The organism is Cystobacter fuscus (genome assembly GCF_044360685.1).
In the GTDB taxonomy this organism is placed as follows: Bacteria; Myxococcota; Myxococcia; order Myxococcales; family Myxococcaceae; genus Cystobacter; species Cystobacter fuscus_C.
Genome location: NZ_CP043491.1, coordinates 6322433 through 6553118, shown reverse-complemented (window position 1 = coordinate 6553118; position 230686 = coordinate 6322433). Strand labels below are relative to the sequence as shown.

Below are 230686 nucleotides of genomic sequence, written 5' to 3'. Positions count from 1 at the left end.
GAGGTGATGAACCTGCCCGATCCCCGGCTCGCCCTGGTGCGCGTGACGCGCGAGGATGGCTCGATCCAGACTTGCAGTGTGGCCGGGGGAGACGTGTCGTATGTGCCGTCCGCGCAAGGCCGCGCCGCGCGCCTGTACTTCCAGTCCTCGTGCCCGCGCCGGCTGACGGATCAGAAGATCGAGGTCAAACTGCTGTGCGCCAACTGAGAGGCGCCCGCTGAAGGCGTCCCCCGCGCACCTCCCGCGAAGAGGAGCCGTGCGTGGGGGTGTGTGATCCCCCCGCGCACCCACTCGATCGTCCGCCCCCAGCGACATTTGCTGGCGCATGTCAGAACGCCCGGCATACTGAACCTTGTTTCAGGTCCAGTGCGGGGCAGGTGACGTGATGAGTGCGACGGCCGGGAATCTGGCGGTGACGGTGGAGGCGTTGAGGGAGCAGATCCGTCGGTTGCAGGCGGCGCCGAGGAAGTACCTCGCGGCGCTGCGCACGGGGGTGGAGCCCTTCGACGCGCTGTTGCCCGGTGGCGGATTGCCGCTGGGGCAGGTGGTGGAGCTGTGGGGCGAGCGGGCCTCGGGGCGCACGAGCCTGGCGCTGCGGGCGGTGGCCTCGGCGCACCGGGAAGGCCGGCTGTGCGCGTACGTGGATGGACCGGGAGAGCTGTATCCGCCCGCGGCGGTGGCGGCGGGGGTGGATCCGTCCCGGCTGCTCATCGTGAGGCCCCGGACGGTGGAGCACCTCGCGTGGTCGGCGGTGCAACTGGTGCGCAGCGGCGCGTTCGCGTGCGTGGTGCTGGATTTGACGCGGGCACCTCCGGGGACGGCGCGAGGCGAGGACGGGGTGCGGCTGTCCCCAGCGGAGGGCAAGCGGCTGATGGACGCGGCGGGACGGGGCGGAAGCCTGCTGTTGCTGCTGACGGCGTCGGAGGCCCCCGCGGACGGGATGTTGCGGCTGCGCACCGAGTCGCGCGGGGACCGGGGCCTGTCGGTGGAGGTGGTGCGCAGCCGGCAGGGCGGGCTGGGCACGAGGACCCTCCTGCCCTGGCGGGCGCTCTATCCGGAGTTGACCGAGGGGGAGGGCCCCTGGGGAGCCCAGCTGCCGCCGACCGAGGCGGTGACGGTGCCGGAGCTGGTGCGCGAGCCGGGCCCCGAGCGCGAGGGGCACCGGGGCATCCTGGGACAACGTCCGGGCCGGGACGTGCCCATGCCGTCGCTGCGGCCGATGCTGGCCGCGGAGCCGGGGCTGCACTGAGTCGAGGGGAGGGAAACGGTCATGCGCCTGGCATATCTGCACTTTCCGCGCTTCGCGGTGCAGCGCAAGGTCATCGAGCTGCCGGAGCTCACGGGCAAGCCCTTCGTGCTGGTGGAAGAGGTCCGGGGCCAGCAGCGGGTGGTGTGCGCGTCCACGAGCGCGCTGAAGGCGGGCGTGCGTCCGGGCACGACGCTCACGGCGTCGACGGCGCTGGAGCCCTCGCTGCGGCACTTCGCGTGGAAGCCCGAGGAGGAGCGGCGGGCGCTGGTGGCGCTGGGCGAGATGTTGATGGGGCTGGCCCCGGGCTTCCAGCTCTCGGCGCCGGATGGGATGTGGCTCGACGCGGGCGCGGCGAACCTGGTGAATGGCGAGGAGGGGCTGTGCGCGAAGGTGCTGGCCCAATGCGCGGAGCTGGGCTGGCGGGGGCGGGTGGTGGTGGCCTCGGAGAAGTTCACCGCGCGGGCCCTCGCCCGGCATGGGGAGAAGCGCTTCGCGGTGGTGCCGGATGGGGAGGAGGCCCGGGCGCTGGCGCCGCTGCCCCTGAGCGCCCTGGAGGGTCCGGAGCAGACGGCGTTCGCGGCGCTTGGGTTGAGCACGCTCGGGGAAGTGGGCGCGCTGCCCGTGGGCGCGGTGACGGCTCGGGGCGGGGCGGCCGGGATGCGGGCGCACGCGCGCTGCCGGGGCGGGGATGAGACGCCGTTCATCCCGGAGGTGCTGGAGGAGGTATTGGAGGAGCGGCTGACGCTGGAGTGGCCCGCCGAGTCCCTGGAGCCCCTGCAGTTCGCCCTCAAGACGGTGTTGGATCGCCTGTGCGGGCGGTTGGGGGGCCGGCGCCGGGCGGCGGTGCGGCTGAGCCTCACGTTGAAGCTGGATCCCTCCGGGCAGGCGGTGGTGCCACTCACCCTGGCGCGGCCCACGGCGCAGTCGAAGATGTTGTTGGATCTGACGCGGCACCGCCTGGGCGACGTGCGGCTGGAGGGCCCCGTGGCGGGGCTGATCCTGCGGGTGGAGGAGGACTGCGAGGACCGGGGCCAGCAGCTGTCGCTCGGGGACGCGCCGGAGGGAGACGCGGCGCTGGAGGTGGTGCTCTCCCGGCTGGCGACGGCCCTGGGCGAGGAGTCGCTCTTCATGGCGGCCCTGGAGGACTCGCACCGTCCCGAGGCGGGGTACTCACCGCGCGCCTTCCGGCCGCCCACGGTGAGCCGGGGCCTGGAGGGGGAGTTGCTCCAGGCGGTGGAGGCTCCGGAGGCCGTGCCGGAGGTGCTGCGCGAGCGGCCCTCGCGGATGCTCAGCAGCCCGACGCCCATCGACGTGGAGATGACGGCCGAGGGGGAGTTGCTGGCGGCGCGGGTGGGCGGGAAGAGGCGCCGGGTGGTGGCGTTGATGGGTCCGGAGCGGCTGAGCGGGGACTGGTGGGACGAGCGCCCGTACAGCCGCGACTACTACCGGGTGCACTTCGAGGGGCTGGGTCAGGCGTGGGTGTTCCGTGATGCGCGTGACAGCCGCTTCTATCTCCAGGGCCTCTTCGATTAGCGCGGCTCCCTGGCCTCAGGGCGAGGTGCTCCGTCCTCCGCCCGCGGTGCTCACCCGCACGCGCACGTCCCGGGAGGGATGGCCCTGTGTCAGGACGAACACGGGCTCGCGCGAGGAGAGAACCCGCTCGCCATCCGTGATGCGCGCCCGGATGAAGTAGGAGGCCTCGGGATGGATGTGCTCCGGGGCCAGCTCCACGGCGAAGGAGATCGGCACCTGTCCGGCGTCGCGGAGCGTCTGCCCTCCAACGCGCTCCCCCTCGTCTTCCTTGCCGGGAGTTCCCCGCACCACGTCCACCTGAACCACGGCCTCCGGCGTAAGGGCGATGCGCTCGAGGTAGAACACGCTTCCCGTCACCTGGACGGTGCGGGACGGCGCGGTGTCCGTCGTTGGGGCGGGCGGGGGCGCCAGCGTGGAGGAGGCGCAGCCTCCCAGGGTGGCGAGTACGAGGCACCCAACGAACACGGACATGCGGTGGATCACGGTGGACCTCCAGAAATACGCCGGACGCCTCGAGCGGAGGGGAGCCCGAGGCGTTCGACGCAGCGAGAGTGGGGGAGGAGACGTTAGTAGATGGTCGCGCTCAGCGTCGCCTTGAAATAGGCGGAGTAACCGTAAGGTGTTTGAACGTCTCGTGTTCACCTCGCGGAGGGGAGCAGCCGCAGCTTCCCGCGCAGCCCGGGTGAGGTGAGCACCTCGCCCTCCGCGGTCACCACCACCGCGGAGGCGCCATGCTTCTCCGCGAGCGCCAGTCCCGCCTCGCCCCCGAGGATGAAGACGGACTTGGTCAGCACCTCCGCGTCCACCGCGCTCGGCGCGAGGATCGTCGCCGAGCGCGAGGCCATGGCCGGGTAGCACGTCCGAGGATCGATGATGTGGTGGTAGCGCTTGCCGTCCAGGAGGAAGAAGTTCTCGTAGTCCCCGCTCGTCGAGAACGCCGCGTCGGAGACCTCGAGCACCGCGAAGATGCTGCCCGGCTCGCCCCGGGGCTCGCGGATGCCCACCTTCCATGGCCGGCCCGCCTTCTTCCCCGCCGCGTAGAAGTCCCCGCCCGCCTGCACGAAGAAGTCCCGGAAGCCCAGCGCCCGGAGCTTCTCCACCGCCCGGTCCACCCCCCAGCCCTTCGCCAGTCCCCCCAGCCCCAGCTGCATCCCCGCGCGCGCGAGCCGCACCCCACACCCCACGCCGCCTCCGTCCGCCTCCGGAGCGAACTCCAGGCCCCGATAGGAGATGAGCGCGCAGCGGTTCTTCAGCTCGGCCGGGTCGGGCAGGGCGGGCGTCAGCTCCGTGCCGAAGCGCCACAGCCCCCGCAGCGCCGCCCACGTCGGATCGAACAGCCCGCCCGTCTCCTCCGCCCCCCGCACCGCCCGGCGCAGCGCCGCGCACAGATCCTCGGGCACCGGCACGAAACTCCCGTCTCCCGCCCGCCGGTTCACCTCCGAGAGCGCGCTGTCCGGCCGCCACTCGTTCATCACCTCGTTCACCCGGGTGAAGGCCGCGAAGGCTCCGTCGAAGCCCTCGCGCGCCTTCTGGGACGTGCCCCCCACCAGCGTCACCGTCACGTGCGTCCCCATCATCGGACGCGTCTCGGTGCGCACGCGCGGCTCGGGCGTGGCGGCCAACATCACCAGCAGGACAGGGAGCACCATGGCCTCGTTCTGTCCCACGCGTGTCCTTCTCGCACCAGCCCCCTGGTTGGCTTGACCGTTTGCGTGGGTGCGTAGTACGCCCCTGGGCCTTTTGTTGAGACTGAGTTTCAACATCATCCCCTCCCCGGTGGAGGCACCTGACGCGGCGCGGGGGACGATGCCGCCGCGCTCCTTCCTGGTGCTGTTGCTGGGGCTGGTGGGGGCGGCCGTGGGGGCCCGAGTGTTCGCGCTGCCCCCGCTCCTGCCGGATCTCGACGCGGTGAACTTCGCCCGCTCCCTCCGGGGCTTCGATCTGGCCACCCAGGCGCCGCACTTCCCGGGCTACCCCGTGTATGTCGCCCTGGCCCGCCTGGCCTCGGCCGCCGGAGCCTCCGAGGTGGGCGCTCTCGCCGTGCCCGGCATCGTGCTCGGAGCCATCTGCCTGGGAGTGCTGGGGCTCGTGGCGCGGCCGTTGCTCGGAGCGGTCGGGGCCCTGACGGCGACGGCCCTCCTGGCCCTGCTGCCGCTTCCCGTCCTCTTCGGCGCCACGCCCGGTTCGGACGGCACGGGGCTCTCCCTCCTGGTGCTCGCGGCCTGCTCCGTCCTGGGCTCGGAGCGCTCCCACCGCCACGCGGTGCTCGCGGGCGCGGTGGTGGGACTGGCCCTCGGCGCCCGGCCCTCGTTCCTCCCGGCCTTGTTGGGACTCGCGCTCCTGATTCCCCGGCGCCACGGGCTGGCGGCGGCGGGCGGATTGGCGCTCGGGGTGGGCGCGTGGCTCGTGCCCATGGGCATCCTCACCGGCCCGGAGCGGCTCGTGCGCATCGGCTCGGGCTTCCTGCTCGGCCACGCGGGCGAGTGGGGTGGCACCGTGGCGGTGCGTCCGGAGCTCGGCTGGCGGATGGAGCGCTTCGGGTTCGATCTCGTGGCCGCGGGCTTCGGGTTGCCGTGGCCCGGGAGCCCCACGGAGCCAGCGCTCCTCTTCGCCGCGCGCCTGCTCCTGGCCCTTGGCTTCTCCGCGACGCTGGGGGCACTCGTCCTCGCGGGGGTGCGCTCCTCCCTGTCCGCCTCCGAGGGACGGATCCTCCGGCTCGCCCTCGCGATGGGCCTGCCCTATGGGGCGTGGATGTTCCTCGGTCAGAACCTGCTCAAGGCCCGGCATGCTCTTCCGCTCGTCTTCGCGGGGGCCCTGCTCGTGGCGGTGGGCGTGGCGGTGCTCGCGCGCCGCTGGCCGTCACTCACGGGGCCGCTCGCCGGCGTGCTGACCGTGGCGTGCGCGGCCGTCATGCTGCCCGTGGCGCTCGCGCAGGGACGCGAGCCCTCGCCCGCGGCGCGGCTGGTGGCGCACGTGGCGTCCACGCTGCCTCCCTCGGGCACGCTGATCTTCACTGGCGAGGAGGCGCGGCTCTTCGAGCACTACGTGCCCCACTACCGCGCGGGCCGTCCGGCCACGGGCGAGCAGCTGCGCCGCGAGGTGACGCGCGTGGCCGCCGCGGGCGCCGACGTCTACGTCACCTCCACCGCTCCCGGCGTCGAGGCGCTCGCGCCGCACCTGGAGCCCGTGGCGCGCTTCTCCTGTGATCCGCGCGTGCGCTCGCACGCCCACGACATCGTCCTCTACCACTACCGGCTCGCGGCCCTGGCCGCTCCGCACGAGGTCCTCTGATGCGCGTCCGTGTCTTCCTGTGCCTCGCGCTCGGGCTCACCGCCTGCGAGGAGACACTTCCCGCCGGGTTCCGGCCCGTGCAGGACTCGGCCGAGGGCGCGGCGCGCGTCTCGGTGGCCTTCAACCGCATCACCTCCGGCCGCTACCGCGCCGTCGCGCCCACGTGCATCGGCCAGCGCTACGGCTTGCGCTCGTCGCTGGACACGGCCATTCCCCCGGGCGAGCCGCTTCCGCTGGAGGGGGGCCTCGCCATGAAGCCCGGGCAGATCGTCGAGTTCCGCAACTACCAGCCGGACATCCCCACCAACGTCACCTCGCTGTCGGCGCCCGCGCCACTCTTCAGCCCCAACCTGGTGCGGCCCTACAACACCCGCACCGAGGGCAAGGAGACATTCTCCTACTGGCGCTACGCCTTCCCACAGCCCGGGGCCTACGAGTACTTCGACACCAACATGGGCACGCCGGGCCGCCAGGTGGTGGACTCGTACTACGGCACGGTCACCTACGTGGGCGAGTCCAATGCCCCTCGGGCCGTCGTGTGTGTGGATCCTCCCGCGTGTGTCGCGTCCGCCGATTGCCTCGCGGGCACCGCGCCCGAGGGCACCGTGTGCTGCACGTGCCCAGGCGTGTGCTGCGAGACCGATCTCCACTGCTCGCTGGACAGGACGTGCCTGCGTGGCCGCTGCGTGGACAAGGACACCGGCGAATGAGTCCCTCCCTTCCGAGCCCATCTCCGAGCGCTTCCATGACGCCGCGCCGACCGCTGCTCCTCGTGCTGTCGTTGTTGCTCGCGCCCCTCGCCGCCCGGGCCCAGGACGAGGCCCCGCCTCCGCCCGCCCGGGACACGCCGCGCGCACCCGAGCTCCAGCCGCCCGCGCCCCCGGAGGGTCCGCGCCTGGAGCTGGAGGGACTGGAGGATCCCGCGAATCCCTCGGGCACCGCGCCTGCCACGGAGGCGACGCCGGGGACGAACGAACAGGACACCTTCCGCCAGCGCCTCCAGCCCACGAGCACGCTGTCGCAGCGCGCGGCGGCCATCCTCGATCGGACGACGCTGGGCGGCTACGCGGAGCACGACTTCATCGTGCCGGGGCAGGGCCGGAGCACGTTCCGCAACCACCGCTACGTGCTCTTCGTCTACAGCCACATCTCCGAGCGCATCTCCACGGCGACGGAGATCGAGTTCGAGTTCGCGGGCAGTCCGCTCAAGCGTGACGGCGTGCTGACCACGGGCGAGGTGTTGCTCGAGTTCTCCGTGGTGGACCTGAAGCTGACGGACTGGATGACCTTCCGGGCGGGAGTGATCCTCGTGCCGGTGGGGGCGTACAACCTGCGGCACGACGCGCCGGCGCAGGAGCTGCCCGAGCGGCCCATCGCGTACACCACGGTGGTGCCCACCACCTGGTTCGAGTCCGGAGCGGGCTTCCTGGGGGGCTTCGATCTGGGGCGGGACTGGCGGCTGTCCTACGAGGCGTATGCCATCAACGGCCTGGACGCGAGGATCCTCGATGACCAGGGCTTCCGGGCGGCGCGGGGCAGCCACCTGGAGGACAACAACCACGACAAGGCGCTCACGGCGCGCGTGTCCCTGTCCCCCTTCCTGGGCCTGGAAGGAGCGGTGTCCGGCTACACGGGGGCGTATGATCTCGAGGGCCGCCGGGTGAACATGCTCAACGCGGATGTCTTCTGGCGGATTGGCGCGTGGGATCTCACGGGCGAGGTGGTACGCGCCTTCATCGACCCCGGCTTCGTGCAGGGCTTTCCCGACGGCTCCACGGCCAACACGCGCGAGCGCGTGCCCACGGGCATGTTCGGCTTCTACGCCCAGGCCAACTACCGCTTCCGCATCGAGCCCTTCTTCCGGCTGCTGCCGGACGAGTGGCATGATGGCCACTTCACCGCCTCGCTGCGCTACGAGGAGAAGGACACGGACACGGAGTTCATCACCGTGGGCGACGCGGCGCGGCTGACGCTGGGCCTCAACTTCCGGCCCCTGCCGCCCTACGTCCTCAAGACGAGCGTCTGGTGGGAGAAGGGCGGCGGGGATGGCCTCCAGCCCCATCTGTGGACGCGGGACTTCTGGAGCCAGGGGCATTGGACGGCCCTGGCCAGCGTGGCCTACCTCTTCTGACCGGGCACTCCTCCCATGCGCTTCTTCCCATTGCTCACCGCGCTCCTGCTCACCGCCGCGTGTGCCACGCCGCCCCGGCCCGTGGGCGCCCCGTCGCGCGTGGTGGTGGTGGGAGCCTCGACGGTGCCCCGGCCCGCGCCGCGCGGGGTGGTGGCCGACGTGTTCGGCGGCGAGGAGCCGCGCGACGTCGTGGCCCGGGAGGCGGCCGAGGCCCTGCGGGCGCGGGGCTTCTCGGTGCTGGGGGTGGAGACCGTCGTGGGGCAGGCGCCCACGGTGGAGGAGGCGGCGCGGCTCGCGCGCGAGCGCCAGGCGGACGCCACGGTGGTGCTCGTGCTCACGCGGTTGGATCTCTCCGCGCTCCAGCCGCTCGGCCAGGTGGAGGTGGCGCTCGAGTCGCGCATGGTCGGCCCCACGGGGCAGGTGTGGACGAGCCAGGAGCGGAGGACGGCCACCGCGGAGCGGCTCTATCAGTCGCGGACGAATTGGCGCTCGCACGTCCGGCAGGCCGTCATCCAGTCGGTCCGGGAGCTGCCATGAGCATGCTAAGGGGAGGAGCCGTGAAGCACTTCGTGTTGGCGTGGATGGTGTTCCTGGGTGGAGTGGCGGCGCTGCCCGCGCGCGCGGCGGCGACGTACTTCACCACGCCGCAGGTTCTCAAGGAGTTCTTCCCCCAGAGCCAGCGCGTCACCTACCGCAAGGTGAAGCTCGGTGCCGCGGAGCTGGCGGCATTGCAGGCGCGGCTCGGCTACAAGCCGGCGAAGCCCGAGTACGTCTTCTTCGTGGCCACCACGGGCGAGCACGTGGACGGCTACGCTCTCATCGACGAGGAGCTCGGCCAGCACGAGCAGATCACCTTCGCCGTGAAGCTGTCGCCCGAGGGCACCGTCGAGCGCCACGAGGTGATGGTGTACCGCGAGGCCTACGGGCAGGAGATCTCCGACGCGCGCTTCCGCCGCCAGTTCCAGGGCAAGACGGTGAAGGATCCGGTGCGCGCGGGGACGGACATCGACGTGGTGACGGGGGCGACCATCTCCTCGCGCTCCATGGCCGTCGGCGTGCGCCGCGCGCTCATCCTCCTGGACGAGCTCGTGCTCAAACCGAACGCATCCCAGAACACCAAGGGGTAGCCCGCTCGTGCGCCAGTTCGCCCGGCCTTTTCCCATCACCCGCCTGTCGCTCGAGGCGCGAGTCCTCTACAGCGGCTTCCTGCTGTTCCTGGTGCTGGGGCTGGCCTCCTCGGTGTGGCTCTACGCGGACTCGTTCGGGGCGCTGTCGGCCCGGAGCGCCGCGGAGTACTACCGGGGTGGCGCCGCGCCCGCGCCCGTGGCGGACGAAGCCGGAGGCCCCGCGCTGGAGCTGCCCGACGAGGCCTCGGCCCCCGAGCCCCTGCGGCTGGAGAAGCCGGCGCGCCAGGTGATGGAGACGTTCCACTTCCACCTGTTCACGGTGCCCGTGGTGCTGCTCATCGTGGGGCACCTGTTCATGCTCACGTCGTTGTCGGTGCGGCTCAAGGTGGGCGTCATCGCCTTCTCCTCGGCGGCGACGTTCGTGCACCTGCTGGCGCCGCTGCTCGTGCGCTTCGGCGGGCCGGGGTGGGGCGCGCTCATGCCCGTGTCGGTGGTGGGCGCGGCGTTGGGCTGGCTGCCCATGCTGCTCTGGCCGTTGTGGGAGATGTGGCGGCCCCTGCCCGTGGAGGCGGACGGGGAATGATCAGCGTCGTCATCCCCGCGCGCGACGAGGTGCACGCCGTCGCGGGCGTGGTGCGGCGGGTGCGCGAGGCGCTCGCGCACGAGGCGCATGAGGTGCTCGTCGTGGACGATGGCTCGCGCGACGGCACGGGCGAGGCGGCGCGGGAGGCGGGGGCGCGGGTGCTGACGGTGGGCGGAATCGGGTACGGCGCGGCGATCAAGGCCGGGGCCGCCCAGGCGCGAGGCACGTGGCTGGCGCTCATCGACGCGGATGGGACGTACCCGGAGGCGGCGTTGCCCGGGCTGGTGGCGGCGGTGCGCGCGGGCGCCCGGCAGGCCATCGGCGCGAGGCCGGGCTTCGGCCCCGGGGAGTCGCTGGCGCGCTCGGTGGTGAAGGCGCTCTTCCGGGGCGCGGTGCGGTGGGGGGGCGGCTTCGCGGCGCCGGACTTGAACTCGGGCCTGCGGGTGCTGCGCACGGCGGATCTGCTGGCGCTCGCGCCGGTGTTGCCGGATCGCTTCTCGCTCACCACCACGCTGACGCTGGCGCTGGCGGCGGCGGGAGATCCCATCGTCTTCCAACCCATCGCCTACCGGGCGCGCGTGGGCCGCTCGAAGTGGAGGCCCGTGCGCGACACGTGGCGCATGGGCCGCACCGTGGCGCGAGGCATCGGCTGGCTTCGGGAGGGCCGGGCCCCGAGGGTGCTCGCGGCCCTGGAACTGCCCCCGGTGCGAGGCACGGGGTGAGCGCGCCCACGGTCGTCATCGGCGCGGGCCCGGCGGGGCTGTCCGCGGCGCATGCGCTCGTCCGGGCCGGGGAGCGCGTGGTGGTGCTGGAGGCCGAGGAGCGGGTGGGGGGGCTCTCGGGCTCGTTCGACTTCGCGGGCTTCCAGGTGGACTACGGCCCGCACCGGCTGCACCAGGCGGCGGCCCCCGAGGTGCTGGCGCTCTACCGGCTGGCGCTCGGTGGGGCGCTGCGGGTGCGGGCGCGCCGGGGCCTCGTGCACGTGGGCGACAAGCGCCTGCCCTATCCCTTGTCCCTGCTCGGTATCGCGCGGGGGTTGGGGCTCGCCGAGGTGGCGCGGCATGGGGTGTCGGCGGTGATGGCGCGGCTGAGGCCACCCGAGGGCCAGCACTTCGGCGCGGAGGCGGCGCGGCGGCTGGGACGGCATGCGGCGCGGGTGCTGTACGAGCCCGCGGCGCGCAAGGTGTGGGGCCTGGAGCCCGAGGCGTTGGACGAGGCGCTCGGCCGGGCACGGGTGGGGAAGGGCGGCCCGCTGGAGGTGTTGCGCGCGGCGCTCGGGCGGGGAGGGGCCTCGGCGGGGCGGCGCTACTTCTACCCGGAGGCCGGGGTGGGGGCGCTGGCCGAGGGCCTCGCGGAGCACATCCGCCAGGCGGGAGGCGAGGTGCGGTGTGGCGCGGAGGCCGAGGGCCTGGTGCTGGAGCGCGGGCGGGTGCGGGCGGTGGTGGTGGCGGGGCGGGAGGTGCCGGCCCGGGCGGTGGTGGCGACGGTGCCCCTGCCACGGCTGTGCGGTTGGGTGGGCCGGCCCGAGGCCGCCGAGGGCCTGGACTACCGGGCGCTGACGCTGTTGTACCTGCTGCTCGCGACGGAGCGGGGCAGCGAGCGGGACGTGCACTACTTCGCGGACGGACGGCTCCCGGCCAATCGCCTCTTCGAGCCGCGCAACTTCTCCGGGCAGGGTCCTCCGGGGCGCACGGTGGTGGGGTTCGATCTGCCGTGCGCGGTGGGGGACGAGTTGTGGAGCGCCTCGCCCGAGGAGCTGACGCGGCGGGTGCGGCCCGCGTTGGAGCGCACGGGCCTCGGGGGAGTCGAGGTGCTCGACAGCCGCGTGCGCCGCGTGGCGGCGGCCTATCCGCTGTATCGCCGGGGCTTCGCGGTATCCCGGGAGCGAGCGCTCGAGGCCCTGAGCCAGGTCGAGGGCCTCTATCCCCTGGGAAGGAGCGCGCTGTTCATCCACGACAACGTGCACCACGCCTGCGCGGCGGGTCTGGCCTTGGGCCGACTGCTCGCGGACGGCGCGAGCAGTCGGGACTGGCGGGCGCGGCAGAAACCCTTCCTCGAGACGCGGATCGAGGACTGACCGGATGGCGGCACCTGCACGACGACATACCCTTGCCACGCATGCCCACTCGTCCTATTAACGAAACCCAACCGTTTCGTTAATTGAGGACAATGGCCATGACCTCGCAGAGAGCACAGCGAACCCTCGACCAGCTCGCCGCCGGAACGACCCTGGCCGAGGCGCTGGACGTTTACGACTCTCTCGCCCCCGCTACGCCCACCCAGATGATCGGCTCGTGGAAGGGGACCGGCATCAATACCGGCAACCCCTTCGACGGACTGCTGGAGCACTTCGGTTGGCACGGGAAGCGCTTCGAAAGCCTCGACGAGGCGCACCCCCTCATCTTCCGCTCCGGGCAGGGTCGGCTGGTCAGCGTCAATCCGGGGCTCATGCCGATCGGCCTCGTCGCGCGGTACGGACAGCGGTTCCTCGGGTCGGGTTGGGCGACGGCGTTCCGTCTCGCGCGTCCACTCCTCACCACGACCGCACCCAAGGCGCGTCTTCGCCCCGTCGAGTACCGCGGGGTCGTCTCCATGGCGATGAGCTACGATCAGTTGCCGATCATCGATGTGTTCCGTTCGGTCGACGAGGACACGCTCATGGGCGCCATGGATATGCGCGGCCTCGCCGCTCCCTTCATGTTCGTCTTGAGACGCGAAACCAACTCGGCCGCTGGGAGCGTCGCGTGACCCTCCGCACCGCTATCGTCACGGGAGCCGCGAGCGGCATCGGCGCCCTCGCGGTGCAACGCCTGCGAGCGCGCGGCGTGAACGTCGTCGCCGCCGACCGCACGCCAGCGCTCACCGGGCTGTACGCCGGTGACCGGGGCATCGTCACGGCCGTCGGCGACGTCACCGATCCCAGCTACGCGCCCGACCTCGTCCGCACGGCGGAAACGGCTTTCGGTCCTGTTGACCAGTTGTTCCACTCGGCGGGGATCATGCCCGCCGGCGAAATCGGCGACATCCCCATCGAGCAGTTCCTCACTGTCGTCGACGTCAACTACATCGGAACCGTGCGCATGACCCGAGCCGTGCTGCCCTCGATGCGCGAGCGCCGCAGCGGGCAGATCATCGTACTGGGCTCCATCACGGGCTACATTCCGAGCAAGGGCTTCGCCGCCTATTCGGCAAGCAAGGCCGCGGTCAACAGCTACACCGAGACGCTCGACCAGGAGGAGCGCGGGCACGGCATCCATGTTCTTCTTGTCGCCCCGAACGCCGTCAAGACACCGCTGCTGGGCCAGATGAGCGGAGGGCCCGCGGCCATCGCGGCGCTCGCCCAGAAGGAGTCCTCCCCGCTCATGATCACCCCCGACAAGGTCCTCGATGACATTGAGCGCGCCCTGGCCCGGCGTCGGCACGTCTGCCTGCCCGGTGCCCGCGCGGCCTACGCTCTGCGCCGACTCTCCCCCGCCCTCACCTGGGCATTGAACAATCGGCTCAATCAGGTGTGAGCGCCGCGCGATGAGGGCCGAACAACCCGCCGGCCGCAAAAGCCGGTTCAGCGAGGAACGACGTGCCGAGGTGTACCGCGCCACCATCGCGCTGATCGCGGAGCGCGGTTACCAAGGAGCGAGCATCGACGAGATCGCGGTCCGCACACAGACGAGCAAAGCGACGCTCTACCGTCAGTGGGGCGATAAGTCGAACCTGGTGCTCACCGCGTTACGGGCCGAAAGCGGTCTGGCCGTCGAGACCATTGACACCGGTTCACTCGACGGCGACCTCACCGCCCTCATGGATATGTTTGGCGCCCGCGCGGGCCAGAACGTGCGACTGGTCCTGACGATCGCCGATGCCGCTCAGCGCGACCCGGAATTGCACACCACGCTCGTGCGCTACGGCATGCCCGAGCTTTCCGGCATCGAGCGTATCCTCTCGCGCGCGGTCGAGCGCGGCGAACTGCCGGCCGACCACCCGGCGATCCCTCACGTGCCGAACCTGCTCATCGGCGCCCTGTTCGGCGTCGCCATCATCGAAGGACCGCAGGCGCGCATCGACTCCGAGCGCATGCGCGGATTCTTGAGCGACGTACTCCTGCCGCTACTCGTCTCGTCCGGTCGGTAGGGGTGTCCAGGCGGCCGATGGGTCTCGGAAGGTGCGAGTAGCGGGGATTGGCGGGAGCGGCAGAAACCCTTCCTCGAAACGAGGATCGAGGACTGACTCGGTGGTATGTCGTCGGCATTGTGGGGGGGGACAGGGCCGGGCACGGCAGCGTCCGAGCCCTGTCATCTGGTCGTCAGGGAGCGGGACATGAAGGTGCTCGTCACGGGAGCCGCGGGTTTCATCGGTTATCACGTCTGTGAGCGGTTGCTGGCCCGGGGTGACACGGTCATCGGGGTGGACAACCTGGACGTGTCGGGAGACGTGACGCTGAAGGCGACGCGGCTGTCGCGGCTGAGGTCGGCGCCGAACTTCGGCTTCCACCGGATGGACATCCGGGACGCGAGGGCCTGCCGGGAGCTCTTCACGGGGGCGCGGCCGGAGCGCGTGGTGCACCTGGCGGCGCGCGTGGGGGTGAGGGCGGAGCCGGTGGACTCCCAGGACTACGCGGAGACGAACGTCTCGGGCTTCCTCCAGGTGTTGGAGTCGTGTCGGCGCACGGGGGTGGAGCACCTGGTGTTCGCCTCGTCGAGCTCGGTGTACGGAGCGGACACGCCGGCGCCTTTCTCCGAGCAGGCGGCGGCGGCGCACCCGCTGAACCTGTACGCGGCGACGAAGCGGGCGGACGAACTGCTGGCGCACGCCTACAGCCACCAGTACGGCCTGCCCATCACCGGACTGCGGCTGTTCTCGGTGTATGGCCCATGGGGGAGGCCGGACATGGCGCCCATGTTGTTTCTGCGGGCGATGCTGGAGGGCCGCCCGCTGGTGCTGCATGGCGAGGGCAAGCCCCAGCGCGACTTCACCTACGTGGACGACGTGGTGGAGGCGCTCATGCGGGTGCTGGACACGCCGCCCACGGGAGGTCCGCCGCGCTACCGCGTGTTGAACGTGGGCCGGGGCGTGCCCGTGGCGGTGGCGCGGCTCGTGGATCTGCTGGAGGAGCTGCTGGGCAGCAAGGCGTGGGTGGAGCTCCAGGCCGCGCCCCCCGGAGAGATGCACGTGACGTGCGCGGACGTGACGGCGCTGGAGCGCGAGACGGGCTTCCGTCCCTCCATTCCCCTGGAGCAGGGGCTCGCCCGGCTCGTGGCCTGGTACCGGGGCCACGAGGGCTGAGCAGCCACTGCTCCCATGGCCGCGTCCCGTCTCCGACGCTTCAATCGCTGGCTGGACTTTTGTTCAGGTTGTGAATACTTCTCTAGCGAATGCAGTGGGGAAGAGGAACGCCCATGAGCGATGCGCGCACGCCTGCCGAGTCCGAAGTCATGGAGCCCACGTTCTGGAGGAAGAACGGCTGGGCGGCCAGGGTCATCAAGAACGAGGAGGACGACGGCTGGGCCGTGGAGATCCGCAAGCAGGGGATCTCCGAGCCCGTCCTCATCAGCCCGTGGGTGATGGGCCGCGACAAGAAGAACCCCAAGCCCTTCGATGCGACGGCGTTCGCCACCTTCGTGAAGACGGCCTCGGAGGTGCTCGATCGCTCCGCGCGACAGCGCGACCAGGCCCTGACCCGGAAGCTCTCCATTGCCTGGGAGGGCCGCTGGTACGAGGTCCGGCTCCAGATCGTGGCCGATGAGTACGAGCCCCACGCGGTGCTCTCGGCCATCGACGACGCGGGCGAGACCGTCGCGAAGCATCACGTGCCCGTGTCCTTCAAGTTCACCCGGGACATCGCCAACGAGTGGGTGCGCGGCGGATTCGGCGAGCCCTGAGCGAGCGCTCCTCGGCTGCGCATGCCGGGCGGTCGACGCCGCCCGGCCCACCGGGTTGTCTCCCCCAAGCATGGGCAGGGCCGAAGCCACGCTGGCGCAGCGGGAAGTTTGTGTAGCAATTGTGTGGTCAAACACTTGCAGCCAGATGTCAGGCTCGCGTATTGGTTGAATAATGCACGGTGTCTCGTAATGAACGTTGACGCCTAAATACAGGCACGAAGATAGTCACATGATGAGGAATTCAAGGATCTGGATTCTGGTCATGGTCTTGTTAGGTGTTGCCTGTCGGTCTTCACATGAGCCACCCGAGGATGGGGGAGTGGATGGGGGGACAGGAAGTCCGGACGCGGCCACCGAGGAGCCCGATGCTGGAGCGGAGACGCCGGATGCCAGCGTCGATGGGCCGAACGGACAATGGGTTCCTCCGCCGCCCGTGAGCGTTCCACCGCTGCCCCCCCCGGAAGACTATTCAAACTACCCCGTCGACTCCGAGGGACGTCCCATTGTCTCCCGCAGCGGGAATATCGAGCTCGTGGTCCGAGCGACTCCCGATGCGATCTCGGCACGTGACCGGTGCGCGAACGTTGTCACCCACTGCTTCGAACCGGGCGTGCGCTCGCTTGACGCGTGCATGCTATCCGCACCGCGCTGTGGTACCGCGCAGCCCTGGACCGAGAGCGGTGCCTGCTGCGCGCAGGCCTGCTGGACGGCATATGCCGGACTTCGCACCGGGGGCGTGGATCCGCTCACGGCCACCCTGCGTGTCCTCTATGACAGCCCGAGCTGCATGCCCGGCGTCGATTCCCTGCTGGGAGGTGCCCCATGAATCGCCTGGGCGTTTTTCTCGCCGTCACGGGGGCCGTGTGGGCTCAGCCCGCCGCGGCCTGGGATTCAATCTGCTACAACTACAAGGATGCCACCGCTGACGTCGACAAGCTCCGGACGACCCAGCGCGGCTGTGAGGGAATAGAGGCCGCGCGCGGGCGCTGGCGAGATCCGGACTTCCGTGTCGACGAGCACCGTGGCCTCTTCGAGGTCGCTTCCAAGCGCGCGGGCCTGCCCGCGACGGTCCTCGAGACCGTGCGACTCTCGGTCCTCACCGGCCCCACGTCCCAGGTGGTGCGCGGTGCCACGGGCGACTTCCCTACCGTCGCCCCCACGGAGCCCGGCAAGGCCCGGCGCGCGGTGGTTCGTGCGTTCAGCATCGATGAGTTCGCTCAATTGCCTGACTTCTCCTACGCGCTCTGGGACTGGGCGCGCGGCAACGAGACGTGTCCGCTCGATCTGCCCGTGCCCCTCAATGATCCCCAGGCATGCCATGTCTTCAAGACGCATATGGGCGCGGTGAATTCCAACCACTTCCCGCCGCAGAGCGACCAATGGTTCGACTACTACCATCGGCTCGCGCTCGACCGCGCGACGACCTGCCGCACCACCCGTGCCGCGGTGTGGAATGCCGAGCCCAGCGCCCGCCGTGAAGCCACCGACGCCCGCTTCGCCGCCCATTGGCGGGCGTGCGAGGTGGAGGCGCTGGCCTACGAGGCGGTCGCCCAGCACTACCTGCAGGACTCGTGGAGCGCCGGCCATATGTGGGAGCGCTGGGGCTCCACCCATGTCGACGCATTCCCCGCCATTACCGCGAAGGGCGACACTGTCGAGGACCACGCTTGGAATGACACCGACCTGCGGCAGCGCAAACTGGTGGTCGCCGAGATGGTCGCCGCGTTGGCTGGAACCATCCATGGCTCGGATGCCGCGCTCTTCGAGGCGGGCAGATTGTCCCTGCACGATCCGCTCTGCTATCCGCACGAGGACGTCTTGGCCAGCCGCGGCGGTGCTCCGCTCCAGGTGGTGGGAGATCTGCACCTGCACGACGTGGTCAGCGGGCTGACCACGCACAACAACATCTCCTCCTCCGGACTTCCGTACGACACGAGCGTGCTCAGCGGACAGTCCGACAGGCTCCTGGCTTGTGTCACCGGGGCGCTCGGAGCGGTCTATGCCGCGCTCGGCGACCTGGGCCCGAACCGGTTCGGTCCTCCCGTTCTCGGTGCGAGCACGGTGTCGCCCCCGCCCTTTGATCGCGAGGCCTGCCGCGCCTTATCCGTGACGAACCGCGCCTTCAACACCGGTATCAACGAGGATCTCGACATCCAGCTCATCATCGCGAAGAAGCTCGCCATGGTTGAGAAGGTCCCCAAGTCCGTGGAAGCCATGTTCCGCAACGACTATAGCCGTCTGAGGACGGCGGCCTATATCCTCGGCAAGTCCAATGCCAAAGGCACGGAGATGGCTTCGCTCGAGATTCCCGGCGATTTGAAATACGACGATTGGTTCTGCTCCCTGGGTGGCTGTCATGTCGTCACGTACACCGCCAGCCGTGGCCTGTTCAAGATGGTCGATGTCGAGCCGAACCGGTGTTACTCGGCTGGTGGGGGGCGCGGTTGTGGTGTGCGCGCCCCGGAGGAGTTGCCGGCGCCTTTCGCGGACCCGGCGCTCACCGGACCGCTCGCGCCACCCGATCCGAGCAAGGCCTCGGGTGCACTGGCCCTGGCCTTTCACCTCTCGCGTGCGCCCCAACTGTGCAACGCATTCACCGCCAGCGACCTCGCCGCGCTCCCCGCGCTCGTCGCCTCCGTCCGTGGCTCCGACCGCGACGCCACTTGTGACGCCTGCGCCGAATTCGTGGTGCCATTCCTTCGAATGGGCACCGGCCCGGACAACTATGACAAGACGGCCGAGCCCCTCTGCGCGTTCTCCGCCGCCAACCCGCGTTCCGTGCCCTATCTCTATGAGGCTTCCGTTGGGAGCACGAACCCCGTCGCGCTGGCCCGGCGCTACTGCGGTTGCAAGGGGCTCGTCGCGGCGACGGGCGCCGGACTGCAGCGTCTCGGTATCAGCCACAGCGACACGGGCGTGCGGCTGTCGCCGGTCGGCACCCGCGTCCCGGTCGGCTCCGTCCCGCGTGATGTCGCGGCGGCCAGCGGCGGTCGGCTCCTGGTCACCAACAGCGTCGGCGAGATCGTCGGTGTGCGGGAGGACACCGAGGTGGATCTCGATGGCAACGCCGACAACGGGATCACCCGGCTCTCCTTCCCGGGCATCAGTGATCTGCAGGGCGTGACGGTCGCCAATATCGGGGGCAAGGAACTCGTCCTGGCCACGTCCCCCATCGCGGGCGAGCTCATCGCCTACGATCTCAACGCCCATCGGCTCTGCGATCGCGTCCTGGTCGGCCGGGTGTCGGGGGAAGGAGCCTATGACGTCGTGATGACCGCCGATGGCACGAAGCTCTTCGTCTCCTTGCGCAAGACGTCCCCCCTGTCCGGTGGGATCGCCGTCGTCACGCCGAGCGCGCTGGCCCGCTGTGATGGCAGCGCGGCGGCGACCCTTCGATACCTCGCACCGCCAGGGGCCGTGGCGGGACTGGGGCCCATGGCGCTGTCTCCCGATGGAAGCAGGCTCGCCGTCGGCGGCCGGTATGCCTCGACGTGCCTCGATCAAATCCTCAATCGCTCGGGAGAAATGCTGGACATCCAGGTCGGCTGCGATCGCGTCTTCATCATGGATGTCGCGACCGAGACGTTCCGGACCTATGGCACCGCCGCCAGCCTGCCCACCCGCCCGGGCCGCTACCCCTACGCCGTGGCCTGGTTCGGGGATAGCACCCGCATCGCCTATGCCACCTTCCAAGGCATTGATGCCGGAGGGATTTCCAACAGCGCCTGGCCGATGGGGGCCATGACCCCTCTGCCCCTGGGCGGCACCCTCCGGCTCGCGGACACGTCCACCGCAGCCTACCAGGCAAAAGGCGCCGGGTTGAGCCGGTACTGGACCTATAATATACCGCTCGACTCCACGGTCATCGGGGAGTCCGTCGTGGTCGATGGCAACTGGGTGTATGTCGGCACCAGCAGTGGCAGGATCTCGGCCTACCAAGTCGCCCAGCATGATGCCTCGCAGGATCCCTTCTGGGAGGGCCACCCGGCGGATCCCGAGACATCCCTGCACAACTCCACTCACGGCTCCTGGTACGGGGGCTGTTACACCTTCTGCGAGGTGACGAATGGACCATGTCCCAGCGTGTGCCCGGAGGGGAGCGTCCCCGCCGGGTTCGGCTCGGTCGAGCTGGGCTCGAACGTCCGTGCGTTGATGAGCTATTGATCCCTCGCGTCCACCTCACCTCTCGTCGGATGAACTCCTCCATGACCAAGCTGTCTGCTTTCCCGATCACCCAGAAATGGCCCCCGCAGCACCCCGAGTGGATTCAGCTCTACTCGCTCCCCACGCCCAATGGCGTCAAGGTTTCCATCCTGCTCGAGGAAATCGGCTTGCCCTACGAGGCGCACAAGGTCAGCTTCGAGACCAACGACCAGCTCTCGGCGGAGTTCCTCTCCCTCAACCCGAACAACAAGATTCCGGCGATCATCGACCCCGACGGCCCGGGCGGCCAGCCGTTGGCGCTGTTCGAGTCCGGGGCGATCCTGATCTACCTCGCCGAGAAGAGCGGCCGCTTCATCCCGCGGGATGCCGCCGCGCGCTACGAGACCATCCAGTGGCTGATGTTCCAGATGGGCGGAATCGGCCCCATGTTCGGCCAGCTCGGGTTCTTCCATAAGTTCGCCGGCAAGGACTACGAGGACAAGCGCCCACGTGATCGCTACGTCGCCGAATCCAAACGCCTGCTCGGCGTGCTCGACCGCCGCCTGCAGGGCCGCGACTGGATCATGGGTGAGGAGTACAGCATCGCCGACATCGCCATCTTCCCCTGGATTCGCAACCTGATCGGCTTCTACGCAGCGGGCGAGCTGGTCGGCTTCGACGGCTTCACCAACGTCAGACGCAGCCTGGAGCGCTTCGTCGAACGTCCGGCGGTGAAGAAAGGCCTGACCATTCCGGGTTGAACGCCGCATCGGCGAACCCCCACGGACCGATCGAGCCCGAGCATCCGGGCTCGTTGTGCCGGACGTGAAGAAGTCCTCACGCACGAACTGGAGGTTGGGACGGGGGGGCGAGGCGCTGGCGCAGCCGCGAGGAACGCACAGGGGCGCGGTGACAGTTCGTAGGCCACCACCTGGGCCGGTGCCCACCGTGCTCATGGCTCGAGTTCCAGCCGGTAGCCCACGCCCCGCACCGTCTGGAGGAAGAAGCGCGAGCGGCTGTTCCATCCCAGCTTGCGCTTGAGGCTGGAGACGAAGTTGTCCACCGTGTGCGGATCCACCACCACCTCGCGGCCCCAGACCGCGTCGAGGATCTCGTCCCGCCGCAGCACGCGCTCGCGCTCGCGCACGAAGAAGGCCAGCAGGTCGAACTCGGTGCGGGTCAGCTCCACCTGCGTCCCCTCGGGCGTCTCCACCTTCCGCCGGTCGAGGTCCATCTGGTAGCCCGCGAAGCGCAGCACCCGCGCGGGCGCGGCGCCGCCTCCTCGCCGCACCAGCGCCCCCACCCGGGCGAGCAGCTCGCGCAGGCGGTAGGGCTTGCCCAGGTAGTCCTGCGCTCCCGCCTCGAAGCCACGCACCACGTCGTCCTCGAGCGTGCGCGCCGTGAGCATCATCACCGGCGTCGTCACCCCCTCCTGGCGCAGCGTCCGGCACAGCGTGTAGCCGTCTCCATCCGGCAGCATCACGTCCAGCAGCACGAGCTGGAACGTGCGCCGGGCGAGGTGCGCGCGTGCCTCGGCCACCGTGGTGGCCTCCTCCACGCCGTAGCCCCCCTGGTTCTCCAGGTTGTCTCGCAGCGCGAGCCTCAGGTTGAGATCGTCCTCCACGATGAGGAGGGCAGGGGAGTGGGTATTCATTCAGCGCCGCTCCGCGAAGGTGAATTCGAAAGTGGTTCCCTCGGGACTGGACGCCGCCACGCGGAGCCGTCCCCCATGCAGCCGCACGATGCGCTGGCACAGCGCGAGGCCCAGTCCACTCCCGGGCACCTCACGCCCCTGTCCGCGCAGGCGGTAGAACTCCCCGAAGACGCGCTCCCACTCCGCCTCGGCAATCCCCACGCCGTTGTCCGAGAAGCGCACCCGCCCGTCCGCCCGTGCTTCCACGTGCAGACGCACGGGCTCGCGCGTGTTGTAGGCACAGGCGTTGCGCGCCAGGTTGGCCAGCAGCAGCCTCATGAGCTGCGGGTCCGCGAGCAGCTCGCGCTCACCCACGTCGGCCGTCAGCTCCACCGGCACCCGCGCCCAGCCCTCCAGGTCGCGCTGGAGCGTGGCCACCAGCTCGTCCAGCCGCACCCGCGAGAGCTGCGGCACCCACCGGCCCTTGTCGATCCGGTTGAAGGACAAGAGGTTTTCCACCAGGAAGCCCAGTCCGTCCGCCTCGTGGATGATGCGCGCGGGGTAGTCCTTCGCCTCGGTCCCCTGCGCCAGCCGCCACTCGAGCGTCTCGGCGAGCAGCCGGATGGAGGCCAGGGGCGTGCGCAGCTCGTGGGACACCGTGGCCACGAAGTCGCTCTTGAGCTCCAGGAAGCGGTACTTGCGGTGCTGGCCCAGGAACGCGAGTCCCGCGATGGTGAGCGCCAGCCCCGCGCACAGCACCACCATGCCCGTCTTCAACCGGTAGCGCTGCTCCAGTGCCGCCTCCTCCCGTGCCCACAGCGGCGTCTCCACCGCCAGCGGATTCGATGCGAGCGGCAGCACCTCCTCGCCCAGCAGCCGCACGTCCCCCTCGGCATCGAGCAGCCCGCGCTCGCGCATCTCCCGGGTGAGCGTCTCCATCAGCGCCTCGGGCGACACCGCCACCCCTACCGCATGGCCTTCCCCCCTTGACTCCAGGTACCAGCCGGAGCGCACCAGCGTCGGGCCGGAGAGGGACTCGGGCAGGCGGAGGGGCTCGGCGGTGAGTTCCACGATGCGCGCCTCGAAGTCCATCACCGGCGTTCCCGTCCGCTGGGACAGGGCCACCACGCGCTCGCGCAGGAAGTCGAAGTCCGCCGGGGTGAAGCGCGAGCGCTTGAGCAGCAGCATCCGTTGCAGCCCCTCCAGCCGGCCCCCCTGGCCGTCCTCCATCCCATCGCGCATCAGGGAGCGCATGAGCTCGGGCACCGGCTGGGCCCGCTCCGCCAGTCCCTCCAGCACCACCAGCAGTGTGGGCACGTCCCGCGTGGAGGCGATCACATACCGGGCCCGGTGCTGGAGGAACGCCAGGAGCGCCAGGGTGGCCGTGCGTCCCTCGTCGCGCGCGAGCGCCCGCTCCACCGCGCGCGTCAGGGCGAGCCGCTCCACCCACGGCCCCTCATCCTCGTCGGGCAGTTCGGTGCCCGCGTGCAGCCGCTGGTAGCGCTCGCGCGCGGGCGTATCCGCCGCCGGCTCATGGTGGGCCAGCCGGGGCAGCACCTGCTCCCCCCGCTCGCGCAGATAGAGATCCTCGGCGGGGGCGAGAGGGTCGGCCGCCGCCAGCTCCAGCGCGGGCCGGGCCCGCTCCAGCTTCTCCTTGAGCGCCTGCGCCAGGGAGACGCGCGCGTACTGCGCGAGCGCCTCGCGCCGGGTGCGGAGCGAGGCGCGGGCATCCTCCCGCTCGTCGGCGAAGATGCGCCGCAGGTTCCACAGACCCCACCCGAGCCCGGCCAGGCCGAGCAGGAGGGCAGCGAGGGTGGGCAGCAACCTGCGGAACATGCGGCGCTTCTACTTGACGACGGGAACGCGGTCGAAGTCCATGGTGCTCACGGGCGAGAGCTGCTCGAAGCGGTCCGTCCGGTGGTCGAGCGCCTGGGCCTGGTGGATCAGCTCGCCCAGCTCCTTCACGTCCGGCCGGTCGCGCAGCGGCTCGCCGATCTCCTCCCACAAGGCGTGGAGCCGGGCGTAGGACAGGGGCCGCACCCAATAGGAGCCCCGGAGCTTCTCGGCGAAGGCGGCCGCCACGTAGGACAGGCGCGTGGGCGAGGCCGTGGCGCCATACGCGGGCCGCAGCACGCTGGCGGGCAGCTTCTTCTCCACCAGCCGCGAGCTGCCCCCCTCCGGGGCCTTGTAGCGGATGCGCAGGGTGCCGAAGGCGCCGGTGGGCTCGCGCAGCTTCACCTCGTAGATGGCGGTGACGGCATGGCCCGCGCCCACTTCGCCCGCGTCCACCCGGTCATCGGCGAACTGCTCCTTGGTGAGCATCCGGTTCTCGTAGCCCACCAGCCGGTAGCGCGCCACGGCCTGGCGGTCGAACTCCACCTGCAGCTTCACGTCCTTGGCCACCACCTGGAGCGTGCCGGTGAGGTTGCGCACGAAGATGCGGTGCGCCTCGTGGAGCTCATCCACGTAGGCGTAGTTGCCCTCGCCCACCTGGGCCAGCCGCTCCATCAGCACGTCATTGTAGTTGCCCATGCCGAAGCCCACCGTGGTGAGCGTGACGCCGCGCGAGGCCTGCGTCCGCACCCGCGCCCAGATGCCGTCCGCGTCGGTGATGCCGTTGTTGGCCACCCCGTCCGAGCACAGGATGACGCGGTTGATGCCCCCCTTGATGAAGTGCCGCGCGGCGAGCGAGTAGCCCAGCTCGATGCCCGCCTGGGCGTTGGTGGAGCCCTCGGAGTCGAGCGAGTCGATGGCCCCCAGCAGCTTCTGCGTCTCGGTGGCGCTCGTGGGCCCGAGCACCTGGTGCGCCGTGGTGCCATAGACGGCGATGGACACCCGGTCCCGCTCGTCCAGCTCGTTGACCAGCAGCCGCAGCGCCTGCTTCACCAGCCCGAGCCGGTTCTCGATGTCCATCGAGCCCGACACGTCGATGACGAAGACGAGGTGGGCGGGCTTGCGCTCCTGGCGGCTCACCTCGTGCGCCTTCAGTCCCAGGTGCACCACGTGGTAGCCCTTGCGGCTCGGCGAGGGAAAGCCCTCCACGTGCACGCTGAAGGGCTCGCTGGAGTCATTCGTGTAACCGTAGTCGAAGCTGTTGACGAACTCCTCCACCCGCACCGCCTGCTCGTCCGGCAGCGCCCTCCGCTGGAGGTAGCCGCGCGCGAGCGAGTAGGACGCGCTGTCCACGTCCACCGAGAAGGTGGAGAAGCGCTCCTCCTCGGTGTCGATGGTGGGGTTCACCCCGTAGCCCTTGAAATACATGTCGAAGAAGGGCTTGTCGGCGGGCGCCGCGGTGCGCTCGGGAGGCGGGGTCGCCCGGTAGACGGGCTGCGGCGTGCCGTCGCGCGAGGTGATGAGCATGTGCGGCAGGGCCCAGTTCGGGGCATTCAGGGGGTTCTTGGGCTCGGAAGGCCGCACCACCACACGCCCCTGGCCCCCCACGGGCTTTGCCTCGGAGTCGCGCGGGTTGACCTGGTCGGGAGCCAGTTCGGCCAGCGATTCGAAGGAGCGCGCGCCCCCCTCCTTGCCGCCAGGACGGTTCACCGCGATGCGCTTGATGAAGTACTGGTCGATGTTGACGCCCGACGAGGCCGAGCCGATGTCGATCGTGGGAGGGAGGGCGTCGACCATCTCCGGGGTGAAGCCCTCGGGCAGCAGTTCCACGTTCACCCGGATGGTGCGGTCCAGGCGCAGCTGGACCTCCGAGCGCGTGAAGGGTTTGAACGCCTCCTTGTCGAAGCGCAGCGTGTAGACGCCCGGAGGGAGCTGGGGGATGCGGTATTGGCCCTGGCTGTCCGTCACCACGGTCTGCTCCCCCTGGAGGTTGGGGGAGCGCGCGGTGACCACCACGTCCGGGAGGGGTTTTTTGCTCTCGGCACTGACGACCGCCCCGACGATGACGGAGTCGGCCAGGGCGGGCGCGGACAGCAGCAGGAGGACGCTACAAAGGATGCGGGGGAGCGCGGACGTCATGAGCGGGGCCACCTCGAAGCAATGGGACGCGACCCATCATCCAGAGGTGGCCCTCGGGGTGCCTCACGCGGGGCTCCTCTCTTCATCACGGTTTCATCACGGCGCCGCCCCGGCTCCCGGGAGAGGGGCATGCCGGGAAGCGCGCGGGCCACCTCCATCACGTGCCGCAGCGCGATGGGCCGCACCGCCTGGCCCGAATAGCCGCCCGGCACGGGAGAGTCTTCAGCGAGCCTGGGGCGCCGGTTTGTCGGACTGCGTCAGGTTCTTCATGTTGGCCGGGTAGCGGTCTCCGGCGGCGGCACCCGGAGGCACGATGGCGTCGATCTCGGCCAGGTCGCGCTCGGTGAGCTTCACGTCCAGCGCCCCCAGGTTGTCGTCCAGGTACTTGCGCCGCTTGGTGCCGGGGATGGGCACGAGGTCCTCCCCCCGGGCCAGCACCCAGGCGAGGGCGAGCTGTGCCGGCGAGCACTGCTTCTTCCGGGCGAGCTGCTCGATGTGCTCCACCAGCTTCAGGTTGCGCTGGAAGTTCTCTCCCTGGAAGCGCGGGCTGTTGCGGCGGTAGTCGTCCTGGGCCAGGTCCTCGAAGCGCTTGATCTGCCCGGTGAGGAAGCCACGGCCCAGGGGGCTGTAGGGCACGAAGCCCACGCCCAGCTCGCGGCAGGTCTGGAGCACGCCGTCTTCCGGATCGCGGCTCCACAGCGAGTACTCGCTCTGCAGCGCGGTGATGGGGTGCACGGCGCACGCGCGGCGCAGCGTGTCCGAGTTCACCTCGGAGAGCCCGAGGTAGCGCACCTTGCCCTGCTTCACCAGCTCGGCCATGGCGCCCACGGTCTCCTCGATGGGCGTATTCAGGTCCACGCGGTGCAGGTAGTACAGGTCGATGACCTCCATGCCCAGCCGCCGGAGGCTGGCCTCGCACGCCTGTTTCACGTACTCGGGGCGGCCGTTGATGGTGCGCGCGTTCGGGTTGTTCGGGTCCCGGACGATGCCGAACTTCGTGGCCAGCACCACCTTCGCGCGGTGCGGGCGGAGCACGCGGCCCACCAGCTCCTCGTTGAGGCCCGGGCCATAGGCATCCGCGGTGTCGAAGAAGGTGATGCCCCGCTCCAGCGCGTGCAGCAGCGTGGCCTCCGACTCCGCGTCATCCCGCCCGGAGTAGAAGTCCGACATGCCCATGCAGCCCAGGCCGATGGCCGAGACGGCGAGCCCCTGCTTCCCCAGCTTTCGAGTCTCCATGCTCCAGATCTCCCTACGGCGTGTGCACTCGTCCCGAAGCGCGAGCAGTCTCCTGGCCTGGGCGGTAACGTCCCACCGGGCCCGGACCGAGGCGTTCGGGTGGGTCCTTTACTGTTCTCACATATGAGAAATGTCAAGCCGAGTTCGAGTGGAGCGGGAGCGACGGAGCTGGAGGCGGCGGAGGCGTCGCGGTTGGGGGCGCGCATCCGGGAGCTGAGGCAGGAGCGGGGGCTCACGCTGGAGGCGCTGGCGGAGCGCTCGGAGGTGAGCCGGGCGATGATCTCCAAGGTGGAGCGGGGGACGAACAACCCCACGCTGGTGGTGGCGGTGCGCATCGCGAAGGGGCTGGGGGTGGGGCTGTCGGAGCTGATGTCGCCCCCGAGGCCGAAACAGGCGCGGATGTTGCTGCCTCCGGCGCAGCAGCCCACGTTCCGGGATGGGGAGAGCGGCGTGCTGCGGCAGCTCCTGTCGCCCCCGTTCGAGACGCGGGGGGTGGAGTTCCTCCGGTTCACGCTGCCGGCGAACACCTCGACGGGGGAGTTGCCGGGCAAGGACTTGCCGGTGGGCAAGTACCTGGTCGTGGAGAAGGGCACGCTGCGCATCGACTTCCCGGACGCGAGCGTCACGGTGGAGGCGCAGGACGCCTTCTATTTCGAGGCGGACGTGCCCCACGCGTTCGTCAACACCGGGCGTGGCGTGTGCGTTTGCTACATCGTCATGGCGCGCGAGCCGGGTTGAGGCGTCCTCCTCGCGTGAAGGCGCCCTCACTCTCAGACAACTGTCTTGCAATTGCCACTGTGTTGCATTTAATCCTCGTGCTGGGACAGGGGGGGCCGCGGGTGATCGCGGTTCATTCGGAGCGAGGAGAGCATGTCCGACATCGTGAACACCGGTGCGCTCGAGGCCGTCGGGCTCGAGCACCGCTATGGCTCGAAGACCGTTCTTCGAGGGCTGAACTTCACCGTGGAGCCCGGGCGGATCTACGCCCTGCTCGGCGGCAACGGCGCGGGCAAGTCGACGACGCTCGGCATCTTCCTGGGCCTGGTACGCCCGACGGCGGGGCGGGCCCGGGTGTGTGGCCAGGAGGTGGCGGCCGATCCCCAGGCCGCGCGCTCGCGCCTGGCTTATGTCCCCGAGAACGTGGCCCTCTACGAGCACCTCAGCGCGCGGGAGAACCTCGACTACTTCCTGACGCTCGCGGGGAGCGAGCGGCGCGCGCCGGCGGACATCGACGCGGCGCTGGAGGCGGTCGGCCTGGCGCACGAGGCGTGGGGCAAACGCGTGGGTGGGTTCTCCAAGGGCATGCGCCAGAAGGTGGCGATCGCGCTGGCCATCGCGCGGCGCGTGCCCGTGCTGCTCCTGGACGAGCCGACCTCGGGCCTGGATCCACGGGCGACCGGGGACTTCAACCGCCTGCTGGATACGGCCCGCTCCCGGGGTGTCGCCACCCTGATGGTGACGCATGATCTGCTGAGCGCCGCCGAGATCGCCGACCGGATCGGCTTCCTGGCCCAGGGCCGGCTCGAGGAGGAGCTGGCCGCCACCGGCGCGGAACGGTTCGACGTCCGGGCCTTGCATCAGCGCTACGCGCGGGCAGGGGAGGCGGCATGAGCTTCCGATACACGAAAGTGCTCCGGGTGGCCGCCGAGGAGTGGCGCGCCCTGGTGCGCAACCGGGTGGCGGTGATCGCCAGCCTCACGCTGGTGGCCCTGCTGGTGACCTCCGCCCTGCTGGGCCTGGAGCAGCGCGAGGCCACGCGGGCGGCCCGGGCGCGCTACCAGGCCACGGCGGACGAGGCGTTCGACGCCCAGCCGGACCGCCATCCGCACCGGATGGTGCACTACGGACAGTTCGTCTTCCGGCCCCTGTCGGCCCTGGCCTTCTTCGATCCGGGAGTGGATGGCTTCACCGGCAACACGGTGTTCCTGGAAGGCCACCGGCAGAACAGCGCCAACTTCAGCGAGGCGCGGCAGTCCTCGCTGCTGCTGCGCTTCGGCCAGTTGACGCCGGCCTTCGTGCTGCAGACCCTGGCGCCGCTGCTCATCGTCTTCCTCGCCTTCGGGGCCGTGGCACGCGAGCGCGAGCAGGGGACGCTGCGGCTGCTGCTGGCCCAGGGCCTGCGCCCGTCCGAGCTCGCCGCGGGCAAGCTGTTGGCCCATGCTGGCGGCGTGGCCGTGATCGCCGCGCCGGCACTCCTGGTGCTGGCGGCCGTGGCGCTCGCGGGCTGGGCGCCCCCCGTGCCCAGCCTGCTGCTGGTGTCCGGCTATCTCGTCTACCTGTTCATCTGGGCGGTGGGGGCCCTGCTCGTGTCGCTGTGGGTCCGGCGCGCGCGGGATGCGATGATCGTCCTGGTCGCGGCCTGGATGGGCGTGGTCATCCTCGTGCCCCGGCTGCTTCCCGAACTCGCGGTGGCGCGCCTCCCCACGCCGACGCGCATCGAGACGGACGTGACGATCCACCGGGAGCTCAAGCGGATCGGCGACAGCCACAATCCAGACGACCCCTACTTCTCCGAGTTCAAGGCGAAGACCCTCGCCCGCTATGGCGTCGACAAGGTCGAGGACCTTCCGGTCCAGTGGGCGGGGCTGGTCGGCATGGAGGGCGAGCGCCTGACGAGCGGGCTGTTCGATCGCCACGCACAAGACGCCTTCGCCCGCGAGGCGGCGCAGAACCAGCTCGTGCGCCAGCTCGGAGTGCTCAGCCCGCTCATCGCCGTGCGCCAGCTCTCCATGAGTCTGGCCGCCACCGACACCGAGAGCCACCAGGACTTCCTGGAGCAGGTGGAGCGGCACCGCTACGCCTTCGTCCAGGCGCTCAACCTCCTGCAGGTGACGAAGATCCCCAACCAGAACGCCGGAGCGGACCCCCGGATCTCCGCCGAGCATTGGAAGACGCTGCCGGGCTTCACCTACCGGCAGCCGGATGTGCTCCAGCTCGCGGGCGAGCGGATCCAGGCCAACCTCCTGGTGCTGGTCTGTTGGTTGGCGGTCTTGCTCGCCGGCTGTGGCCTCGCCGCCCGGCGCCTGGAGGAGGCCTCGCGATGAGCACCTGGACCGCGGAACTCCGATTGTTGTTCCGGGCGCCGTTGAGCGCCGGCGCGCTCGTGCTGCTCCTGCTCCTGTCGGCCCTGTCCGTGGCGGCTGGCCTCGCGGCGACCGCCCGGCAGTCCGCCGTCATCGAGCGGGTGGAGGCCACGCAGGAACTGGACCTGGCCTCGGTGACCCAGGAGTACGGCAAGCCCGGCGTGGAGGCGGGCTCCGCCGCCTACTACACCTTCCACCTCACCACGGATCCACCGTCGCCCCTGGCCTTCGCGGCGCTCGGCCAGCGGGACGTGCAGCCCTATGTCCTGCGCGTGCGGCTGTTGGGCCTGCACTCGCAGCTCTACGAGTCCGAGACCCTGAATCCGGAGCTCGCGCTCCCCGGCGCCTTCGACTTCGCCTTCGTGCTGATCTACCTGGCGCCGCTGGTCATCATCGCCCTGATGCACGAGCTGGTGTCGGGCGAGCGGGAGGCGGGACGGCTCCGGCTCCTGGTGTCCCTGCCAGCCTCCGGTCTCGGGGTGTGGGGACGCCGCGGCCTTTTGCGCTACCTGCTGGTCCTGGGCGCCTTGCTCGTCCCGTTCGGGGTGGGCGCAGCGCTCTCCCGGGCCCCGGTGGCGGGGACCCTCGCCATCGCGCTGGCGGCGGCGCTCTATGCCGCGTTCTGGTCGGCACTGGCGCTGGGGGTCGCCACGCGGGGCCGGAGCTCGGCGGCCAATGGCGCGGCGTTGATGGCCTGTTGGATCGCGCTGACCCTGCTGGCGCCCGCGCTGGCCAACGCCGTCATCTCCCGCGCCATCCCCGTGGCCCAGGGCGTCGAGCTGACCCTGGCCCAGCGCGAGCGGGTGCACCGCGCCTGGGACATTCCCAAGGAGGAGACCTTCCGGCCCTTCTTCGTCAAGCATCCGGAGTGGCGCGACACGCCGCCGGTGCTCGGCCGCTTCCACTGGAAGTGGTACTACGCCATGCACGAGGTGGGGGATGACGGGGTCGCCGCCGAGGTCGCGGACTACCGCCAGAGCCTGACGGCCCGCGAGGACTGGGCCGCCCGGCTCGGCTGGCTCCTCCCGGCGGCCGCCGTCCAGACGTTCCTCCACCGCGCCGCGGACAGCGACCTGCGGGCGCAGCTGGCCTACCAGCGCGGCATCGAGGCGTTCCACACCCGGCTGCGCGACTTCTACTACCCGTACCTGTTCCACGAGCGGCCGTTCCAGCGGGCCGACTTCGAGCGGCTGCCTCGCCATGAACCCCGGCCATCGAGCGCCTCCCTGCCACTGGCTCCGCTGCTCGGGCTGCTGGTGCTGACGGCGCTCGCCTCCGGCGCCGCCATCCGAGGCGTCCGGGCCCTGTCCTCGTTCGCGGCCCAGGAAGGACGGTGAACCTCAGTGGGAGGTGCGCGTGCCGGCGGAGGCTGCTGGCATGTTCCACGAGGTAGAAACAGAATGAGCGCCTTTCTGACGTGCGGCGAGCGGGTGCGGCGCGCCGCGAAGGAGTGAGGAATTCATGACGGGTCGAGCTCTCTCCCGGAGGACGTTGCTCCAGGGTGCGTTGGTGGCCATGGCATTCAACCCCGCGAGCCGGAGCTGGGCCGCCACGCTGGAGCCCGGCTCCGTCCCCCTTCCTCCGCTGGAAGGGGCGCTGCTGATGGACGCGGCGTCGCTCGCCGCGGCCGCGGAGGACTTTGGCCACATCGTCCACCGCACGCCCCAGGCCGTGCTCGTCCCGGGCTCGGTGGGGGACATCGTGGCCATGGTCCGCTTCGCGCGTCGCCAGGGCCTGCACATCGCCGCCGCGCGAGGGCTCGGCGAGAGCCACAGCACTTACGGTCAGTCCCAGGTGCCAGCGGGCATCGTCATCGACATGTCCGCGCTTTCGACCATCCACGAGATGGGCGAGTCGAGCGCTTGGGTGGACGCGGGTGTCCGGTGGCGCCAGTTGCTGGAGGCCACGCTTCCTTCCGGCAGGAGCCCTCCGACACTCACAGACTACATCGAGTTGAGCATCGGTGGGACGCTGTCGGTGGGCGGCATTGGTGGGCAGGCGTTTCGCTGGGGTCTCCAGGTGGACAACGTCCTGGAGCTGGATGTCGTCACGGGGGAGGGCGAGCTCGTGCGGTGCTCGCCCTCATGCGAGCGGCACCTGTTCGACGCCGTGCGGTCGGGGCTGGGCCAGTTCGGCATCATCGTGCGTGCCCGGGTACGGCTCGTCGAGGTGCCACCCCGTGCGCGGACCTATACCGCGCTGTACGGCGACCTCCACCGCTTCCTGGACGACCAGCGGCGGCTGATCGAGGACGGCCGTTTCGACTATGTCGAGGGTGCCGTTGTCTCCTCCGCTGGCGGATGGGCCTTCCAACTCGAGGCGGTGAAGTACTTCACCCCTGGTGCCGAGCCGCAGGACGACAGGCTGCTCGCGGGCCTCGGCTTCCAACCCGGGACGCTCCAGGTGACGGACAGCAGCTACTTCGACTTCGCCAATCGACTCGCGCCGTTGGTGGCGATGCTCCAACAGCTCGGTATCTGGGAGTTTCCGCACCCGTGGATGGACATGTTCGTTCCCGCCCGGTCCGCGGCCGCGTTCGTGGAAGAGGTGCTATCGCAGACCACCGAGGCAGACACGGGGCAGGGGCCCATTCTGCTCTACCCCTTCCGCTCAGCAGCGCTCACCGCCCCCTTCCTCCGAGTCCCCACGGATCCGCACGTCTTTCTCTTCTCGCTGCTGCGTACCGCCATTCCGCCGACGCCGGAGAACGTGGCGGCCCTCGTGCAGAAGAACCGCGCCATCTTCGAGCGGCTCACCGCCATGGGCGGAAAGCTGTACCCCGTGGACGCCGTTCCTCTGAGCCATGCCGACTGGCGCCGCCACCTGTACCCCTATTGGGAGCGCTTCGAGTCCGCGAAGCGTCGCTTCGACCCGGCCCGTATCCTCACGCCAGGGCAGGGCATCTTCTGAGTCAGGCTGCCCTGGCGGGCTGCTCACGCGCTTGCCTTGTGCCGCGCCTTCTCCTCCGAGTAGAGCGCCCGCTCCTCCGCGAAAGCCTTCGCCACGCTCGGTCTGTCTCGCAGGCGGGCAACGTATGCGCTGATCGCCGGCCACTTCTTCAGGTCGACCGGCGTCACCACGGACCAGTTCAGCACCGCGAACAGGTACGCGTCCGCGACGCTGAATCGCTCGAGGAGGAACTCACGGCCGGTCAGGTACGTCTCCAGATGAGAGAGGCGGGAGGCCCCCTTCTCCAGCGCGTAGGCCTTCGCCCCTTCGGGGGCCTTCATGTCGAGCAGTGGCATGAAGAGTGTCTTGTGCAGCTCGGTCCCGATGAAGCACAGCCACTCGTGCAACCGGGCGCGCTCCATGCGGTCCGTCGGCGCGAGCTTCGCCTTGGGGAAGAAGTCGGCCACGTACTGAAGGATCGCCGCGTTCTCCGTGAGGATGCCGCCGTCGTCGGTGCGGAGGGTCGGGACGAGGCCGAGCGGATGGATGTCCCGGAAGTTTTTTCCGTCGCGCGTGAGCTTCGTCTTCGGGTCGATCTCGATGAACGTGGCGTCCTCTCCCGCCTCGTAGAACGCGATTCGGGTCGCCATCGAACAGGACAGGGGCGAAAAATAAAGTTGCATGGCATTTCCTCCAGGGGTCGTTTTCGTTCCATTCACTGGAACGAGCGCCACTCTGCGCATTCTGGGGGAATGCGTCCAACGCATCCTTGGCATAGACTCAATGCATGAATGACATTGCGCCTCCTCCGAGTCCCCGCCTCGACGTGCGCGACCTTCGCGTCGTGCTCGCCCTGGCCTCCGCCGGCACCACGGCGCAAGCCGCCTCCGTGCTGCACCTCACGCAGCCAGCGGTGAGCCGCGCGCTCCTCTCGGCGGAGGACAAGCTCGGCACGCGCCTCTTCGACCGTACGCCTCGCGGGCTCGTCCCCACCGCGGCGGGGCAGCGCCTCGTCACCGGCGCGACGCGCCTTCTGGTGGAGATGGGCGACCTCGAGCATCTCGTGCGCGCGCCGGTGGCTCCGCCCATGCGCCTCCGCCTCGTCTGCGAGTGCTACACCGCGTACCACTGGCTCCCGTCCACGCTCCTGAGGCTGCGCAAGAGCCTGCCGGAACTCGAGGTCGCGTTGGCGGTGGAGCACACACTCGCTCCCGTCGCGGCGCTCGAGGCCGGGGAGATCGACGTCGCGCTCGTCACGAGGTCGGTGGTCCCACGCGGCAGGCTCGAGGCGCGTCAGATCTTCTCCGATGAGGTCGTGTTCATCATGTCGGCGTCGCACCCGCTCGCTGCGCGCAAGACGCTCACGCCCGCGGACATCCGCGAGAACACGCTCCTGATCGGGCAGAGCGCGTCGGCGGAGTCGCACTGGTTCATGGCGAGCGTATTCGGCCGGGCGAGGCCACGGCTTCGCTTCGAGCGGCTGCCGCTCACGGAGGCGATCCTCGACGTAGCGCGTGCGGGCATGGGCATCGCGGTGCTCTCCGAGTGGATCGCCAACCCGCACCTCGGCAAGGGAGATCTCGTCGCGAAGCGTCTCGCGGCGGGACCACTCCGCCGGCCCTGGCGACTCGCGTGGCGGCGGGAGCTCAATGATGCCGCGCTCCGCCTCTTGTCCGCACTCGAGGCCGCGGCCCCCCGAGGACTTCTGGCGGGTTGAGGATCCGTCCGCGGATCGCCGACGGCGAGGTCAGCGCGGAGCTGCGGGTGCTGCAAGTGGATGGATGGCGCGTTCCGCCCGGGACTGAGGTAAAGGAAGACGCGATTTCAAGCCACCCGCCACGGAGGAAGACATGCTGCAAATGCGTCCGGGCTGCGAATGCTGCGACAAGGACCTCCCTCCGGATGCGAGCAATGCCCGCATCTGCACCTTCGAATGTACGTTCTGCGCCGATTGCGCCGACTCCCGGTTGGGCGGCAAATGCCCCAACTGCGGCGGCGAGCTGGTGACGCGGCCGCGTCGTCCGGCGGAAAAGCTGGGCAAGTATCCGGCATCGGTCGAGCGGGTGTACAAGCCGCGGGGATGCGAGGCGGCCGGCGTCTCCTGAACCGACGTGGCCGGCGAGGTGCGGCCTGCTCGGGCAAACGGCGGCGGCAGGAGGACGGTGCTGTTCAGCGCCTTGCCCTCACTCGACCGTGAGAACGATCTTCCCTTGGATGTGCCCTTGGGTGGCTCGCTCATGCGCTTTGCGCGCATTCGCGAGCGGAAACGTGCTGTCAATCGCGACGCGAACCGTGCCGGCGTCCAGCAAGGCTGCGAACTTCGCGAGCTGAGCCCCGTTCGAGCGCACCTGCGTCATCGACACCGTCACCCCTCGCTTCGCGGCCTCCTCCGCGTCGGAGAAGCCCAGGAACACCGGAAAGAGCGCGCCGCCAGGCTTGAGGGTGCGCAGGAAACGGCCGGTCGTGGGACCGCCAAGGGTGTCGAGGACGAGATCGACGTCATGCGCGACGTCCTCGGGCGGGCTCTTGGTGTAGTCGATGAACTCGTCGGCGCCGAGACCGCGCAGGAACGCCTCGTTCTTGCCTGACGCGACCGCGATGACGTGGGCGCCCTTCCACTTCGCCAGTTGCACCGCGATGTGCCCCACGCCGCCCGCGGCACCATTGATGAGCACGGTCTTGCCGTCGAGAGGTACCGGGCGGTGCTTCTCCGGTTGAAACGGGTTCGCCGCGTCGTGCCCAAGCTCGATCAGGAACTGCCACGCGGTGAGCCCCGCCATCGGGGCACCCGCGGCCTGGACGTGATCAATGGCAGCCGGCTTGAGGCTGAGGTCCGACGCGGGCGCGGAGATGTATTCGGCATAGGCCAGGCTGCCCCCGAAGCTGGGAAAACGAATCATGCCGAAAACCTCGTCTCCGACCGAAAAGCCCCGCACGTCCTCGGCGACGGCCTCGACGATGCCGGAGACGTCAGACCCCGGAATGACGGGGAAGGGCACCTGCGGCCGCCAATCGGGTGGCAGCGACTTGTAGCCTTCGCGCAGATACCAGTCGGGGGGATTGATGCCGGCGGCGTGGACGCGGACCAGCACCTCGCCCGGCTTCAGCTCGGGCTTCGGCGCATCCTCGTAACGCAGAACCTCAGGGCCACCGAACTCGTGGAACCGGATCGCCTTCATCGTTTTCATCGACATTGCTATCCCCTTCACGAAAGATGCGCTATTGGATTCGGAGCGGTGCTCCGAATATCCGGAGCAGTGCCCCGTATATGCGGAGCAGTGCCCCGCTTGTCAAGCCGAGGTCATGCGAGCCGACGCGAAGAAGAACTACGAGCAGTTGCTCACCGCCGCGCGCGACGTCGTCGCCGAGCAGGGCGCCGACGCGTCGTTGCGCGACATCGCTCGCAGAGCCGGTGTCGGGCTCGGCACGTTGTACCGTCACTTTCCGACGCGAGAGGCGTTGCTGGACGCTTTGCTCCGCGCGTGCTTCGACGAGCTGACGACGAGGGCAGGCGAACTCGAAACGTCGAAGTCCCCCGGCGACGCCCTCGTGTCGTGGCTGCGCGAAGCCGTGACGGTCTCGCGAAACTATCGCGGAGTGACGGAGTCGATGATGGCCGCCATCGCCGACCCGGACTCAGCTCTCCATGCTTCGTGCGTCACGATGCGCACGGCAGGCGCGCGGCTTCTCGCCCGCGCTCAGGACAAAGGCCTGGCTCGACCCGACATGGATGGCACTGACCTGTTCGCACTGATCGGAGCGCTTGCGTGGCTCGGAGACCAGGCCGCGCTCGCGCAACGCGCCGATCATCTTTTCAATATCATCGCGAGCGCGATCCTGACGGAGCGAGCAGGGTCCGAGCGGACGTGAAGCCCGATGGAGCGCGAGTCGGCCCGTGCCCCCTGGAGCAGAGGCTCGCCCGGCGCGTGGCATGGTGCCGGGGCCACGAGGGCTGAGCCTGGCGGAGCCTGCTACCCCCTACGCTGGGTGAACCACGAGGGGAGGTGAGGCGGGCGGCCGAAGGTCGGGATGCCATGACGGCTTGCGCCCAGGTGGCACTCACACGGGCCAGGTGTTCCTCCTCTCGCCACGCCCCACCTGGGGCGGCATACGATTCGATGTGCTGGCGCCCTCCGCCTCGAGGAGCGACTCCCGCCACGAGGACACCTCTTCATGTTGGACATCCCAGGTTTCAGGATTCTCGGCACGCTGCGCGCGGCGGGTTCAAACGTGCTGTTCCACGCGGTGCGTGAGGCCGATGGCATTCCCGTCATCCTCAAGACGCCCATGTCCCCCTCGCCCGGCGCCAGGGAGAACGAGCGGTACCGAAGGGAATTCGTCCTCCTGCGGAGACTCCAGGACGTGCGCGGGGTGGCCAGGGCCTATTCCTGTGAGCGCATCCACGAGCGGCCCGTGCTGCTCTTGGAGCGGGTGCGAGGCGAGCCCTTGTCCGAATCCAGCGGTCAGCCGATGGAGCTCTCCCGGTTCCTGCGCCTGGCGCGCTCGTTGGCCTCCACCCTGGCCGAGGTCCACTGCCGCGACATCATCCACAAGGACATCAAGCCGTCGAACATCATGCTGGAGCCGTCCGGAGAGGCGCGGCTCATCGACTTCGGCCTGGCGACGCTGCAACAGGTGGAGCGCCTGGAGGCGGCGCCCGCGCACCTCATCGAGGGGACGCTGGCGTACATGTCGCCCGAGCAGACCGGACGGATGAACCGCGCGGTGGACTACCGCACGGACTTCTATTCTCTGGGCATCACCTTCTATGAGCTGCTCACGGGGCGCAGGCCCTTCCAGGCGAAGGACGCGCTCGAGTGGTTTCACGCGCACCTGGCGCAGAACCCGAAGCCGCCCCACGAGTTGAATCCCCAGGTGCCGCCGGCCTTGTCCGCGCTCGTCATGAAGCTGCTGGCCAAGGTGGCCGAGGAGCGCTACCAGAGCGCCGAGGGCTTGAAGGCCGACCTGGAGCGCTGCGAAGAGACGTGCCGGAGCACCCAGGAGGTGTTCCCGTTGGGGACCCAGGACACGCCCCGGCGCTTCCAACTGCCGCAACGGCTCTACGGGCGTGAGACGCAGGTGAGCACCCTGCTCGAGGGCTTCGAGCGCGTGGCGCGCACGGGCCAGCCGGAGCTGTTCCTCATCCGCGGGTATTCGGGCATCGGCAAGTCCTCGGTGGTGCACGAGTTGTACAAGCCCGTGGTGCAGCGGCGCGGGTTCTTCCTGCGCGGCAAGTTCGATCAGTTCCAGCGGGACATTCCCTACACCACCCTGGCGCAGACCCTTCGTGGCCTGGTGCAGCAACTGCTGGCTCGGAGAGAGGAAGAACTCGCGAGGTGGCGCGAGCAGGTGAACCGGGCCTGGGAAGGGCAGGGACAGGTGCTGGTGAACCTGGTGCCCCAGTTGGAAGTGCTCGTGGGCCGGCAACCCGCGCTCCAGGAGTTGCCCGCCAGCGAGGCGCAGCAGCGCTTCTTCCGGGTGGTGCGCCAGTTCGTGTCGGTGTTCTACACGAAGGAGCACCCGGCGGTGGTGTTCCTGGATGACTTGCAGTGGGTGGATCCCTCCAGCCTGTGGCTGCTCGAGCAGATGTTGTCACGGCCGGGGGGCCCCACCGTGTTGTGGCTCGTCGCCTACCGGGACAATGAAGTGAGCCCTTCTCACCCGCTGATGGCGATGTTGGAGCGGGTGCGCCAGGCGGGAGCGCGTCTCACGGACGTCCGGTTGGAGCCGCTGAGCGTGGCGCAAGTGGAGCAACTGGTGGGCGACACGCTGCCGGGCGCGGGCCGGGAGGTGGCCGCCCCCCTGGCGGTGCTGGTGCACGAGAAGACGGGGGGCAACCCCTTCTTCCTGCTGCAATTGCTGGTGACGCTCCACCAGGATGGCTTGATCGTGCGCCTGCCAGAGGGCGGGTGGCGATGGGATGCCGAAGGGGTGCGGGCCCGGGGCTACTCGGAGAACATCGTCGACTTCATGGTGGGCAGGCTGCGCCAGCTCCCCCCGGACACCCAGCACCTGCTGCGGCTGGCGGCGTGCGCGGGCCGCGTCTTCTCGCTCCAGATGTTGGGTACCCTCTCGGCTCTGTCCGAGGTGGAGGCGGTGGAGCAGGGCCTCGAGCCCGCGCTGCGTGAAGGCATGCTGGTGCGCGTGGGGGTGGAGAAGTTCCGCTTCCTGCATGACCGCATCCAGCAGGCGGCGCATTCACTCAGCTCCGAGCTGGAGCGCCAGGAGGTGCACCTGCGCATCGGCAGGTTGCTGCTCGCGAGCCTGTCTCCGGAAGAAGTGCGCGAGTCGCTCTTCGAGGTGGTGAGCCAGCTCAACGCCGGGGTGGCGCTGATGGAGGATCCCACCGAGCGCCACCAGCTCGCGCGACTCAACGCCGAGGCGGGCAGGAAGGCCCAGGCCTCGCTCGCGCTGCGCCCCGCCCGCACCTACTTCGCGACGGCCTTCGCGCTCATTCCCGCGGATCCCTGGGAGACGGACCCCGCCCTGGCCTTCCAGGTGCGACTGGCCCAGGTGCGCACGGAGTTCATAAGCGGTGCCCTCTCCGAGGCACGACGTCTCGCCGAGCCACTCCTCTCCCAGGCACGTACCCGCGCGGACACCGTGACCGTCTACTTCCTGCTTCAGGAGCTCCACCTCGCCACGGGTGAGTTCCTGGAGGGAATGAACCGCCTGCTGGAGTGTCTGGCGTTGCTGGGCATGCCGGTGTCGCGGCATCCCACCTGGGAGGAGGCGGTGGCCGCCCATGAGGAGGTGTGGACCCTGCTGGGACAGCGTCCCATCGAGAGTCTCACCGAGCTGCCCCCCATGACGGATCCGGACATGAAGATGGCCAGCGTCGCCCTCTTGATGCTCTTTCCCGGCGCCCAATCCACCGACCCCCACCTGCTCATCATCATCATGAGCCGGCTCGTGTCCCTCAGCCTGCGCCACGGCTTCGTGGACGCCGCCGTGAACGGATATGCCTGGTTTGGCGTCATCACCGGCTCGTTCTTCAAGCGCTACCGGGAAGGCTTCGCCTTCGCACGGCTCGCCCTCGGACTCGTCGAGCGCTACAACCTGTCCGCCTATCGGGGGGCGGTGCTGTTCGGCATGCAGTTCAGCAGCTACTGGGTCCAACCCCTTGCCCGAGCGCAGGAGATCGCCCTCGACGGGCTGAACCATTCGCTTCAAGTGGGTAGCGTCGGGCCCGCCGCCTACAGCAACATCTACCTCGTCACCAACCGTCTGGCCATGGGACACCCCCTGGACGAGGTCTACCAGGAGTCGCTCGTGCGCGCCGAGTACCTGCGCAACACGGGCTTCGTGGATCCCCAGGAATGGCTCCTCCTGGCCCAGCGCCACGTGCAACAGCTGCGCGGCCATTCCCTGTCGTTCTCCACCCTGAGCGGAGAGGGCTTCGACGAACGGGCCTACGAGGCGCGGATGACGCCCGAGCGAACAGGCAGCACGCGCTGCCATTACTGGGTCCTCAAGATGCAGTCGCGCTTCATGTGCGGCGCCTACGGGGACGCCCGTGAAGCCGCGGACCAGATGGCCGGGTTGATGTGGGCCAATTGCGGCTCCCTGGATAACCGCGAGGGCCACTTCTTCCGCGCCCTGACCCTGGCCGCGTGCTTCGAGGAGGCCACGCCCGAGCAGCAGCGGGAGTGGCTCGAGGCCATCGAGCGGCACCACCAGCAGCTCGCGGAGTGGGCGGAGAATTGCCCGGAGAACTTCCGCGCGCTCGAGCGGCTCGTCTTCGCGGAGCGGGCCCGCCTCGACGGGCGCTCGGAGGAGGCGACGCGGGCCTACGAGGAGGCCATCCGCTCGGCCCGGGAGAACGGGGCCACCCAGTACGTGGGGCTGGCCAGTGAGCTGGCGGCGAACTTCTGGCGCACGCGCCAGGCACCCATTGTCGCCCACGCCTTCGCGCGAGAAGCCCGGGCGGCCTACCAGCAGTGGGGGGCCCGGGCCAAGGTCCAGCACCTGGAGTCCCAGTGGCCGGAGCTCATGTCCACGCGGGGCTCCCAGGACGCGCTGAGCACCAGCAGCACGGACTCCACGCGCCTCGACGCGCTCACGGTGGTCAAGGCGCAGCAGGCCGTTTCAGGCGAGATAGAGCTGGAGCGCCTGGTGACGGCGCTGATGCGGGCGGCGATGGAGAACGCGGGGGCCCAGAAAGGCGCCCTGCTGCTGCCTGGGGAGAACACGCTCTCGGTGGCGGCCCTCTTCCAGACCTCTTCGGAGGGGGCCCTGGTGCCCTCGGACGAGGGCGGCGCCCAGGACTTGCCGTGGACACTCCTCGCCTATGTCCGGCGTTCGCGGGAACATGTGCTCATCGGGGATGCCTCCCAGCCCCATGCCTTCTCCTCCGATGCGTACCTGGCGCGCAGCGCGGCACGCTCGGTGTTGTGTCTGCCGTTGCTGAGGCAGGAGGTGTTCTCCGGAGCTCTGTACCTGGAGAACGACCTGGCCACCAACGCCTTCAGTCCGGCGCGCCTGGCGCTGCTGGGACACCTCGCCTCGCAGGCGGCCATCTCCATCGAGAACGCGCGGTTGTACGCGGACGTGCAGCGCGCCCGGACGGAGCTGCGCCTCGCCAATGACGAGTTGGAGCGGCGGGTGGAAGAGCGCACGCGAGAACTCACGCAAGCCCAGGCGCGCCTGGTGGACACCGCGCGTGAGGTGGGCATGGCGGAGGTGGCCTCCAACGTGCTGCACAACGTGGGCAATGTGCTCACCAGTGCCGTCGTCAACATGGAGGTGATGAGCAAGGCCGTGGGCGCCCTGCGCGTGGGCCGGGTGAAACAGGCCGGCGCCCTGCTGATGGAGCACCGGGAGGCCCTGGTGGACTTCCTGACGAAGGATCCACGGGGCGGCCAGATGCCGGAATACCTGGTAGCGCTCGGCGACGAGATGATGCGCGAGCAGACGCGCCTGATAGAGGACATGGCGATGATGAACCGGCACATCGAGCACATCCGCGCCATCGTCCAGGTGCAGCAGACCTATGCGCGTCACTCGCTGATGACGGAGGAGTGCGAGCTGTCCCAGCTCGTCGACGACGCGCTGCGCATCCAGCTGGCGTCCCTACGGCGTCACGGCGTCACCGTCCATCGGGAGGTGTCGGAGCTGCCCCGGGTGAAGATGGACAAACACAAGGTGCTGCAAATCCTCATCAACCTCATCAGCAACGCGAAACAAGCGCTGGACGGAGTGCCCGAGGGCCGGCGCAACCTCTGGGTGAGGCTGGCGGCCGAGGGCAACGTGGCGCGCATCCAGGTGGCGGATGATGGGGTGGGCATCGCGCCGGAGCTGACGGGGAGTCTGTTCGCCCACGGCTTCACCACGCGCAAGGACGGCCATGGCTTCGGGCTGCACTCGAGCGCGCTGGCGGCCCAGCTGCTCAAGGGCCGCCTCACCTTGGAGAGCAAGGGCCTCGGTCAGGGCGCCGTGGCCACGCTGGAGCTTCCGCTCGCCTGAGCCTACCAGCGGCCCTGGACGCGCTGCATGAAGTCGTACGGGTAGCCCAGCTCCAGGGCGCTCGCCTCGTCCAGGCGCTTGAGCTGGGCGTCATCCAGCTTGAGTTGCGCCGCCTTCAGGTTGTCGTCGAGCTGCTCCACGGTGCGCGCCCCGAAGATGACGGAGGTGACGGCGCGCTTGCGCAGCAGCCACGCCAGCGACACCTGGGAGGCCGAGGCATTCAGCTCGGCGGCCACCGCGTCCACGGCGTCCAGGATGCGCCAGTTGCGCGCGGTGTCGAACTGGGTGAACCGGTCCTTCCACTTCGCCAGCCGCGAGGCCTCCGGAGGCGGCTGCCCCTTGCGGTACTTGCCGGACAGGAAACCGCCCGCCAGCGGGGACCACGGCAGGATGCCCAGGCCGAACTGCTCGCACACCGACACGTGCTCGCGCTCCAGCTCGCGCACCACCAGGCTGTACTGCGCCTGCAGCGCCACGAAGCGCGAGAGGTTCTGGGTCTTGCTCGTCCACAGGCTGTCCACCAGCCGGTAGGCCGCGTAGTTGCTCGCGCCGATGTAGAGCACCTTGCCCTGGCGCACCAGATCCTCCAGCGCCCGCAGTGTCTCCTCCTCGGGCGTGTCGATGTCCTGCATGTGCAGCTGGTACAAGTCGATGCGGTCCGTCTTCAGCCGGCGCAGGCTCTGCTCCACCGCGGAGCGCAGGTGGTAGCGCGAGGCGCCCGTGTCGTTGGGGCCCTTGCCCATGCGGAAGCGGAACTTGGTGGCCAGCACCACCTCGTCGCGCCGCTGGGTGCGCTCGAACCAGTTGCCCAGCACGCGCTCGGTGAGGCCGTCGTTGCCGTACACGTTCGCGGTGTCCCAGAAGTTGATCCCCGCCTCGAGCGCGCGGTCCATGATGGCGAAGGACGTCTTCTCGTCGGCCCCCACGGCGTGCATCATCGAGCCCTCGGACGCCTCGCCGAACGTCATCGTCCCCAGGCACAGGCTCGACACCTTCAGCCCGCTGTGTCCCAGCTTGCGGTATTCCATCGTGCTCCTCCGTCTCTCGGTGCTGAGGAGCCCTTAGCAACTCACGGCGGCTTGTCCAGGGTGATGGGCAGCTCGCGCCGGGTCAGAGCAGGGCGCTGGCGCAAAGCACCGCCACCAGTCCGACGACTGAAATCACGGTTTCCAGGAGCGACCAGGTGCGGAACGTGTCCGGGGTGCTCGTCCCGAGATAGCTTTTGACCAGCCAGAAGCCGGGATCGTTGACGTGGGAGAAGAACACCGAGCCCGCGCCAATGGCGAGCACGACCCACTCCGGGGCGATTCCCGAGGCGGTGACGACCCCGGACATGACGCCGACGGTGGTGATGGTGGCCACGGTGGCCGAGCCCGTCGCGAGGCGGATCGCCACCGCGACCAACCAGCCCAACAGGAGCGGAGAGATGGCCTGGGCCGAGGCCAGCTTCGCCAGGAGGTCGGACAGGCCGGCCGTGACCAGGACCTGCTTGAGCGCTCCGCCGGCGCCGATGGACAGCAGGATGGCGCCCGCCGACTTCATCGTGTCCGTCCAGATCGCGTTCTGGATCTGCGGGTCGCGCAGCTTCCGCCCGAAGAGCAGCGGCAGGGCGACGAGGTTGGTCAGCAGGAGCGCGGGCACCGGATGGCTCACCGCGCTCAGCCAGCCCAGCCCTGACGCGGTCCCCGGCGGCAGCAGTCCGCGCAACTCCCCCGCCGCGATGAGCACCACCGGCATGAGGATGACGAAGAGCGAGCAGGCCTTGGGCGGCGCGGCGAGCGCGAAGTCGTGCCGTTCGATGACAGGCGCCGTGAGCCGGACGTTGCGAGAGGTGAAGAACGCCAGGAGCGGACCGGCGACGACCGCAGTGGGGATCGCGACCAGGATCCCATAGAACATCGTGCGGCCCATGTTCGCGCCGAGCGCGTTGACGGCGAGCAGGGGGCCGGGATGGGGCGGCACCAGCGCGTGCACGACGGACAGGCCGGTCAGGGCGGGCAGCATGAGCTGGAGCTTGGCCGCGTCCGGGTTCGAGCTGTTGGGCAGGGTGGCCGCGGCCGCCACCACGATGGGCAGGAGGAGCACGAGGCCGGTCTCGAAGAACAAGGGCAGGCCGATCACCATCGCCACGAACAGGCTCGCCCACGGGGCTCCCGCCGGCCCGGTGAGCTTCAGGCTGGCCTGTGCCAGCGAGGACGCGGCATTGGAGAGCTGGAGCATCGCGCCGAGCGACAGGCCGAGCGCCACGACCAGCCCCGTGCTCCCGAGGATGTCACTGACGCCCTTCTGGACCGCCTTCGCGGTGTCCTCCATCGGCAGGCCCGCCACCAGGCCGACGGTGAAGGCCCCGCAGAGCAGGGAGATGAAGGGGTGCAGGCGCCCCTTGACGATGAGCCCCACGGCCGCCGCGATGCCGAGGACGGCCGCGAGGATCAGCCGGAGATCCGCGAGGCTCAAGTTCGCACGCTCTCCGACAGGACCGCGTTGAGCGCCAGGAGCAGCCGGCGCACGGCATACCCCTCGAAGTCCTCCACGGGGTCCACGGTCGCGGGAAACACCTCGAGCGCGCTCTCGATCATCGCCAGGGCCGGCCGGAGTCCCTCCGGGCCCGGGCCCCTTGGGGCCTGGTCCAGGAGGAAGGCGGTGTTCACCAGGTTCGCCCAGCGGTTGTCATCTGCCATGGCCTGGCCGCCTCCTCGCTCACAGGTGGAAGTCGCCGGATGCCTCGGGCTGGTAGAGGATCTCCACGATGCGGAATCGGGTACGGCGTGCATTCGGCAACGGCCATTCGATGATGTCATCCTTCCGGAGACCCAGCACCGCCAACCCCGCCGGTGCCAGGACCGAGAGCTTCGACTGTTCGATATCCGCCTCTTCTGGATAGACCAGCGTCGCCTCGCGGCGGCGGCCCGTGTCCAGGTCCTCGAAGAGGATGCGCGATCTCATGGTGACGACATCGGGCGGAATCTGGTCCTGCGATTCCACCACCGCGCGCTCCAACTCTCCGTCCAACTGTTCGGCCGCGGCCGCCAGGGAGCCATCGAGGTGCCGATCCACCACCGCCCGCAGGCGCTGCAGGTCCTCGGCGGTGACTCGCACGGTGGGAGCGGATGTCGTGACGCGCTGCTCGATCTCTGGACGTGAGTTCATGGTGGACCTCGGAGCCCCTGACACGCCACGGCGCGCCAGAAGCCCTTGGGAAGAGGGGTGATGGGGAGGAAGGCTGTCTTGCTAGGAAGCGGGGGAGCGGTGCGCCGTCGGCGGTGGGATCAACCCGTCACCATCGAGGCGCGCCCCCCAGGGCAAGGCGTTTTCCGGACACACCTTCCCTGAGCGCCGCGCCGGGGCGTCGATGCTCTGAGCGAGAAGGTGAATCGGGACAAGACGCCTCCAGGTGCCACCCTGAAGGTATCTGTTCAAAGCTCCTTCCGCAACCCATGGGAGCGGGCGGAGCCGGCTCCCCGGGCGAGCCCTCCTCGGGGTTCGTTGCTACTCGACCTTCGGGAGCCGCTCGGCGAGCCAGGCCGTCAACGCGTTCGAGTCCGTGTCGATCAGCCCGAAGTGGAAGCCGAGTTCCTTATCGTGGGTCGGCGAGACCAGGAGGTACAGCTTGTAGTCGACCTTGTCGTTCCCGTTGGTGGCCTTGAGCTGCTCCACGAGGATCGTGGTGAGGGCCGCGTTCACGCGCTTGTCCGGGATGGACTGTGAGATCCGGATCGGAGCCTCGATGGAGAGGTTCGGGTGCATGGCCTCGAACTGATTGAACAGCGCGGTCCTGCTCGCGTTCTGCTCCTTCTTGAGCAGCTCGCACCCCGCGAACTGGCCCCAGGAGTCCGTCTGGCTCAGCCCCAGCCGGCACCGCTCCTCGACATGGGGGTACAACGCGAGGGCCTCCGGCGTCAGCACGTCGGCCAGTTGGATGCTCGGGTCTCCGGCGAGGGCTCCGGTGACGAACAGGGCGATGAAGGCATTGCCGCCATCTGGTTTCTCGGTGCTCAGATCGGCGAGGTTGACGAGCGTTCCGACCGCGGAGGCGGGGGCCATGGCCGCCACGGCGAGCAGCTGGAGCTCGGGGGTCCACTCCGGCGCGTGGTGCGCGCCGAACAGCGCCGCCTGGCCTCCCTGGGAGTGGCCGACGATGGCGAGCTGGTTGGAGATCTCCGGGTGGAGCTGGCGCGCGGCGCGCACGATGTCGAGGATGCCGCGGGCCTGGGACTTGCCGAGCAGGTAGGGGTGGGGACCCGCGGTGCCCAGGCCCTCGTAGTCGGTCATGACCACGGCCCAGCCCCGGTCGAGGAACTTGTTGAGCAGGACATGCGGGAAGGCGTTGAAGGGGTGTGCCTGCGTGCCCGCGACGTCGCGCGACGGTGCACAGTCGTCGGCGCAGCCCACGGTGCCGTGCGCCCAGCTGATGACCGGGTAGCCTCCTGGGGGGGCCGCCTTCTTGGGCAGGGCGATGATGCCGGAGACGGCGATGGGTTTGCCGTGAACACTCTCCGAGACGTACACCACGAGCTCGTTGCTCCGAGCGGAGGCGAGGCAGGCCGGACTCTCACTGTCCAGATCGCGGTACCAGATGACGTCGCCGTGCGTGCCCTTGATCAGGGATTCGTCGGGGTAATAGCTGGCTTTGCCCTTGGGGGCTTTCTGCGGAAAGGTGATGGATGCGGACATGCGTGCCTCATGGGGTTGGGAGTGGCAACGCTCCTAATAGCCATCCGCCGCGGAGGGCCCCTATCTGCTTTTTCAAGCATTGACAGCGGGAGCGAATTGTATTCCGCCCGGAGCGGGTGGGCCATGCATGGATGCGCATCCGTTGTCAATTCAGCTTAAAGCTCATCACTCCACGCCCACGTGATTGGCTATAGACAGCCTCCACCGTCTGACACTCCAAGATCCGAGGCGCGAAATGACCCTTCCTTCCGGCAAGCAATTGAAGATCCACGCGGACCGCATCTATCGCGGCGGTCCCATCCTGACCATGAATGATGCCCAGCCCCAGGTGGAGGCCCTGGCGATCAGCGGCAAGCGCATCCTCGCCGTGGGGACCTGGGACGAACTCCAGGCCCTGGTAGGCGAGGACACGGACGTGGTGGACCTCCAGGGCCACACGCTCTTGCCGGGCTTCATCGATGCCCATGGCCACCTCATGGGCTGGCTGCTCTACTGGGGCACGCCGAACCTGGCGCCACAGCCCGCTGGCCCCATTACGTGCATCGGGGACATCCTCCGGGACTTGAGGGCATACATCCAACAGAAGGCCATCCCCGAGGGCACGCTCGTGCTCGCCAATGGCTATGACGACTCCCTGCTCGCCGAGAAGCGGCATCCGAACCGCGAGGAGCTCGACTCCGTCTCCACGCGGCACCCCATCTGCATCGTGCACACCTCGGCGCATCTGGCGGTGTTCAACAGCCACCTGCTGGACGCGGTGGGCTACCACCAGGCGAGTGACGCCCCGAAGGGCGGCGTCATCCGGGTGGACGAGAACGGCCGGCCCACGGGCGTGGTGGAGGAGGAAGCCGTCAATGCCTACAATCAATTGATGCCGGAGGATCCCGATGTCCCGGGCCTGCTCGCGGTGCTCGGTGAGTTGCAAGCGTACTACGCGAGCCTGGGCATCACCACGGTGGAGGATGGCCTGGCGACGGCGCCCGGATTCCAACTGCTGCGGGCCGCCGCGGATCTGCGATTGCTCTACCTGGACGTCGTCGTGTTCCCCAAATACACGGAGACGGAGGTCGTCGATCAGATCCCCCCGCTGCCCGGGAGCCAATACATCAACCACCTGCGGGTGGGCGGGGTGAAGATCACCCAGGATGGTTCACCGCAGGGCAAGACGGCGTTCCTGTCGGAGCCCTACTTCAAGCCGCCCGCGGAAAACCCCCGGGGCCAGCCCATCCTCACGCAGGCGGAGCTCGACGCGGAGGTGGGGATGGCCTTCGAGAAGGGCCGGCAACTGCACGTGCACTGCAATGGTGACGCGGCAGCGGACATGTTCCTGGACGCCGTGGAACGCGCCACCACGAAATATGGCCCGGGAGACCGCCGGCCCGTGATGGTGCATGCGCAGACGGTGCGTGAGGACCAATTGGGGCGCATGAAGGCGCTGGGCATCCTGCCCACGTTCTTCGTGTCACATACCTTCTTCTGGGGAGAGTGGCACCGGAGCGAGACGTTGGGTGAGGAGCGGGCCCGGCGTATCTCCCCGCTCAAGTCCGCGTCGGACCTGGACATGCGCTACACCATCCACAACGACTCGCCCGTGGTGCCCCCGGACATCCTTCCGCTCCTGTGGAGCGCGGTGACCCGCACCACGCGCGACGGGGTGCCCCTAGGCGCCGAACAGTGCATCGATCCCCTGCGGGCGCTCAAGGCGGTGACGGCCTGGGCCGCGTACCAGAACTTCGAGGAGAGCCAGAAGGGCACCCTGGAGCCGGGCAAGCTGGCGGACCTGGTGGTGCTGTCGGACAACCCGCTCACCGTGGACCCGAAGACGTTGAAGGACCTGAAGGTGATGGAGACCGTCAAGGACGGAAGGACCGTCTACCAGCGTCCCCCCGACGCCGCCCGCCTGGGCCGGTCGCTGCGCACCACCGCGCCCATCAAGCGCTCCCTGTCCCGGCACACCTGCTGCTGAACCCGGGAGCGCGTACGACTCGCATCGGCTCAGTGGCAGTCGATGCCCTGTCAGATGGTGCCCGAGCAATCCGCGCCCGAGGTGCAGTAACGGGAGGATTCGGGTCATGGGCAGGGGACTGTAGCTCAGGACGGACTGGGTATCCCGGGCTGCGCGCCGGGGAAGGAGCCGAAGCCTCCCTGCTGCTGAAACCGGGCCAGATCGGCGAACCCACCGATGTGCCGCCCGGCGATGAAGACCTGTGGCACCGTGGTGTGGCCGCCCGAGCGCTCCACCATCTTGGCGAAGAGGCTCTCGTCCTCGGTCACGTCGATGTCCTCGAACCCGATGCCCTGATCCCGCAGGAGCATCCGGGCCGCCTGGGAGTAGGGGCAGTCCTGCTTCGTGTAGAGCGTTACGTGCGCCATCCGTGGGTGCCTCCATCCACACCTGCCTCCAAGCTAGTCACCCCGGGCGCGCGGGTACTCCCGGGGTGACAGTGGCTCGGAGGGCGGGCGGGCTAGAAGGTCACCGCGGCGCTCACCGACAGCGAGGTGTCCGTGGGGAATTTTCCCGGCGCGGGCATGCTGTCGTACTGCACGAGGAAGGTGGTGGCGACGGCGAGCGCCCGGGTGAGCCGCACGTTGAGCTGCGCCTGGTTGGTGACGAGCAGTCGCGATCCCTCGATGAGGCTGGGCAGCACGCTCACCTCATCCACGAAGGCCACGTCCTTGGTGAGGCCATGGCGGAAGGCCAGGCCGGCGCGCGGGCCGCCCAGCGACACGTCCGGCAGATCCGTGCGCTCGGGGTAGTACTGGAAGCGCGTCTCGCGGGCGTAGCTCAGGGCCAGGTCCGTGCGCAGGAAGGACTCGCTGCCGTCCTGGCGCTTCACGTCCCACCAGATGACGCCGATACCCGCCTCGCCGCTGCCCCGGAACTCCACGCTCTTCACGTGGTCCGTCTCTCCGCGGCCGAGGATGTAGCCGCTGATCTGCGGGGTGAAGCGGTGATCCACGCGCAACTGCAGGGCCGCGTTGAGCGCCACCACCTGGTTGGGCGCCTGCTCCTGTCCCTCCAGGGTGGGCGCGCGGCTCTCGCCATACGAGCCCGAGGCCTGGGCGGAGTAGATCCAATGCTCCGACTTGCGCTCCGCGGTGGCCGCGCCGTTGAGCGTCACGGTGGACGCGTTGCCGGAGATGAAGATGAGGCCCAGACCCACCGTGGCGTTCCAGACGTCCGGCTTGGGCGCCGGCGGCGGGACGGGCTTGCCATCCGGGCCGGTCGTGGTGAGGTCGGGCGCCGCGCGGGAGATCTCCTGGGCGAGCAGCTTGATGGCCTCGGTGATGCGGGCGTTGGCGGCGGCGGCGCGCTCGGCGGCGGCGGCGGCGCGCTCGGCGGCGTCCGCGGCGGCGGTGGCGCGCTGCTCGCTGGCGGCGGCCTTGTCATCGGCGGGCGCCGGAGTCTCGGTGGGAGGAGTCTGCAGCAGGAGGACGGTGGACAGCAGGGTAGGGACGGAAATCACTGTGAAACATCCTGAAGAGGGCTGAACGGCGCGCAGTCTTCGCCCAGGATGGGTCCTGGTTGCAATGCCCCGCATGGAAGTGCGACGAAGGCACACCGGGCGGGACTCGCCACGAGGGGTCGCGGGAGAGACGGGAGATGGACCAGAAACGAGGGATGACACACGCGCCCGGAGGAGGACGGGCCGTCTGGCGGGCGCTGGGGTATCTGCGGCGCTACCGGGGTGAGACGGTGGGTGCGTTCGTGTCGCTGTTGGTGGCCTCGGGCGCCAACCTCGCCGCGCCCCAGATGGTGCGGCTGGCCGTGGACGAGGGCCTCGCCCGGGGGTCGCTGTCCGTGGTGCGCGCGGCCGTGGGCGGGCTGGTGGCCATCGCGCTCGTGCGGGGCTTCTTCAACTTCCTCCAGGGCTACCTCGCGGAGCGGGCCTCCCAGGGGGTGGCGTTCGATCTGCGCAACGCCCTCTTCGCGCGGCTGCAGCGCTTGAGCTTCAGCTACCACGATCAGGCGCAGACGGGACAGTTGCTCACGCGGCTGACGAACGACGTCGACCAGGTGCGCACCTTCGTGGGCGGCGGGGTGGTGCAGGTGGTGGCCTCGCTGCTCATGTTGGTGGGGTGCTCGGGGTTGCTGTTCCTCACACACCCACTGCTCGCGCTCGCGGCGCTGGGCGCCATCTCCCCGGTGCTCTGGGTGCTCCGCCGGTTCATGGGCCGCATCTCCCCGATGTTCGGCCAGATGCAGGCCACGCTCGGACGGCTCAACTCGGTGTTGCAGGAGAGCCTGCGCGGCATCCGGGTGGTGCGCGCGTTCTCGGGCGAGGGGCGCGAGGCGGCGCGCTACGGGCGCTTCAACGACGAGTTCCTGGAGCACAACCTCCAGCTCATCCGCATCATCTCCTCGCACTTTCCCCGCGTGGGCCTGTTCGCCAACCTCGGCACCTGGGTGGTGGTGGGACTGGGCGGGTGGCTCATCTTCCACGAGCGGCTGAGCGTCGGCGAGCTGCTCGCGTTCAACAGCTATCTGGGCTTCCTGTTCATGCCGCTCGTGTCGCTCGGCTTCCTCGCCGCGCAGATGTCGCGCGCGGGGGTGTCGGCGGTGCGCATCTTCGAGCTGCTCGATACGGCGGCGGAGGTGGTGGACAGGCCCGGGGCCCGGGAGCTGCCCGCCTTGCGTGGCCGGGTGGAGTTGCGTGACGTGCGCTTCCGCTACGCGGGGGGCGAGCGGGAGATCCTCCGTGGGGTGAGCTTCGAGGTGGAACCGGGACAGCTCGTGGCGATTCTCGGCACCACCGGCTCGGGCAAGAGCACCCTCATCAACCTCATTCCCCGCTTCTACGACGTGACGGGTGGCGCGGTGCTGCTCGACGGCCAGGACGTGCGCGAGGTGACGCTCGCGAGCCTGCGCTCGCAGGTGGGCATCGTGCTCCAGGACGCGATGCTCTTCTCGGGCACCCTGCGCGAGAACATCGCCTATGGCCGTCCCGAGGCCACCCTGGAGGAGGTCCAGGCGGCGGCGCGGGCGGCCCAGGCGGAGGAGTTCATCGCCGCGCTGCCCCAGGGCTACGACACGGTGGTGGGCGAGCGCGGCGTGGGCCTGTCGGGCGGACAGCGCCAGCGCGTGGCGATCGCCCGCGCGCTGCTCACCCAGCCGCGCCTGCTCATCCTCGATGACAGCACCTCGGCGGTGGACGCGCGGACCGAGGCGGAGATCCGCCGGGCGCTCGATGAGCTGATGCGCTCCACGCGCAGCACGGCCATCGTCATCGCCCAGCGGCTGAGCACCGTGCGCGACGCCCACCTCGTCATCGTGCTCGACGAGGGGCGCGTGGCCGCCCGGGGACGCCACGAGGAGCTGCTCGCCACGAGCGCCCTGTACAATGAAATCCTCGGCTCCCAGCTCCAGCCGGACTCCGTGGAGGCCGCATGAGACGGCCCGCGGACCTTCGGGGCATGGCGGAGCTGGAGGTGGAGCGCGCCCGGAACCGGGGCGCGGTGGCGCGGCGGTTGTTGGGGGAGACCCGGCCCCATCGCCGCTCGCTGCTGCTCGCCCTGGGCTTCGTCGTGGTGGGCGCCCTGGCACAGGCGGCCGGGCCCTACCTGGTGGGCCACGCCATCGATCACGACATCATGGGCCGAGATGGGCGGGGACTGCTGCGCGAGCTGGCGCTCCTGCTGGTCGTCTACGCGGTGTCCATGGTGGCCCAGCGGGAGCAGACGCTGCGCATTGGCGAGACGGGACAGCGCGTGCTCGCCGGGATGCGCGCGCGCCTCTTCGATCGGCTCCAGACGCTTCCGCTGTCCTACCTGGACCGGCGGCCCCTCGGGGACTTGATGAGCCGGTTGCTGGGGGACGTGGATCTGCTCAGCCAGTTCTTCTCGCAGGGGATCGCGCAGCTCCTGGGCTCGGTGCTCGGGCTGGTGGGCGTGCTGGTGGCGATGGTGTCGCTGGACGCGCCGCTGGCGCTGGCCTGCTTCTCCATCATCCCGGTGATGGTGCTGACCACCTGGGGCTTCGCGGCCCGGGCCCGGCGCGCCTACCGCAAGACGCGCGAGACGGTGGGGGACGTGACGGCGGGGCTCCAGGAGGAGCTGGGCGGCGTGCGGCAGGCCCAGGCGTTCAACCGCACCGAGGTGAACATCGAGCGTTTCCGGGCGCGCAACGCCGCCAACCGCGACGCGAACGTGTCCGCCACCGGCATCACCTCCGCGTTCTCGCCGGTGATCGACGTGCTCTCCACTCTCTCCATCGCGTTGGTGATCGGCTATGGCGGCTACCGGGTGCTCGAGGGCCATGTGAGCGTGGGCCTGGTGGCGGCCTTCCTGCTCTACACGCAGCAGTTCTTCCGGCCGCTGCAACTGGCGTCCTCGGTCTACACGCTGATGCAGTCGGCGCTCGCGGGCGCCGAGCGCGTCTATGCCATCCTCGACGAGGCCCGGGAGCCGGAGGACGCGCCGGACGCGGTGGAGCTGGAGCGGGCGGCGGGGCGGCTGTCCTTCGAGCGGGTGTCGTTCGGGTACGACGCGGCGCGGCCGGTGCTGCACGAGGTGAGCTTCGAGGTGGAGCCGGGCCAGACGGTGGCGCTGGTGGGCCCGACGGGGGCGGGGAAGACGACGGTGACGAGCCTGTTGCCGCGCTTCTACGACGTCACCGGGGGCGTGGTGCGGCTGGATGGACGGGACGTGCGTCACATCAAGAGGGCGAGCCTGCGCGCGCAGATGGCCACGGTGCTCCAGGAGCCGGTGCTCTTCTCGGGCACGGTCGCGGAGAACATCGCCTACGGCCGGCCCGACGCGAGCCGCGAGCGGATCGAGGCCGCCGCGAGGGCGGTGCACGCGCATGACTTCATCACCGCGCTGCCCCAGGGCTATGACACGCAACTGGCGCCGGGCTCCACGACGTTGAGCCAGGGGCAGCGGCAACTGGTGTCGTTCGCGCGGGCGGTGCTCGCGGACCCGCGGGTGCTCATCCTCGACGAGGCCACGGCGAACATCGACACGCGCACGGAGTCCCTCATCCAGCGCGCGCTGACCACGCTGCTCGCGGGGCGCACGAGCATCGTCGTCGCGCATCGTTTGAGCACCATCCGTCACGCGGACCTCATCCTGGTGCTCGAGGGCGGGCGGATCGTCGAGCGGGGGACCCATGTGGAGCTGATGGCCCGGGGAGGTCTCTACGCCACGCTGTACGGCCAGCAATCCCCGGTAGTCCCAGAAAGGAGCGTTAAATAGCTTAAAAGGCTTTTTAATGAAAAACGGTATTCCAGGTTAGACTCTCGGCCTTCCCGACACCGAAGGAGCGGGTCCCATGGAGTCCTCCCCCGAAACCACTACTCCTCGCGTGAAGAAGTTCACGGCGAGGTCCCTCATGGCCTGTCTGGGTGCCGTCCTGCTGTGGGCGCCCTCCGCCTCGGCCCAGAGCGCCGCGGACTACCACGCGCGCGCCGACAAGGCCTTGCAGAGCTACCTGCTGAAGTTCTGGAAGGCGGATGCGCAATACCTCCAGGCGAGCTACCCGTCGAATGGCTCGACCACGGGCTATTGGACGTATGCGAATGGCCTGGACGCGGTGCTGGATGGGGTGGAGCGGACGAACAAGCAGCAGTACCTGGGCCTCATCGAGACGTTCTACCTGGGCCAGGAGCAGCGCGGCTGGTTCGTGGATTATTACGATGACGAGACCTGGATGAGCCTCGCCCTCATCCGCGCGTATGATCTCACGGGCGACGCCAAATACCTGAACAAGGCGAAGGAGCTCTACGCCGACATCCGCAACGCGTGGGACACCACGTGCTGTGGCACCACCCGGGGTGGCATCTGGTGGAACCGGGCGCACACCCAGAAGGCCACCGCCTCCAACGCGGGGCCGGTGATCGTGGGCGTGCGGCTCTACCGCCGCACGGGGGATGCCTCGTACCTCTCCTTCGCCCAGCAGGTGTATGACTACTGGTTCAACACCATGGTGAACACCTCGACGTGGCAGGTCGCCGACCACATCGATCCCAACGGGACGAAGGTCTGGTGGAAGTTCACCTACAACGAAGGGTTGATGATTGGCGCGAGCGTGGAGCTGTACGAGGCCACCCAGAACGCGACCTACCTCACCCGGGCGCACGGCTTCGCGGGCTTCATGGTCAGCCAGGAAGTCACTTCCAGCTTGTATGGCAATGTTTTGTACGACGGCACGAACACCGGCTGCGCGGGGGACTGCCATGAATTCAAGGGCCCGGGCTACCGGTATCTCCTCCGCCTGTACCAGAAGGACACCAGCAGGACGGCCTATTACAACGTGCTGAAGGCAAGCGCGGAGGCCCTGTGGAACCAGGCGCGCAACACCACGAACGACACGTTCGCGGTGAACTGGGCCGGTCCGACCATGTCCGGGGCCTCCGAGCCCCAGCAGAGCGCGGCGACCGCGGCGCTCAACCGGTTCGCCCAGCTCTATGGCGCCTATCCCGGCTCGGGTATTCCCTCCAACCGGTACGAGGCCGAGAACGCCGTGCTGCACCGCCTGGGCTTGGAAGCCAATGGCTCGGGCTTCACGGGCTGGGGGTACATCGCGGGGTGGAACGGTGACAGCCAGTGGATTGACTTTCGGGTGTACAACGCCACGGCGGGCACGCGCACGCTCACCTTCCGGTACGCGGGGGGCGCGGGCAATGCCAGCCGGCTCGTCTTCATCAACGGCGCGAACGCGGTGGCCAACAAGAGCTTCCCGGGCACCGGCTCCTGGAGCACCTACGGCACCGTGAGCGTCACCTACAACCTGCCCGCCGGGTGGAGCACCGTCTCGCTCATCTACAACAGCTCGCAGGGCAGCTCGAACTACCTGAACCTCGACAGCCTCACCGTGAATTGAGGCGGCGGAGCCGGTGCTCGCCCCGGCCCGGTTGAGTGGAAGAGGTGGAGGAGAACGGCCCTCCACCTCCCGGGTGCCGCGAGAGACTCCGGATTAGAGCTTCACGAGCTCCACGTCATCCATGTGGATGAAGTTGGCGCCGTCCGCCGTGGTGGCCTGGGTGTGGAAGCCGAACTCCAGGTAGCCGGTGGTGACGTTGATGGTGGGCGTCTCGACCAGCGTCCAGGCGCCGTACGTGCCGAGCGTGGTGTAGACCGGGGCGGCCGAGCCGCTCGTCTTGCCCTGGAGCCGGGCGATGGCGAAGTTGCCACCCTTGCGCACCCAGGCGCGCACCTTGTAGTTGCCGTTGGCCAGTCCCGTCTTCACCTGGTACGTCCAGGTCTCGAAGGGCGAGTTGCTCCAGTGCGTCAGGTGGTAGGAGCCCGAGTGCCCGCCGTTGTAGGTCTCGCTGAAGGCCGCGCCGGCGGTGCCGTTCGGCGTCCAGGTCGCCCAGTCGGCCATGCCGGACTCGAAGCTCGCGTTGGAGACCCCGCTGCCCGTGGGCGGGGGCGGGGTGCTGCCCTGCTGGTACCAACGCACCCACTCCACTTCCATGGTCTTCGGCTGGCCCTGCGTCAGCGCGATGCTGCTGGCCGCGGGGAAGCCATACCAGTTACCGCCCATGGCCAGGTTGAGGATGATGTAGTGGTTCTGCTGGAACTCGGTCTCGTTGTGGTAGAACGTCGTGCCCGCGTACTTGCCATCCAGCCGGAACACCATGCTGCTGGCGGTCCACTCCACCTCGTAGGTGTGGAAGGAGTCGGCCAGGTTGTAGCCGCCGCTCTGGCCCGTGCCCCAGTCCGCCTGGCCACCGTTGTACCAGTGGTTGGCGGACTTCATCCACGTGGGCTCGTTCGAGTGCCACTCGAGGATGTCGATCTCACCGCTGGAGGGCCAGCCCACGGCCTGGACGTTGCTGCCCAGCGTCCAGAACGCCGGCCACATGCCGTAACCCGAGGGCACCTTGATGCTCGCCACGAGCTTGCCGTAGCGCCGCTCCACCTTGCCCTTGGAGTGCAGACGGCCCGAGAACAGCGTGCGCTGATGGGCGCCACACCGGGTGTCGCTCACCGTCGTCGCCGCCGTGCGCTCGGCCTTGAGGATGAGCTTGCCGCCGCTCACCGACACGTTCTGCGTCCGGGGATACTCGAGCTCCCCCGTGCCGAAGTTGCAGTTGTTGGTGACGGGATCGAAATCGCTGTTGAGCGTGGTCCAGTTGCCGGTGTTCAGGCTGGTGCCCTCGAACTCATCCGACCACGCGAGGCTCCATCCGGAGCCCGGGTTGTACTCGAGCTCGGACTGGGTTTGAGCCACCGCTTCGGCCCGCGCGGTGGGCTCGGACTCGGAGGCGTCCAGCCCACATCCGGAGAGCGCCACGAGGCAATAAGCTGCCATGAACTTCGAGGAGAAGACCTTGGGGGACATAGTCGTACCTGGGGCAGGGTGATTCGAGACAGAAGCGTGTCGGTTCCGAAAAAACCGTGAAACATGCCGATTATCGGAAGTACTAGAAAACCTGTTGCTTGACCAGACTCTTTCTCGGGAGCCAGGAATTGAGAATGCGCGCTCCCAGCTGGTCCGCTCGCGTCAATGTTTTTTGGCTCAGCCATCTCACTGCCTGCGGAGGCAGGTGATGAGAACATTCAAAACGTTTCGATTCACCCCGGCTACCGCTGCCCTCCTCTGGGGGTGTGGCTCCCCGCCGGCGGACAACGCCGCCGCTCACGCCATGTCCCACCGGGCGCGCTCCAGGGGTGAGGAAGTCCATCGTGACCACCGGGGAGCCAGGACTTGATCTTCCGCTCACGCGGGCGTGAACTTCCGGTGCATTTCCCACGGACGCTGGGAGTTCCGACATGGGTGGTTTGAAGGACAAGGTCGTGATCGTGACAGGGGCGAGCTCGGGCATCGGCCGGGCCACGGCCCTGGCGCTCGCGGACGAAGGGGCCAAGGTCATCGCGAGCGCGAGACGCGAGGCCCAGGGCCAGGAGCTCATCGCGCGCATCCGGGAGCGGGGCGGCGAGGCCACCTGGGTCAGCGCCGATCTCCTCGTCGAGCGCGACATCGAGGCGCTCGTCCAGACCGCGCTCTCCACCTATGGCCGGTTGGATGGCGCCTTCAACAACGCGGGCGGCGGTCTGTCCAAGCCCTTCCTCGACACCACCACCGAGGAATTCGAAACCATCCTCGATATCAACCTGCGCGGGGCCTTCTGGTGCATGAAGTACGAGCTGCGCGCCATGCTCGCGGGGGGAGGGGGCTCCATCGTCAATTGCGCGTCCGTGGGCGCCTCGCGCGCCATGCCAGGACTGTCCGCCTACAGCGCCTCCAAGGCGGCCCTGGTCGCGCTCACCCAGGGCGCCGCCGTCGAGCACGCGCAGAAGGGCATCCGGGTCAACGCGGTGAGCCCCGGGATCATCGAGTCCGAAATGGCCACCGCCGGCTGGCGCCTCAATGAGCGCATGGGGCGCGCCTTCGCGGCCTCGCTCCACCCGATGAACCGCGTCGGCACCCCCGAGGAGGTGGCCGGACTCGTCTCCTTCCTCCTCGGTCCCCAGTCCTCCTTCATCACCGGCCAGGACTTCGCCGTCGATGGCGGGTTCACCGCGGCGAGCGTCTCCGCCACCCTGATGAACCGTCCCCGGTGAGCACACCTCTCGCCACCGTGATTCTCAAATCAGTTCTTCGAGGACGCGTTTTTCGAGAAATTGACAGATACCCTGTTGTCATCACATTCCGTTCAGTGTAGAACCCTTCACTGTAGGGGAAGTTGGTTCACGGCAAGGACCGGTGGAGCGGGAGGCCTCCCGGCGGCTTTCCATTGCACCGGAGGGATTGCCGCCTGACAGGGATTGCGCCTGCTGGGATCCGCTGCCCCCCAGGCCTCGCCTGGCGAACTGAACGCTGACGAACCTTCATCACGGGAGAAGTGTGTCGATGGCCGCAGACCCGGTCCATGGAGCGCAGTTCCATAGTCTCATCGAGCTCGTTCGGCACCACGGCGAGCGTCGGCCCGACAAGACGAGTTTTGTTTTCCTGGAGGACGGCGAGAAGGAGTCGGGTGTCCTGACGTTTGGCCAGCTCGAGCAGCGCGTGCGCGCCGTGGCCGCGCAGCTCCAGGAGCTGGGTGCAACGGATCAGCGGGCGCTGCTCCTCTATCCGCCAGGGTTGGACTTCATCATCGCGTTCCTGGGTTGTGTCTACGCGCGGGTGACCGCGGTTCCGGCGTATCCGCCCCGCAACAACCAGAACCTCACACGGTTGCGGACCGTCATCGAGGACGCGGGCGCGAAGTGGGTGCTCACGACGTCCTCGCTCGCGTCCAACCTGGGTACCCAGTTCGAGCGCGTCCCCGAGCTGAGCTCGCTGCGGTGGCTCGCGACGGATGGCATTGCGGTGGAGCGGCGGGATGCCTGGAAGGAGCCGGTGGTGGGCCCCGACACGCTCGCCTTCCTCCAGTACACCTCGGGCTCGACGGGCGCGCCCAAGGGCGTGATGGTGTCCCACGGGAACGTGCTGCACAACGAGCGGATGATCCAGCTCACCTTCGGCCACACCGAGCGGACCGTGTTCGCCGGCTGGCTGCCGCTGTTCCATGACATGGGGCTCATCGGCAATGTGTTGCAGCCGCTCTACCTGGGCATCCAGTCGGTGCTGATGCCTCCGGCGGCGTTCATCCAGAAGCCCGCGCGCTGGCTGCACATGATTTCGCGCTACCGGGCGACGACGAGCGGCGGGCCGAACTTCGCCTACGAGCTGTGCGCCCGCAAGGTGTCCGCCGAGCAACGGGTGGGACTCGACCTGAGCAGCTGGGAGGTGGCGTTCAACGGCGCCGAGCCCGTGCGCCCCGGCACGCTCCAGCGCTTCGCGGACGCCTTCAAGGAGCACGGCCTGCGCGTCTCCTCCCTTCATCCCTGCTATGGCATGGCGGAGACGACGCTGCTCGTCTCCGGAAAGGTGCCCGCGCAGCAGTCCAGCCTCTTCTCCATCCAGGCGGATGCCCTGGAAGAGGGAAGGGTGGTGCCCGTGGAAGGGAGCGCGGCGGCCAGCGCGGATGGGGCGCGGGTGTTCGTGTCCTCCGGCCGCAGCCTGCTCGAGAAGGTCCGCATCGTGGATCCGGCCTCGTGCACGGAGTGCCCGGAGGAGCGGGTGGGTGAGGTCTGGGTGTCGAGCGCCAGTGTCGCCCAGGGCTACTGGAACAAGCCGGAGCTGACGCGGGAGGCCTTCCAGGCGCGCCTGGCGGACACGGGAGAGGGCCCCTTCCTGCGCACGGGAGATCTGGCGTTCCGCCGGGGCGAGCAGTTCGTCATCACCGGCCGCCTCAAGGACGTCATCATCATCCGCGGCCGCAATCACTACCCGCAGGACATCGAGCAGACCGTGGAGGAGAGCCACCCGGCCCTCAAGGCCAACGGCGGCGCCGCGTTCTCCGTCGAGGTGGAGGACGAGGAGCGCCTCGTCATCGTCCAGGAGGTAGAGCGCAGCTACCTGCGAGACCTGGACGTGGGCGAGGTGGTGGGCAGCATCCGCCAGGCCGTCTCCGAGCATCACGAGCTTCAGGTCCACGCCGTGGTGCTCATCAAGACGAGCAGCATCCCCAAGACGTCCAGCGGGAAGATCCAGCGCCATGCGTGCCGCAATGGCTTCCTCCACAAGACCCTGAACGCCGTGGGCGAGTGGGTGGAGAACCTCCAGACGGAGACGAAGCAGGCTTCCGCCGCGGCGGCGCCCGCCAATGGCCACTCCGAGGAGGCCATCCAGGACTGGCTGCTCAGCCGCATGGCCCAGTACCTGGGCGTCGCCGCCGAGGAGATCGACGTCCAGGCGCCCTTCGCCCGCTACGGGCTGGATTCCGCCGTGGCCGTGAGTCTGACGGGTGAGCTGGCGGGATGGTTGGGCCGGGAGTTCGAGCCCACCCTCTTCTGGGAGCATCCGAGCGCGGAGGTCCTCGCTCGCCACCTGGCCGATGAACTGAAGGCTTGAGCGAGGGTTCTACGGCCGCGAGGCCCGACAAGTGAGGAGGTGCATTCGTGGAGTCAGTGGCGCGTCCCAGCGTTGACGTCAAGGAACTGAGTACACCCAGACGCTCTTCCATCAAGTTCAACATGTTCGACCCCGCCTTCCACGCGGACCCGTATCCGGTCTACGCGCGGCTGCGGGAGGAAGAGCCCGTCCACCGCACCGTCATGGGGGCCTGGATCATCACCCGCTACGCGGATGTGAAGGCCCTGCTGCGGGACAACAACTTCGGCGTCTTCGACATCCCGACCCGCATCGAGCGCAAGAGCCCATTCCTCGAGCGCAAGAAGATCGGCGAGCTGCGCACGCTCGCCTCGGCCATGCGCCGCTGGCTCATGCTGTGCGATCCGCCGGATCACACCCGGCTGCGCAGCCTGGTCAACCGCTCGTTCACCCCCACCGCCGTCGAGTCCCTGCGCCCGCGCATCCAGGAGACGGTGGATGGGCTGATCGCCCGCGTCCGGAGCTCCGGCCGGATGGACATCGTCAATGACCTGGCCTGCCCCCTGGCGGTGACGATGATCGCCAGCATGCTCGGCGTGCCGGAAGAGGCCCACGCCTCGGTGACCCGCTGGGCCGACGGCCTGTCCCGCGTGCTCGATCCGCTGCGCTCGCTCGAGCAGTACGCGGAGATGAACAACGTGGCGCAGGAGTTCCTCGCCTACTTCCGCGAGCTCTTCGCCGAACGCCGGAAGAACCCGAAGAACGATCTCATCAGCAGCCTCATCGCCGTCACCGACCAGGGAGACCGGCTGACCGAGGACGAGATGCTCTCGGTCTGCATGCTGATGTTCATCGCGGGCGAGAAGACGACGGTGAACCTCCTTGGCAACGGCATGCGCGCGCTGCTGAGCCACCGGAGCGAGTTCGAGCGGCTGCGCCAGGATCCGGCGCTCATCCGTGGAGCCATCGACGAGATCCTCCGCTACGACAGCCCGGTGCAGCTCAACACGCGCGTGCCCAAGAAGGACGTCGTCCTGCACGGGCAGACCATTCCGGCGGGGGATCTGGTCTACTTCTCCCTGGGCGCGGCGAACCGGGATCCCGCCCAGTTCGAGCAGCCGGACACGTTCGACATCACCCGCCGCGAGAACCGTCACCTCGCCTTCTCGGGCGGCATCCACTACTGCCTCGGTGCGGCCCTGGCGCTCATCGAGGGACAGATCGCGATCGGCACGCTCGTCCGGGAGTTCCCGGACATGGCGCTCGTTCCCGGTGAGACCGAGTGGATGAAGGAAATCATCTTCCGCGGTCCGCAGACGCTGCCCGTCACCTTCACCCCGTGAGGGGTTCTCCCGGGGGGAGGGCTGGCTTTTCCCCTCGGGTTGTCAGTTCAATCCACGAGAGATCTGATGAACCGCGAACCCATTGCGATCATCGGCCTGGGCTGCCGTTTCCCGGGTGCGAGGGATTCAAGGGCATTCTGGAAGCTCCTGCGTGATGGCGTGGATGCCATTACCCCCGTCCCCCCAGGACGCTGGGACATCGACTCGTTCTACGATCCGGACCCCGGCGCCGAAGGCAAGATGAGCACCCGCTGGGGCGGGTTCGTGGAGCAGGTGGATCAATTCGATCCGCAATTCTTTGGCATCGCCCCGCGCGAGGTCACCACCATGGATCCCCAGCAGCGGCTGCTGCTGGAGGTGACGTGGGAGGCATTGGAGGACGCGGGCCTGGTTCCCGAGCGGCTGGCGGGCTCCCGGACGGGTGTCTTCGTCGGGATGTCCAGCTACGACTACTACACGCTGCTGAGCCAGGACTCGCGCAACATCGACGCCCACATCGGCACGGGCAACACCAACTGCATCGCGGCCAACCGCATCTCCTACCTGTTCGACTTCCAGGGCCCCAGCCTGGTCGTGGACACCGCGTGCTCCTCCTCGCTCGTCGCCGTGCACCTGGCCTGCAAGAGCCTGTGGAGCGGGGATGCCACCCTCGCCGTCGCGGGTGGGGTGCAGCTCGTCCTGTCTCCCTGGGTGACGGTGGGCTACTCGAAGTCGGGGTTCATGGCCGCGGATGGCCGCTGCAAGGCGTTCGACGCCTCGGCCAACGGCTATGTCCGCAGCGAGGGCTCCGGCATCATCGTCCTCAAGCCGCTGTCCAAGGCGCTGGAGGACGGTGACTCCATCTACGCCCTCATCCGCGGCGGCGCCGTCAACCAGGACGGGCGCAGCAACGGGCTCACGGCGCCCAACCCCGCCGCGCAGGAAGCGGTGCTGCGCGCGGCCTACGAGGATGCCGGTGTGCCTCCCTCCCGGGTGCAGTACGTGGAGGCGCATGGCACGGGCACGAAGCTAGGCGATCCCATCGAGGTGAAGTCACTCGCCGCCGTGGTGGGCGCGGATCGCCCCGAGGGCAACGTCTGCGCGCTGGGCTCGGTGAAGACCAACATCGGCCACCTGGAGGCCGCGGCGGGCATCGCGGGCCTCATCAAGGTGGCCCTGTCGCTCAAGCACCGGCAGATCCCTCCGAGCCTCCATTTCAAGGTCCCCAACCCCTACATCCGCTTCGACAAGATTCCCCTGCGCGTCCAGCAGGAGCTGAAGCCCTGGCCCGAGCGGCCGGAGCCCGCACTCGCTGGAGTGAGCTCGTTCGGTTTCGGCGGGACCAATGCCCACCTCGTCCTGGAAGGGGCTCCCCCCCTGGCGCCTCCCGAGGACGAGGGGTGTGAGCGGCCCCGGCACGTGCTCGCCCTCGGAGCGAAGAGCCCGAGCGCGCTGCGCGAGCTGGCCCGCCGCTACCAGGCGTATCTGGAGGAGCAGCCGGAGGTGGCGCTGGGTGACCTCTGCTTCAGCGCCAACACGCGCTGCCCGCCCTTCGCGCACCAGCTCTCCGTGGTCGCCGCGTCTCCCCAGGAGCTGCGCGAGCGGTTGGTGTCCTTCGAGCACGAGCAGGCGACGGCGGGCGTGACATACGCGCAGATCAACCGCCGCAAGCGCCCGAAGGTGGCCTTCCTTTTCACGGGGCAGGGCGCCCAGTACACCGGCATGGGGCGCGAGCTCTACGAGACGCAGCCCACCTTCCGGGATGCACTCGACCGCTGCGCGAAGATCCTGCGCCCGCTCCTCGGCCGGAGCCTGCTGGAGATCCTCTATCCCGAGCCGGGAAAGGCCTCGCCGATCGACGAGACCGCCTTCACGCAGCCGGCCCTGTTCGCGCTGGAGTACGCGCTCGCGCGGCTGTGGATGTCGTGGGGCGTGGAACCCGCGGCGGTGCTGGGACACAGCGTGGGGGAGTTCGTCGCGGCCTGCGTCGCGGGCGTGTTCCGCCTGGAGGATGCACTGCGGTTGATCGCCGAGCGGGGAAAGCTGATGCAGGCGCTCCCCAGCGGTGGCGCGATGGCGGCCATCCTCGCGCCCGAGCCCCGCGTGGCGGCAGCGATCGAGCGGTATGCCGGCGCGCTCGACATCGCCGCGATCAACGGGCCCGAGAGCATCGTCGTCTCCGGACAGAAGGAGGCGCTCGACGCCGTCATCGCCGCGTTCGAGGCCGAGGGCGTGCGCTGCCAGCGGCTTCGCGTGTCCCATGCGTTCCACTCCCCGCTCATGGAGCCGATGCTCGATGGGCTGGAGCGGACGGCGGGCGCGATCCGTCACCAGGCGCCCAAGCTGCCCTTCATCTCCAACGTGACGGGCGAGGCCCTGGCCTCGGGACAGCTCCTCGACGGGGCCTACTGGCGGCGGCACACCCGCGCTCCGGTGCGGTTCCTCGAGGGCATCCGCGCCCTGCACGCCCAGGGCTGTGAGCTGTTCCTGGAGATCGGTCCGAAGCCCATCCTGACGCACCTGGGAGCGCGCTGCCTCCCGGACGTCCAGGCCGGCTGGCTGCCCTCGCTCGCGGAGAATCGGAACGACTGGGCCGTGATGCTCGATGCGCTCTCCGCCCTTCGCGCGGGGGGCGTGGAGCTGGATTGGAAGGGGTTCGACAGGGACTATCCCAGGAAGCGCGTGTCCCTGCCGCATTACCCGTTCGAGAGAAAGCGCTACTGGTTCAAGGAAGGGGCAACCGAGGTGAGTGAGAAAGCCGCCGCAGCCACAGTGTCCAGGCCCCAGCCGGCCGAAGCCGCGAAGCCCAAGCGTCTGGAGGCCATCACCGTCGCCGTGCGCAAGATGGTGGCGGACCTGCTCAAGGCCTCTCCCTCCGAGATCGACCCCCAGGCTTCCTTCCTGGAGATGGGCGCGGACTCCATCTCGCTCATCGACGCCATCCGCCTCATCGACGCCAACTACAAGCTCAAGCTCTCCGTGCGTCAGCTCTTCGAGGAGCTCACCTCGATCGAGGCGCTCGCGGCCCACATCGAGCGCCACCTCCCGCCAGAGGAGTCCGTGCCCGTGGCCGCTCCCGTGGCCGTGCCGCCTCCGGCTCCCGTGAGGAGTCCGGCCCCGGTGCTGGCGGCAGCGGAGTCACCGCGGGACGTGGTCGCGCCAACCGCATGCTCCATCTCCCAGGCCCGGGTCTCCAACGTCGTGAAGGCGCCGCCCACTGGCAATGGCGTCCCGGTCCAGCCGCCCGTGTTCCAGCAGCCCGTGCTCACCGCCCAGCCCCCGCCGCCCGCCCCGGTGGCTCCGGCCCGGCAGGCTCCCCCGGCGCTCCCCGGGAGCTCGCTCGAGCGGCTCTTCGCGCAGCAACTCGAGATCGTCTCCAAGCAGCTCGATCTGCTCAAGGACGCGGGCGGAACGCGGGTTGCCCCGGAGCCCATGGCCCCCGCGGTGGAGCCGGAGCCCCGGAGCATCCCCCCCGCGCTCGTCGCTCCGGCCGTGGCCGCCCCGGCTCCCGCCGTCCAACCGCCCCGCGCGCCCCAGACCCCGTCCGCTCCCTCCTCGCCCGCCTCCGTCCCGGTGGACTCGGCGGAGATGAGCCAGCGGCAGCAGCAGTACCTGCGCTCGTTCATGGAGCGGTTCGCGCGGCGCACGGGCGGCTCCAAGGCCTGGGCCCAGAAGCACCGTCCGGTCCTGGCCGACAACCGCGCCCTGGCCGGTCTGCGCATGCCCATCAAGGAGATCTGCTACCCCATCGTGGGCTCTCGCTACGCGGGCTCGCGCATCTGGGATGTCGACGGCAACGAGTACGTCGACATCGCGATGGGCTTCGGTGTCCACCTCTTCGGCCACGGGGCTCCGTTCATCAAGCGGGCCCTCATGCAGCAGCTCGAGCTCGGTCATGGCGTCGGCCCCCAGCCGGAGCGCGCGGGACAGCTCGCCGAGCTGTTCACCGAATTGACTGGCGCCGAGCGCGTGACGTTCTGCCAGTCCGGCACCGAGTCCGTCATGACCGCGCTGCGGCTGGCCCGCACGGCCACCGGGCGCAACCGGATCGTGCTCTTCAAGGGCTCGTTCCATGGCCATTACGACGGCGTCCTCGCGCAGGCCCAGGGTGGTGACGGTGACGCCATCCCCGTGGCCCTGGGCATCTCGAAGAACTCGGTCCGGGACGTGGTGGTGCTCGACTACGGCGAGCAGAGCGCCATCGACTATCTGCGCCAGCACGCCCATGAGCTGGCCGCCGTGCTGGTGGAGCCGGTGCAGAGCCGCCGTCCGGAGTTGCAGCCGCGTGCCTTCCTCCACGAGGTGCGTGCCATCACCGAGGCGTCGGGCACGGCGCTCATCTTCGATGAGATCATCACCGGATTCCGCGTCCACCAGGGTGGTGCCCAGGCGCACTTCGGCGTCCGCGCGGACCTCGCCACGTACGGGAAGATCCCCGGTGGTGGCATGCCGCTGGCGGCCGTGGCGGGCAAGCGGCGCTTCATGGACGGCATCGACGGCGGCCAGTGGAACTACGGGGACGCGTCCTACCCGGAGGCCGACCGGACCTTCTTCGCCGGTACCTTCAACAAGCCGCCCCTGTCGCTCGCCACGGCGTACGCGGTGCTCGAGCACCTCAAGGAGCAGGGCCCCCGGCTCCAGGAGCAGTTGAACGAGCGCACCGCGCAGCTGGCCGCGCAGCTCAACGCCTTCTTCGAGCAGCAGCGCGTCCCCGCGCAGGTCGTCCACTTCGGCTCGTTGTTCCGCTTCGTGCTGAAGGGCAACCTCGACCTGTTCTTCTACCACCTCGTGGAGCGGGGCGTTTACGTGTGGGAGGGGCGCACGTGCTTCCTCTCCACGGCCCATACCGAGGCGGACATCGCGCACATCCTCGAGGCCGTCCGCGGCAGCGTGGAGGATCTGCGGCAGGGCGGCTTCCTCCCCGAGCTGTCTCCGGGGACCCCTGGACCGGGTGGCGGTGGTGGCGCGACCAGGCCTCCGCCGCGGGCCATCGAGACGCCTCGCCCCAGCGCTCCCGCTCAGGCGTCATCCGCGTCCGCCGCGAGCCCGGGCCCTGGTGCCGGGAAGGGGAGCGTGCAGGCGCGGGAGCAGGTCCCGGAGCCCCGCACGGAGTTCTGGGAGCGGCGGCGCTCCCGGAGCACGTCCAACCGGGTGGCTGGCGCGGATGACTCGGAGGGCAAGGCCCGGCGGGCGGCGCGTGACCTGGAGTTCAGCCTCTACTTCTTCGGCAAGTACGACGCTCCGTTCCGGGACGACAAGTACGATCTCCTCTTCGACAGCGCGCGCTACGCCGACGCGCATGGTTTCTCGGCGGTCTGGCTTCCCGAGCGCCACTTCCACGCCTTCGGCGGGCTCTCCCCGAATCCGGCGGTGGTCTGCTCCGCGCTGGCCCGGGAGACGAAGCACCTGTCGCTGAGGGCCGGCAGCGTCGTCGTGCCCCTGCACCACCCGCTGCGCGTCGTGGAGGAGTGGTCCGTGGTGGACAACCTGTCCAAGGGACGGGTGGGGCTCTCGTTCGCCTCGGGCTGGCATCCGGATGACTTCGTGTTCGCTCCCGAGGCCTTCGGCAAGCACCGCGAGATGATGTTCGAGGGCGTCGAGACCATCCGCAAGCTGTGGCGTGGCGAGTCCATGCGCGCGCGCGGCGGGGGCAAGAACGAGCTCGACGTGCGCTGCTTCCCGGCGCCGATGCAGCGCGAGCTTCCCTTCTGGATCACCGTCGTGAACAACCCGGACACCTACGTCCGGGCGGGACAGCTCGGTGCCAACGTCCTGACCAACCTGATGGGCCAGACGCTCGAGGACCTGGAGCGCAACATCGCCCTCTACCGGCAGGCCCTGCATGACCATGGGCATGATCCGGACGCCGGCAAGGTGACGGTGCTGATGCACACCTTCGTCGGGGAGGATCTCCAGACCGTCCGCGACACCGCGCGCGGCCCCTTCTGTGACTACCTCGCCACGCACTTCGCGCTCTTCCAGAACCTGGCGAAGAGTCAGAACCTGCCCGTCAACCTGGACCAGCTCACGGCGGACGACAAGCAGTACATGTTGTCCATGGCCTACGACCGATATGCGCGCACGAGCGCCTTGATCGGCACGCCAGAGTCCTGCCAGGAGATCCTCGATCACATCCGCTCGATCGGCGTCGACGAGGTGGCGTGCTTCATGGACTTCGGGGTGGAGCCCAAGGCCGTGATGGCGAGCATGCCCACGCTCGTGGCGCTGAAGGAGCGGTTTCGCCGCGACGGGGGAGGGGCCCCAGGCCCGTCCGGCGGCCCGGCTCGCTCGGCCGAGTCCGCGGTCACCACCCTGGAGCTGACCGAGTCGCAGCAGGAGTTCCTGGTCGTCGCCCAGATGACGGCGGACGAGGACTCCATGAGCGGGCATCAGGCGCTCGCCTTGAAGCTCACGGGGCCGCTCAATCCCCAGGCCCTGCGCACCGCCGTCCAGTCCGTCATTGATCGGCACGAGGCGCTGCGGACCACCATCAGCGCCGAGGGGGACCGGCAGATCGTCCACCCCTCGGTGAAGGTGGACCTCGCGTTCGTCGACTTCTCACACGTGCCGGAGGACGCACGCGAGCGGGAGGCGCTCCGGTGGCTCGACGAGCAGAGCGAGACCGGCTTCGATCTGGTCCACGGGCCGCTCTTCCATGCGCAGGTGCTCGAGCTGGGGGAGCGGCTGCACATCCTAAGCCTGGTGACGCACCACATCTTCTGTGACGGTCAGTCCGTGGCCGTCATCATCGCGGAGCTCGCCGAGCTCTACTCGGCGGCGTGCGAGGGCGTCCGCCGCGAGCTGCCCGAGCCCATGCAGTTCCGGCGCTTCATCGAGCTGCAACAGCAGCAGCAGGCGAAGATGCTGGCCGAGCACGAGGCGTACTGGCTCCAGAAGTTCTCCGGGCCGCTGCCCGTGCTGCAACTGCCGTTCGATCGTCCGCGCCCGCCCATCAAGACGTTCGCGGCGGCGCGGTTGACGGACACGATCGGCGGCGAGCTGTGCCAGGCCGTGAGGAAGGTGGGCCAGCGCTACGGCGCCACGCCGTTCATGATGCTCTTCGCCGCGTACACCTGCCTGCTGCACCGGATGTCGGGACAGGGCGACATCATCGTCGGGGTGCCCGCTTCTGGCCGGACCGTCGAGGGCAGCGAGGGGATGGTGGGGCACTGCGCGAACCTGCTGCCCGTGCGCACGAACGTCCAGGGCGGGCTTCGCTTCTCCGAGCACCTGCTGGCCGTCAAGAGCGTGCTCCTGGACGACTACGAGCACCAGGCGTACCGCTTCGCGACGCTGCTGGAGAAGCTGCGGGTGCCGAGGGATCCGAGCGTCTCGCCCATCGTCACGGTGGCCTTCAACCTGGACCGTCCGGTGCCTCCCCCGAAGATGTTCGAGCTGGAGGTCGACTGGTTCCCCCGGCCCATCAGCTTCGGCGTGCCCGAGCTCGGGCTGAGCATCAAGGAGCTGCGCGGCGAGCTGAGCCTCGAGTGGGACTACAACACGGACCTGTTCGACGCGGAGACGATCCACAGGACGATGGGCCACTTCCGCACCCTGGTGGAGGGCCTCACCGCCGATCCCGAGCAGCGCCTGTGCGATCTGCCGATGCTCACGCGCGAGGAGCACCAGCGCTTCGCGGAATGGAATCGCACCGCCGCCCCCAGCTACGGCCGCACGACCCTGCCCCGGCTCTTCGAGGCCCAGGTGCGCCGCACGCCCGAGGCGCCGGCGTTGACCGTCGCGGGAGATACGCTGAGCTACGGTGAGCTGAACGCACGGGCCAACCAGCTCGCCCACGCCTTGCGGTCACTGGGCGTGGGTCGCGAGTCGCTCGTGGGCATCTGTGTCGAGCGCTCGGTGGAGATGGTCGTCGGGCTGTTGGGCATCCTCAAGGCCGGTGCGGCCTACGTGCCGCTGGATCCGTCCTTCCCCGCCGAGCGGCTGGCCCACATGGTCCACCACTCGCGGCTGTCCCTGCTGCTGACCCAGCAGCGCGTGGCGGGACGGCTCCCCGAGAGCGGGGTGCGGCAGATCCGCTTCGAGGCCGAGCAGGCGCTCCTGTCGCGGCAACCCACCGGAGAGCTCCCGGACGGGGCGGGCACGGAGGAGCTGGCGTATGTGATGTACACGTCGGGCTCGACGGGAATCCCCAAGGGGATCCAGATCACCCATGGCGCGCTGACCAATCTGCTCGAGTCGATGAGGGGTCTGCTCGAGCCGACGGCGCGGGACGTGCTGCTGGCGGTGACGACGATCTCGTTCGACATCGCGGCGCTCGAGCTCTACCTGCCGCTGATCGTGGGCGCGCGGCTGGTGGTGACCGACAGCGAGACGGCGGCGGATGGCGAGCGGCTGGCCCAGGAGATGGCGCGTGTCACTCCCAGCCTGATGCAGGCCACGCCCGCGACGTGGCGGATGCTCATCGAAGCGGGCTGGCGGGGTGATCCGCGGCTGTGCATCCTCTGTGGCGGAGAGGCCTTGCGCCAGGAACTGGCCGAGCAGCTCCTCGAGCGGGGAGGGCGCGTCTGGAACCTCTATGGCCCCACGGAGACGACCATCTGGTCCGCCGCCCACCGCGTGGGGAAGGTGCGCGGCGAGCGCCGCGAGGACGCCTCCGAGCCCATCGGCCGGCCGATCGCCAACACCCAGCTCCGGGTGCTCGGCCCGCGGCTGCATCAGGTCCCGGTGGGCGTCACGGGAGAGTTGTACATCGGAGGCCTCGGCCTGGCCCGGGGCTATCTGGCGCAGCCCTCCCTCTCCGCGGAGAAGTTCGTTCCGGATCCCTTCAGTGACGAGCCCGGCGCGCGCCTCTACAAGACCGGGGACCTGGCCCGGTATCTCGCCGATGGCTCCATCGAGTTCCTGGGCCGCACGGACTACCAGGTGAAGATCCGTGGGTTCCGCGTCGAGCTGGGGGCCATCGAGGCCGCGCTCGGCCAGCACCCGGCCGTCGCCGACGTGGCGGTCATCGCGCGCGAGGTGGGACCCGGCGACACGCGCCTCTTCGGCTACGTGGTCTTCCGCCAGGGCCAGTCCCTGCCCGTGGAGGAGCTGCACGCGTTCCTGAAGCACAAGCTGCCGGCCTATATGATCCCCGCCTCGATCACCGCGGGGACGGAGCTGCCGCTGACGCCCAACGGCAAGGTGGATCGCAAGGCCCTGGCGGCGCTGGACGTGGGCCGGGCGGTCTCGCGGGTCTACGTCGCTCCGCGCAACGCGCTGGAGACGGAGCTGGTCCAGATCTGGGAAGAGGTGCTGGGCGTGAAGCCCGTCGGCGTGACGGACAACTTCTTCCAGCTCGGGGGCAACTCGCTGCTCGGCGTCCGGCTCATGACGCGCATCCGCCGGCAGCTCGGCCAGGAGGTTCCCCTGGCGCTCTTCATCGAGGAGCCGACGATCGTCCACCTGACCCAGGTCATCTACCAGAAGAGCCTGGGGGTTCCGTCCCTGGCGGAGGCTCAGGCCGCGGCGGGGCAGGGGAAGACGTCGATCGTGAAGGTGCGGCCGGAGGGCAAGCACCACCCGTTGTTCTTCGCCGCCCAGCTCGGCGGCATCTACTCGTCCAACGTGGTGGTGGGGCTGCTGGACATGGCGCGCGAGCTGGATCCCGACCAGCCCTTCTACGGCCTGCAGGCCCCCGCCCTCGCGCCCGAGCTGGCCGAGGCGCTCTCCCGGGGCAGCCCGCTCTCCCTGGACGACTGGCGGTATGACCGCGCGCACTTCGACCGCGTGGTGCTCGACTGCGTCGAGGCGCTCCGCAAGGTCCAGCCCGAGGGGCCGTACTACCTGGGTGGGTTCTGCTCCGGCAGTCTGCTCGTCTTCGAGATCGCCCGGCGGCTGACGGAGCTGCGCCAGGAGGTGGCTCGCATCGTGCTCTTGGATCCACCCATCGGGGGCGATGCCGTGCCTCCCGGGCCTTCCCGGTACGATGCCGCGCTCGCGGATCTCGTCTGGTTCATCGGCCGGGAGATTGGCTGGGAGGCGGGATGGGATCTCACCGCCCTCTACGCCGAGCTGGAGCCGCTCGGCACCGACGAGCGCTGGGCGCTGGCCCTTCGCAAGCTGAAGGAGGCCGAGGCCGTCCCCGCCTCGACGGAGGCCCAGGATCTGCGGCGGCTCTTCGATGCCAAGCGGCTCAACGAGGAGATCATGAGCCGGATCCTCGACAGCTACGAGCCCCCGGTCTCTCCCCATCCGGTCACCCTCCTGATCTCGGATCACACGCGCGAGGACTACACCGACGACGCGCTCAAGGCCGCCCTGGAGCGGGTGCGCCGGCACATCACCGGCTCCCTGGACGTGCACTTCGTGCCCGGAGACCACGGCAGCCTGTTCCAGTCCCCGAATGTCTCGGTGCTGGCCAACCACGTGAATCGGTGTCTGGCGGAGAGCAGGCCCCGCGGCGCTTAGGCCCAACGTGCCCCGGAGCCGGGGGTGTGCTACCGGTGCGCCCCATGAGTGCGAATCTCTCCCTTCGGGCGGGTCCCGAGGCGCTGCGGCTGATCCGCGAGCGGGGCCTGCGCGCCGAGGACGTCGACGTGGTGCCGGGCGCCTCCGGGGGCCCCAAGAGCCTGGTGCTGTCCGGGCTGGACCGGGTGGTGTTCGGCGAGTTCTTCCGTGCGCGCTCCCGCCCGCTCCATCTCATCGGCTCGTCGATTGGAAGCTGGCGGCTGGCGTGTCTGGGCCTGGCGGATCCGGTTGCCGCCCTGGAGCGCTTCGCCGAGGCGTACATCGCGCAGAGCTACCCGCCCCGGCCTTCACCCGAGCGGGTGAGCCAGACCAGTCAGGAGTTCCTGGACACCATCCTCGGTCCGGAGGGCGACGCGAGCATCCTCGGACACCCCTGGGTGCGCCTGCATGTGCTGACCAATCGCTGCCGGGGCCTGTCCGCGCTCGAGCCGCGCCACCTCCAGACGCTGGGGCTCGCCCTGGGGGCCCTGGGCAACGTGGTGAGCCGCCGGACCCTGGGGCTCCACCTGGAGCGGGTCGTCTTCCATTCCGCGGGGGACACCACGCCCTTCACGCGGCTGGATGCGCACCGCTCGGTGCACGTGCCGCTGACGCGCGCCAACCTGCGTCCGGCGATCCTGGCCTCGGGCTCCATCCCCCTCGTGATGAGCGGGGTTCGCATCCCCGAGGCCCCCGCCGGCGTCTACCGGGACGGCGGCCTCCTCGACTACCACCTGGATCTCGACTTCGGCGCGGGGCAGGGGTGGGTGCTCTATCCGCACTTCTACCCGTACGTGGTGCCCGGCTGGTTCGACAAGTCCTTGCGGTGGCGCCGCGCGGGTCCCACCAACTTCCGGCGCGTCCTGCTGCTATCTCCCTCGCCGGAGTTCGTCGCGCGGCTGCCTCATGGACGGATTCCGGATCGCTCGGACTTCGAGCGGTTATCCGACGCGGAGCGGATGCGTGCCTGGCGTCAGGTGGTGGCCGAGAGCGAGCGGTTGGGCGAGGAGTTCCACGAGGGACTCGCCACGGGCCGGCTGGTGGATCGCATCCAGCCGCTGTGAGCTAGCTCCCGCCCGGAGGGTGGCTCCACCTTGGATGTCTTCCAGTCACGAACCTTCAGAAGAAATCTCGCTCGTCTCTGCCTCCTGGTGATTGAACGCTCCAGGAACTCCGAGAAAGTCAAAGGGACCGAGCACATCGCGCTGCAGCAGTTGGTCGAGGAGAGGCTCGTGTTGGATTTTCTTCTCCAGGAGAAATCCACTGAAACTACCGCGCATTGCCCGAGGAATAATCACCAACTCCTTCATGATCTTGGGCTCCAATTGGCGTAAGGCGTCACGGGCATCGGACTTGAGTGACGGCTTTGAACCATTGAAGTTGACCCAAGCATAGAGCTGACTTTTCAGAGCGACTTCCTTGCGCTGGGCCGGTGGCCAGATCTCATTTGAAAATTGGGCAAGCGCGAGAGCCAGTGGTTCCTCCAGATGCACCGCCAATTTGTTGGCCAGGTCCACGAAGGAGCCTGGGTGAGTGAGCCCTTTCCACCTATTTGAGAACAAGGCATCGCCACGAACAATGAGGTGGGCATGAAGGTGCGCAGCCCTGAGATCTGTAATTGTACGTACAGCTGTTAGGAGCAGGCTCCGCAAATGCTCCCACTGTTCTCGGATTGTATCTTCTCCGGAGTGCTTGCCGACGATGAAGTCCTCGTTCGCCGAGGCTCCATATAGTGCACTCCAGTTCAGGTCCCTCAGACGAGGGAGAAGCCTGAGGCGAAGCTCTTTCAATTCAACTGAGCGCGTTTTGTAAGGGTAGTACGTAACTACTTCATCGAGCGTCCGTAGACGGCGAGACCGGCGCTCGACCTCATTCGACTTGACAAGGCTGTCAGCTGCTCGAAGGAACGAAGTATAGACCGGCTTTCGAATCTCCTTCTCAACAGCCGCCTCCTTGCTCTTGACCGTCGTATTGAATTCCCACATCAGCGCATTGACCAGCACGGGCTGGCGAGTGGCCTTGAGCGCATCTGTGATGAAGGACTGGAGCTGTCCCGGACCTCTCGACATAGTAAGTGTAGATTCCTCTTAGCCAAGATCAAGCTACATTTTCGGGCAAACGTTGAACTCTCTTAGGCAAGAGCGTTCAACGCACCTCGTGGAGCTTACGAGGTAAAGGCCTTGATGAGGGTCGCCACGAGGGTGATGATGGCCGTCAGCAGGGCTACCAACTCCTTGGAATTATTACGGAATTCTTCTTTTTCATCCTTCTTGTCCATGATACCTCCTTTCTCGATACGCAAGGCGGCAGCGAGCCTCAAGCTACCCCATCTATGTGTGACCGGCAAGCAGCAGTGACCACGAAGGGGTGGAGCAATGCGTAAACGCCCCCATCAGCCGGAGACGACGGAATGAAACGGAATGAAAGAGGAACTTCAGCTGATGAGTTCAGCTGCCTGCTCGCTTGTTGCGCTGACGGAAATGGAACACTTCCAAGTGGAAAGTGGCAAAGCGAACGCCATCTCGGTCGATGTGGTTACAGGGCGTCGGACAGCCAGGGCCAACCGGTCCTACTATGTTATGGAGGTTACTCTCTCCCACTTCCGGGGCATGAGCCCACCAGGGATAACCCTGGTGGAGCGCGATTAGTTCACCGCATCTCATGTGCCAAAGAGCTCTCGCCCGAAAGGAGGCTTCGCCTCCGGTGATTTTTGGGGGCGAATCGCCACATACGTGACGTGATACTCTGGGGACTTCCTCCACGGGCCGCTCTTCGTCCCTCACAACGGCCGGGGCTGGATGCTCCGCGCGCGCTCCAACTCGCCCGCCTCCCTCCAGTGGTGGGAGAGGATCTGGGCGGGAGCCTGGGAGCGCTCGAGGACGGCGGCGAGCCGCGCATGCAGCTCCCGGGCGGCGATGGGAGACACGCTGGCCCGGATCGCCTCTTCCACCAGATCATGACTGAAGCGCTCGCCCACCAGGACCTGGGCGGCCTCGAGCTCGGCGAGCGCCGCGAGACGCTCGGTGGCGGACAGCTCGAGCACCTCGGACACGAGGGAGGTGCGGAAGAAGGGGCCCGCCAGGGCGGCGAGCTGGGCGCACTGGAGGGCTCGGGGCGAGAGCCGCTCCAGGCGGCGCTGGAGCAGTGGACCCACCCGTCCCGGCGGGGGAAGGCGGTGCGGCCAGTCCTTGTGCAGGCCCTCCGTCTCGATGAGGTGCTTGAGCGTCTCGAGGATGTAGAGGGGATTGCCGCCGGTGTAGCGGGCGAGGGCATCGGCGTGCGCCTCGGCACCGGGCAGCTCCAGGCCCGTCAGGAGCTGGCGGACCTGTTCCTCGGAGAGCGGACCGAGCTCGATGAGGCGCGCGCGCCCCGTGTCCACCAACTGCCGCACGCTGTTCTCCGAGTAGGGCGGGAGCTCGCCGCGGCGGTAGCAGTCGATGAAGCGGGGCGCGTGGGCCGCGTCCATGCTCGAGTCCAGGAGGCGCTCGAACGCGTAGGTGAACACCTTGGAGCTGGCGCTGTCCCAGTACTGCACGTCATCCGTGACGACGACGCGGTAGCCCGTCATCAGCAGCCGCATGGCCTCCACGTTCGCGTCGTAGAAGCGCAGCTCGTCGGCCTCCGAGGCCATCGGCGGCGGCCGCTCTCCCCCCAGCTCGGGAAGGATGCGGGACAGCTCCGTGCGGACCCAGTCCGGGAGGATCACCTCGGGCCGGTGGGCCATGTGGAGCCGGAAGGCACGGGCCTGCGAGGCGAAGGGAATGGCCTGATCCCCGAAGCGCCCCTCGAGCTTCACCCACCGGCCCTTGCTGGCGGCGAACTCCTCGACGAGACGGGACTTGCCCACCCCGGGCTCACCGTTGATGAACACCAACTGGCTGGCGGCGAAACCCTCCTCGAGTTCGCGCCATGCGGCTTCCCGGCCGGCGAGCACGGGAGGGCGCCGCACGGACAGGGGCAGGGGGGCACCTGGCGCGGCCGGGGGCGGGGTCCTCACCCCGGTGCCCTTCTCGATCTGCCGCACCAGGGCGAGCGTCTCGGGCATGGGGTCCACATCCAGCTCGCGGGAGAGGGTCGCGCGCAGCCGCTCGAAGGCGGCCAGGGCGGCGTCGCGGTCTCCCTGGAGGTAGTGCAACTGGATGAGGTGGCGGCCGGCCTGCTCGGACTCGGGCTCCTGTTGCAGCCAGGCGTGCACCAGCGCGGACGCGGTGTTCCAGTCCCCCCGGGCCATGGCCTGGGTGACGCCCTGCTGGCGCGCGGCGCGCACCCAGCCCTCCACGGCGGTGCGCGCGCCGTCCAGCCAGCGTGACAGCTCGTCGCAGTCCTCCAACTCCAGGCCGGAGAGCAGCGAGCCGCTCCCCGCGGAGCGCGCGATCTCGAGCACCTGGGCGTGGGCGTGTGCCCCGGCCGCCGCCTTGAGCTGGGCGACGTCCAGCCGCAGCCCCGGCACGAGGGCCAGACGCTCGGAGGTGGCCTCCACCAACTCCACGCCGTCGCACAGCAGGCGCAGGCGGCGCAGCAACTGGCGCATGTTGGCGCGAATGGTGGTGGGCGGCGAGTCGGGCCACAGCAGGCTCGCGACGACGAGCTTCGACGAGGGGCCCTCCAGTCCCAGGTAGGCCAGCATCACCGCGGCCCGCCGCTCCAGCCTCACCTGTCTGCCTTCGGGGCTCTCCAAGTGCGCCAGTCCCAGCACCCGAGCCGCCCATCCGTCCTGGTCCCCTTCGACGCTCGTCATGTGGATCCCCTCCAGGACCACAAGACAATCCAGACGTCCATCTCTTCCTGAAGGGCGAAGTTCACTGGTTTTGAAAGACATCAGCCCGGGAGGAATTGAAGAGCCGCCTGGAATCTGCGCGCGGGGAGGATGCGGGCCGGTGTTGGCCGGGTGTCACGCGGGGCCACGTCTCGCTGGCCTTCCCGGGGGGGAGCCGCTACGACGAGCCCCCCTCATTCCCCAAGGAGTCGCGCATGGCCAAGATCACCCTGAAGGGCAACCCGGTCCAGACCCAGGGCAACCTGCCCGCCGTGGGAGCCCCGGCGCCGGACGCCACGCTCACCGGCATGGATCTGTCCGACAAGAAGCTGTCCTCCATTCCGGGCAAGCGCGTGCTCAACATCTTCCCGAGCATCGACACCGGGGTGTGCGCGACGTCGGTGCGCACGTTCAACAAGCGCGCGACGGAGAAGCCCGGCGTCACGGTGATCAACGTCTCGATGGATCTGCCGTTCGCGCTCAAGCGCTTCTGCGGAGCCGAGGGCATCGAGAAGGCGCTGAGCTTCTCGGGCTTCCGTGGGGACTTCGGCGAGAAGTACGGCGTGACCATCCAGGACGGAGGGCTGGCGGGCCTGTACTCCCGCGCGGTGGTGGTGATCGACGAGGGGGGCAAGGTCGTCCACGCCGAGCAGGTGCCGGAGATCGGCCAGGAGCCCAACTACGACGCGGCGCTCGCGAAGCTGTAGTCCGGGCCGGGGCGGGTAGACTCCGCCCATGCGCTTCCAGCTGCCCTGGAGCGGGGCCTTCCGCCTCCAGACCTTCTTCCACCGCACCCCCGAGGCCCTGCCCACGAGCGCCATCGAGGCCATCCGCTCGGCCATCCTGGACTCGTCCCTGCTCGGGGAGAGCAACCTGACGTCGCAGTTCTCGGGCACCTATGGTTTCTCGGTCACCTTCCGGCGCGAGGCCCGTGCCGAGGTGACGGAGCGGTTTCCCGCCTTCGCTCCCTTCCTCGAGGCCGCGCTCCTGCCGGGCTGCAACGCGTTCCTGCTCAACCCGCTCCTGGTGCACAACGGGCGTGGGGTGGCGGCGCACCTGGATCGCAGCATGGGCTCCTATGGCGCCGGCCTGGGCAACCCGATCGCGGTGAGCGTGCTCTACGTGCAGGTGCCGGAGCGGCTCGCGGGGGGAGAGTTGCGGCTGTACCACCGGGGCGGGCGCGTGGCGGCGCTGGTTCCCCTCGCGCGCTCGCTGGTGACGTTCCGGGGAGACCTGGTGCACGAGGTGGCTTCGGTCGAGGCCGGGGCCCCCGAGCTGTCGGCGGCGCGCATCAGCCTGGTGGTCGAGCAGTACCGCGTGCCGGAGCCGCTGCTCGCGCGGGTGCCGCGGTTCGAGCTGCGGACCCGGAAGGGAGTGGAGGCATGAGCGAGCTGGCGATGGAGTGGTGGGTGCCCCAGCGGCCCGAGGAGGTCTTCGCGGCCTTCGAGGATCCCTTCCGGCAGCGGCGCTGGTACGGGGCTCCGCCCGGAGGTCTGCGCCTCGGCGAGGAGGGGGAGTCGGAGGTGGGCGAGCCGCTGCGGGTGAACCTGCTCGATGAGCGGGAGAGGCCCCTGGCGCAGATCTGCCGCGTGCTCGAGGTGGAGCCTGGCCGGGGGCTGGTGATGGAGCTGACGTGGGAGGGGCGGGAGGACTACGGCCGCGAGACGACCCGAGTCTCCTTCACCCTCCATCCGGCGGAGGGCGGCACGCGCATCGAGGTGCGCCAGGGTCCGTTCTCGAGCCGCGAGGCCGAGCAGGCGCACCGGGCGTATTGGGAAGCCAACATGGGGCGTCTGGCCCGGGTCGTCTCCGGGGAGGCCGTGCCGTGCTTCGAGGAGTTCTGGGAGGAGTCGAGTGGCTTCGTGGAGCCACTCGGTCAGGCGGCCCATGCGGTGCTCGCCGGCCTGCGGGAGGCGGGGGCGGCGCCCGAGGTGGTGGCCCAGGTGGAGGAGACGCTCTATACGCACCTCGGCCGCCTGCCCGAGGAGACCGCGAGGGTGCTGGGGGCGGTGCTGCGCGCGCGGCTGCACGGGGGGCTTCCGGGTGGAGGCGGATAGGGCTGCCGCGTTGACCGGTCTCGGTGCTGCGCTAGGGTGCCTCCATGCCGAAGCCCTCATCGATGCCCTGGATCGACATCCCCATGTTCTCCGAACCGGGGCAGGCCCATGCCTTCGCGAACCGGCAGGCACAGCTCGTCACGCTCCACAATGCCCTCGTCCAGGCCGGTAACGCGCTTCGCGGCGGGAACATGAACGTGAGGCTCCGGCACGTGGTTTCCGGCTACAAGGGCGTGGGGAAATCCTCCCTCATCCTCCAGGCGCTCGGGCTCATTCGGGATGACCCCGAGGCGAGGCACTCCTACGAGAAGATGACCGGCATCACGGGTGCCTTGCTGGAACCCTTCGACAGGCAGCGTTGGATCATTCTCAGGGTCTCGGGCAAGCACGTCTCCAACGTTGATGCAGTCGGAGACGCGCTCCAGAGGGCAGTGGCGGAGGAGGATGAGAAGTCCGAGCAACGAAGGGAACCCCTCCTCCCCTTGCTCGCGGACATCCGGCAACAGGTGGAGACGACCACGGATCGAGCGCTCTCCCTTTCGATCTTCCATAGACTGTTGCCCCTTCGTGAGAACGAACTCTACAAAAAGGTACGGATCAGTCTGCGGGCCGTGGCGATTGCGCTGGAGTATGTGCAGAAGTGGCAGGGTTCCAAGCAATCCGAGAAGCTCGATCAAACCACCAGCAGTCAAAACTCAGCGGAAATCGAAGGACAGCTCATCTCTCAGCTCAAGATGATCGCGGGCGGAGCCATCACTCCCGACCTGGAGAGTTCCCTCAAGATCGCGGCCAGCATCATTCGCAAGAGTGGGGCTTCCTCGATTCAGTCCACCCAGGTCGAGCGGCAGTGGCGGATCAGCGCGCAGGTCGTTGTGGAGGCCCTCAACATCTTCTTCGAAGCAACCAATCGCGCTCAATTGCCAACCCTGCTCGTCCTGGATGATCTCGACGAAGTGACCTCCGCCATCGGCCCTTCCATCGATGAGCGAGCGCGTGCCCTGAGTTGGATACTTGGGCCTTTCACCGAGTTGAAGCCCACATGCCTCGTCATCAGCCTGCGTCAGGAGTACATGCACGAGGACATCTCGAGGCAGTTTCGGCCGATACACATTCCGCCCATGACGCGAGACTCGGCCGCCATCGCTGTCGAGCGGTGGGGGGAAGTCCAGGGTCCACCCTTGACGCCGGAGCAGGTTCAATGGCTCCAAGAGCAGGGCGACCAATTCCTCAAGTCCTTCGACCGGAATGAGCCCGTGGTCGTTCCCTTCCATTTCCTCCAGCTGGTCTCATGGTTCGCCAATGGCGCCGCCGTGGAAGGAGAGAGCGCGGAGCAGGCGCTCTTGCGCTACCTTGGGGAGAAGAACTTTCGGAGCAGTGTTCGCATCTTCGAGCGCCTTGCCTCCGTCATGCCGGACGATGACATCATGAGATGCGCGGCCTCGAGCCCGGTGGAGTCGGCGGCGTATTCCTTGTCTGAAAGTGATCGAAAGGAGTTGGAGCAGGCGGGCCTCGTCCGGCCGGCAATGGCGGGAGACCCCCACGACACGCGGATTGTCATCGACCCGCTGTGCGCCTACCTGCGCCTGGCCAAGAAGACTCCCTCATGACGGCTCTCCCGACGCTGCGGCTTTCGTACCTCCGGACCTGGCCGGGCTTGGCGTCAGTCTCGCGGGGACTCGGGCAACTCGTTCTGGGGAAGGTGCTCTGGCTCCCCACGGCACTGGGCCGCGAGGAACTGGAGGAGTTGGTCGATACCCTGGTTCTCCTCCTCGGTCTTCCCGTCGCCATCACCGCGGATCCTTCGCGCTGGCAGGCATCCGAGGGAAAGGGAGCCATCGTGCTCATTCCCTCCGCGGTCGTGGAGCCTCCCGCGCCCATTCGTGAGTCCGTGGTGCTCTGTACTCGCGAGCGGGTGCCGGGAAACTGGTCCCTGAATCTACCACGCGAAGTGCTGCTCATCCGGGATGCGGTCATCGAGTGTATTGGACGCCAGCTCAGTGCGTCAGGGCTCGCACGGGTCGCCTCCTGGGTCGCGAGCGTCGCGGATACACCCGCCACCGCCATCCGCTTCGTGGATGGGGTGCAGGCACACCTGCTGAAGAATCCCAAGGCGGATGATGGTTCGCTCTACTGCGCGGGACTCGCGGCCGTGCTCGACTGGATGCTCATGGGGGTTGATGCCAGGGTGGTTCAATGGCTTCTGACGCTCGCATTTGGTGGAACTGCACCCGAGCGCCGCATCAGCACCGACGCTGCACTTCTAGGCAGGCTGGAGGCACTCCGCCACGCGTTTGATCAGGGTCTCTTGTACCAGGTGCCCCAGCATGATGGGGATCCCCTGGATCTGCGGCGTCCCTTGGACGCAATCGGGCGCCTGGAGTCCGCGCCAGGACGGCCGACCCAGGCACAACTCGCGGAGCATCTGGGACCACGCTTGCCCTCCACGGTTCGCCAGATGCTGGAGCGCCTCGTCCAGCCGACGGCTCGCGGGCTCGGTCTTCCAGGACCGGCTGCGGTGCGGTTGATTGGCCGGGATGAGATCGTCAAGCGGTTGACCGGATTGCTAGAGCCTTCGGAGCGGATCCAGACCTGTGTGCTTTACGGGGTGGCGGGTTGTGGAAAGACGGCTGTGGCCGCCAGCGTCGCGCAGGTGATGGAGCACAGATTGGAGCCAGTGTGGATCAACTTCACGGGGGGACCGCTGGCGGGCTGGCTGCGGGTGGCAGTTGCTTTGGGGCTGGATACCCAGAAGCCATTGGCTGAGCGAAAAGACAAGTCAGGCGTACCCCGATGGGTTCGAGACACCCAGGCTCGGCTGGCCGAAGGGACGTACCTTCTCGTCGTGGATGACGTGGACGAGATAGAGGAAGAGTTGCTCCAAGAGTGGCTCCCCTCGGGACAAGGGCGTTGCGCGGTGCTGGTGCTCAGCCGTTCTTCTCAAAAAGCTCTCCAGCGGGCGCATGACGCAATTTCAATTCATGTTCCTCTGTTTTCACTGGAAGACGCTCGGCATTTCGTGGAATTGCGTACGCCAAATCTGGCCACGGAGATCGCTCAGGGACGTGCTGATGCACTGATTGACCGTGTCGGGCGACATCCCGGAGCACTGATGCTCCTTTGCAATGCACTTGGTCAACGTGGCATTCAAAACACGCTTGAGGCATTGTCATCTTCGGCTCAAGAGGTGGACGTCATTCCGCGAGTTCTCCAGGACGTGGTCGAAAGTCTCGGACATGATGAGCAGGCTGTTTTGCGTGCTGTCTGGATCTGTTCGCCAGGAGGTTCAAGGGTCGAACTGGTAAAGAAACTCAGCGAAGTAGATGGTGCTGCCTCAATTGTCGAGTGGCTGGTTGATCGAGGATTGATTGTCCAGAGAGGACGGACCGTCCGGCTAGAGGTGTTGGTGCGGCTCTTTCTTGATCGCCTCCAGGCAAGGGAAGCCGCAGCGAATCTCTTCATCAAGCACGCGTCGCTTGTATCGGCAATGATGGAAAAGGCTTTCCAGTATCGTGATTATTTTACGCAAGGAGATGTTTATCTAGATCTCCTTTTTGCTTCAGATCGCATGATGGACCTCGTCAGGCAAGGTCGAGGCGAAGCTGTTGAGCCCTGTGTTCAGACAGGGAGTATGTTGCGCAGGTTTCCGCTTGGTGGACGTGAAAGTAATTTGCGGCGGGCCATTGCATCCTTTCGATCAGCCCTTGAGGTGTGGACTCGCGAGTCCTTCCCAGAAAATTGGGCCATGGTGCACAACAACCTGGGGATTGCCCTCGGTGAGTTGCCGACAGGCAACCGGGAAGATAACCTGTGGCAGGCCATTGCATCCTTTCGATCAGCCCTTGAGGTGTGGACTCGCGAGTCCTTCCCAGAAAATTGGGCCAGGGCGCATAACAACTTGGGAAATGCCCTTGTCCAGTTGCCGACGGGCAACCGGGAGGAAAACCTGCGGCAGGCCATTGCTGCATACCAGTCAGCCCTTGAGGTGTTGACTCGCGAGTCCTCTCCGGAAGATTGGGCCATGGCGCACAACAACCTGGGGATTGCCCTCCTCCAGTTGCCGGCGGGCAACCGGGAGGAAAACCTGCGGCAAGCCATTGCTGCATACCAGTCAGCCCTTGAGGTGTGGTCTCGCGAGTCCTCTCCGGAAGATTGGGCCATGGCGCACAACAACCTGGGGATTGCCCTCCGCCAGTTGCCGGCGGGCAACCGGGAGGAAAACCTGCGGCAGGCCATTGCATCCTTTCGGTCAGCCCTTGAGGTGTGGACTCGCGAGTCCTTCCCGGAAAATTGGGCCACGGCACACAACAACCTGGGGATTACCCTCCGCCACTTGCCGACGGGCAACCGGGAGGAAAACCTGCGGCAGACCATTGCATCCTTTCGGTCAGCCCTTGAGGTGTGGACTCGCGAGTCCTTCCCAGAAAATTGGGCCAGGGTGCATAACAACCTGGGAAATGCCCTCAGTGAGTTGCCGACAGGCAATAGGGAGGAAAACCTGCGGCAGGCCATTGCTGCATACCAGTCCGCCCTTGAGGTGTGGACTCGTGAGTCTTTTCCGGGAGATTGGGCCAAGGCGCACAACAACCAGGGAAACGCTTTCGCCCAGTTGCCAACAGGAAACCGGGAGGAAAACTTGCGGCAGGCCATTGCTGCATATCAGTCCGCACTTGAGGTGTGGACTTATGAGTCTTTTCCGGAAGACTGGGCCATGGCGCACAACAATCTGGAGAGCGCCCTCCACCAGTTGTCAGCGATCTCATCTGGCGAAGCCGGGACGTCGTGAAAAAACAGGGCAGTATGCTCGCCTTTAACGAGAACGACGTGCCACATCCGCAGGAGAACCTGGCATTCAGGTTGTGTTAGCCCGGGTGGCCTACTTCTGGATTATCCCGAAAGCGGGAGGGGACTGCCTCCCGCTACTCTGGCAGCTCACCCCCTCAGTTCGCCACGATTTCAGGAGGTAGCTCGACTCCCTCGACGATCGGTGCGCTCTGCCGCTTCACTTCATCCTCGTAGGCGACCAGGACGAGCGCTCGCAGCTTCTCGATGTCGCTCGTGGCATTGAAGTACACGCGGCTCTTGCCCAGGCTGTCAGGCGTCGCCTCGACCTCAAAACCCTTCGCCAACAACAGGGCCTGCTCCATGGGGACTCGGGTCACCAGGGACTTCTTCTTGCCGTTGGAGAAGACGCGCAAGAACCAGGACGTCACCTTGCCCAGGTTGATTCCGAAGTAGCTCGCGGAATCCTTGTAGGCAACGGTCTGCTTGATGGCTGATTCCGCGCAGATCCGCTGGACGTTCCGGAAGATTTCCAGCTCGAACTCGGTGGTGTCGATCTGTGCGCCGGCGGAAGGCTCAGCCCCAGCCCCAGCCGCGGCCGCCTGGAGCGACTCAGCGATAGAAGGCGGAGCGGGTGGGGGGGCCACGGGCGCCGGCTGGACGTTGGGCTGAGCAATCTCCTGCTGGATCGACTTCGTCATCATGTCGAGCAAGGTTGTCTGGATGGACTTCTTGACGATGGGGACGAAGCGCTCCACGACGTTCTTCGTCACGCGCCCCGAAACGAGTTCGACTTCAGCAAGCAGGAAACGGACGAAGCTCTCCGACGGATTCCGCAACAACTCGTTGATGAGGGTCGTCACCTTGCCGACGAAGATGATCTCCTCCGCGTGTCCCTGGATGGACTCGGAGTTGAAGAACTCCTTCGTGAAGGGGCGCAGCAACTCGACGTCCCTGTCGGTGAACGAGAGGATGTTGAACTCCATGAAGGGAGAAGCGTCCATCACGTTCGGCGCTTGCAGGTCCGTGAAGAACCGATAGCGAATACCGTTCGTCACGATGGCGATGCGCACCGTGGGAGTGGCATTGAAGTAGCGCGCGAGCTGTCCGTCGTGATCCTCGGGCGCCACGTCCGCGGCCTTGCACTCGATGAAGAGAGCGGGGCGGCCTCGGAGATGGAGCGCGTAGTCGACTTTCTCGAGCACTCCACCGCGCTTCTTGGCGAAGTCCGCCACGTACTCTGGCTGAGTCTCCGTGGGGTCGTAGATGTCGTAGCCGAGTGCTTGAAGGAACGGCAGGATGAGCGCCTGTTTCGTGGCCTCTTCTCCTTTGATGAACGCCTGCCGCTTCTTCACCTGCTCCGAAAGTTGCCGCAAATCTTCATTGAAACCCATTTGTTCTCCCCCCTCACGTACGGGCCGAGGTTCTGCGTGCGAACGCTCGAAAGCGTACCGCATCGCCCGTCAAGACCCAAAGCGGGCAGAATTCCTTCGAGGTGCTGGTTCGAGCACCAAAGGAACTGTGGGCCTACTTGCCCGCCTCCAGGGCACCTAGGAGCCTGTCGGAGTACCTCGGCTACCCACTACATGAGGGGTAGTGCGACTCAAACACACCGCTACGGTTGGTATGTAGGAGTCGTTTTTCGGCAGTACTCCGACAGGCTCCTAGACGGACTCGGCGCGCATGGCGATGGGCTGCATCTGCTGCATGGGCAGGTGGAGGGTGAAGGTGGTGCCCAGACCATGCTGGGAGCAGACCTGGATGTTCCCGCCGTGCGCCCGGATGATCTGGTCCACGATGAAGAGCCCCAGCCCCACCGAGTTGCGTCCATCACCGCGACCCCGGCGGAAGGGCTCGAAGATGAAGGGGAGGATCTCCTCGGGGATGGGCGGGCCGTCGTTGTGGACCTCGACGTAGGACTCGCTCGGCCGGACCCCGACCCGGAGCGTGACGGGCGTACCCGGGTAGCCATACTGGGCCGCGTTGCCGACGAGGTTGGTCAGCGCCTCCGCCAGCCGGTGCGGATCCCACATGCCGCTCGCCGGTTCGGTGACGAGCTCGATCCGCCGCTGGGGAAAGGCGCTCCTCGTTTCATCGACGACCGTGCGGGCGAGTTCATCCATCCGGGTGGAGGAAATGTCCAGCCGCAGTCCTCCCATCTGCCGGAGGCGGGCATACTCGAGCACCTCGTCCACGAGGTAGCGAGCGCGTGTCACGCTGGAGAGGATGCGCCGCACGTTGGTGAGATCCCTCTCCGTGAGTCCGTCTCGCCGCAGCAGCGATTGGGCCGCCAGGGAGATGGCCCCCAGTGGGTTCTTCAGGTCATGCGCGAGAATGGGCATGAGCCGCGTGAGCATGGGGTCCCCACCGCTACCGGGCGTCTCCGACGGAGAGGCCTCTCGAGACTGGAGTTGCACCACCCGTTGCCAGCACTCGGCGTGGGAGAGGGCGGCGGAAGCGGCTTCGGCCAGCACGTCCAGCAGGAACATCTCCCGCTCGGTCGCCGCGTGCTCGTACGCCCAGTAGACGCCCAGCGAGCCGACAGGCGACTCGTGGCCCAGGGGTAGGATGGCGAGGCTCCTGACGAAGGTGGGACGGTAGGCCGCGTGGGGAATGCGGGAGTCGGCGTAGATGTCCCGGATCGCCACCGGCTGGTGGTGGCGGATCGCCCATCCGGAGATGCACTCCGAGGCTGGAAAGCGGCGTCCCCGCCAGAGACAGGAGGGTGACTCCTCCTCGGCGTAATAGACGTTCTCGCCCTCGCTCAACACGAAGGTCGCGCCGTCGGAAGCCGAGAGCCGTTTCGCCATCGCGCACGTGCGCTGGGCGACTTCACGAAACTCCCGGACCCTGGCGAGCAGTTGTGTGGCCTCGAGGAGGGAGAGGACATCCTCCGGCGTGGCGCCTGCCCGCTCGGCTTGTGCTCTCAAATCCATGTGCACACCAGTTCACGCCGATGCCGTGTCGCCAAGCTGCTTCCTCCTCAGGGCTTCACACCTTGGTCAAGGTGGGAAACAGCGCGACGGGCCTCGACCCTGCGCATGCAACCGCGAAAGCGCGAGGGCGAGGATTGGCTGCCCGGTGGGCTGGCGATGCGAAGGGAGCGCCTTACTCCGAGCTCACCTCCACACCGCCTCCGCCCACCCGCCAGCACTCGTTGGTGCACCTCCGGGCGAAGTGCGCGTCATGCGACACCAGGACCAGGGCGCCAGGGTAGTCCCGCAGGGCGTCTTCCAATCGCTCCAGCGAGGGAAGATCCAGGTGATTGGAAGGCTCATCGAGCACGAGCGCCCAGGCATGTTGGCCCAGGCCCCGGGCGATGAGCAGCTTGCGCGTCTCCCCCGGCGACGGCTGTTCCGAGGCGAGCAGGTGCGCGGGATCCACCCCGAGCGCGGCGACGAGTGACAGCACGCGGCCCTTCTCGTCGGGGGGCAACTCGCGCACCGCGTCGAGCGCCTCCCGGGCCTCCTCCGCGCTCACGTCCTGGGGCAGGTACAACACGCGCTCGCGCGGCACGCGGACATGCTCGAGCAGGGCCCTCAGCAGGGTGCTCTTGCCCACGCCGTTGGGACCCTCGATGCGGATGCGCGCCTCGCGGGGGATGTCGAGCCGCAGCGGACCGAACAGCTCGACGTCTCCCGCGCGCAGGCCGGGCAGGTCGAGGCTGAACAGGAGCGGGTGGGGCGGGCGGACGTAGTCCACGAAGACGGAGCGGCCGAGGGTCTTCTCCACCTCGATCGACTCGACGGCGGAGGCGGCGCGCTCGACCTCGCGGCGGGTGGTGGTCACGCGCCGGCCGAGCCGCTCATCCGCCCAGCTCGCGAGGTTCTTGGCCCCCAGGGTGCGCGCGTCGCTGTCGTACTTGTTCCGCATGCGGCTGCCCGCGTTGCGCGCGGCGGAGGCGGACTCCTGCTCCCGGCGTGTCTGGACGAGCCGTTGCTGGAGCCGGCGATGCTCCTCCTGGGCGTGTTGGCGCGTGGTGCGGCGCGCCTCCAGTTCCGCCTCCCAGGCCTCCCGCGCGACCGGATAGGCGCCCGGCCACAGCCGCACCGTCCCCGCGTGCACGCGCAGCGTGGAGGTGGTGAGCTCCTCGAGCACCTCGCGATCATGGGAGACGAGCACGCCCACGCCCCGGAAGCGGCGCAGCGCGGCCAGCAGCCACTTCCGGGCCTCGGCATCGAGGTGGTTGGTGGGCTCGTCGAGCAGCAGTACGTCGGGCTCGCGCGCCAGGGCGGCGCCGATCTGCCAGCGCTTGCGCTCACCCGGAGACAGCGTGGCCCACCGCTCGAGCGCCCAGGGATCCAGCGCGAGCTGTCCGATGAGCCGCCGGGCCCGCGAGTCCGCGGCCTCCGCGAGCGCGGTGATGTCGGGCGTGAGCGCCTCGACCTGTTGGGGACAGAGCTGGATGAGCGCCGAGGGGGGCTCGAACTGGAGATGGCCGTCGGTGGGCGTCAGCTCCCCGGAGAGCAGGCGGAGCAGGGTGGACTTGCCCGCGCCATTGGCGCCGACGAGGCCCGTCCAGCCGGAGGGCAGATGGAACTCCACGTCGGAGAACAGGGAAACGGCGTCGGAAAAGGCGAAGCAAACGCGGTGAGCGCGAACGGATGACACGAGGGGACTCCGGAATCGTTCCGGGCACGCACGAGGGGCCCGGGAGTGGCTGACGGACAGCGCTGACGATTCAGGAGTTCAGCTTCAATGGAGTCGAGGCCTCGTGGACGGAGAATACCGGACCGCTCGATGCGCCCAACCTAAACCTCTGGGATTTTCCGCGCAATCCCTTCGTGCGCTCCCGGTGCTCCGCCAAGCGTCCAGCAACCCACAGCACTCACGAGGATGTTCATGTTTTCAGATGGCTGGAGCGCTCGCGGCCGGGTAGCAAGGCGGCCAGCCGTTTCACCTACCGCCCCGCCTCCCTGGCGGGAAGGAGTCCTCCGTGAAGAACCCCACCGTTGCCTTCATCCGCGTGTCCCTGATGTCCGCCGTGCTCGTGCTCGCCGCGTGCGGCACGGGGCGCAGCGCCATCGCCACCCTGGACAGCCGCAGCGACAGCCTCACCACGGGCAAGGCCACCTTCACCGAGTCCGGTGACAAGGTGACGCTGGATCTGGAGGTCGCCGGCGCCACCCCGGGTCTGCACGGCGCTCACATCCACCAGACCGGGGACTGCACCGCGGCCGACGCCTCGAGCGCGGGAGGCCACTGGAATCCCGCTGGCGTGACCCACGGCTCCGCGGATCCCGGCCACCACCTGGGCGACCTGGGCAACATCGAGATCGGCCAGGATGGCCGGGGCTCGCTGAAGATCACCAAGCAGGCCTGGAAGATCGGCGATGGCTCCGCGCAGGACGTGGTGGGCAAGGCCGTCGTCATCCACGCGGGCCAGGACGACCTCGCCACGGATCCCGCGGGCAACTCGGGCGGCCGCGTGGCGTGCGGCGTCGTCGCCGAGAAGACCGACAAGAAGTAGCCGCCGTCAGCGGCCCGCCCGCCACTCGCGCAGGACGTCGACCACCAGGGCGTGGTCCTCCTCCTGCGCGAGTCCGGACACGGTGATGCTGCCCACGCAGCCGAGTCCGCGCACCAACAGGGGGAAGCTGCCCCCGTGGTCCACGTACTCGGAAGGGTCGATGTGCGGCTTGTCGGCCAGGCTCGAGCCCTTGGCGGCGTAGTAGCGCCCCATGTAGAACGAGCTGTGCCAGAAGCGGCCCACGGTGTTGCGCTTGCGCCGCACCCAGTCCTCGTTGTCCGGGCGGCAGCCGGGAAGGGCGCAGTGCAGGACGGTGAGTCCCGCGAGCGCCACGTCGATGACCACGGGGAGCCGGTCGCGCCGCGCGCGCTCGAGCAACTTGAGCCCCAGCGCGAGCGCGTCTTCGTGTGACAGGTGCTCGAACTGCAACTCGGCTTCCTCCGCCAGCAACTGCTCCAGACTCACGGACACGTGCGCCTCCTCGGGTTTACAGGATAGGGGAGAACGCGCGCGTGGGGTTAGGCTGCGCGGCGGATCTGCAAGGAGGCACACGATGGCAGGCCGAGTCGAAGGCAAGGTCGCACTGGTGACGGGGGCGGCGTCGGGGTTGGGCAAGGCGATGGCGGTGATGCTGGCGCGCGAGGGCGCGCGGGTGGCCGTCACGGATCGGAATGAAGAAGGGGCCCGGGAAGTGGCCCAGGCGATAGGGGGGTCCGCGCGCGCGTGGACGCTGGATGTCACGCGCGAGGAGGACTGGGGGCGGGTGGTGGACGAGGTGCTGTCCACGTTCGGCCGGCTGGACGTGCTGGTGAACAACGCGGGCGTGGGCGCCGTGGTGGACATCGAGTCGATGACCCTGGAGCAGTGGCGGTTCGTGCACGCGGTGAACGTGGATGGGGTCTTCCTGGGGTGCAAGCATGGCATCCGGGCCATGCGTCAGTGCGGCGCGAAGGGCTCCATCATCAACATCAGCTCGGTGGCGGGACTGGTGGGCGTGGCCGAGTTTCCGGCGTACAGCTCGAGCAAGGGCGCCGTGCGGCTGCTGAGCAAGTCGGTGGCGCTGCACTGCGCGTACAAGGGCTACGGCATCCGCTGCAACTCCGTGCACCCCTCGTTCATCGAGACCCCCATGGTCGACAAGCTGGCGACCGCCATGGGTGATCCGCAGGCGAGCCGGGCGAAGCTCGCGCGCAAGATTCCCCTCGGCTCGCTCGGAGAGCCGGATGACATCGCCTACGCGGTGCTCTACCTCGCCTCGGACGAGTCCAAGATGATGACCGGCTCGGAGTTCGTCGTGGACGGTGGCACCACCGCGACCTGAGTCCTTTTCTCCTGGAGCCCCACCATGCCCTGGTTGGACGTCAATGGTACCCGTTTGTATTACGAGGACACGGGAGGGCCGGGTGTGCCCCTCGTGTTCAGTCATGGCCTGCTGTGGAGTGGCCGGATGTTCGACAAGCAGGTGGCGGCGCTGAGGGACCGCTACCGCTGCATCACCTATGATCACCGGGGCCAGGGCCAGAGCGACGTGTGGCGCGTGGACACCGTGGACATGGAGACGGTGTACGCGGACGGGGTGGCGCTCATCGAGAAGCTGGGCGTGGGGCCCTGCCACTTCGCGGGCCTGTCCATGGGAGGCTTCGTGGGGATGAGGCTGGCCGCGCGGCGGCCGGAGCTGTTGCGCTCGCTCATCCTCATGGAGACCTCGGCGGACCCGGAGCCCGTGGAGAACGTGCCGCGCTACAAGGCGCTCAACTTCGTCGCGCGCTGGTTCGGTATGCGGTGGGTGGCGGATCGGGTGATGCCCATCATGTTCGGCCGCACGTTCCTGGAAGACCCCGCGCGCGCGGAGGAGCGGGCCGAGTGGCGGCGGCGGTTGATGGAGAACCGGCGGGACATCTGGCGCGCGGTGAATGGCGTGGTCCGCCGGCGGGGCGTGTACGAGGAGCTGTCGCGCATCCAGACGCCCACGCTGGTGGTGGTGGGCGCCGAGGACACGGCGACCGTGCCGGCCAAGGCCGAGCGCATCCACGCGGCCATCGCGGGCTCGCGGCTGGTGAAGCTGCCACGCGGGGGACATTCCTCCTCCATCGAGGAGCCCGCGCTGCTCAACGCCGCCCTGGAGGAGTTCCTGCGCGAGCGGGCCTAACGGCCGTCCGGGCCCCGGAGTCCCCGCTTCCTGCGGCGCAGCAGGACGACGCCCAGCATGGGCAACAGGAAGCCGCCCACCGCCGCCAGCGTGTGCGGCCGCGGGTTCTCCCATGGGAGCGAGAGCCCACGGTCGCGCAGCCGCTCGAAGTCCGGCTCCGGGCATTCCTGGCCGAAGCTCGGGATGGGATGCTCGAGAGAGAGCGCGCCCTTTCGCACATAGGTCCACCAGAGCCGTTGGCCCCGCTCCGGCTCGGTGCGCGAGGTGAAGCGCGCGGCATGACAGAGCAGCGCCGCGTAGGCCTGACTCCGCTCGGACACCAGCGCCGCGGCCTGCTCGGCGAGGTCCGCTGCCGTGGAGCGGTAGTGGAAGCGCGTGAGGTGCGGGGGCACATGCGCGTCCAGCCGCCCGCGCTCCGCTGGAGTGATCAGCGGCGCGGGGACCACCTCGGGATGCACCGGGGGCGCGTCCTCGGGCCGCTCCAGGCTGGGAACCCATGTGCCCAGCTCATAGTCGCCCTCCACCCAGCTCCAGTCGGGCGCGCCCTCGGTGCCCAGCAGCTCCATGCCCGGGGTGCGCGCGAGCCGCGCCGCGGTGTAGAGCGCGCGTGCCTTGTCCACGTCCCACCACGCGGAGCGGGCCCGGTCGAGCGCGTCCACGTATTGGCGCGCGGGCTCCTCCCACGGCGTCCCCCGGAAGTGCTCCAGGGCCTCCGCGCCCCGCCCCTCGCGCAACAGGCGCCTCGCGAGCAGCAGGTGCAATTGCTCGCTCACCCTGGGGGGCACGCGCGTCTCGTCCCAACGGAAGACGGACTCGGGTTGGCATTGGAGCTCCGGTCCCGAGGCGTGCGTCGCGACCAGGCGCTGCAACTCCTCGACCGACAACACGCGCTCGGCCACGTAGGCGAGGTCCGGCCAGGAGCAGCTGCTCAACGCGTGCTCGGCCGCCCGTGTGAAATCATCGCGCAGCAGCGCGAGCAGCGTCCGCTCCACGTCCACCCGCACCCGGGGCCGCAGCGGGTACCGGTACGGGTCCCCCACCCAGTCTTCTTCATACGGGAAGCCTTCCCGGGCCTCGGCGAGCCACTGGTCCGCCGCCGCCCGGTCACCCCGGCGCAGCGCCAGCTTCGCCCGCACCCAGGCGTCGAGCGGGGTGCGCTCCCGCCCGGCGAAGCGCTCGGCCAGATCGAAGCGGCCCTCGCGCCAGGCGGTCGCCGCCAGCCGGTCCGCGCCCGACAGCGTGGGCACGGCCGCGAGCTCCTCCATCAGCGCGGCCAGGGCAGGTGGGTGGCTCGTCGTCCCGTCCTCCGCCCAGATCTCCTCGTGACCCCGGGTCCAGGCGTAGGTGGTGAGCAGCCGCTGGACCACGGGCTCGTGCAGGGCCCGCCGCGACCGGGGCACATCCTGGGCGAGCGCCCGGGCCACGAACAGCAGCGAGGTCTTCCCCGTCTCACTGCCGTGAGCCGCCTGCTCCGCGTAGAGGCGGACCGCCGCCGCGTCATCCTCGCCCAGGTACCGCCGGGCCTCCTCGCCCAGGCTCGCCACCGCCAGACCCAGGGGATCCTCGAAGCCCTCGCGTACCAGCGCGCGCACCGCGGCGAAGCGCTCGTGGGCCTCCGGGGCCGGCTCCGCCATGCGCCCCAACATGTAGGCCGCGACGGTGGAGAAGCGGCGGCGCTGCTCGGGGGGCAGGGCGAGCACGTCCTGGAAGCGCTCGCGAGCCTCGTCCCACCTCGCGGCGTGGAAGGCCCGGGCACCGGCTTCGTACAGCGCCGTCTCCTCGGCGCCGCCTCCCGTGCGGGCGCCCTCCGGCTCCTGGGACTCCATCACCTGGAAGGCGTCCGGGGGCCTTGGCACCAGCCTCCCGGCCTCGATCAGGAAGGCGCTGGACGGCAACACCGACAGCGTTCCGGCCCGGTCCTCCAGGAACTGGGGCGGGAACTCGGGGCCACACGCGCGCGCCGGGCGGACGGGCAGCGTCAACACCCCCAACAAGGACAGACAGGCCAACGCTTCACGGAAGAGCAAGTGCCACCTCGGATCCCCGAACGAAGCCGATGACGCGGCGCTCGCCAGCGCGCAGGCGGGGAGGCGTGCGCGCCACGAGCGAGGTGCCCCGTGCGGTGTAACCCGCCACGCCGTCGAGCACCTCGAGCTTGCCGGAAAGGGAGAGCCGCGTGGGGGCCTCGGCATCCACGTGGCCCGTGTTCTCGAGGACGATGTCCAGCGCGCCGCCCCCCGCATCCACCAGACGCGGCAGGAAGTGGGGAGCGAGCGGCTCGCCGCGCACCACCGCGGTGAGCGTGGGCAGGCTCCAGGCGTCGGCATCCCCCCGGTGACCGAGCCGGAACCAGACGAGGCCCGAGACTCCCGCCACGGGCCGCTCCCGCAGCGCGGCGAGGAAGCGGGCCACCTCGCGAGGCTCGGCGGACAGGGGCGTGCCGTCGCGCAGCCGCACGCGGTAGGTGGGCAGCGCCACCTGGAAGGGCCGGTCCGTCACCCGCGCCCAGGCCTCGACGAAGCCCCGGGCCTGCTCGGCGGTGAAGAGCGTGGGCGCGCGCACCGCGTGCACCTGGAGCACGACGTGATCGGGCAGGGCGGCGAGCCGGGGCAGGGCAGGTGAGCCGCTCCACGTGGGCAGCGCCGTGATGGACAGCGACAGCCCGCCCCCGAGCACCGCCCGCTCGCGCTCGAGCCAGTCCGCATACCCGGCCAGGGCCGCGGTGGCGCAGTCATGATCGATTTCGATGCCGCGCACGCGCACGCCCCGCGCCCGCCAGGCTCGGGCATGGACGGCCACCTCCTGAAGGGACACCCCCTCCAGCGGTGCCGTGCCCTCCACGCGCATCACCGCGACCACCTCGCGGCCCGAGCGGGCCAGGGCGTCCACGTCCACCGCGATGTCCACGGGAGCGCGTTGGCTTCCCGAGCGCTCACGCGCCAGCACCCGGAGCGTTCCCAGTTCCGGGGGCGCGTCCGTGAGCGCCTGGCTCAACGCCAGACTCCAGTCGCGCTGCCAGACGTAGGCCTCGTGAACGAGGGGCCGTGGCTCCGGCCGGGAGCAGGCCACTGCCCCCACGAGGAGCAGCAGGAGGCCCCAACACGGGTCCATGCGTCGCTGAATCGAGCACACCGTCGAGCCTCCCCCCACACCGGATGAAGAGGGGCCCATGCTTCGCCCGTGCTACAGGACTGTCAAGCGGCTTGGAGGGGCTCGAACTCCGTGGGGGATACGGCTGGAGGCGCTCTATCGCGAGGGCTCGCCGGCCAGGAGCTCGCTGCTCTGGGGAGTCTGTGCGCCAGAGGCGGCGTGGAAGTTCGTCGGATGGTGGCGATCGCGTAGCCGCATGAACGGCATCTCGACGAAGCGATACAGCAACCAGCCTCCGAGCAGGCAGACGACCGCGATGATCGCGGCCGTGGCGCCGTCGCCCAGACCCCAGGGCGCCAATTGCTTCCGCGCGATATGGGCGAGCGGCTTGTGCGACAGGTAGATGGCATACGACCATGCCGCGAGTGAGGCGGCACCCGGCACGCGCACGCGGTACAGCAGCGAGCCTGGGCTCAGCGCGGCCACGACGAGCAACGCGAACGCGCAGGCCAGCAGCGAGTAGCCGAAGCTGGTCATGGCGAAGCCATAACCGTAGCCCTCGATGTAGTAGTACTTCGCGAGCAGGTAGAAGAGGACCCCGGTGGCGAGCACACCGGCGGTCAGCGTGATCCGGCCCCATCCGATCACCCGCTTCCACAAGTCCGGATGGAGGTTCTTCAACATGGCGATGGCCACGCCGGGCAGGAACTCGTCGAATCGGCAGAACGAGGAGTAGTAGATGTGTGGATAGTAGCCATGGTCGGCACCGTCTGGCTCCTGTCCGTACTGGAACCACAGTGCACCGCGGAGCGCGACACCGGCGAGAATCAGGCCCACCAGCGCGAACCATGCGGCTCGCTTCGGCATGAACCCGCCGAAGCGCAGTGCTCCGAGGAGCAGCAGCGGAAGCAGCAGGTAGAACTGCTCCTCGATGCACAGCGACCAGGCATGCGAGAACGCCGTCCCCGGCGCCAACCCCAGGTTCTGCGTGAAGGTGAGGAAGCGCCACAGAGGTGGCGGTTGCCTGCCGCCCATGACCGTGGGCAGCAGGAAATACAGCGCCAGCACCACGTAGTAATTGGGCAGCGTTCGCAGGAGCCGCCGGATGTAGAACGCCTTCAGGGACAGCGTCTTGCCTTTCACGATGCCGGCGAAGAGCTGGTTGCCGATGAGGTAGCCGCTCAGCACGAAGAACAGATCCACCCCGGTCCAGCCCACGGTGCTGGCCCAGCCGAAGGTCGGCGTGCCGCTGACGAAGACCATGTAGTGGTAGGCGAATACCAGCAGGATGGCGACCGCTCTCAGCGAGTCGAGTCCATCGAGCCGTTTGGACGTGTGGTTGGCTTCCTGCGAAATCACGGTGCGCGGATCCTCGTCTCGGAAACGGCCGGGTTCCCGTGACCTCGGCACCGGAGCATGGGTTGAAAACCCCGGCCCTGCCACTATCTGTCGGGAGGTCCGAACGAATCCTCTGACACGTTCCCCGGATGATCGAGACCCGGAGTGAACGGATCGTACTCGAGCGGTGGTGGGATGCAGTGCGTCCCGGCCTCGGCCATCCGGCGTACTGGCTTTCCCCGCCCTGCCTGCTGCTTCTTCCTGGCCGCCATTGGTGTCTCCTCCAACGAAACGCCATGCCGCTCGCCCTGGTTCAATAAGTGGAGGGGCTCGCGCGCTTCGTGACGCATGTCTTCCGCCCAGGCAGCCCTCCGTGAAGGGGGACCGTGGCCACACCGCAACGCCCCTCGCCTGACGCACGGGGGACCCCATGCCTACGGGGTGGACCCGGCGAGCAGGTTGCGGATGCCGTGGGTGTGGTTTCTGGGGGGCAGGGTTAGGTTGTACGCTCCCCGCTGGAGGGGGCGGCACGTAGACCGAGCCACGATGTTCGACATTCCAGGTTACAAGATTCTCAGCACGATTCGCTCCACGGGTTTGAACGTGCTCTACCAGGCCGAGCGCGAGTCCGACGGCCTGCCGGTCATCATCAAGACACCCTCCGTGTCGTCCTCGGGCCCTCGCGAGCGCGAGCGCTATCGCCGCGAGTTCGGCATCCTGCAGCGGCTGCGGAACGTGAGCGGCGTGGTCCATCCCTACTCTCACGAGCAGGTGCTCGATCGCCCCGTGCTCCTGATGGAGAAGGTCCAGGGCGAGCCCCTGTCCGAGTTCGTGGGCCAGCCCATGGAGCTGTCGCGCTTTCTCGACTTCGCGCTCTCCCTGGCGTTCAACCTCGGGGAGATCCACCGCCACGGCGTCATCCACAAGGACATCAAGCCCGGCAACATCATCATCGAGCCGACGGGGCGCGTCCGCTTCGTCGACTTCGGAGGGGCCTCGCTCCAGCGGGCCGAGCACCTGGAGGCGGCTCCCGTCCCTCTCATCGAGGGGACGCTGGCCTACATGTCGCCCGAGCAGACGGGGCGGATGAACCGCCAGGTGGACTACCGCACGGACTTCTACTCGCTGGGCGTGACGCTCTACGAGCTGCTCACCGGCAGCCGTCCCTTCCAGGGACGTGACGCGCTCGAGTGGTTCCATGCCCACATGACGCAGAGTCCCAGGCCGCCGCACGAGCTGCTGCCGTCCATTCCTCCGGCGGTCTCGGCCATCGTGCTCAAGCTGTTGGCCAAGACGGCCGAGGAGCGCTACCAGAGCGCCGAGGGGCTCTGGGCCGACCTGGAGCGGTGTCGCGAGGAGCTGCGCCAGGGGGCGCTCGAGCTCTTCCCGTTGGGCACCCGGGACATCCCCCGGCAATTCCATCTGCCGCAGGGGCTCTATGGGCGCGAGGCTCAGGTCTCCACGCTGCTGGGTGGATTCGAGCGGGTGCTGCACGGGAGGCAGGCGGAGCTCATGCTGGTGCGCGGCTACTCCGGCATCGGCAAGTCCTCGGTGGTGCAGGAGCTGCACAAGCCGGTGGTGCAACGGCGTGGGTTCTTCCTGAGCGGCAAGTTCGAGCAGTTCCAGCGCGACATCCCCTACGCGACGCTGGCCCAGGCGATTCGTGGGGTGGCGCAGCAACTGCTGGCGGGCAGCGACGAGGAGCTGGCGCGCTGGCGCGAGCGTCTCCAGAGGGCCTGGGGGGACCAGGGCCAGCTCCTGGTGGACATCGTCCCCCAGCTGGAGCTCGTCGCGGGCAGGCAGCCCCCGGTCGAGGAGCTGCCACCCACCGAGTCACGCAGCCGCTTCAATCAGGTGTTCCGCCAGTTCCTCGGCGTCTTCGCCACGCCGGAGCAACCCCTGGTGCTGTTCCTGGATGACTTGCAGTGGGCGGACCTGGCCAGCCTCCAGCTCCTCCAGCACCTGCTCACCCATCCGGAGACGCCACCGCTGCTGCTGCTGGGCTCCTACCGGGACAACGAGGTCAGCCCCGAGCATCCGCTGATGCTGACGTTGGCGGCGGTGCGCAAATCAGGCGCCCGGGTGACCGACCTTCAGCTCGAGCCATTGAGTCTGGAACAGGTGCGGCAGCTCGTCGCGGATGCCCTGCCGGGAGCGGAGCGGGAACTCGTCGCCCCGTTGTCGGCGCTGGTGCGCGAGAAGACGGGCGGCAACCCGTTCTTCCTCAACCAGCTCATGTTGACGCTGGACCGCGACGGGTTGCTGGTCCGCACGCCCGAGGGCGGGTGGAGCTGGGATCCCGAGCGTGTCCAGGCCATGGGTTACTCGGACAATGTCGTCGACTTCCTGGTGAGCAAGCTGCGCCAGCTCCCCGCGTCGGTCCAGCGCCTGCTGAGCCTGGCCGCGTGCGTGGGCCATGTCTTCCGCCTGCCGATGTTGAGCACCCTCTCGGAACAGGAGGAAGTGGGCGAGCTGGAGCAGGGGCTCGGGCCCGCGCTCCAGGAGGGCCTGGTGATGCGCTGCGGCCCGGAGCAGTACCGCTTCCTCCATGATCGCATCCATCAGGCGGCCCATGCCCTCATCTCCGAGGCGGAGCAGAAGGCCATCCACCTGCGCATCGGCCGGGCGATGCTGGCCAGCCTCTCCCCCGAGGAGCTCCGGGAGCAGCTCTTCGACGTGGTGAGCCAGCTCAACGCCGGCTCGGAGCTCATCCATGAGCCCGCGGAGCGCCACCACCTGGCGAGGTTGAACGCGGAGGCGGGCCAGAAGGCCAAGGCCGCTATCGCGCATCGTCCCGCCATCATCTACTTCACCCAGGCGTTCGCGCTCATCCCCGGAGATCCCTGGGAGACGGATGCCGCGCTGGCCTTCAAGGTGCGGCTCGAGCGCGCGGTGTGCGAGCTGCAGAGCGGCAATGCCGCCGAGGCGAGCCGCCTGGCCGAGGAGCTCCCTCCCCGCGCACGGACCCTCGCGGACATGGTGGCCGCCTACCACGTGCGCAATGACATCTTCATCGGGACGGGGCGGATCCAGGAGGCCTGTGCCTGCATGCTGGAGTGCCTGGCCCTGCTGGGCATCGAGATTCCCGCGCGGCCTTCCGAGGAGGAGGCGGCCGAGGCCTACGCGGAGGTCTGGGCGCTGCTCGGGACGCGTCCCATCGGGAGCTTCATCGACGTTCCGCTCATGGTCGATCCGGACGTGAAGATGAAGATGATCGCCCTGTCTTCACTCTTCCCGCCGGCGTACTTCACCAACATCCACCTGCTCATCATCGTCCTGAGCCGGATGGTCGTCCTCTCCCTGCGCCACGGCTTCACGGAGTCGTCCGTGCCTGGCTTCAGCTGGTTGGGAGTGATGGCCGGCCCCTTCTTCAAGCAATACCGGGAGGGCTATGCGCTGGGCATGCTCGCCCGCGAGTTCGTCGAGCGCTACAACCTGTCCCATCGACGCTCCAATGTCCTCTACAGCCTTCAGTATATCAGCTACTGGAGCCAGCCCTTCTCCGTCACCCAGGAAATCATCCTCGGCGCCTTCCACCATTCGGTCCAGACCAGTGAAATCCTGACGGCTTGCTACAGCATCATGTCCATCATCCTGAACCGCATCGTCATGGGGAACAACCTGGATGATGTCTATCAGGACTCGGTCGCGCGAGCCGACTTCGCGCGCAAGGCCGGGAACGTGGATGCGCAGGACATCCTCCGCGTCTATCAACGCTACGTGCAGCAGTTGCGCGGCAACTCGCTCTCGTTCGAGACACTGAGCGGGGAGGGCTTCGACGAGAAGGCCTTCGAGGCGTGCCTGACGTCCGCGCGCATGACCGCCGTCCGCAGTGCCTATTTCATCACCAAGCTCAGGTCCCGCTACATGTGTGGCGCCTACGCGGAGGCACTCGAGTCCGCGGACCTGGCGGTGGGGGTGCTCTGGGTCTTGAAGATCAGCATCAACATGCTGGACTTCCACCTCTTCCGGGCGCTGTCGCTGGCCGCGTGCTGCGAGGGGCAGGGGGCGGAGGCCCGGGAGAAGTCCCTGGTGGAGCTCCGGCAACACCACGCGCAACTCGTGGAGTGGACGGAGAGCTGCCCCGAGACCTTCCGCGCTCCCGAGCGGATGGTGTTCGCCGAGTTGACCCGCCTCACGGATCCGACGGATGCAGCCAACCGCGTCTACGAAGAGGCCCTTCGCGCCGCCCGCGACAACGGCTTCATCCACTACGCGGGCATGGCGGCGGAACTCGCGGCGAACTTCTGGCGGGCGCGGCAGTCGCCCACCCTGGCCCTGGCCTTCGCGCGCGAGGCCCGGACGGCGTACCTGCACTGGGGCGCCCGGGGCAAGGTGCAGCAGCTGGACGCCCGGTGGCCGGGTCTGGCGCCGCCCGCGCGCACCGGCGCGGAGGACATCACCACCAGCACGGACTCCACCCAGATCGACGCGCTCACGGTGGTGAAGGCCCAGCAGGCCATTTCCCGGGAGATCGTCCTGGAGCGGCTGGCGGCCACCCTGATGCAGGTGGCCATCGAGAACGCCGGCGCCCAGCGGGGGGCCCTGCTGTTGCCCAGCGGCGACACGCTCTCGGTCGCGGCCGTCTCCGGCGCCGCGCCGGACAGTACCGTCCAGGAGCTGCCGTGGACGCTCATCGCCTATGTCAAACGCACCCAGGAGCACGTGCGCATCGACGATGCCACCCAGCCCCATCCGTTCTCGTCCGATGAGTACCTGAGGCGCGGCACGGTCCGCTCGGTGTTGTGCCTGCCGTTGATGCGGCAGGAGGTCTTCGCCGGGGTGCTGTACCTGGAGAACAACCTGGCCACCAACGCCTTCGGTCCGGCCCGCATCACGTTGTTGAGCCACATCGCCTCCCAGGCCGCCATTTCCATCGAGAACGCGCGGCTGTACGAGGACATCCAGAAGGGGGAGGCGGCCCTGCGCCGGGCCAACGACGAGCTGGAGCAGCGCGTGGAGGAGCGCACGCGCGAGTTGAAGGAGGCCCAGGCCCGGCTGGTGGACACGGCCCGCGAGGTGGGGATGACCGAGGTGGCCTCCAACGTGCTGCACAACGTGGGCAACGTGCTCACCAGCGCCGTCATCAACGTCGAGCTGATGCGGCGGGCCGTCGGTTCCTCGCGCGTGAGCCGGGTCAAGCAGGCCTCGGCCCTGCTGCTGGACAACCGCGATGATCTGATGGACTTCCTCACCCGGGATCCGCGAGGCATCCAGCTACCGGACTACCTCGCCAGCCTGTCCGCCGAGCTGCTGCGCGAGCAGGAGAAGCTGATGGGTGATGTGGAGACGATGGCCCGGCACATCGAGCACATCCGCGCCATCGTCCAGGTGCAGCAGACGTATGCGAAGACGTCGGTGCTGGAGGTGGAGTGCGACCTGGCGCAGTTGATCGATGACGCCCTGCGCATCCAGATGGGGTCGCTCAAGCGCCACGGCGTATCCATCATCCGCGAGGTGGCGGTGCTGCCCAAGGTGCAGGTGGACAAGCACAAGGTGTTGCAGATCCTCATCAACCTGCTGAGCAACGCGAGGAACGCGCTGGATGTGCTGCCCGAGGACCAGCGGGTGCTGCACGTGCGGCTGTCCTCGGACGGGGCCGTGGCGCTCATCCAGGTGGTGGACAACGGCATGGGGATCGCGCCGGGCGTGCGCGAGAAGCTCTTCTCGCACGGCTTCACCACGCGCAAGGACGGCCACGGCTTCGGCCTGCACTCGAGCGTGCTGGCGGCACAGTTGATGGGGGGCCGCCTCAGACTGGACAGCGAGGGCCCCGGCAGGGGCGCCACGGCCACCCTGGAGCTCCCCCTGCGGCGCGAGGCCGCCGCGTCCTGAGGGTGGGCCCCCCCTGCGCGGGGGGGCTGGCCGTTACGGGGTGCCCGTTCCGCCGCTGTCCACCGAGCAGGTGCCTCCCACGGAGCGGGCGACGTCGAACGTCAAATCCTTCTGCGCCGTCACGCCCTCGTGGCTCACCTTGATGGTGAGCTTGTTGCGGTTGCTCTCCAGCGGCGAGCAGTACCGGAGCTGGAAGTAGCTGTTGGAGATGTTGCGGATGTTGCCGGCGATCGACTCGAACTTGCTTCCGAGATCCTCGAGCTTCTCGGCCAGCCCGAAGCCACTCTTGCCGAAGCCCTGCAGGCTCTTGACGCTCTGGGTGTCCATGTCGGTGCCCTTGAGCCCGATGGCGAAGATGTTCGCATCGCTCTTGTTCACCGCCTCCTGGGCCTCCGCCTCGGTGGGAACGTTGATCGTGTCGCGGCCGTCCGTGAAGAGCACCACGCTCGCGGTGGTGAAATCCAGGCCCGCGCTCTTGCCCGCGTCCCGGGCGACCTTCACGTCGTCGATGCCCTGCTTCAGCGCGCCGTTCAAGCGGGTCCGCGAGTCCTGGCAGATCGCATTGGCCTTGCAGCTCTGCTCGTCGCGGATCTTCGCCAGCGTGGTGCCGATCAATGCATTGGCATCCGCGGAGAAGTCAGACAACTTCTTGATGGAACCGTCGAAGGCATAGATGGCGATGCGATGGACGGTGGCCTCCGGGGCGGTCCCCTCGGGAATGAGGATGCGGATGAAGCGGGTCGCGGATTCCACGAGGCCCGGTAGTTGCTGGGACATACTGCCGCTGACGTCCAGCAGCAGGACGGAATAGCTGGCGAAGTGCTTGGGCTCCGGAACGATCTTCAGCTGGCTCTCGGAAGAGATGCGGCGGTCACGCTCGAAGATCTCGAAAGCGTTCTCCGGGACCGAAGTCGCCAGGGGCCTGTCCAGGCAGTCGAGCACCCGGAAGTTCACCACCACCTTGCCCTCCTGGGCCGTGAGGGTCGTCCCGCTGGTGACATCGAGCTTGATGCACGCGTTTGGCTGGGGCCCGGTGGGAGGAGGGTTGTTGTTGCCACTTCCTCCCCCGCACGCGGTGACAGCCGATGACAACAGGGTCAGCAGCGCGAGCGTCGGGAGCAGGGTTCGGGGGTTTCGCATGAACACTCCAGTGTCTGTCGTTGGGCGGGGCACCTTAGTGTCTCGGAGGGGGGAACGAAAGGCGGGAACGACCCTCCTGGGTCCTTCATGACACCTGGTGGAGGCACCCACCTACACCTGGGGCTCGGCCCGCTCGAGACCCCGGCCGCCGAAGGCATGGAGGGTGCGCGTACCGGCGGTGAACCGTCCCGAGATTCGCGCGCCCCTGGGGACGACGAACTCCTGGCCGGGGCCGAGCTCGATCTCCATCCCGTTGATACTCAACACGTAGCGGCCCTCGAGGACCGTGAGGTACTCGTCGAAGTCGTGCCAGTGCTCGCCGGTGTCCGCGTCACGCCTCGCGTGGCAGAGGGTGAGCTGGGTGCCATCGGCGCCGTTGAACACGTAGGCCTCGACGCCGGGCTGGCGCAGCGAGGCCTCCGCGACGCGGTTGGCCGGGCCCGTCATGAAGGCGGGGAAGCTGCCCAGGCCGAAGCGCGCGGCGTACTCCGCGTTGAGTGCGGAGAAGCGCTCCTTGTCGAACCCGGCGGCGGGATTCCCGGCGATCGCCGCCTCCAGGTTGTCGAGGCAGAAGTGCCAACCCGTGGCGTCGCGGGCAACGCGGGCGCGGTCGCCGGGAAGGGTGGTGAAGACGAGCAGGCAGCCCGTGCCCTCGGGGTGCAGTTCCCACCGCAGCAGGTCTCCGTCCCACGTGTATTCGAGGACGCGCGGCGGCTCGAACACCGAGATCCTCCCGGTGCCGGGCTCGCCTTCCGCGAAGAAGAAGCGCAGCTCGGCGCCATTCTGGCGGGCGCCCTCGATGCGCGCGGGGAACCAGTGGGCCAGCTCCTGGCCGTCGGTGAGCGCGCGCCAGACCTTCTCGGGGGGGTGGGCGAGGCGCCGCTCGAAGCGGAGTTCGACGCGATCGCCCCGGGTCGTCAGGGTTCCATGCTTCATGGCTTCCTCCTTGGGGCCGGGCTCCGGCGGGTGGGGGCGGGTGGATCGTCCGCCATGGTGTCCAGGTGGCGTTCCAGCGCGTCGAGCCGCCGGGACCAGAGTTCGCGGTAGGGAGTGAGCCAGTCGTCCAGTGCAAGCAAGGGGGGCTACTGCCTCACACGACTGGCTTCCTCCATGAGCGAGATAGATGCGGCTCGCCACTTTCCGCAAGTCGGCGAAGCAGTTCCACTTTGCCGCGCTCCAGGAGGAACGCCAACTCCTTGGGCAGCAGTGCCTTGACAGTCACCAAGCGAACATCCCCGGCCGGCGTGGGAAAAGAGATGGGCAGCGTGGTGGCCTCCACGCCGAGCAACACTCCCACTCGTCCATCCCTTGTCACGAGTGGTTCGGGCATGTCCTTGCCTGGGACCTCCATCGACAAGACTCCTTCCAAGAGAGCCTTGCTCAAGTGCTCGTGCTGCGCCACTTCGTCTGAAACCCGCCTCAGTAACAGGAGCGTCCATCCCCCATCATCGGGGACAGGTTCGTCTGTTTCGATGGCGAGTTCGAGACCGTAGCCGCATGACGGCTCCGTGCTGCCGTGGAACGGATCCGAAAGCCCATCGCTTACGCACAATGTCCGTCCAGCTGGACGCCGGATGATGCGCCACGCCTGCCGAGCGCTCGGCCATGCATCACCATGCGGAACAATCGGGGTGATACTCTCCTCACTCGGCTCCCCAAGATTGCGGAAGGCTGCTTTCCGAGCAGATTCCACCTGCCGCAGCAGCTCAGGGTTTTTATGCGTCTCAGGCAACAGATTGCCGCCAGTTGCTACTGCCTTGGGGCCAGTGACCTCAACGAACCGGCCTCCCGAGATTCCCGTTCGTTCCAGAGCCTCCTTGATGCCCACATCGACGATGATCGGGTGGTAGTAGCCCCAAAGCCGGAACACGCGGGCCTCTGCGACCTTCGACGTGTCGATGCGCAGGCCTATTACCGACCGATACTGACCCGCCAGATCAGACCGTACATCGTCTTGGGTGAAGTATTGCACCTCCTCACAGGCCGCGTCGTCGATGCACCGAATCTCTCGTGTAACGTTCAGGATGTAATAGGGGTCGGCTTGCCCTTCGACCTCGACTGGAAAGAGCTGCACATCGTTCGGTGCCATCTCGCGAAACACCGACGCTATCTGTTCGTTGACAACGGGTGTATTCCCCACGCCGGCAAACTCGATGTCGAGCGGCTTGCCAGGCTTGAAGATGGGGATTCGTAGGGGCCCTGGATCCGCGACGGGTCTTCCTGCCGAGAACATCCACGGATCTTCTATCTCTTCTCCCGACGAGGTAGCGGGCTCTGCGAGATACCAGCGGCCGGGAACGTACACGTCGACCCACAAGTCAAAGAAGCGTCGCTCCATGTTCACTCCTCGGCTTTCTTCGTGACGAGCTTACGCAACCTGGTGCCAGCCGTGGAGAGTTCCTTGGCGATCTTCGACAGCTCTTCCATCAATGCAGCCCGGCACTGCGCCTTGCCTCGACAGCCTTGCGTGGCGCTGGTGATACGCTGAAGCACTTCCTCGTGGTACTCACGTGGGTGCGGACCCTGATGCGATTGGATACGCACTCTGTTCGCCAGATCGTCCAACGTCATACCAGCCCGATTGAAGATCCGTTCGAACTGCGGTGTCCACGGGCCTCCCGATGCTTCGGAAACCTCGTTCTTGTCCGTGCAGATGTGGTGGATGTTGCCCTCGGGATCTCCCTGAATGGCGCTTCCGGGCCCCATCGCAACCGCCGCGACAGCTGTCGGAGCGAGCGCGACGTTCAGCACCGACGCGGAAGAAAGGGCGATGGACTGCACCTCGCCCGCCAGTGCCCCCGATAACTGGAAGCCTCCTTCGGTTTGTGCTCTCAAGGCCGCTCGGGCGAACCCAGGCATCTTCGCTCCCCGCGCGGCCATGGCGTTCTCGCCGCCGAGCGCGGCCAAGGCGGCGATGACCAGGACACGAGCACCGTTGTCCCCGAGCACCTTCCCGAAACGGTGCCCGGAATCCTCCAGTTCCGAGATGTCGTGGGCGTTCTTCGCTTCCTCCATGAGCCGCAGGAATCCCTGCCCGAGGTTCCACACGGGACCAGTGCCGAGATACGCGATCAGGGATGCCGTCAACCCAATCGCGAGGAGCTTCGTGATGGGCTCGGGTGCAACGAGCATGACGAGCGCGGTTCCGACCATCGATACAACCATCGCACGGAGGGCGGCCGGATTCGTCAGGTCGCCCACCGCCTCCTCAACCCCATCCCAGACCGTGTCGAAGGCGAAGAAGAGCGCCATCATGCGCCGCTCCGCGGGCCCCTTCATGGCTCCACCTGTGAGCAGGCTCAGGCACCCATTCGGATCGCTCTGCTGTTGGCACATCCGCTCAGCTGAAGGGGGCACCGTGCGGCCGTGAGCGCCGTCGACGACCCCACCGGCGCCGGCGGACGCGAGCAATGAGAGTCGGTCGCCCTGCTTCCAGTCCTCGAGCCCCAGGTCCAGCCTCATGTCGAGCACGAGCTGCGCGACAGCGGACTCGAACTCCGAGCCATCTATCTTGATCGGCCGGGTGTCGACAGGCTTGTAGGTGATGGGCGCTCCCTGTCCGATGTCCAGGTTCACGACCCGCGTCGTCGCGCACCCTGACGCGAGGAGCAACCAGAGGAAGGCATGCAGGCAGGCGGAAGACCAGGGAGAGCGGAGCTTCATGGGCACCGGCACTCTAGTCCACGCACATGCGCGGTGCGCACCTTCCCTTCACGGCGAGTGGTTCACCACCAGGAAGTCTGGAGGGCCCTTACTCCACGGTATCGTGGTCGATGTGACGGCCAGAGCCGTCCAGCCTGGTCACCAGGCAGTACGGCGGAGAGGGACTCGTGAGGCTATTCCTTCGCATCCTCTTGTTTTGCACGTACCCGTTCATGGCCCTTTCCGTGCTGACGGTTGCCGCGATGTCCTTCTCCGCCGCTTTCGTCGAGCCGCTCACGGTGGAGAACCGCACCCGCCAGCCTCTCCTCATCACGCCCGTGGGCACCCTCTACGGACGGGAGCACAAGGCCCCGTTGCCCATGGTCATGCTCGCGATGCTGCCCGTCCTGTCGCCGCGCGCCGGCCCCTTCCCACTCGGTCCCGATGAGTCCGTGACCCTCCACTACAATGCGGACGACATCACCGTTTCGGAGCTCGTGATCGAAGACGAGCGGGGCCACACCCGACAGCTTGCCGTCAACCCGGAGCAGAACAAGGAGCACGGTCCCCTGGCTGAGCGTTATGTCCTCGAGGACATCGAGTCCCTGCCCGAGGCGAGCCCCGCCGTCCTGGCGGCCTCCGTGGCGGCTCGCGGCATGAAGGCTCAAGGCATCGTCCTTCTCGTGTTGCTCATCGCCCCATGGCTCGCGTATTGGGCGCTGCGTCGTCGGGTGGTGGAGCGGAAGTCGGATCCTCCGGGCCCACTTCCGAAGTGACGAGACACACCGGGTATCCTGTTCATACCTACTGGGGCGGACCTTCCGCCTGAACGGCTGCTCAGTAGGGTGGCGGGCGTGTACGCCGAGCTGCTGTGCCGATCGAACTTCTCGTTCCTCCGGGGCGCCTCGCACCCCGAGGAGTTGATCCTCGCGGCGGCCGAGCGGGGGCTGGCGGCGGTGGCGCTGGCGGACGGGGACGGGCTGTATGGCGCGGTGAAGGCGCACCTGGCGGCGCGCGCGGCGGGCCTCAAGTACGTGCTCGCCAGCGAGCTGACGCTGATGGATGGCCCCCGGGTGGTGGTGTACGCCCAGGACGCGCGGGGCTACGCCAATCTCAGCCGGCTCATCTCCAAGAGCCGGATGTTGCACCCCAAGGGCGAGGCGGGCCTGCCCTGGCGCGAGCTGGCCGAGGGCAACGAGGGGCTCCTGGCGATGCTCCCGTACCCGGTGCCCACCGCGCAGGTGGCCCCGCTGGCCGAGTCCTTCGCCAACCGTTTCTACGTGGGCGTGTGCCGCACGCTGTCCTCGGGGGACGAGGCCCGCGTGGCCCAGGCCCGGAGCCTCGCGCGGGAGCTCGGCGCGCCGCTGTGCGCCCACAACGACGTGCACACGCACCACCGCGCCCGCCAGCCCCTGCAGGATGTGCTCACGGCCATCCGCTACAAGACGACGCTGGGACAGCTCGGCACGCGGCGCCTGCCCAACGCGGAGCGCACGCTCAAGGGGCCCGAGGAGATGGCCCGGCTGTTCGCCGATTGTCCCGAGGCCCTGGAGCGCACGCTGGAGCTGGCGGGCCGCTGCCACGCCACGCTGGATGGACTGCGCTACCACTTCTCCGAGGAGGATCTCCCGCCGGGACACTCGACGTCCACGTGGCTGCGCGAGCTGACGTACCAGGGGCTCCAGGTGCGCTACCCCTCCGGCGTGCCGCCCGAGGTGGTGAAGCAGATCGAGCACGAGCTCAAGCTCATCGCGGCCCTGGACTTCGCCGGCTACTTCCTGGCCATCTGGGACATCGTCCGCTTCGCGCGCTCCAAGGGCATCCTCTGCCAGGGGCGCGGGAGCGCGGCCAACTCGGCGGTGTGCTACGCGCTGGGTGTCACGGCGATCGATCCGGTGCGCATGGGGCTGCTCTTCGAGCGCTTCCTGAGCATGGAGCGCAAGGAGCCCCCGGACATCGACGTGGACTTCGAGCACGAGCGGCGCGAGGAGGTGCTGCAATACGTCTACGAGAAGCATGGCCGGCACCGCGCGGGCATGGTGTGCGAGGTCATCTGCTACCGGGGACGGCTGGCGCTGCGCGAGGTGGGCAAGGCACTCGGGCTGTCGTTGGATCAGGTGGACCGGCTCGCCAAGGTGGCGGGCTCGCACGGCGGCGAGATGTCCCCGGAGCTGCTCAAGGAGGTGGGGCTGTCCGAGGAGGACCGGCGGGTGCGGCAGACGCTCGCGCTCGCCCGGGAGATCGAGGGCACGCCGCGCCACCTGTCCATCCACGTGGGCGGCTTCGTCATCACCCGCGAGCCCCTGGTGGAGATGATCCCCGTGGAGAACGCGGCAATGAAGGGCCGCACGGTGGTGCAGTGGGAGAAGGACGACCTGGAGGCGGTGGGCGTCCTCAAGGTGGATCTGCTGGGGCTCGGGATGCTCACGGCGCTGGCCAGGTGCCTGGAACTCATCCGGGTGCACTATGGCCGGGAGCTGACCCTGGCCACCATTCCGGCGGAGGACCCGAAGGTCTACGAGATGTTGAGCAACGCGGATTCGATCGGCGTGTTCCAGATCGAGAGCCGGGCGCAGATGAACATGCTGCCCAGGCTCAAGCCACGCTGCTTCTATGATCTGGTGGTGGAGATCGCGCTCATCCGCCCGGGTCCCATTGTCGGGGACATGGTGCACCCGTACCTGCGGCGGCGCGAGGGGCTCGAGCCGGTGGTGTACCCCTCGGAGGACGTGCGGAGGATTCTGCAGAAGACGCTGGGAGTGCCACTCTTCCAGGAGCAGGCGATGAAGCTGGCCATGGCGGTGGGCGGCTTCTCGGCGGCCGAGGCGGATGGGCTGCGCCGGGCGCTCTCGCACAAGCGCGCCGAGGAGCGGCTGGGGCCGTTCCACCAGCGCTTCATCGACGGTGGCGTGGCGCGCGGGTACGCGCCCGAGTACGTGGACACCCTGTTCAAGCAGTTCCGCGGCTTCGCGCACTATGGCTTCCCGGAGAGCCACTCGGCGAGCTTCGCGCTGCTGGCCTACGCGTCGTCCTGGCTCAAGTGCCACTACCCGGCGGCCTTCACCGCGGCGTTGTTGAACTCGCAGCCCATGGGCTTCTACGCCCCGCACACGCTGGTGGCGGATGCCCAGCGCCACGGCGTGCCAGTGCTGGAGGTGGACGTGAACCACTCGGACTGGGACTGCACGCTGGAAGAGGGTGGGCTGCGCTTGGGATTGCGGATGGTGCGCGGGCTCCAGGAGGCGGCGGGACGGCGGATAGGCGCGGCGCGGCGGGGGCAGCGCTTCACGAGCATTGGGGAGCTCGCGCGGCGCACGCGCACGCCCCGGCATGAGCTGGCGCGGCTGGCGTTGGCGGGTGCGTTGGGGAGCCTCAGTGGCTCGCGGCGCGACTCGCTGTGGGAGATCCAGGCCCTGGGCCCGCTGGAAGAGACGGATCTCTTCTTCGGCATGGCGATGGATGGGACGCCGGTGGAGCTGCCCCGGATGAACGTGGTGGAGCGGGTGAGCACCGACTTCGAGACCGTGGGCGTGTCGCTGGAGAAGCACCCGTTGGAGCTGTTGCGGCCCGCTCTGCGCAAGCGGGGCGCGGTGACGGCGGCGGGACTGGAGCGGGTGCGCGCGGGCAGCCGCGTGGCGGTGGGGGGGATGCTCATCTGCCGGCAGATGCCGCCCACGGCCAAGGGGTTCTGCTTCCTGTCGCTCGAGGACGAGACGGGGATCGCCAACCTCGTGGTACCGCCGGACGCGTATGCGCGCTTCCGCAAGGACATCCACGGCGCGCTGTTCCTGGTGGGGCAGGGCACGCTGGAGAAGACGGGCAAGGTGATGAACGTGAAGGTGCAGCAGTTGGAGCCGATCGTCTCCTCGGTGCGCGTGTAGGGCGGTGCCTCTCGGGTTAAGGTGCCCCCATGCAACGTGTCTGGCTCCGGGTGAAACGGTTGATGCTCAAGCTCGTGGTGACACTCGTCATCTGCTACCTGGCGGTGTGCGCCCTGCTGTACTTCAACCAGCGCCACCTGGTGTTTCCGGTGCCTCCGGGTGCGCTCGAACCCCAACTGCCCGGAGCCACACTCCTTCGCATTCCGGGGCCGGAGGGCACGACGGTCTACGCGCTGCACGTCCCGGCGCCGCCGGAGGCTCCCACGGTGGTGCACTTCCACGGCAATGGCGAGCAGCTCGCCCACGAGACGTGGTTGGCGCAGCGCTACCAGGAGGCAGGGCTCGGATTCCTCGCGGTGGAGTACCCGGGATATGGGCTGGCGGCGGGAAAGGAGGAACCCTCGGAGCAGGGCATCTACGCCGCGTCCGAGGCCGCGCTGGAGTACCTGCACCGGGAGCTGGGCGTACCCCGGGAGCGGACGGTGTTGCAGGGGCAGTCCATTGGCTCGGGGGTGGCGGCGGAGATGGCGAGGCGGGGGCAGGGCACGCGGCTGGTGCTCATCACGCCCTACACCTCCATCGTGGAGCTGGGCGCGAGGCTCTTTCCGTGGGCGCCCGCACGGCTGCTGGTGAAGGACCGGTTCGACACCGCGTCCAAGGCGCCGGGAATCCACCTGCCGGTGTTCATCGTCCATGGGACGCGGGACCAGGTCGTCCCCGTGGACATGGGTCAGAAGCTGGGCACGCTGTTTCCCCAGGTCTCCGTGCGCATCCTCGAGGGCAAGCACCACAACAACGTGCTCGACACGCGCGAGGTTCGCGAGGAGCTGTTCCAGTTCGTCCGGGGAGAAGCGCTGCGCGCCGGGCCTTGAGGTGCCACGGGGGCCGGCCCGCGCGCGAGGCACGGGCCGGACCTTCGGGGACTCACGCCCGGAGGGCGCGTATTACAGCGCGACGCTCGGGGAGGTCACGGAGGTGAACGCGCACGGCACGTTGCTGGACAGCGTGCTGCAGGTCGACGGCTGCGCCGGGGTCCACGTCGTCGCGTTGAGCTTGATCGCCGCCTGGGAGCGCTGGCGGTACGTCCCCGCGGGGTTGGTGGTGGGGGTGGCCGTCTGACCGCCGAAGTCGGTGTTCGTCTCGGCATAGCAGCTGCGGCTGCCCGGCACCGCCGTCCAGGTGACGGTGCCCGTGCTGCTCACCGACCTCTTCTCGATGATCGAGCACACGTAGATGATCGGGTAGTCCTGGCTGCAGTCCCAGACAGACGCCTGGGCGCTGATCTGGCCCGCGTACGGACCGCTGTCATACTTGTAGGGCTCCGTCGCCTCGACCACGCACGTCGTGTTCGGAATGGGAGCCGTCAGCGCCGACTCGGTCCGCGCGACGCCCTCGGCCTGCTTGGACCCTTCGGGAGCGGGACCGCACGCGCTGAAAGCGATTGCCACCACGGCGAGGCCATACGTCTTGAAATGATTCATGTTCATTTTCTTGGGGGATGAGATGCTGGGGGGGCGAAATTGACCTGATGCGTCAGGAATACCAACACCATTGGGGATATCGGTGTGGCTGCCCATGAGCGCGGCGGTGGATTAACACATCATCTTTCCATCGTCCATGCGCTCACGGGAAAACCCGACAGCTCGTGGAGCAGGCGAGGCCCCGCATCCTGGTGTGGAGGCGCATGACAGGGCGGTTTAATGTTGCTGCCCACACAGCTTTTTCGGAAGGGCGGGAGGAGGTTTCGAGTGAAGAACAGCTGCGCTTCTCGGCCCCTGGGGTGGGTATGGCTGGTGATGCTCTCCGTGGTGTTGATGGGGAGCCGATGCGGCGGTGTGGAGGCCGTGCCGTCGGACATGTGGCGGCGGGATGTGGCTCCCCCGTTCGACTATGGGCTGTACAGCGATGCCCAGGGACGATTGGTTGGCGAGACCTCGGGTGTGCTGCTGGTTCATCGCAGCGCGCATCTTGAAAAAGTCTACGCGGATGCACAGGCCGGGGACGCTCGGGCCCGGAGGCTGCTGGATCAACTGGAGGTGGCGACCGAGGCCGCCGGGGTGGAACTGGCGGACAAGGCGCTGGGGCTGGGCTGTAGCGCCTTGCCCACGTGCACGGTGCGCTGGGCGGAACTGGGCGAGTTGATTCCCTCGCCGGGCCCGGGAGGCACGCGGCTGCGGGGGTTGCTGGCACGAGGCTTCGAGCGGCAGGCCCGGCGCGAGCAGGTGGAGAGCGCCGTCATCACGGTGGCGTTGAACGCCCTGCTCGTGGGGGGCGTGGCGATGGCGGTGGAGGGCCGCGCCGCGAGTGGGGAGGTGAGGGCGGGAGCGGCGGAGGCGGAGAAGCTGGCCCGGGAGGGGGTGGCGCGGCAGCGGGCGCTGAGCCAGGTGGAAGAAGCGGCGGCGCTGGAGGAAGCGGCGGCACTGGAAGTCCGGCTGCGGGAGGCCGAGGCCGTCGCGGGCGGCGCACGCCAGTCCAGTGATTTGAAGATGCTGGAGCGTCGGCGGCCTTCCTTGGGAAGTCCACCTCCTGGCGTGGCCGCGGACCACCCGAGGTGGGCGGACTACGTCTCCTACTGGGAGAAACGTTACGAGGATCTGGCGGGACGCCGGACGGGGACGGCACGGCTGTCCGAGGTGAAGCCGCCGCTGGAGTGGCTGGACTACACCGTCTTCCGGAGCCAGGTCCAAGGAGGGCTGGACTTCCAGCAGGGGGTGACGCGCGCCCTCCAACGGGAGGTCACACTGCCCGAGGCGGAGCGGGTGTATCTGCGAGGCATGTCGCGGGCTCGGGTGGATGGGAACCTGGGACTGTCCCATGCGCCAGGGCCCGTGCTGACCTTTGTGGACCAGTTCGTGGTGGACGAGGCATCCTTGGCTCCTGGAAGGAGCCCCATGGTGCAGTGCTTCAGCAACAAGCAACGTGACTTCACGCGCATGAGCGAAGTGGAAGCACGCCACTGGGTCTCCATGGATGCCAGGGAGGCATTGAAGAAATACGGGGGACGGGTTGAGATTCGCCGACCTGGCCATCCACTATTTGGACGTGAAGTCTCCATCAATCAGGTTCATCTTGTTTACGATGTACGATCTGTACCGGAAGTTGTCAGGAAAACCCTTCGATTCGAGGCAAGAACTCGTGGTGTCGAACTCCATTTCCATGCCAAGTGATGAATGGAATAGCGAAGACAAGTTCTGGCTCCATCTCTACTCGCCAGCCTACCCGGTGGAGCAGGGAGTGAAGGGGTTTGAGAAGATACTTGAGTTCATCGGGTCCATGGAGGTAGGTGGTTCGCTAGACACCCTTCTGAGTGGAAGAAGGAGGCGAAAATACTCTCGCGAGGCTGTTCGCGAGGTATTCCTTGAGCAATCCGCTGAAGGGCATACGTCATTCGCCCTTGAATGTTCCAATGCTCCCTGGATGGGATTGTGGATCAGCCTTTCCGAAAAGGAACGGAGTGGACGACTCTTCGTGAGTGTGAACCTCGCTCCTTTCTCGATTGTCCGGCAACCGGGGGCCATCGAGGACTACACGAGGCGGATTTTGTCGTGGGTGAGGAACTTTGCCTCGCTACTTCCCGTGACCTATGGCTTCGGGCATAGCTCCACTGACTTTTCCATGGGAACCAATCTCCTCGCGGAAGATCCATTCGCACCCTACCGGGTGGATGAAGTCTACTGGCTCAATGTGTATGGGCCTCAGATGGTGTCGGAGCTGGGACGTGAGCATGTGTTATCCACGCCCGCCTCGGTGGTTGAGGAGTTGCCAGGAGGCTCCGTGCTCTTGCTCACCCGGCCGACGCCGGCGGACTTCGACTCCGAGGAGGCTCGGCAGGCCCAGGCTCGGGCCCTGGTTCATCTGCGGCCCGAGTTGAAACTGGAAACCATCCTGGAAACCCTGCGCGAGCGCAGCCGTGTCTTCGTCCCCATCCCCGTGCACTTCGACGAAGACGTGGCGGACATCCTCCACAGGAAGGTCGCCTTCGAGGGACTCGAAAACAAGCGCCGGGTGGTCGAGCGCTTCAACCTCTACCGCCCGCCTCCCGTCTCGGAGTGGCTGCCCGCGGAACAAGCGCCTCCACCGGACGTGGAGGACGTGAAGCAGGCGATCGACACCTACGAGCGGCTCTACGCCGAGCAGCTCGTCGCGCTGATGCACTCGCAGCAAGTGCCCGAGGCGACGGAGGGAACGCAGGAAGCGCTCGCCGCGGTGGACTTCGCCCTGTGGCACTTGGGTTGGGGAGAGCGCTTCACGGCGGAGGAAAAGGAGGCGTTGATTCCCGCCCTGGGGGCATGGCTGGGGATGTACTTGGTGTCCGGCTTGGGCGGGCAGTGGGTGCCGAGGCGCAAACTGGAGGAGGCCGCAGTGCTTGTGGGGGACAGGGCATGGCTGCCCTTCTTGCGCGCCCGCCATGCGCTCGAGCACGGGGAGGCACCGCTGGACTACTCCTGCTCCCAATTCTTCCGGCAGGCCCAACGCTCCACCCAGCCGACGGCGTGACGGAAGGGCTCCGCTCCTGCTGGAGCTGGGTGGACTCTGGGCGCGCTGAGGCAGGCGCAGTCCCCGCGCTACTCCACGAGCAGCCGGGACTCCTCCAGATTCATGTCGGCGATCAAATCCACGCCATGGCGCGTGAATCGCCGCACCGCCGCCATCGCCCTCGGGCCGTAGCCGTGGTCCAGGCACCACTGCGCGTGCTCCACCTGCAGCGCCAGCTCGTAGGCACGGCCCAGCGTCAGCGCGAACCGCCGCGCTCCCGCCTCCACCCCCGCCGGATCCTTCATCGCCTCCATCACCCACGCCCGCGCCTTGTCGAGCGCCTCCTCCACCGCCACCACGCCCGGCCTCAGCCCCGCGTCCTTCGCCGTCGCCAGCCGCCGCCGCGCGTCCACGTCCAGCGCCTCCAGCGCGCCCCCCCGGGCCATCGCCCGCAGCGCGTCCAGCGAGAGCACGTTCGTCGTCCCCTCCCAGATGGACAACACCTGCGCGTCCGCCAGGAGCCGCGGCACGCCCGTGTCCTCCACGTACCCCGCGCCGCCAAACCCCTCCACCACCTCCGACGTCACGTGCACCGTCTGCCGCCCCAGCGTCAGCTTCGCCAGCGGCGTCACCAGCCGCTGCAGGAGCAGCTCCTCCTCCGTCGCCGTGCCCGCCTCCATCCTGCCCAGCAGCTCCGCCGCCCGGAACGCCAGCAGGAAGCCTCCGTGGAACTCCGCCTCCAGCCCCGCCAGCGTGTCCACGTGCAGCGGCTTCTGGGCCAGGGGCGCGCCGAACTGCACCCGCCGCTTCGCGTAGTCGCGCGCCAGCGCCAGCCCCCGCCGCATCATCCACGCGGACGCCACCGCGTTCCACGTGCGCGTCACGTTCAGCATCGACGCCATGTTGCGGATGCCGTCCGTCAGCCCCGCCACCGGCACCGCCCGCGCCCCGTCCAGCGTCAGCTCCGCCGTCGGCACCTTGCGCGTGCCCAGCTTGTCCTTCAGCCGGTTGATTTGAATCCCGTTCATCCGCCCATCCGCCCCCCGCGTCTCCACGTAGAAGAGCGCCAGCCCCTTGCCGCCCTCCCCATTGCCCTCGGGCCGCGCCAGCGTCAGCGCCATCTGCGCCGTCGTCGCCGAGGTGAACCACTTCGTCCCGTACAGCCTCCACCCCTCGGCGTCCCGCCGCGCCACCGTCTGCGTCAGCCCCACGTCCGAGCCGCCCGTGCGCTCCGTCATCCACTGGCCCGACGTCCAGAACGTCGCCGGATCCCTCGACGTCAGGCGGGGCAGGGCGCGCTCCACCAGCTCCTTGTTGCCCAGCGACACCAGCGTGCGCGCCGCCCCGTCCGTCATCGCCAGCGGGCACGAGTAGATGTCCAGCGACGGTTGGATGAGGTAGTTGAGCGCGAACTGGTGCACGCGCGAGCGATCCCCGCTCTTGCGCTCGTACGCCACCGCCACCAGCCCCCGCCTGGCCGTCAGCGCCTCGGCTTCCTTCCACAGAGGGGACACCTCGATGTGGTCCACCCGCTGGCCCCAGGCGTTCCACTGGGTCAGCTCGGGCTCGTTCAGCCGATCCCTCAGCTGGAATTCGTAGAAGTAGCCGCCCGACAGCTCACCCAGCTCGCGGAACTCGTCCTCGAGCGAGGCCTTCAGGTCCGGGGGCAGCACCCGCTCGAGGTAGCTGCGCAGCAGGATGTCCTCGTCATACTGATTGCCCAGGCGGGGCGGTTCCTGGAAGAAGCTCATACGTGACAACCTAGCACCGCCCGGTCCTGATAGAGTCGGTGTCTCAACCCGGAGCACGCATGGCCGAGCAGCGGAGGCCGGGGGCGAGTCCCCCCGGATTCGAGTCCCCCGACGACAGCGAGCGAGACACCAGCCGCACCCTCACTCCCCAGGAGATTCCCACGGCCGCGGCGGGCCCTCTCTCCTCGCCTCCCCGGACCCGGCCGACTCCTGGTCTCGGCGCGCCCCCGGGACCGCCACGGACTCCGCCCACCCTGACGGCGACCGAGCGCCGTCCCCCCGGTCCCAGTGCCTTCCTCGAGCGCCGGCCCTCCCCCCCGGCCGAGCCCCGCCGGAGCCTGACGGGGATGGAGACCGTGGTCGGCCGCGCCCCTCCACCGCCGCCCGCCTCGGAGGTCGCGGGCGGGCCGCCGGAGCGGCGCACGACGCCTGCCGCGCCGCGCCTGGACACGCCTCCTCCCTTCGCCGAGCCGCCGCGCCGCGCCACCCCGCCGGGCCCCGGCGCGGATCCGCCGTCGGTGGTGGTCGACTCGCGCCGTCCGGGTCCTCCGCCGCCGCCCTCGGAGCCGTCCTCCGGCGCCGTCGAGCGCCGCACGGGCCCCTCGAGCGGCAACCCCGCCGGGCCCGAGCGCCGCACCAGCACCGGTACGTCGCGCCGCGTCCTCCCCCCCGAGGCGGGAGAGCCGCCCGAGGGTGCTCGCTTCTGGCCCGCCCAGCCGCGCACGCTCGAGGAGTCCGGCCTCACCGCCAGCATGGTGGAGGAGCTCGTCCTCAAGGCCATCTTCTACGCGGGCGAGATGCGGGGCATGGACATCGCCAACCGCCTCAAGCTGCCCACCTCCGTGGTGGATGACGTGCTCGAGGGTCTGCGCCGCCAGAAGTACATCGACATCCGCGGCGGTGGCGGCTCGGGGCTCGGCAAGTCCACGATGATCTACCAGCTCACCACGTTCGCCACGGACGTGCTGCGGCAGATCCTCGATCGCAACCGCTACAACGGCCCCGCTCCCGTCACGCTCCAGGAGTGGATCAGCGCCGTGAAGAAGCAGACCATCCGCGGCAACCGCATTACCCGCCAGCGGATGGAGGACAAGTTCGGCGACCTCATCATCCGCGACTACATCTTCGACGGCATCGGCCCGGCGATGAACTCCGGACGCGCCATCTTCTTCTATGGGCCCCCGGGCAACGGCAAGACGGCCATCTGCCAGGGCATGGTCAACTGCTTCGACGGGGACATCTTCATCCCCCACGCCATCCTCATCGACGACTTCATCGTCCGCATCTACGACAACATCCTGCACAAGCCCGTGGAGGAGGAGGCCGGTGCCCAGCCCTACGACAGACGCTGGGTGCGCTGCCACCGGCCCCTCGTCGTCGTCGGCGGTGAGCTCACGCTGGAGATGCTCGATCTCGTGTACTCCCCCGAGGTCAAGTACTACGAGGCGCCCTTCCAGATGAAGGCCACCAACGGGATGCTCCTCGTCGACGACTTCGGCCGTCAGAAGGTGTCGCCCAAGGACTTGCTCAACCGGTGGATCGTCCCGCTGGAGAGCGACGTGGACATGCTCACGCTGCACACGGGCAAGAAGGTGCAGGTGCCCTTCGACGTGTTCTCCGCCTTCTCCACCAACCTGGATCCGAGCGAGCTCGTCGACGACGCCTTCCTGCGCCGCGTGCGCTACAAGCTCGAGGTGCAGCGGCCAGACGAGGATCTGTTCCATCAGATCTTCGAGGTGATGTGCCGCAAGCGGGGCGTGGACTACGACGCCGACGTCGTGCAGTACCTCATCGACACCCACTACACGCCCAACAGCCGCCCCTTCGCGGCGTGCCAGCCGCGCGACTTGTTGGATCAGATGATCGACATGGCGCACTACCACGGCGAGTCGCCCCGGCTCTCCGAGGAGCTGGTGGATGCCGCGGTGCGCAGCTACTTCGTGCGCTTCGACAAGGACGGCACCCCGGCATCCTGAGCGGGCCTCCGGAGCGCCTGGAGCCTCAGCGCTCCGGCTCCGGAGCGGGCCGGGCGAAGGGGCCCCAGGGGCTGGGCGCGAGCCACTCGCGCACCGTGTCCACGGGGACGTTGGACAGCACGTCCACGATGGACAGGCCCACCACGAAGCGCTCGCCGGAGCGGCCCTGGTCGTACGCGGGATAGCGGAACTTCTGCCACAGCAGGCGCACGTCGCGCTCCCGGAAGGGGCCCGGCCGCAGGTAGAGCGAGCCCACCGCCGAGTAGTACGTGTCCTGGCCGAGCTGGACGCAGTAGTCCGCCAGGCGCTCGGTCTTCTCCGGCAGCGAGCGCTCGAGGCTCGAGGCGAGCACCACGCGCGGCGCGAGCCCCAGGGGCTCGGCGAAGAGCGTCATGCTCGAGAGCAGCGTGCGCAGGAGCGAGCCGGGGCCGCGCTCACCGGCCGCCGCGGCATAGAAGCGCTCCAGCCGGGGCAGCACCTGGGAGCGGAAGTAGGGCCTGCGGCCGTAGAGCATCGTCAACGTGGCCAGGTGCTTGCGCGTCCAGGGTTGGCTCGTGTCCACCGCCAGCTCGCCAATGCGCGTGTCGCGGTGGGCGCCCTCGAGGGGAATCGTCAGCCACTGGTAGGCGGGCTCGGTGGGCGGGGGCAGGGGAGTGCCGGAGGGCAGGGCCACCCGCGCGCGGCGCTGCCAGCCCCGCCGCAGCCACTGCACGTTGTCCAGCACCACCAGCGTGTCCGCCCGCGCGAGCTGCTCGTGGAAGTCCAGCCACGGCAGGTAGTGGGGTTGCTCGGCGACGAGGACTCGGGACGGCGCGCTCACGGCCGCCACTGTACTCAGTTGTGCGCGGACACGGGCATGCGCAGGCGCGCCACCACGCCGGACAGGTCCGTGCGCCAGGGCCCGAAGCGCCGCCGCTCGTGCAGCTCCCCCACGCCATAGGCCAGCACCGGGCCGAGCTGCCGGGGCGCGGGTGACACGGGCGTGCGCACCAGCACCAGGTTGAGCCGCTCCTCCATGGCCGTCATCCCCAGCGTCAGGCCTCCTCCCGAGGCGAGCGCGCCTCCCAGGCGGCGCGTCCACACGTCCACGTAGCCCGCGAGCAGCAGCTCCCGGTAGGTGGGCGCGCCCACCAGCCCCAGGTTCGCCGGCGAGTTGAAGTCCCCCACCAGCACCACCGGCAGCGTCTCGCCCCGCAGCGAGCCGATCAGCTCCTCGGCCTGCGCGAGCTGCACGCGCAGGCCCTCCTCGCCCGGCGCGGGCTCCAGGTGCGTGCTGACGAAGCGGTAGTGCTGCCCCTCCACCTCGGCCGCCACCGACACCCACCCGCGCGTCAACTCCACCGGCTCCATGCGCGGCAGCTTCACCTCGCGGCGCGCCAGGTAGTTGCCCGTGCGCACCTGGCTCACCGTCACGTCCGAGCGCGCGAGGATGATGTCGAAGTCCGTCAGGCGCAGATCGTCGAAGGTCGGCTCCGGCCCCCGGCGCAGGGGCACCTCTACGTCCGTGTTGCGCACCCGGGCGACCTCCCGGTAGTGCAGGCCCCGTGCCTCCAGTTCGCCGAGCAGCAGGGGGAGCGGATCCAGGTAGGGCGTCCGCGCCGGCTCGCTGCCCCCGAAAAGCGCGTCCCCGGGGGATTGGATCCTCAGCTCGGTCACCTGCTGCAGGCCAATGAGGTGCGGCCGGGCGTATTGGACCTCATCCGCGAGCGTCCGGGCGCGCGAGGAGGCATCCGGTTGGCGGCCAAACAGCTCCGCCGCACGGGTGGGCACGTACGCCGCGTGAGGGGCTTGCAGGACCCGCTCCCCGCTCAGCTCCGTGCCGAGGCTGCGCGTCATGACCGTGAGGGCACCCGGGACGAAGAGGACGGCGGACGCGCTCTCCTCGCGCGGCTCCGCCGTCTGGGGCAGTGTCGACACCTGGAAGGCGCCGAACACCATCATCGAGATCCCCACCGCGAGGATGTACTTCATTCTGTCACCTTCCCCCGGACCCGCCCCCGTCCAGAGCATGCACCTGGCCCCCGCGGCACCAGCACTCGCCGCGTGGGTCGGCTTGAGATAGGCCGTCCGGTCCGGGTGCGCAGGCGGGCCGCGTCATTTTCCGCCGCCCCGCGTGCCCCAGTGCGTAGGAGGAGACGGCTCGATCGTCGGCCACAGAGCACTCGTGGGGGGGGGCGGCTGGCTGGCGATCATCTGGGATCGACCAACGTCCACTCCCCTCGGACTGGAGAACGGGGGTAGGCTTGCGTGAAAACAGGGGACTCCCCCCCGGAATCCGGCACGCCGGGGTGGACGGCAAGGGCCTTACTCCTTCAATCTTCCGCTCTCCCCGGATTCGCCTCCGCTTCCATGCGCTTTCTCCTTCTCAGCCGCGACGGTGACCATCCCATCGGGTCGGAACTCGCCCAGATGGGGCACGAGGTCGTGGTGGCCTCGGGTCCCGAGGTGACGGCCGCCACCATCTCCCTGGTGGACGTCCTGGTCGTCGGCGCCGAACAGGTTCGCGAGAAATCCGAGTGGTTCACCCGCCTGCGCGCGCAGATCCGCGCCGCCGAGGTGTCCATGATCGGCATGGCCGCGAGCCTCGCCGATGAGGAGTTGTCCCCGCTGATGGAAATCGGCGTGGACGACTACCTGGTGGCGCCCTTCCATCCGGCGGACATCCGCGCGCGCATCACCCTGTTCGAGCGCCGCTGCTACGCGTTCATGCGCCGGCAATCCCACGAGGAGTCGGCGCGCGGGGAGATCGAGCGGCTGGCGGCCATCATCCAGACCCAGAACGACATCGCGCTGGCGGGGTTGGATCTGGAGGTGGTGATGCGGCTCATCTCCGAGCGCGCGATGATCCTCTGCGGCGCGGGCGGCGCGGCGGTGGGCATCATCGAGGGCGACGAGATGTACTACCGCGTCTGCACGGGCTACTCGAAGCAGTTCGAGGGCGCGCGGCTGCCGGTGGGCAGCACCATGGCGGGCTCGAGCGTGCTGCGCGGGCAGGTGATGCGCACGGACGACGCCGAGCGCGACCCGCGGGCCAACTTCGACGTGGCGCGCCGGCTCAAGGTGCGCTCCATGCTCAACGTGCCGCTCAAGCGCGACAACCAGACGGTGGGCGTGCTGAGCATCGTGTCGCAGGTGCCCTATGCCTTCGTGGACTCGGACGAGCGCACGCTGGAGCTGATGGCGGGCCTGCTCGGCGCCGCCATGGGCAACGCCGCCGAGCACGCCGCGAAGCAGGCGCTGATGACGGAGGTGGCCTCCATCGTCACCGCGCTCCAGGAGAGCCAGCACCTCTTCGACTCCTTCCTCAACAACAACCCGGCGCTCGCGTACATGAAGGACGAGAGCGGCCGGCGCGTCTTCGTCAACGAGCCCTTCCGGCGCTTCTTCGCGCTGGCGCCCGGCACCGACGTGAGCACCATCCCCGACGAGCAGCTCATGCCGCCGGAGACGGTCACCCTGCTGAGCGAGCAGGACGATCAGGCGTTCAAGTCCGGTCAGCCCTCGGTCTCCGAGAGCATGATCCCCACGCCCGAGGGCGAGCCGCGGCAGTTCCTCACCTACCGCTTCATCGCCCGCGACAGCTCGGGCCGGCGCTTCCTCGGGGGCGTGTCCTTCGACATCACCGAGCGCAAGGCCGCGGAGGAGGCGCTGCGCCGCTCCGAGGAGAGCTTCCGCGCCCTCATCGAGGGCTCGCCCGAGGCCATCTTCGTGCACCGCGGCGGGCCGCTCTTGTACGTGAACCCGTCGGCGTGCTCGTTCCTGCGCCTCAAGGCCAGCGAGCTGGTGGGCCGCTCCCTGCTGGACTTCATCCACCCGGATGACCGCGCCGCCGCGGCCGGCACGCTGGATGGCATGCTGCCCGGCCGCACCTCGCTGCGCGTGCGCGAGGTGCGCTTCCTGCCTCCGGACGGTGGCGTACTCACCGCGGAGATCAGCAGCCTGCGGCTCGTCTTCGCCGGCCAGCCCGCGACGATCATCAGCGCGCGCGACCTCACCGAGCGCAGGCAGATCCAGGCGCGGCTCGTCGTGGCCGATCGGCTCGCGTCGGTGGGTACGCTCGCGGCGGGCGTGGCGCACGAAATCAACAACCCGCTCGCCTTCGTCATCTCCAACCTGTCCTTCCTCACCGAGGAGCTGCACGCCATCACCGAGCTGCTGCCCCCGGGCCGCCTGAGCGAGCTGGAGGAGGTGCTGGAGGAGACGAACGAGGGCGTCAACCGCGTGCGGCTCATCGTGCAGGACCTGAAGACGTTCTCGCGCGGAGACGAGGAGCTGCCCACGGCGGTGGACCTGCGGCGCGTCATCGACTCGGCGCTGGCGCTGGCGCGCGGCGAGCTGCGCCACCGCGCCACAGTGGTCAAGGAGATGTCCGACGTGCCGCTCGTGGAGGGCAGCGAGGCGCGCTTCGGTCAGGTGGTGCTCAACCTGCTCATCAACGCCGCGCATGCCATCAGCGCGGGCCAGCCGGACAAGAACGAGATCCGCGTCGTGCTGCGCGCGGAGAGCGACCACGCCATCCTCGAGGTGCGCGACACCGGGTGCGGCATGGCGCCCGAGGTGCTCAGCCGCATCTTCGATCCGTTCTTCACCACCAAGCCGGTGGGCGTGGGCACGGGCCTGGGGCTGTCCATCTGCCACGGCATCATCACCGGCTTTGGCGGGGAGATCACCGCGAGCAGCGAGGTGGGCAAGGGCAGCACCTTCCGTATCAGCCTGCCGGCCATCCGCAAGAGCAAGCTGAAGACGGCGCTGGGCGGGTAGGGCGCGGCGTCACACGTCGAGGCTGTCCCCGTCGAAGCCGCCCCCGTCGTCGAAGCCACTGTCGTCGAAGCCGCCCCCGTCCTCCTCCAGGCCCGAGGCCTCCGCCTGGGTGGCGTCGAAATCGCCCGGCTCGCTTCCGTCGAAGCCGTCGAAGCCACCGAGGAACTGGTGGGCGATCGCCGTGCCGATGAAGTTGCCGGCGATGCTCCCGAGCAGACTGCCGGCCAGCATGCTCCCGAAGCCGCCACCCCCGAAGGTGCGCTCCATGAAGCCCGGCTGGCGCAGCTCGGCGCGGGTCGCCATCCGCGCGAGTGCCCGGGGATCGGCGTCCTGGGAGGCCGGGCCCCGCTCCGACGGGGGCAGTTGCTCGCTCAGCTCGCGCAGGGCCCGGGTGCGCTGCTCGGGCGTGAGCTGCGCGAAGGCCTCGGCGTGCGCCTGCTCGATCGCCTCGGGAGGCGCCGTCCGGAGCAGGTAGCGATAGCGGGCCAGCGCCTGATCATCGGCGGAACCCGCGCTCGCCGCAGCCGGGCGGGCCGAAGGCACCGAAGGCGAGGAACCCCGTCCGAAGATGCGATCCATCAGTCCCATGGCAGCGCTCCTGTGTGGCGGTGACAGGCCAGGGTAGGGCTCCCTGCCGCGATGTGCCACACCGTGGCCGCTGGATGCCAGGACGCGGGGCAGGCGAGCCAGGGCCTCGTGCCACCCACCAGACAGGCGGGCGAAGCCGGGCGGCCTCGGAGTCACGCTCTTGCCGGGGGACGCTCCAGGCACACGGGCAGCATCAGGACGAAGCGGGCACCGCCCTCGGCGCGGTTTTCCGCGTGAAGGGTGCCGCCGCTGCGCGTGACGTACTCCCGGCACAGGGCGAGCCCCAACCCGGTGCCCTTCCCCGGCGGCTTGGTGGTGAAGAAGGGCTCGAAGAGCCGCGACAGCACCTCGGGAGGAAACCCCGGGCCATTGTCCTCCACCACCACCCGCACCCCACCGTCCACCCGCCGCGCCCCCACACCGATGTGGGCTGGACGCGAGGGCGTCACCAGCTCCACCGCGTCCGCGGCGTTGACCAGCAGGTTCAGGAGCACCTGCACCATGTGCCGATGCCCCAGTTGGACTGGCGGCAACCCCGGAGACACATCCACCGTCACCTCGGCCAGGTTGCGCAGGCGCACCGAGGCCAGCCGCCTCGCCTCGTTCAGCGCTTCTTCCGGCTTCCCCTCCTCCTGGCCGCCCTCGTCCCCGCGGGAGAAGCCGCGCAGATCCGTGACGATCTGCTCGATGCGCATCACTCCATGCCGGGTCTCGGCGAGCACGTCACACAGCTCCGCCCGGTCCAGCTCCGTGTCGAAGGCCCTCGCCTCGCGCTCCAGGTAGCTCAGGTTGGACTTCACGAAGGACAGGGGATTGTTCACCTCGTGTGCCACCCCGGCGGCCAGCTGCCCCACCAACACCAGCCGCTCCACCTCGGCGCGCTCGCGCTCGACACGCACCCGGCGGCGCTCGCTCTCCGCGAGCTGCTCCAGCGCGTGCACGCGCTCCTGCTGCGCCGCCTTCTGGGCGTCCCACATGCGCCGGTAGGTGCGCGAACCAAAGAGGGCCACCCCACCAATGATGGCGAGGGTGAGCAGCTGCGGCACCATCACCTCCACCGGCAGGTGGGCCATCCTGTCCAGGAACGCCACCGAGCCCAGCATGGCCGTGCCGCTCACCAGCGTGGGCCACCAGGCATCCGGGGTGTACATGGCGATGAGCAACGGTATGGTCGCGAGCGCCGGGAAGAAGGGACTGTTCAGCCCTCCGGTGAGGTGGATGAACCACGTGTTGGCGAGGATGCCGATGATCCCCGCGCACACACCCGAGACCTTCACCGGAATCCATCCGGCGCCCACCCCCGCGCCGAGCGCCACGAAGCCCACCGCCCAGGCGAGCAGCATTGGCACGAGCCGGACATAGGTGGCGAACACCGGCAGGTGGAGCAGCGCACCGCAAACCAACAACAGGGCCGCGCAGATGAAGTAGTTGTTCCTCTTCACCTGGAACAGGGCACGCTGCGCCGAACCGTCTGACTTCATTCAGCCCTGAAGTCTACCACTTTCCGGATCAGCGGAGGCGCGCCGCCAGGGCCTCGCGATCCTCCAGGAACCAGAGCTGCTGGCCGCGGTTCGCCTCGATGACGAAGCCGCGCAGGGCGTTGCTCTCCGCCACCCGGGCGGAGATGTCACCCAGGATGGCGAGCCGCAGGCGGTAGTTGACGAACTTCTGGACGAGCTCTCCGGCCACCCCCGAGGCCAGCTTGAAGAAGTCCTCGTCCAGGCGCCCGGCGGGGATGGCCACCAGGTCGGCCTGGTGCTCGGAGGCCAGGGCGATGAGCTCGAGGGCCTCCCGGAGCCGGGGGCCCTCGGCGGGCAGTTCGAGGACGCGGACTCCGTTGAGTTCGAAGGTATGAGCCGTCATGGGCGCTCTCCAGCGCGGAAGAGGGGGAAGAAGCTCCGGGGAGCCTTCTTCTTGCGCACGCAGTGGGTGGCCGCGTCCATATAGCAGGCGGAGAAGCCCCGGCGGCGTTGGCCCGTGCGGCTCGGCCCCGAGCGATGCCAGACATAATTGTGCAGCAACACCACTTCCCCGGCCTCCACCGGCAGGGCCACCCCGAGGCGCTCGGCGCTCCGGGCCGCCACCTGATCCGCGGGCACCACCCCTCCGAGCGGCGTGGCCAGGCCCCAGCGGTGGCTGCCGGGCACCACTTCCAGACAGCCGCCCTCCCGAGGTGCGTCATCCAGCGCCGTCCACACCTGGAGCTCGGGATCCTTGGTGAGGCCCCACAGCTTGCCCCCGTCCTGGTGCCAGGGCACCTCGCTGCCGCCGCGCTGGCCCTTGTGGAAGAGGATGGCCCGATAGAGCGAGATGTCTCCGGGCGGCAGCAGCGCGCGGGCGATGCGCTCGAAGAGGGGGTTGCGCATCCATGCGAGGAAGCGCTCGTCCTTCTCCAGCTTCTCCAACTTGCGGTAGTCCAGCGAGGGCCCCTGCCAGCCGAGCCCCAGCGGCGCGTCCTCGTAGCGCCCGGTGGGCGCGTCCATCTGCCAGAAGAAGCCCGGGTAGCTCACCCGGCCGAGCATCAAGTCATCCGCGCGCTCGCGCAGCAGCTCGAGCCCGTGCGCGTCGAGCACCCGGCCCAGCCGCGCGTAGCCGTGCTCGGCGTAGTGCGCCAGCACATCCGTGAGTTCGAAGGTCTTCGCGTCCACCGCCAGCATGTTCACCTCACGTAACTGGCGTCCGTGCCCTGCCACTCCCGGTAGAGCTCGTCCACGCGCAGGGCCAGGTCCGCGGGCAGGGGCCGGGCGCAGGCGTCCAACGCGGCGTCCAGGTGCTCCACCGTCCCCGGGCCCGCGAGCACCGAGTCCACCCCGGGCCGCCCCACGAGCCACCCATAGGCGAGCTCCACCAGCGACAGCCCCGCCTGCTCGGCCACGTCACGCAGGCGCCCGGCCATGTCCAGCAGCCGCGGGGACCAGTAGCGGCCCTGGTACAGGCGGTTGCCCTCGAAGCGCGAGCCCGCGGCGATGGTGTCGCCCGGTGCGTAGCGGCCAGAGAGCAGCCCGCCCGCCAGCGGATTGAAGACGGTGGTGTGGAGGGGATGGCGGCGCGTGAAGGGCAGGTACTCCACCTCCACCTGACGCACGAGCGGGTTGTAGAGCACCTGGGAGATGGCCGGGCGGGGCATGCCGCGCGCGGCGCACAGCCCGTTGAGCTCGAGGATCTGCCAGGCGGCGTGGTTGGACACGCCCCAGTGCCGCACCTTGCCCGCGGTGAGCAGGCCGTGCACGGCCTCGAGCGTCTCCTCCACCGGCGTGGCCGCGTCCGGCGCGTGCAGGTAGAGCACGTCCACGTACCCCGTGTGCAGCCGCCTCAGGCTCTCCTCCACCGAGCGCACCAGATGCGCTCCGCCCAGGCCCTCGGGTTTACCCCGGATGCGCGCCAGCCCCACCTTGGTGGCGATGCCCACCTGCTCGCGCCGGCCTCGCAGCGACGGGCCCAGCAGGCGCTCCGCCTCACCGTGGTTGTAGGAATTGGAGGTGTCGAAGAAGGGCACGCCGCGCTCCAGGGCGCGCTCCACGATGCGCCGGGCCTCGGGGGCGGGCGTGCGGCCTCCGAAGTTCATCGTTCCCACGGCGACGACGGCCGGAGGGGTGTCCGCGCCGGGGGGACGGGGTTCGAGCCAGCGCGCGAGGGGGGAGGGGGAGGTGACGGAAGTCATGAGGGGTGGCGCACGATAATGAACGAGGGGCCTTGCGGCGCCGGGAAAGCATCAGAATGGTGGGGAGCACATGCCCTACAGCTACCTCACCCGCTTCATCACCGCGCCCGATGGGACCCGTGTCGCCTATCACACGCACGCCGTCGCCCAGGGCGAGCCGGCTCCGGAGCTCCTGTCCCGCCCGGCCGTGCTGCTCACCAATGGCATCGGAACGACGGAGAACTTCTGGCGTCACCTCGTCATGGACCTGGAGCGCGATCACCGGGTGGTGCACTGGGACTACCGGGGCCATGGCAGGAGCGAGGTGCCCCCGGGTGAGGACTACTCGCTGCGTGCCCAGGTGGACGACCTGGAGCGCGTCACCGAACAGGTGATGGCCGAGGGCAATGGGCGCCCGCCCCACCACGTGGCCTTCTCCATGGGTGTCCGGGTGTTGTTGGAGTTGTACCGGCGCCGGCCGGAGCTGGTGGCCGCCGTCTCGCTCGTGGCGGGAAGCCCTTCCGTGCCGGACCCGCGTGAATGGGTGCTTCCCCTGCCGGGGGGACAGGCCACCCTGGCGCGGGCCTTCGCGGGGTTGACCCCCCTGGTGCCCCGGCTCGCCCCCGTCGTCCAGCCGCTGGTCGCCTCGCGCTGGGCCTATTCGTTCGCCCGGGTCACGGGACTTTTACGGGCGCGGGCGCCTCGCGAGGAGATCCAGGTGTTCCTCGAGGCCCTGCGCCTCATGGATCCGCGCACCTACTGGCTGACGATGCGCGGGCTGCTCGAGGGGCCGAACTCGTGGGACGTGCTGCACACGCTCCAGGTGCCCACGCAGCTCATCGCCGCCCGGAATGATCTGCTCGTGCCGCTGCGCGAGATGTCGCGCATGCGCGAGTGCCTGCCCGGCGCGGACTGGGTGCTGGTGGAGGACGCGGGCCACGCCGGGCTGTTGGAGGCGGGCGAGGAGATCGCCCGGAGCGTGCGGGCCTTCCGTCAGGCGCACGGCGTGGGGCCGGCCTTTCCGGGCAGGACGAGCGGGGCGCCGAGCGGGGCGTAGAGAGAGAGCCTTGCCGGGGCCGGGCCGCTTGGGCAAAGAAGCCGTACCGTGCGGATCGTTTCCTGGAACGTGAATGGCTTGAGGTCGGCCCACAAGAAGGGCTTCCTCGACTGGTTGGCCGCCGAGAAGGCCGACGTGGTGGGGGTGCAGGAGGTGCGCGCCCGGGAAGAGCAGCTTCCCGAGGAGGTGCGCCAGCCCGAGGGGTGGCGCATGGCGCACATCGTCTCGGCGAAGCGTCCTGGCTACAGCGGGGTGGGGTTGTTCTCGCGCAAGACGCCGGACGACGTGGTGTCCGTGCTGGGCGTGGAGGAGATGGACACGGAGGGCCGGCTGCAGGTGGCGCGCTTCGGCCGGCTCACCGTGGTCAACTGCTACTTCCCCAATGGCAACGGCAAGGAGCGCGACAACAGCCGCGTGCCCTTCAAGCTGGCCTTCTACCGCCGTCTCTTCGACTTCCTGGAGAAGGGCCTGCGCGACGGCGAGCGCATCGTGGTGGTGGGCGACTTCAACACGGCGCATCAAGAGATCGATCTGGCGCGGCCCAAGGACAACCGGGAGACGAGTGGCTTCCTCTTGGAGGAGCGCCAGGAGTTCTGCCGCTGGCTGCGCGCGGGGTGGGTGGACACCTTCCGCCACTTCGAGAAGGGCAGCGGCCACTACAGCTGGTGGAGCCAGCGCTTCGGGGTGCGCGAGCGCAACGTGGGCTGGCGCCTGGACTACGCGCTCGCCTCGCCCGGGGCCATGCCCTACGTCAAGCGCGCCGCCATCCACCCGCATGTGCTCGGCTCGGATCACTGTCCGGTGAGCGTGGATCTAGACCCCAAGGTCCGTCGCTGATAGGGCGGAGGTCACTCCCATGAACGCACTGCTCTCCATGTACGCGTGGTTGGAAACCGGCCTGGTGTCGTTGACGGGCTTCTGCATCCAGGCGCCCCTGGCGGTCATCACCTGGCCGTTCGACAAGCGCAAGGTGGTGACGGGGCGCGCCTTCCGGCTCATCGGCGTCACCGCCGCCCGGCTCAATCCCTTCTGGAAGTTCGGCATTCATGGCACCTACGTGCGCCCCGCGCCCCGCACCGTCGTGGTGAGCAACCACGAGTCCAACGCGGACCCCTTCATCATCTCCATGCTGCCCTGGGAGATGAAGTGGATGGCCAAGGCGTCGCTGCTGAAGATTCCCGTGGTGGGCTGGAGCATGTGGCTCGCGGGCGACATCCCCGTGCGCCGGGGCGAGAAGGACTCGGCCGTGCAGGCCATGGGCATCTGCAAGCGCTGGCTCGACAAGGGCATGCCGATCATGATCTTCCCCGAGGGCACGCGCTCGAAGACCGAGGAGCTGTTGCCCTTCAAGGATGGTGCCTTCCGGCTGGCCATCGAGACGGGCGCGGACGTGCTGCCCCTGGCGGTGAGCGGCACGCGCCGCGCGCTGCCCAAGCACTCCTGGCGCTTCGCCACCGCGCGCGCCCTGGTGACGGTGGGCACGCCCATCTCCACCAAGGGCATGACGCTCGCGGACCTGGAGCGGCTCAAGACGATGGCCCGGGAGCAGATCCTCCAGATGCGCGAGCAGTTGAAGCCGCTCACGAGCGCGAGTGACGCGCCCGCTGGCGAGCCCGCGCCGGCCGCCGAGTCCCGCTAACGCGGTGGGTAAGCTGTTTTCTGCACGCCGCGATGCGGCATCACCTAGAGTGCGCGTCCAACCGGCTCCCGTCCCTCGTGGACGATGAGCCCATCCACAAGAGGTTGCATGGACGCGCCCGTGTCGTTCCGACTGAAGCCGAAGGACCCATCCATCACCGCTCGTTACGCCGGGGGCAAGGTCCCCATGGCGACCCTCATCGAGGACTACATCAACCAGCGCCTCGACATCGAGGGGGACTTCCTCGCCTTCATCCGCGAGCGGCACAAGGTGGTCGACTACACGCCTGTCGCCGAGCACTTCAAGTTCCTCTTCACCCGCTTCCTGCCCGAGGTGCTCATCCACTCGCAGGAGCAGGACGTGCGCATCGCCCGCGAGCACTATGATCGCGGCAATGACTTCTTCGGCTGGTTCCTCGGCCCGCGGATGATCTACACGGCGGGCTTCTTCACCTCGCCCAACCAGAGCCTGGAAGAGGCGCAGGATCAGAAGATGCAGCTCGTGGCGGACAAGCTGCAACTGCGCAAGGGCGAGCGCTTCCTCGACATCGGCTGCGGCTGGGGAACGCTGGTGGCCACGGCGGCGAAGAACCAGGGCGTGGACGCGACGGGCGTCACCATCGCCAAGCAGGGCGCCGCGTACGCCACCGAGCAGATCTCCCGCATGGGCGTGAGCGAGCGCGCCCGCATCCTCACGCTGGACTACCGCGACATTCCCGCGGGGCCCTACGACAAGATCTCCTGCCTGGAGATGGCCGAGCACGTGGGCGTGAAGAACTTCCAGGCCTTCATGCGGCAGATCCACGGGATGCTCACCGACGACGGGCTGTTCTACCTGCAGATCGCCGGACTGCGCGCGAAGAAGGGCGCGCTGGGCTTCCACTTCGAGGATCTCGTGTGGGGCCTGTTCATGAACAAGTACATCTTCCCCGGCGCGGATGCGTCCATGCCGCTGTCCTTCGTGGTGAGCAACCTGGAGAGCGCGGGCTTCGAGATCCACAGCGTGGAGAACGTGGGCATCCACTACTCGCTCACCATCTCGCGCTGGTACGACAACTGGATGGCCAACCGCGCCGAGGTCGTGAAGACCTACGGCGAGTGGTGGTTCCGCACCTGGCAGATGTTCCTGGGCTGGTCCGTGCAGATCGCCGCCCAGGGCTCGTCCACGTGCTTCCAGATCGTCGCCAACAAGAACCTGGATGGCTTCAACCGCATGCGCTGGGTGGGCGCCACCAACCTCGGCGAGCGCGACCTCAAGAAGTCCTGACGGACGCGCGGCGCGTGCCTACTTCGTCGTGGGCACGTGCAGCGTGAGGACGGGGCAGGGGGCCCGGGAGACGACCCGCTGCGCCACGCTGCCCAGCAGCAGGCGCGGCAGTCCCCGGCGCCCATGGGTGCCCATGACGATGAGGTTGAAGCCGCCCGACTCGGCCACCTGGATCACCGCCGCGGACGGCTCGCCCATCACCAGCTTCTGGGTGAGGGTGCCCGCGCCCTGGAGCGTGCCGACGAAGTTCTCCAGCGACTGCCGGGCCGCCGCGAGCGCCTCCTTCTCCAATGGCTGGGGCGTCCAACCCGGTGCGGCCACGAGCAGATCCGGCGCCACGTACTGGGGTGGCTCCCACACGTGCAGCACTTCGATGGCCGCGTTGAATGGCCGGCCCAGGTCGATCGCGTAATTGACGATGGCCTGGGAGCCCTCCATCAAATCCACCGGCACGAGGATGCGAGTAGGCGTGCTCATGGACGTCCCTCCGGGTGTGCCTGTCCTCCACCAAGGAGGGGGCTCTTCTCAATCTACTCCTCGGTACGACTCGGAGTGAACGCAATGTCGCCGCCTCGACTGGCAGGGAGGGCCTCCAGGCAAGCCGGGCGTCTGCACCCGGGAGGCGAGCGCACTAGCTTTGCCATCTGCCCGAGCCAGAGAGGAGCCCATGCGTCCACCTATCGATTCCGGCACCGTGCTCATCACCGGTGTCTCGTCGGGAATTGGCCGCGAACTCGCCCGCCAGCTCGCCAGGAGGGCGAGGACGCTCGTGCTCGTCGCCCGCAGCGGCGAGCGGTTGGAAGCCTTGCGAGAGGAGTTGCTCGCGCTCAACCCCACACTCGGGGTGTGGGTGGAGCAGTGCGATCTCTCCCAGCCTGAGCACGTGGACGCGTTGTTGGACTCGCTGCGCCGCAACCTCATCCGGGTGGACGTGCTGGTGAACAACGCGGGCATGGGGGACTACGGCCTCTACGAGCAGGAGAGCTGGCCGCGCATCCACCAGATGGTGCAGGCGAACATGACGGCGCCCCTGCTGCTGACGCACCGGTTGGTGCGGCGCATGGTGGAGCGCAAGCGGGGAGGCATCCTCAACATCGGCTCGGGTGGGGGGAGCGCGTTCGTGCCGGGGCTGGCCGTCTACGCCGCCACCCAGCGCTTCCTGGATGGTTTCACCGAGGCGCTGCGGCTGGAGCTGCTGGGGACGGGCGTGGTGGTGACGCAGGTGGCTCCCGGGCCCGTGGACACCGGCGGCGACGAGGCGGCGCAGGCACCGGACTGCGCGTTGGCGTCGTGGCTGCGCATCCCGGCGGCCCGGTGTGCGAGCGAGGCGCTCGCCGGCTTCGAGCGCGCCGAGCCCCTGGTGTACCCCGGCTGGGCGCACCGGTGGATGATGCGGCTGGCGGTGCTGCTGCCCCGGAGGATGAAGCGGGCCGTGTGGTTGCCCGCCGCGAGACGGCTGCGCTACGGCACCGCGCAGTTGGGGCCCGCGCATCCGGACTCCGCTCTGGGGCTGCTGCTGGCCGGTGGGCCCGGCAACGTGCGGGACGAAGCCTAGCTTGGGGATGTAGACAGACGAAAACGCCACCTGCGACGAGCTGCCGCGGGTGGCGTTCTCAAGCCTTACGGGTGCGGCACCACCACGGAAGTCTTCACGCCGTTGATGTCTCCCTTGACGTTGCCCGACCAGTCCGCGTAGGTGACGCCGCAGCTCGTGCTACACGTCGTGGTCTCTCCCCAGTGGTTCGGACCGAACACGTTGTTGCGAAAGACGAGCCCTTCACCGTTCTCGACCCCCACGTCGAATGCCCCGAGAGAGAGGAAGTTGCCCTCGGCGACGTAGTTGCGCAACACCGTGTCACCGGATCCCTGCGTGAACAGCACCGCGGTGATCGCCTGCCAGTAGTTGTTCACGGGTTGCCCGGTCCCGGCATTGAAGCCCGGCTCGAGACGGTTGTTCCGAATAGTGACCGGACCGCTGCCTCCGTACGGGAACACACCACCCGTGTGCGCCTCCGATGGATCGGCCAGGTGAGCGATGTAGTTGTCGTGCAGCCAGCTGTTCTCGATGAGGGTGTTCTCCCCGCAGAGACACATGCCACCACTGTTCGCCACGTCCACACGGTTCATGTTGACGTAGCAGTTCGGAGCGCATCCGTTCGTGGCGTGATCCGTGAGGGCGGCGTTGATTCCGCCCAACGGCACGGGTTCCGGACGAATGGTGGTGTCGATGATGTTGAGCGTGAGTCCACCGTTCGAGTTGTTGAGGATGCTCCGTTGGTTGGTACCCGCGGGAGGCGCGATGATCGAGTTCTTGATCGTCACCGTGCCCGAGCAGTTCGTTCCAAGGTAGATGAATCCGTGGATGTAGACGTGGTCGAGTACAACGGATCCGCAGTCATAGAGGTCGTATTCGCCGTTGGGTGGTGAGATCTCCGTGTAGCCGGCCGGCACCGGAAGATGGGCGTCGGTTTGGCTGTACGTTCCGACACCCGGCGCACCGACACTCCAACGATCAGGAAACGTGTTCCCGGAACTGGATGCTGTGGTCGTCGTCGTCGTTGGAGTCGTTGCCGAGGCATCCCCCATGGTCGCCCCGCCGACAACCAGGAGCGCCCCCAAGGCGAGGATTCCCATGGTCCTTCGTTTCCGCCTTCCATGCATCCATGCACACTGGAACATTCTCGAGCCCCTCTCTTGCTTTCAGGCTTTCTCAAGGTAATGAGGATTATGAGGTTTGTCACGTAACGGTTCGATGGCCCCAGACGTGCTTTCGTGCGGAGCGCGCAGCCCTGGCAGCCCCCTGCGCGGCCTTCCTCGTCCCCTCCGCTCCATCCCCATTTTCACCCTGCAAGAACCTGATGCACTTCGCTCTCGTTTTCCAAGGTAATATCGTTAATCATGTTTTAATTGACATGATTGAAAGCGTCTGGTTCTTTGTCTGATCACGCAAAGGAGCCGAAAATGGTGAACAGGGATGATCTCGAGCGCAACAACGCGGCGCGGTTGGAGGTGGGACGTCGAGCGTTTCTCAAGGGCTCACTGGCGACGTCGGGAGGGCTCATCCTCGGAGGGGGCTCGGGGCTCGTGTCAGGCATTGCCCATGCTGCGCCCGCCGGCTTCCCGACCTACACCTATATCGGTACGGCGTTCAACAAGAACAACCTCAGATACAACCCGACCGGCGAGCTCATCTTCCCCTGCATCCGCGGCACGGCCGGCCGGATCGCGAACCCGTTGGCGCGCTACTACCTCTATTACGCGCCCCACGATGCGCCCGGAGGTATCTGCCTGGCCTACGGCGACCATCTCTCTGGTCAGTTCACCGAGTACCCCTACAACCCGATCTTCTCGCGAAAGTGGCCGGGAGGCCCTGACGGCATCAGCCACATCTCGTCACCGCACGTGCTCTGGAACTCGCGGGTGAAGCAGTTCTACCTGTACTTCCATGGCGAGAACACGGTCACCCGCGTGGCGACATCCACCGACGGTATCAACTTCACCTACCAGGGAGGGTGCATCTCGACGAGATTCTTCACGGATGGCTCCGTCACCGAGACGTCCTACGCACGGGTGTTCGAGCACGACATCCCGTCCAAGGGCAGCCACTTCGTCATGGTATTCATGGGAATGCAGAACGGGCGCCGCAAGATCTTCTGGGGCTGGTCCGCGTCCGGTGACGCGCAGACCTGGACGATCCAGCAAAAGCCCCTCATCTCGCCGGCCGCTGACGGTGTCACGGACATCTCCGGGCCACACGTGGTGTTCCGCAACGGGACGGCCTACGTCATCTACCACGGGAACAGTGGCAAGATGTACATCACCGAGGTCGGGCTGAACTTCGACAGGGAGATTCACCTCGGGGTTTTCCACAATCCGTTGATCGGCTGGCCCGACAAGGGCCGGTCGGCGGCGCCGTCGTTTGGCACCGAGAACGGCGAGGAGTACATGTTCTACGAAGCCGGTGGCCGCCTCGATGGGTCGATCGCCGTCGCCAAGGTGCTGTGAGGACCTTCCCGCCAACCATGTGGCGCCAAGGTGCGAGCCCGCGCCTCCTGCTGGAGGGCGGAGAAATGTCGAGCCACGCGTCTGGCTGCTCGTGTCCGGCCGGATCATGTGATTTCCGAGACATTGATTGCATGTATTGACTCGTACCACAGGTGTGGGTGGTGGGATGCGGCCTGGGTGCTCATACTCGCCGAATCCCCGGTGGGCGATCAACGCACAGCCTTCACCCATCCCGTGTGAACGCTACCACTGGCCAGGAAGGAACATCCTCATGTCCTCACTTCCCGTTTCACTCGGGCGTCTGGTGATCCCGGGGCTCCTCCTGCTCGGAGCTTGCGTCAACCGTCCCACCAAGCAGGAACAACCGGCGGGCACCGTGTCCCAGAAGGATCCTCCGTTGGTCAAGGCTCCTTCGACTGCTATCAGCGCTCCGTGGTTCTCATGCGGCGGCACCCAGAACATCCATTTCGACCCCAGCATCCCGCCGGACATGAGCAATGTCACCAGCCAGTTCGACGCGAACTGCTTCGCCTGGGCGGAGTTCATCGCCCTGAACTGGCCGGCCGCCGCCATGGGTGGAACGGCAGACGCTTTCGGCTCACCCGGCGATCTCGGAACGGTCCAATGGCAGACGTTCATGAGCAAGCAGCAGCTCTTCCCTCCGGAGGGAGGGACTCCCCCTCCATGGGGCACACCGCCAAGCATCTCGGAGGACTGTCTGGCCGAGGCGAACGTCAGCTCCCAGCAGGCCAAATCCATGCTGGCGCTGAACGTGGTCTCGAAGTTCGAGACCCAGTTCACCTCGGGGAGCGGCAACCAGGCGTTCCCGCTCGAGCTCCCCTCATGGCTGGGGGCCGCCAATGGCACCAACGTCTGGTACGACGTCCGGGTCAGCCAGCCTGAATACGAGTACATCGTCGAGAAGAAGCTCTACAACGCGGCCAACCAACAGGCCCTGGTGGACGGGGGCACGGGTAGCCCCGTGGTGAACCCAATGGGCTCCTGGCAGTCGAATTCCATCGGTGCTATCGAGCTGAAGGCGGCCTGGATGGAGGTGCCCAATCCCCAGGACAGCCGGTGGAATGCGTACAAGCTTTCCCCAGCGGTGGTGGTGGAGCCGACGACCCAGAAGTGTCGGGCCACCACGGTGGCACTGGTTGGCTTTCATGTCATCCACAAGACGGTCTCCCAGCCCACCTGGATATGGGCGACCTTCGAGCATGTGAACAACGCGCCCGACCACGGCGCGGATCCCGGGACGACGAGCTGGAACTTCTACGATCCCCAATGCGTGCCGCGGACGATCGAACTGGACGCATCCTGCTCGGTGGATGGTCGCACCTCGGTCACGGTGGACTGCACGCCGAACGTGTCCCCTCCCTACTGGCTCGGCGAGGGTTGCCCCGCTCCCGTCCCCATCCAGGTGACCCGGCTGACACCCATCGATCCGGTCGCGCAGGCCACCAACCAGATCGTCCAGGCCGCCATCGCCCGGAACTACCCGGACTCCGTCTGGAAGAACTACGTGCTGGTGAACACGCTCTGGTCCAGGACGCCAGGTTCAAATCCCACGACGCCCGTCAAGACCCCGCTGCCCTTCACCGGTGCGACTCCGCCCCTCAACGTCCCCATCGCCAACACGACAATGGAGACGTACATCCAGACGGGCACGCCGGACGAAGCGAGCAACTGCATCAATTGTCACAAGAACGCGGGTATCGCCGGGGGCTCGGGGTGGGCTTCCGACTTCAGTTTCCTCTTCGGACTGGCGAGCGAGCCGCCGCCACCCGGCCAGCCGCTGAAGCTCAGGAGCCTCGTACCAGGTAGACCGCCGAAGGTGGTGTACCCACCGACGATGCGGCGGATTCTCCGCTGAGTGCCAGAAGGAGGCTGGGAGCCAGGGGCTCTCAGCCTCTCTTGAGTGTCTCAGGGTCCTGCTCGCCGATGATCTCGACCTCCTACCGCGCCGCGAGGGAGCCGAACGGCTTCCACTCGAGGATCTTCAGGTCGAATCCGGCTTGCCGCTTCGTGGCGATCCAGTCTTCGAGCGCCAGCAGCGCGGAGACCTCGTCGTCGAAGGTCTTGTTCACGCCATCCCTCGTCACGAGCGTCGTCCCCTTGATGATGGCCGACGTGTACTCGGACTTCCCATTGGCGTACTTGGAAAGCTCTCGCTCCAGGAGGCCCCGGCCAGGAATCTCGGTTGTGACGCGGAGAAAGTCCCCCGTGTAGCGCGCCTCCAGCCCCCGCACCGCGCGCACCGCCGCGTCCGCACTGTCGAAGGCGAAGCGAAGCGTCGTCTTGAGTCCGTTGTTGTAGCCCGCGTGCACCTGCACGATGGCCTCGAAGCGCTCGATCTCCAGGAACAGATCGCCACGCTTGCGCCAGAAGGTGACGCGCTCCGAGGCCCGTGTCGCATCGAGGGCCGGCGAGGGCTCCAGTCCCAGGAACTTCTCCCCGTCGAAGATGACCACGGGGAACTCACCCGACCCAGCCAGCCACACCTCGCCGGTCTTCCGCTGCGCGTAGTAGATGTTGCGCGCACTCACCTCGACTGGCGCACGCGCGACGATGCCCGCCACGTCGATGCCCTGGAGTTCCTCGGCCGTGGGTTCGTCCGGCTCCTTCACCTGCCGCGGCTGGGGGGCCTCCGTGAAGACAGGCTCGTTCCGGGAGATCCGCTCGAAGAGCTCGTCATGATGGAGCTCGTCCAGTTCCACGTCGTAGAGGCCAGGAACGAGGAAGGTGGAGGCGAGCGACGCCGCTTCCTCACCGGAGCGCCCCAGCTCGAACCGGTGCTTCACGCGCTCCTCTCCATGCACGGTGACGTCGTGGTCGTTCTCGTCGAGGAAGCGCGTCTCGAGCGCACCGGCGACGACGAGGCTCTCGTCGTTGTAGACGCCCTGGATGGCGTCACGCACGACGAGGTCGCCGAGGACCAGGAAGTTTCCCGACGTCCGAAGCCCCCAGGCGGTGCACCGGCCGACGACGACGACCGTCGAGTCCGGCCCGGCGTCGTGGATGACGCCCCCCACCTCCAGATCACCGAGGACGACGAGCGGGGCGGTGACGCTCAGCGAGCCGGAGACGCGCGCATGGCCGGTGACGACCGTGGGCGTGGAGACTTCGCCGTCCAGGACATCGTCCCGGGCCTCGAGAAGCTCGCGCAGCACCACGGCCGCGAGACCAATGTGCGTGAGGGGCCCAGGGCACAGTTCCTGGATGAACTCCGTGACGGAGCGCGCCTTGGCTGCCCCGAAGGCACTCGCGAGGGCGGCAACCTCGGGCTCGCCGTGATGGGAGATGGCCGCGAGGACGGGACCATCGAGCCGGGTGAGCGTCGCTTTGGCTTGGGCGAGGAAAGCGTCTTTGGTGAGTTGCATGGTCGACGCACTCTAGTTGCCTCCCCGCCCACCGCGGCGCCTACTTCACGGAGAAAGTGAACCGAGAGGAACAGGGAAGCGTCGCGGCTGCTCAGAACCGGGTCCACTTCTGGGCGGCCGAGCGGTTGCAGTCCCAGATCTGCACCGCGGTTCCCGGGGCCGTGGCCGCGTTGGCCACGTCCAGGCAGAGATTGCTCCCCTGCGCGCTGCGCACCTCTCCGTTGCTGAGCGTCCATTTCTGCGCGGCCGAACCGTTGCACTCCCAGATCCGGACCCGAGTGCCCGGCGTCGTCTTCCCGTCGGTCACATCCAGGCAGCGGTTGGGAGCCAGGGTGCTGCGCAGCTCCCCATGGACGCTCAGGAACCATTCCTGCGAGGCCGAGCCATTGCACTCCCAGATCTGCGTGGGAGTCCCCTGCGCCGAGTTGCCGTTGACGACGTCCAGGCAGCGATTCACGGCCACCCCATTGCTGAAGCGGGCGCGCGGGCTATAGAGCGACTCCGCGCCACGGGTGTCCCCATCGGACAGCCCATCGCGCTGCCCGAAGTCACCTCCCCCATCCTTGCGGACGATGGTCGGCTGGCCATTGGAGGAGAAGGCGTAGGCGCCGTAGTGCATGATGGAGCCATAATCGTAGGGGCCCAGGTCCATGCCATCCGCTCCCTTCTGCGCGTAGGTCTTGAAGTTGTGCTCCGCTTCGGGCTGGACGTTGCCCCAGTTGATGGTGATGTGGTTGTCCCGGTCGGCACGGCTCTGCTCGTGCCAGAGGCCCAGGGCATGTCCGATCTCATGGATCGTGGAGCCCACGCTGCATCCACCGCCCAGGTCCAATGTCTGCTCGCCTCCCTTCTTGCCGACGAACGAGCTACAGCCAGAACCCGGCCGGAACCGCACGTAGTCCGCTTCCGTCGTGCGCGGCTTGAAGCGCAAGGAGGTCTTGGATTCCCAGTGGCGGATGGCGGACGTCACCCGGTCGCTGTCGGGCAGGGCCGCATCGATGACGTAGGGGACCGTGGCCCCCGGCCAACGGTAGCCCGTGTTCGCCCGGCCCACGGACTGGCCGCTTCGGGCCGGCTCCTCCCGCAGGTCGAGCAGGATGTCCCCCTCCATGACCGCCATGCCGTCGATCTTCTCGTAGGTGACCGTCTGCAACCCGAGTCCTGGCAACGCCACCCGGGCGGTCACCACTTCACCTGCCTTTCCGGGGACGGCCTGCTCCGTCTCATGCGAGAGACCGCAGCCGCCCAGCAGCAGGGCGCTCAGCGCGGAAGCACTCATGGGCAGACGGGCGAATCGATGATGACGGCTCATGGGGGTTGTTCCTTTTCGTGGCGGCTCGGTTCGGGTCGAGCGTGAAAGCACCCTACCAGGAAATCACAAGAAGGACTGTAATACTAGAAATACACGTAAGCCATGTGCCAGAAAACTCGCGACATATGCGCGCCGCACCGGACAGGCTCTCATTCTCCCATACGGCGAGAAACATGCGCAGCTCGTCCCACGAGTTCGTCGTACCCATACAAAATCGTACAGCAGGTGTACGTTGATTTCGATTCCGTTCCAGCCCCTCGTGGCCCATCTTCGTCTCATCAATGGAAAGGATGCTTCGAATGAAGAATCAACCTGGATTCACACGCCTCTCCTCGCTTCTCAAGACAACACTGGCCTTGTTCACGGCCTTTGCCTTCAATGCCAATGCGGCTCCCTTCGTTGACACCTTCGACCAGTTCAACACGTCGATCTGGAGCTGCGAGTACTCCTGCCCGACTGTCTCCGGCGGCACCGCGAAGTTCCAGGTGAAGAAGGGGATCGAACCCAACAACGTGGGCTCCTGGTCGAAGATCCGCTACAAGCCCAAGCGCTTCACGTCGGGAACCTTCAAGGTGCGCTTCAACCTGTCGCACCGTCCCGAGGGTGCCGTGTGGTGGGGCATCGCGCTGTGGGACAATGGTCCCACCTCGGACAAGAAGAGCTTCCACGAAATCAACTTTGGCTACACGACCAACCAGTCTCTCTCCAACACTCAACTCCTGTTCGAGAGCGCGAAGTTTGGAAAGGCCCTGTCCCTGAAGATCGACACGGGGGTCGATCTCTACGACGGGCAATACCATGAGGCCTCGCTGGAGTACGATGCGGACCATGTCTCCCTCTTCTTCGATGGGAGACTGCTGCGGACCATCACGGACAAGACCGTCATTCCAACCGACCCGATGGATTTCATCATCGGCCCGCGTCTCGTCACGGGCTCGGCGCCCCTGGTCAAGGACTTCACCGAGACCGTCGATTGGACGGAGATTTCAGACGTCGTGATGACGCCTTCGCTGCCGGACACCGACAACTCCCTGATCACGCCTGTCCAGAATGGCTCCTACACCTTGAATCAGGGCGTCCCCATCCGCTTCTCCGCCAGTCCCGCCGTGGCGCGCATCGTGTTGTATTTCTCGGACTCGTACGTGGATTTCGCCACCCTGTCCCCCCCGTTCACCCACACGTGGTATCCCCCCGCGGCGGGCAACCACGTGCTCAAGTATGAGACCTATGACAGCGCCCGGAACTTCCTTGGCCGCGGCACGCGAAACATCACGGTGACCAGCTCCTCCCAGGTCTATTTCACGAGCCCCAGCCTGTACCACGACATCGTGGGTGGCACGCTCCACGCCGCGGTGATCGCGAGCGATCCCTCCCGCGGCACCCAGGACGGAGATGGCATCCAGAACGTGCTCTTCGAGTTGATCAAGGACAACACCGTGGTGTCCTCCCGCCTGGAAGGACTGGCTCCCTATGACTGGTACCTCGACACGGAGGCCATCCCCAACGGCGTCTACACCCTGAGGGCAACGGCGACGAGCACGGCCGCCGCTGGCGGTGATGTGAACACCGTGTCGCTCCCCGTCACGCTCCAGAACTGAGCGCACCACGGCGGGCCCGAGGAGGCGTGACGGCTCTGCTGCCGTCACGCCGTCTGCCGCAGCCAGGCCTCGAAGGTGAGCAGGTCGGGCACGAGCTGGCGGAGCGCCGCCATGTCGGCCCCGTTGCTCATGCCTCCGCGGTCGGCGAAGTCGCTCAGGCGGCGCATCATGTCGTTGGCGGCCAGCACCTCGGCCGGGAAGCGTGCGTAGCTGGCCTCGATGCCGCGGGCGCGGCCGAAGAGGGAGGCGATGGCGGGGCCCGTCAGTTCATCACCGGCCAGCTCGAGGGTCTGGCCGAGGTGGCGCGCGGGGTCGGCGAACACGCGCGCCACCAGCCGGCCAATGTCGGCGACGGCGATGAGCTGGATCGGCTGCTCGGGACGCATGAAGAACTGCAAACGCCCCTGCGTCAGCCCGAGGTGGGGCTCGAGCAGCATCTCCATGAACCCCGCGGGCCGCACGATGGTCGCCGGCAGGCGGCTGCGCCGGATGTGCTCCTCGATGCGCCACTTGCTCTCGAAGTGTCCGACCCCCGTGTCCGGCCCCAGCCACGCCACCGAGGTGTAGACGAGGTGCGCGACTCCCGCTCGGCCAGCGGCGTCGGCGACGGCGATGCCAAGGCGCTCCTCTTCCTCATCCGTGACCCCGTACTGCGGCTGGCCCGAGCTGGGCTGGACGCTGAAGACGCCGTACGCCCCCGCCATCGCCGCGGCGAGCGCGCCGGCATCGCCCATGTCACCCGCCACCAGCTCCACCCCCTCGAGCGCCCGCGCCCGCGGGCTCGCCGGATCGCGCACCAGCGCTCGCACCCGCCAGCCGTCGCGCACCAGCGCCCGCGCCGTCGCGCCCCCCTGCTGCCCCGTCGCCCCCAGAACCAGGATTGTCTTCGCCTCTGCCATGGTCGCTCCCTCGTGTCGTGCTAGGAACGGAAGGTGACTCCGGTTAAATACGGAGGAACCCTCCGGAAAATGCTCCGATTGAATACGGAGGGAACCTCCGGTTCGCAAGGGAGATGAACGAGATGGAGAAACGTCCCGAAGAGCGCCCCCTGCGGGCCGACGCCGCGCGCAACCGGGCGCGGCTGCTGACCGCCGCCCACGAGGTCTTCTCCGAGCGTGGCGCTGACGCCTCGTTCGAGGACATCGCCCGGCACGCGAAGGTCGGCATCGGCACGCTCTACCGGCACTTCCCCTCGCGGGAGGCGCTGCTGGCGGCTGCGTGCGACGAGCGTCTGCTGGAGATCGCGCGGGCGAGCCAGTCACGCGAAGGAGAGGAGGGCGACGCGGTCGAAGCGCTGGCGAGCTACATCGAGCAACTCGTCACCTCGGCGGGCCTCTACCGGGGGCTGGCCACCTCGATTGGAGTGGTGCTGCGGAGCGGCACGCCGGGCTGCCACGCGACAACGCAGGAGGGGGAGCGGCTGCTGGCCCGGGCGAAGCGAGCGCGCGTCATCAAGCGCGACGTCCTGCTCGACGATGTCGTCTGCATCGTCACCGCGGTTGCCCTGGCCGCCCCGGGCGACCCGGCCCGCGTCCGGCGCCTGATCGCGATGTTCTTCGACGGCATGCGGTGCGCCTGACCTCGACTCTCGACAGCCGAGGCCCGCGCCAGGTCCAACCCCGCTCCGTGGGGACGGAGCTCCTATCGACGCCCGGTCAGCGCGGCGGTCACGACCAGGACGCCGAAGATGGCCGCGTTGAACCTGGGCTGCCAGTACTCCATGAAGAGGACCGAGATGGCGAGCCACCCGACGGCGGCGACCACCGACACCATCACGACGGGGAGCTCCTTGAGCATGTCCAACGCGTGCCATGCCAGCCATAGCCCGAGCAGACCGAACACGAACTGCCCGAGCGCGAACGCCGAGTGGAGGCCGTAGTAGAGGGTCGTCTCGGTGCTGGGGAAGTGCTTGCCACGCAGGTGCTGGGACACGCACGGGCGCTCGGTGCCGCGCCGCGTGCGCGCCGTGATGACCTGGCTGATGGAGTTGCTGGCGCCCACCGTCGGCGAACTCGTGCGAGCCCGGTGAGCTCAGTGCACATTCCCCAACTTAGCACCCAGGTGAGGCCATCACCCAGGTGCGAGTCGCGCCCCATCCTCCGTCCCGGAGCGCGGGTGGGTCAGGGGGCGGGACGCAGCCGCAGGAGCTTGCCCTGGGAGCCGCTCTGGCCGTCCTGGAGCAGCCAGATGCTGCCGTCCGGGCCCTCCTCGACCTCGCGGATGCGGCTGTTCATGCTCCACTGGTTGCCCTTGGTCGCCGAGGTGCCGTTCAGGTCGACGCGCACCAGCGACTGGCTGGACAGGCCGCCGATGAACAGGTCGCCCTTCCACTCCGGCCAGAGCTTGCCCGAGTAGACCATCAAGCCGCCGGGCGAGATGACGGGGTTCCACCACACCTTGGGCGGCTCGTAGCCGTCGCCCGCGCGGTGGTCGGGGATGTCACGGCCGTCGTAGTGGCTGCCATTGGAGGCGTTGGGCCAGCCGTAGTTGAGGCCGGGCTGGATGAGGTTCACCTCGTCGCCGCCCTGGGGACCCATCTCCTGCTCCCACAGGTTGCCGCTCGCGTCGAAGGCGAGGCCGAGCAGGTTGCGGTGGCCATAGGACCAGACGGCGGGGTGGAAGCCCCGGGCGGCCAGCGGGTTGCCCGCGGCGGGGGTGCCATCGTCATTGAGGCGCAGCACCTTGCCGAGCGTGGCGGTGGGATCCTGGGCGGGATCGAACTTCTGCCGATCTCCGTTGGTGAAGAACAGCTTGCCGTCGGAAGAGAAGGCGATGCGGCCGGAGAAGTGGCCATCTCCGCTCACATACGGCGTGGCCCGGAAGATGACCTGCACGTTGGCCAGCGAGGGCGAGGTGCCGTCGGTGAAGGTGCCCCGCGCGAGCGCCACGCCCTTGCCGCTCGAGCGCGACTCGGAGTAGCTGAAGTAGACGAGCCGGTTCTGCGCGAACTGGGGATGGAGCACCACGTCCATCAGTCCGCCCTGACCCGCGCTGGACACGGGGAGCGTGCCGGTGACGGTCTTGCGCTGCGTTCCGTCCGCCGAGACGAGGTGGAGCGTTCCCGCCTTCTCGGTCACCAGCATCCGGCCGTCCGGCAGGAATGTCATCGCCCAGGGCGAATTGAAATCCGCGACCTCGGTGATGGAGAAGCCCGCGGCGATCGCCTCGGAGCGGCTCTCCGGGCTGTTGGAATCCAGATCGCTATTGTCGGGGCCCGTCCCGTCGCTGCAGGCGGCGAGGAAGGCGAGGGAGAGCAAGGATGAACGAAGCGATGGCATGTTGTGGAACTCCCGCAAAGGTGGAGAACCAAGCTATAACGGACCCGCACGCTCCGTAAGTGACAAAAACGCCAATCGCCATCGAGGCAACACACGGTTGAACAGATGACACACGGTCCCGGGCAGGGGCGGCCCGGGGGCGGCGGAAGGCATCGCCAGTGCCCTCGCGGCCGACGCGTCGGGCTGCCTTCATCGGCTGGAGGACACCACGCCCACGCTGTCGATGGTCCGCGCCGACAGCACCCCTTCAACCAGGGTCGCCATTTCACCTAGAGTCTGGGGGGCGCTCGCAAACCGCACCCCCGAAGGAGAGACCGTGACTCATTCCATCAACCTGTTGGATCCCGAGTTCCTGGCGAATCCCTATCCACATTACGCGGAGCTTCGGCGCCGGAGCCCGGTCTGCCAGGTCGAGCCCAATGGAATCTGGGCAGTGACTCGCTACGAAGACGTGCTCCACGTGCTCAAGAATCACTCCGTCTTCTCCTCGGGGGGCTTCAAGGCGGCGTGGCAGCCGCCCTGGGTAGGCTACAATCCCATCGCCAATTCAATGATTGCCACGGATCCGCCGCAGCACACACGCCTGCGCGGCCTTGTCTTCCGTGCCTTCGGACCTGACGCCATCGCCAGGATGGAACCGCGCGTGCGTGCCACCGCCGAAAAGCTCGCGGACGGGCTCGTGGAGGGCGCTGACTTCGTTCAGAAAATGGCGCTGCCGCTGCCCGCGTCCGCCATCAGCAACATCCTCGGGCTCGATGAGGAGCTCCTTCCCTATTTCAAGCAGTGGTCGGATGACATGATCTCGGTCACCCCCACGCCTCCGAGCCTCGAGGTCGCCGAGCGGGTCCGTGGCACCGTCGCGAAGGTGACCGGGTATGTGCGAGAGGTGATCGAGGCGCGGCGTCGGAAGCCGACGGACGACACGGTGAGCGAATTACTCCGCGCGGAGGTGGAGGGACAACGGTTGTCGGACGCCGAGATCACCGACTTCCTCATCCTGCTGCTGATCGCCGGAATGGAATCCACGACGAATCTCCTCGGCAACTCGCTCGTCTTCCTCGCCGCGCATCCCGAGATGATGGAGCGCTTGCAGGCCGAGCCCTCCCTGATTCCGCCGTTCATCGAGGAGATGCTCCGCTACGAGAGTCCCGGTCAGGGCATTCCCCGGCTCACGTCCGCCGAGACCACGCTCGCGGGCGTGACCCTGCCCGCGGGCGCGCTGGTGTTCCCGATGCTGGGCTCGGCCAATCGGGACGAGCGGAAGTTCCCGGATCCGGATCGGTTCGATCTGAAGCGCAACACGCAGGGAGTCCTGGCTTTTGGCCAGGGCGCTCATTTCTGCGTCGGCGCGATGCTCGCTCGCATGGAGAGTCGGCTCGTTCTCGAGACGCTGCTCGCGCGCTTCCAGCGGGTCGAACGTGTCTCGGACGACCTCCAATATCAATGCGCGCTCACGACACGGGGCCCCATCGCGCTGCCGCTCCGCTACATCCCCCTCCGCTCGCGCGTCTAGTACGCGCCGTCGGCGGAAAAAACAGGTAGGCTCGAACACATGACGCGTCCAGTGACGTCCCTGGTTCTTGTCGCTCTCTGTACGGCATGCCCCGAGACGTGGAGGAAGGGCGGCCGCATCGACAGAGCATTGGCGAAGGATGTCGAGGCCGGATGGCGGGAGCGGCAACGTCCTCCTCACTGCATCCTTTCCGCGGAGGAATGGGAGGAGCAGTGCGAGGACGGTGAGGACACGAAGACGCCGGACGTCTGCCATCCCGAGTGTGGGCCCTGACGTGCGAGAGGATGGACGGCTCAGGACCTGGCTCGTGGTCCTTGGTGGCAGCCTCCTGCCGTTGCCTCTGCTGTGGCTTTTCTCTTCGTTGCCCGGAAGCTATTCCTCGCGCGCATCAAGAACGCCCACGCTCGCGCTCGTTCCCATGCTCCCACCCGCGGAGCGGGAAGGCACCCTGACCTATGGCCGCGAGTGTCGCACCCACGGCGATTGCGACCCCCGACTGCGCTGCTTCTCCACCCCGACGCTGGAGTCCCGATACTGCGTGGACAGCCGCTGCATAACCGACAAGCATTGTCCGGAGGGCTCCTCCTGCCAGACATATCCGGTGCGCCAACGGCAGGAGTTGATCCGGGCCTGCTCGGCGGTGGGCTTCAGGCAAGAAGGGGAGGTGTGCCGCGCCTGGACCCGGGATCCAGAGTATGGCTGCGAGCGGGGACTGCTCTGCCATGAACGGTGTGGCCGTCCTTGCACGCCGAGCGACCCGTCCACCTGTCCCGAGGGGTTCTTCTGTGAAGAGGCCCGTGCGGGCGCGGCCTGCCAGCCCACCTGCGAGGGACGCGCCTGCCCCGAGGGACAGTGGTGCATTGGCGTGGGAGGTCAGCGTTCCATCTGCGCGAAGGTCCACGGAAGGAACTGTCAATCCGAGCCCTGTGGTCCCGGCCAGCACTGCTCGGTGAGTGCCTATCCCCAACCCGCGCGGGAGGTGTGGATGCAGTGCACCCAGACCTGTGGTCTCAAGGGAACGCCTCCGTGCCCCGAGGGCAGTGTCTGTGAAGACAACCAATGCCTCGCGCGGTGTCCACCCGATGGCCGCGCGGAGTGTGACGAGGGATTCAAATGCACGGGCCCTCCGGGTGGCCCCGCGGTCTGTACACCAGACGTTCCCTCGGCCCTGCCGTAATACGGCCAGGCGGGCACTCAAAGTTCGCTATGCGCGTAGACAAACATCGCCTCGCCTAAAAACTCCACGAGGCGCGGGTGGTAGGCGTCGTGGAACGCCTTCATGGCAGCGTTCTCTGCATAGAAGAGCGCAGTCCCCACGTAGGCCTGCCGCGACGCGGGGTAGAAGCGGGCCGCGATGGTGTAGTGCTGCGCAATCAGCTGCTGGACCGCGGGTGAAGACGGCTCGCTATGGTCAATGAGCGGTGCCAGGTCACCGTAGAGGCGTTGGAAATCTTGGTGCGCCTGCGCCTTGTCTACGTGGGCCCATTGGTTGGTGGCGGTCAGCGATGCGGCCTGCTCTCGAGCCTGTGCATCGCGGCATTGCTGAAGGTATTCGGGGGTAGCCCTGAGCAGTAGAGTCATAGCCGCCCATCGTAGTCGGGTCCCCGGAACCAGCGACAGTGGAAATCCGCGACCTGGCCTCGCCAGCCCGTGCACGTGCCACTACAGTCGCGAGGCCTGTGCCTGCCGCCCAGGCACCGGGGGACCTCCTCATCATGAAACGTTTCGTCATGGGCCTCGCCCTGCTCGCTGGCTGCACCACCACCACCCAGCAGTCCGCCGCGCCCGCGAAGGCGGAGGCGCCACGGGAGCAGGACTCCCTCTATGTGTTCCAGGGCGTGGATGTCTTCGGCTCGCGCAAGGTTCCCAGCGAGAAGCTGCTCGGGTTGATCTCGTTGCCGGCGCCTGGCACGCGACTCGACACGAAGAACGAGCCGCGGCAGAAGGAGTTCGTCGCCCACCTCATCGAGAGCAAGAAGCGGCTCACCGACCTGGGGGCCTTCGCGTTCATCCGGATGTCGGTGGGCCAGAACCAGGATCACACGATGGGTGTAACGGTGGACCTGGTGGACACCGGGGACGAGTGGCGCATGCCCTTCCACCCCGAGCCGACGGGGGAGGTGGCCGATCCCGAGGGACTGCTCGCGGCCTGGTCGGACTACCTGAAGACGTTCTGGAAGCTGCGCAACGAGGGCGCGGTGCCCGAGTGGGGCATGGGCACGTGCCGCGCGCCCCTGGGGTGCTACGGAGGCTTCGAGCACCCCGAGCTCGCGCCCCTGGAGCAGCGGTTCATCGATGGGGTGCCCCGCAGCGCGGACGCGCTCGTGCGCGTGCTGCGTGAGGACAAGGACAGCGGCAAGCGCATGAACGCGCTCATGCTGCTGACGTACCTGTCCTCGCCCGAGCAGCTGGTGAAGGCCCTCCTCCCGTCGGTGCGTGACTCGAACGAAGGGGTGCGCAACGAAGCGCTGCGCCGGCTCGGGACGGCGGTGGAGCGGTCGAAGAAGCCCGGCCTCGTTCCGCTCGAGCCCGTGCTCGAGGCGCTCTGGTTCCCGCTGGCGTCCGATCGCAACAAGGCCGGCTGGACGCTGGTGCACATCATGGAGGTGGAGGGCACCGTCCACCGGCAGCAGATCCTCGACAAGGCGGGCGAGGTGCTGGTGGAGATGGCGGGCATGCGCTCGGGGATGGACCACGAGCCCGCGCGCAAGGTGCTCGCGCAGCTCGCGGGGCAGGACTTCGGCGCGGACACGGCGGCCTGGCGCCGCTGGTTCGAACAGGCGCGTGGTGCGGGTTCCCAGCGTCGCTGAGGACATCGAGACCGCATCCCATGGCAAGCACTCGGCCATGGTTGCAAGGTCTGCCTCCGCAGCCGATGATTCTCGCCAAGGAGGAGCCCCTCGATGACCATCACCATTACCGCCTTTGAACGCTCACCCGATGGCGGCAAGGGACTGGCGCGTGATACGCGCGTTCGCTGGGCGCTTGAGGAAGTGGGCCAACCCTACCAGGTTCGCCTCGTTTCGTTTCGTGCGATGAAGGAACCCGCGCATCTGGCGCTTCATCCGTTCGGCCAGATTCCGACCTATGAGGAAGGCGATCTCGCCCTGTTCGAGACAGGGGCGATCGTGCTCCACATCGCCCAGCGCCATGCGGGTCTGCTGCCGAAGGATGCCAACGCGCGGGCGCGCGCGATCACATGGATGTTTGCCGCGCTCAACACGGTGGAGCCGCCAATCCTTGAACTCGAAACCGCCAGGCTGCTGGAGGGCGACAAGCCCTGGCATGCGGAGCGCCTGCCTCTGGTCGAGGAGCGTGTCCGAAGCCGGTTGAAACAACTTTCCGTTCGTCTGGGCGATGCCGATTGGCTCGATGGTGCGTTCAGCGCGGGCGACCTGATGATGGTGTCGGTGCTGCTCAGGCTGAAATCATCGGGCATTCTGGACGAATACCCGAACCTGGCCGCTCATGTCGCCCGCGGCGAAGCGCGGCCCGCCTACAAGCGAGCCTTCGACGCTCAACTGGCGGTTTACACCGGCAGCAAGCCATCGACCGGCTGATTGACGAAGCTCGTCGAGACCAGGCTCATCAGGCAGGGCCTGGAGCGGCTCACGTTCCCCGGGCTCGCTGAGGTCTTGCATCGGAGCTCTTCCTCGCTGAGCATCGGTTGGTGTCTCCACGCCCCTCTGGTTCTCCACCGCCTCGCGTCCTGGCCGACGTCTTCGCACGCACGCGCGTCCATGATGGGGCACTCGTGCTTGGCGCCGCGCTGTTCACCGCGTTGCTCGCGCAGGTCGCCCTCGAGGTGCCGGGCTCCCCGGTGCCGATCACGGGCCAGACGCTCGCGGTTGTCCTCATGGCCGCCGCGCTCGGGCCCGTGCGGGGCATGGCCGGGCAGTTCGCCTACGTCCTGCTCGGGGCGGTGGGACTGCCGTTCTATTCCAAGGGGGCCAGCGGCTGGGCACCGGTGCTCGGGCCGACCGGCGGCTACCTGGTGGGCTTCATCCCCGCGGCCTTCCTCGTGGGCCTCGCGGCGCGGCACGGCTTCGACAGGGTGGCATGGAAGGCGGTCCCGCTCTTCCTCGCTGGCCAGCTCGTCATCCTGGCCATCGGCGTGCCCTGGCTCTGTGTGGCGGCCCCGCTCGACCTCGCCACGGCCCTGCACAAGGGCTTCCTGCCCTTCCTCCCCGGTGGGTTGCTCAAGGCAATCCTCGCCGGCCTGTGGATGCCCCTCGCCTGGAGGCTCATTCAGCCTCGAGAGCCATGAGCTGGCCCGGGGCCAACTCGCGGGATACTTTTCGTCCTTCCATGGCGCAGGTGGCTCTGGGAGCGCGGATGAAGAACTTCATGCACCTGGTGGACCATCACGAGGCGGACTGTCTTGCTTTGAGCGCGGACGGCACACTCCTGGCGACAGGGGGGGAGGATGGACTCCGGTTGTGGAGCGCGCAGCAGGGGACCCCACTGGCAGTTCGCGCCGACGTGGGCCCGGTCAAGGCGCTGTGCTTCACGCCCGAGGGGGAGCACCTGCTCATCGGCGGGCGGGACGGGACACTGCGGCGCTGGGCCTTCCCCTCTGGAGCGGATGTGCAGCGCGTGCAGTGGGAGCAGCCCGTCATCGCCCTGGCAGTGACGGCACACGGCGGCCACCTCGCCGTGGGGCTGGGAAGAAAGAGCACTCCTGCTGGCTCCCACGTGGTCGTGCTCGCCCCGGGTGGAACCCCTGTCGAGCTGCTGTCTCAGGACGAGATCCCAGGCAACTGGTCCCTGGCGTTCTCTCCGGACGGTCGGACCCTGGCGGCGCTCAACGTCGATGGGCATGCCACGGAGGGCGCCTTCTTCGCCGTGGTGGAGGTGGCGACGGGCACCCTCCTGCAGCAACGTCTCGTCGGAACGCTGCACTACTCAGGCTCGGTATCGTTCAGCCCGGCCGGGCACCTGGCGATAGCTCCAAACCCGTGGAGGGACAGCAGCGGAGGAATCGGGGCAACCGGCTTCGTGGTGCTCGAGAACAGCCAGAGCCCGACGCCCCTTCTGACGTCCTGGTGGGAACACGAAACGGTGTTCCTGCCCGACGGCAGCCTCGTCGGCCGGAGCTGGAGCGCGCTCCACTTCCGTCCTCATCTGCACGACAAGGTCAGCGCCTCCCTGACTCTGCCAGAGGGAGGGCCCGAGGTAACGCTCCTCACGGCGGCCACGAGCGCACCGGTGGTGGCCACGGCCGTAGGAGACAACCGGGTGCTGGTGGGCTCCGTGGACGAGCTGCTGCGCCATGCCGAGGCGCATGAGTGAGGGCTGGAGCCGAGGGCCTGCCGGCACGTGTCGTATGATCCTCTTCTGAGGTACGCGTGAGCCAGAATATCCATTACGAGAACCGCGAGATTCAGGGCGAGCGGCTGGAACTGACCGACAAGGAGGCCAGCTACTGGCTCGGGCCCAACCTCACGCTGCGGGGCTGTACGGTCGTTATCGGCGTTGGCCGACGGCAATTCGTCCCCATGTGGGGGACGCTTATCGACTGCACCATTGAGGCAAAGCGCCAGGTCGAGGACCTGTGGTGGACGCGCATGCGGTTCGAGGGCTGCCGGTTCAAAGGGCGGTATTCAGGCGTTGGGTTCGGTCAGCGAGTCGGAGTCGACACCTGGTGGGAGCACGGCGGGATAGCGAATTGTGACTTCTCCGAGGCTCGGCTGGACTTGTGCAGTTTTCATGGCTGCGACACGCGGACAATTCAGCTCCCGAAGTGGCCGTGCTTCACCATCCTGGATCTGCTCAAGCACGGACCGGAGCTATTGAGAGTGCCCTGGCCGGGCGACTTCTTCCCGGTCACCCTCCAGGGGCTGCGCAAAGAGCAGCCTGATAGAGCGGCGCTGACCTTTTACGCGCCTGCGGAGGCGAAGCGCTCTGGCGTATCACTGGAGGAGCTCAAGGTGGCTGTGGAACGGTTCGACTTCATCGTGCGGTGAGCAACGATGACTACTCGAGGCCGCCTCACTGCGCTGGTCGCGCCGTCCGATTGGAGCATGCCTCACGAGATTCCACGGTGTCTTCGCTCCAGGCGCGAAACTGCGGCCATTTCTGGTCCCCCCAGCAGGTGGGAAGGAGGAGAACGAGGCGCCCCAGGCAGCGGCCCGCAAGGAGCCGCGGAAGGAGAGGTCGCCGCGACAGGACGCTCGCCGAGCTGCGCAGCAGGACGCGGCACTGGGACGTGTTGGCCTGCATGAGAGGTGGAGGCAGGCGAGGGGTGTTGGCGGACGTGACGGCACCCGGTGGTTGCGACGGCGGATGCCTATTCCGCCAGCAACTCGATGTACCGATCGGCGGACCTCCGGACGGCGGCCTCTCCGTCCTGCTTCACCTCGTGGCCAGCAAAGGCGCTGTAGATGCGCTCGAACCGCCAGGGGACGAGCCGGTCCACGATGCGCCGCACCGTGCCCGCGGACAGCGGCATCATGTTGGGATAGCTCCACATGAACGACACGCGGCGGGTGTCGGCCGCGACTTGCACGATGTCGCCGGCGAGCAGGGCACCGCGCCCGTCCGCGCCGCCGGCCCAGTGCAGCACGGTGCCTCCGGGAAAGTGCCCGCCCAGCCGCAGCAGCGTCACGCCGTCCACGAGCGACAGGGTGTCCCCGTCCCAGAACCGAATCGCCGCGTCCTCGCGCATCACCCACTGCCGGTCGGCGGCGTGGAGGTGGACGGGCGCGGAGAACACGCGCGCCCAGTCCTGCATGCGGGTGTAGTAGTGCGGGTGTGAAATGGCGATCGCCACGAGGCCGCCCAGCGCGCGGATGAGCGCCTCGGTCGCATCATCGAGCAGCGCCACACAGTCCCACAGGATGTTGCCCGCGGGGGTGCGCAGCAGGAGCGCACGCTGGCCGATGGCGAAGTCCGGCCGCGTGAGGAGTTCGAACAGTCCGGGCTCGAGCTGACGCCAGCTGTTGGCATGCCCGGCGGCGAGCGCTTCCGGCGTCGTCCAGGCCTGACCGCTCCTGGGCACGTACTGCCGCTCGTCCTCGCAGATGGGACACCGCTCGGGCGGCCGGTCCGCCGGGGGATAGGACGTTCCACAGGCACGGCAGATGTGGATGGACATGGGCGCCTCCCGGTTCACCCCTCCAACATGGGGCCGGGCCGCCGCATCCACCGGAGGGTCAAGCGCCCCGGGTGCCCTTCGTCCAGGCAGCCGGGCCCGGCTCGGTTCACCTGGGCCAGCGCCGCCGAGTCCTCCTCCTCGCCCTGGTGGTCACGCCCTGGGGCACGCCGTCCAGCCTCGCGCTCGGACGTGGAGGCTCCAAGGCTTTGCCTCGCCAGCCCGTGCACGTGCCACTACAGTCGCGAGGCCTGTGCCCGCGCCCATGCTCCAAGGGGGACCTCCTCATCATGAAACGTTTCGTCATGGGCCTCGCCCTGCTCGCCGGCTGCACCACCACCACCCGCCAGGCCGAGCCGCCCGCCACCACCCAGCATCCCGCCGCGCCCGCCAAGGCGGAGGCGCCACGGGAGCAGGACTCCCTCTATGTGTTCCAGGGCGTGGATGTCTTCGGCTCGCGCAAGGTTCCCAGGGAGAAGCTGCTCGGGTTGATCTCGTTGCCGGCGCCTGGCACGCGGCTCGACACGAAGAACGAGCCGCGGCAGAAGGAGTTCGTCGCCCACCTCGTCGAGAGCAAGAAGCGGCTCACCGACCTGGGGGCCTTCGCGTTCATCCGGATGTCGGTGGGCCAGACCCAGGAGCACACGATGGGGGTGTCGGTGGACCTGGTGGACACCGGGGACGAGTGGCGCATGCCCTTCCACCCCGAGCCGACGGGGGAGGTGGCCGATCCCGAGGGACTGCTCGCGGCCTGGTCGGACTACCTGAAGACGTTCTGGAAGCTGCGCAACGAGGGCGCGGTGCCCGAGTGGGGCATGGGCACGTGCCGCGCGCCCCTGGGGTGCTACGGAGGCTTCGAGCACCCCGAGCTCGCGCCCCTGGAGCAGCGGTTCATCGATGGGGTGCCCCGCAGCGCGGACGCGCTCGTGCGCGTGCTGCGTGAGGACAAGGACAGCGGCAAGCGCATGAACGCGCTCATGCTGCTGACGTACCTGTCCTCGCCCGAGCAGCTGGTGAAGGCCCTCCTCCCGTCGGTGCGTGACTCGAACGAAGGGGTGCGCAACGAAGCGCTGCGCCGGCTCGGGACGGCGGTGGAGCGGTCGAAGAAGCCCGGCCTCGTTCCGCTCGAGCCCGTGCTCGAGGCGCTCTGGTTCCCGCTGGCGTCCGATCGCAACAAGGCCGGCTGGACGCTGGTGCACATCATGGAGGTGGAGGGCACCGTCCACCGGCAGCAGATCCTCGACAAGGCGGGCGAGGTGCTGGTGGAGATGGCGGGCATGCGCTCGGGGATGGACCACGAGCCCGCGCGCAAGGTGCTCGCGCAGCTCGCGGGGCAGGACTTCGGCGCGGACACGGCGGCCTGGCGCCGCTGGTTCGAACAGGCGCGTGGTGCGGGTTCCCAGCGCCGCTGAGGACATCGAGACCGAGCCGCAGGGGGAAGCGCCGGATCCGGGGGGGCTCCCAAGCAGGTGGGGAGGAGGAGAAGGAGGCGCCCCAGGCAGCGGCCCGCTGAGTGAGAGGTGGAGGCAGGCAAGGGGTGTTGGCGGACGTGACGGCCCCCGGTGGGGTAGGCGCCCTGGTGGCGCACCTGGGGCTGCCCACGTCGAGGACGAGCCTGGCTCAATCCCAGGGGCGCGCCCAGCGCGCAGGGTGTTGAGGGCTCCACGGGATGAATCAAAGCCCGCCAGCTCCGATTCGCTCGATTCGAGGCCACTCACACAAATCAGCGGATGGCTCCTGGCTGTCCACTGACCTTCCATGCGAATTCCATGCCGGCTGAAACCGGTGGATCAATTCCACCTCAACGTAATGCCGTAGAGAGGCGGGTTCAATCGAGACAAAACTGAATCCGATGTGTTTGCCTTCCATGACTGCCCGCGACACTTCATCGAACTTGGACCCTGTGAAACTGCCGCTCGGGGTATCTTTATTTCTCCATACAAGGTGCGAGCGGATGCGCTGGCGGCTTAGATCTGCTTTCGACTGGCCGATGTACTTCAGTGTCCATTGACTCGCTGGATCCTCGGCCGTCAGGATGACGTAAACACCGCTTCGGTCAGCAACTGACCCGAGCAATCCTGAATTCTGTTGATCGATAGCGGGGACATGCTCTCTCCACTCCTCGGGTGTTTGCTGTTGACACAACTCAGCGGGGTATTGGACCCTAGCGACGCTTGCCTTCAGCGAAGCAAGGGCTGAGTCCGTCAGAAGCAGCAAGGGGTCAGCAGTCCCTGAAGGGGGGCGATATGTCACCATCTGAAATACCGACGCCAACGTGTCTTGGGAGGGCTGCTCCTGACTCTCACGGTAGACGGCCTCTATGTTGTTACCGTCTGGATCAAGCACGAAGGCCGCGTAATACCCGAGCGGGTAGCCCGTCGAGGTCGGACGCAGCCCTGGAACGCCATTGTCTGTCCCCCCGGCGCTCAGAGCCTTCGCGTAGAACGCTTCAACCTCAGCGCGGCTCTTCGCGGCGAACGCCGTGTGTTGCTTCACGCTGTGCGGATGGTAGCGGTCAATCCAGAAAACCGGATGGTCAATTCCATAACCAACACCGTCCAGACGATCGCCCTCCCGAAGTTCCATGACACGGTACATCCCCAGCGCACCCAGCACCGCATCATAAAATGCAGCGGAGCTGGGGACGTCCTCAACGCCAATGCCCGTGTGATCGATCATGAAAAGTGGTTCTCCAAGAGTCTAGAGGAAGGAAGCACGGCATCAATGTCGGCCCAATGGTCGGACTGTCAAGTGAGTCCGGCCCAGAGCCTCGATTCGGTGCTCGTGAGGCCCGAGATAGGACAACGACTCCAGATCATTCCGGGCGGACGAGGTAAGGGCGCGATTCCGCTGGAGGTTTCGCGTCGCCCTGCACGGCTTCGATTCCCGCCGCCGTCACCTTACGCGAAGAGGGAAGAGGCATGATGCAGGAGCCTGCCCCATAAGCCCACGCTCCTTGCCGCTCCCCTGCTGAGTGGGCTGATGGGGCCGGCGTGTGCCTGAAGAGGGCCGCAGCGCCTGTCCACCGGCCCGGCGCACCGCCCTGGCGGCCCCCCTCCGCTCCATCCCCCTCCCTCCACTCGGCCCCCATCCCGCCTAGGAGCTTGTCGGAGTATCGCCCCCAAACGTGTCCTACATACCAACCGTAGAGGTGCGTTCGACTCGCACTACTCAATATGTAGTGGTCGTGGGAATATTCCGACAGGCTCCTAGACGCCCCTGTTCAGCCAACTGGAGCCCCGATGCTGGCGGCAATGACGGCCACCGCGGAGAGCAGCCTGCCAAGGCAGTGTTGAGTGAGCCACAAGCCAGGGATGTTCAGGTAAGCAGTTTATTCTTGGATGCCTCCGGAAGAACTGCCACCCTGCGCCGAGGAAGCGCGCACCGGAGGCTCGCGCACGTTCGAGCCCCGAGGAAAGCACCGGTGCGAGCTGTCTCGGCCACGCCCTCGTGAAGGGAAGGAAGCTCGAACAATGAGCAGGACTCTTTCGATGCAAAGTCGCGCTGTACTCAGGAGAGGAGGGGGCCGCGCGCGTACGTTCGCGCTGCTCGCGGCGATCGCGTCAGCCTCGGCGGCTTGCACCGCGCCCTCGACGCCCCCGGACGCGCCACAGCAGCCCCCAGACGCGCCACAGCAGCCCCCGGACTCCCCACAGCCCCCGGTTACCAATACGGCTGTCATCTCGGGCAAGGCCCGCTTCGACGTGCTCAGCCCCACGCTCATCCGCACGGAGTACGCGGGTGACTCCCGCTTCCTCGACGCCCCGACCTTCAACGCCATCGGGCGGGGCGGCTTCGGCAAGACGAGCTTCACGACGCGGACCGAGGACGGCTGGCTCGTCATCGACACCGGCGCGCTGACGCTGCGCTACAAGGTGGGCTCCGGCCAGTTCACCGCCGAGAACCTCGTCGTCAGGCTGAAGGCCGGCGCGCAGGACGTCGAGGCGCGCCCCTGGGCCAGCCGGGTCATCCCGACTTGCGCGCTCGGCGTGCTCTGCGAGGCAGAGGGCCTCGTGCTCGAAGGCCTCAGCGAGGCGCGCGACCACACCGGCTTCACCGGCACCGGCTTCGCCGCGGGCTTCGAAGGGACCGGGACCCGCGTCACCTTCCAGGTCGCGCCCGCGGCGGGCGGCTCCTACGTCCTGGACCTGCGCTACGCGAACGGACTCGGCGACCCGCGCACGCTCACGCTCACGGTCGACGGCGGGTCGGCGCGCCAGGTCTCGCTGCCGCGCACCGGCAACTGGGACTCCTGGGGCCACCTGGCACTGCCGCTCGACCTGACCGCCGGGCCGCACGTGGTTGCCCTGACGCGCACCAAGTCGGACACGGGCCAGCTCAACATCGACAGCCTCGCGCTGCTCAAGTCCGGCGACGCGTACCCGCAGGCGCCGAGGACCTGCGGTTTCGGAGCGCTCTGCGAGGCCGAGGCGCTCGCGCTCAGCGGCCGGATGCACCTGGCGACCGACCACCTCAACTACACCGGCAACGGGTTCGCCGCGGGCTTCGAGGGCGTGGGTGACTCGATTCGCTTCGACATCGACGCACCCGCCGCCGGCGACTACGAGCTGACCGCCCGCTACGCCAACGGTTTCACGTCGCTGGCCGGCGTGACGCTGACGGTCGAGGGCGGTTCGAGCAGCACCCCCATCTCCATGCCGTCCACGGGCAGCTGGGACGCCTGGAAGCCCGTCACCGCGCGGGTGTACCTCGCGGCCGGCACCAACCACGTCACGCTCGTGCGGCAGGCGACCGACGCCGGCAACGTCAACATCGACAGCCTGGCCATCGGCCCGGCCGGCACGGGCCTTCCCGCGCCTGGCAGCACGGTGGGTGGGGCCTGCGGCTTCGGCGGCATCTGTGAGGCGGAGTCCGCGGGCCTGTCCGGCGGCGCGAGGACCGCCAAGGACCACAACGGCTACAGCGGCAAGGGGTTCGCGGCGGGGCTCGACGTCACCGACTCGCGGATGACCGTGCGCGCGGTCGGCGTTCCGGCGGCTGGCACGTACTCGCTGCAACTGCGCTACGCCCGCGGGCTGAAGACGCCGGGCGCGGTGACCGTGCAGGCAGGTACGGGCGCGGCCTCCACCCTCACGCTGCCGCCCACGAGCGACTGGGACAGCTGGCGCACGGTGCGCACGAACGTCACCCTCCCCAGCGGCACCAGCGACGTGCGCCTGAGCTGCCCGCAGGCCGGCGGGTGCGCGATCAACGTCGACACCGTGGCGCTGACGAAGACCGACGCGCCGCTGCTCGCGCCGCACGCCGCGCTCGGCGGCTACCGGCGTGGCCTCGACGCCTTCGACGGCGACAAGGGCAGCGCGATCCTCAACCCGGGACTTCTCTACCAGGACGGCTGGTCGCTGCTGGATGACACCGCCTCGGCGGAGTACGACCCGGCGACGCGCAAGCTCACTCCCCGCGCCGCGCACCCGGGCGGCTACCAGGACGGCTACGTCTTCGGCTACGGCCAGGACTACCCACGGGCCCTCGGCGACCTCGCGACGCTCACGGGCCCGTCGAAGCTGCTGCCGCGCTGGGCGTACGGCGTCTGGTTCTCCGAGTACCTCGACTTCACCGCGGCCGACTTCCAGGAGAAGTTGATCCCGACGTTCCGCAGGGAGGGCGTGCCCCTCGACGTCCTCGTCGTCGACACCAACTTCAAGGCCGGCAACTACTGGAACGGCTGGGCGATCGACACCAGCAAGTTCCCCAACCCCGAGGGGTTCTTCGACTGGGCGCGCTCGCAGGGCCTGCACACGACCCTGAACATCCATCCCAGCATCCTGCCGACCGACCCGAAGTTCGCGGCCGCGCAGGCGACCGCGAAGGGCAAGCTCGCCCGGCACACCGGCGGCTGCTCGGGCGAGGCCTCCGAGTGCTACACCTTCGACTTCGGTGATCCCGACCAGTTGAAGGCGTTCTTCAGCCTGCACGACACGATGACGCAGCAGGGCACCGACTTCTGGTGGCTCGACTGGTGCTGCGACGCCAGCGAGGCCAACATCGACGGCGTCACCGGCGACGCGTGGATCAACCAGCAGTACACCGACTACACGAACGCCAGCATCGGCCGCGGCTTCGCGTTCTCCCGCGCGTTCGGCTCGCTGCAGGCGGGCGGCTACAGCAACCCGACCGCGGTGCCGACCGGGCCGTGGGCGGACAAGCGCACGACGCTGCCCTTCACCGGTGACACCACCTCGACGTGGGGGACCCTCGCGGCCGAGGTCGGCTTCACCTCCGGCGAGGGCGTTGCCACCGGCCTGTCGGCGATCAGCCACGACATCGGCGGGCACAACGGCGGCCTGTGGGGCCTCCCCGGCTCGGACGTCGTCCACGGCCAGCGCACGGACAAGCTGCCCGACGACCTGTACGCCCGCTGGGTCCAGTTCGGCACCTTCCAGCCGATCGATCGCCTGCACAGCAACCACGGCGACCGGCTGCCCTGGCAATACCCGGGCGCCGCGGCCGAGTCGGCGAAGAAGTTCCTCAACCTGCGCGAGGCGCTCGTGCCGTACACCTACACGCTGGCGCGTGAGGCGGAGGCGACGGGCGTCCCGGTGGTGCGGCCGACGTACCTCGCGTACCCGACCGAGCAGGACGCGTACGCGACGGCCGGCAGCGAGTACCTGTACGGCTCGGACGTGCTCGTCGCGCCGGTGACCACGTCCGGGAACACCGCCACGACCACGGTGTGGTTCCCGCCGGGCAGCTCGTGGACCGACTGGTTCACCGGCAAGACGTACGCGGGCGGCACGACCCAGAGCATCACCACCGGGCTGGACACCATGCCGGTGTTCGTCAAGTCCGGCGGGATCGTGCCCACGCGCAGCAAGAACGTCACCAACGACGTCCAGAACCCGCTGGACGCGGTCACGCTCACGGTGGCGGCGGGCGCGACGGGGCACGCCAGCCTCTTCGAGGATGACGGCAAGACCTCAGACCGCACGCAGAGCACCCGCACGGACATCCGCTACACCGAGGGCGGCCAAAGCGCGGCGCTCCGTGTCGACGGCCCTGTCGGGTCGTTCACCGGGCAGGTGCAGAAGCGCGCGTGGACGGTGCGTTTCGTGGGTGCGCGGGAGCCGGCGTCGGTGACCCTCGACGGCCAGGCGGCGCCGGCCGGCAGCTGGACCTGGGACGCCGCGAGCCGCGTCCTGACGGTCAAGGTGGCCGAGCGTCCGACGAGCCAGAGTGTGGACGTGGCCTACCAGTACAGGTAGGCCGCGTTGGCCCCGGGTCAGCTCCTGACCCGGGGACCAACGCCGTTCAGCCGCTCTGGATACTGTTCCTGGGGACGTCTCAGGCGAGTTCGATCACGATCCCGGCCCGGGCGCTCCTTCTGGAGCCTCCGCGCCTGGCTCTCGCATGTCGCGCCACCTTGCTCCCGCGCGGCATCAATAGACAGCATCAATTACGGCGTCCACCACACCTTCTTGACGCCCGAGCCACACCAGCTCTCCGCGCGATTCAGGCAGTTGCCACAAACTTCCTGGATCGACCGGATGGCTCCGCTGCAGCACTCGAAGTTGCAGGTGCTGTACCCGGCATTGCAGATGCCCGTGTACTCCCGGGTACATGCCAGCGCATTCACTTCGCCCTTCGAGGCGTTCGCCTCATCACCCGAGGTCACAACCTCGGTCGCGAGGGCCGTGTCCTCGTTCATGGAGCCGGACAGCTCGTCCTGCTCTGGCATACCGCACGCCATCACACCCAGGCAAAGCAGCAAAGCGCTTGCGAAGTTCTTCATGGCTGATCCTTTCGGAAATGGGGAGCGTGACATCCGCGCCCAGGCGGGACGTCACATATCTATTAAAATCTAGAAATCCGGGGATGTAAACAAAAACAAGCATTTCACCTGCAATGGCATATTCCGGTAACGCAGATGCGTTGCTTCGGCTCAGACCTGAAAGCCCACCAGGAGAGGAGTCGGCCGATTGTCTGGTTGCTCATTGAGTCTGGGCTCTTGAGGCGGTTGCAGTGCCAGATGACGCGTTGCTTCAGCGTCCCCTCCCGGCGCGGAACTCTCGCTCAATCACTTTCCTGCCGCGCGTGTGCTTCGACTTCCAGCCAGTATGAATCCAAGGTGGAGCAGTGGGGCGTGCCGCTGGAGTTGCTCCAGGTGCATGGCTCGGTGAGCGCGGACGTAGAGCGAATAGGGATTGTCTATCTGGTCGGGGGCCCTGCGCACCCTCCTGTCTGGTTCCGCTCCCAGGCAGCGGCCCGCGAGGAGCCGCTGAAGGAGAGGCGGCCACATCCGCGAGGGCGAGGCAGTGGACTTCTCCGCAGCGGAGGGCCTCGCCCATGTGGAGCGGCAGTGCCTCGAGGGCGAGGCGCGCTTCCGCCTAGTCCGGCATGGAGCCGCCGATGGACACCCAGTCTCCCCAGGTGTTGTTGGAGAAGCCCTTCACCCAGACGGCGTTGTCGGAGCCACGTGCGTAGATGTGGTTGGTGTTGAGGGTGTCGGAGACGGCGGTGGGCGAGGACGTCATGGTGCCGCCGAGTGACAGCCAGCTGCCCCAGGTGTTGTTGGAGAAGCCCTTCACGTGGATGGCGTTGTCGGTACCGCGCCCGTAGACGTAGGTGGTGTTGGGGGAGGCGGAGACAGCGGCGGGCGCGGAGGAGAGGGTTCCCCCGAGGTTCACCCAGGAGCCCCACTGGGCACCGTCGAAGCCAATCACCCAGAGGGCGTTGTCATGGCCACGCACGTACACCTGGGCGGTGCCGGGGGACATGGAGACGGCGGACGGGTCGGAGGCGAAGGTGAAGTCGCCACCAATCTGCACCCAGTCCCCCCAGGTGTTGTTGGCCCAGCCCTTCACCCACAGCCGGTTGTCCTGGGCACGGATGAAAACCCAGGTGACGTTCGGGTTGGGGGAGACGGCGGAAGGGCCAGAGGTGAGGATGCCACCGAGTGGCAGCCAGTCCCCCCAGGTGTTGTTGGCGAAGCCCTTCACGTGCAGTTGGTTGTCGGTGCCGCGTACGTAGACGTGCGTGACGTTGGGAGCCGGAGAGGTGGCGGACGGCGCGGACGTCAGCTGGCCACCCAGGTCCAGCCAACTGCCCCACACGCTGCCATTCCACCCCTTCACCCACAGCGAGCTGCCCGGGCCGCGGATGTACACCTGCTGCGTGCCGGCCGCCATGGACACCGCCGACGGGTGGTTGTGCGCCGGGTTCAGGCCTCCACCCTGGCCCCAGGTGTGCTGGCCCAGGAAGTTGTGGAGATTGAGCGCCACCAGCGACGAGCCGCCCCACTGCGAGGTGCCGCACTGCTGCGCGTAGGCGCCCACCCAGGGCGTGTACGTGTAGAGGGCCACGGTGGCCTTGTTCCGTGGCGTCACCGTGCACGGGTCCAGCGTGTTCTTCGCCACACCCACGCGCCAGCCGGTGCGCGACTGGCCGTTGCGGTTGATTTCATCCAGGTACGTGCGGATGAGGCCCGCGGCGCACTCCACCTGCTTGCCGAAGCCCGTGTAGGAGACGTCGCAACCTCCTCCGTCCGGGCAGCCGCAGCCGGTGGCCTTGGAGAGGCTGGTGGAGTCCGCCACCGTCTTGTTGACGAGGCCCGACTCCGTCTGGATGCGCGCCAGCATGTAGAGGGGGCTGACACCCCTCGCCGTGGAGACGTTGGCGATGATGTCCGCCGCCAGCCGGTTGCCGTAGGCGGGGTCCCGGTAGTTGCGCAGGCCGCTGCTCTTCTTGTTGAGGAAGCCCTGCACCTCCGCCTCGGTGATGTTCCCTCCGCCCCAGATTTCTCCATCCTCGAGCAGCCGGTGCATGTCCTGCGTGCCGAGCTCCTGTGGCAGCACCTGGCCCGTGAACGGGTCGATGGTGGGCTCATTGTCCCCCTCGTTCATGGGACCGCAAGCAGTCGCGAGAAGCATCGCGGCAACCGTCAACCATTTTTGGATTCGCATTTTTTCGCCCAATTCCTATTCGGGTCGGTCGGATGCCGCGCCTAGTCCGGCATGGAGCCGCCGATGGACACCCAGTCCCCCCAGGTGTTGTTGGAGAAGCCCTTCACCCAGACGGCGTTGTCGGAGCCGCGTGCGTAGATGTGGTTGGTGTTGAGGGTGTCGGAGACGGCGGTGGGCGAGGACGTCATGGTGCCGCCGAGCGACAGCCAGCTGCCCCAGGTGTTGTTGGAGAAGCCCTTCACGTGGATGGCGTTGTCGGTGCCGCGCCCGTAGACGTAGGTGGTGTTGGGGGAGGCGGAGACAGCGGCGGGCGCGGAGGAGAGGGTGCCCCCGAGGTTCACCCAGGTGCCCCACTGGGCACCGTCGAAGCCAATCACCCAGAGGGCGTTGTCGTGGCCACGCACGTACACCTGGGCGGTGCCAGGGGACATGGAGACGGCGGACGGGTCGGAGGCGAAGGTGAAGTCGCCACCAATCTGCACCCAATCCCCCCAGGTGTTGTTGGCCCAGCCCTTCACCCACAGCCGGTTGTCCTGGGCACGGATGAAAACCCAGGTGACGTTCGGGTTGGGGGAGACGGCGGAGGGGCCGGAGGTGAGGATGCCACCGAGCGGCAACCAGTCCCCCCAGGTGTTGTTGGCGAAGCCCTTCACGTGCAGCTGGTTGTCGGTGCCGCGTACGTAGACGTGCGTGACGTTGGGCGCCGGAGAGGTGGCGGACGGCGCGGACGTCAGCTGGCCACCCAGGTCCAGCCAACTGCCCCACACGCTGCCATTCCACCCCTTCACCCACAGCGAGCTGCCCGGGCCGCGGATGTACACCTGCTGCGTGCCGGCCGCCATGGACACCGCCGACGGGTGGTTGTGCGCCGGGTTCAGGCCCGCGACGCCACCCGGAGGCGGCTTGCCGTCCTTGAAGAACTGTGTGGCACGGTCGCGCGCGGCCGCGGTGGAGAACTCGACGTGGAGGTGGTCGGTATGCGGGTTGGGGCCCGTGTACGCGCTCATCTTGGTGCCGGACGCCGAGCCGCTCCACTGGGCCTGGTCCCAGATGATGTAGAGCACGCCCATGTAGCGGGCGTTCTTGATGAGGTGGTTGCCAATCGCGTCGCCCTTCGTGTTGTCCGCGGCCCCGCCGGAGAGCGGGACAAAGACGTCCAGCGCGCGGCCCGCGGCGTGGATGGAGAGGACGCTCGGGTCGGCGGTGTTGCCGCGGCAGGCGTAGCCGCCGTAGGAGGTGGCCTGCGGGAAGTGCTGGCGAATCCAGTCACCGATTTCGCGCGTGCCGGGCAGCAGGCCACCGGCGCACACGGCGGGCGGGCCCTCGTAGGGCATGTACTGCGAGGCACCTGCATTCAGCACGTCCGCGGGAGGCGCCCACCGGCCGGCAATGGCAACGGACTGGCGGATGCTGCCGGGGCTCGCGTAGATGCCGAGGCCCTCGTCGTCGTCGTGAATCACCTGTGCCTTGGCGAAGAGTTCCAGGCGCACGAACTCGGCCCCCTCACTCGCGCGCACGCGCACCGCGTCCGCCTCGGTGTCGAGCACCACCTGGCCGCTGCCCATCTCTCCCTGGCGCCACTCGAAGGGCACCGGCTGCCAACTGCCCCACGTGCCGCCCGGCTCGCGCAGCTGGTACTCGAAGCGGGAGGACTCCGGCGCCGTCACCTGGAACGTCACCGCCCGGAAGGGACGGTGGGCCACCACCTCTCCCTCGCCTGTAGCGAAACGGTCCGTCTTGTTCAGGTAGTGCAGCTCGCTGCGGCGCAGGTCCGCGGACTCGTTCACCACCTGCTCGAGCGGCTCACCACTTTCCGTCGAGCCGCAGCCCGTCATGGACATGCCGCCGAGGGCGAGGCACGCCATCAACATCGCGCCGAGCTTCCGCGGGCGCTTCACCGGCAACCTCAGCGTTTCCTGCTCCTTCGAATGACCAAACAATACTCGCATGCGAACAACTCCGGGGGGACCCGTTGGGACGAACAGAGTGGTTGAGAGACTGCTGCGATGAACGCCGACAGACTAGAGGCGGAATGGGGCCCTGATTGAGGGGCGGGCTGGTGCAAAGGAAAATCAGCCTGGGCGTATACGAAGGGCCCCCTGCGTGGCCGACGCATGAGAGGGGTCAAGAGCGATAGGCATACGGCGATATGAATTTTCCAGAACTGCATCGCCGACGCGGATCCTCATTGATTCTCCTCACCAGCACGCGGCGCGGCCCCGCCAGTGAAGGCCTGAAAAAGGCTTTCCTGAAAAGAAAGAGGGCTCGGGTGGGGTGCCATCCCAAAAAAATGAGAACTCCCTCGGCGAAACGGACGAGGCCGCCTGTCTTCCAGTCTGACGGTAATTTTGTGTATGAGAACCGCGGTCTCCCCCCTTTCACTGCGCTTGCCTCGAGCAGACGAGCCGGTTAGATGAGTTATCGGTCAATCACTAACCGGGAGCACACGATGAGTACGAGCACCATGCAGTCGGCCCAGCACGCCGTCCGGGAGCACCTGCGCCTTCTCTCCGGCGGTCGGATCGAGGAGTGGCTGGAGCTGTTCGCCCGCGACGGAATCCTCGAGTTTCCCTTCGCGCCGACCGGGATGCCGCCGCGTGTCCAGGGTCGAGAGGCGCTGCGAGCGCACATGAGCCGCTTCCCCGAGACCTTTGACGTGGAGTTCGTCGGACTCGTCTTCCACGAGACGACCGACCCGAACCGGGCCGTCGCCGAGTTCCGGTCGGTCGGTCGGGCGATTCCCACCGGCAAGCCGTACGAGCAGACCTGTATCTCGGTGGTCCACACCGACGACGAGGGGCGGATCACCCGCTACGTCGACTACTGGAACCCGCTGGTCGCCATGGAGGCGCTCACGCCCGACGGCGACGCCACGGGGACGGGCGTGGCCGCGAGCTTCGGCGGCTGACGGACCGTCCGAAAGCCCTGGTGTACCCCGGCTGGGCACGCGTGATTAACTTCCTCCCATGCCCGCCCCCGGCACCAGCGCGAAGAGCGACGAGCGACGTCGGACCGTGCTCGAGGCGGCTGTCGCCTGCTTCTCGCGCAAGGGGTTCTACGGGACCACGACGCACGAGATCGCCGAGCGCGCCGGCATCTCGCAGCCGTACGTGTACCGCCTGTTCGCCAACAAGCAGGAGCTCTTCGCGGGCGCCGTCTACTTCGTCTCGGAGCTGATGACGAGCACGCTGACCGAGCACGTCAGCAGGACGTCCCCGCCACCGCGCTCGCCGGCGCAGGCGCTGCAGGCGGCACGACGGGCGTACGCCGCGCTCATCGAGGATCGCGACGTGCTGATGTTCCTGATGCACGCCAACTGCGCCGCCGACGAGCCGCTCGTCGGCGACGCCGTGCGCCGGTGCTACGCCAAGCAGGTCGAGCTCGTCCGAGAACTCCTGGGGTCCGACGAGTCAGCGATCCGTCAGTGGTTCGGTGCCGGCATGCTCGACAACGTCGTCACCGCCCTCGGCCTCGCCGACATCGACGAGCCTTGGGCGCGCACCCTGAGCGGTTCCTGATTCAGGGGGACAATCCTTTGAGGAAGGAGAGGAGCGCGGCATTGACCTCGGCGGGGCGCTCCTGTTGGACCCAATGGCCCGCGCCCGGGACGATGACCGGCTCGTGGAGGTGAGGCACCAGGGCCTTCATCGGCTCGACCGGCGCGAAGGCGCGTCCCGGGTCCTGCTCACCGATGACGAAGAGCGCGGGCTGATGGATCTTCAGCGTGGCGAGCTCGGGCAATTCCTCCCAGTCCCGGTCCATGTTGCGGTAGCGATTGAGGCTGCTGCGGAAGCCATCGCGGGAGAACTCCTTCACGAAGTACGCGAGGTCCTCTTCCGTGAGCCAGGCGGGCAGGGTGGAGGGGGTCTCGAGGCCCACGAGGTAGCCGTCGCCTGGCTTCTTCGCGCGCACGACCGGGGACATGGGATCGTAGCCGGGAGTGCCGGTGTAGATCGTGCGCAGCGCCTTCTCGACATCCGCCTCGAACTCCGCCTCGGCGACGCCGGGCTGCTGGAAGTAGAGGAGGTACAACCAGGTGTCCTGGAACGTGTGCCGGAAGAGCTGCGTGGGCGGCTGGGGCGAGCGGCCGAGGTGCGGCACGCTCATGCTGACGACCGCGCGGTAGCGCTCGGGGTGGAGCGCGGCGCTGGTCCACGCCATCGCCGCGCCCCAGTCGTGGCCGACGATGACGGCGGTCTTCTCCCCGAGGGCATCGAGCAGACCGGTGAAGTCGGCGAGCAGCTGCTTCATGCTGTACGCCTCGATCTCCCAGGGCTTGTCACTCTGGCCGTAGCCGCGCACATCGGGGGCCACGACGTGGTAACCGGCGGCGGCGAGCGCGGGGATCTGGTGGCGCCACGAGTACCAGGACTCCGGCCAGCCATGGAGCAGCAGCACCAGGGGACCCTGGCCGGCCTCGGCGATATGCAGGTGGATGCCGTTGGTCTGAACGATGCGGTGGGTGATTTCAAACATGGTGGAGCCTTTGTCTTGGAAACGAAGGGAACTCACTCCTCCACCGTGCCACACGGGCTCCGCACCGGAAGATGCTAAAAAAGCATCGCGTTCCTACCGCTCGCCGCCCTCCATAGGGGCCCCCATCCGTCCTATTACTTAGAAGTAGCGCACGGGGTGCTAGAACGGGCGCATGGACGCGAGCACCGCGCTGTGCGCCACCCATCCCGAGAGCCCCGCCGAAGGCACCTGCAGCCGGTGCGGCACGTTCCTATGTGAGCGCTGCCGCCGGTGGCAGGCGGGGCGGATGCTCTGCCTGCGCTGCCACAAGGTGGTGCTGGGGGAGAAACCCTCGAAGCGCGCCATGACGGCGCTGGCCTTCGCCACGCTGGGCTTCTGCGGGTTCGTCCCCGGGCTCGTGGCCATCGTGCTCGGGCACCAAGAACTGGCCGCCATCCGCCGGGGCGAGGCCCCTGGCTCCGGTGAGGGACTGGCCATGCTCGCGCGCAACGTGGGCTGGTTCCATCTGGCGATGCTCGTCGTCGTGGGAGTTGGGCTCGCACTGCGGGGATGAGTGGGGGCGCGCCCGTCCCGGGCCTTTGCTCCACCAGGCAGACCGGCTAGCCTTCCGGGCTTCACAGTCGAAGAGGGGGGCCGCACATGGCGAAGAAGACGTTTGCGTTGGAACCCGGTGGACCGCAGCGCCTGGTGCTGAGCTGGGGGATGTTCTGGAAGAACTTCCAGGCCACCCTGGATGGAAAACCGCTGGGCACGGTGACGGGCGGACAGAAGGAGCTGAAGAAGGGCGTGGAGTTCCCCCTCCCCGACGGAAGCACCCTGCACATCCAGTTCGTCCAGAGCTTCATGAACGCGGAGCTGCGGGTCATGCGCAACGGGGTGCCCCTCCCGGGCTCGGCGTCGGATCCCGAGCAGCGGGTGAGGAGTATGGCGTACCTCCTCTACTTCCTGGCCGGCTTCAACACGCTCGTCGGCGTGGTGGCCATGCTCATCAACTCGGAGATCCTCGAGAGCATGGAGCTGGGCCTGGGCAGCATCATCTTCGGAGGCCTCGTCGCGGTGCTGGGCTTCTTCACCTATCGCCGCTCGCGCGTGGCCATGGTGCTGGCCATCCTCCTCTACGCCGCCGACGGGCTCTACACGCTCGCCACCTACGGAGGCTCGGGCCGCTCGCCGCCGACGTTCGGCATCCTCTTCCGCATCTACATCATCTACGCCATGGTTCAGGCAGTGAAGGCCGCGGGCGAGCTGTCGCGTCAGGAAGAGCGCTCCACGGGCCTGTCTCCCTCGCCCTGAGCCTGCACCTGGTGGGTGCCCTCGTAGAGCATGTTCAGGGGGAGAATCCTACTGTCAGGGGGAAGCCACATGGTGCATCCTCGAGGACGCACGGCTTCAGCTGCCCGTAGCTCCCTCTTGCCAGGAGTCAAATCATGCAACTCAATGCAGAACGCTGGACGACCAGACTGCTGGGCGTCTGGCTCGCGGTACTGGTGGTGGCTTGTGGTCAGTCCATTGATGCTCCAGGAGAGCCGGGGCAGGGCACCACGAGCAATCACTCGGCAGCCGTGCAGATGCCGGGGCCGGGCGGAGTGGTGTTCGTCGCCGCGGGTGAGTCTCATTCGCTGGTGGGGCTCCCGGATGGAACCCTCTGGGCAACAGGTGCCAACGACTCGGGCCAGCTCGGGCAGGGCACTCCGGGTGACCGCTCGGTGCCGATGCAGGTGGAGTTGGGAAGTCGATTGCTCTCCTTGTCCGCGAGTTCCTCCCATTCGCTGGCGGCGCGCTCGGACGGTACCGTGTGGGCTTGGGGCTCCAACTCCAAGGGCGAACTGGGGGATGGCACCACGAGCAACCGTCTGGCGCCGGTGCAGGTGCAGGGATTGCGTGGCGTGGTGATGGTGGCAGCGGGCTCCTCCTATTCGCTGGCGGTACGTTATGACGGCACCGTCTGGGCCTGGGGCGAGAATCAATACGGCCAGTTGGGGGATGGCACCACGAGCAACCGTCTGGCGCCGGTGCAGGTGCAGAGGTTGAGTGGAGTGGTGACCGTGGCCGCGGGCCACTCCCATTCGCTGGCGGTGCGCTCCGACGGCACCGTGTGGGCCTGGGGCTACAACTCTTCAGGCCGGCTGGGGGATGGCACCACGAGCACCCGCTTGGAGCCGGTGCAGGTGACGGGGTTGAGCGGAGTGGTGGCCGTGGCCGCGGGCAAAACCCATTCGCTGGCGGTGCGCTCCGACGGCACCCTCTGGGCCTGGGGCTACAACAACTACGGCCAACTGGGGGATCGCACCACGAGCACCCGCTTGGAGCCGGTGCAGGTGCAGGGGTTGAGCGGCGTGGTGGCCGTGGCCGCGGGCCACTACCATTCGCTGGCGGTGCGCTCCGACGGCACCCTCTGGGCTTGGGGCTTCAACTACTACGGCCAGCTGGGGGACGGCTATGGGGCCGACAGCTCCTCGCCAAGGCAGGTGAAGGGGCTGAGCGGAGTGGTGGTGGCCGTGGCGGCGGGCGGTGATCACACGCTGGCCGTCCGCTCCGACGGTACCGTGTGGGCCTGGGGCGACAACTACTTCGGCCAGTTGGGGGGTGGCACCAAGGACGCCCATTTGCTTCCAGCGCAGGTGGAGGGACTGCTGGGGCTGAGCGGAGTGGCGGCCGTGGCGGCGGGCGCCCTCCATTCGCTGGCGTTGCGCTCCGACGGCACCGTCTGGTCCTGGGGTTACAACTTATACGGCCAGTTGGGGAATGGCACCGAGGACCACAGGTGGGTGCCAGGGCAGGTGACGGGGCTGAACGGAGCGGTGGCCGTGGCGGCGGGCTCATACCATTCGCTGGCGGTGCGCTCCGACGGCACCGTGTGGGGTTGGGGCCACAACTTCTACGGCGAGCTGGGGGATGGCACCAAGAGCAAACGCCTGGTACCAGTGCAGGTGAAGGGGCTGAGTGGAGTGGTGGCCGTGGCGGCGGGCAAAACCCATTCGCTGGCGGTGCGCTCCGACGGCACCGTCTGGGCCTGGGGCGAGAACCAATACGGCCAACTGGGGGATGGTACCGAAAGCACCCGCTTGGAGCCGGTGCAGGTGCAGGGGTTGAGCGGGGTGGTGGCCGTGGAGGGGGGCTACTTCCATTCGCTGGCGTTGCGCTCCGACGGCACCGTGTGGGCTTGGGGGAACAACTACAACGGTGAGCTGGGCGATGGGACGACGAGCGGGCACCGCCTCGCTCCAGTGCAGGTGCGGGGCCTGAGTGGAGTGGTGGCCGTGTCGACGGGCGCCCACCATTCGCTGGCGATACGCTCCGACGGCACCGTGTGGGCGTGGGGGATCAACTACTACGGCGAGCTGGGGGATGGCACCGAGATCAACCGCTTGGAGCCGGTGCGGGTGCCGGGATTGAGCGGAGTGGTGTCCGTGGCGGCGGGAGCCTTCTACTCACAGGCGGTGCGCTCGGATGGCACCGTGTGGGCCTGGGGCTACAACCTCTCCGGCCAATTGGGGGATGGCACCACGAACACCCGTCGGGTGCCGGAGCAGGTGCAGGGGCTGAGCCGGATGCTGGCCGTGGCGGCGAATGACGACCATTCGCTGGCGGTGGGCGCCGGTGGCGCCGTGTGGGCGTGGGGTTTCAACCGCTTCGGCCAACTGGGGGATGACACCACGGACGACAACCTGGCTCCTGTTCATGTGCGGGGGCCGACCGGAGGGGAGTCCGTGGCCGCCCTCGGATGGAGGAGCTCTCGAGCCGGCCCCCATCCGCCTTTGACAATCCGTGCTGGGCGCCCCTAGCGTTCCGCTCCACGGAAGTGTGCCGCCGACAGGGGGGGCACCCGACGAGGACGGGCCATGACGGGCGAGGAACTGCTGCAGCGCAAGTTGAAGTGGGAGAAGACGCCGGATGCCTTCCATCCGATGCGCACCGAGGTGGATGGACAGGAGCTGCGCATCCGCGTCGGCGACTTCCCCGAGGAGTCCCTGTACACGCTGCTCGCGGGCGACGAGGAACTCGCTCAGTTCGACGACTGGCCCAAGACGTGGCAGCGCCCCCCCTCCGAAAAGTCCGCGGGCTTCTACGGCAAGTCCAAGACGACCAGGCAGGACAAATAAACCCCGACGTCCCCTCCGCTTTCTCCGAAAGTCACCGCCATGACCCTCAGGACGTCCCGGTCTCCGCGCCCTGCCGCCTCGCCGCCCTCCTCGTCCACACGTGCGAGCAAGTCCACGGGCTCCAGCACGCCCACGGGCGCGAGCACCCCCCCCTCGTCGACGTCCGCGGCCTCGTCCAACCGGGTCCGCGACAACTACTCGCCGCGGTCGCGGGACACCAAGACGGCGAACGTGCTCAGCACGGGCGCGAACAACGCCCCGAAGATGAGCAACACGGACGTCCGTGCCTGGTACAACCAGAAGGTCGGTGAGATCCCGGCGCTCGACGCCCAGTGGAAGGCGGCGGGCCTGTCGCCCGAGCAGCGCGCCCGGAAGGCGGCGGGGATCCGCCACGAGGCCCGCCTCGAGGCGCGCGGCATGATGGAGAACAAGGCCGACGTGGACGCGCTGCGCGCACGGGACATGAAGGAGTACGGCAACCCGGATGGCCCCACCTTCGATGACCTCGTGAACAAGGCCAAGCAGAAGGGACATCAGGGCGACGCCGTCTACGAGTACATCCTCGGCAGCTCCAACCGGACCAATGCCGAGGTGAACGCGAAATATTCCCAGGGAGGCACCGCTCCCCCCGCGTCGGGTCACGCCAAGCTCTGACCGTCCCCCTATTCGGCCTTCAGAATCCTGGGGTTGGAGTTGCCCCAGATCGTGTACTGGTCCGCGAGGAGCGTGCCCGCGCCCTCCTCCAACTCCGCTCGGGTGATTTCACTCGTGCCTTGTTTCCCAAAGAGCACGACTTCATCGCCGGGCTGGATCGCCGGGCTGTCGGTCACGTCGACCATGAAGGTATTCATGGAGACCCTGCCGACGATGGGATGGCGCAGCCCTCGGATCAGGACATGGCCCCGGTTCGAGAGCACGCGGCTATAGCCGTCGGAGTAACCCACCGGGATGTTCGCAAGCCTCGAGTCGCGTTTCAGGGCGAACGTACGGTCGTAGCCGACCGTGCTCCCGGCCGGATAGCTGTTGACGCTCGCGACGCGAGACTTGAACTGCAACATCCGCTTGAACTCCGGGTACTTCGCCAAGGAGTTGCCGAAGAGCACCGCTCCCACGCGCACCATGTCCAGGTGACTCTCAGGCACCTCCAGCGTCGCGAAGGAGTTGGCGCAGTGGAGCGTGAGTTGGCTTCGATCGAGGTTGCCATTCTCGATGACCCAGTCGGCCTGCTCCTTGAAGGTGGCGAGCACGCGCAAGATGTCTTCTCGTTCCTCCACTGGGAAGTGGGTCATGATGCCAACGAGCTTGAGGCTCGGGAGCCGCAGGAGCTCGAGGACCTCCTTCTTGCCTTGCGCCGTGACGAGCTCGATCCCGTTGCGGCTCATGCCCCCGGCGTCGAGCTCAAGGTGCATGGGAATGGTGCGGGCGTGCTTCTTGCCAATGTCCGAGACCCGCCTCGCGTACGCGAGATTGCCGACCGGCTCCTCGAGCCCATAGCGCAGCCCATCCTCGACCTCGTCCATCGTGGCGCTTCGAAGCCGGATGAGACGCCCGCTGAAGCCCCTGGCGCGCGCCCGCCTCGCCTCGTCATTGCTCGTGATGCCGACGCACGGCACGCCCAGCTCCGAAAGAGAGGGGATGAGCAGGTCCATTCCGTGCCCATAGGCGTCAGCCTTCATGACCACGCAGATGCGGGTCTTCTCTCCCAGCCTGGTCCGCAGGGTGCGCAGATTGCCTTCAAATGCCGCCTTGTCGATCTCCAGCCACGCGTTGCCGGTGAACGGGTGGAGCCGTTCCGTCCCGGCCTGGGCCGAGTCCTGGAGCGGGTGATGACCTGAAGGCGTCTGACAACTCAGCAGGTACAGGGGCGCGAGCAGTACAACCCACATGCGGGCAAGGGACATTGGAGGCTCCTCATCCGGCACTGTATCGGGCTCGAGCCTCAACACCACGCGGGACGAGGCCTGGCGGGAGAGGATGGTAGAGTCCGTCCCCATGTCGCTCGTGAGCCACTGTCCCCACTGCGCCCATCCCCTCGAGCCCTTCGCCGCCACCTCTCGCACGGGTGCCCAGGCCGAGCTGGCCCGGTGCGCCCAGTGCGGGGGCTTCTGGGGCGCCGCCGGCCGCATCCAGGACACCTTCGGTGAGCCCGCCAGGCACCAGCTCGTCGGGGGAGAGACGCAGCGCTCGTGCGTGGAGTGCCGCATCCTCATGACTCCCGCGCGGCTCCCCTCGGGCGCTACCGTCGAGGTGTGCTCGGCGTGCCGTGGCATGTTCCTCGATGCCGGAGAGCTCGCCCCACTCGGCGTCCGGGAGACGCCTCCGCCCGCGGCCCGTCCGCCTCCGCCTCGTGCGCCCCCGCCTCCGCCCCGGCGGGCCGAGCCCGCGCATACGCCCGGACAGCCGCATTCCGTGGAGGACCACCGGGAGCTTCCCGTGCTCGTCGTGGAGGAGGAGCCCGTCGAGCAGCCGCCCCCGGGCACCTTCCGCTGCGTGGAGTGTGGCCGGGCCAGACCGCTGCGCGAGGGGCAGGCCCTCCGGGACGGGCTGGCCTGCCGTGCCTGCATGAAGGCGCGCGCGGAGGGGTGAACCGCGCGGCCCTCCCGCCATGCCACTCAGCCGATGATCATGTCCTCGCGCTCCAGCTTGCCCTCCTGGAAGCGGCGCAGGTTGAAGCGGGTGAAGAGCTCATCGGACGCGCCGGTGGTCATCCACTGGGCCATCCGCTCGGCCACCGCGGGCGCCATCATGAAGCCGTGTCCCACGAAGCCCGAGAGCTGGAGCAGGTTCTCCAGCCCCGGCGTGCGGCCGAGGATGGGGCTGTTGTCCGGCGTCACGTCGTAGCAGCCCGCCCACTGCCGCAGCACCTTCACGTGGCCCAGGTTGGGCAACTGCTCGGTGAGCGCCCGCGCGAAGCGCGACACGAAGCGCAGCGTGGAGCCCATGTTCAACCCCGCGGGCTCCAGCGGATCTCCCATGCCTCCGACGATCTCCCCACGCATGGACTGGCTGAAGTACAGCCCCGAGTCCAACACCGACACCAGCGGCCCCAGGAAGGGCTTGAGGGGCTCGGTGCTGAGGATTTCGTGCCGGTGGGGCTCGTTGGGCAGCGACACCCCCGCGAGCCTGGCCACCTCCGGGCTCCACGCCCCCGAGGCCAGCACCACCGTGTCGCACGAGATGTCGCCCCGGTCCGTCTTCACCTTGCGCACCAGTCCGTCCGACAGCTCGAAGCCCGTGACGCGCGTGTACGTCTCCACCTTGATGCCCGCCTTGCGGCAGGCATTGGCGTACCCCCAGAGGAAGGGCCAGGGGAAGATGACGCCGTCCTCGGGGTTGTAGGAGACCGCCTGCGCGTCCTTGAGCGACAGGCCGGGCACCACGTCGCGCGCCTCGTCCAGGGTGAGCATGCGCGTGGGCACGCCGTGCTTGTTGTGCAGCGCCGCGTTGCGCTCCAGGCGCTCGGCCACCGGCTTCGTCTTCGCCATGAAGAGGTAGCCGCCCTGGCGCAGCCACACGTTGATGCCCAGGTCGCGCGCGAAGCGGCCCATCAGCTCGATGGAGCGCTTGGCCAGCTGGATGTTGGCCGCCGTGCCCCACTGCATGCGCACGCCGCCCCCGTTGCGCCCCGACGCGCCCGCGCACAGGTAGCCGCGCTCGAGCACCACCACGTCCGTCTCGCCGCGCAGCGACAGGTTGTACGCGAGCGCCAGGCCCAGCACGCCTCCTCCGACGATGACCACCCGGGCTCGCGCCGGCACCGAGCCCTCGGGCCGCAACGTCGCGGGGAAGGTGTCCAGCTCCTGGGGCACTCCTCCCACCGGAGGCTTCGACTCGTCCACCGGGTACGAGGCCAGCAACGACAGCTCCGTGGGGTAGAGCGGCGGCCGGGGCGTGAAGGGCACGATGCCCTCGGGCTTCTGCGCCTTCTCCTTCGCCAGCAGCGCCGCCACCGCCGACAGGCAGCTCTTGCCCTGGCACACGCCCGTGCCGAAGCCCGTGAAGCGCTTGACCGATTCCACGTCGCGAAAGCCCTTGGCGACCGCGTGGCGGATGTCCTCCACCGTCACGTCCTCGCAGGAGCAGATTAGTGCCTTGCTCATGACTTGCCTCCCACGGCGGTTTGCGTGAGTGAGTGGGCGAGCGCCTCGGCCGCGCGCCGGCCATCCGCCGCCGCCTGGGCCGCGCTCCGTGCGCCCCTCACATCCCCCGCCACGTACACGTCCGCGGCCTCGGTGCGCCCCTCCGCGTCCGCCACCACCGCGAACACCTCGCGCGCCTCGTCGTACTCCACCTTCGCGCCGCCCTGCCGCGCCAGCTCGAAGCTCGGGCTCGGCGCCACCGCCACCAGCACCGCGTCACATGCCACCTTCACCCGGCGGCCCGACGCGTCCTGGTAGCTGAAGCCACTCACCGCGTTGTGGCCGTGCGCCTTGGGCTCGCTGCCCTGGACGGCTCCGGCGGGGGCGTTCGCGGGCGGCGGGCCCTTCAGGTCCACCACCGCCGCCACCTTCGTTCCGCGCTCCGTCATCAGCCGCGCGAGCGCGTACAGCTCGGGGCCCGAGCCCACCAGCGCCGCCGTCTCGGGCGCCACGCCGTAGCGGCGCACCAGCAGGCTCGCCGCGTGGCTGGCGTACACACCCGGCAGATCGTTGTTCTCGAAGGGCAGCATCGGCGGGTGCCCACCGGGCGCGAGCAGGAAGCGCTCGGCGTACACGCGCACGAGCCGCGGCTCCCCGCTGCCCTCGCTCACCGCCGCGAGGAAGCGGCCCTCCTCGTCGTCGAACAGGCCGATGGCCGTGACGCGCGTGCGCACGCGCTCCGGGACCAGGAGCCCCTCGGACGGTGGAGGCGGCGCGTCCGCCTCGGGCACGCCCGCGAGGAGCCGCCCCCCGAGCACGCTGTCACGCTCGAGCAGCAGGAAGGGCAGGCCCTGGGCGGCGAGCACCTGGGCCGCCGCGAGCCCCGCCGCGCCCGCGCCCACCACGGCCACGCGGGTGCGTACCGTCTCCACGGGCAGGCGCTCGGGAGCGGGAGCGGTGGGCAGCAGGCCGAGGCCCGCGAGCTGGCGCGCCACCTTGGCCATGACCTGCTCGGCCACGGGCACGCCAGCGAACATCTCGTGGTGGTCCAACCCCTTGGGGAAGAACCAGTCGATGGCCTCGAACACGTCCACCTTCGCCGAGGGGTAGGCGTTCTGCCGCTCCAGCTTCATGCCGTCGCGGGCCGGCACGCGGCACGTGTAGACGTTGGGCAGTCCGTCCACGCGCATGAGGCAGTGCGAGCACGCACCGGAGAAGCAATACGGTCCGCGGGCGCGGTGGTACTTGATGGAGCGGGCGAGGACGGATTCACCGGCGGCGATGAGCGAGCAGGCAACGGGCTCGCCCTCGATGGCTGGCACCGTTTCGCCCTCGAGGTCCATGGTGATGGACTTGCCGCGCGAGGCGGCATCTGGGAGGCGGCGCATAGGGTGCGCGGGACAATGTCCCAGAGGCCCCGGGCGGTCAAAGCCCGCCTGGGAGTCTCCTCCTCCCACGAGACAAAACAGCCAGCGGGTGAGATGGCGCGGACAACGGCGGCTTCTCCGCCGGAACTGGCGCGGCGCGTCAGGCCGTGAAGCGACGTGTCATGCGCCTGCCGCAATGAAGCGGGGGCGGCGCGAGCGTGGCTTCCGCTCGTCACCGCCCCCATGGGGACTTCCCATGTTCCGTCAGGACGCGCCGCTCAGGAGGTGCGCTGGCCGCCGAAGATGGGCTCGGGGAAGCCCTGCGGGCGGTGGCCGAAGCGGGTGCGGATGACGGCGCCCAGGCCCACCAGCGTCGCGGCCAACATCACCATCGAGCCGAGCACCGGGATGCGGCCCACCAGGAGGAGGATGAACAGCCCCAGGGCGAGCACCATGGCCTGGGTCTTGCGGCCGCGCAGCAAGGGCAGGCGAGCGCCCAGCTCGCTCGCCACCGCGGTGAAGCCCCAGCCCGTCAACACCGGCACCACGACGATGAGCGCCAGGGCGAGCGGAATGCCGATGACGGTGATGCTCAGCATCACCAGGGCGGGGACGAGCGCCAGCGCGCCCAGCAGGCCCACCGCGCCGCTGCGCGCCGGCTCGGCGCGGATCTCCGCGCCCAGGGCCTTCATCCGCGCCGGGAAGAAGAGCTGTCCGAGGAAGCCCATGCCGAAGAGGAGGGCGAACGTGAGCAGGAAGGACGCGAACCGGCCGCCCGAGTCCCGCTCCTCGTCGCGCTCCTGCTTGGCTTCCTTGATGCTGTCCTTGATTTCGCCCGCCACCATGCGGCCGATGTTGGCGCCCCCGAAGGACTCGGTCCGGCCCTCCACCTTCGCCCCTTCCTGCTTGATCACGCTGCCGCCATAGGCGGACACGTCCCCCTCCACCGTCGCGTCCGGGCCGAGCACCACGTTGCCCCCGAAGGCGTGCGCGTCTCCCTCCACGTGGCCGGAGATCTCCAGGTTGCCGCCGAAGACGACGGCGTCCTCGTTCACGTGCCCCTTCACGCGGAGATCGCCCCCGTAGACGACGGCGCTGTCCACCGACTCGTCCTCCGTCACGTCCAGCGAGCGGCCCCGGGCGACCACGTCCTGCGAGCCCCGGCTGGAGCGGCGCACCTTCTTCATCTGGCTGCGCACGTGCTCCTTGAGCTCGTCCTCGTCCATGTCGAAGTCGGACGAGTCCACGGCCACCGGGGGCACGGGCGGAGGTGGCGCCACGGCGGGCACTGGCGCAGGGGGCGCCGAGGGGAGCTCCGCCATGCCGGCCTCTTCCCTCTCGTCGTCCGTCATGGGGCGCAGGGTGTAGATGGCGCCGTCGCGCTCGAGCTTCAGCGAGTGGGCGCGTGCCACCGTGCGCAGGGCCTGCTCGGCGCTGACGTTCTTCAGGCGGATGTCGGCCGGGGTGTCCAGCTCGCCGGTGATGACCACGTTGAGGCCGCCCTCCTCGGCGATCTTCTGGATCGCGTCGCGCAGGGTGCCGCGGAACTGGAGCTGGAGGGTGGGGGAGGAGGGGGCCTCGGCGGGAGCCTGCGCGAGCGACAAGGGCGCGGCGAGCAGGGCGGCGGACAGGAGCAGGGGCGGGGAGAGCTTCATGGCGACACTCACGCTTCGGAAGGTTGGGGACCGCTGCCGGCCAGCCGCTTGATGCCGAACAGGGAAGAGATCAGGAGCAGGGCGAACAGGCCGGCGACGGGGGCCGCCGCCGTGTTCCACAGGGCATTCACCCCGCTGCGCAGGCCCTCGAGAAAGGCCCTGCCATCCACGAGGAGGCGGGCCAGGCTCGTGCCCGCCCCGCTCAGGGCCGCGTCGTTGGAGACCAGCACCCCGAGCCCCACCAGGAGCGAGGCGGCGAGGATGGACAGGCCCGTCCACAGCTCGCGGTGCAGGGGCGGGGGCTCGGCGGCCACCCGCGCCATCACCCGGTGCACGAAGTCCGGCGGAGGCGCCGGATCCGCCAGCCGGTACAGATCCTTCTCCAACTGCCGGTGCTCCTCGAGGATCGCGGCGCACACCTCGCACTCGCGCGCATGCTCCAGCGCGGGGCCCGCGCCCGCCTCCAGCTCGGTGAAGAGCACCTCGAGCTCCGGGCACTCCGGGATCGTGGCGGTCATGTCTGCTCCTCCTGGGCGGGGGTCATCTTCTTGCGCAGCTTCTCGCGCGCCCGGAACAGGCGCGCCATGATCGTGCCCGGCGCGCAGCCCAACACCTGGGCAATCTCCTTCGTCGTGCGCTTCTGCACATAGTAGAGGGCGAGCACCTCCCGGTCCTCGGCGGACAGGGTGGCGAGGGCCGCCTCCAGGGACTGGCGCTCCTGGCGGGCGATCGCCCCCTCCTCGAGCGACGCCTCGCCGCTCGCGAGCACTTCCTTCATCGGCTCGAGTTCCTCGGTGCGCACCTTGCCGCGCCGGCGCAGCAGGTCCATGCAGAGGTTGCGCGCGATGGCCATCACCCAGAGATCAAAAGGGCGGGACTCGTCGTACTTGTGCAGGTGCTGATAGGCGCGCAGGAAGGCCTCTTGCGACACCTCGGAGGCCTCGGCCTCGTTGCCGAGCAGGCGCAGCGCCAGGCCGTACACGGGGCGCTGCATGCCGCGCACGAGCGACTCGAAAGCGGAGGGGTCGCCGCGCCGGGCGGCGAGGACCTCGGCCTTCCAGGAAGGGGCGACGGCCTCATCCGCCATCTGCATCCCAATGGCCCGGGCGAGGTCCGCGACGACTGCTGAGGGGTAGGCGAGTGCGTTCACGCATGGGTCTACGCCCCCGCCCGTCCCCGATTGCGCCGCCGGGGTGGGCGGCGGTCCGGATCATTTTTTCTTCCGGGATTCCGGGCGCTTGGCGGACTGCTCCTGGCGCGCCTGCTCCTTGGCGGTCTTCTTCAGCCGTTGGCGCTCGCGGAAACCGGTGGGGGGCGTGGGGGCGGGCGGGGGCGCGGCGGCTTCCCGGGGCTGGGCGCGCCGGTTGCCAGTGGGCTCGGAAGCCGGCGAGCGCCGGGCGGCCGGGCCAGCGGGCGTGGCGGCGAGCGTGGCGACCCGGGACGGGGCGCGGGGGGCGCGGGCGTCGTCGGCGGAGCCCCGGCGGGCGGGCGCGGCACCGCGGGACGCGGCACGGGGGGGACGGGCATCGCCAGCGGAGGCCCGGCGCGGTCCACGGGGAGCCGGCCCTTCCTCTTCCCGCTCCTCGGGCGGCGTGTACCAGCCCTCGCGGATCTTCTGGGCGCTCTCCTCCTCGTACTCGAAGTGGAAGAGACGCTTGATGACGAGCGTGGCGTAGGCGCCGGGGGGCAGGGTGAAGGCGATGTTGACCTTGAGGAAGCCCCGGTTGAGGTCGTCGTTCTGGACGCGGCCGATGACGAGCTTGTGGGGCACGACGACGGTGGGGCGCTCCTCGTGCTTGAAGTAGAGCATCCGCGGGGCCTCGCGCACGCGCAGATCCTCGAAGGAGGCGATCTTCTCGCGGCCCATCACCCAGTCCATGGCCTGCTTCACCTTCGGATCCTCGATGCGGGTGTCCGGGGCGACGAGCGGGAAGGTGGAGGCGCGCAGGGTGTTGAGCGTCTCGGGGTCCGCGTCGCGGTGGAAGAGCAGGGTGCCCGCCTGGTACTTCATCGGGAAGAGGCTCTCGCGCGGCAGCAGCACCTGGAGGTAGCGCCGCACGCCCTCGTTCCAGAGGTAGCTCTGGTAGGTGAAGAGCAGCATCGCGCGGTAGTCCGCCTCGATCTGCAGGAAGGCACGCACCCAGTCGCCGGGGTGCTCACGCAGGGACTTGAGGATGCGGTGGTACTTGCGGCTGCCCTCGAAGGGCACGCGCGCGTCCCACTTGCCCCAGTTGTCGCGCCAGAAGGCCTTCACCTTGGCGTCCTCCGAGCGATCCAGCTCCGAGGGGCGCGCCAGGTAGTTGTGCAGCGCGGCCTCGAAGTCCCCGCGCAGGAGATCCTTGGCGATGAAGCCCTGGCCGTGCTTGAGCGAGCCGAAGCGCTGGCTGTCGAAGTAGTTCACCACGCCCAGGCGGTTGATCTCCGCGGCGGCCACGTTGAGCGGTCCAACGGACTCCTGCGTCAACATGCGCACGGTGACGGCGAAGCGGTTGGAGGTGATGTTGGCCGCGGACAAGGCCTTGTCCGAGCGCCCCAGGTACTTCAGGCGCAGGTCGGGCTCCTGCATGTCCACGTCGGCGCCGTCCACGGCGATGAGCTGCTCGGTGCGGCCCTGCTTGTCCTTCAGGCCGCAGTAGGAGATGGAGCCGGGCTTGAGGCCGAAGGCCTCGCGCAGGCGGTTGGCCGCGTCGAAGGTGGACAGCTTCTGCTTGTCCATGAGGTAGACGCGGTAACGACCGCTCGCCACCTCGTCGAAGCGGTAGGACTCCTTGACGGAGAAATCCTCGGGTTTCTGCTTGATTCGCACCGGGCTCCCTTAACAGCCGGAGCACCCTGAGTGGAAGGAGTGAAGGGGGGCGGCCTGACAATCGGGCGGGCGGCGGCGTAATCTGCGCTTCCCCTCATGCGACTTCCACTCTTCCTGCTCGCCCTGCTGACAGCCACCGGTTGCGCGTCCACGCTCTCCACGATGCAGACGGCCAAACCCCTCGCCCGGGGCCAGTTCCAGGTGTCCGGCGCGACGGGCGCCTTCGCGCCGGTGGGCCAGCTCGGCACCCTCCTCGAACAGGGCATCGCCCAGGGCAAGGCCATCAAGCGGGCCGTCCAGTCCGGCGAGTCCTACCAACTGCCGGAGGAGGACGCCCAGCGGTTGCTCGGCGTGGGCCTGGCGCTCGCGGTGGCCCCTCCGGGCGCCTCCAACGAGTTGATGGTGCGCGCCGGCCTGCTCGACTCCCATTCCCTGGACGTGGGCCTGCGCCTGAGCTCCACCTCCCTGCGCTTCGACGGCAAGCTGCGGCTCGCGCACGGGGGAGATCCCGAGGACGACTCGCTGCCGGACTACCAGCGCAAGTCCTATGATCTGGCGCTCGGCGTGGGCCTCTCCCGCCACCTCTTCAAGAGCCCCGTGCTGGATGCCCTGGAGATCGTCCAGATCGACGAGTTCTCCCGGTGGGACCTCGAGGTGCCCATCTACCTGAGCCTGGATCTCGGGGACATCTTCAAGCTGTACGGCGCGCCCAAGTACATCTACAGCAGCACCTCGCTGGACTCGCGGCTGGTGGACTACTCGAACTCGGGCCAGGACGTGTCGGGCTTCGACGTGCGGCTGCCGGCCCAGGTGTCCAGCCACTTCGTGGGTGCCAGCGTGGGCTTCGCCCTGGGCTTCCGCTACGTGCACCTCTTCGCCGAGCTCACCGCCGGCTACAGCTCCTGCCGTCCCGTCCTCTTCGGCCGGGAGCGCGACCTCGGGGGCGTCATCGTCTATCCCGCGGTGGGCCTGGCCATCAAGAACCCCTTCCCCCTGGGCTCCCGGGCCCACTCCGACCCCCAGAGCCCGGGAACTCCGGAAAGTTTCCTCTGAGCTGACCCTCCAGGCAGGCGTTCGTAGTCGTTCCGGTGCTCCGGGAGGTCTGGTAGTGTCCCGGAGGTGACGTCGGAATCCGGAGCGTCGAGGTGGCGCGCGTGAGTCAAGGTTCCCCTCCATCCTCGAAGACCGCGGGTCCGCGGGGGCCGCATCTCAAGGGGCGGTTTCCGGACGGGACGACCGGCGAGTTCTCGCTCGGCCAGCTCACGACGCTGGGCCGGCACCCCTCCAACACGCTGCGGCTGGTGGACCGCGAGGTCTCCAAGGAGCACGCCACCATCGAGCGCGTGGGCCGCGAGTACGTCCTGCGCGACCTGGGCTCCTCCAACGGCACCTTCGTCAATGGCAAGCGCGTCTCGGAGCTGAAGCTGCGCGACGGGGACGAGATCAGCGTGGGCGCCACCAAGCTCACCTTCTACTCCGGCGAGTCCCCGGGCGTGGCCGCCCCGCTGTCCTCGGGCCTGGGCGGCACGATGTCGCGCTCGCCCCGGGTGACGGTGGTGGCGCAGTCGCACTCGGTGCCCGCCTTCCTCGCGCAGATGGATCAGCAGGGGCCGCCGCAGAACTTCCGGCCCGCCGAGCAGATCCAGGAGCTCGCCACCCTCAAGCGCGAGTACGAGAAGCTGCGCACCGCCTACGAGTTCCACCGCCAGGTGAGTCAGCAGGGCAAGCAGGCGGATCTCTTCGAGCAGATCCTCTCGGTGTCCTTCCAGCTCCTGGCGGCCGACCACGGCGTCATCCTCAAGGCGGGCCCGGACGGGCAGTTCACCGTGCCGGTGGCCGTCAAGCACCGCCACGGCCGGCCGGACAACGTCATGGTGTCCGACACGGTGCTGCAGAAGGTGGCCGAGACGCACAAGGCGGTGCTCACCGCGGACGCCATCATCGACGAGCGCTTCTCCTCCTCGGAGAGCATCGTGGCGCAGGGCATCCGCTCGGCCATGGCGGTGCCGCTCTTGTCCAAGGGCAAGCTGGAGGCGGTGCTCTTCCTCGACTCGCGCCAGCAGACCAACGCCTTCTCGGAGAAGGACCTGACCATCCTCTCGGGCATCTCCGCCCAGGCGGGCATCGCCCTGGAGAACGCGGCCCTGGCGGCGCAGGTGCAGAGCGAGGCCATCACCCGCGCCGAGCTCAGCCGCTTCCTGTCGCGCGCGGTGGCCGAGGCGGTGATCCGCGGCGAGACGGAGGACCTGCGCCAGAGCCGGCTGGCGGAAGTCACCTGCCTGTTCGCGGACATCCGCGGCTTCACCACCCTGTCGGAGAACGAGTCTCCGCAGGAGGTGGTGAGCATGCTCAACGAGTTCTTCACCCTCATGGCCGGCGTGGTGTTCCGCCACGAGGGCAACCTGGACAAGTTCATCGGCGACTGCGTCATGGCCGTCTGGGGTCCGCCCTCCAGCCACCCGGACGACGCGGCGCGGGCGCTGCGCGCGGCGCTGGAGATGCAGGACGCGGTGGACGTGCTCAACGGCACGCGCATCGCCGCGGGCAAGCGGCCCATCGAGGTGGGCATCGGCGTGAACACCGGCCAGGCGGTTGTCGGCTACATGGGCAGCACCGAGCGCCATGAGTTCACCGCCATCGGCGACACGGTGAACACCGCCTCGCGCCTGTGTGGGCTCGCGCGCGGGGGCGACGTCGTGGCCAACGACAGCACGGTGAAGAAGGCCGGCTCCGGCTTCGACGTGGAGCCGCTGCCCGTCACCCAGGTCAAGGGCAAGGAAAAGGGCGTCCAGCCCTACCGGGTGCTCGGCCTGGAGATCACCAACACCCACCACGACTGATGGCGACCCAGGACTGTCCCAACTGCGCGCGGACGCACGAGGTGGGCTCCCTCCAGGCGGGGGCGGAGGTGTCGTGTGCCTGCGGCACCCGCTTCCTCGTGCGGGCCTCGCGCGCGGCGGCCCCTCCGCCCGGAGCCGAGGAGGGAAACCTGGAGAGCACCTTCGTGGGCGGCACGCTGGCGGTTCCCGGCTACGAGCTGTTGCGCGTGCTGGGCCGCGGCGGCATGGGTGAGGTGTGGCTCGCGCGGCAGATGTCGCTGGGCCGCCGCGTGGCGGTGAAGGTGCTGCCGCCGCGGCTCGCCAAGGATCCCGAGTTCGTCCAGCGCTTCGACAAGGAAGCCACCGCGCTCGCCACGCTCAGCCATCCCCACATCGTGCAGATCATCGACCGGGGCGTGGCGGGCGAGCACTACTACTTCGTCATGGAGTACGTGGAGGGGCGCTCGCTGCGCGACGTCATGGACGAGCTGTCCCCGCCCGAGGCGCTGCGCGTGGCGCTCCAGGTGGCGCGCGCCCTGGAGTGCGCCCAGGAAAAGGACATCATCCACCGCGACCTGAAGCCGGAGAACATCCTGGTGGATGGGCGCGGGCACGTGAAGGTGGCGGACTTCGGGCTCGCGGGCATCCGCCGGCCCGACTCCACGGAGCGGCTGACGGCCACGTCCGTGGCCATGGGCACGCTCAACTACATGGCGCCCGAGCAGCGGCGCGACGCCAAGAACGTGGATGGGCGCGCGGACCTGTTCTCGCTGGGCGTGATGCTCTACGAGATGCTCACTGGCGAGGTGCCGGTGGGGCGCTTCCGCCTGCCGTCCGAGCGCGTGCCCGGACTGGACAAGCGCGTGGACGCGGTGGTGGAGCGGCTCTTGGAGACCGAGCCCGAGGCGCGCCCCGCGCGGGCCTCCGAGGTCTGCCGGATGCTCGAGGCGCTCGTCAGCAACGTGTCGTCCACGGGGCCCGCGCTCGCGCCGCTCGGCCCGGAGCGCAACCGGCTGCGCTCGGGTTGGCGGCGGGTGCGCGCGGCGCTCTCGGTGATGGGCGCGCTGGCCGTGCTCGCCTACGGCGTGAGGGGGCTGTCGGACACGCCCGTGGGCCTGCCGTTCGGCGAGGACAAGCTGGTGTTCGGGCGGGTCTTGCGCGTGGTGCCCAGCCCCAAGCCCTGGCCCGCCAATACCAATGGTGATCTCTTCGTCAGCTCGGTGCTGGAGGAGCTGGCCGACGGGCGGGTGCGCCTGGGCGTGGACTTCGTCGGGGGCGAGGAGAACGTGAATGCCCACGCGGGCACGTGGACGCTGGAGAATGGACAGCTCCACGCCATCCAGGGCGGCAACGACGCCGGGGGCGGGCAGCTCATCCCCCGCGCCTACCTGGCCCGCCGCTACTTCTCCAGCGACGACTTCTCCGCCGAGGTGCTCATGAGCGCGAGCGCGCTCGGCCGCGGCTACCCCGAGGAGGCGGACGCCCAGCACTACGCCGAGCTGTCCTTTCGCGTCACCGGCCTGCAGGTGTCCGTCTATGCCATCCCCGGCACGGGCATGCGCCTGAGCTGGCGCTACACCACGCCCGAGGGCCGCGACGTGGTGGGCAACAGCGCGCAGGAGGTGGCCGACCTGGTGCAGGACGAGACCCCCGTTCCCCAGGGCCCCTTCCGCGTGAAGCTCCAGCTCAAGCGCAAGAAGGACGGCGTGGAGGTGGCCGCCTACCTCAACGGTGAGAGTGAGCCCTTCGCGCACAAGTACCTGGAGGGACTCCAGGGGCGCTCGGCGAAGGTGGCCCTGGGGTGCCGCAACCTGGTCTGCACCTTCGACGATCTGGTGGTCCGAGGCCTCCAGGCCCGGAAGGAGTCGGATCGTTCGCTGGCGGAAACCCCGCCGGAGTAACGCGCCCGTGGCGAACGGTGGCCCCCTGGCAAGGGGGGGCGGCCACCCGGGCACCCTTGTCGGCGGCCCGCCGCGTCCGCACTTTTGGCGAGGTCGAGGCCCGTGCGGGACGGTGGGCCGGGGTGGATTGGGGGCAGGGGAGCCATGGACTTGCGGTGGGCATTGGCCCCGTTTTGCGCGGCGGGACTGGGCGCGCTGATGGTGGCGGCGGTTTCCTGGAGTCGCGGCGACGTGAGGGCCTCGCTGCCTCGCGCGCCGCTCGCGTGGTTGGGGTTGCTGGCGGGGTGCTTCGCGCTCCTGTCGCTGCGCTACGGCGCGGGCCCGCTCATGTGGGTGTCTTCCGCCGTCTTCCGCCAGGCACTGGGCGTCGGACTGCTCATGGTCGCGGCGGGGCTGGCGGTGGTGGGGTCGCGGATTCGCGTGCGCGCGGACGCGCTGCGGGCCGAGGCGCCCCGGAGCCTCGACGAGGGCGTGGAGGCGCTGCGCCGGGGTGAGACGCCGGGCTGGGGGGTGTACCGGGGCCGGCTCGCGGCGAGCGATCAGGTGACGTCGCCGAGCGGCGTGGTGTGCGCCTTCTACGAGGCGGAGCTGCGCGGCGTGACGCCCGGTGGCGGCAAGGGCTCGCTGTTGTCGGTGGAGCGGGCGTCCGCGCCGGTGGTGCGCATGCGCGGGGAGAAGACGGAGGCGGCGTTGAGCTTCTCGCCCGGGCTCGTGCTGGCGCCGCTGCGTGTGCGGCCCTGCCTGGTGGGACGGCCCGCCGAGGTGGGGCCGGGACTGGACGCGCCCGTGGAAGGGGCGCCCCCCGAGGAGGCGCTGTCGTACGAGCGGGTGGGCAAGCTCGGCGAGGAGTGTCTGGTGGTGGGGGAGTTGCGGTCCGGTCCGGTGGCGGGCGGGTATGAGCTGCGCGGCCGGCAGGGCGGGCCCGCGATGGTCATCCTCGGCGACGCGGCCGAGGGCACCGGGACGCACCTGTCGCGCCGGGCCTGGAAGCTGTTCGCGGCGGCGGGGGGGCTCACCGTGGCCTCCGCCTGGGTGCTCGCGGGCTGAATTGTCGGTTGTGCTCCACGCTTCGTGATGCGACATCATCCAGGTCGCCAACGACGCGGCCTGGCCCGCGAGGAGTGCAATCGATGAAGAGCGGCGAGACGGTGGTCATCGTGGGTGCTGGACAGGCCGGAGGCGAGCTGGCGACGCGCCTGCGGCAGCAGGGCAGCGAGGGGCGGATCGTCCTCGTGGGGGACGAGGCGCACCTGCCCTACCAGCGGCCCCCCCTGTCCAAGGGGTTCCTGCTCGGGAAGATGGGCCGGAACGAGCTCCACCTCAAACCCCAGGCGACCTACGAGCGCTTCTCCATCGAGCTCAAGCTCGGCACCCGCGTGGAGCGCATCGAGCGCGACGCGCACGAGGTCCTCCTCTCGGAGGGCAGCCGGCTGCGCTACGACAAGCTCGTGCTCGCCACGGGCGGCCGGGCGCGCCTGCTGTCGTTTCCGGGCGTCGACACCTCCCGGCTGGAGAACGTGTTCTCCCTGCGCTCCATCGCCGACGTGGAGGCGATGCACGGCCAGTTCGTGTCCGGACGCCACCTGGTGATCATCGGCGGCGGCTACGTGGGCCTCGAGGTCGCGGCGGCGGCCACCCAGCTCGGGCTGCGCGTGACGGTGGTGGAAGCCGCCCCCCGCATCCTCGCCCGCGTCACCGGCCCGGAGGTCTCCTCCTTCATCGAGGCCATCCATCGCGGACACGGCGTCGACTTCCGGCAGCTCGCGGGCGTGCAGGGCTTCGAACTCGATGAGTCCCAGCGCCGGGTGCGCCGGGTGAAGCTCACCCACGGTGGGGCGGAGGAAGCGCTCGAGGCGGATCTCGTCCTGGTGGGCATCGGCCTCATTCCCAACACGGAGCTGGCCGCCCAGGCGGGGCTCGCCGTGGACAACGGCATCGTCGTGGACGAGTACGCCCGCACGAGCGATCCCTCCATCCTCGCCATTGGCGACTGCGCGAACCAACCCAGCTCCTACACGGGCACCCGGGTGCGCCTCGAGTCCGTGCCCAACGCGCTCGAGCACGCGCGCGTCGCCGCCGCCACGCTCATGGGCAAGCAGGAGCCCTCCACCGCCACGCCCTGGTTCTGGTCGGAGCAGTACGACCTGAAGCTGCAGATGGTGGGGCTGTCCACGGGCTACGAGCGGTGCGTCACGCGCGGCTCCATCGAGAACCGGACCTTCTCGGCCTTCTATCTCAAGGACGGCCGCATCCTCGCCGCGGATGTCATTGGCCGGCCCGCGGACTTCATGGCGGCCCGGAAGATGGTCTCGAGCCGGACCCCCGTGGATGCCCAACGCCTCGCGGACGAGAGCGTTCCGCTCGCACAGTGCGCCGTGTAGCGCCCCCGCGCTGAAGCAACCCCAAGGAGAAGCCCATGCCCCGAATCACCTTCATCGAGTTCAATGGAACCGAGCACGTCGTCGAGGCCAAGACGGGCCAGTCCGTCATGCAGGCGGCGATGGACAATCTCGTGCCCGGAATCGTCGCGGAGTGCGGGGGATTCGCCAACTGCGCCACCTGCCACGCCTACGTGGATGAGAAGTGGCTGCCCAGGTTCCCGCCTCCGGAGTCGATCGAGCAGACCATGCTCGATTGTGCCTACCACCTCCAGTCCAACAGCCGGCTGACCTGCCAGCTCAAGGTGACCCCCGAGCTGGATGGACTGGTCGTCCGTCTTCCCGTCTCCCAGACCGAGTGAGCCTGTAGGCGTGGCTCGTGCGCATCCCGGACTTCCGCTCAGGTCGCTCCCGGCGTGCTGGTCAACGGGGTCTCCAGACAGGAGGTGAGGGCCCACAACCAGCGCGCCATGTCCTCGGGGGAATCGGGTGAGCGCCGATCCAGCCAGGACTCGAGCACGCCCATATAGGCGGAGATCAAGAAGCGGCTCAGGGTGGAAGCGGGCACCCCCTCGAGCCGGGGATGGGCGCTGGTGGTGAGGCCAGGCGCTATGAGCTGCTCGAGGATGTTGCGCAGCTGGACCGAGTAGGCGCGCATGCCGCTCTGGCCGAGCATGAGGTGATACAGCTCGGCGTGCTCGGCGGCGTGCCGGAACCACTCCACCAGCGCATGCTGGAGCAGGTCGGGCCCCGCGCTCACTTCCTGGCTCCTGAGCGCGAGCTCGGAGAGCATGTCCCGCATGATCTGCGTGAGCAGATCGTCCTTGTCACGGTAGTGCAGGTAGAAGGTGCTGCGGTTGAGCCGGGCGCGCCCGGTGATGTCCTGCACGCTGATGGTGTCGAAGCCCCGCTCACGGATGAGTCCGAGCAGCGCGTCGCGGAGCATGGCGCGGCTGCGGTGGACGCGCGGATCCACCGGCGCGGGCTCTGTCGGCATGGGCGGGACAGGAGCGCCTCGCGCCTGTCTGTTCGGTGGCTTGGGCATGGGGCAGGGCGGCCTGTGTAGCCGCGCCCCACCGGGCTTGCAACCCGCCACGCATGGGCTCAGCCCTCGTCGGACAGCCCGTACTCCTTGAGCTTGCGGCCCAGCGTGTTGCGGCCGATCCGCAGTGCCTTGGCCGCCGCCGTCCGGTTGCCCTTCACCAGCTCCAGCACGCGCAGGATGTGCCGCTTCTCCACCTCGGCCAGCGGCAACACGTTCCCGGGCTCGCCGTCCACCGCTCGCGGCTCGGTGGGCGGGGGGGCGGAAGCGGCGTCCACCACCTTGGGCAGGGGCAGGTGCTCCTCGAGGATCTCCCCCTCGCTGAGCACCACCGCGCTCTCGATGCAGTTCTCCAGCTCGCGCACGTTGCCCGGCCAGCGGTAGCGCTTGAGCCGCTCGAGCGCCAGGGCGTTCAGCCTCGGCTGGGGCAGGCGGTGGCGCCGCGCCGCCGACGCGATGAAGTGCCGTGTCAGCCGCTCGATGTCCTCGCCGCCCCGCTCGCGCAGGGGCGGCAACACCAGCTCCACCACCTTGATGCGGTAGTACAGGTCCTCGCGGAACTTCCCCTCGGCCACCATGCGGGCCAGGTCGCGGTTGGTCGCCGCGACGATGCGCACGTCCATCTTCAACGTCTGCGTGCCACCCACGCGCTCGAACTCGCGATCCTGCAACACGCGCAACAGCTTGCCCTGGACCGGCAGGGGCAGCTCACCGATCTCGTCGATGAACACCGTGCCGCCCTCGGCCGCCTCGAACTTGCCCGGCACCCGGTGGTCCGCCCCCGTGAAGGCGCCCTTCTCGTGGCCGAACAGCTCGTTTTCGATCAGCGTGGCGGGCAGCGCCGCGCAGTCCACCTTCACGAAGGGCTTGTCGCGCCTCGGCCCGTTCACATGCACCGCGCGGGCGAACAGCTCCTTGCCACACCCGCTCTCGCCCCGCAGCAGCACCGTGGCGTCCGTGGGCGCCGCCTTCTGGATGAGCCGGTAGATGACCTTGAGCGGCTCGGACTCGCCGATGATGCGGTTGAAGAAGTAGCCCACCGGCGCGTGGGGCTGCTCCTTGGCCCGTTGCAGCTCCTGGTACAGGCTGGTGCGCTGGAGCGCCTGGCTCACCTGGGTGGCGATGGCCTGGAGCCGCTGCACGTCGTCCTCGGTGAAGCGCTCGCCGCCGCGGCGGTTGAGCACCTGCAACACGCCGTAGAGCGTGCCGCCCGTGTCTCGCAGCGGCACCGCGAGGTTCGTCGTGGTGCGGTAGCCCGTCAGCCGATCGATGTCCGCGAAGAAGCGGCTCTCCCCACCGGGGGTGGGCATGTTGACGGGCTCGCCGTGCTGGGCCACCGAGCCCGCCACGCCCTGGCCGCGCTTCACCCGGATTTGAGACACCTCGGGCAGGTGCGCCGCGCGTGAGAAGAGCTCGTCGCGCGCCGGATCCAACAGCCACAACGTGCCCCGGTCCGCCTGCATCGTCACCGCGATGCGATCCACCAGCGTCTGGAGGAAGGCATCGAGATCGACCTCGCGGCCGACGAGTCCGCCGAGGGGGAGCAGCACCTGACTGACGTCCGGGGAGGTGGCCATGAAGGGAAGGGGGGGCAGCTCGAAGCGGGACAGCAGACTAGCGCAAGGCGAATCCATGTGTCCCTCCTGGCTCATGCGTGCGCCCCGGCCCCGAGCACGATGCGCTTGCCCTCGCGAGCCGGCTCGCTGGCGGCGAAGTACTGGCGGGCCTCCTCGGCCATGGCCTCCACCTGCTCGTCGTTGTGGGCGGGGTCATGGTGGAAGAGGAGCAGCCGGCGGGCGTGGACGGCCTGGGCCACCTGGGCCGCGTCCACCATGGTGGAGTGGCCCCAGCCCTTGCGAGGCGCCCCGCGCGAGCCGTTGTACTCGTCCGGGGTGTACTGCGCGTCCATGCACAGCGCGTCCACGCCCTCCATCCACCGCGCGTGGCGAGCGTCCAGCGTGGCGAGCGACATCTCCATGTCCGTGGCGTAGACGAAGGAGTGGCCATCCGCCTCGACGCGGTAGGCCAGGCACCCCTGGGGGTGGGGGGAGTCGAAGGGCGTCACGCGGAAGGGGCCCACCTCCACCGTGTGGCCATGCAGCGCCGAGCGGAACGCCATCCGTGCGCGCATGGTGGACAGGGGCACGGGGAAGTTGGGCGGCTCCATCTGCTTCGCCAGCACCGACGCCAGCGCCGAGTCCCCGTCCGGCCCCGGGCCATACAGCTCCAGCTCCGTCGTGGGCAGGTAGCCCGGGGCGAAGAAGGGGAAGCCCTGCACGTGATCCCAATGCAGGTGCGAGAAGAAGAGGGTGGCCTTGCGCGGCGCGCCCTCGCGCATCATCACCTCGCCCAGGGCGCGGATGCCCGTGCCGGCGTCGAGGATGAGCCGGTGCCCCTGGCTCGTCACCTCCAGGCAGGAGGTGTTGCCGCCAATGCCCGCCGCGTGCGCCCCCGACACCGCGATGCTTCCCCGGACTCCGTAGAAACGCACTTCCATGACGGCTCCTCCTCGCGAAAACGTGGGCGCTCCCGTGCGGGGCCGCCCTGGACGTTCCCTGGTCAGAGCAAGGACCCTGCCAAGGCCAAATGGCCGGAGTTGCTGGGAATCCCAGGCCTGTCTGGAGGGCGGGCGCTCCATTCCGGAGCACCGGGATGGGGCGGGCGCGCCGATTCGGATCGCCCATGGGGAGGGGTGCAGCTTGCTCCCCGGTGCCGGGGTTCTGCCCGCTGGCACCGCTACCGCCCTGGAGCCCTCCACAGGCCCGAACTGCGGCTGCCGTGTGCCGCTCCCCCCGCGCGCTCGTCCCTTGCTGTCGGGGCGCGCTTCCATACTCCGAATGGCCCCTCCAGGACCCTATAGGTCCTGACTCAATCGGAGGACGTAGCCATGCGTTTCCGAGCGTGCCTTGTACTTCTGCTCTTTGCCTCAGCCTGCGCTAGCGCGCCCGCCCCGCAGTCGATGCCACGGCCCCATTCCTTCGCGTCGACTCCCACCTCGGGCCCGCGCATCCGGCTCGTTTCCGCGCCGATGGAGCCGACACCGGATCGGTCGTGGATTGGAAAGGCGGACCTGGACAAGGCCAGGGCAATGCTGTCTCGGGCTCGCGAAGACATCGAGCCGCGTCAGTGGGAACAATTGGACCGCAAGCTCACCACGGCGGAACGGGCCTTCGAGCGCTTCTCCCGCGCCGCGAAAGCGAGCGGGCAAGCCGCCGAGGTGATGAGGGGGGCAGAAGGGGTCGCGCAGGCGGGACGCGCCAGGACGTTGGCTGAATTCCTCCCACGGGTGGGCCCGTTGCTGGTGGGCCTCGTCCTGCTCTATCCCGTCAGCACCGCCGGGTCGGAGATCGACCGTCGCCCGGAGTGGGTCGACGCTCAGCGGGAGTACGAGGCGCGGCTGCTGGACGTAGCGGAGGAGTCGCGGCGGCTCATGGAGGAATTTGAGCGTCAGGAGGCAGAGGAGGTCGTGCCGGACGTTGATTCGGACCCGGTTGCGGCGGTCACGGCTCCCACCCATTGGCGGAAAAAGACCAATCCAGCGACGGGTAGGAACTACACCAACGTGGAGGAGTACGACCGGGTCCCCCGCCACGCGGATCAGACCTGCAAGAACAGCCGGCTCGACGAGCTTCAGGAGGAGAAGGATCTGCTCAACCGGTCAGTCCCACCCCTCGATCCGAAGTCGCCCGGATCATGGAACGAGAAGAAGATGGCCAAGGTGCCGTGCTCCAGGATCCGGCAGCGTCTTGAAGCTCAGAAAAAGCTCCTGGAGAAGCGGTGGCAGATTCAGAAAGAATGCTTTGGAGGCAAGCCCGACCCGAGCCATGAGAACGCAATCACCGAAATAGAGAAGGCCTTCGCGAATACCAGGAAGCTTGAAGACCAGAATTGCGCCCCTGGTCATCCGATGGCGGAGCTATGAGCTATGTCGAAAGAACTCTTCTCAGCGATCGAACAGCACGATGCGTCCCGGGTCAAGGCGCTGTTGGCCGGTGGTGCCGATCCGAACGAGCCGCAGGCGCAGTGGCCGGGTTTGCGTCCGCTGCATGTGGCCATCAACGAACTCGCAGAGAGAGGCGGGCTCGACGTGCTCATGGCGCTCCTTGAGCACGGCGCGGACGTCAACGCATGGAACGTCGGGCGGGACGTGAGCCCCTTGTTGGTGGCGGTCTTCGAAGGCCAGCAGGCGGCAGTCGAAGCGCTCCTGAAGGCGGGGGCTGATCCCAACGTGCGTAGCAGCGAAGGGGACACGCCGCTGCGGGCGTGCGCGGGCGTGGGCGATCTAGGCATCGCCTCTCTCCTCCTGGGCGCGGGGGCCGCCAGGACGATCAACGAATGGGGCGGGCAGGCCGGATACACTGCGCTCGGGCTTGCGGCATCGCGGCTGGACATTCCGATGATGAGGCTGCTTCTCGACGCGGGCGCCGATCCAGAGGCTCCGGACGAGGACGACCGGCCCGCCCGCGACCGCCTGCCGCCGCGCGGTGCATCCGATTCCCAAATATGGGACGCCGCATTCGAACTGCTCCGGGGAGCGCAGGGCCGCAACCCGTAGAGGTAGAGTACCCGCGCATGAGCGACGATGATTCCCGCGAGCACCTGCTCGCCCGCGTCGAGTGCGCGGTACGCGGCGGCTTCGAGGACGAAGAGGAGCTGCTCGAGGAGCTCGAGCCGTGGGTGGAGGACGAGCTGGGCGAGTCCGACAGGGCCCTGGTGGAGACGCTGGACGCGCACGCCCGGATGCTCTTCCAGGCGCAGCGGTCTTCTACCATGGCCAGGACCTGGAGCGATGCGTCGCGGGCCAGGGGCTGATGCTGGCCTTCGGTGCCTACGAGGAAGACGCCGCGAAGCACGAGGCCACGAGCCTCGCCATCGCCCGGGAGGTGTGCGAGGTGCTCGGGCGCCACGGGGTGAGGACGGAGTGGAACGGCTCCGTCGGGGAGCGCATCCGGATTCCTCCCTTCGAGTGGCGCAAGCGCCAGTGGACCCAGGTGGCCCGCGCCTGACAGCTGAAGGCAGGTCAGGTGGGGGAGCAGGCGCGCGGGCTCTACACGATCAACCCATTTTCTCCAGCAACATCCGCAGCTCCTCCTGCTGCGCGGCGCTCAGGCGGCCGAGCCGCTCGCCGAACGCGTCCGACAACAGCTTCATGCCCTGGTTCATCACCTTGCGCCCGGCGGGCGTGAGCCGCAGCCGGTGGCGCCGCATGTCCGCGGCGTCGATCTCCCGGCTCACCAAGCCCGCGGCCTCGAGCCGCTTCACGTACACCGTCACCGTCGGCTTGGGCATGCTCAGGGTCACCGCCAACTCCGCGGGGTAGGGGTGCTCCTCCAGCGCCGCGAGCACGAACAACTCCTTGGTCTCCACCCCCAAGGTGGAGACGTCCGGGGTGACGTGGGAGATCACCGACATCAGCAGGCGGTAGCTCAGTGACCAGATCTTCGCCGGGTCGATTTTCGACATGGTCCGTTGCGCGGGAAATGGTTCAAAATTAAATTGGTTTAAGGCTGAATCATCTGGCCGACCCAAGGTAGCACATCCCCTGGAGCCCTCATGCCTCTTGATCATTATGTGACGCTCGGCCGCTCGGGCCTTCGTGTGAGTCCGCTGTGCCTTGGTGCGATGACGTTCGGGGAAGACCTCGGCTGGGGGTCCAGCGTCGAGGAGTCCCAGCGGATCATCGACCGGTACATCGAGCTCGGCGGCAACTTCATCGATACGGCGAACCTCTACACGAAGAGCCACTCCGAGAAGATCATCGGAGACCACGTCGGACGCCACCCCGACCGGCGCGACCGCCTGGTCATCGCGACCAAGTTCAGCGGAAACCTCTACCCGGGGGACCCGAACGGCGGCGGCTCCGGCCGCAAGTCCATCATCTCGGCGTGCGAGAACTCGCTGCGCCGCCTGCAGACGGACTACATCGACCTGTACTGGCTGCATAACTGGGACGTGCACACGCCCATCGAGGAGACGATGGCCGCGCTCGAGGATCTCGTCCGCGCGGGCAAGGTGCGCTACCTCGGCGTCTCCGACACGCCGGCGTGGAAGATCGTCGAAGCGAACATGCTGGCGCGCTTCCGCGGCTGGTCGGCGTTCGTCGGACTGCAGATTGAGTACTCGCTGCTGGAGCGTACCGTGGAGCAGGAGCTCGTGCCGATGGCGCGCGAGTTCGGTCTGGGCATCACGCCCTGGTCACCGCTCAAGAGCGGCGCGCTCAGCGGCAAGTACACGCGCGCGAACACGGGGCAGCAGAAGGGTGAACGGGGGATGCTCCTGGAGCCGTTCCTGAACGAGCGGACCTACGCCGTCGTGGACGTGCTGGAGGCCATCGCCCGGGCGCACGAGAGCACCGTGGCGCGCGTGGCGCTGGCGTGGGTGCAGGCGCAGCCGGGCGTGACGTCCACCATCATTGGCGCGCGGCGGCTCGCGCAGCTCGAGGACAACGTGAAGGGGGTGGACGTGAAGCTCACGGCCGAGGAGCTGGGCCGCCTCGATTCGCTCACGAAGCCCGCGTTCGGGTTCCCGCAGAACATGCAGCCGATGTTCCCCTCCATCCACAACGGGGGCACGACGGTGAACGGCACCTACGCGCCTCCGTCCGCCTTCGGAATCGAGAAGGGCGACAAGCCCTACTGACGGAGGGGCACCCACTCCCTCCTAATCCACGCTCACGGGCAGGCGCTGGAGGCCGTGCACGAGGATGCCCTCACGCCAGCGCAGCTCGGCGGGGTCCACCGCCAGGCGCAGGCGGGGCATGCGCTCCAACAGCAGGTTGATGGCGACCGTGGCCTCGAGCCGGGCCAGGGGGGCGCCCAGGCAGAAGTGGATGCCGAAGCCGAAGGCGATGTGCCGGTTGGGCTCTCGGCCGATGTCGAACCGCTCCGGGTCGCGGAACTGCTCGGGATCGTGGTCGGCCGACATCAGCGAGGCGAGGATGGGCTCTCCCGCGGGAATCACGTGGCCATGGAACTCGGTGTCCTGGAGGGCCCAGCGCTGGGTGGTGGTCTCCACCGGGCCGCGGTAGCGCAGCATCTCCTCCACCGCCGGCTCGATGAGGGCCGGGTTGGCGCGCAGCCGCGCCAACTGCTCCGGGTGTTGGAGCAGCGCCCAGACCCCGTTGCCAATGAGGTTCACCGTCGTCTCGTGGCCCGCCACCAGCAGCAGGAACAGCATGCTGATCAACTCGAGGGGCGAGAGCCGGTCTCCCTGCTCCTCCACGGACATGAGGGCGGTGAGCAGATCGTCCCGAGGCTCGGCCCGGCGCCGCTCCAGCAGCTTCTGGAAGTACTGGATGAACTCCATGCCGGCCTTCTGCATGGGCGCGAAGTCTCCATTGATGGGCGGGTTGATGACGATGTTCGTCCACTCGCGGAACTGCTCGCGGTCCTCCACCGGAACGCCGAGCAGCTCGGCGATGACGGTGATGGGCAGGGGGAAGGCGAAGGCGTCGAGCAGATCCACGGAGCCCTGGGCCCGCACGTCGTCCAGCAGCTCGTTCGTGATGGCGGTGACGCGCGAGCGCAGCTCCTCCACGCGGCGTGGGGTGAAGGCCTTGGACACGAGGGTGCGCAGCCGCGTGTGGTCTGGCGGATCCGCCATGAGCATGTGCTGGTTGATCGCCTCCATCGCGTCGGAGCGCGCCTGACGATCGCGGGCCTCCGCGGACAGCTTGCGCATGTCCTTGGTGAAGCGGGAGTCGCGGACCAACTCCACCGCGTCCTTGTAGCGGGTCACCACCCACACGGGGGTCCGCAGATGGGGATCGTACAGCCGGACCACGGGCGCCTCCTCCCGCATGCGTGCGTAGAGGGGCAGGGGGTTGGCGCGCGTCCGCGGCGCCCACAGGTCATAGCGAGGGTTGTTCGTGCTCAAGAGGGACTCTCCAGGTGGGAAGGAGCCGCGCCAGATCGTCTTTCCGTGCTTCGGTGCTTCACCGGCGACCGCGATGATTTGTCATTGAGGCGAGTGGGTCACAACCAACAAGCCCCCGCGGGGTGCCGCTTAATCGACACGCGCTCGCGAATGTCGAAGAAGTCCGCCGAAGGCGAGGCGGGGGTCGGGCAGGGCCGCTGCCCTCTAGGCCCGGCGCCAACGCGCCGCCAGCAGCGTCAGGGCCATGACTCCGCCCGCGCTCGCCACGGCCAGCAGGGGCCGACGCAGGCGCTCCGCGAGCGCGTCCAGCACTCCCGCTGTCACGTCCCGGGACATCCGCCGCACGGCCAGGGCATCCGCTTCCTGATTCCAGGCGCGCACCTGTTGCGTCAGCGCCCCGCTCGCCCCTCGCACCGCCGCGGCCGCCGTGCGCTCGGCGAGCGTCTCCGCGTCCTTCTGGAGCTGCGTGCCCAGGCCCGTCACGAGCCCTCGACCCACCGCTGATGCCACTTCCTCCCCCAGCGGGCCCGCCGCCCGAAGGTCCTCGGCGAACACCGGCACCGCGTCGTGCACCCGCCCCAGCGCCGCGTCCACCACTGCCTCGGTCATGGCCTGGGCGCGCTCCCTCGGCGTGCGGATCTCATCCGTGCGCGAGTGCGTGAAGTCGATGATCTCGTCCAGCAGGAGGTTGAACCTCTCGACGAGCGAGTGCATCGGCATGCCGCCGTCCTGCCATTCCCGCTCCAGCACATCCAACAGCCCCTGCATGGCCGAGGCCGCCATGGTCTGTGCCGTGGCCCCCGGGTCCACCCGCTCGTGCTCGGCGGCCTCGTGGAGCAGCCGGCCGAGCACCGTCAGCGCGTCCTGGACGATCGTGCGCAGTTGCGCGTCGAGTCCCGGCAGCTCCTTGCGCAAGCCGTCCGCCGCGCCCCCCACCACGCCCTTCGCGGCCTCGTGGGCGACCAGGCGTTCGAGCGATAGCGCCAGATGGCGGAGCGTCGCCACGGGACTCGAGGGCTGGTCCTTCGACATGCGTCCATCCTTCCGACGCGCCGCGCGTCGCCCGGGGAGACACCTGTCCTTGATGATGGGAACGGCCCTGGGCCGGGACAACCACCCCGGGGCCGCCCGGATTCCGCCCTTCGAGTGGCGCAAGCGCCAGTAGACCCAGGTGGCCCGCGCCTGACCATTCCGAAACCTTGGGGGAACCCACCCTGTACGGGAGGGAACTCTTCCTCGCATCAATTGATGCACGGACGGGTAGGGCATGATTCTGTTGTTTCACCGGCAGGAGCGACTCAAGGAGCCGAGCCATGGCGCGGGGGGGGCGCAGGGACATTGGCATCTGCTCATCCACCCAATTCCCCCGAAGCCCCGCTTGCCGCACTCGACACCCACCTTCGGGAGGATCTCATGAATCGCCGCGAAGCACTCACCACCCTCGCTGTCCTGACGCCCGCGGTCACGGCCGTTGCCGGTGGAAAACCCGTGACGGAGAACGAGAAGCCGGGTCCCGCCACAACGGCCGAGCCGCTGAAGCCTGGAGGCCACGCCCTCGCACCGCTTCCCTTCAATCCCACGAAGCTCAAGGGCCTGTCGGAGCGGCTGCTGCGCTCGCACCACGAGAACAACTACGGCGGCGCGGTGAAGAACCTCAACAAGGTGGAGGAGGAGCTCGCCCGGGTGGGCAAGGACACGCCGGGTTTCCTCGTGGGCGGCCTGAAGGAGCGGGAGCTCACCTTCACCAATTCGATGATCCTCCACGAGCACTACTTCGGGAACCTGGGCGGCGACGGGAAAGCCAGCGGTGCCATCGAGAAGGCCCTCGCGCGTGAGCATGGGAGCTTCGGCCGTTGGGAGGAGCTCTTCCGGGTGACGGGCATGAGTCTCTCTGGAGGCAGCGGCTGGGCCCTCCTCGACTTCAACCTCCACACCGGCGAGCTGCGGACTTATTGGTCCGGCAACCACACCCAGGCCGTCGCGTTCGGGATGCCGCTCCTCGTGATGGACATGTACGAGCACGCCTATGCCATCGACTACGGTGCCGCGGCGGCGAAGTACATCGACGCCTTCTTCCAGAACCTCCAGTGGGATGAGGTCAACCGCCGCTTCGAGCGCGCGCAGAAAGCCCATGCAGCGCTGAAGGCATGAGAGGGCCTCGTCCTTCCTCCAGCGTGACGCGGTGGTGGTGGGGCTCCTCTCCGCGCCCACGATGGGGCTGCTGCTTTCGCATCAGCTGAAGAGCGGCCTCATCTTTTCTTCCATATAAGAGATGAAAACCAGAACCTTTGGTGGCGTGAAGCCGTGTTTCTGAAACACGAAATGAATGGGTGTGTCCTCCATCGACCACTCCGGCATGACGACCTTTATACGCTTTGCTTCGATCTCCTCCCGGCAATTAGAGACAGGCAGGAGGGCAACGCCGGCTCCTTGCACCACCAGGGCTTTCACGGCAGTCACATTGTTCGAGAGAAACTTGCTCGCTGGTTCGAAAGTTGTTCTCGAGGATCCGGATTTCAACCGCCAACTGCGCATGGTGGGCTTGGGGACAAAGACCAGGCAGTTGTGTCTTCTCAGATCGCCTGGATCCCGAAGAGGGGGCGAACGTTTGATATACGCGGGACTCGCCACCAGATGAAAAACATCTCGACCGATTTTCTTCGCGCTCAGAGTTGAATCCAGCATCGGGCCAATGCGGATTGCGACATCGATGTCGTCAGTCACCAGATCGAGAATCTTGTCGGTCAGCATCATCTCGAGCGAGACTTCTGGATATGTCTCTAGAAATCCCACGAGGAGCGGCGCGAGGATGCTCGTCGCGAAATCGGAAGGAGCTGTAATGCGCAGGCACCCTCGAGGTTCAGCGCCTGCTGCTTGTGCCTGCTCGGTCGCCTTTTTGATTTCTGATAAACCTCTCGATGACTGCTCGTGAAACTGTTTTCCCATGTCCGTCAGCTGAATGTTTCTGGTCGTTCGTCTGAGAAGAGTCGTTCCCAAGTGAGACTCAAGCTCGGCGATCTTTTTCGAGATGGTCGATTTCGTGACACCAAGCTCCGCCGCGGCTTTCGAGAAACTGCCGATCTTTACGACCCGATTGAACATCATCACCGCATTCAGATCCACCTGGCTCCTCCTGGGAAACTGTTCGCCTCAAGAAACAAAGCGTTCACTCTATGGCGCCTTATCGAACCCCTCAAGCTCCGATAGGGTGGTGGATATCAACGGAACATGCAGCCGAACGCACAACGAATGAACGCAAAGTCTAGAAATCCAATCTTCTCAGTCGTCGTGGCGTTCGCACTGACGTCAACTGCCCAGGCGCAGATGCCTGGAATCAAATCAGCCGGAATCGATCACGTCGGAATCACGGTTCCCAACATGCGCGAGGCTGAAAAATTCTTTTCTGAGATATTCGGTTGTGTCGCCGTGACGAAAATCGGTCCCGTTGCGATGACGAACAGTTTGTCGAACGACCGGAAGACGCAGATCCCAGCCAGAGCGAAAAGCGTGACGATCAAGATGCTTCGCTGCGGTCACGGCTCCAATATCGAGCTCTTCGAGTATGAAGGCTCAAAAGGGAAAACAACCCCATCGGATCATGAAGACCTGGGTGGCCACCACCTTGCTTTCTATACAGACGATGTCAAGGCGGGGGTTGCCTACTTGAAGTCGAAGGGCATCACCGTGGTGGGGGAGCCGATGACAATGACTTCGGGCGATACGTCAGGCGAAACATGGGTCCACTTCTTCACTCCATGGGGTCTTGAGATGGAGTTGGTGGGCTCTCCAGAAGGGAAAGCCTACGAGAAGCGGGCACCGGTGAAGCTTTGGTCCCCGAAGCATCCAGCCAATTGAGCGGGAACATCTGGCTCAAACAGCACTCATTGAAAGACTCAGCCGTATTGACGCTTGCCACATGACAAGGGAAAAAACCATGCATCCCGTGAAATCCACCGCCTCCCTCGCTGTCGCCCTCCTGCTCTCCGCCTGTGACGTGACCACCCCCGCTGAGCCGTTCGAGCCCGCTACGGACTCCACCGCGCTGACCTCTGCCACCTCACGGGGGTGCGCCTTCTCCATTACCCACCAGCAGGCGAGCTCGAGCTCGCATCCGCCCCGGTTCGAGCCCGTGATCACCCGACAGGCCTCCCCCACGTGCCCATGGCCGAGCGCGAGTGTGGTGCTCGCGGGCTCGTACTCGGAGCCCGACCTGTCGATTGCCGCGAACGACCTCGGGGTCGCCGTCAGCTACACGTACCGGTACTCGCCGAGCGGCTCCTCCGGCATATACCTGGAGTTGCTGCACCTGACGCCGGACACGCTCTCGGTGGTGCGCTCCACGACGATCGTGGCGCTTGACGGGTTCCGCTTGTCGTACGTCTCCCTCGGGGAGATGTCCATCCTGGCCGATGGCACCACCCTCCAGGTTCAGGGGAACAAGGACGGCACCATCCCGATCGAGACCGGGAGCGGCTCCAACTACATCGCCACCTATCCGGACTTCTTCACCAGCACCACGGTTCCCACCGTCGTGGCCTACTGAGACGCTCCGCTTTCAGACGCACCGCCGAGCGAGGGGCGTCACCCTCCACCGCGTGTGGCGAGGCGGCTACTACATCCGTAGCCGACTCAACGGCTTCGTCCTGGATAGCTGGGGTCTGAACCGGAAAGTCAGCGCCCCGGTGTGCGTGGGGGAGCCCAATGGCGGGGCCAGCGCGGCACGAGAAAACACCACGGGCCCATCACACCGGCCGATGCTCGGGTGATAGACGTGCTTCTCACGCGCAGACATCCGTCAAGGAGCGGTCAGTCAAATGCTGAAACGACTTCTTCCAAGTGCCCTGTTTTCATTTTTCGGAGCCATCATCGGCCTGGTCGTATGCGCGTTGCTGACACCGGTATTTTGGAAGCTCGAAGGAATGCTGGGTCTTGAGCTCGCCGGTCACTCGGGCCCTGCTGAGTGGTTGCTGGTAAGCTTCGCGGCTGTGTTCGCCTTGTTGGGATTCGCCGTCGCCTTCAGGCTTGTACGGACTTGAAAGGTCAGTGACTCCTTCCACGGCATGATGGCCGTGCGCGAGCAGGTGGCGGACTTCATGCGTGAGCTGGAACGCGCCCAACGAGCAGGCCCGGCTGGAGGACTTCCGGCAGGGCTGCTCCATCCTCCGCGAGCTGCTCGTGCGGCTGTGAGTAGGCGGACGGTGTGCCGCAGGGTGACTCGTCGCGCCCTGCTAGCAGAGCCCAGCCCAGCGAACGTACATATCGCCGATGTGGTTGCAGACATAGCCACTGGGGCAGGTGGGATAACCACGGACCCAGTACTCACCATTCGACCAGAACACCTGGCTGTTCGTGTCGAAGTGGTGGCCGTAATGCAGGGTTTCGAGGAGCAGGCTGGACGTGGACGGCGACGAGTAGACGCCGAGATCGCCCCAGCAGACCATGTAGACGGCCTGCTGATGGACCCCGCGCTCCGGTTCGGCCGTGGGCTGCTGCGAGTCCGAGGGCCGAGGCGTCTCCTCCGTCGTCTCCTCGGGCGCTCCACCGCACCCCATGCCGAACAGCGTGGCACCACCCACAAGACACACGAGCATTCGCAGGTTCTTCTTCATTGGATGTTCTCTCCGCGAGGGGAAGTGATGATGCCCCGCGTCGTGAGCGGCCCGGGGCTCATGCGAAAAGGGATTGATCCGACGCGACCGTCATGGATCAACCCACGGCGCGAGATGCTCGGTGAGCCTCGAGGAACGAACACGCGCCAAGGCTCACAACCGGAAGCCCGAGAGGGCCTCGGTCAACCGCGCCGTCGTGCTGCGCAGCTGCTCGGCGGACTGGCGCATGGCGGCCACCGACACCACCGCCTTGTCCGTCGTGCGTGACAGCTCGTTCACCGCCGAGAAGATCTGCCCCAGGCCCTGGTGCTGCTGCTTCACCACCCCGACGATGCTCCGCAGGCTGATGCTCGACTCCTGGAGTATCCGGGTGAGCTCCTCCAGGCGCTCGCCTCCCGTGCGCACCTGCTCGAGCTCCGCCTCCATCCGGGCGCGGCCTTGCGCGGTGATGGCCACCGTGTTGCGCATGGCTCCACTCGAGCGCCTGAGCTGCTCGCGCACCGCCACCGTCTCCTTCACCGAGCGGTCCGCCAGCGAGCGGATCTCCACCGCCACCACCCGGAAGCCCTGTCCTTCCGGCCCCGCCCGCGCCGCCTCGATGCCCGCCGTCAGCGCCAGCACGTGACTCTGCTCGGCCAGGTCCCGCACCGTCTCCGTCAGCGTGGACACCTTCACGCTGTGTTCGGCCAGCTCCACCACGTGCCGCGCGATGGCATCGAACTGTCCGCGCAGCTCCTGGATGCCCCGCAGGCTCCCGGTCAGCACCTCCATGCCGGAGCGACCCACCTCGTCGGCCCGCTCGGCCGTGCTCAGCACGCCCTCCACCTGCCGCTCCGCCAGCTCGGAGGTCTGGCTGATCTCCTCGGCCACCACGTTCGTCCGCGTCACCGCCGCCGCCTGCCGCTCGATGCTGCGCCCCTGCTCGTCCGCCGCGCTCGCCAGCCGCTCCACCGCCTCGGCCATCTCCTGGCCCGCCTGGCGCACCGCCAGCATCAGCTCGCGCAAGTGCGACACCATCTGCCCGAGGATGCGCGAGAGCTGGCCGATCTCGTCCTCGCCGGCAGTGGCCAGTTGCAAGGACAGGTCTCCCTTCTCCACCTGCCGTGCCGCCACCATCAACTCCTTCAGGGGCCGGGTGATGGAGCGCGCCACCGCGGCGAGGAACACGAGCAGGAAGAGTCCGAGCCCCCCATCCACCGCCGCGAGTCCCCACCGGGCCCGCCGCAGTGTGCGCGCCACCTCGGACTCCAGCTCGCTGGAGCGCAGGCGCAGGCTGTTGGCCGCCGCCTCGAGCAGCTCGGCCAGCCGCGCGTAGCGGCGCGTGTGGGCCCCCGCCAGGAAGTCCGCGAGCACCCGGCTCCGCTCCGCCTCGGAGACGGCGAAGACGCGTGTACGCACCGCCCGGGCGTACCCCTCCCAGGCCACGCGCGCGTCCTCGACGTACAGGCGGGCATCCGGGGCATCCGTCACCGACAGCGCTCGCTCGAAGCGCGCGTCCACGCCCGCGGCGATCTCCTCCCACTGCCTGACGAGCTGCCGCGCCCCGTCCTCGCTGGAGGGCGCGAGCATGAGGTGCAGGACCGCGCGCGCGGCGTGCAGCTCTCCCAGCAGGGCCTGGACCGTGTCGTACGTCTCCGCCTGAAGCTTGAGCTCCTGGTGCACGGGACCGCCGACCTGGAACCGGTCCAGCGTGGACTCCTGGACCAGGTGGCTCGTCACGAACACCGCGAGGATGATGACGAGGAGCAGCGAGAGCTTGTGACGGACCGTCAATCGGCGCAGCAAGGGCATGGCGCTCAGTGCACCTCTCGGACGGGAATGAAGGAGCGCGCGACGATGGCCTGGCCCTCGGGCGACATCACATAGTCGAGGAAGTCCTTGAGCGGCCCGTCGGGCACGCCCCGGGTCGCCAGCACCATCGGCCGGGACAGCGGGTATTCCGCCGTGCGAATCGAATCGGGCCCTGGCGCCACGCCGTCCAAGGACAGCACCCGGACGCCCTGGACGTCAGGCGCCAGCGTCCCCCACGAGAGCGCGTGCGGATGCGAGGCCACGTAGGACTGCACCTCGCGCGGGTGCTCGAAGGCATGGGTGGGCGCGAACGGGGCGCCCTCCAGCACCGTCTCCCGGAAGAAGTCCGTCGTGCCCGAGCCGGTGGACAGCTTCACCGTCACCAGCTCCACGGGCGCATCCAGTCCACCCACGTCCTTCCAGTTCTTCAGCTGGCCGGTGAAGAATGCCTTGAGCTGGGCCCGGCTGAGGGCGGTGACCGGATTGTCCGGGTGGACGTACACCGCGAGCGCGGCATACCCGATGATCACGTAATAGGGGTGCCGGGCCTTCTCCGTGCTCCGGAGCGAGCGCGCCAGGCCGCTCACGTCCGCGCGCCCCTCCATCAGGAGGTTGAAGCCCTCCGCGGAGCCCACATAGTGCTTCGCCTCGACGGGAGGACCTCCCCGACGGACGAAGCCCTCGCTGAGCGGTGACAGGATGGTGTCGCCGATGCTGCCGGAACCCGCGTAGACGAGGGGCGTGTGGGACCTGGCCGGCCGCTGGCAACCCGGGCCACTCCCGAGCAGCAGCGCCAGCCCGAGCACCCACGCGAGGGACCTCGCCCCGAGGCGGGCCCCGGGAGTCTGGACATTGGAGACGAACAGAACGGCGGGGGAGTGTAACGAATGGAGCACGGGCACGGTGCACACGGGGAGTACGAGCGGAGCGGACGGGCCGACCTGTCCACCCACCCTCCTGCGAACTCCGTCGAAGGGCAACCACGAAGCGCGGGTGTGGACAGCGTGTCCGGGCCCCGGCGCGGGGCGAGCACTTCCTGGCCGCGGCGGTAGAGTGCCTGCTCATGAGCGACGATGATTCCAGCGAGCACCTGCTCGCCCGCGTCTCTACCGCGGGAAGCCAGTTCCAGGGGGGATTTCATCGTGAGGAAGACACATGCGTGGACGACTTGTCGTGCGAGGAATGCTGCGGGGGCTCGTGGTGGCCCTGCTGGTGTGCATGGGCCCGGCGTGGGGCTCGACGCCGTTTCAACGGGGCATGGTGAGCATCACGCTGGATGACGGCCTGAGCTCGCAGTACACGACGGCGCGCCCGGCCCTCAATGCCCGCGGCATCGCCGCCACCTACTTCCTCATCACCCAGAACATCCGCGGCGGGTTCTCGGGATACCTGACCGTGCCGCAGGTGCAGACGCTCATCACCGAGGGCAACGAGATCGGCTCTCACACCATCACCCATCCGGATCTCACCACCCTGACCGCCAACGCCCTGGAGATCGAGCTGCATGACTCGCAGGCCTGGTTGAAGTCGCAGTTCGGATTGTCCTCGGTGCCCTCGTTCGCCTCGCCCTACGGCGCCTACAACCCGAGCGTGCTGAGCACGATCTCGAAGTACTACGGCAGCCACCGCACGGTGAACGGCGGCCAGAACTTCAAGGACTCGAACATCCTGCAATTGCGCTCCTATGACGTGCACACGGGCGTCTCGGTGGACACGGTGCGCTCGTGGATCGACGCCGCCGCCGCTGACGGCAGCTGGCTCATCCTCACCTTCCACCAGATCGTGACCGGCACGGCGAGCTCGTCCACGGAGTATGGCGCCACCGACTTCGCGGCCATCCTCGATGCCGTCAAGGCGAGGAACGTGGACATCGTCACCGTCTCCGAGGGCCGGGCGCGCATGGATGGGTCGACGGGCGAAGCCGCGGGCGACACGTCCGTCTATGCCGATGCCCTGGGCGATGGCTTCTCGGACAGGAGCTACACCCCGCACAACCTCGACAACCGCACCGTGGTGCGCACGGGCCTGGCGTCCCTCTCCGCCGAGCTCAACACGTGGAACGCCGTCTACCTCCACCACATCTCGGGGCTCCCCGCGTCCCAGTACACGTCCCTCGAGCTGTGGGTGCATGGGGGCACCGCGGGCGGGCAGGGCGTGCGGCTGCTGGCGTACGATGGCTCGCAGAAGCTCGGCTCGGTGCGGCTGGATACGGTGATGGGCCATGCCATCCAGGCGGGCACCTGGCAGCAGGTCATCGTCCCGTTGAGTTCCATCGGCGTGTCCTCCACGAGCACCGTGAGGGATCTCTACCTCCAGGACGACACGGGCACGAACCAGAGCACGGTGTACTTCGACGACATCCGGCTGCTGCGCTCCAGCACGCCGCCGCCCACGAATCCTCCCACGGAGCCGACGCCGACGCCCGCCTTCACCCTCTACGCGGACAGCCTCCACACCACGTTCAAGGACCGGAGCTGGGCCACGCGCAACCTGGCCGCGACCCACCTCGTCCACTCGGGCACGTCGGCCATCTCCTTCGAGCCGGATTCCTGGAAGGCCCTCCTCTTCAACACCACCACGCGGGTGGACCTGAGCCTCTACAAGACCCTGTCGTTCTGGGTGCATGGGGGCACCACGGGCGGACAGATCGTGCGGGTGCTGCTCAAGGAGGATGGCTCGACCGAACTGGGAGGCATGCGCTTCGACGTGGCGTTGGGCCACGCCATCAAGCCGGGCGTGTGGGAGCAGGTTCTCATCCCGCTCGGTTCCCTGGGCGCGAGCAGCCGGCTGCTCCAGGAGATCTACTTCCAGGATCAGTCCGGCAAGGACCAGGGCACGCTCTACCTCGACGACATCCAACTGCTGCCCTGAGCACGGGCGCGGCACGTGGCTCGTGCTGCGCCTTGGCCAGCGTCCCTGCTCAGCGAGCGTTACCCTCGCTGAGCCATCCACCGGTCGCGCGCGGCCCACAAGGCCTCGCAGGCGGCCACGGCGCCCGTCTGCAGCTTCACCTCGACCACGTCCGAGATGTCGGTGCGCCCCGGGTTGATCTCCACCGTTGGACGCTTGCGCGCCACCGCCTCGAGCACGGGCCCGTCGATGTAGGGGAACAGACTCGAGGTCCCGATGGAGAACACCATGTCGAAGCCCGTCGCGAGCTCCTGCTGGAGACGCATCACCTTCGTGGGGGGCAGCATCTCCTCGAAGAGCACGACCTCGGGGCGCAGCAGCGCGCCACACTGAGGGCAGTCCGGACACGGCTCCAGGTTCGAGTAATCCACCACGCGCTCGGTGAAGGAGCACCGCGTGCAGCGCAGCTCGTGGATGTCACCGTGGATGTCGATGACGTTCTTCGAGCCCGCCGCCCGGTGGAAGCCGTCGACGTTCTGCGTGAGCACCCAGCAGCGCTCGAAGCTCTCCTCGAAGCGCGCCAGGATTTCATGGGCGCGGTTGAAGGTCGCCCCCCGGCAGGCGCGCTCGATCTGGTGGATGTGATGCCACGTGAGCTCGGGCCTGCGCCGGAACGTGCTCGCCGAGAGCGCCACCTCGATGGGCAGCCCCTCGTCCGTCGTCTTGCCGTTGTAGAGTCCTCCAATGCCGCGATAGGTGGGGACACCCGACTCCGCCGAGATTCCAGCGCCCGTGATGAACAGCACACTGCGGGCTCGGGACAGATGCGTGATGATGCGCTCGATCTCCTGGTCCATGAGGAGAGCGTCGCAGCCGGACGGCTCGCTCGCAAGGCTCGGCGGCCCGGCGGGTGCGCGAGGGCAAGAAAGAGAGGGAGTGTGTGGTAGCCTGATACCTTCGTTGGCGGAGGAGCATGCATGGCGAATGCGGACTGGATGTCGAAACTGAAGGGCAATCCTTGCATCACGCGGCTTTCGATCCCCGGTACGCATGACACGGGGGCGTATCAATCGACCATCAAGCCGATGACGCGGGCACAAACGCTCTCCATCCCCGAGCAGTTGGAGGCCGGAGTGCGCGCGCTCGACATCCGATGCGCCGCCACCTACGGGTCAGAAGGAACGTGGACTGGCCTCTTCCTGGATGCCCTCGGTGGCACACAACGGCAGCAGGTTCAGCAGGAGATCGGCGAGGAGCGCACGACCTACAATGTCTTTCACGGCCCCTTCGACCAGGGAATCTCGGTCGCCGACGTGGTGGCTCAGGTCTCGTCCTTCCTGGACGCGCACAAGGGGGAAACCGTGTTCCTGCTGTTGAAGCAGGAGGGCGGCAGCGTCGACATCTCCGACGACATCAACGACATCGTGAGCCAGGGACTGGGAGACAAGATGTTCAAGGTCCACGAGCACGGGAAGCGGACTGGACACAGCCGATGGCCCAAGCTGGACGAATGCAAGGGCAAGGCGATCGTCTTCAGCCGCCTCCAGAATCCCAGCAAGAACCACTACGACACCCGAGGCTGGCCCAACAATCCAAGGAAGGCGGTGCTCGGTCAGATTGGCGGAGTGCGCCTCCAGGCCGATCCGCGCACTCTCGTCATCCAGGACCTCTACAACAGCCCTCCGCTCGAGGACAAGAAGCAGGCCGTGAGCGACATGCTGCGGGAGGCCAAGAACTCCAACCATGCGGGTTTCGGGCTGTACTTCAATTTCTCGAGCCTCGTCTGGAAGCCCTGGGAGCCCGTCTGGAGCGGCAGCAAACACATGACGCCCTACCTGCTCGCGAAGCCGGCGGGCTCAGGAGTGGTCTTCGTCGATGCCGTGACCGACAAGCTCGCGGCCCACATCATCGGTTGGAACAAGTAATCTCCTCGCCGAGAGGCGCCGCCGCAGCACCCCGTCCGCGCCGAGCAGCACGAGCAGCGTGCCCAGGCTCACCCCGGCTCCCACCGCCAGCCCGGGCGTGCGGTAGCGGAAGACCACCTGATGCACCCCCGGGGGCACCGCCACCGCGCGCACCGCCCCATTGGCGGGCAGGATGGACACCGGCTCCCCGTCCACGCTCGCCGTCCACCCCTCGTAGTAGGCGTCGTTGAGCACCAGCACCTCTCCGCCCCGCGCCCGCACCTCCACCTCCACCTGCTCCGGCGCGAACCGGGCGGCGGTGACCTCGCCCCGGGGCGCCTCCAGCGGCGGCTCGGGCAGGGGCGCCGCGCACTCCACCACCACCTCGCGCGGCGCCTGGACGCTCCCGAGCCGCCGCAGCGCCTCCTGAGGACCCGCCACACAGCGCGGGTGGGCGAGGTACGCGCGCGGCAGCGCGTTCGGGTTCTCCAGCAGCCATAGCCCGAAGGCGTCCAGCCGCTCCAGCACCCGGAGCGGCTCCGCCGACAGTTGCGCGGCGAGCGTGCTCGACTCGCTCGGGATGACGAAGTAGCGCGTGTGGAACAAGCCCGCGGTGTGACGCACCCAGGAGTTCGTCTCCGCCTGCACGTCCGCCACCCGCCGCGACGCGGCGGGCATGTACGCGTTGGCGCTCTCCAGGCCGAAGAGCGCCGACGCGAGCGGCATCAGCGAGGCCCCCATGATGAGCGCGTTCGTCTCCGCCAGGGTGGGCAGCGGCAAGGGGCGTGGCGTGTAGTAGCGGCCGAACAGCCGGTATACCCGCGGCGGCGGTCCGCTCTGCTCGCGCAGTTCCTCCTGGATGCGCAGGACGAAGGGCGTCGGCTCGTCGATCAGCTCCGGCTCCCCCACCTTGTAGATGTCGCCATTGGCCAGCAGCAGCCCCCCGAAGCCCACCACCCCCACGAGCCCGGCCCGCGCCCGCGCCGAGCGCACCACGCCGAGGATGCCCCCCAACGCGAGCAGGCTCCCGCCCGCCAGTCCACAGCCCAGCACGAAGTGCCCGCCGATGCGCCGTTGGGCCTCGGGCCACGGCGGCCCCATCCACAGGCCGGACAACATCCCCTCCGAGAACACGTGGCCGAGCCACTCCGCGCCACCCACCGCCAGCACCAGCCCTCCCAGCCCGAGCGCGCCGAGCCCCACCCGGCGCCGGACGTCGGGTGCGTGCTCGAGCCGTTCCCACCCCACGCCCGCCGCCAGGCACACCGCGAAGGTGACGAACGTCATCAGCTTCTCGGGGTAGCGGAAGGTCCGCCACGGCGGCACCCAGTCGAACACCCAGCCGTAGAGCGGCGTGTGCTTGCCGAGCGCCAGCAGCACCGCCCCCAGGGCGGCGGCGAGCAGCAAGGCCGCGCGCGGCCCCCGCACCCGGGTCACCGCCACGCCCGCCAGCACGAGCGCGGGCACGCCCAGATAGAACGAGTCCGCCCACAGAGCGTTCCTCGACGTGGACAGCAGCAACGTACTGATGGCCACCTGGACGTGCTCACCGGCGTCGCCCGCGAACAGGGGCCCGAGCAGCAGCTCCACGAGCCGCAGGGGATGGACGGACCACACCACCGCCTGCTCCAGCGTCTGATTCGAGGCGCGCACCTCGTCCAGCCCCGCCAGCGTCGGGAGGATCTGCACCGCGCACAGCAGCACGGAGACGACGCCCACCCCCATCATCCCCAGCAGCGCGCGGGGTGTGCCGCTGGACGCCGGACGGCTCACGCTCCACAGCAGCGCCCCGCCCAGACAGACCGCGTAGCCCTGCACGTCGCCGGCGAGCAGCACGAGCCCGAGCAGCACGGCGACCCCGAGCCCCCGTCCCACCGTGGGCGCCCGGAGAAAGCCCTCCAGCGCCCAGAACACCCAGGGCACGGTGACGGCCGCCAGGAGGTACAGGGTGTTGTTGGTGATGCTGACGAGGTAGCCACTGAAGGTGTAGCTCATCGCCGCGAGCAGCGCGGCCCCGAGCCCCCACCCGAGCCGCCGCCCCAGTGCGCTCACGCCGAGGAACGCCACCGGGAAGCACAGCAGCATGAGCCACTTGAGACCCAGCGCCCCGGGCAACACCAGCGACAGCGCCTGGGCCGGGTGGAAGGCCCCGGAGACGACCATGCCCACGTAGGGCTGCCCGAGCCCATCGAAGGGATACCACTGGGGAAACTCCCCCCCGAGCACCCGCTCGCGCCAGTATTCCCACAGCGGGACATAGACCTGCTGCACGTCGCGCAGGAAGAAGACGTTGGCGGAGAAGGCCGCCCGATGGAAGAAGAGGAAGGTGAGCCCCACGCTCAGGGCGGGGACGAGCCATCGGGGCGGGGGAGCTTCGGGCTGGGGGGGTTCTGGGGAGGCGGAAGACATGGGCTTCAGGTCGCACGGGCGGAGAGGGTGGAGGACTCTAATGGAGAACGGTGGCGAACACCTCCACGTCGGGCGGCGCGCAGTGGCCTCGGACGATCCGTGACGTATCTCGTCCTCGCCTTCCAAGGACCTTCCCTCCTTCTCATGTTTGGGAGAGGCTCGCGGACATGACCATTGCTGGCATTCCTCCTGCTCCCCTTCCCGCTGATCAAGCGCTCCAGCGTCTGCGTGACGGCAACCAGCGCTTCGTCCAGAACGTGCGAAGCATGAACACGGCCATCGGCTCGTCGGCACGGGCCTCGCTGGCGACGAGGCAGACTCCGTTCGCCGTCATCCTCTCGTGCTCGGACTCCCGGGTGCCCTCGGAGCTCGTCTTCGATCAAGGGCTCGGGGACCTCTTCGTCATCCGCGTGGCGGGCAACGTGGTGGCGCCCTCGCTGGTGGGCAGCGTGGAGTTCGCGGCGGCCACCTTCGGCACGCGTCTGGTGGTGGTGATGGGCCACTCGCGCTGCGGCGCCATCAAGGCCACGCTGGACTTCATCCAGCACAGTGTGGGCGCGCCGTCGGAGAACATCCACGACATCGTGGACCGGTGCCGGCCCGCGGTGGAGAGCGTGGTGAGCGCCTCCGGTCCGAACGTGGAGCAAGAGCGCCTGGTGCAGGAGGCCGTGCGCGCCAACGTGCGGCAGTCCTGCTCCCACCTGCGCCACGCCAGCCGGCTGCTCGAGCGGCTCATCCAGGAGGAGGGGCTGCTGGTGGTAGGCGCGGAGTACTCGCTGGATAGCGGCGAGGTCGACTTCTTCGACACGCCCCAGCGCTGAGCCTTCCGCCCCGGCTCATACTCCCGGTGAGCCCTTGCCCGGTGCGCTTGTCTGTGCCCCCATCCCATGGGGGATGCTGGTGGACTCATGCCGTCTCCATCCAACTCCCGTTCCACCCTCGCGCGCCGGACCCTCTTGCAGATGGCGGGGCGCATCGGGGTGGTCATCGCCCTGACCACCCTCGTCAGCTACCTCCACATCCTGCGCACCATGCGCGACGAGAGCCTGGAGCATCTGGCGCGGCACGTCGCGGAGCGCGGCCAACGGGAGCAGGCCATCTTCGTCCTCGTGGAGGAGGCCCACGCCCTCCTCAAGCAGGCCTTCGAGGAACGGCTCCAGGCCGGAAGCCAGGAGGATCCCACCGCCCGCTTCGACAGCATGTTCGAGCTCCGGCCCGATGGGACGATTCGCACCCGGCCCGAGGGCTTCGATGGAACGCGGGTGCCGGGCGTCTGGGTCGCTCCGGGGGTGAATGCCGATACCGCTTTCCAACGCCGGCTGCTGGCCGCGTATGACGTGATCGCCCAATACGGGCCCGCCTACCGCACCCGCCACGCCAACACATACATCGCGCTGACGGAGGGTGTGAACGTGCTCTACTGGCCAGAGGTCCCCAACTGGACCCTGGAGGCCAGTCCCGGCTACCCGCTGCTCTCCTTCGAGTACTCCATCATCTCCCAGCCCCAGGAGAATCCCCTGCGGCGGATGGCCTGGACCCGCAGCTACAAGGATGACGTCTCCGGAAAATGGCTGATCTCCGCCGTCACCCCGGTGGACCAGGACGGCAAGCATGTCGCGACGCTCGGCAACGACGTGATCGTCGATGAGCTGCTGTCGCGCACCCTCATCGACCACCTGCCCGGCGCGTACAACCTCATCTTCCGCGAGGATGGCCAGCTCGTCGCCCCTCCCGAGCTCAAGCAGGACAGCACGACGGGCGGCTACGACATCCTGGCCGCCAAACAGCCGGAGGGCTCACGGCCGGGGCTCGCCACCGCGGAGCACCAGGCCCATCTGCGGAGCATCTTCGAAGCGGTGAAGCGCCTCGAGCCCGGGCAGACCGTGGTGGCGCTGCCCGAGTACGGCGAGTACATCGCCGTGGCGCGGCTGCGGGGTCCGGGCTGGAACTTCGTCACGGTGTTGCCCGAGAGTGTGGTGACCTCGAAAGCCATCGATGCCGCGCGCTATGTGCTGGTGTTCGGCCTCGTGTCGCTGCTCATGGAACTGCTCATCATGTTCTGGGTGCTCAGGGATCAGATCTCCCGCCCGCTCCAGACCTTCACCCGGGCCACGGACCAGGTGACGGCCGGCGACTTCGGCGTCTCCCTGGAGACCTCACGCGAGGACGAGCTGGGACAGTTGGCCCGGTCCTTCGAGCAGATGGCCCGGCAGGTGCGGCAACGCGAGGAGGCCCTGCGGCAGGCCAACGAGGGCCTGGAGCAACGTGTCGAGGAGCGCACCCGGGAGCTGAAGGAGGTCCACCAGCAACTCATGCGGACGGCACGTCAGGCGGGCATGGCGGAGATCGCCACCAACGTGCTGCACAACGTGGGCAACGTCCTCAACAGCGTCTACACTGCGGCCCAGCTCGCCCGGGAGCGCATGAACGGGATGAAGCTCGAGCAGGTGGGCCGGGCGGCCCACCTGCTCCAGGAGCACCAGGGCGAGCTCACGGCCTTCGTCACCGAGGACCCGCGCGGACGGCATCTCCTCCCATTCCTGGACAAGCTGGGGCAGAACCTGGTGGACGAGCGAGGGAGCATGCTCGAGCTGCTCGGTGACATCGGCCGGTACACCGAGCACATCGGCGACATCGTCAAGGTGCAACAGAACCATGCCCGGATGCCGCGGCTCCAGGAGCCGGTCAGCCTGGTGGAGTTGGTGGAGGACGCACTGCGCATCAACGCGGCCGGTCTCTCCCGCCATCAGGTGAAGGTGGAGCGGCAATGGGCCTCGCTGCCCTCCGTGCTCACCGACAAGCACAAGGTCTTGATGATCCTCGTCAACCTGTTCAGCAACGCCAAATACGCCATGGATGGGGTGCCGCCCGAGGAGCGGCGGCTGGCCGTGAAGCTGGATCTCACCGCCGCCGACCGCGTCCGCATCGAGGTGCGGGACACCGGTATGGGCATCGAACCGGAGCAGCTCACGCGCATCTTCCAGTACGGCTTCACCACGCGCGAGGAAGGCCACGGCTTTGGCCTGCACTCCAGCGCGCTGGCGGCCCAGGAGATGGGTGGCTCGCTGACGGTCCACAGCGAGGGAGCGGGGCATGGGGCCACCTTCGTCCTGGAGCTGCCCCTGAACCCCGCCGGGTTGGCTCACGCCTCGTAGCTTGGAGTACCTTCCCGGCCCCGTATGAGCTTTCCCTCACTGGATGATCTCGAGACCCCGGCGGCGCTCGTGGACGAGGAGCGGCTGGAGCGCAACCTCGCGAAGGCCTCCGCGTACATGCGCGAGCACGGACTGCGGTGGAGGCCGCATACGAAGACGCACAAGGTGCCGGAGCTGGCGGCGAGGCAGCTCCAGGCCGGCGCGGTGGGCGTCACGGTGGCCACGCCCCGCGAGGCGGAGGTGATGGGCGCGGTGGCGGACGACGTGCTCCTGGCCTATTCGCCCGTGGGCTCCTCGAAGCTGGCGCGGCTGATGGCGCTGCCCGGGCGCGTGCGGCTCTCGGTGGGGCTGGACTCGCGGGAGGTGCTGGCGGGGCTGGCGGAGGCCGCGCGCGGGGCGGGGCGCACGGTGGGCGTGCTGGTGGAGCTGGACCTGGGGATGCGCCGGGTGGGCGTGCAGACGCCGGAGGAGGCCGTGGCGCTGGCCCGCGAGGTCTCGGGGACGGAGGGCGTCGAGTACCAGGGCGTGATGTTCTACCCGGGGCACCTCCGCATGCCGCTGGCCGAGCAGGGCCCGGCGCTCGCGGAGGTGTCGAGGCGGCTGGGCACGTTCCTGGACGCGCTGGGGGCGGTGGGGCTGAAGCCGGGACTCGTGAGTGGCGGCTCCACGCCCACCCTGTGGCGTTCGCACGAGGTGGTGGGGATGAACGAGGTCCGTCCGGGCATCGCGCCCTTCTTCGACCGGGCGAGCGCGTGGATGGGCGCGTGCGGTTGGGAAGAGGTGGCGTACTCGGTGCTCGCGACGGTGGTGAGCACGGCGGTGCCGGGGCAGGCCGTCATCGACGCGGGCTCCAAGGCGCTGGCCAAGGAGGAACTGTCCGTGGAGGGCTATGGCGCGCTGCTGGACCGGCCCGAGGTGGTGGTGCGGACGATCTCCGAGGAGCACGGAGTGCTGGACCTGTCGCGCACGGCATGGAAGCCGCGCGTGGGCGAGCGGGTGCGGGTGGTGCCCAACCACGTCTGTGTCTCGGTGAACCTGCAGGACGAGCTGTGGGCCGTGCGCGGCGGTCAGGTGGTGAAGCGCTGGGATGTGACGGGGAGGGGCCGGGGTCCGGTGTAGATTGGGAAAAGGGCAAGAGCGGAAACGTTTCCGACGAGGCCACGGAGCGAAATGGACTGAAGTCGTCGCTTCGGGAGTTTGCTCATATGAACCTCCTCGAGAAAATGACCATCCTGCTGTGAATGGACCCCAGATGGGCTCCGATCGCAGGCGATATTTCCCGTCCAGGGGAAATCAGGCCAGCTTCCGCGCAACCGTTTGAGGAAATCATCGGTTTGCTCGAATTTCGAGTATTGACTGTTTGTAACGTTTCGATCAAGGTTTCTTTCGCGAACACTGGAAGCCTCGGTCGGATGGCCTCCAGACAGATCGAGGGGACATCATGCAGAGCAAATTGTTTGGCAGGCTGGCCGTCATGCTGCTGGCCTCCGGGGCCCAGGCGGCCACGGACTCTTCCACCGGCGAGTCCTCCAGCCCAAGCATCGCGGCCACCGCCAAATACGTCGAGAAACTCGGCCGCGGCGTGGTCGCCGTCCCGGCGGCCAGAGGCATGCTGGTGAGCTGGCGTCTGCTCGGCACCGATCCCTCGGGCATCGGCTTCAATGTCTACCGCGGTACCACCAAGCTCAACAGCAGTGTGCTCACCGGCGGCACCAACTACACCGACACGGTGGGCACCACCACCTCGACCTATACCGTCAAGCCTGTGCTCAACGGTGTCGAGCAGGCCGGCAGCAACGCCACGGTGCTGACCAATCCCTACCTCTCGATCGCTCTCCACAAGCCCGCCGGTGGCACCACGCCCGACGGTGTGGCCTACACCTACGAGGCCAATGACGGCTCGGTGGCCGATCTCGACGGCGATGGCGAATACGAGATCGTGCTCAAGTGGCAGCCGACCAATGCCAAGGACAACTCCCAGTCTGGCTACACCGGCAACACCTACATCGATGCCTACAAGCTCAACGGCAAACGCCTGTGGCGCATCCATCCGGGCATGAACATCCGTGCCGGCGCACACTACACCTCGATGGTCGTGTATGACCTCGATGGAGACGGCAAGGCCGAAGTGATGATCAAGACCGCCGACGGCACCGTCGACGGCAAGGGCACGGTGATCGGCTCCAGCTCGGCCGACTACCGCAACAGCTCCGGCTACATCCTCTCCGGTCCGGAGTACCTGACCGTCTTCGACGGTGCCACCGGTGCCGCCCTGGCCACCACCAACTACCTGCCCGCGCGCGGCACCGTGTCCAAATGGGGCGACAGCTACGGCAACCGCGTGGACCGCTTCCTCGCTGGCGTGGCCTATCTCGACGGCACCCGGCCCTCCGCCGTGTTCGCTCGCGGCTACTACACCCGCGCGGTGCTCGTGGCCTGGGACTGGCGTGACGGCAAGCTGACCCAGCGCTGGATCCACGACAGCCCGACCTCGGGTTCGGGCTCCTACGGCGAAGGCGCGCACTGGTTCAGCGTCGCGGACGTGAACGACGACGGCAAGGACGACATCATCTATGGCGCCGCCACGATCAACAGCGACGGGAGCCTGCGCTACCGCACCGGCCTTGGCCACGGCGATGCGCTGCATGTCGGCGTTCTCAACCCGAAACGCAGCGGCAAGCAGATCTTCATGGTGCACGAGGATCCGGGCTCGTACGGCAGCAACCGCGGCATGGAAATTCATGATGCCGCCACCGGCGCCATCCTGTGGGGCTACGGTTCGGGCGCGGACGTCGGCCGCGGCATGTGCGCGGACATCGACCCGGCCGATCCAGGCGAGGAGTGCTGGAGCACCGCCGGTTCGGTGCTGATGAGCGCCGGGGGCGTGCAGATCTCCTCGACCAAGCGCCCGAGCAGCGTGAACATGGCCGTGTGGTGGGATGGCGACCTCTCGCGCGAGCTGCTCGACGGCGTGAAGATCGACAAATGGGTACCCAGCTCCCTGAGCCTGACCCGCCTGCTGACCGCTTCGGATTACGGCGCCGCGTCCAACAACAGCACCAAGTCCAACCCGGTGATCGCCGCCGACATCCTCGGTGACTGGCGCGAAGAGGTCGTGCTGCGCAACAACGACAGCACCGCCTTGCTGCTCTTCACCACCCCGATCGAGACCAGCTACCGCATCCCGACGCTGATGCACGATCCGCAGTACCGTGTGCAGGTCGCCGGTCAGAACATGGGTTACAACCAGCCTGCCCACCCGGGCTTCTTCCTCGGCAACGGCATGAGCAGCGTGACCCTGCCGGCGATCCGCACGCCCTGAGCGAGCCGCGGATGAGGAGTGCCGGAGCTGTGCCAGCGGGTGTGCCAGGATGTGTCAGCGGCCCGGGAGCCGGGGGGCTTCATGCCCTCCGGGGAGTAACGGACTCTCGGGCCAATTCCCCCCGTACCGCCTTGGACTTGAGCAGGAAGTAGCCACTGTGCAGCACCAGGGTGGCGACGATCACTGCTCCACCCAGGGCGCTGTACGTCGTCGGGGCCTCGTCCAGGACCAACCAGACCCACAGGGGGCCGAGCACGGTCTCGAGCAACAAGAACAACCCCACCTGAGGTGCTGGAAGGTACTTCGGGCCCGTCGCGATGCAGGCGAGCGCCAGGGGCATGACCAGCGCCCCCTCCAGCCCCATATACTTCCACTGCGCGGCCATCGTGAAGCCGAAGTGCTCGACGAGCGGAACCGCGATGGCCGCGGAAATGAGCCCTCCTACGGCGGGAGCCGTGAACAGGTTCTTTCCAGCCCACCTCGTGGCCACGAAGGCCGAGCCCATGGTGGCGGCGGTGAGCAGTGCGAGTGCATCACCCATCCAATGCCCGTGCACCATCCCGTCCTTGACGACCAGGAGGATGCCTCCCAGGGCGCTGACAATGGAGATCCAGGTGGCGCGCGACACGTTCTCCTTGAGGAGAAAGCGCGACAGGATGGCCGCGAACAGGGGGGCGGTGGCGATGATGAAGAGCATGTTCGCCACGTTGGTGTGGCTGAGCGCCAGGACGAAGAAGATGGACCCCAGCCCATAAAGAGTGGCCACCAGCAGCCCTGGCAATCCATTGATGAAGCCTACCTCCGGCCCCAGCTTCTTGCGCAGCAGCAGCCACGCGGCGCCTATCGATAGGAACATGAAGACGCCGCGAAAGAACACGACAGTCCATCGCTCGCCATCGATCAAACGCAACAAAAGCGTGTCGAAGGTCATGACGAAGGCCCCGAGGGCGGTAAGCCCTACGCCTTTCGCATAGTCCGTCACTCGGTCACTGTTGCTCATCACCATGTCCGTTCCGGTTCACCAGCGTGGCCATTCTCCTGACCAGTTCCTCCGAAAAGTCAACAGGAGGATCCTGCCTGCGGGCCATGTGGCAGAAGGAGAGCCGGAGGATGTTCTCCGCCTTGAAGTACCGGGCGTGTGCCTTCTTCGGGTTGACGAGTTTTTCCAGGGGTTGGCCATTGCTGGACGTGAGGCAGACGAACGGAACGCCGCTTTCCAGGCTTCCCAGCGGCATCAGTCTGGCCTCCGTGCACAGAGACTGAAACCTCTCGTCCAAAGACAGCCTGGCCTTGTTGTACACGAGGCCTTGCGCGCTTCGCAGCGCATCCAGCAGTGCCTTCAGCAGGCCAACGTGGGCCGAACCACCCTCCGCGAGGGAGAAGATGGCTCGCAGCTCTTCCTCGCCGGGAATCCCCCGTCTCAGGCCGACGAGCCCTGCGCCAACGGCGAGCCCTACGTGTTTGTGCAGGGGCGCGATGAAGAGGTCTGCCTGCCTCGACATCTCCTCCGTCAGATTGGTGCCAAGGGACTGAGCCGCGTCCACCCATAGCACCTCGCCCGGAGCTTTCTCCAAGGTCTCCACCCGCCCGGTGAGTGGCGAGACGTGGGTCACGAACGTGACCCGCGGCCCCTCGGTCAGTGCGTCGGTGTTCGCCTCGGGAAGCAGGGGCAGGTAGGGAGGGTAGTGTTGCCGGCGCTCGCCACGGCGGGTCATCCGAAGGCCCATCCGAGCCAGGGCAAGTAGCGCCGAGAGCAGCCCGGACGTCGTGTTGTGCAGGACGAACAGCTCGTGCTCCAGGCCCAAGGCCTTCCGAAGCCCTGCCTTGACGTCCTCGCGAAGACTGGCACAGGCCTGGAAGTAATGCGCCGCCTGCACCTGCTCCACCTGGGGCGCCAGCGCGTGCTTCAGCTGGGGATGCAACGCCGCTGCATCCAGCCCATCGAACTCCTCAGACGCCCGCATGATTCAGCCCCCGTACTGACTGGGAAGGAGGTGCCTCACAGTGCATGAAGTAGCTCGAGCAGCTGCTCGAGTGAGGCGGGGACCCGCTTCACTCCTCCTGCCCACTCCAAACCAGGGAGCCGGTGACCGACGACATAACCCGCGTCGGCTTCCGCCAGCAGTTCGAAGTCATTCTCGTCATTGCCCAGCGCCGTGAGCCGGGTGTGCGCGAGGTCGAAGCACTCCTGGACGGCGGTGAGCTTGTTCACCCCCGCCGGCCCGATGTCGATGGTCTCGCTCTCGTGCGCGGCGAGGTGGACCTGGGACGCGAATCGGCGCAGGCACTCCCTCACGAACGCCTGCTTGTCCCGCGCTCTGACGGCGATCTTCACCACTCCCTCGGCCCAGTCCTGGCGGGCGCGGTCCAGCGATGCGCAGTCCTTGTAGTTGCGCATCTCGCGGAACGAGGCTTCACCCGCGCACAGGGCGAACCGCTCCCCGTACTCCAGATAGAACTCCGCCCCCAGCTCGTCCATGAGCTCGCAGAGAGCCACCACCACGGCGGAATCCACGGTCTGGCGCCGGGTAATCCGACCCCTCTCCAGGACGATGGCTCCATTGCAGCAAATGACTGTCCCCATGGAGAGCAGATCTCCCAGGAGTGCCGCGGCCCCCCGGGGCGCACGCGAGGTGGCGAAGACCGGTTCGATCCTCCCCCGAAGCCCATGAAGGGCCTCCCTGAGTTGCCCGGCGAGAGGTTTGCCGTCGAAGACGAGCGTGCCGTCCAGGTCCGCGACCAGGATGGAGCGCTCGGTGGGAGGGCTGGTGCGGCGCCTGGCGCGGACCCATCCCTGTTCGATCAACCGCGGGAGGACGAAGCGGTCGAAGATGGACCCCATGGCGAGCCCGCGCTCGCGGTACCCGGCATCCACCCAGGCCAACTCCTCGATTTCCTGGCCCGGGCAGGGGATGCCCGCGGTCTGCACGTGGTGCACCTCCATGTCCACCTGGGTGTTCTCGAAAGCGGATTGATCCGAGAACGTCCCCAGGGGTTGATGAGAAACGACCTGAATCTGGAGTTCCTCAGCCAACTCCCGCTCCAAGCACTGGATGGCCGTTTCTCCGGGCTCGGGCTTGCCGCCTGGAGAAATGAATCGATTCGTCTCCCGTTTCCGGACGACGAGCAGCAGACCATGTCTCAAAATAACGGCCCCCACCTTCCGGATTCTCCTGGGGGCGGGCGCGTCGAGTTGGCTTGGAATCATGGGGTGGCGCACCGGTAGCAATGCTCAGGTTCTAGGAAGCCGCCCGGGTGGCGACTTGAGCCTGGACCTTCTCACTCACGAAGAGCCCCTCCCCGGACAGGAACTGGATGATGTCCCTGCTCATGGCCTCCTTTTCCATCAGGTAGGCCATGATCGTCTCGTCCGAGGGCTCGGTAAAGCTGTCCCCGAAGATGGACACGCCCTCCAGGGACTTCGTCGACAGGCCGAGTTGCAGGAGCCGGTACTTCACATCGTCACCCGACTTGGCGAACTCGTAGATGGGGCTGTTGTATTCGAGGCCGTACTGCCGCATGAACTTCACGAAGTATTCCTTCGCCACGAGCCGCTGCTCGGGAAACTCCATCTGATAGCGGGCGATACCATCATTGACTGTCTTTATGCCATGACGGCGACAGTAGTTGATGACATGCGCGTGGATGGCAACTTTCTCCCCCAGGAGGATGAGGTTCTTCTTGAACCGCAGGATGTCCCCCTCGATGTTCTGGATGGCGAGGGCGCGGAACGCACCACTGATGTCTTCGACGACATGTGTCACCACCAGGTCGCCAAAGCGCTTCCTCAGCTCGTCCACCCGGTTGGCGATGATGCCCCGATGCAATGAACAACCGCTATTCGCACTGAAAAGGTGGACGGGAATTCCTTGTAGCATCAGCACACAGGCCGCGAGCGTGCTGTCTCGCCCCCCCGTGAACATCACCAACTGAGCTGCCTTATGAGACGATTCATTCCGGTTCATGGAGTTCCCCCGCGAGCTGCGAATCATTTTGATTCGAGCTCAGAGAAAACAAAAATTCCCGGGCACTCGTCAACATCTTTCTAGGAAAACGGTTATTCAGGAGACAGGAGAAGGATTACGCAGCATGTCAGAGCCAGACAGGCTGGGAGCGATTACGCAGCATGTCAGAGCCAGACAGGCTGCTTTCCCTCGCACCCGGGGCCAGGGAAAACGAGGGTGGCTCAGGCCCCGTTCAACGAGCCCGTCGTCTCGGGACGGCCCGCCACGCGGCGGCGAGGAGCAGTGCCCCGGGGAGCGCTCCAGGGGCGGTCTGGCACCCGCGGGAAGGGTGCTCGGCTGGGGGGGACTCCGAGGCGATGCTCAGCCGGCCATAGCGGCCGTCGCCCGAGTGGCGCCCGTTCACCACCGCCACCACCACGCGTGTGGCGTCCTCGGCGGAGACCCGGGCGGAGAGGACTCCGGGCCCGTCCGCGCGGACGATGCGCAGCACCTCGCGCTCGGTTACCGCCGCCACCAGCAGGTGCAGCCCCGCGCTGTCCGTGCCCTCCTTCGGCTCGAAGGACGCGGAGATGCTGGGCGTCCCTCCCGCCACGTCGAAGGAGCGCATCGAGGCGGCCGCCACGCGCACCGAGGGCTCGTCCACCGGCAAGTCCCTGGCGGCGGGAACGAGCCCGGAGTAGCCCGCGCCCCGTGCGTACCCACTGCCTTCCCGCGCGCGCTCCCCGGTGGCCAGGTTCCACGAGGCGAACTCGCTGAACACGGTGTCGAAGTCCGTGCCCGCGTCGCGGCGCAGGACCGTCTCCAGCAGCTCCGCCCAGTGCGAGGAGGGCGCGCGCACGCTCTCCTCCCACATCGCCCGGATCACCTCGTCGCCCAGCCGCTCGCCGAGGAATTGGAAGAAGAGCGAGGCCCCATAACCGAAGGCCTGCGCCGGCCCGTCCGGATCCACCACCAGGCTGCGATCCGCGCGAGACAGGTACGCCGGGACGAAGTGCTCCAGGTCGTCCAGCTCGGGAGCGAAGCGCTCGGAGGCCCACACCGCCGTGCCTTCTTCCGCCACGCGTCCGAGCGCCGTGCCATACGCGGCCTGCACGGCGTGGAAGAACTCATGGCTCGCGAGCGTCGTCACGGCCTGCGTGTAGGAGGCATAGCCGTAGCCGGCGAAGTCGTTCTCCTGGAGCATGTACCCGCGGCAGCCCAGCTCCACCGCGAGGCAGTCCTCGCGCCGGAAGGCCCCATCCGCCCGTCCGGCGAAGTCCACCAGGTAGACGTCGAAGCGTCCGTCGGCTCCCGGATCTCCGGAGTCCTCGGGCGGCGAGCGGTAGCCCAGCCCCGCGTAGAAGGCCGCCACGGCGTCGTAGGTGCGCGCCACGGTGTCCACGGCGTCCGGAATCCCGTTGCCCTCCGTGTCCGCGAGCGCCACCGCGTTGGGTCCGCTCCGCGAGAAGTGGATGCGGAAGCGGCCTCCGGGAGACACCACCGACTCCACTGGCTCACCGGGCTCGAAGCGCGGTGGCTCCGCCGTGGCCTCGGTGGGCCGTCCCCCCTGGAGCAGCGTCCGTGCCTCCTCGTCGAGTACCTCATGCGGCGGCCGGTGTGAGCCGCCACACCCGGTGAGCAGGAGCAGCGGCCACACGGGGAGCCTCATGGCAGGAAGGCCCACCTGACGCGCAATTGGGCCGCGCCGCTGGGCTGGGGCACCTCGCCCGTCTCATCGCAGACCCGCTGCGGCTCCGGCTCGTAGTAGTGCGTCACCTGAAGCTTTACATGTTTGCCATCCGCCAGGCGCAGCACGAACACCGTGCCGGTCATGGACAGACAGGCCTCATAGCCCCAGAAGTCCTCCAGCCGCGTTGCCAGGCCCAGGGTGTACTGTCCGGCAATGGCCTCACAGGACTCGTTGAAGTAGTCCTCGGTGCGGAACTCCCAGGCGGCATCCACCGCCGTCACCGACTCGAAGGCCGTGCCCGCCGGAGTCCGGGCCACCGCGACGCACGAGGGGCCCGACACGCCGCTGTTCACCCGGAGGGTGTAGCGGCGCAGGGCGATGTCCCAATCCGTCGAGCCCAGGGCCGCTTGATCATCCACCGCCACCCGGCTCAGCCCCTGGGCCGTGAAGCGGCCATAGGTATACGACTGCGTGGAGGAGGCGCCTCCCGCCCGCGCGTCCACGTAGGTGTGGAACTCGCCCGCGACCGTTCCCTCCTCGCGGATCTCCCCCGTGGAGACCGTGGTGAGCAGGTTCAATTGATCGATGCTCTGCTCCGCGCAGCGCACCGGGCTCGCCTCGCACCGCGCGGCCTCGGCCGGGGGCGGCGGCTCCACCGGCGCGTTTCCGCCACAGGCTTCCAGCAGCAGGGCCAGCGTCAGGGCGGTGGTACGCCAGGGGCCTCGCGGCGTGCCGTGCTTCGCTCGGGTTTCGGGGAGGGGGCCGTTCTTCATGGGTGTCGTCCTTGCTCGTGTGTCAGGGAAGGGCCCGGTGGATCCACCTGCTTCCACCGGAAGGAGATCACCGCGGGAGAGCCGGCCGGGTCGTAGTAGCTCAGCATCCGCAGTTTGAAATAGCGGCCCTCGTCGCTGCGCAGGACATAGGTCCGCGCGCGCGGCGTGAGCGTGTGGGTCATCACGTCGTAGCTGTACCAGCCGTCCTCCACCCGCTCGAAGACGTTGTCCGGCTCGCTGTCCGTGTCGTCGCTGTCCACGGCATCCTCGTGGTAGCCCGAGGCGGGCGCCTGGGTGAGCGACTCGAAGGCGTCCGGCAGCAGCGCCACGCCGACTCCGCCCGTGCCGTTGACGCCTCCGCGCGTGCGGATGTGGAAGCGCTGGAAGGACACATCCCAGGCGGACTGCACGGCGGCCTCCGCGGCCTCGCCCGTGTCCAGATCCAGGGCGCGCCACGCCGCCCCATCGGTCGCGTCGACGCTCGTGGTCACCGAGCCGTCCGCCTCACGGGTGTGGCGGAACAGGGCGGGCGGCTCGCCGCCGGTGGGCTGCTGGGGGCCCGGCTCCGGTTGGATGTCCCCGCCACACGCGGCGAGGCCGAGCAGCAGGATGTGGCCTCGGGCCCAGCGGTGTCGCGACTGTCTGGCGATGCGTTGCATGCGTCCTCCCTCACACGTCGAGGATGAGCCCCGCGTAGAAGGCGCGGGGCGGAATGGGCAGGTAGTCCGGATCTCCCGCGCCCAGCAGGTTGCGGCCGGCGACGAAGAGCCGGACCGACTCCAGCACGCCGTAGGCGAGCCGTGCGTCCAGGGTCGCGTAGGCGGGGGCCTGGACGGTTCGCGCGGTGCCGTCGGGGGCCTGGTAGTAGGGGCGGGGGCCCACCCAGGAGCCCTGCACGGAGGCCTCCAGGCGCCAGGGCCGGTAGCGCAGGCCGAGCTGCGTGGTGAGCCGGTGCGCGCTCTGTCCCTCGAGGGGCCGGTCCTCCTCGAGATCCCGCGCGTGGATGAGCGTGTAGCCCACGTCCAGCCAGGCCCCGAGTGGCAGCCGCTGCTTCCAGCCCACCTCGGCGCCCTGCACGGTGGCGCGCGCGACGTTGTCGTAGGTGAAGCGCAGGGTAGGGGAGAGCGGATCCTGCACCACGGTGATCATGTCGGAGAGATCGTTGCGGAACAGGTTCGTCCACAGGAGGCTCCGGCTGCCGATGCGCCACTCCGCGGACACGGTCGCACCGCGCGAGTGCTCGGGGCGCAGCGCCGGGTTGCCCGCGACCACGTAGCCCACGCTGGGGTTCTCGAAGTCGATGAGCTGCTCCTGGAAGCTCGGTGCGCGGAACGCGAGGCCGTAGCTGGCGCGCACCGTGAGCGCCTCCACCGGCTCCAGCCGCACGGCGAGCCGGGGAGTGAGCACCGCGCCGAACTCGGAGTCCACGTCCAGCCGCAGGCCGGGCACGACGTGGAGCGCCACCGGCAGGGGCGTCTTCCAGGAGTCCTGTCCGTAGAGGGACAGCCGGCCGCGCTGGCCCGGGCTCGAGAGCCGATCCGAGTCGAGCGCCTCGCCAATCGCCTCGACGCCCACCACGAGCTGGTGCACCTGGGCCAGGGTCTGGTCGAGCTGGAGGCCCACCCGCGCCATCTGCTCGCGCGTCTCCTCCACCTGATCCAGCGCGGAGGACTGGCGTTGATCCGACACGTAGCGGTGGCGGAAGCGCGAGTAGCGGCCCGAGAGCTGGAGCGAGCCGGTGGGGGAGAGCACCCACGAGGGGGACAGCGTCACCTCCTGGCTCTCGTTCTGGCTCGCGCGATCGAACAGCGCGCCGGCCGCGCCCTGATCGACGCCCCGTTGCACCTGCCGGGAGGCGCCAGCCCGGGCATCGAGCCGCAGCGCGTCCGTCACGCGCACGTCACCGCGTCCGGAGACCTGGAAGCCCTCGAGCGAGCTGCCCGTGGTGGCCGGGGTGTCGGGAGTCAGGTCATAGCCATCCCGGCGCTGGAAGCCGCCACTGAGCCGCAGTCCCGCCCGTTCACCGCGCAGCTCCGCGGAGCCATCCGCCTCGAACTGCCACAGGCCACCGAGCGAGGCCTGGGCCGTGGCCCCCAGCGGCCGCTGCGCCTTGCGGGTGATGATGTTCACCACGCCCGCCACGGCGTCGCTGCCATAGAGGACCGAGGACGGGCCTCGGATGATCTCCACCTGCTCGATGTCCTCCGTGGAGAACCGGGAGAAGTCCAGGGCACCGCCGAGCCGCCCCGTCACGCGCTCGCCGTCCACCAGCACCAGGGTGTACTCGGGGGACAGTCCCTGGACGCGCAGCTCCGTGCCCGCGAAGCCGCGCCGCAACTCCAGGCCCGGCCGCGCGCCCAGCGCCTCGGCCAAGTCTCTCGCGCCCGTGGCCTCGATGTCCTTGCGGGTGATGACCTCGACGGCCACCGGTGTGTCCTGGAGCCGCTCCACCGAGCGCGACGCCGTCACCACCGTCTGGATCACCGGCACCTCCTCGGTGACCCCACCGTCCACGGACGGCTCGCCCTGCTGTGCCAACGCCGGCACGCTCACGAGCAACCCGAGAACCCATCCCATCCAGCGCATCCGCGGCCCCTTCGAGGAGGTGACGCTTCGCGTCTAGTTGAAATCGATAATCAAAGTCAATTTCAGAGCCACGTCACCAGGAATAAACGCATGGCCCGTCCATTTCCGGGCGCGACGCGCCCGCCGTGAAAGTCTCCGCCCCCGACTCCAGGCGTTTCCCATGGTCGCGCTCGCCCTTGTCCTGTATGGGGGCCGATCGCCCCCCGCACTCTTCATGCCCTTGATGCGTTCCTCCTTCGCCGTCCCCATGTGTGCCTGGCTCGTCTTGTGTGCGCCCGTTGTGTGGGCCCAGGGGGAGAGCTCCTCGCCGACCCCCTCCACCGAGGAGCCGCTGACGCTGGAGCGCGCGGTGTCGCTCGCGGCCGAGCAGAACGAGACGGCGCGGGCGGCCGGAGCGCGGGCCGAGGCGGCCGAGGCGCGGGTGGCCAAGGCCCGGGCTTTCTTCCTGCCGCGGCTCTCCGTCACCGGCACCTACACCCGCCGTCCGCAGGAGCTGACACGGGAAGTGGGGGGCGAGACAGTGGTCGTCCAGCGCGCCAATGCCCTGGGGGCCAGTGCCGCCTTGCGGGTGCCGCTCTTCGACGCGCGCGGCTTCCCGCTGTACCAGGCGGCGGCGAGGGATCAGGAGGCGACGGCCCTGGATGCGCGGGAGGCGCGCCGGCAGGTGGCCTTCCAGGCCGCCAATGCCTTCCTGTCCACCCTGGGGCAGCTCCAGGTGGCGGACGCGGCCGGGCGCCGGCTCGCCCTGGCACGGCAGTCGCTGGAGGATGCACGGGCGCGGGCCTCGGCGGGGTTGGCGAGCACCAATGACGTGACGCGCGCGGAACTGGACGTGGCCACCGCGGAGGCGACGCTCGCCGAGGCGGTGGGGCAGGCCGAGACGAGCCGCCTGGAGCTGGGCTACCTCCTGGTGGCGCCCACGCGGGGCCCGCTGGCGCCGCCCGAGACACTGCTCGGCGAGGCCTCGCGCCCCGTGGACGCGTTCGCGGGACTGGAGCAGGGGGCCCTGGAGCGCCGGCCGGATCTGCTCTCCGCGAGGCTGAGGGTGGATCAGCAACGGGCCCTGGCGCGCGAGCCTCTGGCGCGGCTGTTCCCCGCGCTCTCCGCCGCCGCGCAGTACAGCTTCAACAACGAGTCGGGCCTGTCCGGGCGCACGGGCAATGGGTTCCTCGCGCTGGAGCTGTCCTGGACCCTGTTCGATGGGGGCGAGCGCTACGCGGATCGCCACGAGCGGCTCGCCCTGGCGCGGGCGCTGGAGTGGGAGACGGTGGCGCGCGAGCGGCGGGTGGACGTGGCGGTGGAGAGCGCGCGGGTGTCGCTGCGCACCGCCCAGGCGTCGTTCGCCCGTGGCGAGGTGGCCGTCCGGGCCGCGCGCCAGAACGCCGAGGAGACGAGCATCCTGTATCGTCAGGGACTCACTTCCTCGCTGGCATTGAGTGACGCGCAGGTGAGTCAATACGAGGCCGAGGTCTCCCTGGCGCAGGCCCGGTACGCGCTGGGAACGGCCCTGTTGGAGCTTCGGGCCGCGGTGGGACTCGATCCCCTTGGGAAGGAGCCGTAAGTGAGCAGGCATGGGATGACACGAGGGCTGGGCATCGCGCTCATCCTGACCCTGGCGTGTGGCAAGCCGTCCGGGGAAGCCTCCGCTGGCGGCAAGGGAGGCGGCCGGGGAGGGGGCCGGGGGGGACCCATCGAGTTCCCGGTGGAGGTGGAGCCCGTGGGGGCGCGGGACGTGGAGTACGTCATCTCCGCGGTGGGCTCGGTGGAGGCGTTCGAGCAGGTGCAGATCACCGCGCGCGTGGCGGGCGTGGTGGAGCAGGTGCGCTTCCTGGAAGGGCAGTCGGTGAAGAAGGGGCAGGTGCTCGCGGAGATCGAGCCCACGCGCTACGGCATCGCGGTGCGCGCGGCGCGGGCGGCGCTGGATCGGGCCGAGGCCTCGCGCATGCAGGCACAGGCCGCGTCCCAGCGGCGCGCGTCGGTCAACGAGGTGAAGCCGGGCCTCCTGCCCGCCGAGCAGCTCGAGAGCGCGGAGGCGCTGGCGCTCGGGGCGGCGGCGGACACGGCGGCGGCGAAGGCGGCGGTGGAGCAGGCGGAGCTGAACCTGCGTGACGCGTACGTGAAGGCGCCGCTGGATGGGGTGCTGCAGACGCGCACGGTGCAGACGGGGCAGTACGTGCAGCCGGGCACGGTGCTGGCCACGCTGCTGCGCCGCGAGCCGCTGCTCCTGCACTTCACCGTGGCGGAGGCGGAAGTGGGGCGGGTGAAGCCCGGCATGGTGGCG

General features: G+C 68.3%; 180 protein-coding genes (2 of these 180 cut by a window edge). 101 read left to right on the top strand and 79 right to left on the bottom strand.

Annotated features, from left to right (window positions below; all coding sequences use genetic code 11):
- From F0U63_RS26780 to F0U63_RS26770, 3 genes are all read left to right on the top strand, one after another.
- Nucleotides 1-207 carry the end of a vWA domain-containing protein gene (locus F0U63_RS26780; RefSeq protein WP_395833791.1) on the top strand. Its footprint begins 1008 nt before the window's first position, so 207 of the gene's 1215 nt are visible here — the last part of the coding sequence; its start codon lies beyond the left edge, outside the window; the stop codon is at nt 205-207.
- A 178-nt stretch (nt 208-385) separates the two neighbouring features.
- The gene (locus F0U63_RS26775; protein ID WP_395833789.1) at nt 386-1249 is read left to right on the top strand and encodes an ImuA family protein; all 864 of its coding nucleotides are present in this window, start codon (nt 386-388) and stop codon (nt 1247-1249) included.
- A gap of 21 nt (nt 1250-1270) precedes the next feature.
- Nucleotides 1271-2782, top strand: coding sequence for a Y-family DNA polymerase (locus F0U63_RS26770; RefSeq protein WP_395833787.1), 1512 nt, complete (start codon nt 1271-1273; stop codon nt 2780-2782).
- A gap of 15 nt (nt 2783-2797) precedes the next feature.
- Here F0U63_RS26770 and F0U63_RS26765 read toward each other — a convergent pair whose 3' ends face one another.
- Together F0U63_RS26765 and F0U63_RS26760 are read right to left on the bottom strand one after the other, a co-directional pair.
- Nucleotides 2798-3253: a YbaY family lipoprotein gene (locus tag F0U63_RS26765; RefSeq protein ID WP_395833785.1), complete on the bottom strand. Its 456-nt coding sequence runs from the start codon at nt 3251-3253 to the stop codon at nt 2798-2800.
- 167 nt (nt 3254-3420) lie between these two features.
- Nucleotides 3421-4449, bottom strand: a complete 1029-nt coding sequence (locus F0U63_RS26760; RefSeq protein WP_395833783.1) for an FAD:protein FMN transferase — start codon at nt 4447-4449, stop codon at nt 3421-3423.
- A 76-nt stretch (nt 4450-4525) separates the two neighbouring features.
- Between F0U63_RS26760 and F0U63_RS26755 the strand changes: the two genes are divergently transcribed.
- The 15 genes from F0U63_RS26755 (at nt 4526) to F0U63_RS26685 (ending at nt 20694) form a co-directional block, all read left to right on the top strand.
- Nucleotides 4526-6073, top strand: coding sequence for a hypothetical protein (locus F0U63_RS26755; RefSeq protein WP_395833781.1), 1548 nt, complete (start codon nt 4526-4528; stop codon nt 6071-6073).
- Nucleotides 6073-6783 (top strand): hypothetical protein, encoded by a 711-nt coding sequence (locus F0U63_RS26750; protein ID WP_395833779.1) that lies wholly within the window; start codon nt 6073-6075, stop codon nt 6781-6783. The genes F0U63_RS26755 and F0U63_RS26750 overlap by 1 nt, the downstream gene beginning before the upstream one ends.
- A gap of 35 nt (nt 6784-6818) precedes the next feature.
- Nucleotides 6819-8204, top strand: a complete 1386-nt coding sequence (locus tag F0U63_RS26745) for a hypothetical protein (protein WP_395833777.1) — start codon at nt 6819-6821, stop codon at nt 8202-8204.
- Between the two features lie 15 nt (nt 8205-8219).
- Nucleotides 8220-8741 (top strand): hypothetical protein, encoded by a 522-nt coding sequence (locus tag F0U63_RS26740; protein WP_395833775.1) that lies wholly within the window; start codon nt 8220-8222, stop codon nt 8739-8741.
- Nucleotides 8738-9331 carry an FMN-binding protein gene (locus F0U63_RS26735; protein ID WP_395833773.1) on the top strand — a complete coding sequence of 198 codons (594 nt, stop codon included), beginning with the start codon at nt 8738-8740 and terminating at the stop codon, nt 9329-9331. Before F0U63_RS26740 ends, F0U63_RS26735 begins: the two co-directional genes overlap by 4 nt.
- 7 nt (nt 9332-9338) lie before the next feature.
- Complete coding sequence (locus tag F0U63_RS26730) at nt 9339-9914, top strand: hypothetical protein (protein ID WP_395833771.1); 576 nt, start codon at nt 9339-9341, stop codon at nt 9912-9914.
- Nucleotides 9911-10636, top strand: a complete 726-nt coding sequence (locus tag F0U63_RS26725) for a glycosyltransferase family 2 protein (RefSeq protein WP_395833769.1) — start codon at nt 9911-9913, stop codon at nt 10634-10636. The genes F0U63_RS26730 and F0U63_RS26725 overlap by 4 nt, the downstream gene beginning before the upstream one ends.
- Nucleotides 10633-11991, top strand: coding sequence for a protoporphyrinogen/coproporphyrinogen oxidase (locus F0U63_RS26720; RefSeq protein WP_395833767.1), 1359 nt, complete (start codon nt 10633-10635; stop codon nt 11989-11991). Before F0U63_RS26725 ends, F0U63_RS26720 begins: the two co-directional genes overlap by 4 nt.
- Nucleotides 11992-12089: 98 nt before the next feature.
- A complete protein-coding gene (locus tag F0U63_RS26715; RefSeq protein ID WP_395833765.1) occupies nt 12090-12662 on the top strand; it encodes a DUF4334 domain-containing protein in 573 nt (190 codons plus the stop codon).
- On the top strand, nt 12659-13429 hold the full coding sequence (locus F0U63_RS26710) for an SDR family NAD(P)-dependent oxidoreductase (protein WP_395833763.1): 771 nt from the start codon (nt 12659-12661) through the stop codon (nt 13427-13429). The genes F0U63_RS26715 and F0U63_RS26710 overlap by 4 nt, the downstream gene beginning before the upstream one ends.
- 10 nt (nt 13430-13439) lie before the next feature.
- Nucleotides 13440-14042 (top strand): TetR/AcrR family transcriptional regulator, encoded by a 603-nt coding sequence (locus F0U63_RS26705; protein WP_395833761.1) that lies wholly within the window; start codon nt 13440-13442, stop codon nt 14040-14042.
- Nucleotides 14043-14228: 186 nt separating this feature from the next.
- Entirely contained in the window at nt 14229-15194 is a 966-nt protein-coding gene (locus F0U63_RS26700; protein WP_395833759.1) for an NAD-dependent epimerase/dehydratase family protein, read from the top strand.
- Between the two features lie 113 nt (nt 15195-15307).
- Entirely contained in the window at nt 15308-15790 is a 483-nt protein-coding gene (locus tag F0U63_RS26695; protein ID WP_395833757.1) for a hypothetical protein, read from the top strand.
- Nucleotides 15791-16612: 822 nt separating this feature from the next.
- Nucleotides 16613-19954, top strand: coding sequence for a hypothetical protein (locus F0U63_RS26690; RefSeq protein WP_395833755.1), 3342 nt, complete (start codon nt 16613-16615; stop codon nt 19952-19954).
- A 41-nt stretch (nt 19955-19995) separates the two neighbouring features.
- Nucleotides 19996-20694, top strand: a complete 699-nt coding sequence (locus F0U63_RS26685; RefSeq protein WP_395833753.1) for a glutathione S-transferase N-terminal domain-containing protein — start codon at nt 19996-19998, stop codon at nt 20692-20694.
- Nucleotides 20695-20885: 191 nt separating this feature from the next.
- On the opposite strand, the gene F0U63_RS26680 is transcribed toward F0U63_RS26685, so the two are convergent.
- The 4 genes from F0U63_RS26680 to F0U63_RS26665 form a co-directional block, all read right to left on the bottom strand.
- Nucleotides 20886-21587, bottom strand: coding sequence for a response regulator transcription factor (locus tag F0U63_RS26680; protein ID WP_395833751.1), 702 nt, complete (start codon nt 21585-21587; stop codon nt 20886-20888).
- On the bottom strand, nt 21588-23402 hold the full coding sequence (locus F0U63_RS26675) for a sensor histidine kinase (RefSeq protein WP_395833749.1): 1815 nt from the start codon (nt 23400-23402) through the stop codon (nt 21588-21590).
- A gap of 9 nt (nt 23403-23411) precedes the next feature.
- Nucleotides 23412-25538: a von Willebrand factor type A domain-containing protein gene (locus F0U63_RS26670; protein WP_395833747.1), complete on the bottom strand. Its 2127-nt coding sequence runs from the start codon at nt 25536-25538 to the stop codon at nt 23412-23414.
- Nucleotides 25539-25760: 222 nt separating this feature from the next.
- On the bottom strand, nt 25761-26774 hold the full coding sequence (locus F0U63_RS26665) for an aldo/keto reductase (RefSeq protein ID WP_395833745.1): 1014 nt from the start codon (nt 26772-26774) through the stop codon (nt 25761-25763).
- Nucleotides 26775-26897: 123 nt separating this feature from the next.
- On the opposite strand from F0U63_RS26665, the gene F0U63_RS26660 reads away from it, so the two are divergent.
- The 5 genes from F0U63_RS26660 to F0U63_RS26640 all read left to right on the top strand — a co-directional run bounded on the left by F0U63_RS26660 (nt 26898) and on the right by F0U63_RS26640 (nt 32767).
- Nucleotides 26898-27512: a helix-turn-helix domain-containing protein gene (locus F0U63_RS26660; protein WP_395833743.1), complete on the top strand. Its 615-nt coding sequence runs from the start codon at nt 26898-26900 to the stop codon at nt 27510-27512.
- Nucleotides 27513-27644: 132 nt separating this feature from the next.
- The gene (locus F0U63_RS26655; RefSeq protein WP_395833741.1) at nt 27645-28385 is read left to right on the top strand and encodes an ABC transporter ATP-binding protein; all 741 of its coding nucleotides are present in this window, start codon (nt 27645-27647) and stop codon (nt 28383-28385) included.
- Complete coding sequence (locus F0U63_RS26650; protein WP_395833739.1) at nt 28382-29818, top strand: ABC transporter permease; 1437 nt, start codon at nt 28382-28384, stop codon at nt 29816-29818. Before F0U63_RS26655 ends, F0U63_RS26650 begins: the two co-directional genes overlap by 4 nt.
- Nucleotides 29815-31194 carry a DUF3526 domain-containing protein gene (locus tag F0U63_RS26645; RefSeq protein WP_395833737.1) on the top strand — a complete coding sequence of 460 codons (1380 nt, stop codon included), beginning with the start codon at nt 29815-29817 and terminating at the stop codon, nt 31192-31194. The genes F0U63_RS26650 and F0U63_RS26645 overlap by 4 nt, the downstream gene beginning before the upstream one ends.
- A gap of 124 nt (nt 31195-31318) precedes the next feature.
- On the top strand, nt 31319-32767 hold the full coding sequence (locus tag F0U63_RS26640) for an FAD-binding protein (protein ID WP_395833735.1): 1449 nt from the start codon (nt 31319-31321) through the stop codon (nt 32765-32767).
- A 23-nt stretch (nt 32768-32790) separates the two neighbouring features.
- On the opposite strand, the gene F0U63_RS26635 is transcribed toward F0U63_RS26640, so the two are convergent.
- Nucleotides 32791-33429: a glutathione binding-like protein gene (locus F0U63_RS26635; protein ID WP_395833733.1), complete on the bottom strand. Its 639-nt coding sequence runs from the start codon at nt 33427-33429 to the stop codon at nt 32791-32793.
- A gap of 104 nt (nt 33430-33533) precedes the next feature.
- On the opposite strand from F0U63_RS26635, the gene F0U63_RS26630 reads away from it, so the two are divergent.
- Both F0U63_RS26630 and F0U63_RS26625 read left to right on the top strand, forming a co-directional pair.
- Nucleotides 33534-34463, top strand: coding sequence for a LysR family transcriptional regulator (locus tag F0U63_RS26630; protein WP_395833731.1), 930 nt, complete (start codon nt 33534-33536; stop codon nt 34461-34463).
- A gap of 133 nt (nt 34464-34596) precedes the next feature.
- Nucleotides 34597-34851 (top strand): DUF1272 domain-containing protein, encoded by a 255-nt coding sequence (locus F0U63_RS26625; RefSeq protein ID WP_395833729.1) that lies wholly within the window; start codon nt 34597-34599, stop codon nt 34849-34851.
- Between the two features lie 78 nt (nt 34852-34929).
- Here F0U63_RS26625 and F0U63_RS26620 read toward each other — a convergent pair whose 3' ends face one another.
- A complete protein-coding gene (locus F0U63_RS26620) occupies nt 34930-35940 on the bottom strand; it encodes an NADP-dependent oxidoreductase (protein ID WP_395833727.1) in 1011 nt (336 codons plus the stop codon).
- A gap of 109 nt (nt 35941-36049) precedes the next feature.
- Here F0U63_RS26620 and F0U63_RS26615 point away from each other — a divergent pair, with 109 nt between their 5' ends.
- Together F0U63_RS26615 and F0U63_RS26610 are read left to right on the top strand one after the other, a co-directional pair.
- On the top strand, nt 36050-36616 hold the full coding sequence (locus F0U63_RS26615) for a TetR/AcrR family transcriptional regulator (protein WP_395833725.1): 567 nt from the start codon (nt 36050-36052) through the stop codon (nt 36614-36616).
- 303 nt (nt 36617-36919) lie between these two features.
- Nucleotides 36920-42211 carry an AAA family ATPase gene (locus tag F0U63_RS26610; RefSeq protein WP_395833723.1) on the top strand — a complete coding sequence of 1764 codons (5292 nt, stop codon included), beginning with the start codon at nt 36920-36922 and terminating at the stop codon, nt 42209-42211.
- A 2-nt stretch (nt 42212-42213) separates the two neighbouring features.
- Here F0U63_RS26610 and F0U63_RS26605 read toward each other — a convergent pair whose 3' ends face one another.
- The 5 genes from F0U63_RS26605 to F0U63_RS26585 form a co-directional block, all read right to left on the bottom strand.
- On the bottom strand, nt 42214-43239 hold the full coding sequence (locus F0U63_RS26605) for an aldo/keto reductase (protein ID WP_395833721.1): 1026 nt from the start codon (nt 43237-43239) through the stop codon (nt 42214-42216).
- A gap of 82 nt (nt 43240-43321) precedes the next feature.
- Entirely contained in the window at nt 43322-44668 is a 1347-nt protein-coding gene (locus F0U63_RS26600) for a GntP family permease (protein ID WP_395833719.1), read from the bottom strand.
- On the bottom strand, nt 44665-44892 hold the full coding sequence (locus F0U63_RS26595; protein WP_395833717.1) for a hypothetical protein: 228 nt from the start codon (nt 44890-44892) through the stop codon (nt 44665-44667). The genes F0U63_RS26600 and F0U63_RS26595 overlap by 4 nt, the downstream gene beginning before the upstream one ends.
- Nucleotides 44893-44911: 19 nt before the next feature.
- The gene (rnk, locus tag F0U63_RS26590; RefSeq protein ID WP_395833715.1) at nt 44912-45361 is read right to left on the bottom strand and encodes a nucleoside diphosphate kinase regulator; all 450 of its coding nucleotides are present in this window, start codon (nt 45359-45361) and stop codon (nt 44912-44914) included.
- A gap of 339 nt (nt 45362-45700) precedes the next feature.
- Nucleotides 45701-46885: an alpha/beta hydrolase family protein gene (locus tag F0U63_RS26585; protein WP_395833713.1), complete on the bottom strand. Its 1185-nt coding sequence runs from the start codon at nt 46883-46885 to the stop codon at nt 45701-45703.
- Nucleotides 46886-47120: 235 nt separating this feature from the next.
- Here F0U63_RS26585 and F0U63_RS26580 point away from each other — a divergent pair, with 235 nt between their 5' ends.
- Complete coding sequence (locus F0U63_RS26580; RefSeq protein WP_395833711.1) at nt 47121-48851, top strand: amidohydrolase; 1731 nt, start codon at nt 47121-47123, stop codon at nt 48849-48851.
- 125 nt (nt 48852-48976) lie between these two features.
- Here F0U63_RS26580 and grxC read toward each other — a convergent pair whose 3' ends face one another.
- Together grxC and F0U63_RS26570 are read right to left on the bottom strand one after the other, a co-directional pair.
- Nucleotides 48977-49258 carry a glutaredoxin 3 gene (gene grxC, locus F0U63_RS26575; protein WP_395833709.1) on the bottom strand — a complete coding sequence of 94 codons (282 nt, stop codon included), beginning with the start codon at nt 49256-49258 and terminating at the stop codon, nt 48977-48979.
- A 92-nt stretch (nt 49259-49350) separates the two neighbouring features.
- A complete protein-coding gene (locus tag F0U63_RS26570) occupies nt 49351-50352 on the bottom strand; it encodes a YdiY family protein (RefSeq protein WP_395833707.1) in 1002 nt (333 codons plus the stop codon).
- A 137-nt stretch (nt 50353-50489) separates the two neighbouring features.
- Between F0U63_RS26570 and F0U63_RS26565 the strand changes: the two genes are divergently transcribed.
- The 3 genes from F0U63_RS26565 to F0U63_RS26555 all read left to right on the top strand — a co-directional run bounded on the left by F0U63_RS26565 (nt 50490) and on the right by F0U63_RS26555 (nt 55706).
- The gene (locus tag F0U63_RS26565; protein WP_395833705.1) at nt 50490-52277 is read left to right on the top strand and encodes an ABC transporter ATP-binding protein; all 1788 of its coding nucleotides are present in this window, start codon (nt 50490-50492) and stop codon (nt 52275-52277) included.
- Nucleotides 52274-54079 (top strand): ABC transporter ATP-binding protein, encoded by a 1806-nt coding sequence (locus tag F0U63_RS26560; protein ID WP_395833703.1) that lies wholly within the window; start codon nt 52274-52276, stop codon nt 54077-54079. The genes F0U63_RS26565 and F0U63_RS26560 overlap by 4 nt, the downstream gene beginning before the upstream one ends.
- A gap of 76 nt (nt 54080-54155) precedes the next feature.
- Nucleotides 54156-55706, top strand: coding sequence for a glycoside hydrolase family 76 protein (locus tag F0U63_RS26555; protein ID WP_395833700.1), 1551 nt, complete (start codon nt 54156-54158; stop codon nt 55704-55706).
- A gap of 93 nt (nt 55707-55799) precedes the next feature.
- On the opposite strand, the gene F0U63_RS26550 is transcribed toward F0U63_RS26555, so the two are convergent.
- On the bottom strand, nt 55800-57170 hold the full coding sequence (locus F0U63_RS26550) for a family 16 glycosylhydrolase (protein WP_395833698.1): 1371 nt from the start codon (nt 57168-57170) through the stop codon (nt 55800-55802).
- A gap of 431 nt (nt 57171-57601) precedes the next feature.
- Here F0U63_RS26550 and F0U63_RS26545 point away from each other — a divergent pair, with 431 nt between their 5' ends.
- From F0U63_RS26545 to F0U63_RS26525, 5 genes are all read left to right on the top strand, one after another.
- Nucleotides 57602-58393 carry an SDR family NAD(P)-dependent oxidoreductase gene (locus F0U63_RS26545; protein ID WP_395833696.1) on the top strand — a complete coding sequence of 264 codons (792 nt, stop codon included), beginning with the start codon at nt 57602-57604 and terminating at the stop codon, nt 58391-58393.
- A gap of 289 nt (nt 58394-58682) precedes the next feature.
- Nucleotides 58683-60728 (top strand): AMP-binding protein, encoded by a 2046-nt coding sequence (locus tag F0U63_RS26540; RefSeq protein WP_395833694.1) that lies wholly within the window; start codon nt 58683-58685, stop codon nt 60726-60728.
- A gap of 122 nt (nt 60729-60850) precedes the next feature.
- Nucleotides 60851-62050 carry a cytochrome P450 gene (locus tag F0U63_RS26535; RefSeq protein ID WP_395833692.1) on the top strand — a complete coding sequence of 400 codons (1200 nt, stop codon included), beginning with the start codon at nt 60851-60853 and terminating at the stop codon, nt 62048-62050.
- A gap of 66 nt (nt 62051-62116) precedes the next feature.
- Nucleotides 62117-72439 carry a MupA/Atu3671 family FMN-dependent luciferase-like monooxygenase gene (locus F0U63_RS26530; protein WP_395833690.1) on the top strand — a complete coding sequence of 3441 codons (10323 nt, stop codon included), beginning with the start codon at nt 62117-62119 and terminating at the stop codon, nt 72437-72439.
- 44 nt (nt 72440-72483) lie between these two features.
- Nucleotides 72484-73542, top strand: a complete 1059-nt coding sequence (locus F0U63_RS26525) for a patatin-like phospholipase family protein (RefSeq protein ID WP_395833688.1) — start codon at nt 72484-72486, stop codon at nt 73540-73542.
- Nucleotides 73543-73587: 45 nt separating this feature from the next.
- On the opposite strand, the gene F0U63_RS26520 is transcribed toward F0U63_RS26525, so the two are convergent.
- Both F0U63_RS26520 and F0U63_RS26515 read right to left on the bottom strand, forming a co-directional pair.
- Nucleotides 73588-74547 (bottom strand): hypothetical protein, encoded by a 960-nt coding sequence (locus F0U63_RS26520; RefSeq protein WP_395833686.1) that lies wholly within the window; start codon nt 74545-74547, stop codon nt 73588-73590.
- Between the two features lie 710 nt (nt 74548-75257).
- Nucleotides 75258-77216, bottom strand: coding sequence for an ATP-binding protein (locus F0U63_RS26515; protein ID WP_395833684.1), 1959 nt, complete (start codon nt 77214-77216; stop codon nt 75258-75260).
- Nucleotides 77217-77449: 233 nt separating this feature from the next.
- Here F0U63_RS26515 and tpx point away from each other — a divergent pair, with 233 nt between their 5' ends.
- Genes tpx through F0U63_RS26490 form a run of 5 tightly spaced genes read left to right on the top strand, consistent with a single transcriptional unit; the run spans nt 77450 to nt 84074 of the window.
- Nucleotides 77450-77941 carry a thiol peroxidase gene (gene tpx / locus F0U63_RS26510; RefSeq protein WP_395833682.1) on the top strand — a complete coding sequence of 164 codons (492 nt, stop codon included), beginning with the start codon at nt 77450-77452 and terminating at the stop codon, nt 77939-77941.
- A gap of 28 nt (nt 77942-77969) precedes the next feature.
- Nucleotides 77970-78620: a 2OG-Fe(II) oxygenase gene (locus F0U63_RS26505; RefSeq protein ID WP_395833680.1), complete on the top strand. Its 651-nt coding sequence runs from the start codon at nt 77970-77972 to the stop codon at nt 78618-78620.
- Nucleotides 78617-79291, top strand: coding sequence for an SRPBCC domain-containing protein (locus tag F0U63_RS26500; RefSeq protein ID WP_395833678.1), 675 nt, complete (start codon nt 78617-78619; stop codon nt 79289-79291). The genes F0U63_RS26505 and F0U63_RS26500 overlap by 4 nt, the downstream gene beginning before the upstream one ends.
- A gap of 44 nt (nt 79292-79335) precedes the next feature.
- Nucleotides 79336-80898, top strand: a complete 1563-nt coding sequence (locus F0U63_RS26495) for a hypothetical protein (protein ID WP_395833676.1) — start codon at nt 79336-79338, stop codon at nt 80896-80898.
- On the top strand, nt 80895-84074 hold the full coding sequence (locus tag F0U63_RS26490; protein ID WP_395833674.1) for an NB-ARC domain-containing protein: 3180 nt from the start codon (nt 80895-80897) through the stop codon (nt 84072-84074). Before F0U63_RS26495 ends, F0U63_RS26490 begins: the two co-directional genes overlap by 4 nt.
- A 154-nt stretch (nt 84075-84228) precedes the next feature.
- On the opposite strand, the gene F0U63_RS26485 is transcribed toward F0U63_RS26490, so the two are convergent.
- From F0U63_RS26485 to F0U63_RS26475, 3 genes are all read right to left on the bottom strand, one after another.
- Nucleotides 84229-85464: a type I restriction endonuclease gene (locus tag F0U63_RS26485; protein ID WP_395833672.1), complete on the bottom strand. Its 1236-nt coding sequence runs from the start codon at nt 85462-85464 to the stop codon at nt 84229-84231.
- Between the two features lie 270 nt (nt 85465-85734).
- Complete coding sequence (locus F0U63_RS26480; RefSeq protein ID WP_395833670.1) at nt 85735-87006, bottom strand: ATP-binding protein; 1272 nt, start codon at nt 87004-87006, stop codon at nt 85735-85737.
- Nucleotides 87007-87178: 172 nt separating this feature from the next.
- Entirely contained in the window at nt 87179-88681 is a 1503-nt protein-coding gene (locus F0U63_RS26475; RefSeq protein ID WP_395833668.1) for an ATP-binding cassette domain-containing protein, read from the bottom strand.
- A gap of 325 nt (nt 88682-89006) precedes the next feature.
- Between F0U63_RS26475 and F0U63_RS26470 the strand changes: the two genes are divergently transcribed.
- Nucleotides 89007-89540, top strand: coding sequence for a superoxide dismutase family protein (locus tag F0U63_RS26470; protein WP_395833666.1), 534 nt, complete (start codon nt 89007-89009; stop codon nt 89538-89540).
- A 6-nt stretch (nt 89541-89546) separates the two neighbouring features.
- Here the strand turns inward: F0U63_RS26470 and F0U63_RS26465 are convergent, their stop codons facing one another.
- Nucleotides 89547-90011: a heme-degrading domain-containing protein gene (locus F0U63_RS26465; protein WP_395833664.1), complete on the bottom strand. Its 465-nt coding sequence runs from the start codon at nt 90009-90011 to the stop codon at nt 89547-89549.
- Nucleotides 90012-90093: 82 nt separating this feature from the next.
- Here F0U63_RS26465 and F0U63_RS26460 point away from each other — a divergent pair, with 82 nt between their 5' ends.
- Both F0U63_RS26460 and F0U63_RS26455 read left to right on the top strand, forming a co-directional pair.
- Nucleotides 90094-90861 carry a glucose 1-dehydrogenase gene (locus F0U63_RS26460; RefSeq protein ID WP_395833662.1) on the top strand — a complete coding sequence of 256 codons (768 nt, stop codon included), beginning with the start codon at nt 90094-90096 and terminating at the stop codon, nt 90859-90861.
- A gap of 24 nt (nt 90862-90885) precedes the next feature.
- Entirely contained in the window at nt 90886-91689 is an 804-nt protein-coding gene (locus tag F0U63_RS26455) for an alpha/beta fold hydrolase (RefSeq protein ID WP_395833660.1), read from the top strand.
- Here F0U63_RS26455 and F0U63_RS26450 read toward each other — a convergent pair.
- The 3 genes from F0U63_RS26450 to F0U63_RS26440 all read right to left on the bottom strand — a co-directional run bounded on the left by F0U63_RS26450 (nt 91686) and on the right by F0U63_RS26440 (nt 96138).
- Nucleotides 91686-93716 (bottom strand): hypothetical protein, encoded by a 2031-nt coding sequence (locus tag F0U63_RS26450; RefSeq protein ID WP_395833658.1) that lies wholly within the window; start codon nt 93714-93716, stop codon nt 91686-91688. The genes F0U63_RS26455 and F0U63_RS26450 overlap by 4 nt on opposite strands.
- Nucleotides 93703-94800 (bottom strand): DUF3142 domain-containing protein, encoded by a 1098-nt coding sequence (locus tag F0U63_RS26445; RefSeq protein WP_395833656.1) that lies wholly within the window; start codon nt 94798-94800, stop codon nt 93703-93705. The genes F0U63_RS26450 and F0U63_RS26445 overlap by 14 nt, the downstream gene beginning before the upstream one ends.
- 135 nt (nt 94801-94935) lie before the next feature.
- On the bottom strand, nt 94936-96138 hold the full coding sequence (locus F0U63_RS26440) for an acyltransferase family protein (protein ID WP_395833654.1): 1203 nt from the start codon (nt 96136-96138) through the stop codon (nt 94936-94938).
- 525 nt (nt 96139-96663) lie between these two features.
- On the opposite strand from F0U63_RS26440, the gene F0U63_RS26435 reads away from it, so the two are divergent.
- The gene (locus F0U63_RS26435) at nt 96664-101952 is read left to right on the top strand and encodes an AAA family ATPase (protein ID WP_395833652.1); all 5289 of its coding nucleotides are present in this window, start codon (nt 96664-96666) and stop codon (nt 101950-101952) included.
- 33 nt (nt 101953-101985) lie between these two features.
- On the opposite strand, the gene F0U63_RS26430 is transcribed toward F0U63_RS26435, so the two are convergent.
- The 4 genes from F0U63_RS26430 to F0U63_RS26415 all read right to left on the bottom strand — a co-directional run bounded on the left by F0U63_RS26430 (nt 101986) and on the right by F0U63_RS26415 (nt 106755).
- Entirely contained in the window at nt 101986-103092 is a 1107-nt protein-coding gene (locus tag F0U63_RS26430; RefSeq protein WP_395833650.1) for a VWA domain-containing protein, read from the bottom strand.
- Between the two features lie 111 nt (nt 103093-103203).
- The gene (locus F0U63_RS26425) at nt 103204-104028 is read right to left on the bottom strand and encodes an SRPBCC domain-containing protein (RefSeq protein WP_395833648.1); all 825 of its coding nucleotides are present in this window, start codon (nt 104026-104028) and stop codon (nt 103204-103206) included.
- Nucleotides 104029-104182: 154 nt separating this feature from the next.
- The gene (locus F0U63_RS26420; RefSeq protein WP_395833646.1) at nt 104183-105430 is read right to left on the bottom strand and encodes an imm11 family protein; all 1248 of its coding nucleotides are present in this window, start codon (nt 105428-105430) and stop codon (nt 104183-104185) included.
- A gap of 2 nt (nt 105431-105432) precedes the next feature.
- Nucleotides 105433-106755, bottom strand: a complete 1323-nt coding sequence (locus tag F0U63_RS26415) for an AHH domain-containing protein (RefSeq protein ID WP_395833644.1) — start codon at nt 106753-106755, stop codon at nt 105433-105435.
- A 212-nt stretch (nt 106756-106967) separates the two neighbouring features.
- Here F0U63_RS26415 and F0U63_RS26410 point away from each other — a divergent pair, with 212 nt between their 5' ends.
- The 3 genes from F0U63_RS26410 (at nt 106968) to F0U63_RS26400 (ending at nt 111487) form a co-directional block, all read left to right on the top strand.
- On the top strand, nt 106968-107510 hold the full coding sequence (locus F0U63_RS26410) for a hypothetical protein (protein ID WP_395833642.1): 543 nt from the start codon (nt 106968-106970) through the stop codon (nt 107508-107510).
- 69 nt (nt 107511-107579) lie between these two features.
- Nucleotides 107580-110615, top strand: a complete 3036-nt coding sequence (locus F0U63_RS26405; protein ID WP_395833640.1) for an error-prone DNA polymerase — start codon at nt 107580-107582, stop codon at nt 110613-110615.
- Nucleotides 110616-110644: 29 nt separating this feature from the next.
- Nucleotides 110645-111487, top strand: a complete 843-nt coding sequence (locus tag F0U63_RS26400) for an alpha/beta hydrolase (protein WP_395833638.1) — start codon at nt 110645-110647, stop codon at nt 111485-111487.
- Nucleotides 111488-111559: 72 nt separating this feature from the next.
- Here the strand turns inward: F0U63_RS26400 and F0U63_RS26395 are convergent, their stop codons facing one another.
- Complete coding sequence (locus tag F0U63_RS26395) at nt 111560-112096, bottom strand: hypothetical protein (protein WP_395833636.1); 537 nt, start codon at nt 112094-112096, stop codon at nt 111560-111562.
- Between the two features lie 267 nt (nt 112097-112363).
- Here F0U63_RS26395 and F0U63_RS26390 point away from each other — a divergent pair, with 267 nt between their 5' ends.
- Nucleotides 112364-113782: a hypothetical protein gene (locus F0U63_RS26390; RefSeq protein ID WP_395833634.1), complete on the top strand. Its 1419-nt coding sequence runs from the start codon at nt 112364-112366 to the stop codon at nt 113780-113782.
- On the top strand, nt 113694-115112 hold the full coding sequence (locus F0U63_RS26385) for a hypothetical protein (protein ID WP_395833632.1): 1419 nt from the start codon (nt 113694-113696) through the stop codon (nt 115110-115112). The genes F0U63_RS26390 and F0U63_RS26385 overlap by 89 nt, the downstream gene beginning before the upstream one ends.
- A 68-nt stretch (nt 115113-115180) precedes the next feature.
- On the opposite strand, the gene F0U63_RS26380 is transcribed toward F0U63_RS26385, so the two are convergent.
- Nucleotides 115181-116842: an acyl-CoA dehydrogenase family protein gene (locus F0U63_RS26380; RefSeq protein ID WP_395833630.1), complete on the bottom strand. Its 1662-nt coding sequence runs from the start codon at nt 116840-116842 to the stop codon at nt 115181-115183.
- 59 nt (nt 116843-116901) lie between these two features.
- Between F0U63_RS26380 and F0U63_RS26375 the strand changes: the two genes are divergently transcribed.
- Nucleotides 116902-118818 carry an ATPase gene (locus F0U63_RS26375; protein WP_395833628.1) on the top strand — a complete coding sequence of 639 codons (1917 nt, stop codon included), beginning with the start codon at nt 116902-116904 and terminating at the stop codon, nt 118816-118818.
- Nucleotides 118819-118843: 25 nt separating this feature from the next.
- Here the strand turns inward: F0U63_RS26375 and F0U63_RS26370 are convergent, their stop codons facing one another.
- Together F0U63_RS26370 and F0U63_RS26365 are read right to left on the bottom strand one after the other, a co-directional pair.
- On the bottom strand, nt 118844-119647 hold the full coding sequence (locus F0U63_RS26370; protein WP_395833626.1) for a WbqC family protein: 804 nt from the start codon (nt 119645-119647) through the stop codon (nt 118844-118846).
- A gap of 5 nt (nt 119648-119652) precedes the next feature.
- Nucleotides 119653-120789, bottom strand: a complete 1137-nt coding sequence (locus F0U63_RS26365) for an endonuclease/exonuclease/phosphatase family protein (RefSeq protein ID WP_395833624.1) — start codon at nt 120787-120789, stop codon at nt 119653-119655.
- Between the two features lie 378 nt (nt 120790-121167).
- Here F0U63_RS26365 and F0U63_RS26360 point away from each other — a divergent pair, with 378 nt between their 5' ends.
- Nucleotides 121168-123579, top strand: coding sequence for an ATP-binding protein (locus tag F0U63_RS26360; RefSeq protein ID WP_395833622.1), 2412 nt, complete (start codon nt 121168-121170; stop codon nt 123577-123579).
- Between the two features lie 9 nt (nt 123580-123588).
- Here F0U63_RS26360 and F0U63_RS26355 read toward each other — a convergent pair whose 3' ends face one another.
- The 5 genes from F0U63_RS26355 to F0U63_RS26335 all read right to left on the bottom strand — a co-directional run bounded on the left by F0U63_RS26355 (nt 123589) and on the right by F0U63_RS26335 (nt 127828).
- Nucleotides 123589-124167, bottom strand: a complete 579-nt coding sequence (locus tag F0U63_RS26355) for a hypothetical protein (protein WP_395833620.1) — start codon at nt 124165-124167, stop codon at nt 123589-123591.
- Nucleotides 124168-124319: 152 nt separating this feature from the next.
- Complete coding sequence (locus F0U63_RS26350) at nt 124320-125648, bottom strand: sensor histidine kinase (protein ID WP_395833618.1); 1329 nt, start codon at nt 125646-125648, stop codon at nt 124320-124322.
- A 28-nt stretch (nt 125649-125676) separates the two neighbouring features.
- Complete coding sequence (locus F0U63_RS26345; protein ID WP_395833616.1) at nt 125677-126030, bottom strand: DUF4180 domain-containing protein; 354 nt, start codon at nt 126028-126030, stop codon at nt 125677-125679.
- Nucleotides 126027-126824, bottom strand: a complete 798-nt coding sequence (locus F0U63_RS26340; protein ID WP_395833614.1) for a phytanoyl-CoA dioxygenase family protein — start codon at nt 126822-126824, stop codon at nt 126027-126029. Before F0U63_RS26340 ends, F0U63_RS26345 begins: the two co-directional genes overlap by 4 nt.
- A gap of 2 nt (nt 126825-126826) precedes the next feature.
- Nucleotides 126827-127828, bottom strand: coding sequence for an aldo/keto reductase (locus F0U63_RS26335; protein ID WP_395833612.1), 1002 nt, complete (start codon nt 127826-127828; stop codon nt 126827-126829).
- A 70-nt stretch (nt 127829-127898) separates the two neighbouring features.
- On the opposite strand from F0U63_RS26335, the gene F0U63_RS26330 reads away from it, so the two are divergent.
- The 4 genes from F0U63_RS26330 (at nt 127899) to F0U63_RS26315 (ending at nt 131769) form a co-directional block, all read left to right on the top strand.
- On the top strand, nt 127899-128864 hold the full coding sequence (locus tag F0U63_RS26330; RefSeq protein ID WP_395833610.1) for an alpha/beta fold hydrolase: 966 nt from the start codon (nt 127899-127901) through the stop codon (nt 128862-128864).
- A 48-nt stretch (nt 128865-128912) separates the two neighbouring features.
- Nucleotides 128913-129701, top strand: coding sequence for an exodeoxyribonuclease III (locus tag F0U63_RS26325; RefSeq protein ID WP_395833608.1), 789 nt, complete (start codon nt 128913-128915; stop codon nt 129699-129701).
- 19 nt (nt 129702-129720) lie between these two features.
- On the top strand, nt 129721-130503 hold the full coding sequence (locus F0U63_RS26320) for a lysophospholipid acyltransferase family protein (protein WP_395833606.1): 783 nt from the start codon (nt 129721-129723) through the stop codon (nt 130501-130503).
- Between the two features lie 120 nt (nt 130504-130623).
- A complete protein-coding gene (locus F0U63_RS26315; protein ID WP_395833604.1) occupies nt 130624-131769 on the top strand; it encodes a class I SAM-dependent methyltransferase in 1146 nt (381 codons plus the stop codon).
- 18 nt (nt 131770-131787) lie between these two features.
- Here the strand turns inward: F0U63_RS26315 and F0U63_RS26310 are convergent, their stop codons facing one another.
- On the bottom strand, nt 131788-132246 hold the full coding sequence (locus tag F0U63_RS26310; protein ID WP_395833602.1) for a universal stress protein: 459 nt from the start codon (nt 132244-132246) through the stop codon (nt 131788-131790).
- A gap of 190 nt (nt 132247-132436) precedes the next feature.
- Here F0U63_RS26310 and F0U63_RS26305 point away from each other — a divergent pair, with 190 nt between their 5' ends.
- A complete protein-coding gene (locus F0U63_RS26305; protein WP_395833600.1) occupies nt 132437-133324 on the top strand; it encodes an SDR family NAD(P)-dependent oxidoreductase in 888 nt (295 codons plus the stop codon).
- A 65-nt stretch (nt 133325-133389) separates the two neighbouring features.
- Here the strand turns inward: F0U63_RS26305 and F0U63_RS26300 are convergent, their stop codons facing one another.
- Entirely contained in the window at nt 133390-134403 is a 1014-nt protein-coding gene (locus F0U63_RS26300; RefSeq protein WP_395833598.1) for a hypothetical protein, read from the bottom strand.
- A gap of 327 nt (nt 134404-134730) precedes the next feature.
- Here F0U63_RS26300 and F0U63_RS26295 point away from each other — a divergent pair, with 327 nt between their 5' ends.
- Together F0U63_RS26295 and F0U63_RS26290 are read left to right on the top strand one after the other, a co-directional pair.
- Nucleotides 134731-135774, top strand: coding sequence for a hypothetical protein (locus tag F0U63_RS26295; RefSeq protein WP_395833596.1), 1044 nt, complete (start codon nt 134731-134733; stop codon nt 135772-135774).
- A 271-nt stretch (nt 135775-136045) separates the two neighbouring features.
- Complete coding sequence (locus F0U63_RS26290) at nt 136046-137650, top strand: cytochrome c family protein (protein WP_395833595.1); 1605 nt, start codon at nt 136046-136048, stop codon at nt 137648-137650.
- 82 nt (nt 137651-137732) lie between these two features.
- Here F0U63_RS26290 and F0U63_RS26285 read toward each other — a convergent pair whose 3' ends face one another.
- Both F0U63_RS26285 and F0U63_RS26280 read right to left on the bottom strand, forming a co-directional pair.
- A complete protein-coding gene (locus F0U63_RS26285) occupies nt 137733-139157 on the bottom strand; it encodes a hypothetical protein (protein WP_395833593.1) in 1425 nt (474 codons plus the stop codon).
- 91 nt (nt 139158-139248) lie between these two features.
- A complete protein-coding gene (locus tag F0U63_RS26280) occupies nt 139249-140469 on the bottom strand; it encodes a M12 family metallopeptidase (protein ID WP_395833591.1) in 1221 nt (406 codons plus the stop codon).
- Between the two features lie 299 nt (nt 140470-140768).
- Between F0U63_RS26280 and F0U63_RS26275 the strand changes: the two genes are divergently transcribed.
- On the top strand, nt 140769-142067 hold the full coding sequence (locus tag F0U63_RS26275) for a hypothetical protein (RefSeq protein ID WP_395833589.1): 1299 nt from the start codon (nt 140769-140771) through the stop codon (nt 142065-142067).
- A 44-nt stretch (nt 142068-142111) separates the two neighbouring features.
- Here F0U63_RS26275 and F0U63_RS26270 read toward each other — a convergent pair whose 3' ends face one another.
- Nucleotides 142112-142966 carry an NmrA/HSCARG family protein gene (locus F0U63_RS26270; RefSeq protein WP_395833587.1) on the bottom strand — a complete coding sequence of 285 codons (855 nt, stop codon included), beginning with the start codon at nt 142964-142966 and terminating at the stop codon, nt 142112-142114.
- Nucleotides 142967-143088: 122 nt separating this feature from the next.
- Here F0U63_RS26270 and F0U63_RS26265 point away from each other — a divergent pair, with 122 nt between their 5' ends.
- Nucleotides 143089-143646: a helix-turn-helix domain-containing protein gene (locus F0U63_RS26265; RefSeq protein ID WP_395833585.1), complete on the top strand. Its 558-nt coding sequence runs from the start codon at nt 143089-143091 to the stop codon at nt 143644-143646.
- Nucleotides 143647-143708: 62 nt separating this feature from the next.
- On the opposite strand, the gene F0U63_RS26260 is transcribed toward F0U63_RS26265, so the two are convergent.
- Both F0U63_RS26260 and F0U63_RS26255 read right to left on the bottom strand, forming a co-directional pair.
- Nucleotides 143709-144068 (bottom strand): hypothetical protein, encoded by a 360-nt coding sequence (locus tag F0U63_RS26260; RefSeq protein WP_395833583.1) that lies wholly within the window; start codon nt 144066-144068, stop codon nt 143709-143711.
- 119 nt (nt 144069-144187) lie between these two features.
- Nucleotides 144188-145345, bottom strand: a complete 1158-nt coding sequence (locus F0U63_RS26255; protein WP_395833581.1) for a PQQ-dependent sugar dehydrogenase — start codon at nt 145343-145345, stop codon at nt 144188-144190.
- A 316-nt stretch (nt 145346-145661) separates the two neighbouring features.
- Here F0U63_RS26255 and F0U63_RS26250 point away from each other — a divergent pair, with 316 nt between their 5' ends.
- Nucleotides 145662-146858, top strand: coding sequence for a cytochrome P450 (locus tag F0U63_RS26250; RefSeq protein WP_395833579.1), 1197 nt, complete (start codon nt 145662-145664; stop codon nt 146856-146858).
- A 1194-nt stretch (nt 146859-148052) separates the two neighbouring features.
- On the opposite strand, the gene F0U63_RS26245 is transcribed toward F0U63_RS26250, so the two are convergent.
- A complete protein-coding gene (locus F0U63_RS26245; RefSeq protein WP_395833577.1) occupies nt 148053-148439 on the bottom strand; it encodes a TipAS antibiotic-recognition domain-containing protein in 387 nt (128 codons plus the stop codon).
- 134 nt (nt 148440-148573) lie between these two features.
- Here F0U63_RS26245 and F0U63_RS26240 point away from each other — a divergent pair, with 134 nt between their 5' ends.
- From F0U63_RS26240 to F0U63_RS26220, 5 genes are all read left to right on the top strand, one after another.
- Complete coding sequence (locus tag F0U63_RS26240) at nt 148574-149668, top strand: HEAT repeat domain-containing protein (protein WP_395833575.1); 1095 nt, start codon at nt 148574-148576, stop codon at nt 149666-149668.
- Nucleotides 149669-149761: 93 nt separating this feature from the next.
- Nucleotides 149762-150418, top strand: a complete 657-nt coding sequence (locus F0U63_RS26235; protein ID WP_395833573.1) for a glutathione S-transferase family protein — start codon at nt 149762-149764, stop codon at nt 150416-150418.
- A gap of 194 nt (nt 150419-150612) precedes the next feature.
- Nucleotides 150613-151125, top strand: a complete 513-nt coding sequence (locus F0U63_RS26230) for a biotin transporter BioY (protein WP_395833571.1) — start codon at nt 150613-150615, stop codon at nt 151123-151125.
- 68 nt (nt 151126-151193) lie between these two features.
- Complete coding sequence (locus tag F0U63_RS26225; RefSeq protein WP_395833569.1) at nt 151194-152150, top strand: WD40 repeat domain-containing protein; 957 nt, start codon at nt 151194-151196, stop codon at nt 152148-152150.
- A 56-nt stretch (nt 152151-152206) separates the two neighbouring features.
- A complete protein-coding gene (locus F0U63_RS26220) occupies nt 152207-152824 on the top strand; it encodes a hypothetical protein (protein ID WP_395833567.1) in 618 nt (205 codons plus the stop codon).
- Nucleotides 152825-153147: 323 nt separating this feature from the next.
- Here the strand turns inward: F0U63_RS26220 and F0U63_RS26215 are convergent, their stop codons facing one another.
- The gene (locus tag F0U63_RS26215) at nt 153148-153954 is read right to left on the bottom strand and encodes an MBL fold metallo-hydrolase (protein WP_395833565.1); all 807 of its coding nucleotides are present in this window, start codon (nt 153952-153954) and stop codon (nt 153148-153150) included.
- 287 nt (nt 153955-154241) lie between these two features.
- Here F0U63_RS26215 and F0U63_RS26210 point away from each other — a divergent pair, with 287 nt between their 5' ends.
- Nucleotides 154242-155363: a HEAT repeat domain-containing protein gene (locus tag F0U63_RS26210; protein ID WP_395833563.1), complete on the top strand. Its 1122-nt coding sequence runs from the start codon at nt 154242-154244 to the stop codon at nt 155361-155363.
- Between the two features lie 262 nt (nt 155364-155625).
- Here the strand turns inward: F0U63_RS26210 and F0U63_RS26205 are convergent, their stop codons facing one another.
- Nucleotides 155626-156630 (bottom strand): VOC family protein, encoded by a 1005-nt coding sequence (locus tag F0U63_RS26205; protein WP_395833561.1) that lies wholly within the window; start codon nt 156628-156630, stop codon nt 155626-155628.
- 812 nt (nt 156631-157442) lie between these two features.
- Between F0U63_RS26205 and F0U63_RS26200 the strand changes: the two genes are divergently transcribed.
- Nucleotides 157443-161174, top strand: coding sequence for a TIM-barrel domain-containing protein (locus F0U63_RS26200; RefSeq protein ID WP_395833559.1), 3732 nt, complete (start codon nt 157443-157445; stop codon nt 161172-161174).
- 191 nt (nt 161175-161365) lie between these two features.
- Here F0U63_RS26200 and F0U63_RS26195 read toward each other — a convergent pair whose 3' ends face one another.
- The 3 genes from F0U63_RS26195 to F0U63_RS26185 all read right to left on the bottom strand — a co-directional run bounded on the left by F0U63_RS26195 (nt 161366) and on the right by F0U63_RS26185 (nt 165769).
- The gene (locus F0U63_RS26195) at nt 161366-161701 is read right to left on the bottom strand and encodes a hypothetical protein (protein WP_395833557.1); all 336 of its coding nucleotides are present in this window, start codon (nt 161699-161701) and stop codon (nt 161366-161368) included.
- A 595-nt stretch (nt 161702-162296) separates the two neighbouring features.
- Nucleotides 162297-163811, bottom strand: a complete 1515-nt coding sequence (locus tag F0U63_RS26190) for a hypothetical protein (protein ID WP_395833555.1) — start codon at nt 163809-163811, stop codon at nt 162297-162299.
- 101 nt (nt 163812-163912) lie between these two features.
- Nucleotides 163913-165769, bottom strand: a complete 1857-nt coding sequence (locus tag F0U63_RS26185; RefSeq protein ID WP_395833553.1) for a hypothetical protein — start codon at nt 165767-165769, stop codon at nt 163913-163915.
- 551 nt (nt 165770-166320) lie between these two features.
- Between F0U63_RS26185 and F0U63_RS26180 the strand changes: the two genes are divergently transcribed.
- Together F0U63_RS26180 and F0U63_RS26175 are read left to right on the top strand one after the other, a co-directional pair.
- On the top strand, nt 166321-166779 hold the full coding sequence (locus F0U63_RS26180) for a nuclear transport factor 2 family protein (RefSeq protein WP_395833551.1): 459 nt from the start codon (nt 166321-166323) through the stop codon (nt 166777-166779).
- A gap of 106 nt (nt 166780-166885) precedes the next feature.
- Nucleotides 166886-167389 carry a TetR/AcrR family transcriptional regulator gene (locus F0U63_RS26175; RefSeq protein WP_395833549.1) on the top strand — a complete coding sequence of 168 codons (504 nt, stop codon included), beginning with the start codon at nt 166886-166888 and terminating at the stop codon, nt 167387-167389.
- A 1-nt stretch (nt 167390) separates the two neighbouring features.
- Here F0U63_RS26175 and F0U63_RS26170 read toward each other — a convergent pair whose 3' ends face one another.
- Nucleotides 167391-168347 (bottom strand): alpha/beta fold hydrolase, encoded by a 957-nt coding sequence (locus F0U63_RS26170; protein ID WP_395833547.1) that lies wholly within the window; start codon nt 168345-168347, stop codon nt 167391-167393.
- A 172-nt stretch (nt 168348-168519) separates the two neighbouring features.
- Here F0U63_RS26170 and F0U63_RS26165 point away from each other — a divergent pair, with 172 nt between their 5' ends.
- The 5 genes from F0U63_RS26165 (at nt 168520) to F0U63_RS26145 (ending at nt 173104) form a co-directional block, all read left to right on the top strand.
- Nucleotides 168520-168900 (top strand): DUF4190 domain-containing protein, encoded by a 381-nt coding sequence (locus tag F0U63_RS26165; protein WP_395833545.1) that lies wholly within the window; start codon nt 168520-168522, stop codon nt 168898-168900.
- An 86-nt stretch (nt 168901-168986) separates the two neighbouring features.
- Nucleotides 168987-169640, top strand: a complete 654-nt coding sequence (locus F0U63_RS26160; protein ID WP_395833543.1) for a hypothetical protein — start codon at nt 168987-168989, stop codon at nt 169638-169640.
- A gap of 134 nt (nt 169641-169774) precedes the next feature.
- Entirely contained in the window at nt 169775-172132 is a 2358-nt protein-coding gene (locus tag F0U63_RS26155; protein WP_395833541.1) for an RCC1 repeat-containing protein, read from the top strand.
- Nucleotides 172133-172189: 57 nt separating this feature from the next.
- Nucleotides 172190-172450 carry a hypothetical protein gene (locus F0U63_RS26150; RefSeq protein WP_395833539.1) on the top strand — a complete coding sequence of 87 codons (261 nt, stop codon included), beginning with the start codon at nt 172190-172192 and terminating at the stop codon, nt 172448-172450.
- Nucleotides 172451-172489: 39 nt separating this feature from the next.
- The gene (locus F0U63_RS26145) at nt 172490-173104 is read left to right on the top strand and encodes a hypothetical protein (protein WP_395833537.1); all 615 of its coding nucleotides are present in this window, start codon (nt 172490-172492) and stop codon (nt 173102-173104) included.
- A gap of 8 nt (nt 173105-173112) precedes the next feature.
- Here F0U63_RS26145 and alr read toward each other — a convergent pair whose 3' ends face one another.
- Nucleotides 173113-174351: an alanine racemase gene (gene alr, locus F0U63_RS26140; protein ID WP_395833535.1), complete on the bottom strand. Its 1239-nt coding sequence runs from the start codon at nt 174349-174351 to the stop codon at nt 173113-173115.
- Between the two features lie 91 nt (nt 174352-174442).
- On the opposite strand from alr, the gene F0U63_RS26135 reads away from it, so the two are divergent.
- The gene (locus tag F0U63_RS26135) at nt 174443-175036 is read left to right on the top strand and encodes a zf-TFIIB domain-containing protein (RefSeq protein ID WP_395833533.1); all 594 of its coding nucleotides are present in this window, start codon (nt 174443-174445) and stop codon (nt 175034-175036) included.
- Nucleotides 175037-175062: 26 nt separating this feature from the next.
- On the opposite strand, the gene F0U63_RS26130 is transcribed toward F0U63_RS26135, so the two are convergent.
- The 6 genes from F0U63_RS26130 to truD form a co-directional block, all read right to left on the bottom strand.
- Nucleotides 175063-176550 carry an FAD-dependent oxidoreductase gene (locus F0U63_RS26130; protein ID WP_395833531.1) on the bottom strand — a complete coding sequence of 496 codons (1488 nt, stop codon included), beginning with the start codon at nt 176548-176550 and terminating at the stop codon, nt 175063-175065.
- Nucleotides 176547-177917 carry a 2Fe-2S iron-sulfur cluster-binding protein gene (locus F0U63_RS26125; RefSeq protein ID WP_395833529.1) on the bottom strand — a complete coding sequence of 457 codons (1371 nt, stop codon included), beginning with the start codon at nt 177915-177917 and terminating at the stop codon, nt 176547-176549. Before F0U63_RS26125 ends, F0U63_RS26130 begins: the two co-directional genes overlap by 4 nt.
- Before the next feature lie 257 nt (nt 177918-178174).
- A complete protein-coding gene (locus tag F0U63_RS26120; RefSeq protein ID WP_395833527.1) occupies nt 178175-179551 on the bottom strand; it encodes a hypothetical protein in 1377 nt (458 codons plus the stop codon).
- A gap of 8 nt (nt 179552-179559) precedes the next feature.
- On the bottom strand, nt 179560-180069 hold the full coding sequence (locus F0U63_RS26115; protein WP_395833525.1) for a hypothetical protein: 510 nt from the start codon (nt 180067-180069) through the stop codon (nt 179560-179562).
- Nucleotides 180066-180638: an RNA polymerase sigma factor gene (locus F0U63_RS26110; RefSeq protein ID WP_395848428.1), complete on the bottom strand. Its 573-nt coding sequence runs from the start codon at nt 180636-180638 to the stop codon at nt 180066-180068. The genes F0U63_RS26115 and F0U63_RS26110 overlap by 4 nt, the downstream gene beginning before the upstream one ends.
- A 123-nt stretch (nt 180639-180761) precedes the next feature.
- Nucleotides 180762-182357 carry a tRNA pseudouridine(13) synthase TruD gene (truD, locus tag F0U63_RS26105; RefSeq protein ID WP_395833523.1) on the bottom strand — a complete coding sequence of 532 codons (1596 nt, stop codon included), beginning with the start codon at nt 182355-182357 and terminating at the stop codon, nt 180762-180764.
- Nucleotides 182358-182453: 96 nt separating this feature from the next.
- Here truD and F0U63_RS26100 point away from each other — a divergent pair, with 96 nt between their 5' ends.
- The 6 genes from F0U63_RS26100 (at nt 182454) to F0U63_RS26075 (ending at nt 189817) form a co-directional block, all read left to right on the top strand.
- Nucleotides 182454-183410, top strand: coding sequence for a hypothetical protein (locus F0U63_RS26100; RefSeq protein WP_395833521.1), 957 nt, complete (start codon nt 182454-182456; stop codon nt 183408-183410).
- A 101-nt stretch (nt 183411-183511) separates the two neighbouring features.
- Nucleotides 183512-185197: an adenylate/guanylate cyclase domain-containing protein gene (locus tag F0U63_RS26095; protein ID WP_395833519.1), complete on the top strand. Its 1686-nt coding sequence runs from the start codon at nt 183512-183514 to the stop codon at nt 185195-185197.
- Nucleotides 185197-187077: a serine/threonine-protein kinase gene (locus tag F0U63_RS26090; RefSeq protein WP_395833517.1), complete on the top strand. Its 1881-nt coding sequence runs from the start codon at nt 185197-185199 to the stop codon at nt 187075-187077. Before F0U63_RS26095 ends, F0U63_RS26090 begins: the two co-directional genes overlap by 1 nt.
- A gap of 144 nt (nt 187078-187221) precedes the next feature.
- Nucleotides 187222-188124 (top strand): hypothetical protein, encoded by a 903-nt coding sequence (locus F0U63_RS26085; RefSeq protein WP_395833515.1) that lies wholly within the window; start codon nt 187222-187224, stop codon nt 188122-188124.
- Nucleotides 188125-188207: 83 nt separating this feature from the next.
- Nucleotides 188208-189458 (top strand): NAD(P)/FAD-dependent oxidoreductase, encoded by a 1251-nt coding sequence (locus F0U63_RS26080; protein ID WP_395833513.1) that lies wholly within the window; start codon nt 188208-188210, stop codon nt 189456-189458.
- Between the two features lie 35 nt (nt 189459-189493).
- On the top strand, nt 189494-189817 hold the full coding sequence (locus F0U63_RS26075) for a 2Fe-2S iron-sulfur cluster-binding protein (protein ID WP_395833511.1): 324 nt from the start codon (nt 189494-189496) through the stop codon (nt 189815-189817).
- A gap of 38 nt (nt 189818-189855) precedes the next feature.
- On the opposite strand, the gene F0U63_RS26070 is transcribed toward F0U63_RS26075, so the two are convergent.
- The 3 genes from F0U63_RS26070 to F0U63_RS26060 form a co-directional block, all read right to left on the bottom strand.
- The gene (locus tag F0U63_RS26070; RefSeq protein ID WP_395833509.1) at nt 189856-190452 is read right to left on the bottom strand and encodes a TetR/AcrR family transcriptional regulator; all 597 of its coding nucleotides are present in this window, start codon (nt 190450-190452) and stop codon (nt 189856-189858) included.
- Between the two features lie 107 nt (nt 190453-190559).
- The gene (locus F0U63_RS26065; protein ID WP_395833507.1) at nt 190560-192131 is read right to left on the bottom strand and encodes a sigma 54-interacting transcriptional regulator; all 1572 of its coding nucleotides are present in this window, start codon (nt 192129-192131) and stop codon (nt 190560-190562) included.
- Between the two features lie 14 nt (nt 192132-192145).
- On the bottom strand, nt 192146-192994 hold the full coding sequence (locus F0U63_RS26060; protein WP_395833505.1) for an MBL fold metallo-hydrolase: 849 nt from the start codon (nt 192992-192994) through the stop codon (nt 192146-192148).
- A gap of 639 nt (nt 192995-193633) precedes the next feature.
- Here F0U63_RS26060 and F0U63_RS26055 point away from each other — a divergent pair.
- Genes F0U63_RS26055 through F0U63_RS26040 form a run of 4 tightly spaced genes read left to right on the top strand, consistent with a single transcriptional unit; the run spans nt 193634 to nt 195503 of the window.
- On the top strand, nt 193634-194419 hold the full coding sequence (locus F0U63_RS26055; protein ID WP_395833503.1) for a hypothetical protein: 786 nt from the start codon (nt 193634-193636) through the stop codon (nt 194417-194419).
- A 3-nt stretch (nt 194420-194422) separates the two neighbouring features.
- A complete protein-coding gene (locus F0U63_RS26050) occupies nt 194423-195052 on the top strand; it encodes an ankyrin repeat domain-containing protein (RefSeq protein ID WP_395833501.1) in 630 nt (209 codons plus the stop codon).
- A 17-nt stretch (nt 195053-195069) separates the two neighbouring features.
- Complete coding sequence (locus tag F0U63_RS26045; protein WP_395833499.1) at nt 195070-195309, top strand: hypothetical protein; 240 nt, start codon at nt 195070-195072, stop codon at nt 195307-195309.
- Nucleotides 195309-195503 carry a DUF6891 domain-containing protein gene (locus tag F0U63_RS26040; RefSeq protein ID WP_395833497.1) on the top strand — a complete coding sequence of 65 codons (195 nt, stop codon included), beginning with the start codon at nt 195309-195311 and terminating at the stop codon, nt 195501-195503. The genes F0U63_RS26045 and F0U63_RS26040 overlap by 1 nt, the downstream gene beginning before the upstream one ends.
- A 49-nt stretch (nt 195504-195552) precedes the next feature.
- Here the strand turns inward: F0U63_RS26040 and F0U63_RS26035 are convergent, their stop codons facing one another.
- Nucleotides 195553-195960 (bottom strand): MarR family winged helix-turn-helix transcriptional regulator, encoded by a 408-nt coding sequence (locus F0U63_RS26035; protein WP_395833495.1) that lies wholly within the window; start codon nt 195958-195960, stop codon nt 195553-195555.
- A gap of 90 nt (nt 195961-196050) precedes the next feature.
- Here F0U63_RS26035 and F0U63_RS26030 point away from each other — a divergent pair, with 90 nt between their 5' ends.
- Complete coding sequence (locus F0U63_RS26030; RefSeq protein ID WP_395833493.1) at nt 196051-197136, top strand: aldo/keto reductase; 1086 nt, start codon at nt 196051-196053, stop codon at nt 197134-197136.
- A 21-nt stretch (nt 197137-197157) separates the two neighbouring features.
- Here F0U63_RS26030 and F0U63_RS26025 read toward each other — a convergent pair whose 3' ends face one another.
- Nucleotides 197158-198372, bottom strand: a complete 1215-nt coding sequence (locus F0U63_RS26025; protein ID WP_395833491.1) for a cytochrome P450 — start codon at nt 198370-198372, stop codon at nt 197158-197160.
- Between the two features lie 204 nt (nt 198373-198576).
- The gene (locus tag F0U63_RS26020; protein WP_395833490.1) at nt 198577-199404 is read right to left on the bottom strand and encodes a hypothetical protein; all 828 of its coding nucleotides are present in this window, start codon (nt 199402-199404) and stop codon (nt 198577-198579) included.
- Here F0U63_RS26020 and F0U63_RS26015 point away from each other — a divergent pair.
- Complete coding sequence (locus F0U63_RS26015; RefSeq protein ID WP_395833488.1) at nt 199403-199537, top strand: hypothetical protein; 135 nt, start codon at nt 199403-199405, stop codon at nt 199535-199537. The two genes, F0U63_RS26020 and F0U63_RS26015, sit on opposite strands and share 2 nt — an antisense overlap.
- Before the next feature lie 248 nt (nt 199538-199785).
- Nucleotides 199786-200523, top strand: coding sequence for a superoxide dismutase (locus F0U63_RS26010; protein ID WP_395833486.1), 738 nt, complete (start codon nt 199786-199788; stop codon nt 200521-200523).
- A gap of 81 nt (nt 200524-200604) precedes the next feature.
- Here the strand turns inward: F0U63_RS26010 and F0U63_RS26005 are convergent, their stop codons facing one another.
- Entirely contained in the window at nt 200605-201495 is an 891-nt protein-coding gene (locus F0U63_RS26005; protein ID WP_395833484.1) for a LysR family transcriptional regulator, read from the bottom strand.
- A 105-nt stretch (nt 201496-201600) separates the two neighbouring features.
- Here F0U63_RS26005 and F0U63_RS26000 point away from each other — a divergent pair, with 105 nt between their 5' ends.
- The 3 genes from F0U63_RS26000 (at nt 201601) to F0U63_RS25990 (ending at nt 203408) form a co-directional block, all read left to right on the top strand.
- Complete coding sequence (locus tag F0U63_RS26000; RefSeq protein WP_395833482.1) at nt 201601-202227, top strand: VOC family protein; 627 nt, start codon at nt 201601-201603, stop codon at nt 202225-202227.
- A gap of 79 nt (nt 202228-202306) precedes the next feature.
- Complete coding sequence (locus F0U63_RS25995) at nt 202307-202915, top strand: hypothetical protein (RefSeq protein WP_395833480.1); 609 nt, start codon at nt 202307-202309, stop codon at nt 202913-202915.
- A gap of 271 nt (nt 202916-203186) precedes the next feature.
- Nucleotides 203187-203408: a hypothetical protein gene (locus F0U63_RS25990; protein ID WP_395833478.1), complete on the top strand. Its 222-nt coding sequence runs from the start codon at nt 203187-203189 to the stop codon at nt 203406-203408.
- A gap of 192 nt (nt 203409-203600) precedes the next feature.
- Here F0U63_RS25990 and F0U63_RS25985 read toward each other — a convergent pair whose 3' ends face one another.
- The 3 genes from F0U63_RS25985 to F0U63_RS25975 form a co-directional block, all read right to left on the bottom strand.
- Entirely contained in the window at nt 203601-203981 is a 381-nt protein-coding gene (locus F0U63_RS25985; protein WP_395833476.1) for a hypothetical protein, read from the bottom strand.
- Between the two features lie 153 nt (nt 203982-204134).
- Entirely contained in the window at nt 204135-205772 is a 1638-nt protein-coding gene (locus tag F0U63_RS25980; protein WP_395833474.1) for a methyl-accepting chemotaxis protein, read from the bottom strand.
- 5 nt (nt 205773-205777) lie between these two features.
- The gene (locus F0U63_RS25975; RefSeq protein WP_395833473.1) at nt 205778-206725 is read right to left on the bottom strand and encodes a substrate-binding domain-containing protein; all 948 of its coding nucleotides are present in this window, start codon (nt 206723-206725) and stop codon (nt 205778-205780) included.
- 202 nt (nt 206726-206927) lie between these two features.
- Here F0U63_RS25975 and F0U63_RS25970 point away from each other — a divergent pair, with 202 nt between their 5' ends.
- Nucleotides 206928-208643, top strand: a complete 1716-nt coding sequence (locus tag F0U63_RS25970; protein WP_395833471.1) for a polysaccharide deacetylase family protein — start codon at nt 206928-206930, stop codon at nt 208641-208643.
- A 59-nt stretch (nt 208644-208702) separates the two neighbouring features.
- On the opposite strand, the gene F0U63_RS25965 is transcribed toward F0U63_RS25970, so the two are convergent.
- Entirely contained in the window at nt 208703-209479 is a 777-nt protein-coding gene (locus F0U63_RS25965) for an SIR2 family NAD-dependent protein deacylase (protein WP_395833469.1), read from the bottom strand.
- 138 nt (nt 209480-209617) lie between these two features.
- Between F0U63_RS25965 and F0U63_RS25960 the strand changes: the two genes are divergently transcribed.
- Complete coding sequence (locus tag F0U63_RS25960; protein ID WP_395833467.1) at nt 209618-210547, top strand: phosphatidylinositol-specific phospholipase C domain-containing protein; 930 nt, start codon at nt 209618-209620, stop codon at nt 210545-210547.
- Here F0U63_RS25960 and F0U63_RS25955 read toward each other — a convergent pair.
- Nucleotides 210479-212935: a YfhO family protein gene (locus F0U63_RS25955; protein ID WP_395833465.1), complete on the bottom strand. Its 2457-nt coding sequence runs from the start codon at nt 212933-212935 to the stop codon at nt 210479-210481. The genes F0U63_RS25960 and F0U63_RS25955 overlap by 69 nt on opposite strands.
- A gap of 167 nt (nt 212936-213102) precedes the next feature.
- Here F0U63_RS25955 and F0U63_RS25950 point away from each other — a divergent pair, with 167 nt between their 5' ends.
- The 4 genes from F0U63_RS25950 (at nt 213103) to F0U63_RS25935 (ending at nt 219412) form a co-directional block, all read left to right on the top strand.
- Nucleotides 213103-213756, top strand: a complete 654-nt coding sequence (locus tag F0U63_RS25950) for a carbonic anhydrase (protein WP_395833463.1) — start codon at nt 213103-213105, stop codon at nt 213754-213756.
- Nucleotides 213757-213897: 141 nt separating this feature from the next.
- The gene (locus F0U63_RS25945; RefSeq protein ID WP_395848427.1) at nt 213898-216090 is read left to right on the top strand and encodes a sensor histidine kinase; all 2193 of its coding nucleotides are present in this window, start codon (nt 213898-213900) and stop codon (nt 216088-216090) included.
- 24 nt (nt 216091-216114) lie between these two features.
- Nucleotides 216115-217209 (top strand): D-TA family PLP-dependent enzyme, encoded by a 1095-nt coding sequence (locus F0U63_RS25940; protein ID WP_395833461.1) that lies wholly within the window; start codon nt 216115-216117, stop codon nt 217207-217209.
- A gap of 322 nt (nt 217210-217531) precedes the next feature.
- Entirely contained in the window at nt 217532-219412 is a 1881-nt protein-coding gene (locus F0U63_RS25935; protein ID WP_395833459.1) for a rhamnogalacturonan lyase, read from the top strand.
- Nucleotides 219413-219491: 79 nt separating this feature from the next.
- Here F0U63_RS25935 and F0U63_RS25930 read toward each other — a convergent pair whose 3' ends face one another.
- The 8 genes from F0U63_RS25930 to F0U63_RS25895 form a co-directional block, all read right to left on the bottom strand.
- A complete protein-coding gene (locus F0U63_RS25930) occupies nt 219492-220412 on the bottom strand; it encodes a DMT family transporter (RefSeq protein WP_395833457.1) in 921 nt (306 codons plus the stop codon).
- Entirely contained in the window at nt 220399-221376 is a 978-nt protein-coding gene (locus F0U63_RS25925) for a DUF6024 family protein (protein ID WP_395833455.1), read from the bottom strand. Before F0U63_RS25925 ends, F0U63_RS25930 begins: the two co-directional genes overlap by 14 nt.
- A 35-nt stretch (nt 221377-221411) precedes the next feature.
- Nucleotides 221412-222620 carry an HAD hydrolase family protein gene (locus F0U63_RS25920; protein ID WP_395833453.1) on the bottom strand — a complete coding sequence of 403 codons (1209 nt, stop codon included), beginning with the start codon at nt 222618-222620 and terminating at the stop codon, nt 221412-221414.
- A gap of 31 nt (nt 222621-222651) precedes the next feature.
- Nucleotides 222652-223239 (bottom strand): hypothetical protein, encoded by a 588-nt coding sequence (locus F0U63_RS25915; RefSeq protein ID WP_395833451.1) that lies wholly within the window; start codon nt 223237-223239, stop codon nt 222652-222654.
- 370 nt (nt 223240-223609) lie between these two features.
- A complete protein-coding gene (locus F0U63_RS25910; protein ID WP_395833449.1) occupies nt 223610-225025 on the bottom strand; it encodes an MXAN_6640 family putative metalloprotease in 1416 nt (471 codons plus the stop codon).
- Nucleotides 225022-225819 (bottom strand): HmuY family protein, encoded by a 798-nt coding sequence (locus tag F0U63_RS25905; RefSeq protein WP_395833447.1) that lies wholly within the window; start codon nt 225817-225819, stop codon nt 225022-225024. Before F0U63_RS25905 ends, F0U63_RS25910 begins: the two co-directional genes overlap by 4 nt.
- Nucleotides 225816-226478, bottom strand: coding sequence for an HmuY family protein (locus F0U63_RS25900; protein WP_395833445.1), 663 nt, complete (start codon nt 226476-226478; stop codon nt 225816-225818). The genes F0U63_RS25905 and F0U63_RS25900 overlap by 4 nt, the downstream gene beginning before the upstream one ends.
- A gap of 10 nt (nt 226479-226488) precedes the next feature.
- Nucleotides 226489-228396 carry a TonB-dependent receptor plug domain-containing protein gene (locus F0U63_RS25895; protein WP_395833443.1) on the bottom strand — a complete coding sequence of 636 codons (1908 nt, stop codon included), beginning with the start codon at nt 228394-228396 and terminating at the stop codon, nt 226489-226491.
- A gap of 223 nt (nt 228397-228619) precedes the next feature.
- Here F0U63_RS25895 and F0U63_RS25890 point away from each other — a divergent pair, with 223 nt between their 5' ends.
- Together F0U63_RS25890 and F0U63_RS25885 are read left to right on the top strand one after the other, a co-directional pair.
- Nucleotides 228620-229966, top strand: coding sequence for a TolC family protein (locus F0U63_RS25890; RefSeq protein ID WP_395833441.1), 1347 nt, complete (start codon nt 228620-228622; stop codon nt 229964-229966).
- 15 nt (nt 229967-229981) lie between these two features.
- Nucleotides 229982-230686, top strand: the 5' portion of a protein-coding gene (locus F0U63_RS25885; protein WP_395833439.1) for an efflux RND transporter periplasmic adaptor subunit. Its footprint extends 468 nt past the window's final position; 705 of the gene's 1173 nt are visible here — the first part of the coding sequence; it begins with the start codon at nt 229982-229984; its stop codon lies beyond the right edge, outside the window.

Excerpts from the sequence above, each read along its gene's own strand:
- F0U63_RS26775 (WP_395833789.1), top strand. The coding sequence starts at position 386 with ATGAGTGCGACGGCCGGGAATCTGGCGGTGACGGTGGAGGCGTTGAGG.
- F0U63_RS26770 (WP_395833787.1), top strand. The coding sequence starts at position 1,271 with ATGCGCCTGGCATATCTGCACTTTCCGCGCTTCGCGGTGCAGCGCAAG.
- F0U63_RS26765 (WP_395833785.1), bottom strand. The coding sequence starts at position 3,253 with ATGTCCGTGTTCGTTGGGTGCCTCGTACTCGCCACCCTGGGAGGCTGC.
- F0U63_RS26750 (WP_395833779.1), top strand. The coding sequence starts at position 6,073 with ATGCGCGTCCGTGTCTTCCTGTGCCTCGCGCTCGGGCTCACCGCCTGC.
- F0U63_RS26745 (WP_395833777.1), top strand. The coding sequence starts at position 6,819 with ATGACGCCGCGCCGACCGCTGCTCCTCGTGCTGTCGTTGTTGCTCGCG.
- F0U63_RS26740 (WP_395833775.1), top strand. The coding sequence starts at position 8,220 with ATGCGCTTCTTCCCATTGCTCACCGCGCTCCTGCTCACCGCCGCGTGT.
- F0U63_RS26735 (WP_395833773.1), top strand. The coding sequence starts at position 8,738 with ATGAGCATGCTAAGGGGAGGAGCCGTGAAGCACTTCGTGTTGGCGTGG.
- F0U63_RS26725 (WP_395833769.1), top strand. The coding sequence starts at position 9,911 with ATGATCAGCGTCGTCATCCCCGCGCGCGACGAGGTGCACGCCGTCGCG.
- F0U63_RS26715 (WP_395833765.1), top strand. The coding sequence starts at position 12,090 with ATGACCTCGCAGAGAGCACAGCGAACCCTCGACCAGCTCGCCGCCGGA.
- F0U63_RS26705 (WP_395833761.1), top strand. The coding sequence starts at position 13,440 with ATGAGGGCCGAACAACCCGCCGGCCGCAAAAGCCGGTTCAGCGAGGAA.
- F0U63_RS26700 (WP_395833759.1), top strand. The coding sequence starts at position 14,229 with ATGAAGGTGCTCGTCACGGGAGCCGCGGGTTTCATCGGTTATCACGTC.
- F0U63_RS26695 (WP_395833757.1), top strand. The coding sequence starts at position 15,308 with ATGAGCGATGCGCGCACGCCTGCCGAGTCCGAAGTCATGGAGCCCACG.
- F0U63_RS26690 (WP_395833755.1), top strand. The coding sequence starts at position 16,613 with ATGAATCGCCTGGGCGTTTTTCTCGCCGTCACGGGGGCCGTGTGGGCT.
- F0U63_RS26685 (WP_395833753.1), top strand. The coding sequence starts at position 19,996 with ATGACCAAGCTGTCTGCTTTCCCGATCACCCAGAAATGGCCCCCGCAG.
- F0U63_RS26680 (WP_395833751.1), bottom strand. The coding sequence starts at position 21,587 with ATGAATACCCACTCCCCTGCCCTCCTCATCGTGGAGGACGATCTCAAC.
- F0U63_RS26675 (WP_395833749.1), bottom strand. The coding sequence starts at position 23,402 with ATGTTCCGCAGGTTGCTGCCCACCCTCGCTGCCCTCCTGCTCGGCCTG.
- F0U63_RS26670 (WP_395833747.1), bottom strand. The coding sequence starts at position 25,538 with ATGACGTCCGCGCTCCCCCGCATCCTTTGTAGCGTCCTCCTGCTGCTG.
- F0U63_RS26665 (WP_395833745.1), bottom strand. The coding sequence starts at position 26,774 with ATGGAGACTCGAAAGCTGGGGAAGCAGGGGCTCGCCGTCTCGGCCATC.
- F0U63_RS26660 (WP_395833743.1), top strand. The coding sequence starts at position 26,898 with ATGAGAAATGTCAAGCCGAGTTCGAGTGGAGCGGGAGCGACGGAGCTG.
- F0U63_RS26655 (WP_395833741.1), top strand. The coding sequence starts at position 27,645 with ATGTCCGACATCGTGAACACCGGTGCGCTCGAGGCCGTCGGGCTCGAG.
- F0U63_RS26650 (WP_395833739.1), top strand. The coding sequence starts at position 28,382 with ATGAGCTTCCGATACACGAAAGTGCTCCGGGTGGCCGCCGAGGAGTGG.
- F0U63_RS26645 (WP_395833737.1), top strand. The coding sequence starts at position 29,815 with ATGAGCACCTGGACCGCGGAACTCCGATTGTTGTTCCGGGCGCCGTTG.
- F0U63_RS26640 (WP_395833735.1), top strand. The coding sequence starts at position 31,319 with ATGACGGGTCGAGCTCTCTCCCGGAGGACGTTGCTCCAGGGTGCGTTG.
- F0U63_RS26635 (WP_395833733.1), bottom strand. The coding sequence starts at position 33,429 with ATGCAACTTTATTTTTCGCCCCTGTCCTGTTCGATGGCGACCCGAATC.
- F0U63_RS26630 (WP_395833731.1), top strand. The coding sequence starts at position 33,534 with ATGAATGACATTGCGCCTCCTCCGAGTCCCCGCCTCGACGTGCGCGAC.
- F0U63_RS26625 (WP_395833729.1), top strand. The coding sequence starts at position 34,597 with ATGCTGCAAATGCGTCCGGGCTGCGAATGCTGCGACAAGGACCTCCCT.
- F0U63_RS26620 (WP_395833727.1), bottom strand. The coding sequence starts at position 35,940 with ATGTCGATGAAAACGATGAAGGCGATCCGGTTCCACGAGTTCGGTGGC.
- F0U63_RS26615 (WP_395833725.1), top strand. The coding sequence starts at position 36,050 with ATGCGAGCCGACGCGAAGAAGAACTACGAGCAGTTGCTCACCGCCGCG.
- F0U63_RS26610 (WP_395833723.1), top strand. The coding sequence starts at position 36,920 with ATGTTGGACATCCCAGGTTTCAGGATTCTCGGCACGCTGCGCGCGGCG.
- F0U63_RS26605 (WP_395833721.1), bottom strand. The coding sequence starts at position 43,239 with ATGGAATACCGCAAGCTGGGACACAGCGGGCTGAAGGTGTCGAGCCTG.
- F0U63_RS26595 (WP_395833717.1), bottom strand. The coding sequence starts at position 44,892 with ATGGCAGATGACAACCGCTGGGCGAACCTGGTGAACACCGCCTTCCTC.
- rnk (WP_395833715.1), bottom strand. The coding sequence starts at position 45,361 with ATGAACTCACGTCCAGAGATCGAGCAGCGCGTCACGACATCCGCTCCC.
- F0U63_RS26585 (WP_395833713.1), bottom strand. The coding sequence starts at position 46,885 with ATGTCCGCATCCATCACCTTTCCGCAGAAAGCCCCCAAGGGCAAAGCC.
- F0U63_RS26580 (WP_395833711.1), top strand. The coding sequence starts at position 47,121 with ATGACCCTTCCTTCCGGCAAGCAATTGAAGATCCACGCGGACCGCATC.
- grxC (WP_395833709.1), bottom strand. The coding sequence starts at position 49,258 with ATGGCGCACGTAACGCTCTACACGAAGCAGGACTGCCCCTACTCCCAG.
- F0U63_RS26565 (WP_395833705.1), top strand. The coding sequence starts at position 50,490 with ATGGACCAGAAACGAGGGATGACACACGCGCCCGGAGGAGGACGGGCC.
- F0U63_RS26560 (WP_395833703.1), top strand. The coding sequence starts at position 52,274 with ATGAGACGGCCCGCGGACCTTCGGGGCATGGCGGAGCTGGAGGTGGAG.
- F0U63_RS26555 (WP_395833700.1), top strand. The coding sequence starts at position 54,156 with ATGGAGTCCTCCCCCGAAACCACTACTCCTCGCGTGAAGAAGTTCACG.
- F0U63_RS26550 (WP_395833698.1), bottom strand. The coding sequence starts at position 57,170 with ATGTCCCCCAAGGTCTTCTCCTCGAAGTTCATGGCAGCTTATTGCCTC.
- F0U63_RS26545 (WP_395833696.1), top strand. The coding sequence starts at position 57,602 with ATGGGTGGTTTGAAGGACAAGGTCGTGATCGTGACAGGGGCGAGCTCG.
- F0U63_RS26540 (WP_395833694.1), top strand. The coding sequence starts at position 58,683 with ATGGCCGCAGACCCGGTCCATGGAGCGCAGTTCCATAGTCTCATCGAG.
- F0U63_RS26535 (WP_395833692.1), top strand. The coding sequence starts at position 60,851 with ATGTTCGACCCCGCCTTCCACGCGGACCCGTATCCGGTCTACGCGCGG.
- F0U63_RS26530 (WP_395833690.1), top strand. The coding sequence starts at position 62,117 with ATGAACCGCGAACCCATTGCGATCATCGGCCTGGGCTGCCGTTTCCCG.
- F0U63_RS26525 (WP_395833688.1), top strand. The coding sequence starts at position 72,484 with ATGAGTGCGAATCTCTCCCTTCGGGCGGGTCCCGAGGCGCTGCGGCTG.
- F0U63_RS26520 (WP_395833686.1), bottom strand. The coding sequence starts at position 74,547 with ATGTCGAGAGGTCCGGGACAGCTCCAGTCCTTCATCACAGATGCGCTC.
- F0U63_RS26515 (WP_395833684.1), bottom strand. The coding sequence starts at position 77,216 with ATGACGAGCGTCGAAGGGGACCAGGACGGATGGGCGGCTCGGGTGCTG.
- tpx (WP_395833682.1), top strand. The coding sequence starts at position 77,450 with ATGGCCAAGATCACCCTGAAGGGCAACCCGGTCCAGACCCAGGGCAAC.
- F0U63_RS26505 (WP_395833680.1), top strand. The coding sequence starts at position 77,970 with ATGCGCTTCCAGCTGCCCTGGAGCGGGGCCTTCCGCCTCCAGACCTTC.
- F0U63_RS26500 (WP_395833678.1), top strand. The coding sequence starts at position 78,617 with ATGAGCGAGCTGGCGATGGAGTGGTGGGTGCCCCAGCGGCCCGAGGAG.
- F0U63_RS26495 (WP_395833676.1), top strand. The coding sequence starts at position 79,336 with ATGCCGAAGCCCTCATCGATGCCCTGGATCGACATCCCCATGTTCTCC.
- F0U63_RS26490 (WP_395833674.1), top strand. The coding sequence starts at position 80,895 with ATGACGGCTCTCCCGACGCTGCGGCTTTCGTACCTCCGGACCTGGCCG.
- F0U63_RS26485 (WP_395833672.1), bottom strand. The coding sequence starts at position 85,464 with ATGGGTTTCAATGAAGATTTGCGGCAACTTTCGGAGCAGGTGAAGAAG.
- F0U63_RS26480 (WP_395833670.1), bottom strand. The coding sequence starts at position 87,006 with ATGGATTTGAGAGCACAAGCCGAGCGGGCAGGCGCCACGCCGGAGGAT.
- F0U63_RS26460 (WP_395833662.1), top strand. The coding sequence starts at position 90,094 with ATGGCAGGCCGAGTCGAAGGCAAGGTCGCACTGGTGACGGGGGCGGCG.
- F0U63_RS26455 (WP_395833660.1), top strand. The coding sequence starts at position 90,886 with ATGCCCTGGTTGGACGTCAATGGTACCCGTTTGTATTACGAGGACACG.
- F0U63_RS26445 (WP_395833656.1), bottom strand. The coding sequence starts at position 94,800 with ATGGACCCGTGTTGGGGCCTCCTGCTGCTCCTCGTGGGGGCAGTGGCC.
- F0U63_RS26435 (WP_395833652.1), top strand. The coding sequence starts at position 96,664 with ATGTTCGACATTCCAGGTTACAAGATTCTCAGCACGATTCGCTCCACG.
- F0U63_RS26430 (WP_395833650.1), bottom strand. The coding sequence starts at position 103,092 with ATGCGAAACCCCCGAACCCTGCTCCCGACGCTCGCGCTGCTGACCCTG.
- F0U63_RS26425 (WP_395833648.1), bottom strand. The coding sequence starts at position 104,028 with ATGAAGCATGGAACCCTGACGACCCGGGGCGATCGCGTCGAACTCCGC.
- F0U63_RS26420 (WP_395833646.1), bottom strand. The coding sequence starts at position 105,430 with ATGGAGCGACGCTTCTTTGACTTGTGGGTCGACGTGTACGTTCCCGGC.
- F0U63_RS26415 (WP_395833644.1), bottom strand. The coding sequence starts at position 106,755 with ATGAAGCTCCGCTCTCCCTGGTCTTCCGCCTGCCTGCATGCCTTCCTC.
- F0U63_RS26410 (WP_395833642.1), top strand. The coding sequence starts at position 106,968 with ATGGCCCTTTCCGTGCTGACGGTTGCCGCGATGTCCTTCTCCGCCGCT.
- F0U63_RS26400 (WP_395833638.1), top strand. The coding sequence starts at position 110,645 with ATGCAACGTGTCTGGCTCCGGGTGAAACGGTTGATGCTCAAGCTCGTG.
- F0U63_RS26395 (WP_395833636.1), bottom strand. The coding sequence starts at position 112,096 with ATGAATCATTTCAAGACGTATGGCCTCGCCGTGGTGGCAATCGCTTTC.
- F0U63_RS26385 (WP_395833632.1), top strand. The coding sequence starts at position 113,694 with ATGTACGATCTGTACCGGAAGTTGTCAGGAAAACCCTTCGATTCGAGG.
- F0U63_RS26380 (WP_395833630.1), bottom strand. The coding sequence starts at position 116,842 with ATGAGCTTCTTCCAGGAACCGCCCCGCCTGGGCAATCAGTATGACGAG.
- F0U63_RS26375 (WP_395833628.1), top strand. The coding sequence starts at position 116,902 with ATGGCCGAGCAGCGGAGGCCGGGGGCGAGTCCCCCCGGATTCGAGTCC.
- F0U63_RS26365 (WP_395833624.1), bottom strand. The coding sequence starts at position 120,789 with ATGAAGTACATCCTCGCGGTGGGGATCTCGATGATGGTGTTCGGCGCC.
- F0U63_RS26360 (WP_395833622.1), top strand. The coding sequence starts at position 121,168 with ATGCGCTTTCTCCTTCTCAGCCGCGACGGTGACCATCCCATCGGGTCG.
- F0U63_RS26355 (WP_395833620.1), bottom strand. The coding sequence starts at position 124,167 with ATGGGACTGATGGATCGCATCTTCGGACGGGGTTCCTCGCCTTCGGTG.
- F0U63_RS26350 (WP_395833618.1), bottom strand. The coding sequence starts at position 125,648 with ATGAAGTCAGACGGTTCGGCGCAGCGTGCCCTGTTCCAGGTGAAGAGG.
- F0U63_RS26345 (WP_395833616.1), bottom strand. The coding sequence starts at position 126,030 with ATGACGGCTCATACCTTCGAACTCAACGGAGTCCGCGTCCTCGAACTG.
- F0U63_RS26340 (WP_395833614.1), bottom strand. The coding sequence starts at position 126,824 with ATGCTGGCGGTGGACGCGAAGACCTTCGAACTCACGGATGTGCTGGCG.
- F0U63_RS26335 (WP_395833612.1), bottom strand. The coding sequence starts at position 127,828 with ATGACTTCCGTCACCTCCCCCTCCCCCCTCGCGCGCTGGCTCGAACCC.
- F0U63_RS26330 (WP_395833610.1), top strand. The coding sequence starts at position 127,899 with ATGCCCTACAGCTACCTCACCCGCTTCATCACCGCGCCCGATGGGACC.
- F0U63_RS26320 (WP_395833606.1), top strand. The coding sequence starts at position 129,721 with ATGAACGCACTGCTCTCCATGTACGCGTGGTTGGAAACCGGCCTGGTG.
- F0U63_RS26310 (WP_395833602.1), bottom strand. The coding sequence starts at position 132,246 with ATGAGCACGCCTACTCGCATCCTCGTGCCGGTGGATTTGATGGAGGGC.
- F0U63_RS26305 (WP_395833600.1), top strand. The coding sequence starts at position 132,437 with ATGCGTCCACCTATCGATTCCGGCACCGTGCTCATCACCGGTGTCTCG.
- F0U63_RS26300 (WP_395833598.1), bottom strand. The coding sequence starts at position 134,403 with ATGGGAATCCTCGCCTTGGGGGCGCTCCTGGTTGTCGGCGGGGCGACC.
- F0U63_RS26295 (WP_395833596.1), top strand. The coding sequence starts at position 134,731 with ATGGTGAACAGGGATGATCTCGAGCGCAACAACGCGGCGCGGTTGGAG.
- F0U63_RS26290 (WP_395833595.1), top strand. The coding sequence starts at position 136,046 with ATGTCCTCACTTCCCGTTTCACTCGGGCGTCTGGTGATCCCGGGGCTC.
- F0U63_RS26285 (WP_395833593.1), bottom strand. The coding sequence starts at position 139,157 with ATGCAACTCACCAAAGACGCTTTCCTCGCCCAAGCCAAAGCGACGCTC.
- F0U63_RS26280 (WP_395833591.1), bottom strand. The coding sequence starts at position 140,469 with ATGAGCCGTCATCATCGATTCGCCCGTCTGCCCATGAGTGCTTCCGCG.
- F0U63_RS26275 (WP_395833589.1), top strand. The coding sequence starts at position 140,769 with ATGAAGAATCAACCTGGATTCACACGCCTCTCCTCGCTTCTCAAGACA.
- F0U63_RS26270 (WP_395833587.1), bottom strand. The coding sequence starts at position 142,966 with ATGGCAGAGGCGAAGACAATCCTGGTTCTGGGGGCGACGGGGCAGCAG.
- F0U63_RS26265 (WP_395833585.1), top strand. The coding sequence starts at position 143,089 with ATGGAGAAACGTCCCGAAGAGCGCCCCCTGCGGGCCGACGCCGCGCGC.
- F0U63_RS26255 (WP_395833581.1), bottom strand. The coding sequence starts at position 145,345 with ATGCCATCGCTTCGTTCATCCTTGCTCTCCCTCGCCTTCCTCGCCGCC.
- F0U63_RS26245 (WP_395833577.1), bottom strand. The coding sequence starts at position 148,439 with ATGACTCTACTGCTCAGGGCTACCCCCGAATACCTTCAGCAATGCCGC.
- F0U63_RS26240 (WP_395833575.1), top strand. The coding sequence starts at position 148,574 with ATGAAACGTTTCGTCATGGGCCTCGCCCTGCTCGCTGGCTGCACCACC.
- F0U63_RS26235 (WP_395833573.1), top strand. The coding sequence starts at position 149,762 with ATGACCATCACCATTACCGCCTTTGAACGCTCACCCGATGGCGGCAAG.
- F0U63_RS26225 (WP_395833569.1), top strand. The coding sequence starts at position 151,194 with ATGAAGAACTTCATGCACCTGGTGGACCATCACGAGGCGGACTGTCTT.
- F0U63_RS26215 (WP_395833565.1), bottom strand. The coding sequence starts at position 153,954 with ATGTCCATCCACATCTGCCGTGCCTGTGGAACGTCCTATCCCCCGGCG.
- F0U63_RS26210 (WP_395833563.1), top strand. The coding sequence starts at position 154,242 with ATGAAACGTTTCGTCATGGGCCTCGCCCTGCTCGCCGGCTGCACCACC.
- F0U63_RS26205 (WP_395833561.1), bottom strand. The coding sequence starts at position 156,630 with ATGATCGATCACACGGGCATTGGCGTTGAGGACGTCCCCAGCTCCGCT.
- F0U63_RS26200 (WP_395833559.1), top strand. The coding sequence starts at position 157,443 with ATGCAAAGTCGCGCTGTACTCAGGAGAGGAGGGGGCCGCGCGCGTACG.
- F0U63_RS26195 (WP_395833557.1), bottom strand. The coding sequence starts at position 161,701 with ATGAAGAACTTCGCAAGCGCTTTGCTGCTTTGCCTGGGTGTGATGGCG.
- F0U63_RS26190 (WP_395833555.1), bottom strand. The coding sequence starts at position 163,811 with ATGAACGAGGGGGACAATGAGCCCACCATCGACCCGTTCACGGGCCAG.
- F0U63_RS26180 (WP_395833551.1), top strand. The coding sequence starts at position 166,321 with ATGAGTACGAGCACCATGCAGTCGGCCCAGCACGCCGTCCGGGAGCAC.
- F0U63_RS26170 (WP_395833547.1), bottom strand. The coding sequence starts at position 168,347 with ATGTTTGAAATCACCCACCGCATCGTTCAGACCAACGGCATCCACCTG.
- F0U63_RS26165 (WP_395833545.1), top strand. The coding sequence starts at position 168,520 with ATGGACGCGAGCACCGCGCTGTGCGCCACCCATCCCGAGAGCCCCGCC.
- F0U63_RS26160 (WP_395833543.1), top strand. The coding sequence starts at position 168,987 with ATGGCGAAGAAGACGTTTGCGTTGGAACCCGGTGGACCGCAGCGCCTG.
- F0U63_RS26155 (WP_395833541.1), top strand. The coding sequence starts at position 169,775 with ATGCAACTCAATGCAGAACGCTGGACGACCAGACTGCTGGGCGTCTGG.
- F0U63_RS26150 (WP_395833539.1), top strand. The coding sequence starts at position 172,190 with ATGACGGGCGAGGAACTGCTGCAGCGCAAGTTGAAGTGGGAGAAGACG.
- F0U63_RS26145 (WP_395833537.1), top strand. The coding sequence starts at position 172,490 with ATGACCCTCAGGACGTCCCGGTCTCCGCGCCCTGCCGCCTCGCCGCCC.
- alr (WP_395833535.1), bottom strand. The coding sequence starts at position 174,351 with ATGTCCCTTGCCCGCATGTGGGTTGTACTGCTCGCGCCCCTGTACCTG.
- F0U63_RS26135 (WP_395833533.1), top strand. The coding sequence starts at position 174,443 with ATGTCGCTCGTGAGCCACTGTCCCCACTGCGCCCATCCCCTCGAGCCC.
- F0U63_RS26130 (WP_395833531.1), bottom strand. The coding sequence starts at position 176,550 with ATGAGCAAGGCACTAATCTGCTCCTGCGAGGACGTGACGGTGGAGGAC.
- F0U63_RS26125 (WP_395833529.1), bottom strand. The coding sequence starts at position 177,917 with ATGCGCCGCCTCCCAGATGCCGCCTCGCGCGGCAAGTCCATCACCATG.
- F0U63_RS26120 (WP_395833527.1), bottom strand. The coding sequence starts at position 179,551 with ATGAAGCTCTCCCCGCCCCTGCTCCTGTCCGCCGCCCTGCTCGCCGCG.
- F0U63_RS26115 (WP_395833525.1), bottom strand. The coding sequence starts at position 180,069 with ATGACCGCCACGATCCCGGAGTGCCCGGAGCTCGAGGTGCTCTTCACC.
- F0U63_RS26110 (WP_395848428.1), bottom strand. The coding sequence starts at position 180,638 with ATGGCGGATGAGGCCGTCGCCCCTTCCTGGAAGGCCGAGGTCCTCGCC.
- F0U63_RS26100 (WP_395833521.1), top strand. The coding sequence starts at position 182,454 with ATGCGACTTCCACTCTTCCTGCTCGCCCTGCTGACAGCCACCGGTTGC.
- F0U63_RS26090 (WP_395833517.1), top strand. The coding sequence starts at position 185,197 with ATGGCGACCCAGGACTGTCCCAACTGCGCGCGGACGCACGAGGTGGGC.
- F0U63_RS26085 (WP_395833515.1), top strand. The coding sequence starts at position 187,222 with ATGGACTTGCGGTGGGCATTGGCCCCGTTTTGCGCGGCGGGACTGGGC.
- F0U63_RS26080 (WP_395833513.1), top strand. The coding sequence starts at position 188,208 with ATGAAGAGCGGCGAGACGGTGGTCATCGTGGGTGCTGGACAGGCCGGA.
- F0U63_RS26075 (WP_395833511.1), top strand. The coding sequence starts at position 189,494 with ATGCCCCGAATCACCTTCATCGAGTTCAATGGAACCGAGCACGTCGTC.
- F0U63_RS26070 (WP_395833509.1), bottom strand. The coding sequence starts at position 190,452 with ATGCCGACAGAGCCCGCGCCGGTGGATCCGCGCGTCCACCGCAGCCGC.
- F0U63_RS26065 (WP_395833507.1), bottom strand. The coding sequence starts at position 192,131 with ATGGATTCGCCTTGCGCTAGTCTGCTGTCCCGCTTCGAGCTGCCCCCC.
- F0U63_RS26060 (WP_395833505.1), bottom strand. The coding sequence starts at position 192,994 with ATGGAAGTGCGTTTCTACGGAGTCCGGGGAAGCATCGCGGTGTCGGGG.
- F0U63_RS26050 (WP_395833501.1), top strand. The coding sequence starts at position 194,423 with ATGTCGAAAGAACTCTTCTCAGCGATCGAACAGCACGATGCGTCCCGG.
- F0U63_RS26045 (WP_395833499.1), top strand. The coding sequence starts at position 195,070 with ATGAGCGACGATGATTCCCGCGAGCACCTGCTCGCCCGCGTCGAGTGC.
- F0U63_RS26040 (WP_395833497.1), top strand. The coding sequence starts at position 195,309 with ATGCTGGCCTTCGGTGCCTACGAGGAAGACGCCGCGAAGCACGAGGCC.
- F0U63_RS26035 (WP_395833495.1), bottom strand. The coding sequence starts at position 195,960 with ATGTCGAAAATCGACCCGGCGAAGATCTGGTCACTGAGCTACCGCCTG.
- F0U63_RS26030 (WP_395833493.1), top strand. The coding sequence starts at position 196,051 with ATGCCTCTTGATCATTATGTGACGCTCGGCCGCTCGGGCCTTCGTGTG.
- F0U63_RS26015 (WP_395833488.1), top strand. The coding sequence starts at position 199,403 with ATGCGTCCATCCTTCCGACGCGCCGCGCGTCGCCCGGGGAGACACCTG.
- F0U63_RS26020 (WP_395833490.1), bottom strand. The coding sequence starts at position 199,404 with ATGTCGAAGGACCAGCCCTCGAGTCCCGTGGCGACGCTCCGCCATCTG.
- F0U63_RS26010 (WP_395833486.1), top strand. The coding sequence starts at position 199,786 with ATGAATCGCCGCGAAGCACTCACCACCCTCGCTGTCCTGACGCCCGCG.
- F0U63_RS26000 (WP_395833482.1), top strand. The coding sequence starts at position 201,601 with ATGCAGCCGAACGCACAACGAATGAACGCAAAGTCTAGAAATCCAATC.
- F0U63_RS25995 (WP_395833480.1), top strand. The coding sequence starts at position 202,307 with ATGCATCCCGTGAAATCCACCGCCTCCCTCGCTGTCGCCCTCCTGCTC.
- F0U63_RS25990 (WP_395833478.1), top strand. The coding sequence starts at position 203,187 with ATGCTGAAACGACTTCTTCCAAGTGCCCTGTTTTCATTTTTCGGAGCC.
- F0U63_RS25985 (WP_395833476.1), bottom strand. The coding sequence starts at position 203,981 with ATGAAGAAGAACCTGCGAATGCTCGTGTGTCTTGTGGGTGGTGCCACG.
- F0U63_RS25980 (WP_395833474.1), bottom strand. The coding sequence starts at position 205,772 with ATGCCCTTGCTGCGCCGATTGACGGTCCGTCACAAGCTCTCGCTGCTC.
- F0U63_RS25970 (WP_395833471.1), top strand. The coding sequence starts at position 206,928 with ATGCGTGGACGACTTGTCGTGCGAGGAATGCTGCGGGGGCTCGTGGTG.
- F0U63_RS25965 (WP_395833469.1), bottom strand. The coding sequence starts at position 209,479 with ATGGACCAGGAGATCGAGCGCATCATCACGCATCTGTCCCGAGCCCGC.
- F0U63_RS25960 (WP_395833467.1), top strand. The coding sequence starts at position 209,618 with ATGTCGAAACTGAAGGGCAATCCTTGCATCACGCGGCTTTCGATCCCC.
- F0U63_RS25955 (WP_395833465.1), bottom strand. The coding sequence starts at position 212,935 with ATGTCTTCCGCCTCCCCAGAACCCCCCCAGCCCGAAGCTCCCCCGCCC.
- F0U63_RS25950 (WP_395833463.1), top strand. The coding sequence starts at position 213,103 with ATGACCATTGCTGGCATTCCTCCTGCTCCCCTTCCCGCTGATCAAGCG.
- F0U63_RS25945 (WP_395848427.1), top strand. The coding sequence starts at position 213,898 with ATGGCGGGGCGCATCGGGGTGGTCATCGCCCTGACCACCCTCGTCAGC.
- F0U63_RS25940 (WP_395833461.1), top strand. The coding sequence starts at position 216,115 with ATGAGCTTTCCCTCACTGGATGATCTCGAGACCCCGGCGGCGCTCGTG.
- F0U63_RS25935 (WP_395833459.1), top strand. The coding sequence starts at position 217,532 with ATGCAGAGCAAATTGTTTGGCAGGCTGGCCGTCATGCTGCTGGCCTCC.
- F0U63_RS25930 (WP_395833457.1), bottom strand. The coding sequence starts at position 220,412 with ATGAGCAACAGTGACCGAGTGACGGACTATGCGAAAGGCGTAGGGCTT.
- F0U63_RS25925 (WP_395833455.1), bottom strand. The coding sequence starts at position 221,376 with ATGCGGGCGTCTGAGGAGTTCGATGGGCTGGATGCAGCGGCGTTGCAT.
- F0U63_RS25920 (WP_395833453.1), bottom strand. The coding sequence starts at position 222,620 with ATGATTCCAAGCCAACTCGACGCGCCCGCCCCCAGGAGAATCCGGAAG.
- F0U63_RS25910 (WP_395833449.1), bottom strand. The coding sequence starts at position 225,025 with ATGAGGCTCCCCGTGTGGCCGCTGCTCCTGCTCACCGGGTGTGGCGGC.
- F0U63_RS25905 (WP_395833447.1), bottom strand. The coding sequence starts at position 225,819 with ATGAAGAACGGCCCCCTCCCCGAAACCCGAGCGAAGCACGGCACGCCG.
- F0U63_RS25900 (WP_395833445.1), bottom strand. The coding sequence starts at position 226,478 with ATGCAACGCATCGCCAGACAGTCGCGACACCGCTGGGCCCGAGGCCAC.
- F0U63_RS25895 (WP_395833443.1), bottom strand. The coding sequence starts at position 228,396 with ATGGGATGGGTTCTCGGGTTGCTCGTGAGCGTGCCGGCGTTGGCACAG.
- F0U63_RS25890 (WP_395833441.1), top strand. The coding sequence starts at position 228,620 with ATGCCCTTGATGCGTTCCTCCTTCGCCGTCCCCATGTGTGCCTGGCTC.